Below are 224956 nucleotides of genomic sequence, written 5' to 3'. Positions count from 1 at the left end.
CTCACCGAGATAGTCGCCGTCGGCCAGGACGCCGATGTTCTGCTCGTCGCCGTACGCGCCGCGGCTCACCTTGGCCACCCGGCCGTGGGCGATCAGCACGAGCCGGTCAACGGGGCGGCCCTCGGAGACGATCTCCTCGCCCGCCTCCACCTCACGCTGGGCGAAACGATCGGCCAGCGCCCCCAGCACCTCCGTATCGTCGAAGCCGCGCAGCATGGGCAGCTCGGTGAGCTCCGCAGGGATGACCCGCACGTCCGAACCGGTCGTGCTGAACGTGATGCGGCCGTCACCCAGCTCGTACGTCAGCCGCCGGTTGACCCGGAACACACCGCCCGAACACTGCACCCACGGCAACAGCCGCAGCAGCCAGCGGGAGGTGATCTCCTGCATCTGCGGCGCCGTCTTGGTCGTGGTCGCGAGCTGTCTGGCGGCCTCGGTGCTGAGGCTGAGCTGGCTGTTGCCGTTGGCGGCCTCAGGTGTGGGCGAGTTGGTCGTTTCGGTCATCGTGCTGCACCACCAATCTGGGTTTGGGACCTAGCCGGGGTTGCGGGTGGATCGGATTTCGAGCGGCAGGGAGAACGTGAGGGTCTCCTCGGTCACGGTCACCGGCTCCACGTCGTCGTATCCGTGGGCGGCGAGCCAGCCGAGTAACTCCCCGACCAGCCGCTCGGGGACGGAGGCGCCGGAGCTGACCCCGACGGTCCGCACGCCGTCGAGCCAGCGCTCGTCGGCGTCGGTGGCCCGGTCGATCAGGTAGGCCGCCCCCGCGCCCGCGTTGAGGGCCACTTCGACCAGCCGCAGCGAGTTCGACGAGTTGGCGGAGCCGACGACGATGACCAGCTCGCACCGCGGGGCGATCCTGGTGATCGCCTCCTGGCGGTTCTGGCTGGCGTAGCAGATGTCGTCGCTGGGCGGGTCGACCAGCTGGGGGAAGCGTTTGCGCAGCTCGGCGACGGCCTGCATGGTCTCGTCCACGGCCAGCGTGGTCTGCGACAGCCAGCTCATCGGGCGCGAGCCGCCCGCCGTCAGCTCGTCGGGCCTGGCCGGGTCCACGACGTGGATGCGCTCGGGGGCCTCGCCGAACGTGCCCTCGACCTCCTCGTGCTCGGCGTGGCCAATGAGCACGATCTCGTAGCCCGCCTCGGCCATGCGCACGGCCTCTTTGTGGACCTTCGTGACCAGCGGGCAGGTGGCGTCGATCGTCCGCAGGCCGCGCAGGCCCGCCTCGTCCTTGACCGCCGGCGCGACGCCGTGGGCGGAGAAGACGACCAGCGACCCGTCGGGGACCTCGTCGAGCTCCTCGACGAAGATCGCGCCGCGCCGGGTGAGGTCGTCGACCACGTACGTGTTGTGCACGATCTGTTTGCGCACGTAGACCGGCGGACCGAAGCGTCTCAACGCCTCTTCGACGGTGCTGATCGCACGCTCGACACCCGCGCAGAAGCCGCGCGGGGCCGCGAGAAGAACCTGTCCCATCTGGGGAACCCCTCTACTTGGTGCGGTGCGCGAGCTGGTCGGCCAGCACGGCCAGCGCTCTCGCGGCCTCCGGCTCCATCCGCGCCGCGGCCAGTGCCGTCACGGCCTCGCGCACACGGTCTTCGATCATTTCCTCGACCTCGGCCAGCGCTCCCGTGTCGCGCAGGATCTGCCGCAGCTCCTCGGCGCGCTCCTCGGTCAGCTCCGGGTTGCCGTGCCAGCTCTTGAGATGGGCGAGCTGGGCGGGGGTGGCCCGCAGCACGGCGTGCGCGACGAGCACGGTGTGCTTGCCCTCGCGCAGGTCGTCCAGCGCCGACTTGCCGGTCTCCGACTCCAGGCCGAACGTGCCGAGCACGTCGTCGCGGAGCTGGAAGGCCTCGCCCAGCGGCAGGCCGAAGCGCGAGTAGGACTCCAGCAGCTCCAGCGAGGCCCCGGCCAGCGCGCCGCCGATCTGCAGCGGCCGCTCGACGGTGTACTTGGCGGTCTTGAACCGGATCACCGTGAGCGCCTCGTCCACGCTCGCGCCCGAGCGGAGCTGGGCCAGGACGTCGAGATACTGGCCGCTGATGACCTCGGTGCGCATGGTGTCGAACACGTGGTGCGCGGCCCGCAGCCGGTGCGGCTCCACGCCGCACGACGACAGCATGGTGTCGGACCAGGCCAGGCTCAGCGTGCCGAGCAGGATGCCGCCCGCCTGCCCGAACGCGTCCGAGCCCGGGCCGCGGTGCAGCCCGGCCAGGCTCCTGTGCACGGTGGCCCGGCCGCGCCGCAGCTCGCTGCCGTCCATGATGTCGTCGTGGATGAGCAGGCCCGCGTGGCAGAGCTCCAGGGACGCGGCGGCGGTGATGATCTCGTCCCCGTCGCCCCCGCCGGCGCCCCGCCAGCCCCAGTAGCAGAGCTGCGGCCTGACGCGCTTGCCGCCGTTGAGGACGAAGTCGGTGAGCAACTGGTACGCCGCCTCGACGTCGGGGTCGTCGACGGGAGCTCGCCAGGTCTCGAGGAAACCGGCCAGGCGACGGTCGATGCGTGATCCAACGTTGTGCTGAGTGAAGCTCACCGGCATGCGCGCGGCTCCTTCTGTCAGGGCGTCAGCTACCAATAGTTACTCACCCAATACAGAGCGTGTAAAGCGTTTTGGCGCGGAGCGTTCGCCCTTTGCCAAGATCCAGGCGTGTCGGGAGGTCATCGGGAGCCACTGCAGATTTGATGGCATATGTCCGGGTATGCGGCATTTATGGCTATTCCGTAAGGAGGCACCATGAAGGCAGTCACCTGGCACGGCAAGCGCGACATCCGGGTCGAGGAGGTTCTTGACCCCGCCATCAAGGAGCCCAACGACGCGGTCATCAGGATCACCACCACCGGGATCTGCGGCTCCGACCTGCACCTGTACGAGGTGCTCGGGCCGTTCATGGCCGAGGGCGACATCATCGGGCACGAGCCCATGGGCGTCGTCGAGGAGGTCGGCTCCGCGATCGAGAACATCAAGCCGGGTGACCGCGTGGTCATCCCGTTCAACATCTCCTGTGGCCACTGCCACATGTGCGACATGCAGCTCTACGCGCAGTGCGAGACCACGCAGGTGCGCGAGCAGGGCACCGGAGCGGCCCTCTACGGCTACACCAAGCTCTACGGCCAGGTGCCCGGCGGGCAGGCCCAGTACCTGCGGGTGCCCGAGGCGCAGTTCGGCCCGATCAAGGTGCCCGAGGGGCCGCCGGACGAGCGCTTCCTCTACCTGTCCGACGTGCTGCCGACCGCCTGGCAGGCCGTCGCGGACGCGGACGTCCCCGAGGGCGGCAGCGTCACCGTCTTCGGCCTCGGTCCCATCGGCCAGATGTGCTGCCGCATCGCCCGCCACCTCGGCTACCAGGTGATCGGCGTGGACGGCGTCATACAGCGCCTGGAGATGGCCCGCCGCCACGGCATCGAGGTCATCGACGCGAGCGAGATCACCGACGTCCCCGAGGAGGTCCGGCAGCGGACCTCCGGGCGCGGCACGGACTCCGTCATCGACGCGGTCGGCATGGAGGCCCACGGCTCCCCGGCCGCCAAGCTCGCCCAGACGATCGCCACGATGCTGCCCGGAGCGGTGGCCGCGCCGCTCATGTCGCACACGGGCGTCGACCGCCTCGCCGCGCTCAACCAGGCCATCGACGCCGTACGGCGCGGTGGCGTCATCTCCGTCGTCGGCAACTACGGGGGTATGACGGACCCCATGCCCATGCTGCGCATGTTCGACAAGGGCATCACGATGCGCATGGGGCAGACCCATGTCCGGCGGTGGACCAGCGCGCTGATGCCGCTGGTGATCGACGAGTCGGATCCGCTCGGCGTGATGGACCTCGCCACCCATCGGATGCCCCTGGAGCAGGCGCCCCTCGCGTACGAGATGTTCCAGAAGAAGTCCGACGGAGCCGTCAAGATCCTGCTCCAGCCATAATCTGGCAGGTCAGAGGGGTTTCGCTGCCCGATCGGCGGGCAGCGAAGCACCCATGAGAGTCGTTGTGGTGGGTGCGACCGGCAACGTCGGCACCAGCCTGGTGCGTGCGCTGGCCGCCGACGACGGCGTGACCTCGATCGTCGGGGTCGCCCGTCGGCTGCCCGGATGGCGGATCGACCGCACCGACTGGCGGCAGGCGGACGTCGCGACCGCGGATCTGACGCGGATCTTCGACGGGGCGGACGCCGTCGTCCATCTCGCGTGGCTGTTCCAGCCCACCAGGGACCCGGCGACGACCTGGCGGGCGAACGTGCTGGGCAGCATGCGCGTCTTCCGCGCCGTCGCCGAGGCGGGGGTGCCCGCGCTCGTCCACGCCTCGTCCGTGGGCGCGTACTCGCCGGGGCCCGAGGACCGGGCGGTGGACGAGAGCTGGCCCACGCACGGCTGGCCGGGGGCCGCGTACGGGCGGGAGAAGGCGTACGTCGAGCGGGTGCTCGACGTCTTCGAGAACGATCACCCGAGCATCCGGGTGGTGCGGATGCGGCCGGGGTTCGTCTTCCAGCGGGTGGCCGCCACCGAGCAGCGCAGGCTGTTCGGCGGGCCGTTCGTGCCGGGGTGGCTGATCAAGGAGGGGCGGATCCCGTTCGTGCCGGACATCCCGGGCCTGCGGCTGCAGGCGCTGCACGCGGAGGACGCGGCGGAGGCGTACCGGCTGGCCGTCACCAAGGAGGTGCGGGGGGCGTTCAACCTCGCCGCCGCGCCCGTGCTCGACCCGCCCGACCTGGCCAAGCTGCTCGGCACCCGTACGGTCCCGGTCTCGCCCGCCGTGGCCAGGACGGTCATGTCGGCGGCCTGGCACCTGCGGCTCCTGCCGGCCGCGCCCGGCCTGCTGGACCTGGTCCTGCGGGCCCCGATCATGAAGACCGACCGCGCCAGGGACGTGCTGGGGTGGACGCCGCGGCACCCGTCGTGGGAGGCCGTGCGGGAGCTGTTCGAGGGGCTGCACGACGGGGCCGGCATGGACACCGCGCCGCTGGCCCCCGACGGCGGGCCCGTCGGCCGCGTCAAGGAGCTCGCCGCCGGTGTCGGTGGGGCGTCCGGGGTGTAAGTCGTCTCCTCCGGGGGAACGTGACACACGACGCGAGGTCCTGAAGCGCGAGAGCCGCCCTGTAGCCGCCCTGTCGGACGACACGGAGGGAGCGCATGCGGACCCTGATGGCCCAGCCCTTCACCCTCGACGACGTCACCAGGCTGCGCCGCGCCGTGGCCGAGTGCGCCAGGAGCTGCGGGCTGAGCAGCCCTCGGCTGGACGACTTCGTCCTGGCCGTGCACGAGAGCGTCGTCAACGCCGTGGAGCACGGGGGTGGGCACGGGTACTTCAAGCTGTGGACGGTGGACGGCGTCATCCGCTCGGAGACGTCCGACGAGGGGATGGGCATCCCCGACGGGTATGTCAACGGCAGCATCACCCCGCTCGAACTCGCGCAGGGCGGCAGGGGGATCTACCTCATCCGCCGGCTGTGCGACACGGCCGACTTCGACACCGGTCCAGGGGGGACGACGGTCCTGCTCACGATGCGGCTGCCGGGCGGGCCCGATCGCGCGGCCCACGAGGTCATGAAACGCATCCGCGTGATGGCCGGCTGCCGCCCCTTCGGCCGGTTCATGGCCTGACCCCCGCTCCGCGCCGGGTGGTCGGGGGCCAGGTAGGCTCGCTACGTGAGCGGCGAAGCGCTTTCTCCGGGGATCATCTCGCCCGTCCGGCGCATCGGGCGGCGGGAGTTCGATTTCGCGCGCCAGGTCGCCGTCATGGCCATCGTCAACAGGACGCCCAACTCCTTCCACGACCAGGGCAGCACGTTCGAGCTCGACAACGCCGTGACGGCCGCGTGCCGGGCCGTGGACGACGGGGCCGACTGGGTGGACATCGGCGGGTTCGCCTTCTCCGCGGCCCAGGCGCAGATCGGCGCGGACGAGGAGATCGACCGGGTGGCCCCGGTCATCGCCGAGGTCAGGAAGGCCACCGACGCCGTCATCTCCGTCGACACCCACCGGCCCGACGTGGCGCGGGCGGCCGTGGACGCGGGCGCGGACGTGATCAACGACACCAACGGCCTGCGCGAGCCCGGCATGGCGGAGTTCGCGGCCAAGTCGGGGGTCAGCGTGATCGTGACGCACAGCCTCGGGGGCCCGGGCAGGCGCGTCTTCCGGCCGAGCTACCAGGACGTCGTCGCCGAGGTGGCCGGCTACCTGCGCGAGCGGGTCGCGTACGCGCTGGAGGCCGGGATCGCCCCGGACCGGATCATCATCGACCCCGGCCACGACCTGAACAAGAACACCTTCCACTCCCTGGAGATCACCCGGCGGCTGGAGGAGATCACCGCGATCGGCTACCCGACGCTGGTGGCCCTGTCCAACAAGGACTTCATCGGCGAGACGCTCGACCGGCCCCAGGGGGAGCGGAGGGAGGGCACGATCGCCGCCAACGTCTTCTCGATCGTCAAGGGCGCCCGCATCCTGCGGGTGCACGACGTGGCCGCCACGGTCGCGTCCGTACGCATGACCGAGGCCATGCTCGGCTGGCGTGGCCCGCTGACCCCGAGTCACAACCTGGCCTGAGGAGGCCGTCTTGACCGAGCGGAAACCCCTGGGCATGCCGTTCGAGAGCTGGATCGACCGGCAGATCCGCGACGCGATCAGGACGGGGCTGTCCGGGCCGCCGCTCAACCTGATGCCCTTCGACGTTGACGAGATCGTCTCGGAGTGGCGCAGAGCGCAGAGGTGAAGGGGCCCCGCGGACGGGGCCCCTTCGGGTGAATCGAGGGACCCGGGTCAGGCGGGTCCCTCCGAGAGACCCGGGTCAGGCGGGTCTCTCGGGCTCATGCCGGGGGCGATGGCCCCCGGTCCTGACGGTCGTCAGTTGACGGGCGGGTAGGCGTTCCTCAGCAGCTCCTGGAACTGCGCCGAGAACCAGCGGCCCGACAGCGGCGCGTTGGGCAGCGCGCCGGTCAGGTTGTTGCCGTTGAGGTTGTTGCCGTGGTAGGTCGGGTCGCACATCCGGTCGAACTTCTTGCCCTCGTCGTTCGGGATGTCCGAGCTGGCGCCGTCCGACTCGCCCGGAGGCTTGATCCAGACGTAGGCGTCGAACCCGGCCGCCGGGTTGGCGGTCGGCCGCGCGCCCATACCGGCGCCGCTCTGGTTGCACCAGTTGCCGGCGTGGATGCGGCGGTCGGTGCGCGACTGGTTGACGAAGTCGTCCAGGACGGTCGAGGTGCTCGGCCCGCTCGGGCGGGCGGAGCCGCCCCAGCCGTTGCGCGAGGTGTCGACCAGCATGCCGAGCCCGTTCTTGAAGCCCTTGGAGATGAGGGCGCTGCGCAGGGCCGTGGCGAACGTCGCCTCGTCGACGTACCAGTTCCAGTCCACCCACTTGGACTGCCGGACCGACGTGCCGTTCACGGTCGAGTTGATCGTGAAGTACGGCTCGGTGGTCGCGGAGGTGTTGGCGGTGTTGACGATGAAGCCGTCCACGCTGTCCACACCGGCGGTGGCGCCGGCGACGGTGTTGTAGAAGATGTTGACGGACGGGTTGAAGTTCGAGTCCCAGCCCAGCCAGGCGTGGTGGGCGGCGTCGATGTAGGTGTAGACGTTGGTGATGGCGTGCAGCTTGTTGAGCGCGTAGCGGACGCCGTCGACGTAGGCACCGGTCGAGTTGGCCTCGGCGCACTTGGCGAAGCTGAGGTTGGTGACCAGGTTGGGCAGCGAGTCGGGCTCGATGATCGTGACGATGCGCAGGTTCGCGTACGCGGAGTCGCTCATGATCGCCGAGATCGGGTCGATGTACTCGGTCTTGTAGCGGTTGAGCCCGTTCTCGGCGACGAGCAGCTCGCCGTTGGAGGCCAGCGCCGAGCAGTCGCGGTTGGGCAGGTCGTAGATGACGAACTGGACGGTCAGCGGCGTCGAGCCGTTGGCGGCGTCCTGCCTGACGGCCTCGTCCAGGTGGGCGCGCAGACCCATGGCGGAGGAGGAGCCGGCGATGGCCGCGATGCGGTCCAGCCAGACGGCGGTGGAGGTGTTGGCCACCGCGGAGCCGCCGGGCTCGGCCTGGGCCTTGGCCTTCCAGTCGGGGTTGACGTAGCCGGTGGCGCCGGCGTACGGGTTCTCGACGTGGCCGCCGGGGGTGGTGCCGCCGTCGTTGTCGGCCTCGGTGGCGGTGACCGTCCTGGAGGTCAGACCGGTCGAGGCGACGGTGATGGTGCGGCTGCCGTTGGCCGTGTCGGAGTCCTCGGAGGCGGCCAGGGTGACCGTCTGCGGGGTGTTCCAGTTGGACGACGTGAACGTGAGGCTGCCGCCACCGGAGACGGTGATGTTGGTGTCGCCGGTGCCCGCCGTCGAGGTGACGGTCACGTTTGAGGTCGGCGCGGCGGCCAGGCGCACGGTGTACGTGGCGGTGGCGCCCTCGGGCACGGTCACCGCGGTCGGCGTCACGATGATCGACTGCTCCACCACGGCGTCGTCGTCCACCTCGGTGGCCGAGACCGTGGCCGGGGTGACGCCGGTGCCGCCGACGGTGAAGGAGGCGGTGCCCGCGGTCGTGTCGGAGTCCTGGGCCGCGGCCAGGGCGACGGTCTGGGCGGTGTTCCAGTTGGAGGGGGTGAAGGTCAGCGAGTCGCCCGAGCTGACGGACAGGTCGGTGTCACCGCTGGTCCGGGTGGTGGTGACGGTCACGTTGGCGGACGGGGCCGAGGAGAGCCGGGCCGTGAACGTGGCCGTGCCGCCCTCGTTCACCGCGACCGAGCTGGCCGAGGTGACCACCGACGGGGTGGTGGGGTTCCCGCCGCCGCCGCAGGTGACCCCGTTCACGGTGAACGCGGTCGGGTTCGGGTTGCTGCCGGTCCAGGTGCCGTTGAAGCCGATGGAGACCGAGCCGCCGGTGCTCAGGCTGCCGTTGTACGGCATGTTCGTCCCGGTCACCCGCGTGCCCGACTGGCTCCAGTTGGCGCCCCAGCCCGTCGGGGTGTACTTCTGCCCCGTGGTCGGGTAGTCGAAGCCCAGGTTCCACGAGGTGATGGGGTCACCGGTGTTCTTCAACGTGATGCTCGCGGTGAAACCGCCCTGGCCGGGGCTGCTGGTCCACGAGTTGGCAGAGTAGGTCACGTCGCAGGCGACGGCGGCGTTGGCTGCCGTGCTCTGGCCGACGACGAGCCCTAAGGCCGCGACACTCGCGGCGGTCACGGTCACGGCCCATTTGCGGAGGCCGCGTTGGAGTCTCACGAGCGATCATCTCCAGTGTTAGAGGGCTGGGAGCGCTCCCATGGTCTGTCGTGGTTCCATCCGTGTACAGAGGGCGATGCTCGCGGAGGTGTCCGCCGCGCCGCATGCTCGTTGAATGCCCCGGAACGCCGATGAAACTTTCATCCCGGGCACCCTGGTGAGAGGAAACACGGGGGTTACCGAACCGCCATTCCGTTGACATACGCGTCGGGTCACCCACAATCCCGTTTGGGAGCGCTCCCACTCCTCTACTCCCATGGAGACCCCGTGAAGTACAGACCTCCTCCCCTTCTCTCCCGCTTGTCGCGGCGGCTGGCCGTGGCCGCGACGCTTGTCCTTGTGGCGGGTGTGACCTCGGCCGTGTCGGCCGGACCCGCGCAGGCGGCCGTGGCGTGCGATGTGACGTACACGGCCAATCAATGGACCAGCAGCCCCGGTCAGGGCGGTTTCACCGCGAGCATCACGTTGAAGAACACCGGTGACCCCATCACCTCGTGGAACCTGGGCTTCGACTACCCGACCACAGGTCAGAAGTACACCCCGACGGGCTGGGGCGCCAACTGGAGCCAGTCGGGCACGCGCGTCACGGGCACCAACATGCCCTACAACGGCAGCCTTGGCACCGGCGCGTCCGTGTCCATCGGCTTCAATGGCACCTGGACCGGCAGCAACCCGAACCCGACCACGTTCAGCGTGAACGGGGTCACCTGTGGCGGCGCCAACGCCGCGCCCACGGTGTCGCTGACCTCGCCGACCGCGGGGCAGACGTTCACCGCCCCGGCCACCGTGCCGATCGCGGCGAACGCGTCCGACTCCGACGGCACGGTCTCGAAGGTCGACTTCTACCAGGGCTCCACGCTGCTGGGCACCGACACCTCGGCGCCGTACAGCTACAGCTGGACGAACGTGGCGGCCGGCAGCTACTCGATCACCGCGCGGGCCACCGACAACGGCGGCGCGACCACCACCTCGGCGCCGGTCGGGATCACGGTCTCGCAGAACACGGGTCCCGCGCTCGTGGTGAGCCCGACGAGCCTGTCCGTGCCGGAGGCGGGGACCGCGAGCTTCAGCGTGAAGCTGTCGCAGGCGCCCTCGGCCAACGTGACCGTCACCACGTCACGCGCCAGCGGTGACACCGACCTGACCGTCTCCGGCGGCGCCAGCCTGACCTTCACGCCGTCCAACTGGAACACCGCGCAGAACGTCACGCTCGCGGCGGCCAACGACAGCGACACCACCGCCGGCTCCGGCGTGTTCCGGGTGAGCGCCACCGGCTACACCGCGGTCGACGTCACCGCCACCGAGGCGGACGACGACGTCGGCGGCAACAACACCTACGTCCAGCGCTTCGTCGAGATGTACAACGAGCTCCACGACCCGGCGAACGGCTACTTCTCGCCCGAGGGCGTGCCGTACCACTCGATCGAGACGTTCATGGTCGAGGCGCCGGACCACGGGCACGAGACCACGTCCGAGGCCTACAGCTACTACCTGTGGCTGGAGGCGGTCTACGGGCAGGTCACCGGCGACTGGACGAAGTTCAACAACGCGTGGGCCTCGATGGAGAAGTACATCATCCCGGCCACGGCCGACCAGCCGACGAACTCCTTCTACACGCCGAACAAGCCGGCCACGTACGCGCCGGAGTGGAACCAGATCAGCAACTACCCGACCGCGCTCGACTCCGGCGTCACGCCCGGCGTCGACCCGATCGCGGGCGAGCTGCAGAGCGCGTACGGCACCCGCGACATCTACGGCATGCACTGGCTGCTCGACGTCGACAACACCTACGGCTTCGGCCGCTGCGGCGACGGCACCACCAAGCCCGCCTACATCAACACCTACCAGCGCGGCCCGGAGGAGTCGGTCTTCGAGACGATCCCGCAGCCGTCCTGCGACACCTTCAAGCACGGCGGCACCAACGGCTACCTGGACCTGTTCATCAAGGACAGCTCCTACGCCAAGCAGTGGAAGTACACCAACGCCCCCGACGCCGACGCGCGCGCCGTGCAGGCCGCGTACTGGGCGCAGACGTGGGCCAAGGCGCAGGGCAAGGAGTCGCAGATCTCCGGGTCGGTCGCCAAGGCCGCGAAGATGGGCGACTACCTGCGCTACGCGATGTACGACAAGTACTTCAAGAAGCCCGGCTGCACGAGCCCGCAGTGCGCGGCCGGCACCGGCAAGGACGCCTCCAACTACCTGCTGAGCTGGTACTACGCCTGGGGCGGCGCGACCGACTCCAACGCCGGCTGGGCATGGCGCATCGGCTCCAGCCACAACCACTCCGGCTACCAGAACCCGCTCGCGGCCTGGGCGCTGGCGAACGTGACCGAGCTGAAGCCCAAGAGCAGCACCGGCGTGGCCGACTGGAGCACCAGCCTCACCCGGCAGCTGCAGTTCTACGGCTGGTTGCAGTCGGCCGAGGGCGCCATCGCCGGTGGCGCGACCAACAGCTGGGAGGGCCACTACGCGGCGCCGCCGGCCGGCCTGCCGAAGTTCCACGGCCTGACCTACGACTGGCAGCCCGTCTACCACGACCCGCCGTCGAACCAGTGGTTCGGCTTCCAGGCGTGGACGATGGAGCGGGTGGCCGAGCTCTACTACGCCTCGGGGAACGCCGACGCCAAGGCGCTGCTCGACAAGTGGGTCACCTGGGCCATGAACAACACCACCATCAACGCGGACGGCTCGTACCAGATCCCGTCCACGCTGCGGTGGACCGGCCAGCCCGTGGGTGACTTCACCGCCACCTCCGGGATGCCTCCGGCCAACCCCGGCCTGCACGTGACGATCGCCGACTACACGAACGACGTGGGCGTGGCCGGCGCGTACGCCAAGACGCTCATGTACTACGCGGCCAAGGCGAACAACACGGCGGCCAAGAACATGGCCAAGGCGCTGCTCGACGGCGTGTGGAAGAACCGTGACGCCAAGGGCGTGTCGGTCCCCGAGACCAAGACCGACTACAACCGCGTGGACGACCCGGTCTACGTGCCGTCCGGCTGGAGCGGCAAGATGCCCAACGGCGACACCATCAACTCCAGCTCGACGTTCATCTCGATCAGGTCCTTCTACAAGAACGACCCGGACTGGCCGAAGGTCGACGCCTTCCTGAAGGGCACGGGCCCCGCGCCGGTCTTCAACTACCACCGGTTCTGGGCACAGGTGGACGTCGCCGTCGCCCTGGGCGAGTACGGACGGGTCTTCCCGTGAGAAAGGCACTGATCGCCGTGGCGTCGCTGGTCCTGCCCCTGTGTTTCGCAGGGGTGGGGCCGGCGGCCCACGCCGCCGCGCCCGCGTTCGCGTACGGTGAGGCGCTGCAGAAGGCGCTGTGGTTCTACGAGGCCCAGCAGTCGGGCGACCTGCCGAGCTGGAACCGCGTCGGCTGGCGCGGCGACTCCGGCATGAACGACGGCAAGGACGTGGGCGTGGACCTCACGGGCGGCTGGTACGACGCGGGCGACCACGTCAAGTTCGGCTTCCCGATGGCGTTCTCCACGACCATGCTGGCCTGGGGCGCGGTCGAGTACCGCGACGCGTACGCGAGCTCCGGGCAGCTCACGCACCTGCTCGACAACCTCAAGTTCGTCAACGACTACTTCATCAAGGCCCACCCGTCGGCGAACGTGCTCTACGGGCAGGTCGGCAACGGCGGCACGGACCACGCCTGGTGGGGCCCGGCCGAGGCCATGCAGATGACGCGGCCCGCGTACAAGATCGACGCGTCGTGCGGCGGGTCGGACCTGGCGGGCGAGACGGCGGCGGCGATGGCCGCCTCCTCGATCGTCTTCCGCCCGACAAATCCGGCTTATGCTGACACGCTCCTGACGCATGCCAAGCAGCTGTACTCCTTCGCCGACACGGTCAGGAAGAAGTACACCGACTGCATCACCGACGCGCAGGGCTACTACAACTCGTGGAGCGGCTACAACGACGAGCTGGTGTGGGGCGCGATCTGGCTCTACCGGGCCACGAACGACGCCTCCTACCTGGCCAAGGCCGAGACCGGGTACGACAACCTCGGTAACGAGCCGCAGACCACCACCAAGTCGTACAAGTGGACGATCGCGTGGGACGACAAGTCGTACGGCGCGTACGTGCTGCTGTACAAGCTGACCGGCAAACAGCGCTACCTGGACGACGCCAACCGCTGGCTCGACTGGTGGACCGTCGGCGTGAACGGCGCGAAGGTGGCGTACTCGCCGGGTGGCCAGGCCGTGCTCGACCGGTGGGGTTCGCTGCGGTACGCGGCCAACACCTCGTTCGCGGCGCTCGTGCACAGCGACACCATCACCGACGCCACGCGCAAGGCCCGCTACCACGACTTCGCGGTGCGGCAGATCAACTACGCGCTCGGTGACAACCCGCGCAACTCCTCGTACCTGATCGGGTTCGGCGCCAACCCGCCCAAGAACCCGCATCACCGCACGGCGCACGGCTCGTGGACCGACCAGATCACCAACCCCGAGCAGACCCGCCACACCCTGTACGGCGCGCTCGTCGGCGGACCGCCCGACCCGAACGACGCCTACACCGACAAACGCGACGACTACGTCATGAACGAGGTCGCCACCGACTACAACGCCGGCTTCACCAGCGCGCTGGCCCGGCTCTACAAGGAGTACGGCGGCGCGCCCGCGGCGAACTTCCCGGTGGCGGAGACCCCGGACGGTCCCGAGCTCTTCGTCGAGGCGGGCGTGAACGCCTCGGGCACCGGCTTCACGGAGATCAAGGCCATCGTCCGCAACCAGTCGGCCTGGCCCGCCAGGATCCTGTCCGACGGCTCGTTCCGCTACTACTTCACGCTCGACGGCACGACGACGGCCTCGCAGATCACCGTGTCGTCGGCCTACACGCAGTGCAAGGCGCCCACGCTGCACGCGGAGCAGCGAACGCTCAGGCCCGAGAGCGGTAGCTTGCGTGACCAGCGAGGGCCAAGTGAGCGCGACCATCAAACCGCGAGCGGCGCCACGTATTACGTGAACATCGACTGCTCCGGGCAGGCCATCGCCCCGGCCGGGCAGTCGCAGCACCGCAGAGAGGTGCAGTTCAGGATCACCAGCGCGGGCACGTGGGACCCGGCGAACGACTGGTCGTACCGGAACATCCCCACCACGCCCGGCGCGACGCCGGTGCGCACCGGGAACATCACTCTCTACAGCGGCGCGACCAAGATCTGGGGTGAGCCCCCGGGTCCGGAGGAGCAGGACACGACAGCGCCCAGCAAGCCGGGCAAGCCCGCGGTCTCCGAGATCACGGGCTCGACGGCCAAGCTGAGCTGGACCGCCTCCACGGACAACGTGGGCGTGAGCGGCTACGACGTCTACCTGGGGTCCCAAAAGGTAGGCACGGCCACGAGCGCGTCCTTCAACCTGAGCGGGCTCACCCCTAGCACCTCCTACACCGCCTCTGTGGTGGCGCGGGACGCGGCGGGCAACGCCTCGGCATCGTCCGACGGCACCTCGTTCACCACGACGAACACGACGCCGCCGCCGACCGGCGGGTGCGCGGCGACGTACAAGGTGACGAGCTCGTGGGGCGGCGCCTTCCAGGCCGAGGTGACGGTGAAGAACAACGGCACCTCGGCGACCACCGGATGGACGGTCGCCTGGACGTCGGCGAACCAGATCACCCAGCTCTGGGGCGGCAAGCACACCCAGTCGGGGTCCGGCGTCACCGTCAGGAACGAGGCGTACAACGGGGCGCTCGCCCCGGGCGCCACCACCACGTTCGGCTTCATCGCCAACGGCACACCCACCGTCCCCGACCCCATCACCTGCACTCCCGCCTGAGTGAAGACCCCGCCCCCGTCGCAGTAGCGGCGGGGGCGGTTCCACAGCTCAGTGAAAGGCAGCACATGAGATCACTGATCACCGCGCTGACGTGCTTCCTCGTTTTCCTCGGCCTCTCGGCCGCCCCCGCGAACGCCGCCGTCGGCATTCACGTGAGCGGTACGAAGATCGTCGAGGCCAACGGCCAGGAGTTCGTCATGCGCGGCACCAGCCACGCGCACACGTGGTACGCGACGCAGACCAAGGCGTTCGCGGACATCAAGTCGCTGAAGGCCAACACCGTGCGGGTCGTGCTGAGCGGTGGCCGCTGGACCCCCAACAGCGTCTCCGACGTGGCCAACGTCGTCTCCCTCTGCAAGCAGAACAAGCTCATCTGCGTGCTGGAGAACCACGACACCACCGGGTACGGCGAGCAGAGCGGCGCCTACACCCTCGACCAGGCCGCCAACTACTGGATCAGCGTCAAGTCCGCCCTGGTCGGCCAGGAGGACTACGTCATCGTCAACATCGGCAACGAGCCGATCGGCAACAACGCCGTCACGCCGGGCTGGGCCGCCGCCACCACGGCCGCGATCCAGAAGCTGCGCAGCAACGGCTTCCAGCACGCGCTGATGGTGGACGCGCCCAACTGGGGTCAGGACTGGCAGTTCGGCATGCGCGACAACGCGCGGGCGGTCTTCGACAGCGACCCGAACAAGAACACGATCTTCTCCATCCACATGTACGGCGTCTTCGACACGGCCGCGGAGATCAACGCGTACATGGACGCGTTCAAGACCGCGGGGCTGCCGCTGGTCGTCGGCGAGTTCGGCTTCAACCACTCAGACGGCAACCCGGACGAGGACACGATCATGGCCCAGTCCGTGAGCCGCGGCCTCGGCTACCTGGGCTGGTCGTGGAGCGGCAACGGCGGCGGCGTCGAATACCTCGACCAGGTCACCAACTTCGACGTCACCCAGCTCACGGATTGGGGCCGGCGGCTGTTCAACGGCGCCAACGGCATCGCCGCCACCTCCAAGCAGGCCTCGATCTACGGCGGCGGCACCACCGACCCGACCCCGCCGAGCACGCCGGGCACCCCGTCGGCGTCCGGCATCACCTCGTCGGGGGCGAACCTGTCCTGGACGGCCTCCACTGACAACGTCGGCGTGACCGGATACGACGTCTACACCTCGACCGGGACCTCGCTCGGCTCGACCGCGACGAACTCGATCACGCTGACCGGGCTGTCGCCGGCGACCACGTACCAGGTGTACGTCAAGGCCAGGGACGCGGCCGGCAACCAGTCCGCCGCGTCGCCGACGGCGTCGTTCACCACGCTCAGCGGCGGTGGCACCGGCGGCGGCTGCACCGCCACCGGCATCGTGCAGAGCCAGTGGGGCACCGGGTACGTCGTGCAGCCCGTGACCGTGACCAACACCAGCACCTCGACCAAGTCGAGCTGGACGGTGACCTTCACGCTGCCGGCCGGCCACACGCTCACCGGCTCCTGGAACGCCGCGGTGACGGTCAGCGGCCAGACCGTGACGGCCAAGAACCTGAGCTACAACGGCACCCTCGCACCCAACGCCGGCACGAGCTTCGGGGTGCAGGCGAGCCGGCCCAGCGGCAACACGTCCGTGCCGTCCGGCTACACGTGTGCCAACTGAACCGCCCGTCGTACCGCTGCGTATGAGGAGGTGAGGCGAAAGAACATCCCTGCCCAACGAGACCATCCCGCCCGGATGGGACGGACGCGGCCGGTACCTCCAGCCGGCCGCGTCCGTGTTTATGGCCTCTGCTCCGCAGAGGCGCGCTCGGTCGCCGGGGAGCCGTCGCGTTATCGGGCTTGGCTTTTTACGGCTTCGGCGAAGCGCTGACGAGCGGCGTCGATCGCCGACTCGTCCTGGAACTCGGCGAAGGCCGCCTCGTGGTAGCGGGCCGGGATGAGCCGCTTGACGCGGTCCGGATAGCCCACGCCCGGCTCCGGCACCCGGACCAGGGGAGGGATGCCGACGCGTACCGCGATCGGGCCCGCGGCCCGTACGGAGGTGGCCCAGTCGGTGCCCGCGCCGGTCACCGCGCACATGTGGCGGGCGTAGACCCACTTCACCTCGACGAGGGAGGTCGCGTCGGGCGGATCGAACCCGAAGGGCTCCACGGCGCACACGACGCGCGAGTCGAAGTCGTGGCCGTGCGCGTGGTGCTCGTCGGGCGAGGACTGCTCGAGGATGAGCGTCACCTGGGCGGCGAGCTCCTGGTTCAGCTGGGAGGACGGCTGTCGGACGGCGAAAAACATCACCCCGGCCAGGGTCAGGCCGGCCAGGGTGACGAGTGCCGCGACACGCCCGCGACGTGACTTGATCACGGGCTGGTGCAGGTAAGGGCCGGGGCCGGGTTGGGGATCGAACCGGTGGCGTTGAAGCCGAACGAGGTGGTCGCGTTCGGCGCGAGCTGCCCGTTGTAGGTGGCGTTCTTGACCACCACGTTGGGCGGTTGCCCGGACAGGACGCCGTTCCATGGCGAGCCGTCGAAGCCCTGGCCGCCGGAGTAGGTCCACTTGACCGTCCAGCCGTTGATCGACGAGGTGCTCGTGTTCTTCACGGTCACCTCGCCCTGGAAGTGGCCGGCCCAGCCGGTGTCCGTGGCCTTCCACGTGGCGGTGCAGGCGCCCGGGTTGACCGTCGGGGTCACCGTCGGGGTGGCGGTGGGGGTGCTCTGGCCCGGGCCGACACCGGTGACCTCGCCGTTGCCGCCGTCGAAGACGACGTCGGAGCAGCTGTAGAAGTTCTCGTTGCTGTCGGAGCGGACCCACATCGTGTAGATGATGTGCCGGCCGGTCTTGCCGGACGGGAGCTGGGCGTTCCAGTAGTAGTAGTTGAGCGCGCCGGCGGGGCCGGTGTCCGGCGGGTTGGTGGCGCTGCCGAACGGCTCCAGGTCGGACCACTTCAGCGGCCCGTTGGGGTTCCAGCCGTTCTTGGTGACGTAGTAGTTGAAGGCGCCGGGGTGCTTGGCCCAGTTGCTGTGCCGCATCTGGATGGTGGCGCCCGAGGTCAGGTGGGTCAGCGGCCAGTCGCTGCGCACCGCGTTGTAGGCCGAGAAGTCGTAGGGACCGCCGGTGCCGCCGCTGCAGAGCTGCCCGTCGGGGATGAACCCGGTGGTCCGGCCCCCGCCGTCGGAACGCAGCACCGCGAACCAGTTGTACAGCGGGGTCGTGCCGCTCTGCGCGACGGCCGCCGCGCACGCGGGGTTGTAGGGGATGATCTGGCCGTTCTCCCGCAGGCCGTCCTGCCAGCACAGGAACGTCCTTGCCGCGGGGAACATCGACACCCCGTGCGCCAGTGCCTGCGTGGGCACCATCAGGACAGTAGTGATCAGAACCATGACGGCGGTGATCGCCGCCGACTTGAATAACCTCATGGGGATTCCCTTGCGCTGACGAATGAGGAAACCTGCCCACGAGCAGCCCGCCCGGCCAGCGCATTGAATCACGCCCCGCACGACGTCGACAACGCGCTGTGAAAGTTTCATTCGATCTTGGTCATAGCCGGTCCAGGCGCTACGCTGGGAGCGCTCCCAGCAGGGGATGTGGCACGCGGCGTGCTTTGCGAGGGGTACGGACCGCGTATGAGGGGTACGGCGGGTGCTGCCGTACCCCTCCTCAATCACGATCCAGCGCGGCGTCGATGTCGTCGAGCCTGGCCTGCAGCTCGCTCAGGCAGGCGGGTGCGAGCCGCCCCTCGCCGAAGCGGTCGGACAGCTTCTGGCGCAGGTTGTCCGTCCTGGACACCGACGGGCCGTGCGGTCCCACCGCGGCGTGCAGCACCTGTTTGAGGTCCAGCACCACGTCCGCGTCGGTCGCGCCGCACGGCGTCCTGGCCTCCAGCACCGTGTTGAAGCCGTCCACGGCCTGCTCGACGGAGGCGGCCGTGGCCGGCGTGCTCTCGATCAGCCTGGCGGTCGGCGGCGTCTTGACCGTCACCTCCGGCTGCGGCTTCTGCTGCTCCTGCTGGAGTCCCGTCTGCTGGAACCACAGCAGGGCCGAGAGCGCGACGGCCGCCGAACCGGCGACCGTGAGGCCACGTCTGACGTGCCGCCCGAGGCTCGCCGCACTCAGCGCCGAGGTCAGCGCCGAGACGATCTCGGCCGCGGTCGGCCGCCGGTCAGGCCGGTCCGCCAGGCAGCGCTGGCAGAGCGTGGCCACGGAGTACGGCACGCCGGCGACGCGGGGCGGGGGATACGTCCTGCGCGCGGCCTCGATCTCCTCCCACGTCGTCTCCGGGTACGGCGTCCGCCCGGTGAGCATGGTGTGCAGCAGCACGCCGAGGGCGTACACGTCGACCGCGGGATGGGTTGGCGCGCCGAGCAGCCGTTCGGGGGCGACGTAGGGAGGGGTGCCGCGGTCGTCGTCGGGGTCTCCGGCCCAGGCCGCGATGCCGAAGTCGAGCAGCTTGGGTCCGTCGGCGGTGAGCAGCACGTTCTCGGCCGTGACGTCCCGGTGGACCAGGCCGCGGGCGTGCCCGGCCATCAGGACCCGGGCCAGCCGCAGCGCGATGGCCGCCGCCTCGGTCCACGGCAGCGGCCCCTGCTCGATGCGCTCGGCCAGCGGCGTGCCGTCGAGCAGCGGCATCACCACGTAGGCGGCGACGCCGCCGTTCGTGGTGACGGTCTCGCCGTAGTCGTAGATGTCGATGGAGTCGGGGTGGATGAACCGGGCGGCGGCGCGCGCCTCGCTGCGGGCGCTCATGCGCTCGCCGCCGCCGGCATGAAGTGAGGCGGTGAGCACCTTGACGGCGATCATCCGGTGCAGCGACTGGTCGAAGGCACGCCAGATGACCGACATGCCCCCGCGGGCCAGCGGATCCAGCAACAGATACCTGCGGGCCAGTATGTCCCCCGGCTCAAGCCGACTCACGGACGACCAGTTCCGTAGGGAGTACGGGGTCGATCCCCGCGGCCCCCGACAGGAGCAGCCGGGTGGCGACAGTGGCGAGCTCCTCGACGGGCTGGCGGATGGTGGTCAGGGCCGGGACGGTGTGCCTGGCGACCGGGGCGTCATCGAACCCGATCACCGCCACGTCCGCCGGCACCTTGCGCCCGGCCCTGCGCAGTGCCTGGATCGCGCCTGCCGCCATCAGGTCCGAGGCGACGAAGACGGCGTCCAGACCTGGGGCGTGGCGTAACAGCCACTGCATGGCGTGGGTGCCGGAGGCCGCGGTGAAGTCCCCGTAGGCCACGGGAACGTCGGGTGCGCCCGCCGCCTGCAGGGTGCGTATCAGGCCCTCTAATCGGTCGCGCGCGCCGGGTAGGGACGGTGGTCCGCCGATGGCGGCGACGTTGCGGCGGCCGGATAACAGGAAGTGCTCCGCCGCCTGGCGGCCGCCGTCGAGGTTGTCCACGTCGGCGTACGGGAGTTTGAGATCGTGTGGCGGGCGGCCGATGTTGCGTACGGGGACGCCCGAGGTGGACAACTTGATCGCCAGGGGGTGGCGCTCGCGCGCGCCCACGATCAGCACCGCGCCGGACAGCACCGGCAGTACGGACGACGTGGGCGTGACGGTGGTCACCATGAGATGGGTGCCGTGTTCGGCGATCACGGCCCCTGCGGCGGACAGGAGCCGTGCGTAGTAGGGCTCGGAGAACAGGCGTGGGAGGTGGTCGCAGATCACCGCCGTGACGCCGTCGGCCATGGTCTTGGCGGCCGTTCCCCGGGGGGCTCGTTGGCGGACGTATCCCATGCGGGACACGGCGTCGTAGACTTGCCGGCGGGTCGAGGTACTGACCCGCACCGAGCCCGTGAGGACTCGAGATGCGGTCGCGGGGGAAACCCCTGCAGCGGCCGCCACCTGTGCCAGTGTGGGCTGCTCGGTCATGGAGCACCTCGCGGAAAAGATCCTGGGAGCGCTCCCACGTTACCAATGTTTCGGCGCTGTTAATAGGGCCTTTGCTGGGAGTGCGTCCCACTGTGCGGACGCACTCCGAATTTGCTCAGCTAGAGGCCCTGATAACCGACAGTTGTTTTTGTGCCGAACGTTGATCACGCAATATTTGCGTGTCTGTTTTCTCCGTATCCGGTCAGTGGGTCACCGTTGTGTCGATCTGTGCCTCGTCGAGTCCGCCGTCCGTGTCGTCCGGCTCGGGGCGCACCGGCTGCTGGGGCTGGCAGCTCGCACCGCAGCCGCCGAAGCGCGCGGTGTTCACCGGGGTGAACTCCGTCGCCGGGATGCCCTTGAGCGCGGACAGCATGGTGTCCTTCCAGATCGGCCCGGGGATGGAGGCCCCGAAGACCGAGGGGAAGTACTGGCCGCCGATGGTGATGCGGTTCAGCTTGTGCGTCACCGCGCCGCGCGGGTCACCGATGCTGACCGCTCCCGCGAGGTCGGGGGTGAACCCGGCGAACCAGGCGGTGGACTGCTCGTCCGTGGTGCCCGTCTTGCCGGCGGCCGGCCGGCCGATGCCGCCGACGCCCTTCATGGTGCCCTTGGTGAACACGCCGGAGAGGATGTTCGAGGCGGCGTCCGCGACCTCCGGGTCGAACGCCTGCTTGCACTTGGGCTTGTAGTTCGTGACCTTTTGGTCGCGGTCCTTGATCGAGGAGATGGCCATCGGCTCGCAGTACTTGCCGCGCGCGCCGATCGCGGCGTACGCGTTGGCCACGGTCACCGGGTCCATCTCGTTGATGCCGAGCGTGAAGGTCTCGAACTCCTGCAGGTCCTGCCCGTCGGAGCGCTGGATGCCCAGCGACTTGGCAGTCTTGACCACGTTGCACAGGCCCACCTTCTGCTCCAGCGCCATGAAGAAGGTGTTGACCGAGCCCCAGGTGCCGGTGGCCAGCGACTTGAAGCCACCGCCGCCGCCCTCGGCGTTGGTGACGGTGAAGCTGGGCTCGCCCATGTTCTGGCCCTTGCAGTTCTTGAACGACCAGTAGGCCGGAGCGCGGTAGCCGCTGCCCACCGAGATCCCGTCGTTGATCTTCATTCCCTGCTTGAGGGCGGTGAGCAGGGTGAACGTCTTGAACGTCGAGCCCGCCTGGAAGCCGGTGCCGCCGCCGTGCACCGCGTCGGCGACGAGGTTGTAGGACATCTCGTTCTTGCGCTTGTTGGTGCCGTACTTGCGGCTGGCGGCCATGGCCTTGATCGCGCCCGTGCCCGGCTGGACGAGCGCCTCGGAGGCGACCGGGTTGTCGGAGGCGTACACGTGCTTCTTGATGGCCAGCTCGGCGGCCTTCTGCATCTTCGGGTCGAGCGTGGTCTTGATCTCCAGGCCGCCCCGGTTGAGGAACGCGGTCCTGGCCTTCTTCGTCTTGCCGAAGTCGGTGTTGCTGAGGATCTCGTTGCGGACGTACATGCAGAAGTACGGGTAGTCGCTGGCCTCGCAGCCGCCGGGCAGCGGGGTGCCCTTGTAGCCGAGCTTGGTCTTCTTGGCCTCGGCGGCCTGCTCCGGCGTGATCTTCTTCAGCTCGGCCATCCGGTCGAGCACGACGTTGCGCCGGAACAGCAGCCGCTCCTTGAACTCCTTGCCCCGGCTGGGGTCGGTCTGGAGCGGGTCCTGCACGGCGCCGGCCAGGGTGGCGGCCTGGGGCAGGGTCAGGTCGGCGGCCTTGACTCCGAAGAAGCGCTTGGCGGCCGCCTCGATGCCGTAGGCCCGGGCGCCGAAGTACGCGATGTTCAGGTATTTCTCGAGGATCTCGTTCTTGGTGTACTTCTCCTCGATCGCCATCGCGTAGCGCAGCTCGTTGAGCTTACGGGCGTAGCTGGCCTCGAGGGCCGCGTTCTTCTCCTTGGTGGTGCTCGCCGAGTTGAGCAGCACCTGCTTGACGTACTGCTGGGTGATGGACGAGCCGCCCTGGGCGATGCCGCCCGAGGTGAGGTTCTTGGCCAGGGCGCGGACGGTGCCCTCGATGTCGATCGGGCCGTGCTCGTAGAAGCGGTAGTCCTCGATCGAGATGATGGCCGTCTTCATGATCTCGGCGATGTCGTCGAGCTTGACGTTCTCGCGGTACTCCTCGTAGAACGTCGCGATCGGCTTGCCCGTGGCGTCGAGCACCGTCGTCCTCTCCGCGAGGGGCGGCTCCTTGAGGTCCCGCGCCTTGAGGCCTAGGTCCTCGGATGCCGAGACGAACATCGCTCCGGTGCCTCCGACCGCGGGCAGTGCGATGGCCGCGGCCACTACACCGGCCGCTGCCGCCGCCCCGGTCAGGCGCGCGATACTCGACAAACGGGAACCCATGGTTGTAAAACCTCCCCCTCGTGGCATTAGGGTGCATCCTAAACCCCGCCATGACGTGCTCTCGGTAAAAGCTTGGACGCCGCATGGGGCAGTTTTGTTCGCGCGGGAAGCGGGATTTTTCCGGCTCTGGCGTCGTTACGCCGGATCGTGCCGGGTGGGGCGCCTGTGGCGCCTGTGACGATCTTCAGTTTCTGCCAGGTGCGGGCAAAGAAGCGTGTTGACGCGCGGGTGATCGTCCGCCCGTCTGGCAATGTCTGTTTCCTGCCGGTCATGGTGGGGGGACTTATGCGTCGTGCCGGAGATGGCGAGCATTTCGATCGGTTGCTCGCCGCTGCGAGGACATATTGGGGCGAGAGCCCCAGTGGTGAGAGCTGCGTCGTGGCCGAGGCGTTCGACCAGGACATCAGAGTCGTGGTACGGACGCTCATGGTCGCGAAGGCGGTCTGCGAGCTGCTCTCCGCGCGGCTGTTCGCGCTGGTCGAGCCCGAGTGGCGGAGGCTGGCGGAGATGTTCGGGGCCGAGGGGGACGGCCGGCCGCGGGTGCCGCCGGCCGCGCTGGTCACCAGCCGGGCGGATCCGTACGTGATCAGGGACATCCCGGTCGTGCACGTCCACGGGACGGGGTCGCTGAAGGCGTACGCGATCTTCCCCGACCAGGGGCCCTGCTCGTTTCGCGAGGAGCTGCCCGCCAGGGTCGGCGCGTTCTTCGAGCGGCACGTCTGGCCGTACCGGGACACGATCAGGCCGGGCGCGGAGCGGACGGCCTGGCGGGCCAAGAGCGGCTACCAGATCCGCACGGAGACCGAGCGAAACCAGCTGCGCGACTACGGGTGCGCCCGCCTGGGCCTGGACCCGCGGCGGCCGACCATCGCGGTCTTCGGCCACACGCCGGGCGAGGACACCGAGCTGTTCCAGTCGACGGTGGACTTCGCCTCGTCGGACCCGTCGGCGAACTGGCTGTTCCTCGACCCCGTCGGCTACCCGCACTCCCGGGTGAGGTGCGTGACGGGCGCCCTGTCCACGAACCTCCTGTGGAGCATGGCGGACGTGTGCGTCACGTTCGGCGACAGCGACCTGCCCGCGTTCGGCATCCCGGTCGTCCAGGCGGGCTGGTCGGTGGGGAGCGCCTGCGGCGGCACGCACGTGGCGCGCGACCCGTCGGACATCCGCCTGTGGCTGGACGAGGCCATCGCCAAGCACGAGAAGGGCGAGTCCATCCTGGAGCCCGAGCAGCGCGACCGCGCCCGCCTGTGGCTCTGGCTGCGCCGCTGCGGCGCGGACGTGCCCACCCAGCTCCTGCCGCACTGGGAGTACGGCGTCGACTACGCGCGGGCGCTGGCCGTGAACCTGTGGCACGTGGAGCGCGACGGCGACCCTCTCTACAGCGCGGTCGCCCGCATGTGGACCAGGCGCGAACCCATGCTCACGCGGTTCGACTTCCACGACCCGGCGGGGCCGTTCATCAGGAACACCTTTGACCGGTTCCCGCGGTTCGGCGATGTCGTCCGTACCGACGAAGACCCCATGAGCAGCTTCCACGAGCCGGAAGAGTCGTCATTCACGAGGAGCACCCCATGAGCACCCCAGGATCCGCCACCGAGCTGGACCAGCTGATCCTCCCCGCGATCCCGCCCGTCCACGTGCGCAGCGGCCAGATCGCCGCGCTGCAGGTGACCGACAGGCTGCAGCGCGGCAGTTCGATCGTGGGCAGGTTCGAGACCTCGGGGCTGGCCGGGTTCAAGGTCTCGGCGCAGGGGCGCGCGCTGCGGGTGCTGGTGTCGCTGTCGACCGACGATCGGTCCGTGAGCGGCTGGGACGCCGGCAAGACCGACCTGGTGAGCCTGCAGCCGCGCCTGGTACAGGTGCGCTCCCAGGGGCGGCTGCGCCAGTGCGTGCTGCTCAGGGGGCGGCGGGCGCACGCCCAGGTGGCCTTCGACCTGACGGCGGATGAGATCCCCGACGACGGGCTGATCTGCGTCGAGGTGCTCGACATCACGGAGGGCGACGGGGTCGGCGAGGAGGTCCGCCAGGCCGTTCTGGGGCACGTCGTGGCCGACGGCGTGGCCGGGCTGCGGCTGGACAAGGTGGTGTTCGAGGAGCCGCCGGCGGTGGACTTCGACCCCGACACGCTCGACGGGTTGCGCTGCGAGGTGTCCTCGCTGATCAGCGCGGGCGGCCTGGCCAACCGCAACCGGCAGGGCACGCGCGTGCTGCGCGCGGGCATGTTCGTGGTCAACCCGGTGCTGAAGGACACGTTCGGGTCGAGCGGCCGCCTCACGCTCAGGCTGGGCACGAAGGCGGAGCCGGCCAGCCTCATCCCCGCGACGTGGCGGCGGGTCAACAGCGAGTGGCGCTGGATGCGGCACGCCACCAGGAAGCTGCTGGGCATCGCGGCGCCGCCGGTGGAGCGGGTCATCAGCATCAGGGACGGGGACCTGGGGCTGCCCGAGCTGCGCACGGACGGCAACATCACCGAGCTCACGCTGCCCAGCCCCACGAACTCGCCGTACCTGGTGATCATGGGTCAGTGCCTGGGCGCGGTGCCGACGCTGGAGTCGGGCGCCACGCACTAGTACGGGCGTGAACTATCCCTGCTCGAATAAAATGCGGGGTCATGGACGACGCGGTCGAAAGGATCCTCGGGGAGTGGCGGCGCGAGCGGCCTGATCTCGATCTGACGGCCATGGGCGTCTTCGGGCGGCTCGCCCAGGTGATGCGCGTCCTGGAGCCGCGGGTCGACCGGGTGCTCACCCGGCGCGGGCTGCGGCAGGGGGAGTTCGACGTGCTGGCCGCGCTGCGCCGGGCGGGGCCGCCGTACACGCTGATCCCGTCGGAGCTGTCGGCGGTGCTGATGATGTCGCGGGCCGGGATGACCAACCGGCTCGACCGGCTGGAGGCGGCGGGGCTGGTCGAGCGTAGCCTCGACCCCGCCGACCGGCGCAGCTTCCATGTGCGGCTGACCGGCGAGGGCCTGCGGATCATCGACGAGACGCTCACCGAGCACGCCGCCAACCTGGCCGACCTGGCCTCCCCGCTCACGCCCGAGGACACCGAGACCCTCGCCGCGATCCTGCGCAAGCTGCTGGACGGGCCGCTCGGTCACCCGGAGCTCCCAAAAAATCGCGAAAATCCGTGATATCCCCGCTCAGGGGGAAGTCGTTTCCTTGTGAGGAACGGCTTGTACATCGAGACGATCCGGCACCTCCATTGCACGGTCCTGCGCGCCGGCGGCGAGCTCGACCACGCGGGCCGGGTCCGCTTCAGCGCCTGCATCAAAGCGGTGTGGGACTGGAGTGTGGGGCCCGTGCTCGTATTCGATCTTGCGGATCTGGATTTTTACGACTCGTCCGTCATTGGGGTGCTGGCGATGGCGATGCAGCGGATGGAGGAGCAGGGGAGCGGCCGGATCATCCTGGTCCGGCCGTCGAACCACCTGCTGTCGGTGCTGCGGCTGACTGACCTGCTGCCGCGGGTGGAGCTGCGGGAGAGCGTCGAGGAGACGGTGGCGGAGCTCATGCTGGACGACGCGGCCCGCGGCTCACCGTCGGGTCCGCGCCCGCGCCCCCCGACCCCCGCCCCTGACTCCTCCGGGCGTCAGAGGCCGTAAGCCTCCAGCAGGCGCAGCCACACCTCGCTGACCGTCGGGAAGGACGGGACGGCGTGCCAGAGGCGCTCCAGCGGCACCTCGGCCGTCACCGCGATCGTGGCACTGTGCAGCAGCTCGGCCGTGCCCGGCCCGACGAACGTGACGCCGAGCAGCACCTTCCTGTCCTCGTCCACCACGGCCCTGGCCCGGCCGCGGTAGCCGTCGCCCATCAGGTAGGCCCCGGTGACCGAGCCCAGCTCGTAGTCCACCACGCGCACCCGGAACCCGTCCTCCCGGGCCACCGCCTCGGTCCTGCCGACCGCGCAGACCTGCGGGTCGGTGAAGACGACCTGCGGCGCGCCGAACCCGTCCGCCAGATCCCGCATCGCGGGCAGCTCGTCGCCACGCGCCCGCGCGGCGATCACGTCACCGCAGATCCTGGCCTGGTACTTGCCCATGTGGGTGAGCAGCGCGCGCCCGTTGACGTCGCCGACCGCGTACAGCCAGCCGTCGGGGACGCCGGTCGCCCGCATGCTGTCGTCCACCTCGACGTACTTCCCGTCGGACAGGCCGACCGTGCCCAGCCCGATGTCGCCGGTCGCGGGCCGGCGGCCGGTCGCGACCAGCAGCTCGTCGGCCTCCACCGGAGGACCCTCGGACAGGTGGACCGTCACCTTCCCGCCGGGCTCGGGGCGCTCGATCCTGACGGTGTCGGTGCGGGTGCGCACCTCGATGCCCGCCTCCGCGAACGACTCGGCCACCAGCTCTCCCGCGAACGGCTCCATCCTGGCCAGCAGCCCGCCGCCGCGTACCAGCACGGTCGTCTGCCGCGCGCCGAGCCCGTGCATGGCCTGGGCCATCTCGCAGGCGACCACGCCGCCGCCGAGCACGGCCAGCCGCTCGGGGATGGCGCGGGCCGCGGTCACCTCATGGCTGGTCCAGGGCTCCGCCTCGACCAGCCCGGGAACCCGGGGGAGGGCCGCCGTGCTGCCCATGGCCAGGACGACGGCCTGCCGGGCCGTCAGCACCCGCTCGCCGCCGTCCTCGGTGGTGACGCGTACGCGCTTGGGGCCGTCGAGCCGCCCGTGCCCGCGTACGAACTCGGCCGGCACGCTCTCGATCCACCCGACCTGCCCGGAGTCGTTGTAGTTGGAGACGGTCTCGTCGCGCCGGGCCAGCACGGCCTCCGCGTCGACGGGCCCCAGCGACAGCCCGGGGACCCGCGCCACCTCGCCCATCAGGTCGACCGGCCGCAGCAGCGCCTTGCTGGGGACGCACGCCCAGTAGGCGCACTCGCCGCCGGCCAGCCGCTCCTCCACGATCGCCGCGGTCAGGCCGCCGCGGACGGCCCGGTCCACCACGTTCTCACCGGCGGGACCGGCACCGATCACGATGACGTCGAACTCGTCAGCCACCACGCCTCCAGAAGCACTCGCTTATGAGGTGAACTCTTTCATGCCGCCGGCCCGGCCACGCTGAGGGCAGGCCGGTTGGGTGCCCCCTCTGTCGCTTACATCCCACCTCCACCGCCTGTCACACTCGTCTTCACGTCTCGTTCACCCGGCGGCCGTAGCGTGGCCGCATGGCGGATCGTTACCCGACGTCAGTGCCGTACCGGCAGCGGACGGACGGCTACAACACGTACCGGATCCCCGCGGCGGTGGTGACGAAGGCGGGCACCGTGCTGGCGTTCGCGGAGGGGCGGCACGCCTCTGCCGGGGACTCCGGCCACATCGACGTCGTGCTCAGGCGCTCCACGGACGGCGGCAGGACGTGGGGCGCGCTGCAGGTGGTTGCCACGGAGCCGCGCCGGGGCACCGCGGGCAACCCCGCGCCCGTGGCGCTGGCCGACGGCCGGATCGTGCTGGTCTTCGTCAGGCAGGGGCCGCAGGCCACCGAGGACAAGATCCGGCGCGGCCAGGTGGCGGCGGCCGACGGGCGGCGGGTGTTCGTGCAGGTCAGCTCGGACGACGGGGTCACGTGGTCGGCGCCTCGCGAGATCACCGGCAGCGTGAAGCGCTCCGAGTGGCGCTGGTACGCGACCGCTCCAGGCCACGCCGTGGCGCTGCGCAGCGGGCGGATCGTGGTGCCCGCCAACCACTCGCTGCCGCCTGGCGGGTCCGACAACGGGACCGAGGGCAAGTACAACGGTGGCCACGGGCTGCTGAGCGACGACGGCGGTCAGACCTGGCGCATCGGGTACGTCGACGACAACCCGGACGGATACGTCAACGTCAACGAGACCACGGCCACCGAGCTGCCGGACGGGCGCCTCTACCTCAACACGCGCACCGAGTCCACCGCCCCCGGCACCAGGGCCGACGCCTACTCGGCCGACGGCGGCCAGACCCTCCTGCTGCCCTTCCGGCCCCAGGCGGGGCTGGTGGGGCCCGTGGTGGAAGGCAGCACGCTGTGGTGCTCGTCGCCGGACGTGCTCCTGTTCTCGGGGCCGGCCGCGCCGGACGCGCGGGCGCTGATGACCGTACGCGCCAGCGACGACCTGGGGGTGACCTGGCGGGTCGCGCACACGGTGTCGGGGCTGCCGGCGGCCTACTCCGACCTGGTCCGGGTGGACGGGGACACGGTGGGCCTGCTGTTCGAGACCGGCGACTTCGGCGCGTACGAGAGCATCGCCTTCCGCCGCCTCCCCGTCGCCGAACTCGCCCCCTGACCTGTCACGCGCCGAGCGGGTTGGGCAGCCTGGTCCAGCTGTCACCGGGCGGCGCGCCCTCCAGGCGGGTGAGCAGGTGGGCCTTGACCGTGAGGTGCGGGCCGAACAGGGCCTCGCGGTCCTCGGCGCACGCGAACTCCGCGGAGCGCGCGGCCGCGGCCACGACGTCCCACAGCCGGGACTCGGCGGCACGGTCGCCCTGGCAGAACAGCGCGATCAGGCTGCCGAACGTGGTGCCGACGAGCCCGCCGAAGAGCTTGGCGTGCAGCGTCCCGGGGTCGTCGGTGAGCAGTCTGGCGCTGACGGGCGGCACCTCGATCCCGTTGCGGGCGAGCCTGGCGGGGCTGATCCTGACGTCGGCCAGGTCGCGGTAGACCAGCCGGCGCGGGAGGCCGTCCGGGTCGAGCTCGACGAGCAGGTTCTGGCCGTGCGCCTCGAGCGCCACGCCGAGCGCCAGCAGGCCGAGCGCGTCCCTCCAGGCCAGGCGGGCGAACGCGGCCAGCCAGGCCGCCGGGTCCCGCACGGTCGCGCGGGTGACGGCGCCGACGGGGATCGCGTTCCCGGTCGGCTCGCGGAGCATGGCCGACACGTCGGGGCTGTGCTCGCCGTTCACCTTCCCGGCGGCGCCGGCCAGGTAGCGGGCGATGCCGAGCCGACCGCCCAGCCGGGCGGACAGGGTGGAGAGCAGGTCCGACAGGTGGACGCAGTCGCGTACCGAGCCGGGGGAGATGTCCCTGACGCCGGAGGTCATCCGGGTGCTGAACGCCGTCTTGACGTGCGGGCCGCCGTCGAGAGGCGCGAGGGTCCGTACGGACATCAGCGGGCGGGCCGGGACGGCGCCCGTGACGTGCGGCCGTAGGCCCAGCGCGGGCAGGACGTGGGCGCTCTGCCAGGGGTGCACAGGGAGCAGGAGCCGGTCGCCGTCCATGAGCGCGGCCGGCCACGGGCCCGAGACCAGGCAGTCCGCGGCGGGCAGCGCGAGCAGGTCCAGGCGGACGACGGCGCGGTGCTCCGGCATGTAGGCGAGCTGCTCCGCCACGGAGACGCCGGGGCGGCTGCGGCAGCCAGGATGGTACGGATGGCCGTCCACCACGCTCTGCTCGTACTCCTCGGGGGTGGACGGGACGCGGGCGGGCTCCGCGCGGGACAGCGCCAGCGAGGCCACGCTGTTGTCCAGGTCCTCGACCAGCCCGGCGGTGCCGGGCAGGCCCAGGGCGGCGAGCAGTTCGGCGGGGTGCGTGTGGGGGTGTCCGTCCAGCCAGAGCGCGGGCTCGCCCCCGAGGTCGTACGGCTCCCGTGCCGCCCCGGTGAGCACGCGGCCGTCCGCCAGCTCGACGCGGGCCCGTCCCCGCAGGAGCCCGGGGAGCGGTTCGTGGAGGAGGCTGCGCCAGAGGCGGCCGAGGACGGCGGCCCGCGCGTCCGGGAGGGCCGCGAAGTACGCCGCCGAGAGCTCCGGGCGCACCAGGGAAAGGTCGGCCGCGAATTCCGCCTCCCAACGCCTCATAATTCCCACCATTTCCAGGAAACCCGCCCAGTAGCTACCCTGTTGGCACCAATAGGGACAAAGGGTAGGGATAAGGTCGCCATGGCACCTACCGACGGCCTTCTTCCTCTCCCACGAGAGGCACAGACAGACGCCGCGAACCTCGCGACGACGGCACTGCTCAACTGCCTGATCCGCGAAGTGGCCCGGCCCACGCGGGCCGGCGCTTTCCTGCTGCCCGCGACCGGCCGGCTCCTGCGCGTCGCCGGCGGGCGGTTCCCGGACCGGGCCGAGCAGCGGACGCCCGACGGCTGGCGCCCCCTCTCCCTGGACGACCTGGTCGCGCTGACGGCCGCCGAACTGCGTGCGGGGACCGGGGTCGACAACGACACGCTGCCCGCCGAGATCACGCACAGCCGGGACGTCATGGCCGCCCTGCTGGCCGCCAGGCGGGCCGCGACGCCGCCCGCGGACCTCTACCTGCGTTCCGAACAGGCCCTCGTCGCCGGCCATCGCTACCACCCCGCGCCCAAGGCCCGCGGCGGGTCCGGTCCGGGGGCCTGGCTCCCGTACGCGCCGGAGGCGTACGCGAGCTTCGCGCTGCCGCTGTTCGGGGTGCCGGCCGAGCGGCTGGTGGAGGTGGGGGAGGCGGGCGCGCTCGACCGGCTGGGGCCGCCTCCCGGCGACGGCCTGGCCCTGCTGCCCGCGCATCCCTGGCAGGTGGAGCTGCTGGGCGGCCCGCCGCTGCGCCACGTGGGCGTCACCGGGGTCCTCGCGTCGCCGACCTCGTCGATCCGTACGGTGTACCTGTCCGAGCTTGACCTGTTCTGCAAGTTCAGCCTGGACGTGCGGATCACGAACGACATCAGGCGGCTGTGGCTGCGCGACCTGAGCAGGCTGGCCGTGGTGGCCGAGGTCGTCGGACAGGCGTTCGACGACCTGCCCGACCACGTGGCCCGGCCCGCCGTGCTGCGCGACCGCGGCTACCGCAGCGCCGAGCTGGACCGGGACGGAGGGGAGGCGCTGGCGGTGATCGTCCGCGACGGCCTGCGCGAACACGTGCGCCCGGAGCTGACGGTGCTGCTCGCGGCCGGGATCAGCGAGGGCTTCCCCGGCAACCCGCTCGACGGGCTGGGCGAGGAGTCGGCGCTCGTGTGGTGGGAGCGGTACCTGGATCACGTGGTTCCCCCGCTCCTGCACGCCTATTTCCGTCATGGGGTCGTGCTGGAGTGCCATCTGCAGAATGTCCTGATCGCGGTGGACGAGCACGGGCTTCCCGCGCAGGCCGTCTTCCGCGACCACGAGGGGGTCAAGCTCGTCGCGGAGCGGCACCCGTCGCTGAAGGGCGTCGGGGGTGCGCGGGCGTGGGAGCGGCTGGTGTACTGCCTGGTGACCAACAACCTCTGCGAGATCGCGGGAGCCCTGGCCGAGCGCCATCCGGGGTTGCGGCGGGAGCTGTGGGCACGGGCCAGGACGGTGTTCACGGGGTGCGGCAAGGATCACGGGGATCCGGACGAGCTGCGCGATCTGCTGGCCGCCACGCACATCCCGGCCAAGGCCAACCTGCTGCTGCGCTGGTTGAACGCCGGGGGCGGCGACATGCGGGCCGTCCCCGTACCCAACCCCCTGGCCCCGTGACGCATAGCGGTGCGGCCGGGGGGCGTCTGAGGGGGTGATGACTATCCCCTGGAGGTGATCGTGGACGTCGCGGACGAGCAACGTTTCCGCGAGTTCGTCTCTGCGCGCTCCCCCGCACTCATGCGACTCGGGTTCCTGCTCACCGGTGGTGACCAGCACGCGGCCGAGGACCTGGTGCAGACCGCGCTGGCGAAGCTGGCGAGCCGGTGGCGGCGGGTGGACGCGCCTGAGGCGTACGCCAAGCAGATCATGTACCGCCAGCAGATCAGCTGGTGGCGGGCGAGCAGGCGGCGCGGCGAGGTGGTGCAGGCGGAGCCGCCCGAGCTGGCGGACCGGGACCTCAACCACCAGAGCGAGCTGCGCATGGTGTTGCGGTCGGCGCTGGCGCGGCTCACGGCGCGGCAGCGCACCGTGCTGGTGCTGCGGTATTTCGAGGACCTGCCCGAGCAGGACGTGGCGCGGGCGCTGGGCTGTTCCGTCGGAACGGTCAGGAGCACGGCGCACAGGTCACTGGCCCGCCTGCGCGAGATCGCCCCCGAACTGGCCAGGGAACTGGAGGTGGCCAAATGACGCGACTGCTTCGGGACACGCTGCAGGAGTGGGCCGACGAGACGAGGGTGCCGCACGATCTGGCAGACCGGGCGCTGCGGAGGCGTGCCTGGAAGCCCGTCGGCATGGTGGTGCTGGCCGTGGGGCTGGTGGCGGCGATCGCGGTGTCCGCCGTGGGCCTGCGCGGCGCCGGGCCGGATGTGCGCGACCCACAGGCCACCATGCGCGCGGCCACCGGCGTCACGCTGCCCCCGCGCCCATCGCCCGCGCCGACCGACGTGCGGGCCGACACGGAGCACATCCCGCCGGCCAAGCTGATCGCCGCAGGACGCATGGCCGTGTCCGCGTACTACATCGCCCGGCGGGAGCGGATCTCGGACAAGGAGCAGCGGGTCGTGTACAGGTGGTCGCTGTACGACCCGCGCACCGACGGCTACGAGAAGACCTCGTGGGCCTGGGTGGACGTGGCCCCGGGGCTGCAGGTCGCCGCCGTGCTGGATGGGGAGCTGATCAGCAGGCGGCTGGGCATCCTCGACCTGAACACCCGGCAGATCCTCAAGTGGATCGACCTGGAACACCCGGTCGGGTCGGTCACGTGGTCCCCCGACGGCACCAAGGTCCTGGCCACGGCGTACTCCAGCTATCCGGACATCCTGCAGGGGAAGGGCGACCAGGCGTCCCCGATGGGGAACAGCCCCCGTACCGGCTACTACATCGTCGACGTCGAGGCCGGTACGGCCGACTACCACGAGTTGCCGCCGCTGGGCGACGGGACGTTCGACGGAGCCGGACAGCCCGCCAACATGAACGGCCGCCAGGACCTCGGCTGGAGTCTGGACGGCACGCTGATCTGGGCGCCCACTGACACCAGCCCGGACCGGGTGTTCTACACCCTCGACGGCGAGCAGACGGAGTGGCCAAAGGGGGACCGATACGTGGACTACTCGCGTATCTCGGCGACCTCCCCGAACGGCCGCCTGGTCCTGGGCCGCGGCGTGCCGGCCGATCCCGTCGGGGGGCAGAAGGTGCTGCAGCTGCACGCCTGGGCCGACGACGACAACGTCATCGCCGTGGGGTGCGCCGGGTCGTGCAAGAGCGAGTTCAACAACGGGCTGGTCCTGGTGAGCGTGGACGGCCGGCGGACGACGCAGCTCGGCGCGAACCGCGACTCCGACAAGGAGGGCTCCTGGCGATGGGTGCTCACTCCTAGGTAACTGGATCGATCGTTCTCGAATGTGCTAGCTTGGCCCCGTGGCGAGGAGCAAGGAGTTCGATCCCGAGGTCGCGTTGCAGAAGGCCCTGGAGCTGTTCTGGGAGCGCGGATACGAGGCGACGTCGATGGCGGACCTCGTGGAGCGCCTCGGGATCGCCCGGGCGAGCATCTACGGCACCTTCGGCGGCAAGCGCGAGCTCTACCTGAAGGCGCTGGAGCGTTACCTGGAGCAGCACAACGTGGTCGAGCGGCTGTCCCGGCCGGGGCCCGCGCTGCCCGCCGTCCGGGCCTTCCTCGACTCGTACGTCGCGGAGTGCCTGGCCGACGAGCTGCGGCGGGGCTGCATGGTGGTGAACACGGCGGTGGAGTTCGCGACGCGCGACGCCGCCGTGTCCCGCAAGGTGACGGAGAGCTGGGCGGGGCTGGAGACCATGCTCGCCGCCACCCTGGTCAGGGCGCGGGCACAGGGCGAGATCCCGGCGGGGAAGGACCCGTACGCGCTGGCCAGGTTCCTGCTCGTGCTGTTGCAGGGCATCAGGGTGCTCGGCAGGGCCGACCCCGATCCGCGCCGCCTGCGCGACGCGGTCGACCAGGCCATGGTCGCCGTCCAAATTTGAGAACGATTGGTATGGAATAGATGAATCGCTTTGAAGGCAAGGTCGCCCTGGTCACCGGCGCGAGCGGCGTCCTGGGACGGGCCGCGGCGCTGGCGTACGCGGGTGAGGGCGCTTCCGTGCTGGTCGCGGGGCGCGACACGGCCAGGCTGGCCGAGGTCGTGAAGCTGATCGAGGAGCGGGGCGGGCGGGCGAGCGCGTTCGCCGTGGATGTCACGCGGTCGGCCGAGGTCGCCGCCATGGTCGAGGCCGCGGTCTCCCGGTACGGGGGCCTCGACGTCGCGCTCAACGCGGCCGGCGTCTTCGGCATGCTCGCGCCGCTGGCCGACTACGACGAGGACGTCTGGGACACCGCGCTCGCGGTGAACCTCAAGGGCGTGTTCCTGTCGATGAAGCACGAGATCGCCCACATGCGCGCCCACGGCGGCGGGGTCATCGTCAACGTGGCCTCCAACCTGGGCGCGCACTGGCGGCTGCCCGGGGCCGCCGCGTACGCCGCCTCGAAGGCGGGGGTGAGCTTCCTGACCCGCACCGCCGCCCGCGACCACATCGCGGACGGCGTACGGATCAACGCCGTCAGCCCCGGCCCGATCGACTCGCCCATGGCGACGCGGCCCGGCGAGACCCGGGAGGAGCGGGACGAGCGCATGAGGGGCGCGCTGCCGATCGGCCGGGTCGCCACGCCGGAGGAGGTCGCGGCGGCGGCGCTGTGGCTGTCGTCGGCGGAGTCGAGCTTCGTCGTGGGCCAGGACCACGTGATCGACGGCGGCGCCACCGCCTGACCGGTCATCCTGCTCGATCACGGGCTCTGCCCTGCCGTCCGTTCGAGTTGGCCCTGCCGCGCGTTTCCTCCTCCAGATGCTCGAACAACTCCGGCAGGGTCGCGCCGCACCGTACGTTGGACAGCGCGCTGTGCTCGGGCACCTGGACGGTGCGGATGGCGATGTAGCCGCCTCCGGCGCCTTCGATGATCTCCCAGCCGGGAATCCTCCTGATCGCCGTCACGGCACGCCCGCTACGACGTCGGCCCACACGACGCGATGACCCTCCTCGGTGACGTGCGTGCCGCATCTGGCGCTCAGCCGGGCCACGATGCCGAGGCCGCGACCCGACTCCTCCATGGGGCCCAACTGGCGAGGGACGAAGCGCGGCCCCGGTTCCGGAGCGCCCGGGTCGATCACCTCAAGGCGGACGAAGCCGTCGCCGAAGCCCAGCCGGACCTTGACCCAGTCGCGCCGCCTGCCGCCCGGGACGTGCTGGATGACGTTGGCCACCAGTTCGGAGACGATCTGGAGCGCGTCGGAGCGGACCGTCGGATGGCTGTCGGTGAGCCAAAGCCCGGTCGCCTGCCGCGCCTGCCACGACGTCTTGTCGTTGCGGCGCAGCGTCGTATCGCGCCATAGGACGACATCTGCGAGTTCTGCTGATGTGGTTCCTGCCCGCACAAAATCACCGCCTTTGTTCTGTTACGCCGGTATTTAGCTCGGACAACAGGCTGACCAGATGTCTGGAAGCACTTCCCAGCGTGCCGCCGCCGGGCTACTTTGTAATCGGCTCGTCACGGTCCGTTTCCAGACAGACGTGCTGGCACTTGTCCGGGTCCTGCGAAAGGGCGATGACATGACGACAGAGGTTTACGGCGAGGTACTGAAAAAGGCGCGTAACTCGGCAGGTCTTTCTCAAACGGCCCTGGGAGACCTGCTCTCATGCAGCGAGAGTCTGGTCGGCCTGATCGAGCGCGGTAAGCGGAGGCCGGGCAAGAAGTTCACCCTGGCGGCCGAGGCGATTCTGGGGCTGAACGGGGAGCTCTTCGGGCTCCTGCCCAACACAACGGTCATGTCCACTCCGAAGTGGTTCAGCGAGTGGCCGAAGGTGGAGGAGAAGGCGCACACCATACGAACGTGGCAACCCCTCGTGGTCCCGGGACTCCTCCAGACGGCTCGTTATGCGCGGGCCATCCTTTCTGCCGAGCCGGGAGTCGCCGAGCGGTGGATCGAAGAGGCCGTCGAGACGCGGCTCCGGCGGCAGTCTGTATTCGAGCGCGAGGATCCACCCATGTACTGGGCGCTGCTCGACGAATGTGTCCTCCTTCGGCCCGTCGGCGGGAAAGAGGTGATGCGAGAGCAGCTAGAGCACCTACTGAAGATGGGCGAACGGCCGAACATCTCCCTCCAGATCGTGCCGCTGGAAATCGGCGTCACCGCAGGTCTTCTCGGAGGCTTCGCTCTCGCTCAGGGCGACGGCCTGCCGGACCATGTCTACCTGGAAGCCGCTGAGCAAGCCTCCGTATCTGCTCGCGAGGACACGGTAAGGCACGTTAACGTCAGGTATGACGCAATTCACACATGGGCGCACCCCATACACGTGAGCCAGCGACTAATACGTGAGGTGGCGGCAAGGTATGAAGATCAGTGACGAGCTGCGGGCCGAACTGGATTCGGCTCAGTGGACGAAGTCCTCGCTCTCCGGCTCCAACGGAGGGGATTGCCTCTACGCGGCCAAGCTGAGCGGCGACCGGTACGCGATCCGGGATTCCGAGCAGCCCGACGTCCCGCCGATGATCCTACGCGGAGGGGTCTTCCGCGCCTTCGTGGGCGGCGCGAAGCTCGGCGAATTCGACCTCTGACCCGTCCCTTGCGGATGAAGCTGAGAGGCGAGGAGAGTGCTGGCACTCCACCGCGCGGTCGCTGACCTGACGCAACCAGCATGCCGCCATAGGGGACGAACTCTATGATCAGGTTCGTCCTGATCGTTGAGATTCGGAGAAGATGTCGATCTCATGCGCCGCGCCATGGTCCTTCTGGGTGGTTTCGCCCTCGCCGTCGGCGCGTTCGTCCTCTTCTACCGGGGCCCGGGACAACCGTTCATCCGCGGTTACGTGAGCGACGTCGCCGCCACCATGCTGGTCTACGCGTTCTTGGGGCTGCTGTGGCGCACCACCGCCGCACGCCGCACCCTGGCCACGGCCGCGATCGCCGCCGCCGTCGAGTTCTACCAAATCGTCGGCACGACCCCGCCGGGGATCGGCGGTGTCCTGGTCGGTGCGTTCCCGGACCCATGGGACCTGGTCGCCTATGCCATCGGTGTGGTCGCGGCCCTGGCCTGGGAACGCCGATGTCGCCCTGAGACGTGAAGGTACGGCCCGCGCCCCCGCTGCGGAGGGGACGCGGGCCGTACGAGGTGATTCTCAGACCCGGCTGATGCGGACGGCGTCGGCGATGACGTAGCCCGTGCCCGAGGTCCAGCGGCTCACGCCGACGGCGTTGTACGTGCCGGCGTTGAGCGAGAAGGTGCCCAGGCTCTTCCAGGCCCCTCCGCCGGAGCGCTGGTCGACGTAGACGGTCTGGTTGCCGCCCGACGCCGCCACGATGAACGGCGCCGAGCTGTTGTATCCGGGATCGTCCGGATACCAGACCTCGACCCGGTACGTCCCCGCGCTCGGGATGGTCGCCGAGTACCACGCCGGGTCGCTGGCGGCGACGGGGTCGGCGTAGCGGTAGTCGGCGCCGTAACGCTGGCTGGAGTAGGTGGAGGTGCCCCAGTTCGCGCTGGCGGTGAACTGGCCGGAGGTGGTGTTGTCGATGGTCGTGGACCACGACGGAGTGCCGCCACCGGTCACGTAGTTCATGTACGTGGTCCAGTTCCAGTACGAGCCCGGGTCGGTGTGGGTCGCGCCCGGGACCTCGTTGTGCCCGATGATGTGGCTGCGGTCCTTCGGGATGCCGTACTTGTCGCAGATGGCCTTGGTCAGGGCCGCGGAAGCCCGGTACATCGCGTCGGTGAACCACGAGGCGTCGGCGACGTAGCCCTCGTGCTCGATGCCGATGGACCTGGTGTTGTAGCTCCAGTTGCCGGCGTGCCAGGCGATGTCCTTGTCACGCACCATCTGGGTGATGGCGCCGTTGGAGGACTTGACCACGTAGTGGGCGGAGACCTGCGCGGCGGAGTTCTGGAACCAGGAGATGGTGCCGGCGTACGAGCCCTGGGTGACGTGGATGACCACCCGGTCGATGGCGTAGGCCGACGGGCGGCTGGAGGCGGTGTAGTTGCTGGAGCTGGCGGCCACCCACGCGGCCGGCGGGTAGTCGGGGCTGGCCACTTCGGCCTGCGCGTTCAGCTGGCGGGCCTTGGCGAGCTCGCCCCGGTCGGCGGTGACCTCCTGCGGCTTGACCTGGACGCCGCGGATGTCGATGCCGAGGCCGAGCTGCTCGTACACGGCGTCGGCGTAGAGGCGGGCCAGCTCGGGCGAGGAGGCGTTGCCGTACTTGGCCACGGCCTGGTACCAGCGCCCGGCGTCCTTCCTGGCCGTCTCGTCGAGGCCCAGCCCGTCGGCGAGGGAACGCAGCACGGTCGCGCCGCCGAGGATGTTCGCCTCGTCGTCGGCCTTCAGCTTGTCGGCCGGGAGCTTGGTCAGCTCGGCGGCCTTCTCGAGCGAGTGGTTGGTCGGATTGCTGACCAGGTGCATCACGCCGTATCCGCCGCTGGCGCTGGGCTCGCCCTTGTGGCCGTCGAGGTGGGTCTCGGCGTAGGCGAGCGCGACGAGCAGGTCGCGGGGGACGTCCTGCGCGGCGGCCGCCTTGGCGAACGCCGCTTGGAGCGGGCTGTCCTTGGCCACCGCCAGGGCGGGCTGGCCTGCGGCGATGAGGAGGACGGCGAGGGTCGAGGTGGCGAGGGCTGCTAATCGCGTGCGGACGAGAGTCATGGGGGTGCTCCTCGTTGGTGGTAAGCGGCGCACCGTGGGCGCGCGGAACCTGCTACCTCCGGGTGGACCGCTAGACGCGCCCACCGTATGGCACGTCTTGACATATGTCGATAATTGACATTACTCACGTGTTAGGTGAAACTTTTCGCCCCTTTGACGGCGGTCGTCCGGTGTCGAGGCTGCCGGGGGGAAGAGGTTCGAATGCCGCTTCAAAGAGAGCGGGCGCGCCTGACGTGGTGCGTGTTCCGCGCCCCGAGATTGGGCCCCACCGAAGCGGTGAAGACTATTGCACTTTCTCCTGAACGCGCTGAAACTTCTCTTCGTGATCGCGTTGCGCGCTGCTCTCGCGGCCTTCGCCGTACTCGTCCATCTTGTGACCTCCCCTTTCTCCGCCGCCGCGGCCGCCTGCACGCCTGACCCCGCCACCCCGAAACGCCAGCTCAGGGCCATGTGGATCTCCACGGTCGCGAACATCGACTGGCCCAGCGACACGGGGCTGAGCGCGGCGAAGCAGCAGGCCGAGTTCCGCGCGTGGCTGGACATGGCCGTGCAGAAGCGGATGAACGCCGTGGTCGTGCAGATCAGGCCCACGGCCGACGCGTTCTGGCCGTCACCGTTCGAGCCGTGGTCGGAGTGGCTGAGCGGCACCCAGGGCGGGAACCCCGGGTACGACCCGCTGGCCTTCATGGTCAACGAGGCGCACGCGCGCAACCTGGAGTTCCACGCCTGGTTCAACCCGTACCGGATCGCCAACCACGCCGATCCGAACAAGCTCGTGGCCACGCACCCCGCGCGGCAGCACCCCGAGTGGCGCTTCGCGTACGGCGGGAAGCTCTACTACAACCCGGGCATCCCGGCGGTACGCGCCTTCATCGAGGACGCGATCATGGACGCCGTCTCCAAGTACGACGTGGACGGCGTGCACCTCGACGACTACTTCTACCCCTATCCGGTGGACGGCCAGACCATCCCCGACGCGGGCACGTTCGCCCAGCACGGCGGCGGGATCGGCAACATCGCCGACTGGCGGCGCAACAACGTCAACCTGCTCGTGCAGGAGCTGGGCCAGCGCATTCACACCGCGAAGCCGCACGTGTCGTTCGGGATCAGCCCGTTCGGCATCTGGCGCAACTCCTCGACCGACCCGCTGGGCTCGCGCACGTCCGGGTTGCAGTCGTACGACGCGATCTACGCCGACAGCCGGAAATGGGTCAAGCAGGGCTGGGTGGACTACATCTCGCCCCAGATCTACTGGCACATCGGCTTCTCCGCCGCCGCCTACGAGGTGCTCACGGCCTGGTGGTCCGACCAGGTGCGGGGCACCGGCGTGCAGCTCGTCGTCGGCCAGGCCGCCTACCGCGCCGGAGCCTCCGGGCAGGACGCCGCCTGGCAGGACCCGGCGGAGCTGAGCGACCACCTGACCGACAACCGCCGGCATCCCGAGGTGTCCGGGGACATCTTCTTCAGCGCGAAGGACGTCAAGGCGGACCGGATCGGGTCGATCACCCGGGTGGTGAACGCCCACTACTCCAAGCCCGCGCTGCTGCCCGCCCGCGGCTCGGCGGCGGCGCCGCCCGCGCCCGCGATCACCTCGGCCGCCCAGGGCTCGACCGGCGTCCAGCTCGCGTGGACGGGCTCGGGCACGTACTACGCGGTGTACCGGGTGAACGGGTTGCAGTCCACCGCGGACCCGTGCTCCTTCGCCGACGCCCGCAACCTGCTCACGACGACCCGCAAGACGTCCTTCACGGACCCGTCCGCCGCCTCCGGGGCGTTCACGTACTACGTGACCGCCCTCAACCGCACCCACCAGGAGAGCGCGGCCAGCACGGGCAAGCCCGTGGGGCAGTCCGGCGACGGGTTCAGCGTCGTGATCGACAACTCGGACGCGGGCTTCACCGCCAGCTCGAACTGGGGCACGTCCGCCTTCTCCGGACAGTTGCACGGCGCCGACTACCGCTTCGCCAACCCGGTCTCGGCCAGCGATCCCGCCTGGTACCAGACGACCATCCCCAGCGCCGGGACCTACCGGGTGGAGGTGTGGTACCCGGCCGACTCCGGCTACAACAGCGCGACGCCGTACATCGTCGCCACCTCCGGCGGGAACCAGACGGTCACCGTGGACCAGCGCAGCGGCGGCGGGCAGTGGCGGGTGCTGGGCACGTACACGCTGGCGGCGGGCACGTACAACGTGGTCGGGGTGAGCCGGTGGACCTCGGCGACGGGCTACGTCATCGCCGACGCCGTCCGCATCACCAAGACCTGAGGTCGCCCGGTTGGAGGCTGGGCAGGGCCGGTGCGTGATCGTACGATGAGCCGGTGGACGGTGTCCGTCCGCGGCCGATCGACGCGGTCGCGGTCCTGGCCGCGGGAGGCTTGACGCTGGCGACCGGCTACACCGGCCCGGTCCTCGTGGTCCTGCTCGCGGCGGCGGTGCCGGTGCTCTGGACGCGCAGGGCGCCGCTCACCGTCGCCTGGGTCAGCGCGGGGACGGCGATCGCCCTGCCCGTGCTGTCGGTGGTCTGGCACGTGCCGCTGCCGGACGCGGCGCCGCTCTGGCCGCCCACGTGCGCCTTCGCCGCGTACGGCGCGATGGCGTTCGCGGCGGAGCGGTATCGCGGCATCCAGCGCTGGCTGCCGGTGATCATCCTGGGCCTGGCCGTCCTGTCGCTGCCCGACCGGCTCCCGCTGATCCTGCGCACCGAGGCGGCGCTCGCCCTGGCCACCCTGTACGGCATGTACGTGGCCGTCAGGGAGCGCCTGCGCCGCGAGCTGGCGGAGCGGGCCCAGCGGGTCGAGCGCGAACGGCTGGCGGGCGAGATGCACGACGTCGTGACCCACCGGGTCAGCCGGATGGTGCTGCAGGCCGGGGTGCTGGCCATGGCGGCGCGCGACGAGCGCGGGAGGGCGGCGGCGGAGGAGATCCGGGCGACCGGGTTCGAGGCGCTGGACGAGCTGCGTCACATGGTGGCGCTGCTACGGCGTGGCACCGGGGAGGGCTTCGACCTGGGGCTCCCGCTGCCCGACCTGCGGCCGCTGGTCACCGAGTCGGCCTGCGCGGGCGTCCCCGCGGAGCTGGTGGTGGACGGCACGCCGGTGCCCGTGTCGGGCGTGGTGGGGCGCACCGCGTACCTGATGGTGGAGGAGGCCCTCACCAACGTCCGCAAGCACGCGCCAGGGGCGGAGGCGCGGGTGCGGGTGCGCTATCGCCCGGGATCGGTACGGATCGCCGTGCGCAACACCCCTGGCCAGCCGGACGCCTGGGTCGGCGGCGCCGGGCCCGGGATGGGGCTGCTGGACCTGCGGCGGCAGGTGGAGCTGGTGGGCGGCACCCTGGAGACCGGGGAGGACCGGGAGGGCGGCTTCCGGGTCGAGGCGACGTTCCCCACGTCGCCTCCGTGAGTTCCCCACGTCGCCTCCGTGAGCGGGAGGTCAGCCCCAGTCGTTCAGCAGGCGCTCGAACTGGGCGTTCGCCTCGACGGGGTCGTAGCCGGGCAGGGCCTCGCGCATGAGGTCCTGGGTCTGGCGCTGGGCGTCCGCGCACGCCTCGCCCACCGCGGCGAGCGTCTGCTCGGCCAGCTCGTGGCTGTTCAGGCGGGTCGCGCGCGGGCCGTACCGGACGTCCAGGACGAGCCCGTTGACGTCGACGGTCGCCTTGACCTGGCCGGCGGCCGCCTCGCCGGTGCCGACGATCTTTTCGAGGTCCTCCTGGGCCGTCTCGAGCCAGGCGAGCACCTGCTCACCCTGGCGGGCGACCTCGTCCACGTCCTGTTCCCTGATGTTGGCCGGGTCGTAGGGATGGCCGTACACACTTGCCTCCGAGCTTAGAGAAGATCGCGGGCCGCCTGCTCGACCCGCCGGCGTACGAACGTCTCGTCGAGCGGCTCGGGCAGGTTCGCGGCGCCCATGGCCTCGTCCGCGAGCACCCCCGCCTTGCGAACCGCGTCCTCCTGCGCCGCCCGGAGCACGGCGGTCACCTCGCGTCCGAGCGTCGGCTCGCCGAGCCGCAGGGCGCGCGGGTCGATGCGCAGGCGGGTCAGCCCGCCCTGGCCGTCGGCGGCCGCCTCGATCAGCCCGTCCTTGCTCTTGGCCAGGCCCTCCAACTGCCGGATCGCGGCCTGTGCCGCGCGCAGGTCACGGATGGCCCGCCGGCCCTGGGCGAAGTACTGCTCCAGGTATTCGGCGTCGTGCTCGGGTGAGGGGACGGACAAGGCGACCTCCGGTGGTCAGGAGAGCGGACCAGGTGGCCAAGTCTAGACACACGCTGACAAGATCCTTACTTGGCGATGTAGATCTCATTAACGCGAAATGTTGCACAGACCGCTATATGTCCCTATATGGTCATTCGGCATGATGGGACTCGAGATTGCTCTGGGGGCGGTGGGGCAGGAGGCCTCGCGGATCAGGGCCCATGGAGAGGACTACGACGCTGCTCTCCAGCCGCTCAAGGCACGTGGGGACGGGGTGTCCTCCTGGGGGGATGACGGCCTGTTCGCCATCTTCACCAGCGCGTACGCCGAATGCCGCGCGACGTCGATGGCCGCGCTCACCGGACTTTCCACGGAGATGAGCGCCACCGGCGAGGGCCTGCAGGCCGTGGTCAGGAACACGGCCGACATGGAGGCTGCGAACGTCCAGAACACCGAGCAGCTCGGCCGCGCATGGGTGTAGTGCTGCCCCCGGCGGCGGCCGGGATGATGGCGATGCTGGGCCCGTGGCCGAACCTGGACGAGGACGACATACGCGCGGAGCGCGACGCGACGCGGGTCGCGCACGCCGGGACGGTCCCGGCCGCGAGCGGAGCCGACACCTCGATGCGCGGCGTCCAGCAGGTCTACCGCGGAGAGTCCGGCACCAGCGCCCAGAACCACTGGGCCAAGGCCGGCGCCGACGGCGGCCACCTGACCCAGGCCAACAACGCGATGAAGCTGGCCCCGGTGGCGCTGGAGGCCGGCGCCGCGGTCGTCTCGGCGGTCAAGGTCGCCGTCGGCACCCAGGCGGTCTTCACCGCGGTCGCCGTCCACAAGGCCCTGTTCTACGGCGGCGCGGCCGGCCTCGGCTACGCCACCGCACGCACCCTCATGGCCCGCAAAACCGTCGGCAAAATCCTGCGCGAGGGCAGCGAAGGCGGCAACGTCATCGCCCGCATCATCCGCCGCCGCATCCTCGAACCCATGCGCCGCATCCTGGACAACCTCCGCCGCCCCGGCGGGCTGCGCCCGGCATTCGCGGGCGCGGGCGGGCGCACCGTGGGGCCGAGAGCGACGACCGGCCCTCGCCACGTGAGCGACTACATGGCCAAGATGGGCCGCAGCAACAAGAACGCGCGGGGCGGCGGCAACGGCCGCCGCGGGGGTGGCGGCCGTCGCGGCGGTAGCCCCCGCAACAGCACCGATGGCACGACGTCCCACGCAGCCGATCGTCAGGGCCAGCGGGGAATCAGCGACGACCAGGTCCGGCAGACGGTGGAGAACGGCCAGACGAGACCCGGCAACACGCCCGGCACCACCGTGCATGAGACCAACAGCGTCCGTGTTGTGACGAACAACAAGGGTGGCATCGTGTCTGCTATCTGGAAGAAGAAGAAATAGCCGCAGTTGAAAGGCATGACGTGCGGATCGAACGTGACGATGAGAATGACGTCGCCTACATCTATCTGGTGGAGGAGATAGGCCAGGGGGAGGCGGATTCGCAGTTCCTGGTGGAGCGCGATGGAATGCCCGGCGAGGTGGTGCTGGACTTCGACGCGGGAGGCCGCCTGCTGGGGATCGAGGTCCTCGGAGCATCGGCGATCCTGCGGCCGGAGACTCTCGCGTGGGCCGACGAGGACGACGACGAGCCGCCGTCTCCTCCTTTTCCCTCGGGGTATGGACCGGCCCTCCCGTAAGGATGTGATGACCGGGGGCCGACCCGGGCCTCATACCAGAGAACGAACGGAAACGTCCTGAGGAAGGATGTCCTGCGCGGCCTCGCGGGCGAGTGTTGATTCCATGAATCGACTCGCCCGGACGGCCGCGTTACTCTTCGCGGTCGTCCTGCTCGCCTCGTGCGGCGCCCGGAGCACCGCCACGCCGGCCGGTCACACCGCTCACACCGGACATGCCGCCAAGGCCACGGTTGCGGCGGCCCAGCTGCGGGCCGGTGAACGGTTCGTCAACCTGACGATGGCGGAGCCGTACACGCCGAACCCGCCCAACGGCGGCACGGACGACTACCGCTGCTTCCTCATCGACCCCAAGCTGGCGAGCAAGGTGTTCCTGACCGGCGCCCAGTTCCAGCCCCAGAACCTCGACCTCGTCCACCACGCGATCTTCTTCAGGATCGACCCCGAGCACGCCGCCAAGGCGCGCGAGATCGACCGGCGCACCCCCGGCCAGGGCTGGACGTGCTTCGGCGACGACGGCGTCGGCGACTCCTCATGGGTGGCGCACTGGGCCCCCGGCACCAGCGAGACGCTGCTCGACCCCAAGTACGGCTACGAGCTGCCGCCGGGCAGCCGGCTCGTCATGCAGGTCCACTACAACCTGCTGGGCGTGGAGGGCAAGCCGGGCACCGACCGCTCGGGCATCCGCCTCCGCGTGACCGACCAGACCCTGCGGCCCCTGGAGACCGCCCTGTTCCAGGCCCCGGTGGAGCTCCCCTGCACGCCGAAGGAGTCGGGACCGCTCTGCGACCGGGCCGCCGCGGTCAAGGACGTCGGCGCCAGGTTCGGCGAGGAGCTGACGCAGCAGGTGGCGATCCTCACCAAGTACTGCGGGCCGAGCAAGCCGGGGCCGACCCAGCACTGTGACATGCCCGTCGAGGGCACCGCCACGGTCCACGCCATGGCGGGCCACATGCACCTGCTCGGCCGCGCCATCAAGGTCGAGCTCAACCCCGGCACGCCGAAGGCGCAGACGCTCCTGGACGTGCCCGAGTACAACTTCGACGACCAGTCGCTGCGGGTCCTGCCCAAGCCAGTCACGGTGAACAAGGGCGACGTCGTACGGGTGACGTGCACGCACGACGCGGGCCTGCGCGCCCAGCTGCCCCAGCTGCAGAAGCTGCCGCCCCGGTACGTGGTGTGGGGCGACGGGACCAGCGACGAGATGTGCCTGGGCATCGCGATCGTGACCCCCGGAGCCGCCTGACCCCCGGAGCCGCCCGATCCCCGAGCCGCCTGACCTCAGGCGGCGACGGGCCCCTCGCTCTCCCACCGGGTGAGCACCGCCCGGTGCCCGGTCTGTAGGCCGGTGCCCGGGTCGATCGCGAAGTCGCCGAACAGGGTCGCCGTCTCCAGGCCGGCGGCGGCCGACCACAGCTCCGCCCGCCCGGTCCCACCGGCCCGGGCGGCGCAGTACGTCGCGATGATCGCGGCGGCGACCCCCTGGACCGCGATGTAGTTCGGCGGCACCCCGGACCGCTTCTCGTAGGCCGCGACGAACTCCTGCTCGGAGACCCCGAAGGCCGCCTCGCCCGCGCCGCCGGGGAACCACTGGCCGACGCCGTAGATCCCGCGCGGATCGTCCACGGCCGCGCCGAACTCCCGCACCCCGGCGGCCACGGCGCAGATGGTGCGCGCGCGGCGGGCCCGCCTGACCACCTCCACGTCCTCGTCGAAGGCCCCGGCGCAGAAGAGGTTCCAGGAGTCGTCCACCGGGCCGCCGAAGACCACCGGGATGTCCACCGCGTGCGCGGCCCGCGCGGCGCCCTCCGCGACCTGCAGGGCGAAGCGCCCCTTGCCGCTCACGATCCGCAGCGGGCTGTGGTCGCCGCTCTCCGCGAGCCGGCGGACGAACGGATCGGCGTACCGGCCGGCCGGCGTCTGGACGGAGACGACATGCCCCGGGTTGGCCGCCTGAACGTCGTCGCCCGAACCGCCGTGGTTCCAGATCAGCCTGTCGAGCGCCGCGCCGATGCGCCCCGCCCGCCGCATGAGCTGCGTGGAGTACGGCCCCAGCAGGAGGTCGCACTGGCCCGCCAGCCGGGGGAGCACGACGTCCAGGGAGCCAGGCTCGCTGTGGTCGTCCTCGACGATCAGCTCCACGGCCGGGTCGAGGGACTGCCAGACTTCGAGGCCGAGCCGGACCTGCCCGCCGAAACGGGCGTGCTTCCCGGACAGGGAGACGGGCACCCCGATGCGGAGCCGCGAGGACGTCATCCCATTTTCACTCCCCACTCAGCAAGACAATAACCCTGACCTGGGCATTCAGTGGTTCACCGGCCTCGTGAGCGGATAGAGACCACCACGTGAGCGAGGAGATTCTCAAGGCCGAGGGGCTGCGCAAGACCTTCCCCGGCGTGGTCGCCCTCGACGGCGTGGACCTGAGCCTGCGCACCGGCGAGGTGCACGTCCTGCTGGGCGAGAACGGCGCGGGCAAGAGCACGCTGATCAAGATCCTCTCCGGCGCCGACCACCCCGACGAGGGCCGCATCCTGATGGACGGCCGCCCGGTGCACCTCCGCACCGCGGGGGACGCGCAGCGGCTGGGGATCTCCACCATCTACCAGGAGTTCAACCTCGTCCCCCAGCTCACGGTCGCGGAGAACCTCGCGCTCGGCCGCCCGCCGCGCAGGTTCGGTTTCGTGGCCACCGGGCGCATGGAGCAGCAGGCCAAGGAGCTGCTGGACCGGGTCGGCGTGGACGTGCACCCGCGTACGCCGGTCGCCGGGCTGGGCATCGCGCGCATGCAGATGGTCGAGATCGCCAAGGCGCTGGCCCTGGACGCCCGGGTGCTGATCATGGACGAGCCCACGGCCGTGCTCACCACCGGTGAGGTCGCGCGGCTGTTCGCGATCGTGCGGCAGCTGCGCGAGGAGGGTGTGGCGGTCGTGTTCATCACCCATCACCTGGAGGAGATCGCCGAGATCGGCGACCGGGTGACCGTGCTGCGCGACGGCAGGTCCGTGGCCCGGGTCCCGGCGGACACCCGCAGGGACGAGCTGGTCGCCCTCATGGTCGGGCGGCCCGTTGACCAGCAGTACCCGCGGCGGCCATCCAGGCGGGGCAGGCCGCTGCTCGAGGTGTCCGGGCTGACCCGCAGGGGAGCGTTCGGCGACGTGTCGTTCGAGGTGCGGGCCGGTGAGGTGGTCGGGATGGCCGGGCTCGTGGGCGCGGGCCGCACGGAGGTGGTGCGGGCGGTGTTCGGGGCCGACCGCTACGACGCGGGCGAGGTCACCGTACGGGGGACGCGGCTGCCGCCCGGCGACGTGCACGCCGCCATGGAGGCCGGGCTCGGCCTCGTCCCCGAGGACCGCAAGGGCCAGGGCCTGGTGCCGCAGGCCGGCGTCGCCGAGAACCTGGGCCTGGTCACCATGCGCGCCGCCACCACGGCCGGTTTCGTGGACCGTTCCTGGATGCGCTCGGCCGCCGCGAAGGCGGCCGAACGGCTCGGCATCCGGATGGCCGGGCTGGACCAGGAGGTGCGCACGCTCTCCGGCGGCAACCAGCAGAAGGTCGTCATCGGCAAGTGGCTGGTGGCGGACGCCCGCGTGCTCATCCTCGACGAGCCGACGCGCGGCATCGACGTCGGCGCCAAGGTCGAGATCTACGAGCTCGTCAACGAGCTCACGGCCGAGGGGGACGCCGTGCTGATGGTCTCCAGCGACCTGCCGGAGGTCCTCGGGATGAGCGATCGGATCCTGGTCATGGCGCGGGGGCGGCTCGTCGGCGAGCTGCGCGCGGCCGGAGCCACGCAGGACGACGTGATGGCCCTGGCCGTCGCGGAGGTGGAGGGTTCCCGTGCCGAGTGACGCGCTCCTGGGCCGCCGGTCACCGGCGGCCGCCTGGTTCGCCGAGAACGGCGCGCTGGCGGCGCTCGTGGTGCTGGTCGTGGCGCTGTCGCTGCTGTCGCCCGACTTCCTCAGCGTGACGAACCTGCTCAACGTCGGCGTCCAGGCCGCCGTCACCGCGATCCTGGCGTTCGGGCAGACGTTCGTGATCGTGACGAGCGGCATCGACCTGTCCGTGGGCTCGGTCGCGGCGCTCTCCGCGATCGTCCTGGCCTGGACCGCCGGCGTCGCCGGCCTGCCGTGGCCACTGGCCACCCTGGTGTCCCTTCTGGTCGGGGTGGTGTGCGGGCTGGTCAACGCGGTCCTGATCGCGTACGGCAGGCTGCCGCCGTTCATCGCCACGCTGGCCATGCTCGGCGTCGCCCGCGGCCTGGCCCTGGTCATCTCGGCGGGCAGCCCGATCCCGATGCCGGACGCCGTCTCGCACCTGGGCGACACGGCCGGCGGAGTCCTGCCGGTCCCCGTGATCGTGATGGTGGTCATGGGGGTGATCGCCGCCGTGATCCTCAACCGCACGTACGCGGGCCGCGCCATGTACGCCATCGGCGGCAACGAGGAGGCCGCCCGCCTGTCGGGCATCAAGGTCGGCCGCCAGAAGCTGATCACGTACGCGCTGTCCGGCGGCTTCGCGGCGGTGGCCGGGATCGTGCTGGCCAGCCGCCTGGCCTCGGCGCAGCCGCAGGCGGCGGCCGGGTACGAGCTCGACGCCATCGCGGCCGTGGTGATCGGCGGCGCCAGCCTGTCCGGGGGGAAGGGCAGGGCGCTCGGCACGTTCGTCGGCGCGCTCATCCTGGCCGTCCTGCGTAACGGCCTGAACCTGCTGTCGGTCTCGGCGTTCTGGCAGCAGGTCGTGATCGGTGTGGTCATCGCCCTGGCGGTGCTCGTCGACACCCTGCGGCGCAGGGGAACCACTTAGGGGGAGAGATCATGCGGATGCTCATAGCGGGTGCCGCACTGGCCGGCCTGGCCGCGTGCGGCGGCGGGGGAGCCACGGGCGACGTCAAGATCGGCCTGTCGGTGTCGACGCTAAACAACCCGTACTTCGTGCAGTTCCGGGACGGCGCGCAGGCCGAGGCGAAGAAGCTGGGCGCCAGGCTGACCGTCACCGACGCCCAGAACGATCCGTCGCAGCAGGTGAACCAGGTCCAGAACTTCACCAGCCAGAACATGAAGGCGATCATCATCAACCCGGTCGACTCCGACGCGGCCGCCCCCGCGGTCAAGGCGGCCGACCGGGCCGCCGTCCCGGTGATCGCCGCCGACCGCGGCGTCAACGGCGCCGAGGTGGCCCAGACCGTGGCCTCCGACAACGTGGCCGGCGGGCGGCTCGCCGCCCAGGAGCTGGCCAGGCTGCTCGGCGAGAAGGGGAACGTGGCCGTGCTCCAGGGCGTGCCGGGCACCTCCGCCTCCCGCGACCGCGGCAGGGGGTTCGCCGAGGGCATCGCCGCGTACCCGAACATCAAGGTCGTGGCCCAGCAGCCGGCGTACTTCGACCGGGCCAAGGCCCTGGACGTCATGACGAACCTGATCCAGTCGCACCCCGACCTCGCCGGCGTGTTCGCCGAGAACGACGAGATGGCCCTGGGCGCGATCAAGGCCCTGGGGGCCCGGGCCGGGCAGCAGGTCAAGGTGGTCGGGTTCGACGGCACGCCCGACGCGATCAAGGCGGTCCGGGCCGGCACGCTCTCCGTCACCGTCGCCCAGCAGCCCAGGCTGCTGGGGCAGCAGGCGGTGGACGCCGCGGTGAGGGCCGCCAAGGGGGAGAGCATCCCCAAGGCGGTGGCCGTGCCCGTGAAACCGGCTACCAAGGAGAACGCGGACCAGTTCGGCTGAGGCTGAGCCGTTCGGCGCTCCCATCCGTCCAAGTAGGTGTGAAGAAAATGTGGCGAATCGTGCTCGTGCCGGTGCTCCTGCCGGCCCTGACCCTGTCCGCGGCCCCGGCTCCCGCGCAGGCGGCCGTCGCGCCGAAGAAGGTGCTGATCGACTACCGGAAGCAAGGAGGGTTCGCGGGGCTGAGCGACCATGTGATCGTCTACACGAACGGCTGCGTGCGGCTCAGCCACCGTACGGGGCCGACCGTCGACAAGTGCCTCACCGGCAAGGAGGAGCGCAGGCTGCGCACGTCCCTCAAGGGACTGAAGCTCGGGCGGTCCGAGGCCACCCCGCAGGGGGCGGACTTCCTCAAGTACACGCTTGTTTATAAGAAGCACCGCGTGAGCCGCTACACGCTGACGCCGAGCTGGCAGCCGGTGGTGCAGCAGCTCGACAAGATCATGGTGAAGTACTGGGCGCCGGACTGAGCCGGGTCTCCATCAAGTGATTGACCAAAAGGTAAGGGCAGGACTACCTTCGGCCGCATGGACAGCGGACCGGTCAACCTGATCCTCAAGGTCGCGACACAGCTGTTCGCCGCGCGAGGCTTCGACGGCACCTCCACACGCCAGATCGCCGAGGCCGCGGGGATGAACATCGCCACCGTCAACTACCACGTCGGTGGCAAGCGCGAGCTGTACCTGGCCGTCATGGAGCGCGCACACCGGGCGGAGAAGGCGGCCCTGGACCTGGCGTTCGCCCGGCTGCCCGGTGACGACCTCGTCGCGGCCGTCCACCGGCTGCTGGACGACTACCTCGACTTCTGCGTGGACAACCCCGAGGTGCCCGCCCTGTGGATGCACCGCTGGCTCTCCGACGCCAGTGACATCACCGAGCTGGAGCGCGAGTACGTGCAGCCGCTGATGGCCTCGGTGACCGCCGCCGTCCGGCCCGCGGTCGAGGGCGGGCTGATCGACGAGAAGGTCGATCTCGAGTACGCGATGTGGATGGTCATCTGGTCCGTGCACGGGTTCGCCAAGGGAGGCGTGCTGGACGCGGAGGGCCGCCGCAGGGCCGCCGGCGACCGGGCCGCCCTGCGCCGCTTCCGCTCCCACCTGCACCTGAGCGTCCACCGCACGCTCGGCCTGCCCGGCGACCCCCGCACGAAGGAGCCCACGTGAACCCCGCGGCGAGGAGCACCGAAGAGCTGCTGGACGAGCTGGCCAGGCTGAGATCACACGACTTACCCGTGCGCGGCGGCCAGGTGACGGCGTACGTCTACGACACCGGCCGGGCCGAGGTCCACGAGGCGGCGGCGCGGGCGTACTTCGAGATGCTGGAGGTGAACTGCCTCGACCCGACCGCGTTCCCCAGCGTGGTCGAGATGGAGCGGCAGGTCGTCGGCGCGGTCGCGGACCTGCTCGGCGGCGGCCACGGCATCTTCACCAGCGGCGGCACCGAGTCGATCATGCTGGCGGTCAAGGCCGCGCGTGACGCCGCGCGCAGGGCCCGCCCGAACCTGGTGCTCGCCGTCAGCGCCCACCCCGCCTTCCACAAGGCGGCGCACTATCTCGGCGTCGAGGTCGTGGCCGTGCCGGTGGACCTGGAGACGTACAAGGTGCGGGCGCGGGACGTGGCGGACGCGATCGACGAGAACACGATCATGGTCGTCGCCTCCGCGCCCTCCTACCCCCAAGGGGTGGTCGACCCGGTCGAGGAGGTCGCCGTCGTGGCCGCGGCGGCGGGCGTGCCGTGCCACGTGGACGCCTGCGTCGGCGGGTGGCTGCTGCCGTGGCTGCGCGCGGCGGGTGCGACGGTGCCGCCGTTCGACCTGTCCGTGCCGGGCGTCACGTCGCTCTCGTGCGACCTGCACAAGTTCGGGTACGCCCCCAAGGGCGCCTCGGTCGTGCTCTTCGCCGATCCCGCGATGCGGCGCAAGGCGTACTTCGCCTCCGCCGCGTGGCCCGGCTACACGATCGTCAACGCGACCGTGCAGAGCTCCAGGTCCGCCGGGCCGCTCGGCGGCGCCTGGGCCACGTTGCGGGCGCTGGGCACGGAGGGCTACCTGGAGCTGGGCCGGGCGACCCTGGAGGCGACGGTCAAGCTGCGCGAAGGGCTCGCGCGGATCCCCGGGCTGCGGGTGCTCGGCGAGCCGGAGTCGTCGCTGGTGGCGTTCGCCGGGGACGGGATCGACGTGTTCGTGCTGGCGGACGAGGCGCGGGAGCGTGGCTGGTTCCTGCAGCCGCAGCTCTCGTACGCCGGGATCCCGGCCAACCTGCACATCACGGTCACCGGGGTGACGCTCGCGGGGGTCGAGGACCTGCTGAAGGTGATCGCCGAGTCGGCCGAGGCCGCCCGGGAGCGGGGGCCGGTCGTGCTGCCCGACGGGCTGGTCGAGCTGGTGGCGGCCACGGACCTGGAAACGCTCGGTGAGGCGGACTTCGCCGAGCTGGCCTCCTCCGTGGGGGCGGACCTGCGGCCGGAGGCGGGGCAGCCGGAGATGGCGACGGTCAACGCCATCCTGGACGCGCTGCCCGCGGCCGCCAGGGAGGCGGTGCTCGTCCGGTTCCTGTCGGCCGTCTACGCTACCTGAGCGCATCCACCGGCTCCATCCTGGCCGCCCGCAGCGCCGGGTACAGCCCGGCCAGCAGGCCCACCAGGGCTCCGGCCACCGGCGCCGCGACCGCGAGGCGCACGTCCAGCAGCGGCGTCCACTGCTTGGCGGCCGACACCGCGACGACCGTGACGACGCCCAGGCTGGCGCCGATCACGCCGCCCGCGAGGCCGGTCAGCGTCGACTCCAGCAGGAACTGCGCGGCGATGTGCCGCCTGGCCGCCCCGAGCGAGCGGCGCAGGCCGATCTCCGGCACGCGTTCCATCACGGTGACGAGCGTGACGTTCGCGATGCCGACCGCGCCGACCACGAGCGAGACCAGGCCGAGGATCAGGAAGAGCGCGTTGACGTCGTCCTGCGCCTGGTCACGTGCCCTGGTGGGGCTGGGCGGGGCCATCACCTGCAGCATGTCGCCGTTCCCCGGGCTGAGCGCGGTGGGCGCCTGCCGGGCCACCAGGTCCGCCGCGCCCAGGCTCGTGTTGACCAGCACCCTGGTGACGTTCCGCAGCCCGAACTGCCTGCCCACCGTGGGCGGCACGAACACGGCGGTGCTCAGGTTCCGCTCGCGGCGCAGGTCGCCCAGGATGCCGATGACCGTGTACGCGTGCTTGCCGATGAAGATGGCCGGCGCCCGGTCGAGGCGGCCGACGCCGAGCAGCTTGGCCGCCTGGTCGCCGATCACCGCCACTCGGTCGCGCCGCTCGATGTGCCCTCGGTCGTAGAACCTGCCCTGCACCATCCTGCCGCGCGCCGCCTCGGGCAGCCCGGTCGTCGCGGCCAGCACGGTCAACGACTGGGCGGTGACCCTGGTGGGGTCCACGATGTCGTTGGAGCGCACGGACAGGTTCGCGCTGTCCTCCGACTCGGCCAGCGCGGCGGCGGACTCGACGCCGCGCAGCCTGGTCAGCCGGTCGATCGAGTCCCACTCCACGAGCGGCGTGTTCGGCGACTCCGGCACCTCCACCGTGATGGCCGTGGCCACCAGCGCGTCGAACCGGCCGACGATCTGGTTGCCCGCGGTGGCGGCCACGCCGAGCGTGATGACCAGCGTGGTGATGCCGAGCACGGTCCCGAGCGTGGTGAGCGCCGAGCGCACCGGCCGGGCGAGCATGCCGGCCACGGCCTCCCCGAACAGGTCGCGTACGTGCATCACTCCTCCTCCACCAGCACGCCGTCGGTGATCCGCACCCGGCGCCCGGCCCGCTTGCTGACCTCCTGCTCGTGGGTGATGACCACGAGCGTCATCCCCTGCCCCCGCAGCTCGTCGAACAGGCCGAGCACCGATTCGGTGTTGCGGCTGTCGAGGTTGCCCGTGGGCTCGTCGCACAGCAGCAGGGACGGCTCGCCCATGAGGGCCCTGGCGATGGCCGTACGCTGGCGCTCGCCCCCGGACAGCCGGTCGGGCGCGAACCCGGTCCGGTGGCCGAGGCCGACCCGTTCCAACGCCGCCAGGGCCCGCTCCCGCCTGCCTCTACGCGCCTGCCTGGCTGCGTTGATGGTCGCAGCCGCTTCGGAGCTCGTTGGCTTCGCTCTCTCCCTCCGAGCTCCTCTGCTCCGATAAATTTCGGCGAGCATGACGTTCTCGACCACGCTGCGGTGGGAGAGCAGGTGGAAGGACTGGAAGACGAAGCCGATCCGGTCGCCGCGCAACCTGGTCCTGGCCCCGTCGCGCAGGGTGGTGGTCTCCGTGCCGTCGAGGCGGTAGCTGCCGGAGCTGGGGCGGTCGAGCAGGCCGAGCACGTTCAGGAGGGTCGACTTGCCCGAGCCCGACGGGCCGACGATGGCCAGGTAGTCGCCCCTGTCCACCCGGAGCGTGACGCGGTCGAGCGCCCGGACCGGCGGTTCGGCGGCGAACTCCCTGCTGACCTCCGCCAGCGAGATCACCGGCTCAGGCACCGCTGACCACCACCCGGTCGCCCTCCTCGATCGCGCCGGCGACCTGGACGTTCCCGTCGGCGGTCAGGCCCGTACGCACCTCGACGTCCCTGGTCTGGTCCGTGGCGTACTCGACCCGCACCCGGGCCCTCCCGTCGGCCCCCGTGATCACCGCCGCCACCGGCACGACCAGCACCGGCTCCTTGGTGGCCCCCACCGTCACCCGCGCGGTCACCGCCGTCCCCGGCTTGAGCCCCTTCATCGAGGCGGGCGTGATCAGGACGGGCTCCGACCCGTCCTTGGCCTCCTCGGCGCCGGGCACCTTGGCCTGGTCGCCGACCGCGGTGAGGCGCGCCTTGTACGTCTTGCCCGTGTCGAGCTCGATGGCCGCCTCCATGCCCGTGCGCAGCAGCTCGGCCTCCGTCGCCTCCACCGCCCCCGTCACCGTGAACGCCGAACTGGTCACCGTGGCGACCTCCTTTTCGACCTGCTGCCCCTGCTTGACCGAGACCTTGCGCACCCGGGCGGGCAGCTTCGGCAGGAACACCACCTCGCCGGGCGGGACGGAGGTCCCGTACGTACGCGCGAACTCGGCCAGCATCCCCTTGGCCGCCGCCACGTCCTTACCGGCGTTGGTCACCTTGAGCCTGGTCGGGGAGAGCTGCCTGGCCTGGCGCAGCGCCTGCTCGGCGGTGGCCTTGGCCTCCTTCGCGGTCCGTACGGCCTTGCGCAGCTCCACCAGGCTCTTCTCCCTGGCCTGCCGCGCCTCCTCCGCGACCCGCTCGCGCGCCTCCAGGGCCGCCGCCAGGTCGGCCTGGGCGTTCTGGACCCGCAGCTCCAGCAGGCTCGTGTCGGTGGAGGCCGTGGGCTGGGGGGTGGCGGTGGCCGCCGGCGTGGGCTGTTTCCTGGCCTCGGCCAGCGCCTGCTCGGCCTCGGCCAGCTTCTCCTGCGCCGCGCGCACGGCCGCCTCGGCCGCCGCCGTCCTGGTCTCGTCCTCCGGCGTCACCTCCCGGGCCTCGGCCTCCTGGAGGGCGCGCTCGGCCGTCTTCAGGTCCGCCTTGGCGTTGGTCAGCCTCATCTTGAGCGGCAGCACGTCGCGCCCCTGGTCCAGCGTCTTCTTCTCGGCGGCGAGGGTCTCCTGGGCGGTCTGTACGGCCTTGCGCAGCGTGTCGTACGACTGCCGGTCGGTCAGCGTCGGCTGCTGCGCCTCGTACCCCTTCTTCGTGTACATGCGGGTGACGGCGGCGATCGTGGCCTGGTCGAACACGCCGGAGACGGGACCGCCGTACCCCAGCCTGCGCAGCGCCCGCTGGAGCTGCTTGACGTCGTCCCCCTTGCTGCCGGGGGCGATCGTGCGGTGCATCGGCACGGACCCGCGCAGCGCGAACACCGGGCGGCCGTTGACCTCCAGGAAGACCGAGCCCTCCGCGAGCCGGCCCTGGCGCGGCGCCCGGGTGGCCCGCTGCTGCTCGGCCGTGCCGCCGACGGCCCCGGCGAGGCTGACCGGCAGGGGCGAGCCGTACTCCAGCGTGCCGCTGACCACGACGGTGCTGACGAGCTTGCGGCGCTCGACGGCGGCGGTGACGAGCGAGGCCCGTGGCGCGGCGCGGCGGGCCGCCTCGTCGGCGGGGGAGCGCAGCCGGGAGCCCACGGCCCAGCCGGCGCCCGCGATGATCACAACTCCGGCGACGGTGCCGGCGAGGAGCTTGCGCGGTGACTTCATGCCGTGGTCACATGCCGAACTGGGCGCTGACCTGCCCCTGGACCGCCTGCTCCTTCGGCAGGAACGCAGGGTAGAAGTCCTTGCCGCACTCCAGGTCGTCGAGCGCCGCCTTGATCTCCTTGGCCAGATAGGGCTTGGCCTGCTCGGGAGTGAGCGTCGGCGCGTAGTACATCGGCACCTTGTCGTCCTTGGCGGGAGGAGCCACGTCGGGCACGTCGTCCAGCTGCTCGCGGCCCAGCTTGTCCTCGTTGCCGAGCCACGTCTTCTGCCCCAGCTCGGACATGGCGACCGGCGCGGTGTCGCCGACGGCGTAGCCCTTGCCCTTCAGGCAGGTGGCCATGGCGGTGGCCAGCTCGACCAGGTCGGGGTCGGTGTTCAGCTTGCCCTTGCGGGCGCGGACGGAGGCCTTGAACTGCGCGTCGTAGAAGTCTTCCGTCGACTTCAGCTTCAGGCCGAGGACCTTGTTGGCCGCCGAGACCTGGCAGGCGTCCATCGCCTTCCGGTACGCCTGCAGCTGCGCCTTGGAGAGCGCCGACTGGATCTTCCCGTTCGGGTTGCTCTCGGGGCTGCCGGCCTGGGTGTTGAAGGTGTCGGGGTAGATGTACTCGGCGAAGACCCCGAAGCCGTATTTTTCGCGATATTTCCGCATCGCCTGGTAGTTGCCAGAAGCGCGGCTCTTGTCGTCCTCGGTGCCAGGCTTGTGCGGCGTCACGTACGCGACGTACTTGAAGCCCTTCTGCTTCATGCAGTCCGCTTTGGCCGCTTCGAGCTGAACCTCCTTGTCCTCGGCGGTCGAGCTGGCAGAGGGCGCGGCGCTCTCGGCGGCGCCCCCGCAGCCGGAGAGCGCGGCCAGGGCCAGCAGGGCGGTGGCGGTCACGGTGAATCTGGTGAGCATGGCGAAGTCCGTCCTCCGATCCTGGGTGTCAGTAGGCGAACTGGGCCCTGACCTGCGCGTCGATCGCCGACTTGCGTGGAGTGAAGACCGGGTAGAAGTCCTTGCCGCACTCCAGGTCGTCGAGCGCCGCCTTGATCTCCTTGGCCAGATATGGCTTGGCCTGCTCGGCGGTGAGCGACGGCACGTTGATCGGCTGGTTCTCGCCCTTCTTCGCCGGAGGCGCGACATCGGGCACGGTGTCGTCCTGCTCCCGGCCCACCTTGTCCTGCTCCTTGTAGAACGCGTCCTGGCCACGCTTGGCCATGGCCGTCGGCCCGGTGTCGGTGACGGCGTAGCCCTTGCCCTTCAGGCAGGTGGCCATGGCCCCGGCCAGCTCCACCAGCTTGGGGTCGCTGTCGAGCGTGGCGGCCGTCGCGCGCTTCCTGGTGAGGGCTATCTGGTTGTAGTAGTCGAGGTTCGACTTCAGGGTCACGCCGAGGACCTGCTTGCCCGCCGTGACCATGCAGGCGTCCTTGGCCTTGTGGTAGGCGCTCAGTTGAGCCTCGGAGAGCGCCTCTTGGACCTTCATGTTCGGATCTTGATTGGGGCTTTCTCTCTGGGCCGCCGGGGCGTTCATCTCCTTGGGGTAGACGAACTCGGCGAAGACCTCGAAGCCGTATTTTTCGCGATATTTCCGCATGGCCTGGTAGTCGCCCGCGTCCCGGCGGCGGTCCTCGTCGCTCTGGGGCTGCTCCGGCTTCACCCACGCGACGTACTTGAAGCCCTTCTGCTTCATGCAGTCGGCCTTGGCCGCTTCGAGCTGGTGCTTCTTGTCCTTGGCCGCCGCCGCCGCGCTGGGGGAGGGCGGGGCGGCGGTCTCTGCGGCGCCCCCGCAGCCGCAGAGGACGGCCAGGGCGAGCAGCGCGGTAGGCAGCGTCTTCCTCGTCATGGCGGAAGACCATACTCCGTTTAACGGAGCATGGTCAATCCAGACAGTGCCGCCGCCTCCGGAACGGCACGGAGGCGGCCCCGAGGGCCAGCACGGCCAGCACGCCCCAGTAGGCCAGGTGCTGCCTGGTCAGGGAATCGGCGTTCATGGACAGCTCGATCGATCTCACCAGCAGGTAGATGCCCGACGCGAGCGCCCACCGGTGGTCGCGCGCCAGGTAGCAGCCCGCTACGGCCAGCCCGAACGCCGCCGCCTCCGTCGCCAGCCGGCTCAGGCTGAGCGGGTACCAGCTGCCCTCCTCCATCCATGAGGGACCCGCCCACGCGACGGCCACCACGGCCGCCGGCCACCACCATGACCGGATCCGCGGCGTCTCCCGCCTTCTCGACATGAGCACCAGCAGCCCGAGCAGCACCACCGCGTACCCGAAGGCCACGGCGAAGGGGCTGCTGTCCTGGAACAGGGCACGCCCGGTGAGGACCGACGGGTACACCGGCATCAGCGTCGGCTCGAACATCTGCCAGCCGCCCGCGACCGCGACCGCCTTCACGCCCGCGACGAGCGTGAGCGGGAACGCCACCGTCAGCCGTCCGCGCAGGACGGCCAGCAGCGCGAGCGCCGACAGCAGCGTCCACAGCGGCACCGCGCCCGCGTAGGGGAGCAGCGCCGCCAGGTTCGCGGCGGCCACGGCCGTGATGCCCAGGTGCAGGCCGTCCTCCCACGCGCTGCCCGTCGCCAGGTGGACGATGCGGCTGCGCACGCCGCCCACCAGCAGGCCCCACGCCTCCTTGGGCACCGGGACGTTCCTGCCGGGGCCGGCCGACTCCAGCAGGACGTCGACCAGCTCGTCGCCGTGCGCCGCGCGATACTGCCTCGGGTATGCCCGCAGTAACCGGCGGTAGCGCCGTTCGAGGGACGTCATGGGCTGGGGCATGGTGGCGGTCATGTGATCGGGCGCAGCACGAGGGAGGCGGCCTCCTGCATGCGCCTGGCCTCGGCCTCGACCAGGGTCCGTCCCTCGTCGGTGATCCGGAAGTAGCGCCTGTTCCGGCCGTTGACCGTCTCCTCCCGGTCCACGGTGATCACGCCGCGCTCGTTCAGGCGCTCCAGGATGCCGTAGAGGGTGCCGACCGACGGCTGGACCCGGCCGCTCGACAGCTCTTTGATCGACTTGCTGATCGCGTGGCCGTGCAGCGGGCCGGCGCGTAGGGCGGCGAGCACGAAGAACATCGGCTCGCTGACTTCTGAGGTTCCCCTGGGCATGGCCCAGATTATTCCGTTCAACGGAGCGTCCGCAACGTCCGGCGGCCTCTCGCGGAGAGGCCGCCGGACGGGCGGGGTCATCCGCAGCGCTCGCCGTTCAGGTGGAAGACCTCAGGGGACGGGTTGGGGCCCGAGGGGTTCGTGGCCACGAAGCCGAACGTCACGGACCTGCCCGGCTTGATCCTGCCGGAGCTCGTGGCCGTCACCACCGAGCCGGACTGCGACAGCGCCGCGCCCCAGTCCTGCCGGACGCGCTGGCCGCCGGGGAAGGACCAGCGCAGGGTCCAGCCGTCCACGGTCTGCCTGCCGGTGTTCTCGACCACGATCTGGCCGGTGAACTGGCCCGAGCCGTGCGCCGTGTAGCGCACCCGGCAGTCGGACCGCCCGCTCTTGTCGGCCAGGAACGCGGAGACCCAGGCCAGCGGGGAGTTCCAGTTGATGGTCAGCTCGTTCGTCGCCCACGACTCGATGTCGTCGATGTAGCAGAACTGCGGCTTGCAGCCCTTCAGGAGTCGCTGCGCGAGCGGGTCCTGGATGCCGGAGTTCGGGCCGCCGGCCAGCGTGCCGCGCGGCGGGTTGGGCAGCGCCGGGTCGAGCTGGTGGGAGTACCAGCGGCTGTGCTGGTTGTGCGAGGCCACCTCGCCGTAGCCGGTCACGTACGACTGGTTGAGCGCGTTGCGGCCGAGGATGTAGTCCATGCCCTCGCGCACGGCCGCCCGGTACTTCTCATGGCCGGTCAGGTCGTACGCCGTGGCCAGGACGACCAGGTTGTTCAGCACCAGGTTGTTCGAGCCCCAGTCGAAGTCCGGCGGGTTGTACGGCAGCCCGTACGGGTGCGCCCGCTGGACCGCCAGATACTTCTCGGCCCCCTCGACCACGGACTGCCGCACCCGCGCCCGGTCGGGGAGCGCGTTGGGCACCGTGGCCAGGTCGAGGCGGCCGAGCTGGGCGGTGTTGCCCCAGTCGAAGCCCCGGTCACGCCAGATGTCGCCCGTGTGGTGCGGCGAGGCCAGCACGAAGTCCTTGAACTCCTTCTCGCCCGTCGTGATGAACAGCTCCGCCGCCGCCCAGTAGAACTCGTCGCTCACGTCGGCGTCGTTGTAGGCGCCGCCGCCGGTGCCGTCGTTCGGGTCGGCGTACCTGGCCGGGTTGGCCTTGGCCGCGGCCCACGCCCTGCGGGCGGCCTTGAGGTTCCTGGCCGCGAACGCCGGGTCGTACGGGGCGAACAGCCTGGCCGCCTGGGCCGCCGTGGCCGCGAGGTTGAGCGTGGCGGCCGTGGAGGTGGGGTGCAGCTCGCGCGGCTGCGGGTCCAGGTGCGGCAGCAGCGGCAGGCCCGTCCAGCTCCGGTCGTGGATCTTGTGGTGGGCCATGCCCGCGAACGGCTTGCCCTCCGGCACCTGCATGCTCAGCAGGAACTCCTGCTCCCAGCGGGCCTCGTCCAGGATGTCCGGCCGGCCGTTGCCGCTCTCCGGGATGGCGAGCTGGCCGTCCTTGAAGGCCGCCCTGTCCCGCTCGTACGCGGCCATGAGCTGGTGGACCGAGATGCCGCCGTTGACGACGTACTTGCCGTGGTCGCCGGCGTCGTACCAGCCGCCCTTGACGTCGAGGGAGTAGTCGCAGACGCCGGGCTGGCAGGGGACGCTCACGTCGCCCTGGTTCGGCGCGACGCCGGCGTGCCCGGCGGGCCGGGCGTAGCCGGGCCTGAGGCTGTCGAGGATCTCGATGCCGCTGCGCTGCGTGTAGTAGAACTTCAGCGCGTCCGTGGGGAGCTGGTCGTAGATGTCCGCGGCGATGTCGAACGGCCGGCTCGTCTCGCCGTCGGCCGTCAGCGTGTAGTCCTTGCCGGGTTTGCGGTAGGAGCCGAAGTCGAGCGTGTGCACGTTCTGGCCGGAGCTGGCGTCCACGCCTCTGGGGGTGGTCCGGCCCTTGGCGACCGTCTGCTTGTCGGCGTTCTTGAGCTCCCAGTCCAGGGCCGTGGTCGCGGCGGTGACCACGGTGGCGTTCTTGGGGCCCTGGGGGAGGTAGCCGACCATGTTCACGCGGACGCGCGGGCCCGTGTCGGGCTCGTACACCTCGGGTTCGGCGCCGCCTTTGAGCGACACGTTGTCCATGCAGAACCTCCATGGCTCGGCGCTGCCGCCCAGTTGGAAGACGACCTGGGAGTTCGGCAGCGACACGGGGGCGGTGAACGTGTAGGAGTGGTCGTTGCCCGAGACGCTCAGCTCCGGGTTCGCCGACAGGTACTGCGTCCACGGGTCCACCGGGAGCTGGATCAGCGCCTTGCCGACCTTGGCGGGGGTCGCCGAGGCGCTGAACCGGTACGCGTACGTGTCGCCCGCCACCAGCGGGAGGTCGTTCTGGCCGATGATCACGTCCCACGGGTTGGCGGTGCCGCCGGGGATGTCGGCGCAGAGCCGGCCCTCGTCTATGGCGAGGGTGGTGTTGCCGGTGCTCCACCAGGGGGCGGTGCCGGAGTCGAAGGTGCCGTTCACGATCTGCTCGGGTCCCTCGTCCGCCAGTGCCGTCGTGGCGGGGGACAGGGCGACCATGGTGAGGAGGGCCAGTAAGGCGGCCCGGCTTCGGGTCATGGAGGTCCTCAGGGTTGGGAGCGCTCCCAATCGGAGCCCTCCGATCCTCCTTTCCCGTCGCCGTCCCGTCAACGGCCTGCGGAAACTGTGAAACTTTCAGGCGGGGCGGCGCATCGGCCAGAACAGCGTCCCGTCCGGCAGCGCGAACGGCTCGCTCTGCCGGTAGCCGTGGCGCGCGTACAGGTCGCGGTTGCGCGGGTCGCTGGCCTCCAGGTACGCGGGCACGTCGCCCAGCCGGGCGTGCTGGTAGCGCAGCAGCGCCGACCCGAGCCCCTCGTTCTGGCGGTCCGGGTGGACCGCCAGGAAGGCCAGATGGTGGTACGGCTCCGCCGGATGGTTCGCCTCGAACAACTCGTCGAGCACGCGGAAGCGCTCGACCCATTCGCCCGTCGTCTCGGCCAGGCGGCGGTCGTAGTCGGGCGGCTCGGGCAGCGGCGCGGTGCGCGGGAACCAGACCGCCACCGCGGGCCCGTCGTCGATGAGGTGGATCTCCCCGTGCTCGACGGCGTGGTCGACGAGGATCCGGAAGTTGGCGGTCATGACCCGGTGCCGCTCCCTGCGATCCGGCACGAGGTAGTGCACCGCCCTCAGCCCGGAGAACGCGGTCGCGATGAGCTCCGCCACCCGTCCCGCATCGTCCGCCGTCGCGTGACGGATGACCGGCCGCATCGCCCACGTCTGCTGTTTCATCGCCCAGGCTCCTCTCGTTCTGTCAGATGCCGTCCTGGGCGGTCGCCGCCTTGGCGCCCATCCCGACCAGTGAGTAAACGGCGGGTTGTCCGGTACGCAGGATGAACGCCCAAATCACCCCAATTACCGCAGCTACCCCGTAAACACCGGGCAGAATCCAGGTCAACGGATCACTCTCGGGTACGTTGAGCAGTGCCGCGAAGTTCGTCACCGCCAGCCAGACCATCACGGCCAGCGCGAGCGCGGCGGGCACCGGAGCGATCACCCGGCGCGCGAGCGTCTCCCCGCCCGGCTCCCTGACGAAGAAGACGATCACCGCGACGGACGTCACGAAGATCAGCAGCAGCACCCCGAACCCGCCGAACGAGCCGCCGTAGAAGAACAGCTGCACCAGCGGGTCGAGCCCGAGCGCCGCATAGACCAGGATGACCGCCAGCCCGAACACGCTCTGGGCGATCGAGCCCGCCTTGGGCGCTCCGCTGCGCGCCCTCGTCCGGCCGAAGACGGCCGGCAGCACCCGCTCGCGCCCGAGCGCGAAGAAGTAGCGGGCGGTGGTGTTGTGGAACGAGATCATCGCCGCGAACAGGCTGGTCACGAAGAGCACCCTGGCGATGTCCACCACCGCGTCGCCCAGGTGCGCCCCGGCCAGCTTGAAGATGGTGTCGGCCTGGTCGCGGTTCGCGACGGCCACGATGTTGGCGGGCCCGGTGGCGACCGTCATCGCCCATGACGACAGCGCGTACACGGCCGCGATGATCGCCACGGCAGAGTAGGTGGCCAGCGGGACCGTACGGCGCGGCTCCCGGCTCTCCTCCGAGAACACCACGGACGACTCGAACCCGACGAACCCCAGCGTCGCGATCACCAGCAGCGCCCCCACACCGGGTGCGAACAGCCCGCCCGGCGACAGCGTCTCCATCGAGAACCCGGAGGCCGCCGGGTGGGCCAGGTCCGCGAAGTCGAACAGCAGGATGACCGCCACCTCGGCGGTCAGCAGCACGGCCAGCAGGCGGCCGTTCACGTCCACCCGCATCAGGCCCAGGACCGCGACCAGCGCCCACGCGACCAGGGCGACCAGCCACCAGGGCGGTGTGAGGCCCAGCCAGCGCTCCAGCAGCGGCGTGGCCGCCGTCCCGAACGCGCCGTACAGGCCCACCTGCAGCGCGTTGTACGCGATGAGCGCCACCCAGGCCGCCGCGATGCCCGCGGGCCGGCCCAGGCCGCGGCTGATGTAGGTGTAGAACGCGCCGGCGTTGGCCATGTGGCGGGCCATCGCCACGTACCCGACCGCGAAGACCGCCAGCACCACCCCGACCACCAGGAACGCGATGGGCAGCCCGGTGATCCCGGTGACCGCGTACGCGGTGGTGACCACGCCCGCCACGACGGTGAGCGGCGCCGCGGCGGAGAGCACGAAGTAGACGACCGAGGGCGCGCCGAGCCGGTCGGCGGCGAGCGCGCCGGCGACGAGGTCGGGCCCGGACTTCACGGGAAGCATCGGATTCCTCCGGGGGTGGGGGTGTTCAGGTGCGGTAGGTCAGTACGGCGTCGCCGACGGCGGCGCTCACCTGGCGGCTCAGGTCGCGCAGCGGCTGGGGTATCGAGGTCGGCAGCGTGGTCAGGTACTGGCGGGCCACCCGCCGGTCGGCCGGATCGTCGAGCACGGTCTCCGTCATGTCGCACGCGTCCACCAGCGTGGCCAGCGCCATGTCCTGCGGCGACAGCGGCCAGTGTCGGACCAGCGCCAGCCGCAGCCGGGTCGCGGGCCACATGGCCTTGCTGAAGTCGGTGGAGAAGAACCGGGGCGGCTTGCGCCTGAGCAGTTTGGGGGCCTCGCGCTCCAGCAGCCCGGCATCGACCAACCGCGCGCCCACGTCATCGACGGAGCGCTGCGCCAGATACGCCAGCCATGTGCGCACGTCGGTGTGGTGCGGCGAATCCCCGATATCGGACAGCACCCGATTGGCCACCTTATCTGTGACGTCCTCGGAGTCGATCACGTCGAGTCGCACGCCGCGCACGGCGATCCTCTGGTGCAGCACGAGCTCGCCGATCAGGGCTCCCGCCAGGCCGAGCGCGATGCCCTGCAGGTGGAGGCGGGGTTTGCCCGTGCCGGTCGTGTCCCATGAGACGAGGAAGAAATCATCGGCAAGCACCTTGAATCGGTCCGCTCCCTATCGCCTTAAAAGGACAACCCGCTTTCGGCCGGCGGCGTTTGGCCGCCAGCGGAAATGTCTACCAAGAACGTGATCGCCCGGGTAGGCCCATTTATCACCAAGTCCGGAAAATGGTGATTTATGTTTCAAATGTCAGATAAAAAATGAGGAATTCTCGGGTGCCGGAAAGCTGTGCTGCGACACGAACGCGCAGGTCAGGCTGGTCTTGGGTTTGCCCTGCGGCAGCCGGTACGGTCGGGATCATGTGCGCGTACCGGACCGGATTCGTGGCGGTCGTCACGCTGGCCGCGCTGACCACGGCGTGCGGCACCGCCGTGCCCGTTTCGCAGGAGGCGGCGCTGCCCGCGGCGCCGTCCGCCAGCCGGACGCCGGGCGGAGGCGCGCTCTCGGGCAAGATCGTGGTGATCGACCCCGGCCACAACGGCGGCAACGCCGCGCACCCCGCGGAGATCAACCGCCAGGTCGACATCATCACCGGCAGGAAGCCCTGCAACACGACCGGCACGCAGACGAACGCCGGATACCCCGAACACGCCTTCACCTGGGACGTCGCCGGCCGGCTCAGGCCGATCCTGGAGAAGATGGGCGCCAAGGTCGTGCTGACCAGGCCCGACGACAAGGGCGTCGGCCCGTGCGTCACCGAGCGGGCCGCCATCGGCAACGAGGCCAGGGCGGACGCGGTCCTGTCGATCCACGGCGACGGTGCCGCGCCGAGCGGGCACGGCTTCCACGTGATCATGCCGGGGCTGGTCTCCGGGCACAACGACCAGATCATCAAGCCGTCCCGGCGCCTCGGGGTGGACATCAGGAACGCCTACCGGGACGGCACGGGCCTGCCGTACGCCACCTACACCGGCGTGGACGGGCTGCAGACCCGCACCGACCTGGGCGGGCTCAACCTCTCCGTGCGGCCCGCGGTGTTCATCGAGTGCGGCAACATGCGCAACCGCGGCGACGCGGCCAAGATGTCCGACCCCGGCTTCCGCGAGCGCATGGCCGTGGCCCTGGCCGCCGGGCTCAGGAAATATCTGACCTAGCCCTGCCGGTCGGGGAGGCCCCGTACGCGCGCAGGAACGCGGCCACGGCGGACTCGGAGAGCCGTTCGAGGTCGGCCTCGGTGTAGTGGTCGCCGCCGCCCCAGAACATGACCTTGTTCACCGGGACCCACAGCAGCAGGCCCACGAAGTGCTGGGCGATCAGCTCGGGGTCGTCCGGGCGGAGCAGGCCGCGGGTGGCCAGGCGGTCGAAGGCGGCGGCCAAAGTCTCCAGCGAGCGCTCGAAGCCCTGCTGGTACCAGGTGCGGCCGAGGTCGGGGAACCGGTCGGCCTCGGCGATCACCAGCCGGCGCAGGCGGAGCACGTCGGGCCGCATGAGCGCGCCGAGGAACTGGCGGGCCAGCGCCCCCAGGTCCTTCGCCAGGTCCTCGCTGTCGTCGAGCGCCGCGCTGATGAGCTTGGCCAGCCCTTCGACCTGGGTCGTCGTGTCGAGGATGATGCTCGTGAACAGCTGCTCCTTGTCGGTGAAGTGCTTGTAGACGGTCTGCTTCGAGACCGACGCCAGCGCCGCCACCTCGTCCATGCTCGCGCCCACGTAGCCGTTGCGCAGGAACACCGGCCGGGCCGCATCCATGATCTGCCTGCGCTTGCGTGCCGTGCGGCCGTCCTCTTCCGGTGCCATGCCCATCCCTTCGCCCTTCGACGAGGACACAGTACTAGACAGTTCCGTACTTATGTGGGTACGGTACCGTCTAGTTCCACCGATGAAAAGGACAAAGCAGGACATGAGTGATCTTCAGCAGCAGGTGCAGGAAGCCGCCGACGGGCTCGTCGAGTCAGGCGCGGAGCGCGGGCTCCAGGTGGCCGTCTATCGTGACGGCGTCCAGGTCGTGGATGTGGTGGCGGGCGTGGCCGACCCCGGGACCGGGCGGCCCGTCACGGCTGACACGCCCTTCTACAACTTCTCGATCGGCAAGGGCGCCACCGCGACCGTGGCCCACGTGCTGGCCGAGCGGGGGCTGTTCGGTTACGACACCCCGGTGGCGGAGCTGTGGCCGGAGTTCGGGCGGCACGGCAAGCAGGGCGTGACCGTGCGCCACGTGCTGTCGCACACGGCCGGCGTGCCGGGGGTGCCGCTCGACACCACGCCTGAGGACGTCTGCGACTGGGACAAGATGGTCGCCGCGCTGGAGGACGCCGAGCTGTGGTGGGAGCCGGGCACGAAGGTGGGCTACCACGCGTACACGTTCGGGTTCCTGGTCGGCGAGATCGTCCGGCGGGTCACCGGCAAGCCCATCTCGCAGGTGCTGCTGGAGGACGTGGCGGGCCCGCTGGGCGTGGCCGGCGAGCTCTACTTCGGGATGCCGGAGACCGAGCACCACCGGCTGGCCAGGCTGGAGGACGCGCCGGTGGACCCGGCGGCGTGGGGCGAGATGCCGGCGGACCTGCCGATGTTCAAGGCGGGGCCGATGACGCTGATGCCGACCGCCGAGCTGGGCAACCGCGGCGACTACCTGTCCTCCGACATCCCCGCGGGCGGCAAGACCTCGGCCCGGGCCATCGCGCGGATGTACGCTGCGCTGCTCGGCGAGGTGGACGGGACGCGGCTGATCCCGCCCGGCCGGCTGCGCGAGGTGACGGCGGTGGCCTCCAGCGGGCTCGACGAGGTGTTCGGCATGCCGACGACCTGGGGGCTCGGGTATGGCATCGGAGGCCCCGGCTCGACCGCCGAGGCGAGCCCGACGGTGTTCGGGGTGCCCGGGGCGGGCGGCAGCGCGGCCTGGGCCGACACGGCGACCGGCACCGCGTTCGCGCTCACCAAGAACCGGCTCACCAACGACTTCGCGGCCGCGAGCCTGATCGGCGGCATCGTGACCGGTGCCTAGAACGTCCGGCCCGCAGGTCAGCCGTCGCGGCAGAGGGGCTTGCCCCCGACCACACAGGCGATGTCGTCGAGTTGGCAGCTGAGCAGGGTGCCGTCCATGCCGAGCACGAGCACGAGGTCGCGCCTGGAGGGATGTGCCAGCATGACCCTGCCGACCACGCCATTGTCCAAGATCACGGTCGGGCGGCCTGCCGCGTTGTCCATGCCCTCGTGACTCCTCTCCGCTGCGGAACGAAAGCCGTTCCCCACCAGGATGCACAGGTGTGTGCCGCGAGCGCATCGGTCATCCGGCTGTTATTTTCCGGTCCGGGGGTCGGGAAGGCCATGGAAGACTGGTCTCAACAGGGGTTTTCTATGGGGAGATGACCTTGCGCACATGGCTTACCGAACGGTTCGGCCTGGCGGTGCCCGTGGTGGGGGCGCCGATGGCGGGGGTGGGCGCGGGCCGGCTGGCCGCCGCCGTCTCCGAGGCGGGCGCGCTCGGCATGATCGGGGTCGCCGCCGCGGCCACGGGGGAGTGGATCACCAAGGAGGCCGCCGTCGCGGGTGGCGGTCCGTACGGGATCGGGCTCATGGCCTGGGCGCTGGCCGGCAACCCGGCCCAGTTCGACGCCGTGCTCAAGCTCCGGCCCACGATCGTCTCCGTGAGCTTCGGGCCGTATGCGCGTTATGTGGAGGAGCTCCGGCAGGCGGGCATCACGGTCGTCACCCAGGCGGGCACGACCGACGAGGCCCGCGCCGCCGAGCAGACCGGGGTGGACGCGGTCGTGGCGCGCGGGGCCGAGGCGGGCGGCCACGGGCGCGACGCGGTGGGCACGCTGCCGCTGCTGCAGAGCGTGCTCGACGCGGTGAGCGTCCCGGTGCTCGCGGCGGGCGGCATCTCGACCGCGCGCGGGCTCGCCGCCGTGCTGGCCGCCGGCGCCGCCGGGGCCTGGGTCGGGACGGCCTTCATGGGATGCGCGGAGACGACCCTGTCCGAGACGGCCACCGAGCGCCTGCTGGCGGCCGAGGAGACGGGGACCGCGTACGGGCGGGTCTTCGACATCGCCCAGCGCCTGGACTGGCCGCCCGAGTTCGGCGGGCGGGCGCTGCGCAACGCGTTCTTCGACCGGTGGGCCGGGCGGGAGGACGAGCTGGCCGCGGACGACGACGCCCCGGCCCGGCAGGCGGCGGCGCGGGCCGAAGGCGACTTCGACACGGCCTGCATCTACGCGGGGCAGGCCGTGGGCATGGTGCGCGAGCGGCGCACGGTGGCCGACGTGGTCGCCGGCTTCGCCGCCGCCGAGGAGCTCCTGGCCCGCTTCTCCTGATCGGCGGGCAGGGCAGAACCTGTTCTGTTCGGGCTGCCCGTCCGGCTTGAGGGTGCCTGCGTAATCTGCCCTATTACGTGCTGGACTGCCGAGTAGTATGGCGTTCGGAGTCGCACGCGTGGAAGGAGACGGCCCCCAGTGACCGAGCTAGAACGCGTTCCGCCCGGAGTGGACCCGACGGTTCCCAGCTCCGCCCGGGTGTACGACTATCTGCTCGGCGGCAAGGACCACGTCGCGGTCGACCGGGCAGTGGCGGAGAAGCTCCTCGCGGTCGCCCCGGACACCCGTCTGGTGGCCAGGGCCAACCGTAGGTTCCAGGTCGAGGCCGTCCGCCATCTGGCGAAGCAGGGCCTGCGGCAGTTCATCGACCTGGGCACCGGCATCCCGACCTCGCCCAGCATCCACGAGACCGTCCGCTCGGTGAACCCGGCCTGCCGGGTGGTCTATGTGGACTACGACCCGGTGGTGCGGCTGCACGCGCAGGTGCTGCTCGCCGACTCGCCGGGCATCGCCAGCATCCAGGCCGATCTGCGCCGCCCCGAAGACGTGCTCTCCGACCCCAGCGTCACCGGCCTGATCGACTTCGAGCAGCCGGTGTGCGTGCTGATGGTCGGGGTGCTCCACTACGTCATGGACGAGGAGGACCCCGGCGGCATCGTGGCCGCCTTCAGGAAGCGCATGGTGCCGGGCAGCTGCCTGGTGGCCACTCACGGGATGGCGGAGAGCGCCCCCGAGGCGATCGCCCAGCTCACCATGGCGACGGCGGGCACCCCCGCGCAGGCGCGGTTCCGGACGCGGGACGAGGTGCTGGGGTTGTTCGACGGGTTCGAGCTGATCGGGCCGGGCCTGGTGCCCGTCCAGGACTGGCACATCGGCGACGACGAGCCCCACATCCCCCTTCTGGACAGCACCCCGCAGCTGCGCATCGACGGCGGGGTCGGCCTGCTCAGAGCTTGATCCCCTCGATGATCTTCGACAGCTCGGGGACGAGGGGCGTGCTGGCCATCACGGTGACGACGACCCCCTTGCGCTCGACCCAGCCCGCGTACCGGCCGTCGCCGAGCGCGCCGTCACCCTCCTGGGTGAGCACCTGACGGCCACCGATCTTCACGGTCTCGGTGTCGCCGGAGAACGTCCCCATGTCGAACGGCCCGTTCTTGAGCTGCGCCAGCTTGCTCGCCTTCGGCCAGCACACGACCCTGACCCAGAGTGAGCGCTGCTTGACGTCCGCGTTGGGGCGGTCGTCCAGCCACTGGTAGCCGTATTCGGTGATGCCGTCGTGCTTGCCGGCGACGACCCCGCCGTACGTGAAGCCCTTCGGGATGTGGTTGACGCGGACTCCCTTGATGGCGGTGGCGCCCCTGGCCGGCTTGTCGATCTTGCTGTCGAACGACCGCTTCACCTCCGCCTTCGTCGGGACGGGGCAGGTGGGGCGCTCCGCGGCCTGGGCGGGGAGGGCGATCAGGGCCGCGGCGACGGGCAGCACGGACAGGGCGGCAAGCTGCTGAATCTTGTTCATGTGTGAGTTGGATGCGGCCGATGCGCGAAAGGTTCAGTACTCCTTCAGCGTGATGTCGTTCGCGAACTTGTCGGTCATCTTCATCATCCAACCGAGCAGGAAGCTGTACTTGAACATCCAGTTCCGCATCCGGATCCCCCTCCGGGTACGGGGGGCGAGGAAGGGGCCCGCGTTGCCGTTCTTGGCGACCTTGGCGTATCCGCGCATCTGCTCCTCGTACTGCGCGAAGGCCACGCGGTGATCGCCGCCGGCCCGCTTGAGCTCGCCCGCGAGCACGTACGCGCCGACCACGGCCAGGCCCGTGCCGAAGCCGGCCAGGGTGTTGCCGTACGCGGCGTCGCCGAGCAGCACCACGCGGCCCTGGCGGTAGCGGTCGATGACGGCCTGGCTGACGGAGTCGAGGTAGACGTTCGGAGAGCGGCGCACCGCCTCCATGAGCGCCGGGCCCTGCCAGCCCATGCCCGCGTAGGCGCGGGTCAGCAGGTCCTTCTGCTGCCGCATGTCGTACCGGTCGTAGTCGAGGCGCTGGGAGGCGAAGACGAAGAACGCGGGCGCCTTCGGCCCGCCGACGGCGACCATCCTGCCGGGCTCGTTGTACATCTTCGAGACCGTGCCGAAGTCCCCCTCGACGTCGACCAGGGCGTAGTAGTAGCCCAGGTGCTTCACGTGGTCGGCCTCGGGGCCGAAGGCGAGGCGGCGGACGTTGGAGTGGATGCCGTCCGCCCCCACCACCAGGTCGAACGTGCGGGGGGCGGAGCGTTCGAAGGTGACGTGCACGCCACCGGGGGTCTCGGTGAGCGAGGTGATCGAGTCGCCGAAGACGTACTCGCAGCTCGCGGCGGTCCGCTCGTAGAAGATCCTGGACAGGTTGCCGCGCTCGATCTCGATCTCGCCGCCGGTGAACTCGCCGGGTATGACCGTCAGTTTGTGGCCGTTCGCGTCGACGATCACCTGGTCGGAGCCGCCGGTCTGGAGCGCCTCGATGTCCTTGAGCACCCCCATGCGGGTCAGGACGGTGCGGTGGGTGTGGCCCTTGAAGTCGACGGCCTGGCCGCCGGGGCGCAGCGACGGGGCCTTCTCGACGACGGTGACGTTGAAACCGTAGCGGGAGAGCAGGAGGGCGAGGGCGGGGCCGCCGATGCTGGCGCCGGAGATGAGGACGTTGGTGTTCTTCATGTCCGTCAGCTTCGCGAGCGCCGCTGACAGCGGGGCGACTGCCGGCTGACAGCCGGGGCGGGCCCCATCAGCGGCTGGGTCAGCGGTCCGGGCTCGCGGTCGCGATCAGGGTGGCGAGCGCGTCGTCCCTGCTCATCGACGCCCCCTTGGAGTACGCCGCCGCGAATCCCGCGGGCCCGAGGGCCTCCGTGGCGGCGGCGGCGATCCTGGCGACGTCCCGATCCCCGGCCACGGCCATGCCACGCAGCGCCACCCCCACCCCGAGCAGCACCGCCGCCCGCTCCGGGTTTTCCGCGGCGTCCAGCAGGCACTGGCCCGCCAGGCCTTCCGCGGCGTCGGCGAGGTCGATGGCCAGCGGCGACTTCAGCGCCATGGCCAGGGCCTCCGCGTGCTGGCGTGTGGCCTCGGCGGCGTCGCCGGTCGCCTCGGCCAGGCGGCCGAGCGCCGTCAGCACGTGCGACCTGAACCCCGTGGACGTGAACGCCCCGCCCTCCGAGGCGGCCAGGGCCGCGTCGAGCAGGCGGCCGGCCTCTGTGAGGTCGCCCTCGGACCGGGCGATCTCGCCCAGCCGCAAGTGAACCGCCGCCACCAGCTCTGGCCTCCCCAGCCGGCGCGCCAGCTCCCCGGCCCGCTCGGAGTCGGCGCGTGCCGTCTGGACGTCGTCGGCCCGCCAGCGCGCGTCGGCCCGCCGGCCCAGCACGTCCACCAACTCCTCCACCGCGCCCAGCTCCTCCAGCAGGGCGACCGCGTCCTGCCACAGTGCCATGGCCCGTCCCCATTCGCCGCGCCAGCTCGCGATCACCCCGAGCCAGTCGAGGCCCTGCGCCTTGCCCCAGCGCTCCCCCATGGAGCCGAACTCCGCGAGCACCCACTCCAGCTCCCGCTCCGCCACCGCGACGCCGCCACTCATCAGCGCCAGCAGCGCGCGGCCGAGCCGATCGAGTGCTCTGCTCCACGGGTCGGACGCGAGCACTCGCCCGGCCAGCGCCTGCGGCTCCGGCGGCCCCACGATCATTCCCCACAAGGCCGCGCCGAACGGGCACCGCATCGGCCCGTCGAGCGACTCGATGACCGCGCGGGCCTGCGTCCAGTGCGGCGATCCGGTGTCGGGTACGGCGTGCAGCACCACCAGCACGTACTCCTCTCCCAGCTCGGGGCCGATGGCGTCGAGGAGCCGCACGGCATGCGGGGTCGCCTCCCCCCGCCGCCCGCTGAGCCACCAGTACATGGCCAGCGCCGCCACCAGCCGCGCCGCCGCCGGCGGGTCGTGCTCGACGCTCCACCGCAGCGCCGCCTGCAGGTTCGCGTTGTCGGCCGAGAGCAGGGCCAGCCACCGGAGCTGCTCGGCGCTGTAGAGGTGGCCGTCGGCGCGGCGCGCGAACTCCAGGAACCAGGCGGCGTGGGCCGCTCTCAGCCGGTCCTCCTCGCCCGCCTCCGCCAGCCGCTCCACGCAGAACAGGCGGATGGTGTCGAGCATGTGGTAGCGCTCGCCGTCGGTCTCGACCAGCGACTTGTCCACCAGGTCGGCCAGCAGGTCGGCGCTGTCCGCGCCGCACACCCGTTCCACCGCCTCCAGGCTCGCGCCCCCGGCGAACACGGAGAACTGCCTGGCCAGTGCCTGTTCCTCGGCGTCGAGCAGGCTCCAGCTCCACTCCACGATGGCGTGCAGCGTCTGGTGGCGCGTGGGGGCGGTACGGTCGCCGCGCGACAGCAGCCGGAACCTGTCGTGCTCGGCCAGCCGGGTGGCGATCTCCTCCACGCCGAACGTGCGCATCCGGGCCGCCGCCAGCTCGATGGCCAGCGGCAGGCAGTCCAGCGCCGCGCAGATCCGCAGGACGGCGTCCAGGTTGCCGGGCCCGACCGCGAACTCCTGCCGCACGGCCGCCGCCCGTTCGGCGAACAGGGTGACGGCCGGGTCGGTGGGCAGGGGCGCCAGCGGGACCAGGTGCTCGCCGGTGAGGCCCAGCGGCTCCCTGCTCGTCGCCATGATCATCAGGTCGGGGGCGGCGGCGAGGAGGCGGCGGGCCAGCGTGGCGACCTCGGCGAGCACGTGTTCGCAGTTGTCCAGGACGAGGAGGAGGTCCTGCTCGGCCAGCGCCGCCACCAGGCGTTCGGTGGGGTCGGGGAGCCCATGCAGCGCCGACTCGCGCAACCCGAGCGCCGCCAGCACCGCGCTCGCCACCTGCCCGGTCCCGTCCACCAGCGACAGGTCCACGAAACACGCCTCCCGGCCGCGCCGCGCCGCACCCCCGTCGGCGGCGGTCGTGCCCAGGGGTTGGAGGCGGGTGGCGGCTTCGATGGCCAGGCGGGTCTTGCCGATGCCGCCGGGGCCGACGAGCGTCACCAGGCGGACGCCGCTCAGGGCGGCCAGCCGCGCGAGCTCGTCCTCCCGCCCGACGAGCCGGTTCAGCTGGGCCGGCGGCGCGACCCGCCGGACCTGGTGCCGCTCGGCGCGCAGGATCGCCAGGTGCAGGGCCGCCAGCTCGGGCGAGGGGTCGGTGCCGAGCTCGTCGGCGAGCAGGCGGCGCGTCTCGTCGAAGACCGTCAGCGCCTCGGACGGCCGCCCCGCCGCCTCCAGCGCGCGCATCAGCAGCCCGCGTGGCCGCTCGCGCAGCGGATGCGCGGCCACCAGGTCCTGCAGAGCGGCCACCGGGCTGCCCTCGGGCAGGCCCAGCTCGGCCTCCATCAGGTCCTCCATGGCCGACACCCGCAGCTCCTCCAGCCGGAGCGCCTGCGGCCCCGCGAACGGCGCGTCGGCCACGTCCGCGAGCGCCGGTCCCCGCCACAGCTCCAGGGCCTCCCTCAGCGAGGAGGCGGCTCCCGGGAACCGACCGGCCGCCAGCAGCCTGCGTCCCTCGCGGGACAGCCGCTCGAACCGGTGCGCGTCCACGTCGTCCGGCGAGACCGCCAGCCGGTATCCCGCCCCGTGGAACTCGATCAGGCCAGCCGGCAGGCTCCGCCTGAGCCGGGAGATCTGCGCCTGGATGGCGTTGGCGGCCTCCGTGGGCGGCCGGTCGCCGTACTGGCCGTCGATGAGCCGTTCGACGCTCACCATCCGCCCGGCGTCGAGCAGCAGCAACGCGAGCAGGGCCCGCGGGCGCGGACCGCCGATCGCCAGGGGCTCGCCATCGGGGGAGCGCACCTGGAGCGGGCCCAGGATGCCGAATTGCACGCCCCGATTGTCCCCCAACTGAGCAGTTGAAACGGAATTATCGGTATACCTACCGATGCGTATACGTATTTCCCAGTCGGGAGTGACCGTTTAGCGTCGCGGCATCAAGGCGCAACAGCACTGCTAGCTTCCACCCCCCAATCTCCCTGCAATCCCGCCGCCGAGGCGATCCCCGTGCGGCGCGCGGGCCGTCGTGCGCTCACGAAGCGCGCCGACCCCGAGGGAGATCTTCGAAAGGAGCAGCACAGCCGTGAAACGCAAAGCCTTACTCGCGGCGGTCGTCGGCGTGGCCACGGCCACGACCCTGGCGTTACAGACGCCACCCGCGAACGCCGCCCCTCCGGGAGCCGCACCGCAGCAGCAGCAGACGGCGCGCGTGGGTGACCCCGCCTCGCTCGCCGCGCAGGTGGCCGACAAGGCCGTCTCCAGCCAGCTCGACGAGCTCACCCGGGGCCCCGACGAGGCCTACAGCCGCGTGGCGGTCACCCCGGGCGCGGCCGACATGTTCTACGTGTCGTACGAGCGCACCTACAAGGGCCTGCCGATGGTCGGCGGCGACGCCGTCGTGGTCACCGACGCGGCGGGGAACGTCCGGGACACGGTCGCGGCGACGGGCCCGACCCCGGGCAACGTGCCGACCAGGGCCACGGTCAGCGCCGCCAAGGCCACCGAGGTCGCCAGGACCAAGCTCTCGCGCGTGGACGACACCGCCGCGCCCCGCCTGGTCGTCCTGGCCTGGGGCGAGAAGCCGAGGCTGGCCTGGGACGCCACGGTCAGCGGCATCGCCGACGGCAAGCCGAGCATCCAGCACGTGTTCGTGGACGCGCGTACCGGTGAGATCGCCGACTCGTACGACCTCGTACGCGCCGGCACCGGCAACGGCTACTACTACGGCCAGGTCACCATCGGGACCAGCGGCTCCGGCAGCTCGTACTCGATGACCGACACGTCCAGGCCCGGCATCCAGTGCGGCGGCCAGAACGGCAGCGCCTACACCGGCACCGACGACGCGTGGGGCAACGCCGGCGGCACCAACCTGGAGACCGCCTGCGTGGACGCGCTCTACAGCGTGCAGCGCGAGTGGGACATGCTGCGCGACTGGCTGGGCCGCAGCGGCATCAACGGCAGCGGCCGCGGCTTCCCCGCCCGGGTCGGGCTCGCCGACGTGAACGCCTACTGGAACGGCAGCTACACCAACTTCGGCCACAGCCAGGACAACGCCCGTCAGGCGACCCCCATCGACGTCGTGGCGCACGAGTTCGGGCACGCGATCTTCCAGACCACCCCGGGCGGCGCAGGATCGGGCAACGAGAACGGCGGCATCAACGAGGGCACCGGTGACATCTTCGGCGCGCTCACCGAGGCGTACGCCGCCAACCCGAACGACCCGGCCGACTACCTGGTCGGCGAGGAGGTCGACCTGGTCGGCGACGGGCCGATCCGAAACATGTACAACCCGAGCGCGCTCGGCGACCCGAACTGCTACTCCTCCTCGATCCCGAGCACCGAGGTGCACGCGGCGGCGGGTCCGCTGAACCACTGGTTCTACCTGCTGGCCGAGGGCAACAACCCCGGCGGCGGCAAGCCGTCCAGCCCGATCTGCTCCGGCGGCCCCTCGTCGGTCACCGGTGTCGGCATCCAGAACGCCGGCAAGATCTACATGGGCGCGCTGGCCCGCAAGACCTCGTCCTGGCGCTACACGAACATCCGCGCCGCCTCTGTCGCGGCCGCGATCGAGCTGTTCGGCGCCAACAGCGCCCAGTGCAACACCACCAAGGCGGCGTGGAGCGCGGTCAGCGTGGCGGCGGCCTCGGGCGAGCCCGCGTGCGGCACCTCGACCAGCGACTTCTCGATCTCGCTCAGCCCGACCTCCGGCAGCGCGGCTCCCGGCGGCTCGGCGACGGCCACGGTCGGCACGCAGACCACCTCCGGCAGCGCCCAGACCGTGACCCTGAGCGCGTCGGGGCTGCCCAGCGGCACCACGGCGAGCTTCAGCCCGTCGTCGGTGACCTCGGGCAACTCCTCGACGCTGACGCTCTCGGTCGGCTCGTCGACGGCGGCGGGCACGTACAACATCACCGTCACGGGAACCGGCTCGACGTCGCACACGGCGACGTACGCGCTCACCGTCAGCTCGAACCCGCCGACGCGTGACTTCTCGATCTCGGCCAGCCCCGCGTCCGGCACCGTGCAGGCGGGCTCGGCGGCGACGACCACGATCGGCACGACCACCACGGCGGGCACCGCGCAGACGGTGAACCTGTCGGCCAGCGGCCTGCCGACCGGCGCCACGGCCGCGTTCAACCCGGCCTCGGTGACCTCGGGCGGCTCGTCCACGCTGACGATCTCGACCGCGGCCACCACCCCGGCCGGCAGCTACACCGTCACGGTGACGGGCACCGGTGTGACGGCCACGCACACGGCGACGTACGCGCTGACCGTCCAGAGCACCTCGGGCGGCCGGACGTTCACCAATGGCACCAACTATCCGATCACCGACTTCAACAACACCCAGAGCTCGATCACCTCCACCGCGACGGGCACCGCGACCTCACCTGTCCAGATCTCGATCACGATCAGCCACACGTGCGCTGAGGACCTCGACATCTGGGTACGCGGGCCGAGCGGCACCTGGTACGCGGTCGACAGGTACGGCGGCACGACCTGCACGCAGTACGGCACCAGGACGTTCTCCGTCCCGGTGAGCCAGCAGGCGGCGGGCACCTGGGTGCTCGACATCGAGGACGTCTACGCCGGTGACACCGGCTTCATCGACTCCTGGAGCATCACCGTCTAGCTCTCCACGAGCCCCGGCCGGTCGTCCGGCCGGGGCTCCCGCACGTCCGCCCTGGTCCGCACGCCGAGCTTCTGCAGCACCCTGGCCACGTGGGTGTCCACCGTGCGGCGCGACAGGAACAGCACCTCCGCGATCTCCCGGTTCGTCCGGCCGAGCGCGACCAGCCTGGCCACCTCGCTCTCCCGGGGCGATAGCACCCCGCTGCGGCCCCGCCGGCCCCTGCGCCGCGCGCCGGTCGGATCGATCTCGCGCAGCAGGTGGCGGCAGCGGGCCGCGTCGTGGGTGGCGCCGAGCGCCGCGTACCGCTCGCCTGCGTCGGCGACGAGGTCGGCGGCCCGGGCCCGGTCGCCGAGCGCGAACCGCGCGACCGCCTCGGACTCGGCCGCCCGCGCCGCGCCGTACGGCCGCGGCATCGCCTCATACGCGCTCCGGGCCCTGGCGTGGTGGCGGGCCGCCTCCTCCGCGTCCTGGGCCAGCGCCCCTCTGGCGGCGTCCAGCCCGGCCTCCGCGGACGGCGCGTTCCGGCCCTCGATCCCCGCCGCGAACTCCGCCACCAGATCCGCCGCCGCGCCCCGCCTGCCCGCCTTGAGCAGCGCGAGGACGGCGGCCGGCACGAGCTGGTCGCCCCACACCCACACGCCCTTGCGCCGGAGCCTGCCGACCGCCAGATCGGCCTCGCGCAGCGCCGACTCCGGCGAGTCGCGGGTCAGGTGCAGCTCCACCAGCCCGCCGGAGGCCGCCGCGGCGACGGGCAGGAAGCCCGAGTCCAGGTCGCGTACGCCGGCCGCCTCCAGGTGCTCGCCGGCCTCGTCCCACTCGCCCCTGGCCAGGGCCAGCATGCCGAGCGTCAGCCGGGCGTCCACCGCCAGCAGCGGCGCCTCGAAGCTCATCTCGACGGCGGCGACGGCCCGCTCGCGCAGCCCCGTCCAGCGGCCGGTCAGCAGGTCGAGCCGGATCGACGACATCTCCAGCAGGAACTCCGGGTAGAGCGCGCCGGTCTCCTCGGCGATGCGCCTGCTCTGGTCCGCGAACCGCTCGGCCGCCGCGTAGTGCCCGAGCGCCACCGCGGCGTCGTACAGGTTGGAGTAGCCGCGTGCCACCTGGCGGCGCACGGCCGGGGCCGGGTCGTTGACCGGCAGCTCCCCGACCAGCTCGAAGGCGTCGGGCGCGCCGACCAGCATGGCGAAGGTGACCTTGTTGACCAGCACGGCGGCGGTCAGCTCGGGGTCGCGGTCGTCGAGGAGCTTCTCCGCCTGGACCATCCACTCCTGGTGCATGGAGAGCGGTTCGCCGCCCCACGCGGGCATCGCCAGCAGGGCCAGCCCGCGGGCGGCCAGGCTGGGGCTGTCGTGCAGGTCGGGGAGCGCGGCCAGGATCTCCTGGCGGCCGGCGGCGACCGCGCCCGCCTGGTTGGACAGGAGCACGCCTAGGTTGAGCCGGGCCTGGCCGCGTACCTGCGGGGACAGGAAGTCGTCCGACAGCAGGTGGCGCAGGATGCGTACGACGCGGCGGTGGGACAGGCCGATGGCGGCGACCCTGCTGAGCCTGAGCGCCAGCGGGCCGCGGGCGTCGTGGGGGAGCTTGGGGTCGGCGAGCAGCCCTTCGAGCACCTCGACGGCGAGCGGGATGTCGCCGAGCGCGGCGGCGTGGTCGGCGGCGGCGGCGCCGTGGCGCTGCCAGGCCGCGTAGTCGCCGGCGCGGCGGGCGTGGTGGGCGAGCTGGACGAGGGGCGGCAGGTCGAGCCCGGACAGCGCGGTCATGGCGCGGTGGTGGATCTGGCGGCGCTCGGGGCCGGGGATCGTGTCGTAGACGGCCTGCTGGGCGAGGGTGTGGCGGAAGCCGTACTGGCCGTCCTTGTGCTCGAGCAGCACGCCGGCCTCCAGCGCCTGGCCCAGCCCGGGCTCGGACGGGGTGGGCGCGGAGACGGCGGCGATCAAGGTCTCGTCGGCGGGCAGCCCCAGGACGGCGGCGGCGCGCACGACGCGCAGCGCGGCCGGTGACAGCCCGGCGAGCCGTTCGGCCATCGCCTCGCGCAGCAGCAGCGGCACGGCCATGCGGTCGAGCGCGTCCGGCTCGGGTAAGCGGCCCTCGTCGTCGAGCAGCGAGCGCACCACCTCCTCGATCACGAACGGCACGCCCGCGGTGCGTTCGTGCAGCCGGGCGGCGAACTCGGGGGTCGGCGCCGACCGGCCGAGCAGCGCGCCGGTGAGGCTGCGCACGCCCTCGACGTCGAGCGGGGTCAGCGAGATCACCTCGCCGCGCACCCCGGGAGTCCGCCGGTACGCGTGCCCGAACGGCAGCCCCGGCACCGGCAGCTCCTCCCGCCGGAACGTCACCACCAGCGCCAGCCCGTCGGGCGGCTGGTCGGTGAGGAAGCGCAGCAGGTCACGGGTGCCGTCGTCGGCCCAGTGCAGGTCCTCCACGACGAGGACGACCGGACCGGCCGCGGCCAGCAGCGCGTGGACGGCCCGGAACAGCCGGTGCCGCTCGGCCCGCGGATCGTCGAACGCCGGCGGCGACGGGGCGGGCGGGAGGTGGCCGGCCAGCTCGGGCAGGTGGCCGCGCAGGACGCCGGTGAGCGGGCTGAGCCGGTCCTGGGGCGGGAGCGCCGGTGCGACGTCCCGGAGCGCGTCGAGCACCGGGCCGTACGGGAGCGGCTCGCGGATCTGGTGGCAGTGGCCGAGCAGCACGGTTCGCCCGCTTTGGCGCAGGGGGTCGATGGCCGCTCTGACGAGCCTGGTCTTGCCGATGCCCGCCTCGCCCTGCACCTGGATGACGGAGGGGGGCTCCGCGATGGCGCCGGTGAGCAGCCGCAACTGGGTGTCGCGCCCGACCAATGCGGGAGAAGCCGCGCTTGCCATCGGGGTCTCCGTAACAGTGCAGGTTTACTCCCTTTGTCGGAATCCGTTATCCACTACGTGGGACCCGTGGTCAACCCTCCTTCCCGCCGTAGGGGGTTGCCGTCCCTTTGGGGAGAGAGAGCCGAGGGGGTTGTCGTCCCTTGGGGGAGGGACAGCCGTGGGGGTCGCCGTGCCTTCGGGGAGGGGCGCTGTTCTTGGCGGAGGGCCGTCGGGGAGGGCAGGCGAGCGCCCGCCCCGCGGTGCTCGGTCGTGGATCGCGGGGCGGGCGCTCGTTCGGGGGCCGCGGGCGGGAGCGCGTCCGCCCGCGACGGCGGAGGGTCAGGAGCTCGCGACGGCGGGAGCCCGTGACGGTGGGATGGGTCAGGAGCAGGTGGCGCCGGCGGGCTGGGCGGCCGGGCCGTTGGCGGTGAAGCCGACGGCGACCGACGCGCCGGGGGCGAGGTTCCTGGCGTAGTCGGGGCCCTTGGCGGTCCACGTGGCGCCCGACTGGGTCACGACCGCGTTCCAGCCGTTGACCAGCGTCACCCCCGACGGGAACGTCCAGGTGGCGGCCCAGTTGTTGATCGTGCCGGTGCCGGTGTTCTTCACCGTCAGCTCGCCCTGGAAGCCGCCCTGCCAGGAGTTCGTCTGCTTGTACGTCACCGTGCACTGCCCGGGAGGGTTGGGCGTGGGCGTGTCTGAGGGCTGCCCGGTGCCGCCGGTCGGCGGGATCAGGTACGGCTGGAGGATGGCCTGCTTGGCCTGGTTTACGGTGGTCCAGTCGTCGTTGAGGATGCCCCCGGTGTCACCGGAGTTCGGGTTCCACGACCAGTAGGTGAACGACATCCCGTTCACCCCGGTCCCCGTGTACTTCAGGAGCTCCTGCAGCCAGATCTTGTCCACGTTCGCGGCCAGGGTGGTGCCGAACTCGCCGATCATGATCGGCGCGATGTTCTGCTTGTACAGGTAGCCCCAGTACTTGTCCCAGATGGCCGGCAGGTTGGCGGGGTAGTCGGGGGCGTCGAACCAGGTCTGGTGGTAGACCGAGGTCGCGTAGTCGTGGGGCGAGTAGACCAGGCGGTTGGCCACGTTGAGCCGTACCGGATACTGGCCCGCCTTCGACAGGTTGCCGCCCCACCAGCCGCAGTCCTCGTCGTTGGTGGGATCGCCGTCCCACACGTTGGACAGGCCGCCGCTCGGGCAGCTCACGCCCTCCACGAAGATCAGCCAGTTGGGGTTGACCGAAAGGACCGCGTTGCCGGCCCGCTCGGCGGCCAGTCGCCAGTCGCGGGCCTGGTCGCCGCAGCCCCAGCAGGAGCCGGTCGCGTTGGGGTTGGTGCCCTCGGCGTGCGGCTCGTTGTGCAGGTCGGCGCCGATGACGGTGGGGTTGTTGGCGTAGTGCTGGGCCAGCGCCTTCCAGTCGTTGATCCAGGTGCTCTCGGGCGTGGCGGCGACGTACCAGAGCGCGGACTGGCCCGCGGCGGTCGGGCGGTGGCGGTCGAGGATGATCCGCATGCCCTTGCCGCCCGCGTACGTGATGATCTTGTCCAGGATCTGCAGCGGCGACAGGCCGATCAGGTCGGGGTTGACGTAGTCGTTGATGCCGGTGGCCGTGGCGCCGGACTTGAGCGCGTCGTTGGAGTACGGCACGCGGATCGTGTTGTAGCCCAGCGAGGCCATCTTGTCGATGTGGCCCTTCCAGGGAGTGCTCGACCACAGGCCGTGGAAGGTCCGGTTGTCGGTCTCCATGCCGAACCAGTTCAGGCCGGTCAGGCGCACGGTCGCGCCCGTGCTGTCAACGATCTTGTTGCCGCTGGTGTGCAGGTAGCCGGTGCCCGTGCCGGCGGCCGCGCCCGCCGGGGCGGCGGTGGTCACCGCGACAGCGACTGCCGCTCCGGCCACCAGCGTGGCCAGGGCGGCCGTCATCGCCTTGGACAAGTGCATGGGGGTGCCTTTCGGAGAGGGAGAACGCGGCGTCATGCTCGGCCGCCGTCTTCACGCTCGTCAACGCACCGTGGGTTCTATGGCTGTGACCAGGCAGAATGCTTGAAAGTTTCACCGGGCAGGCTAGCGCTCGGGAGCGGGGAACAACCGGCGTACGCCGGCGGCCACCCAGATCGTGCCGATCCCGGCGTACAGGGCCAGCAGCGCGGCGCTCGGCGAGCCGAGGACCACGGACGCGACGATCGCGATCGCGAGCAGCCCCGTCCAGCCGTACAGCACGCGGCGCCCGCGGGCCGAGCCCGTGTGCGTGGCCTCCTGCACCGGGGTGACCAGCGCCATGAGCGCCGCCCCCGCCATGCCGAGCGCGTCCTGGCCGAGCTCGATGCCCAGCGCGAGCACGCCCACCCCGGCGGCCGGCAGCGCGCAGCTCGCGATGGCCACGCGGGCCTCGACTCCCTCGAACAGCAGCTTGGTCGCCTTCGCGCGCGCCAGCCGCAGCACGGTCACCGCCTCGGCCACCCACGCCGCCCAGTGCAGCACCGCGATGAGGACGAACACGGCGATGAGCGGCGGCACCGCGGGCAGCAGGAGGACCATCCGCCAGCCGCCCAGGAACCGGCCGCGCAGGTTCGCCAGGATCCGGTAGAGCGGGTTGCGCTGCTTGAGCGCCATGACGAGGAGGTCCCTGGCCGGGTCGAAGCCGGGGTCGAGCCGGAGCACCTCGCGGAAGGCCGCGGCGGCCGTCTTCGCGTCGCCGGCGGCCAGCGCCGCGTGCCCGTACGCCAGGTGCGCGGTCTCGCTCTCCGGATCGAGCCGTACGGCGTCCGCGGCGGCGGCCCTGGCCTGCTCCGCCTCCCCGAGCTTGACGTGCGCCATGGCCAGGAGGCTCACCAGGTCCGACTCCTGCGGATCGATGGCCAGCCCCCGGCGGGCCGCCTCGACCACCTGGCGGTACTGGCCCAGCCGCAGGTGGGCGCGGGCCAGCAGTTCCCAGGTCGACGCCGACTCGGGGTTGTGCGCCAGCGACGTCTCGGCGGCGGTGACGGCCAGGTCCGGCCGCTGGATGCGGAGGTAGACCTGCCCGGCCATGTAGTGCGGGTACGACTGGTCGGGCGCCAGCCGTACCGCCTCCTGGGCCGCGGACACGGCCTCGGCGGTCCTGCCCTGCTGGACGAGGGCCAGGCCGAGCAGCGAGAACGCGGTGAAGTGCTCGGGCATGACGGCGAGCACGCCGCGCAGCTCCCGCTCCGCGTCGGCCGGGCGGCGCATCTGCAGCAGCGTGCCCGCCCGCTGGATCGACTCGCGAGGGTTCACCGCTTGCCCTTGATCCAGGGCATCAGCTCGTCCCACGCGCCGGACTCGTTGGCGTGCAGCACGTAGTTGCGCGCGGTGGCCAGCCACTCGCGCACAGCGGTGGGTCTGGTGACCTGGGCGACGGCCAGCAGGTCGTGGGTGTTCATCGGGATGGGCCGGCCGGCGCTGATCGACTGCTGGAGCTTGACCTCCACCGCGCGGTCCACCACGCCCTTCAGGTCCGCGCCGACGAAGTGGTCGGTCACCCGCGCCACCGCGTCGAAGTCCATCTCGGCCAGCGGCTTGTCGCGGCAGAGGAGGCGCAGGATGGCCGCGCGCGCCGACGGGTCGGGCGGCGGCACGAACACGAGCTGGTCGAACCGGCCAGGGCGGCGGAACGCCACGTCGATGTACCAGGGAGCGTTCGTGGCGGCCAGCACCAGGACGCCCTCGTTGGCGTCCTGGTCCACGCCGTCGAGCTCGGCCAGGAACTGGTTGACCAGCTGCCGGGTGTGGGCCTGGCGCATGTCGGAGCGGCGCGCGGCCAGCGCGTCCACCTCGTCGAAGAACAGCACGCACGGGCGGTTGCGGCGGGCCAGTTCGAACGTGGCGCGCAGGTTGCGCTCGCTCGACCCGACGTACATGTCGAGGATGTCGGACAGGCCGACGTTGACGAACGACGCGCCGAGCTCGCCGGCCGCGGCTCTGGCCAGGTGGGTCTTGCCCGCTCCGGGCGGGCCGTACATCAGGACGCCGCCGCCGGCGCGCTTGCCGTACGCGGCGAACAGCTCGGGCTGCTGGAGCGGCAGCAGCAGCTTCACCCGCAGCGCCTCCTTGACCTCGTCCATCCCGGCCACGTCGGCGAAGGTGACCTTCGACTTCTCCACCTCCGCGCCGGAGGGCGCGTCCGCCGGGGTCGTCGCGTACGGGGCGGGCGCCGCGGGCACGGACGGGGCGACCGGGGTGGTCAGGCGGGCGGCCAGCTCGGGGTCGGCGACGGACGCGTCACGGGAGACCGCCTCGTGGTAGCGGTAGGCCGCCCGGCCGAAGTCGCCCTCGCCGAGCAGGGCCCTGGCCGCGAGCACGCCCATCCGCGGCGGGTAGCCGGGCGAGGCCAGGAACGGCTCCAGCGCCGAGAGCGCCGCGCCATGGGCGCTCTGCCGGACGAACGCCTCCGCCAGCCCCGCAGAGATGTCCGGGTCCCTGGGCGCGAGCAGGAGCGCGGCGCGGAACTCGGCCTCGGCGTCGGCCAGGTACCCCTTGGTCAGCAGCTGCTCGGCGAGATGCCGACGGAGCGGGAGGTTGTCCGGAGACAGGCGGGCCGCCTCGCGTAGTGCCTGGAGGCCGGCATCGTCGGGCACGTGCCTGGTCCCTTCTGTCGCAGGATTCGGTCGTACTAAAACTACGCAGATTACATCCTGGTAGTGCTGGCTCTACCGCCGGTTCTCGCGACAGCGCCCGTGTGCGCGGGCGCGCTCGCCGCTTGGATCGGTGACATGACGATCACGCACACGCTTCCCGGGCGCTGGGTCGAGGGCGCCGGGCTGGTGCTCGGCCCGTCGCTGCTGCTCGCCGGGGTGCTCATCCGGGCGGGCGAGGGCGACTTCTTCCCCGACCAGCTCGCCGCCTACGCCGCCCACCCGGAGCGGATGGTCCTGTCCTACAGCCTGTACGCCGCCGGCGTCGTGCTCCTGTGGCCCGCGGTGACCTCGCTGGCCCGCCTGATCAGGAGCTCGCACCCCGGCTGGGCGCAATGGGGCGCCACGCTGGTGATCCTCGGCCTTTTCGGACGGGTCTTCCACGCCGGGGTGAGCCACCTGGCCTTCCACCTGGTGGACGCCCTCGGCTTGGCGTCGGCCCAAAAAGCGGTCAGCGAGACCTACGGCGCCTTCCACGTGTTCAAGGCGGTCAACGTCTGCATCATGGCCGGCTGGATCGTGCTCGCCGTCGGCGCCTACCGCGCCAGGGCGCTCGGCGTGATCCGGTGCGTCTGCCTGGCGCTGGCGGCCGGGCTGCCGTTGGGCGTGCTCAAGGGCAGCAGCGACCCGATCTCGCTGGTCGCGCTGGCCGGGCTGGCGGTCGCGTTCGTGCCGCTGGGCGTCGCCGTGCTGCGTGCCGGCCCGGCTCCCCGGTGGTGGGCCGCCGCCCTGGTCGTGGCGCTGATCCCGGCCGCCTTCTTCTTCGGGCTGTCCGGTTGATCAGCTGGTCAGGAGTTTGACGATCGCGACGACGCCGATGCAGACGATCAGGCCGCGCAGGAACGGCGCGGGCAGCCTGCGCCCCAGGCGCGCGCCGAGGAAGCCGCCCACCGTCGAGCCCAGCGCCACCAGCAGCACGGCCTGCCAGTCGACGTCCGCGACGAGGGCGTACAGGACGGCGGCGGTGAAGTTGACCAGCAGGACGAGCACGTTCTTGGCCGCGTTGATGCGCTGCAGCTTCTCGTCCAGCATGATGCCCATCAGCCCGATGACCAGGATGCCCTGGCCCGCGCCGAAGTAGCCGCCGTAGGCGCCGGCGGCGAGCGTGCCCAGCCACAGCCACGGCCCGCCGTGCTCGCGCCCGGGCCGGGCGGCCAGCAGGCTGCTGAGCTTGGGCTGGATGAGGACCAGCGCGCAGGACATCGCGATCAGCACGCTCACGATCACGTTGAAGCTGCTCTCGGGCAGGGTGAGCAGCAGCAGCCCGCCGGCCAGCGAGCCGGCGACGGAGGCCGGGGCCAGCCTGAGCAGCCGCTCCCGCTGTCCCTTCAGCTCGGGCCGGTAGCCCATGACGCCGGTGAGGCCGCCTGGGACCAGGCCGATGTTGTTGGAGACGTTCGCCGTGATGGGCGGCAGGCCGACTGCCAGTAGCGTGGGGAACGTGATCAGCGACCCGTTGCCGACGATGGCGTTGATGCCCCCGCCCGCGACTCCCGCCGCCAGCACCGCGACCATCTCCAGTGGTGTCATGCTCGGAACTCTAGGACACATCTCTCTTACTAAGACAAATCAGTCCAGGATATGGGATCAGATGGAGATCACGACCTTGCCGGCCGCGTGGCCCTCCTCCTGGTAGCCGACGGCCGCCGGGATCTCCGCGAACGGGTAGGTCCGGTCGATCACCGGGTGGATCTCGCCGCCCTCGATCAGCTCGGCCAGCGTCATGAGGTTCTGCTTGGTCTCCGTGCAGGGCACGACCTGCGTCACGACCACCCGCTGGGAAACGAACAGCCCCGCGATGACCGTCGCGAACACGTGGCTCGCGGGCTGGAACCAGCGGCCGGCCGGGCCGCCGACGAGGACGTGGGTCGCCTTGCGGGTCATCACCCGCCGGCAGGCGGAGCCGGAGCGGCTGCCCGAGATGTCCAGCAGCAGGTCGTAGCGCCGCCCGCTCCGGGTGAAGTCCTCCTTGGTGTAGTCGACGACCTCGTCCGCGCCGAGCGACCTGACCAGGCCCACGTTCCTGGAGCTGCACACGCCGGTGACGTGCGCGCCGAACACCTTGGCGAGCTGGACGGCGAACGTGCCCACGCCGCCGGAGGCCCCGTTGATGAGAACGCGCTCCCCGGGCTGGACGCGGCCGTCGTCGCGCAGGGCCAGCAGGGCGGTGCCGGCCGCCATCGGCACCGCCGCCGCCTCCTCGAACGAGACGTTCCTCGGCTTGAGCGCCAGCTCGCTCTCCGGCACGCACACGTACTCGGCGAAGCCGCCCCGCTGGGGCATCGCGTACACCTCGTCGCCGGGCCGGAACCCGGTCACGTCCTTGCCGACCGCCTCCACCTCCCCGGCCACGTCGGCGCCCAGGACGCTGAACCGCGGGGCGCGCAGCCCCGGGCCGCCGCCGCCCATCACGCGCGCGACGTACGGCTCGCCGCGGAGGAAGTGCCAGTCGTAGGGCTGGACGGAGGTGGCGCGCACCCGGACCAGCACCTCGTCGTCGCCGGGAACGGGCTGGTCGATGTCGGTCAGGACGAGGGGTGAGCCGTACGCGGGAAGGACGAACGCTTTCATGGCTTTCTCCTTGTGGGGGACTCGCGACCAGTGTCGCCAGGACCGCCACGCCCGCTCTACGGCCGAAAGTACGACCTCTTCCCTGGCCGATCGGCCCGATCAGAGCTTGACGCGCTTGGTCTCGTACGCCCACATGGCGATCTCGACGCGGTTGCGGACGCCGAGCTTGAGCATGAGGCTCGCGATGTGGCTCTTGACCGTGCTGAGGGAGATGTGCAGCTCGTCGGCGATCTCGTTGTTGGTCCGCCCGCGGGCCACGGTGGCCAGGATCTCCTCCTCCCGGCCGGTCAGCGCCTCGCGGGGCTGCGCCGGCGGCGTGGCGCGCCCGGAGTAGGCGAAGGTCTGCAGCAGCCGGGCCGTGATGTTGGGGGCGATGAGCGCGTCGCCGTCGGCCGCGGCGCGGACGGCCTGGGCGAGCAGGTCCGGGCCGGCGTCCTTGAGCAGGAAGCCGCGGGCGCCGGCCCTGAGGGCGGCGTAGACGTACTCGTCGAGGTCGAAGGTGGTGATGACGACGACGGCGAGCGGATCGGCGACGCCCGGCCCGGCCAGGCGGCGGGTGGCCTCGATGCCGTCGAGGCGGGGCATCCGGATGTCGAACAGGCACACGTCGGGACGCAGCCGCTGCGCCAGCTCGACGGCCCGCCGCCCGTCGCCGGCCTCGCCGACGACCTCGATGCCGGGCTGCGCGTCGAGGATCATCCTGAGCCCGGTGCGGGCGATCTCCTGGTCGTCCGCGACGATCACCTGGATGTCGCGGTCCTGGGCGGTCACGTCGCCGCTCCGGCGCGGGGGAGCACGGCGGTCACGTCGCCGCCCCCGTTCGGGGCAGTACGGCGGTGACGGTCCAGCCGCGGCCGGGGTCGGGGCCGGCCTCGCAGGTGCCGCCGAGCAGGCCGGCGCGCTCGGTCATCCCGATGAGCCCGTAGCCGGGCATCGGGTTCGCGGAGCTCGTCTCGCCGTCGTCGCTGACGCGCAGGCGCACCGACGTGTCGTCGGCGGCGACGCGGATCCGGATGCGGGTGGCGTGCCGGGCGTGCCGCCGGGCGTTGGTGACCGACTCCTGCGCGATGCGGTAGATCGCGGCGTCGACCGCCGGAGGCAGGTCGTCGAGGTCGCCCAGCATCTCCACCTCCACGGACGGGCCGAGGCGGACGCGCCCGGCGAGCTCTTCGAGATCGGTGATCCGCCGGCCGGGCGCCAGCTCCGCCGGCTCGTTGCGGCGCAGGACGCGGACCATGGCGCGCATCTCGGCCAGGGTACGCGACGCCTCCGCCTCGATCACGCGGAGCGCGTCGATGGCGGCCTCCGGCTTCGAGGGCGCCGTGGCCAGGCCCGCCTGCGCCCGGATCGCCATGGCGGAGACGTGGTGGGCGACGATGTCGTGCAGGTCGCGGGCCAGTTGCTCGCGTTCGAGCAGCTTGACCTGGTCGAGCTCGCGCATCCGGGCCCTCGCCCGGAACCGGAACGCCACCCCCAGCGTGACGGCCGAGAAGATGACGGCGAACGCGCCGACCGCGTCGGCCGGGGCGAGGTCGTAGAAGGACGCCGAGACGCCGACGGACAGCAGCATGATCCCGAAGCCGAGCACGATCTCGTGCCCCGACCCCCACCGGTAGAGCGCGTACACGATGATCAGCAGGAACGCCATCGTGTACGTCTCGGCACGATGACCGCCCGTCGCCAGCGGGGCCAGCATCGTGGTGACGAACGGGATCGCGAGCATCAGCAACGGCCGGGTGCGCCGCCAGAGCAGCGTGAACACCAGCCCGACCGTGACGGTCACGGAGACGGCCCGCCACGGCAGGTCGGGGCGGACGACCCCTTCGAGCGCCGCGAGCGGCACGAGCACCCCTACGAGTGCCCAGTCCCGCCAGACGCGTAACGGAGGATCGGGGGGACGGGGCTCGTTCCACAAGGAGCGAAACACGCCTTCATGGTAGTCACCCGAGGACCGCGCCGATCGCGGTCATGATGGGGATGGACAGGCCCGTGGTCAGCAGCACCGCGCTGCGGGCCAGGCGCCGGGCGGTGTCGTAGTTCACCGCGTACACGTAGATGTTCTGCGCCGTCGGCAGGGCGGCGAAGAGGGTGGCGGCCAGGAGCGCGCTGCCGTCGAGGCCGAGGACCAGGCGCGCGGTCAGGTAGGCGACGGCCGGTTGGACGAAGGCCTTGAGCGTGACCGCGAGGAAGATGTCCTTGCCGACGCCGTTCGCCTCGGGGGCCGCGGGGGTGCGCTGGGAGCCGTACAGGCTGAGGCCGTACGCGAGGAGAGCGACGGGCACGGCCGCGCCGCCGAGCAGCTCGACCGGGCGCATGACCAGGACGGGCAGGGAGATCCCGGTGATCGCCAGCACGAGCCCGAGGAGGGAGGCGACCGTGAGGGGGTTGCGGAACGGGAGGAGCAGGGCCGCGCGCACCGAGCGGGCCCCCTTGTCGAGGATGAGGAAGGAGACCGGGGTGAGGACGATCAGCTGGAAGAGCAGGATCGGGGCGACCAGCGCGCCGTCGCCCAGCACGTAGATCGCGATGGGCACGCCGAGGTTGCCGGCGTTCACGTACGACGAGGCCAGCGCGCCGATCGTGGCCTCGCGGCGGTCGCGGCCCCATGCCAGCCGCGCCACCAGCACGTAGACGAGCTGGACGCACGCCACCGCCACCACCTCGGTCAGCAGCACCGGCGAGAAGAGGATGTGGAGATCAGCCCGGGACACGGTGGCGAACATCAGCGCCGGGGTGGCCACGAAGAAGGCCAGGCGCGACAGCACCAGCTCGTCGCTGGCCCGCAGCAGGCCCCCCATCCCGATCAGGTAGCCGATCACGGCAACGGACACCAGGGCGGCGAACGCCGCGACAACCCCCGACACTGACCAACCTCCGAAATGGGACGTTCAGCAGCGTATCGGGATGGTTGACCGGCGAAGCAGCGGGTCTACGCTGGGGCGCATGCGAGTAGCGGTGATTGGCGCCAGCGGTCATATCGGCACGTACCTCATCCCCAGGCTGGTCGAAGGCGGACACGACGTCGTGGCCGTGAGCCGGGGCAAGCGGGAGCCCTACAGCCCGCACGGGGCCTGGCAGCGGGTCACCCAGATCACCGCCGACCGCGACGCGGAGGACGCCGACGGCACGTTCGGGCGGCGGATCGTGGAGCTGGAGGCCGACGTCGTCATCGACCTCATCTGCTTCACGGAGACCAGCGCCCGCGACCTGGCGGCGGCGCTGACCGGAAAGGTCCGGCAGTTCCTGCACTGCGGGACGATCTGGACGCACGGGCCGAGCAGCCGGGTGCCGACGACCGAGGACATGCCCAAGCGGCCGCTCGGCGAGTACGGCAAGCAGAAGGCCGCCATCGAGGCCCACCTCCTCGAACGCGCCCACCGCGACGGCTTCCCCGCCACGATCATCCACCCGGGCCACATCACCGGCCCCGGCTGGGTGCCGGTCAACCCGGCGGGCAACGTCGATCCGGCGGTGTTCCAGACGCTGGCCGACGGCGACGAGCTGGCGCTGCCGAACTTCGGCCTGGAGACCGTCCAGCACGTGCACGCCGACGACGTGGCGCGGCTGTTCGTGGACGCCATGGTCAACCCGTCGGTCTCCGTCGGTGAGAGCTTCCACTCCGTGGCCACCAGCGCCCTGACGCTGCGCGGTTACGCCGAGGCGGTGGCGGGCTGGTTCGGGCAGGAGGCGCGGCTGACGTTCCTGCCGTGGGAGCGGTGGCGGGAGACGGTGCCGGAGCGGGACGCGCAGATCACGCTCGACCACATCTCCTACAGCCCCCACTGCAGCATGGAGAAGGCCGAGCGGCTGCTGGGGCACCGGCCCCGTTACGCGCCGCTCGAGGCCATCTCCGAGGCGGTCGACTGGCTGGTCCGGGCGGGCACCATCACCCGCTGAGGCCGGTGCGGGGCCTCAGCTCGCGCCGATCTCGTACGTACGGGTGACCGCCACGAGGTCGCCGTCCTCCCGGGTCGCCGCCACCACGCCTTTCGGCCTCGGGACGAATCCGGGCACCCGCTGGAGCCCGTCGGTCTCGGCGACGGCGGTCAGCCAGAACCGGTCCGTCCCCGGGACCCGCAGCGAGATCTCCGCTCCCGTGTCAGGCAGGCCGCGGAAGCGGATCTCGCCCGGCCACGTGTTGGACCGGACGCCGGTGACGTCGACGCTCACCGGGGTCAGGCCGTCGGCGGCGGCCGTCGCCGCGGCGATCGGGCGCTCGACCCGCAGCGTGACCGAGCGCGCCGCCCTGCCGGCGGTCACGCGGAGCCGGACCGTGTCGCCGTCGCGGCCGAGCACGGTCACCCGGGGTTCGGCGGCGCCGGCCGCCGCCGGTGCCCGTCCCGTCCAGAGGGAGGTGCCGCGGGCGTAGCCGGGGGGCAGTGGCGTGGTGTCGTGGCCGGACACGTACCTCCTGGTCCAGGCGGGTGGCTCCGCGTCGGCGCTGACCCAGTTGGCGGTCCTGGTGTCGGCGTCCATCACGTACGCGAGGTGTGTGCGCAAGGGGTTGGCCGGGTCGAAGCCGTCCCGGGCCAGGCCGATCGGCACCAGCAGCACCGCGAGCCCGGCGGCGGCGAGCGGGACCAGGGACTGCCTGCGCTCCGGCAGGCACAGCTCGGCGATCGGCAGCACCGTCAGCCCGAACACCGCCAGCACCAGCGCGGGCACCCCGCCGAGCGCGAGGCCCATCCCGTCGAACGCGGTCCTGGCCAGGGCGGGCAGTAGCGCCGCCGCCACGACCGCGCCCAGGGTCACCGCCGTCACCTGGAGCACCGCCACCTGGCGGGCCGCGCCGCGCAGCAGGATCGCGGCCGTCCCGCCGAGCGCGCAGAACAGCGCGGGCAGCGTCAGCACGTACGACATGCCCGGCGCGACCTGGGCGCACAGCAGGCCGAGCGCGGCCGGCCAGGCCAGCGCGCCGACGGCCAGTGCCGCGGGGCCGAGGCGGCGGCGCAGCGGCAGGTACCAGCAGAGCAGCGCCAGCGCGGCCAGGATCACGACGGCCGCCTGGAACACCTGCGGCCGGTGCAGCAGCCCGCCCATCCCGTCATACGCGGGCCGCCAGGCCACCAGCACCTCCCACAACCCCTGCGCCAGGGCCGCCGCGAGCAGCAGCGGCACGACCCCCGACGCGGCGGCGACGGCGAGCCGGGGCAGGCTGAGCAGCCGCCTCCGGCGGGCCAGCACCGCCAGCCCCGCGACCGCCGCCGCCGCGAGCCCGGCCAGGGGCCAGACGAGCGCGTTCGGGTACGTGACCATGGTCCCGAAGATCCGGAAATAGGTGAGGTCGTGGTCCGCGTCCAGCGCTTCGAGGTCGGCGCCGCCGAGCGCGCGGGTCAGCGCCAGCATGTTCGAGCCGTGGTGCTGCAGGCTGCCCCGGTCGAGGTGGGCGAGGGAGTCGTCGGCGGTGTGGTAGCGGGAGGAGCCCTCGATGTAGGCGAAGTTCATGCCGGTGAAGCCGCTCTCGGCCATCGGGGTGAAGTCGGTGTTGTTCGGGAGCAGCCGGTACAGCTCGCCCAGCGTGGAGTCACCGCGCGGGTGCGGCACGGCGTCGGCGAACGTCCCGACCAGCCCGGCGTTGTTCCTGGACGTCTGGAACATCAGCGACGGCCCGCTCACGCCCCGGGCCTCCCAGTTGAGCAGCACCCCTCCCTTGCGGCCCAGCGGGTGCTCCCTGACGAACGCCTCGGCGCCCAGCACGCCGTCCTCCTCGCCGTCCGACATCAGCAGCACGAGGTCGTTGCGGAGCGCGGTGCCCTTGAGCGCCCGTACCGTCTCCAGCATGGCCGCGACGGCGGCGGCGTCGTCGGAGGCGCCCGGGCCCATGGCCGCCGAGTCGTAGTGCGCGGCGATCACCACCGTCCCGGTCGGGTCGCTGCCCTTCGCCGTGGCCACGATGTTGTCCACCTGCCCGAACGACGCCAGCCCGGCCGACGTGTTCGCGCCGATGGCCCGCTGCACCCGCACGTCGAGCCCCGCCGCGCGCAGTTGCCCGGTGAGGTAGTCCCTGGCCCGCTCACCGGCCCGGCTGCCGATCGGGCGCGGCTCGGTGGCGAACCTCTCCAGGTGGCGCAGCGCCCGCTCCGCGCTGAACTCCCCGTCCGGCGCCGAGGCGGGCAGGGGCTGCATGGTGCTGTCCGCCATGGCGGACAGCATGATCACGCCGGCCAGCGCGAGCAGGGCGCACAGCCCCGCCGGCGCCCGGCGGGGGACGTCGAACAACTTTCCCGTCATGGCCAGGAACGCTAGGTACGCGGGCCATGGCGGCGGAATGATGCGCGTGCCCGGATCGACCTGCGGTTTTCCGCAGGTCTACCAGGCCACCTCCAGGGAGCTCATGCCGTACACGATGTGGGAGGAGCGGAAGTCCGCGGCGCCCGCCTCGCGCAGGCCCGGGAAGCGCTGGAGCAGCGCCGGGAAGGCGATCCGCAGCTCCATGCGCGCCAGCGGGGCGCCCAGGCAGTGGTGGATGCCGTGGCCGAAGGCGACGTGCCCGGGAGCGCCGCGGGAGATGTCGAACGTGCTCGCGTCGGGCATGAGGGCGGGGTCGCGGTTCGCGGCGGGCAGGGCGCAGAGGACCAGATCACCGGGCTGGATGGTACGGCCGCTCAGCTCGACCTCCGCCGTCGCGACCTTGGTCGTGCCCGAGTTGACGATGCTCAGCCAGCGCAGCAGCTCCTCCACCGTGGCGTCGATGCGCTCGGGCTCCTTCCTGAGGAGTTCGAGCTGCTCGGGGTGGCGCAGCAGGGCCAGGGTGCCCAGGGCCAGCATGTTGGAGGTGGTCTCGTGGCCCGCGAACAGCAGCAGGCTGCCGATGCCGACGAGCTCGTCCGTGGTCAGGTCGTCGCCGTGCTCGCGTACCAGCATGCCGAGCAGCTCCTCGCCCGGGTCCTGCTGGATGCGCTGGACCAGCGCCTCCATGTACATGCGCGCCTCGAACTGCAGCCCCAGCCGCTCCTCGCCGGGCACCGACAGGTCGAGCATCCTGCTGGTGCGGTGCTGGAAGCCGTCCCGGTCCTCGTACGGGACGCCGAGCAGCTCGCAGATGACCAGCGACGGGATCGGCAGCGAGAACGACGTGACCAGGTCGGCCGGCGAACCGGCGGCCTCCATGGCGTCCAGGTGGTCGTCCACGATGCGCCTGATCCGCGGCTCCAGCCGCTGCATCCGCCGGTTCGTGAACTCGGGGGTCAGCATCTTGCGCAGCCGCGTGTGCTCGGGCGCGTCCACGCCGAGGAGGTTGCCCGCCTGGATCTTGGCTAACTGCTCGGGGGTCATCTCGGGCGCTCCGGGGAGGCGCGCCACCGTCTGCTGGGCGATCCTGAACCGTTCGGCGTCGCCGAGGACCTCGCGGACCTCCGCGTACCTGGTGACGAGCCAGACGTCCAGGCCGAACGGGGTCGTGACGCGCCTGATCCCCTCCTCCTCCCTGAGCGCCGCCAGCTCGGGAGCCGGGTCGAACCCCACCCGCCGCATGTGCAGCGGCATCGTCGAGGACTCGGTCATGCAAACCCCTTGATGATCGTCGTCGGTTGAGGCGTAAACCGTAACAACCCCCCAAGCCGGTCTCCAGTGCGCCCGCGCGGGGGTTGCGGTGGTGCGGGGGAAGGGACAGCATGCCCCTGTGGATGTGCCCGTGTTGGTCGCCGGAGGCGGGCCCGTGGGGCTGGCGGTCGCCGTGGAGCTGGCGTACCAGGGCGTGAGGTGCCTGGTGGTCGAGCCGCGCGAGGAGGTGTCGTGGCTGCGGCCCCGCGCGAAGACGACGTCGGCGCGTTCGATGGAGCTGCTGCGGAGATGGGGCCTGGCGGAGCGGGTGCGGGAGCGCGCCCCGCTGGCCGTCGGGTGGTCGGACCAGGCCGTGTTCGTCAGCAGCCTGCTCGGACGGGAGGTCACCAGGATCGGCGGGTGCTTCGGGCTGGACCTGGTGGGCTCCGAGCTGGCGGCCGAGCCGGGCCAGCAGGTGCCGCAGCCGCTGGTGGAGGAGGTGCTGCGGGAGGCCGTCGGCGACGCGCTGCTGACCGGATGGCAGGTGGCCGGGCTGCGGGAGGACGCCGACGGGGTGTCGGTGCGCATCGCGTCCGCCACGGGCGAGGAGCGTGAGGTACGCGCCCGGTACGTGGTCGGCTGCGACGGCCCGCGCAGCGTGACCAGGGCGGCCATCGGCGCCCGCTACGAGGGCCGCCAGGACGCCAGGCCCAACTTCAACATCGTCTTCCGCGCCCCCGGCCTGGCCGAGCGGATGCCGCACGGCCCCGCCGTGCACTACTGGGTGCTGAACCCGGCCCAGCCCGGCATCGTCGGCCGCCTCGACCTGGAGGACACCTGGTGGTGCATCGCCCAGGGTGTCCCCGCCGCGGGCGCTGATCCGATGCGGCTGGTCCGCAACCTGGCGGGTGCCGACATCGAGGCGGAGATCCTGGCCACCGACCCGTGGACCGCGCGGATGCTGCTGACCGACCGGTACGGGAGCGAGCGCGTGTTCCTGGCGGGCGACGCGGCGCACCAGAATCCGCCGTACGGGGGACACGGGTTCAACACCGGGATCGGGGACGCGGTCAACCTCGGCTGGAAGCTGGCCGCCGTACTGCACGGATGGGCGCCCGCCACGTTACTGGCCAGCTACGAGACCGAGCGCCGCCCGGTGGCCGCCGACACCATCGAGGCCGCCGCCGCGAACATGGCCACCCTCGCCCCCGAACTGGCCGACCCGGCGCTGATGGGGGAGGAGGCCGCGTTCGAGAAGGTGCGGCCCGCCGTGGCGGAGGCGGTGCGCAGGACGAAGGACAGCGAGTTCCACAGCCTGGACCTGGTGCTCGGCTACACGTACGAGGGCTCGCCCATCGTCGCCGAGGGCACCGGGGAGCGGCTGCCGCACCGGTGGCTGGCTCCCGGCGTGTCCGTGTACGACCGGCTGGGCCGGGGCTTCAGCGTGGTCGGGGACCAGAGCGCGCCGGGGGCCGTGGCGCTGGCCGAGCAGGCGCGGGAGCTGGGGGTGCCGCTGCGAGCCGTGGATCTGCCGGGCGTGCCCCTGACGCTGGTCCGCCCCGACCAGCACGTGGCCTGGCGCGGCGAGTACCCCGACGGCGCTCTGAGGCGGGCGCTCGGTCACGGCCCCGCTGTCAACAGCCGCCCTTGAGGAGGGCTCTGCGTACGACGACGCATTGGGGGCCGTTGGCGTAGTTGCCGCTGCCGCCGACGGCGTTGCCGCTGTTCACGGATCCGTTCGTGTTCGAGAAGTTACCGCTGTTCACCTGCCGGCCCATGCTCCGGTAGTTGCCGCTCTTCCAGGAGTTGCCGCTGTCCTTGGGGAGCCCGTGCCCGAGAGCGGGGAGGGCGGGCGATAGTGACAACATCAGCGCGAGCTGTGCCGCCACCATCCCGGTTCGCCGCCTGAAGATGCTCATCGCCGGTCACCGGGAAATGGACTGGGAGCCGTTGGCGTTGTTGCCGCCGTCGATGGTGTTGTTGCTGTTCACGGCGCCGTTCGCATTGTCGAAGTTGCCGCTGTTGATGGGATTTCCCTCATTGTGGTAGTTCCCGCTGTTGGTGGAGTTCCCGCTGTTCTCGGCGCCATTCACGCACTTGGTCGGAGAATTGGGCGACGGTGAGTTGTAGGCGACCAGCCGATTTCCGCAGAAAACTCCGGGAAGCGCTCTGAGCACCGTACCCAGATCCGCGCCGACCAGCTCGGTGAGCAGGGAGCTCCCGTCGGGCGGCGGCGCGGCCGACGCGGCGGTCGGGGCCAGTAGCACACCGCACCCGAACGCGAGGCCCGCAACAATCCGTACGAATGCCCTCAATGCGCTGCCCGCCATTTCTCGCGACATGATCCACTGAAACGTAGCACCGGGGGACGGCTCATCACGGAAAGCCCTCTAAAGGGTCGCGATAACTCGGCGCAAAAAACTACTTCCGAGTCCGGCCCGGCGGCAGGCTGAGCGTGAACACCGTGTTCCCCGGCTCGCTGCGTACCTCGACCCGCCCGTCGTGGGCCGCCGTGACCGCCGACACGATGGCCAGGCCCAGCCCGCTGCCGCCGGCCAGCCGGGAGCGCGACCCGTCGCCCCGCGCGAACCTGCCGAACACGTGGGGGAGCACGTGCCCGGGAATGCCCGGCCCGTCGTCCGCGACCTCGACGCGCACCCGCTCCCCGAGCCGGACCGTCGCGGTGACCGTGGTGCCGGGCGGGGTGTGGGTGCGGGCGTTCGCGAGGAGGTTGGTCACCACCTGGTGCAGGCGGTCGGCGTCCCCCAGGACCAGGGCGGGCTGGTCGGGCAGACTGATCAGCCAGCGGTGGCGGGGCGCGGCCGCGTAGGCGTCGCCGACCGCGTTGACCACGATCGGCGACAGGTCCAGCTCCACCCGTTCCAGCGGGCGGCCCGCGTCCAGCCTGGCCAGCAGCAGCAGGTCCTCCACCAGCGTGGTCATCCGGCCCGCCTCCGAGCGGATGCGGCCGAGCGCGTGCTCCGTCTGAGGTCCGTGCCACTCGCCGCTGCGCCTGGTCAGCTCCGCGTAGCCGACGATGGAGGCCAGTGGCGTGCGCAGCTCGTGGCTGGCGTCGGCGATGAACCGCCGCAGCCTCGTCTCGCTCTCGTGCCGCACCGCGAGCGCGGTCTCGACGTGCCCGAGCATGCGGTTGAGCGCGCCGCCCACCTGCCCGACCTCGGTGTGCGGGTCGGTGTCCACCTCGGTCACGCGGGCCAGGCGCACGACGTCCCCCGTGGCCAGCGGCAGCTCCGACACCCTGGCGGCGGTGGCCGCGAGCCGTCCGAGCGGGCGTACGGCACGGCGTACGAGCAGGGTGCCGGCGGCGGCCGTCAGCGCGACGCCCGCCAGCGTGACGGCGGCCTCCACCACGACGAGCCTGGTCAGCATGGAGTCCACGGCGGTCATGGGCAGCCCGGTGACCAGCACGTCGCCGTCGGGCGTGCGGGCGGAGGCCATCCGGTAGGCGCCCAGCGGACCCAGGTCGACCGTCACGGGCTCGCCGGTGACGGCGGCGAGCGACGGTGGCGCGGGCAGCTCCCGCACGGTGGCGATGCCGGTCAGCACGGCGGCCCGCCGCACCACCCCCTGGCGGATCCGCGCGCCGAACGTGCCCTCGGCCTGACCGGGCGACAGCAGGAACGACACCTCCCGGGCCTGCGGCGGCGGGTCGTCCCGCTGCGCCGCCGCGCTGGTCGAGCGGCGGGCGGCCGAGGTGACCTGGCTGTCGAGCCGGTCGGTGAGGAAGTCGTGGAACAGCAGCGTCGTCGCGGTGGCGATGACGGCGGAGACGGTGGCCAGCAGCGCTATCGAGGAGACCACCAGCTTGGTCTCCAGCGACATCGTCATCCGGCGGGTCGGAGCGTGTAACCCACTCCCCGCACGGTGTGGATCATCGGCTGCCGCTGCGCGTCGATCTTGCGCCGGAGGTAGGAGATGTACAGCTCGACGACGTTGCTCTGGCCGCCGAAGTCGTAGGCCCACACCCGGTCGAGGATCTGCGACTTGCTGAGCACCCGGCCCGGGTTGTGCATGAGGAAGCGCAGCAGCTCGAACTCCGTCGGCGTGAGCCTGATCTCCTTGCCGTCCCGCCGTACCTGGTGGGTCTCCTGGTCCAGCGTGAGGTCCCCGACCACGAGCCCGGCGTCGGCCCGCGCCTGGGCCGCGCCCGAGCGGCGCAGCAGGCCCCGCAGCCTGATGACGACCTCCTCCAGGCTGAACGGCTTCGTGACGTAGTCGTCGGCGCCGGCCCGCAGGCCGACGAGCCGGTCCTGGAGCGAGTCCAGCGCGGTCAGGAACAGGATCGGCACGCCCGGCAGCACCGCGCGCAGCCGGGGAAGGAGCTGGATCCCGTCCACGTCGGGCAGCATGACGTCCAGGACGATCGCGTCCGGACGGAACCCGCGCGCCGCGCGGATGGCCTCGCTGCCGTTGTGCGCACTGCGGACGTCCCAGGACTCCTGGCGCATGACCATGGAAAGGAGCTCGGTCAGCGGAGGCTCGTCGTCCACGACGAGGATGTTGATCGAGCTGCCGTCCGATCGGCGCACGGGCTCGGACCGGGAGTTCGGGCTGGTCGTGTGCATATTCGTGACGATGACCTCCCTCTATGAAGGTTTGATGATGCCTGCTTGTGAATCGCCTGTGAGCTGCTCCCGGGCGATGCGCGGAAGGGCCCGGCGGCGTGCCGGGCCCTTCCTATCCCTTCAAGACGCGATCAGAGCCACGCGAAGCCGTCACCCCCTATTCGGTCAGAAGAGCTTCCCGGACCAGACGTTGGCCGCGGAGGCGTAGACGCCGTAGGTCTCGGCGTCGAAGTACGGCGAGCTGATGTAGTCGACCCGGTCGTTCTCGTCCTGGTCGTAGAACGCGCTGGTCACGCCGTTGAGGTAGCCGAGCCGCTTGGCGCTGCTGTACTTCAGCAGCCACGGCCCGCCGTCGGCGCCGGCGGTCATGGAGCACTTCAGCCCGACGTGCTCCTCGATCTTCTTGGCGGCCGAGCCCACGGTCTTGGCCGTGGTCGTGCCGTAGCACCACTTGGGCGTGACGCCGGTGAACGGCTTGTTGCCGTCGGGCTGCGCGGCCTGCGGGTAGCCGAACACGTAGTGCGCCTTCTTCAGCGGCTGGTTCCAGGAGATGCCCTGGCCGCCGACGTTGTCGCCCAGCCGGCCCGCGTCCGTGGCGTCGATCACGTGGTACGTGTTCGACGACCGGTCGTAGTAGCCGTGGTCGGCCTTCGTGGTGTCGGTGCCCGGCTTGGCCCGGTCGGCCTCGTACTCGGACCTGGTGACGGTCGAGTCCTTGACGGTCACGCCGTTGTAGACCGAGACGAACGCGTAGTCGCGGTCGTAGTCCTCGTACACGCTGTAGTCGTAGTGCACGAACGCCTGCTTGCCGACGTAGACGCCCCACGGGGCCTTGCCCTGGTAGTAGCCGGGCACGAAGACCCAGTTGTCCATGAGCTGCTCGTCGTTGGCGGTGTCGTACACGCAGTGGCCGGCCGTGGCGACCACGTTGGCGTACTTGCCCTGGACGGAGGAGGCCGAGCACCAGCGCTTCTTGCCCGCCGAGTCGACGAAGAAGACCTTGCCGACGGTCTTCGGCAGGTTGACGTTCTTCGACTTGGTGGTGGTCGTGGTGGTGCCGGTCGGGGCGACCGAGCCCGCCTTGGTGTCGGTGGACGGGGTTCCCGTGGAGGTGAGCTTGTCGACGTCGGTGGTGTCCTCCTCGACGTAGGTGGCGGCCTTCAGCGCGGCGCCGTTGTTCTCCAGCCAGTAGGCGGCGATGCCCTTGGCGGTGGTGATGCTGACGCTCTCGGTCGGCTTCACGTGCGGGGCCGCCTGCGCGCCGCCCGCCAGCGAGGCGCCGAGCAGCGCCGTGGCGGCCAGCCCGCCGCCGACGGGGGCGAGGGTGTGCTTGATCTTCAAGGGGGTACTCCTTGCTCGTCGCGGGAACGCCATGAGCGTTCGGTGCGTCTGTGAGGCAGGAAGGTATCCCTCTCAGCTCAGCCCTTATGTCCCCATATGTCCGGATTTAGCTGGCGCACAGCTCGCCGTGATCGTGCCGTGATCTCACGAAGATCGCGTCGCCGCGCCGATTTCCCAAGGCGGCCGCCGAACCTGAGGACGAACCCGGGAAGAATCTGAGAATCGCATAAGAGAAATTATGTGTTGCAGATCACTGACCCCAGGTCGAGGCTGCTACCTGCGCTTATCCAATACATAAGATGAGCACAGGCGTTTCTCAGGTTGGCTCGGCAGGGTGATTGGCGAGGGAAGACCTTCGGGGCTGAATTCAGATGTTCGGCCAGGTCCGTCCCGGATTGGATTCGTATCCAGTGCGCTTCTCCAAGCCTTTCGCCGTGACCCTCGCCAGCGCCGCTCTGCTGACGCTGCCCCTGTCGGGCGCCGCGTTCGCCGACGCCAGGCCGCAGCCGGCGGCCACCGCCAAGGCCCCGCAGCCGACGCACTCGAACCCCGTCACGCCCACCGTGCCCCAGGATCAGCTGGTCAAGGGCCGCGACGACGCTCGCAGGTTCGCGTTGAAGGTCTCCGTCGACCCTGACCGGGTGCGCGCCGGCGACTCGTACGACGTGACGATCGCCGCCAAGGGCCTGCGCTCCGGCACGGCCGTCGTGACCAGCCCGGAGGGCAAGAGCTACCGCGTGACGCTCTCCGACGGCGAGGCCACCAAGACCCTGACCGTGCCGTCGAAGGCCAAGCCCGGCAGCAAGACCGTGACCGTCAAGGTCGGCAACAAGACCGCCACGGCCTCCTTCGACGTGGTGGCCCCCCGCCCGCAGCGCGACGAACGCCACCGCGGCCACGACGGCAAGTAGTAGGTGGGCCGGGGGCCACCCACCCGTTGCCCGCCTGGGTGGTGGGCCCGCTGACACCCGCCCCGGACAAAGGGCTTCGCCGGGGGCGCTTCGCGCAGGGGCTCAGACGCCCCTATTCAGGCGCCTCCGGCGCACCCCCGCGCCTCCGGCGCCATCGGTCCCCGCCCGTTGACCGGTTGGATGGTGGGCCGTCTGCTGCCCACCCCGGACCGGCCGCCTTCGGAGAATTCGTGGGCCAGGGAGTATGGGGGATATCGGCTTTCAGCACACGCGAGCGCATTGAGGCTGGTCAATGAGGTCTTCGTGGGCCCGAGCGGGCTATGTCAAGGATGCGGCCGTCGGTTCAGGCGGCGCGGTAGCGCGTGGCCAGCTCGGGGCTCTGTGCTCCGAAGGCGGCGAGGTCGGCCTGGAAAACCGCGTCGAGGAGGCCGGCGTCCTCCACGCCCGGGGCGCAGACGGTCTCGCCCAGCTCCAGGCCGCGCAGGCTGGCGGTGACGACGTCGTCGGCCGTCATGCGGGGCACCCTGCTCATGTCGAGGCCCTGGCGTTCGTGGAACTCGGTGGCCACCACGCCGGGGCACACGACCTGCACGTTGACGCCGGTGCCCTCGAGCTCGGCGCTGAGGGTCTGGGAGATGGCGACAAGGTAGGCCAGGCTCCCGCCGTAGACGGCGCGGCGGGGCATCTGCGAGTGAGGGGCGGGGCCGCTGAAGGCGATCATGCCGGCCACGTTGATGATGGTGCCTTCGCCGCGTTCCTGCATGCCCGCGACCACGGCGCGGGTGAGCATGGTGGGGGCGAGGACCTTGACGCTGATGAGTTCTGCGGCCTTGTCTGCGGGGAGCTCGGCGAGCGGCATGTAGTGGGCGACACCGGCGTTGTTGACCAGCATGGTCAGCGGCTCAGTCGCGCAGATCTCGGCGACCGTGGCGATGCCTGCGGCGGTGGACAGGTCGGCGACCACGGCCTGGACCTTGACCTCGGGGTGCGCGGCGGCGAACTCTTCCAGGCGGTCCTTGCGCCGGCCCACGATCACCAGGTCATAACCGTTGGCGGCCAGACGCTCGGCGAAGGCCTTTCCGATGCCGGAGGTGGCTCCGGTGACGAGTGCGAGCTTGCTCACTGTTGTTCCTTTCCATTGCCGGCCGTGGCGGCCGGGGTTCGGCTTCGCCGCCCACTCTGCGAGAAGTGACCGTTGTTCGTGCTCATGCCTCAAGCCTGCGACATGGCCGTGCGACCAGCCAGACGTCTGGTCTTCCTGGGAACGCCGGTACCAGGCAGGCCAGCAAGGCCCTCCACTCAGGTCCACACGATGAGCCCCAAAGTAGGAGCGTCCTCCCAGGTCACAGCAGGTGACCGGGGAGCAGATCGGGTACGGGTTTCGGTCGGGACGATCGGGGATGAGTCCGGCGGTCGCGGCCGTGATAACGCCCTGCGGTGCGTTTGCCCAGGTCGGGTTGCTCGCTAAGTGTCTTAGCCAGGGCACACCGCTGGTAGCTCAGCGTCACTCGCCGGATTCCGCTCCAAATCTCTCTGAGGTCCGCCCGTCGCCCTGCTACCGTCTGGGCGCCGGGTCCATGTCCGGTGTCGGCACCCCGCTCGGGCCCAGCGGTCGCGGGCCTCATCCGCTCATCGCCGAGTGGCAGCGGGGCGGGCGCTTGCGCGTCCGGGCTGTCCTTCAGGCCGCGTCAGCTGCGGCTGAATCCCGCCCAGTTCTTGATCTTGAAGTTGCTGCCGCTGCGCTCCACCTCGGCAGCGCCGTGGCCGGGAAGGTGCGCGGGCAGGATGAGGGCCTTGTGGTCGGCGGCCCACTCCAGTTCGCGGCGCCGGGTCGTGAGCGCCTGCTTCTCGTCCTCCTCGAAGCAGCTGTTGAACTCGGGGTGTTCGAGCTGCAGCGGGGTGTGGAGCAGGTCGCCGATGAACACGGCTCTGTCGCTTCCCGACTCCAGCCGGATCACGGACGAGCCGGGAGTGTGCCCGGCGGCGAGGTTCAGCTTCAGGCTGGAGTCGAGGGTGTACGAGCCCTCCCACAGTTGCACCAGACCCGCCTCGTGCACTGGGAGCACACTGTCCTCCCAGACGTTCTGGTTGCCCTGCCAGTACTTCGGCCGCACAGGGCTCTCAGGGTTCCAGAAGTCGAATTCGATCTTCGGGATCAGGTAGGTGGCGTTGGGAAAGGTGGGCACCCAGTCACGGTCCTCGCGCCGGGTGTTCCAGCCGACGTGGTCGTTGTGCAGGTGGGTGTTGACGACGACGTCGACGTCCTGCGGCCTGACTCCCGCGCGGGACAGACGGCGCAGGAAGTCCGTGTCCATGTACTGCCACTGCTTGGCGTACGGACGGAACTTGTCGTTCCCGGCGCCGGTGTCGATCAGGATCGTCCTGCCCTCGCTGCGCAGGACCCAGGTCTGCAGAGCGGAGTTGACCATGTCGGTGCTCGGCTTCCAGAAGTCCGGGCTCAGCCAGTCCTTGTTTTCCTCCCACAGCTCCTTCGGACTCTCGGGGAAGAACTGGCGTGACGTCAGGCCGACGGGGCCGCTGAACTCCAGGACGCGGGTGACGGTGACCTTGCCCAGCTGGATCGTCTCGACGCGTGTCCGGCTCTCGGCCTTGGTGAAGGCCGCGGCGGAGGCCGGCTGGGCGAACACGCTGCCCAGCAGCCCGGCGGCGCCGATGCCCGCTGTGACTCCGACAAAGCCGCGCCGGCTCAGGGAACGTGAAGGATTTACGCTGTCCATTTTTTGCACTCCGATGGAATCACTCATCACGTCCTGCAGCGCCTGCGATCAGGTAAGGCCAGGACCGTGATAGGCCGCTTCTGGATCGTCACGGCCAGCTACCCACCATCCTGCGCATTGCAAGCACCGACCGGTATCAGTCACGTGACTGAAAGGGAAACGCCGTGTGCTGGGTAACTGGTAGGGGTCCTGGTAGCAGTGGCGGATAATCCAACGAAGTAGCTTCTGACCTGCGGTGACGGCCTCCTACGTGGTCCGGTGCGATGAGCCGCCGCGCGAGCCGGTACCGTCCCAGGCGGTGCGGGTCTGAAGAGGTGAGACGAACCATCAGGTCCGCCATTCTGCTCGATCACAATGCGACATGGCGGACGTCAGCCAACGAACCGCCCTCTCGGAAACCGCTGCCGATATGCGACCTAATGGTGCTTGGACCGGTGCTCAGCCCACAAGTCGACAGCCTCTTGGAGATCCAGAGCGGCAACGGCCTCGCGGGCCATCCCGACCGTGTAGATCAACCGGTCCGCGAGCCAATCTGGCACCGGTTCTCTAGATGGCGCCTTCTCCACCCGAATGTGATCGGCCAGCGTGCCAAGACGCTCGATCACCTGGCCGAGCTGGACGATCTCCGGACGGTCGAAACCCGCCTCGCGAACCCTCGCCGTCGCCTCGGCGTACGCTTCCGCTGTACATCTTTCTGTACAGAGTAGCGCCGATCACCGGGCACGCCGTGACGAGCGGCTATGACGACATGCGGCCGGGTCGCGGCGTGTGGGTGCCCTCGCTGCGCCCCTGCGGTCCGCCATTCTGGCGGCGCGCCGCGCCTGCATCGGCGCAGAGCCGACGCGTGGGACCTCTCGGTCGCGCTCATGAACCAGCGTCACGCATAGGGCGCGACACCCATCATTACGGCCTCAGCTTTGACCCGAGCGGCGTAAGAATTCACGAGATGGCGATCGGGCCTGCCGGGTGGTGGACCCGTCTGATGCTGCTGGTGGTCGCACTTCATCTCGCGTGATAAATCAGGCTCAGGCTGCGGGAGCACGTGGACTGATTCGCACCTCCAGCTCGGCGTCCAGAGCCCTGGCCAGTCGCTCGAGGACCGGCAGTGTCGGCACGGTGCCTCCTCCTTCGAAACGGGCCACTGCTGACTGCGTCATGTCAGCCGCACGAGCCAGCTCACTCTGGCTCCACCCGCGAGATTCCCGCATCTGTCGTACTGCCCGACCGAGTTCGAAGGCGAGACGAGCCGCATCGTATGCCTCGGCCGCCCCGGGCTCGGACAGCCGTCGGTCACGGAGATCAGCCCAGTCGGTCCGCTCGGTCATCACCACTCCTCGTCCACCGAGTGCGCCTCGCCCTTGCAACGGGACAACGCCCGCCGCGCCCGGTCCACTTCTCGATCTTCCCTCATTCGCGTTTTGTGGAAAACGGTCAGAAGGATGATCCGCCGATCCGAAGCGATCCAGTAGCTGATCCGCATTGTCAGATCATCAAGGTAGAACCGCAGCTCGCGCAGCTTGCCATCGAGCTGTCGTGTGTATGGTTCTCCCAGCAACGGGCCTTCCGCCGCCAGCAGATCGATGTAGAAAGCCGCTCGCGCGAACGACTCTGCCGGGAGCTTCTCCAGCCACTCCCGAACTTCCGGTTCCAGCTCTACGCTACCCCAGACCATAGCAACGATGCTATGACCAGCAGGACTCCCCGCTCGCGCGATCGCAGAATCTGACCACTCAAAGTGATTTCGCAACTATCCACGGCTACTCCTGCGAACAGAAGAGGCAGAGGCTAGAGCGTTCTACGGCACATGGCGGCTACGGATGGCCTGGGTTCAATCGACGTGGGGATGCCTCTGCTCAAGATAGTCGTTGAGCTGCCGCCACTGCGTGGGGTGAATGTCCAGCAAGTGCAGTTCACCCGGCTCAACCCACCGCACATCGCTCGCCTCGTCGTTGACCTCCGGCTGACCGCCGACCGGGCGGGCGATCAGCATGACCTCGTACTCCTGGCGGATCTCGCCGTCCGTGTAGGCGACGATGTGACCGGGGTCGGAGTAGATCCCAAGGATGCCCACCGGCTCGACCAAGACACCGGTCTCCTCCTCGGTTTCCCGCACGGCGCACTGCGAGGGCGTCTCACCGATCTCCATCTTGCCCATCGGCAACGCCCACTGGCCCGTGTCGCGACGGCACTGCATGAGGATGCGCCCCGCGTCGTCCACGGTGACCGTCCCACAGGCCGGTACGAGACTGTTCGCCTTGGGTGCGCTCGGGTCGTTCCAGTACTCAACTCGTCCCATGAGATGCCTCTCAGATCTCCACGCCGGACCACGGAACGGCTCCGGCCCAGACGCGCTCGAACGACGACATGTAGTGCTCGGCCATCGTCCCGCCATCGAGACGGCGGAAGTGGAAGGTCGGGTTGGTGGTCAGGACGGCCGGGGTGGAGCGGTGCTCGATCGGGTGACGAGCTCGGTCTGCAGCTCGATCCGGGCCGGAGCGCCGTCGGTGAGCAGTGCCGTCAGCGCCGCCGCGCCCAGCTCGGGCCAGGGCTGGCGGACCGTGGTGAGGGCCGGCGTGACGTGGGCGGCGGCCAGGGAGTCGTCGAAGCCGATCACGCTCACGTCGTCGGGCACGCGCAGCCCGTGCTCGCCCAGAGCCTGGTACACCCCGACGGCCATGGAGTCCGAGCAGGCGAAGACGGCGGTCGGCGGATGGGGGAGGGAGGCGAGCAGGCGGCGGGTGGCTCGTAAAGCGTCGCCCTGCTGGAAGTAGCCGCACACCTCCCACCGGGGATCGGCCCGGAGCCCGGCGGCGGCCATGGCCTGGCGGTGGCCGGCCAGGCGTTCGGCCGCGCACGGAACCCCGGGGCGGCCCGTGACGACGGCGATCCGCGAGTGACCGAGGGCGATCAGGTGCTCGGTGGCCGCCCGCGCGCCGTCCAGGTTGGCCGAGGCGACGGCGGGCAGGCCGGACGGCGGCTTGCGGCGCGGGTCGACGATCACCGCGGGGATCCCGCGGTCGGCCAGCCAGGCCCGCTGCGCGGCGGTCGGCGACGTGCGCACGAGCAGGACGCCGGCGCTGTCGCGGGCGCCGATCCGGTCCAGCCACGCGGGCGGGGGCTGGCCGTGCTTGGTGCGGTCGCACACGGCCGAGACCACCAGGTCCACGCCCGCCCGCCAGGCCGCGTCCTCCACCCCGCCCAGGATCGCCAGCGCGTACGGCGAGTCGAGGGCCTGCAGCATGACGTCCACCATGCTCCCCCGGGCGGGCCTGACCCGCTGCCTGGGGTAGCCGCGCCGCTCCAGCACCTCGGCGACCAGCCGGCGGGTGTGGGCGGAGACGTCGGAGCGGCCGTTGAGAGCTTTGGAAACGGTTGCAACGGACACGCCGGCCTCGCGGGCGATCACGGCCAGTTTGGGCAACTGCTGGGGCTGGTCCTCGACCGTCATGACCCCCACTCTCCCCGCCGCGCCTGGGAATCGCCAGGCCAGCGCCCCGAAAATTTCGAATTTCAGGCATGACGGCCTGCTCCCGGCCGTGGGCGGGCACTCGGGCCATTTGACGCCAGGTACGTGCGGGTGCGACGTTTCCTGCAACCGATTGCAGCAGGTGCCGCCAAGGAGTGAGGGATGACGACCTACCGCAACCCCGTGCTGAACGCCGACTGGTCCGACCCCGACGTGATCCGCGTCGGCGCGGACTTCTACCTGACCGCCTCCACGTTCACCAAGGTCCCGGGCCTGCCGATCCTGCACTCGCGCGACCTGGTCAACTGGACGATCATCGGGCACGCCGTGACGAGCGGTTATGACGACGTGCGGCCGGGTTGCGGCGTGTGGGCGCCCTCGCTGCGCCACCACGACGGGCGGTTCTGGATCTTCTACGGCGACCCCGACGTGGGGATCCACGTGGTGAGCGCGGAGGACCCGCGGGGTCCGTGGACCGCGCCGCACGTGGTGAAGCCGGGCGCCGGGCTCATCGACCCGTGCCCGCTGTGGGACGACGACGGCCAGGCGTACCTGGTGCACGGCTGGGCCAAGAGCCGCGCCGGCGTGAACAACCGGCTCACCCTGCACCGCATGTCGCCGGACGCCCGCGAGGTGCTGGACGAGGGCACGCTGATCATCGACGCCGACCTGCTGCCCGGCTACCGGACGCTGGAGGGGCCCAAGCTCTACAAGCGCGACGGCACGTACTGGGTCTTCGCCCCGGCGGGCGGCGTGGAGCAGGGCTGGCAGTCGGTGTTCCGGGCGGGCTCGATCTTCGGCCCGTACGAGGACCGGATCGTGCTGGAGCAGGGCGGCACCGACGTGAACGGGCCGCACCAGGGCGGCTGGGTGGACACCCCGTCGGGCGAGCACTGGTTCATGCACTTCCAGGACCGCGGCGCCTACGGCAGGGTCGTCCACCTGCAGCCCATGGCCTGGGAGGAGGACGGCTGGCCGGTCATGGGCGCGGACGGTGAGCCGGTGCCCGGCGGCCCCGTGCCAGTCCCCGGCGGCGCGCAGGCGGAGCCCGCCACCTCCGACGACTTCGCCGGGCCCGAGCTGGGCCTGCAGTGGAGTTGGCAGGCCAACCCCGACCCCTCCTGGTGGGAGCTGCGGGACGGCACCCTCCGCCTGGCGTGCGCGCCGGGGCCGGAGGACCTCAGGGAGCGCCCGTCCGTGCTCGGGCAGCGCCTGCCCGGAGACCCGTGCACGGTCACCACCGGCCTCACCCTGGACGGCGAGGGCCGGGCGGGACTGGTCGTGCTCGGGTTCACCTACGCCTACGTCGGGCTGGAGCGCACGGCGGACGGGACCGCGCTGGTGTGCGGGGACATGGAACCCCTGCCCGTCAAGGACGGCGCGTCCGTCACCGTCGGCGCGCGGATCGGGGAGAACACGCACGTCACGTTCCTGGCCGACACCGGCGACGGGCTGCGCGAGGTCGGCGTCCCCTTCCAGGCCACGCAGAGCCGGTGGGTGGGGGCGGTGCTGGGCCTGTTCGCGGCGGGGGACGGCGCGGGCCGGGCGGTGTTCGACGCGTTCACCGTGGACGTCGAGAGATAGCCCCGAAGAGTAATCGGACAACTACTTCTGGTTACCATAGATGGTGCATATGCGCATCGAATGGTGCGGATCACTCCAGGGGGGCTGGAAATGACTGATGACACCCGGGCCGACAGAGCGGGGCTCGACACGGCGGAGGTGGACGGCGAGGAGGTGCTGCTGCACAGCCAGGACGACCCGGTGGCCGCCGCCGCCGTGGACGCGGCCGTCGAGAGCGAGCTGCTGGACGAGTCGTCCGTACGGGAGGCCGTCGAGGTCGAGTGGTCGGCGGCCAAGCGGGAGAGCGGGCGCCAGATCGCCGGGCTGTCGCCCCAGGACCAGGACCGCGTACGGCGGCTGCAGAGCGAGCTCGGCACCATGGGCGCGGAGGTCTGGCCGGTCTCCAGATGGTGGGGTTTCGAGATCCACCTCAACGAGAGCGCCGCGTTGCTGGTCGCCGAGATCCCGCAGCTCGTCGGCGAGACCGCGGCCACGGTGCTGGGCTCCTGGCTCGCCCCGCACATCGAGCGGCAGGTGCGCGCCAAGGCCGACTGGATCACCTCGGTCGCCCGGCCGTACGGCGTGAAGCTGGTCTCGCCGTGGGTCGCGCCCGCCATGCTGGTGCCGGCCCGCGAGGACCGGCGCGACGGGGAGCGGCTGTACTGGACGGTCCACGAGCCCGGCGAGGGATGGGCTCCTGACCAGACGTTCGTCGAGCACTTCAGCGTGTCGGCCCCGGCCCTCGCGGAGTTCCAGGACGGGCTGGTTCTCGTCCACCGCGGCGAGGTCGACGATCCCAGCCTGTGGTGGACGGTCTACGACGCCCAGGAAGGGTGGAGCGCGGACCGGAGACTGCCCGGGCACGTCAGCGGCTCGGCCCCGGCGCTGGCGGCGTACGACGGGCGGCTCTACTGCGTGCACCGCGGCGACGGCGACGACAACCTGTGGTGGACGCGGTGGGACGGCTCCACCTGGAGCCCCGACGCCAAGCTCCCCGAGCACCCCAGCGCCTCCGCCCCCGCGCTGGCCACGTTCGACGGGCAGCTCTACTGCGTGCACGCCGGCACCGACTCCACCCTGTGGTGGACGCGCTGGGACGGCTCCTCGTGGAGCCCCTGCACCCAGCTGCCCCAGCACGCCTGCCGGTCCAACCCGGCGCTGGCCGTCTGGCGGGGCCACCTCTACTGCGTGCACACCGGCAAGGACTCCAGCCTGTGGTGGACGCGCTGGGACGGCTCCGCCTGGACGCCCGACCAGAAGCTGACCATGCACTCGGCCGCCGAGGGTCCCGCGCTGACCGTCTACAAGGACCGCCTCTACTGCGTCCACCGCGGCGCGAGCGACCAGCGCCTGTGGTGGACCGTCTTCGACGGCTCCTCGTGGAGCGCCGACGAGCGGCTGCCCGGCCATCACAGCGCCGAGGCCCCGGCCGCGATCGCCTACCGCGACCGGAACGCCACCCGCGACCAGCTCCTGGTCGTGCACCGCGGCACCCGCTAGACACGAAGAGGCGCCGGCCCGCGTGCGAGCCGGCGCCTCTTCGCCGCCGCTACCAGCCGGCGAGCTGCTCCAGGAACCAGTCGATCAGCACCTCGGAGACGTCGCCGTGCTCGGTGTTGGCCGTGTCGCAGCAGAACGCGTCCAGGAATGTCTCGTCCTTCGGCAGCTCGGTGAGGTCCCTGTACAGGTCGGTCTGCCACTGGTACGGGTCCCTGGCCAGGGCGATGGCGCTGACCGCGGGCACGAAGCAGCTGTGGCGGAACCGATCCTGGACGGGCAGCCCGATCGCGTCGGCCACCCTGCCCCACGAGTCGAGCGTGCCGCCCGGCGCCCCGTCGAACGCGGCCACGTGCGAGGTGGCGCTCGTCCACGTCGGGGCCCCGAACTTGACCGTGCCGACGTTCTGCAGCTGGCCCATGTCCGGCTGGATCTTGGCCGTGAGCTGCAGCGGATCGTAGTGCAGGTCGAACACCGGCGTGCCCGGCGGCAGGTCGCGCCCCGTGCCGTCGCCGACCCCGTTGGCCAGGCCCAGCTTGTACGGGCGGATCGGGAACCAGCCGACCCGGCGCAGGTCGTCCAGGAAGTCCGTGCGCAGCGGGCTCGCGGTGGTCACGGGGCCCGAGTAGTCCTCGTTCTCGACCCAGGCCCACAGGAGCTGCTGCGCGGCCGGGCTGCGGATCAGCTCGGCCTGCCCGGGGCCGTTCGCGCTCGGCTCCAGCGATTCGTGCAGGTAGGCGAGCTGCTGGAGCACCAGCGGGATCCAGGCGCCGAGGTGCGGGGTGTCATAGGAGAAGTACTTGTCGGTCTGGTGGTCGGCACCCTCGGTCTCCATGCGCGCCAGCGCGTACCTGGTGACCATGCCGCCCATGCTGACGCCGCCGACGACCAGCGGGAGGTCGCCCTGCCGCTCCCGGATGGCCCGCTGGACGCAGGTGACCGCCACGGCGGCGTTGGCCTGGATGTACGTCTGACGCTGGTCGAAGCCCAGGAGGATGACGTCGATGCCCATGGTCCGGAGCTGGTCCAGGAACCCGGGGCTGCGCTCGCTGTTGAAGTGGGCCCACAACGCGTCCAGGTCGCTGGGCCCGTAACCGAAGCCGTCGGCGAAGATCAGCGGCCGGGTCAGCGCGGCGTGCCCGTCGGCCAGATAGATCGCCGCCCGCCCGGTGGCCGTGCGCCCCAGGTGCGGCTTGTCGCCCACCAGCTCCCAGACGCGGTCGGGCCTGGGCGCCTCGCTCACGCGGGGATGCGGGGTCGAGAACCAGATCCCCTGCTCGCCGAGCGCGTCCACGATCCGCTCGGACTGCTCCTCTGTCAGGCTGTTCCTGACCGACTGGGCTCTGCTCTCGACGTCGATTCTCGGTTCGTGCGCCATGTCGATCCTCTCGCTAGGTGCCGGACCCAAAAGGGCCACTGACCCCCACCATATGGTCACTGTGAGTAATTGACCGCGTACCCGAAGTGGGTGGCGCGTCCGGTCAATCCACCTGTGGCCGGAGATCGACGGTGAGCGTGCCGGCCTCCGACCTGACCTCGGTGCCGAGGTCGGCGCAGGCGGCGGTGAACCGGGCCCGGATCCAGCGGGTCTCCATGTCGTTCGCGATCCTGGTACGGCAGTAGTCCAGCGCGATGGGGACGGCGCGCAGCCGTACCGGGCCCTGCTCGTCCAGGGTGACCAGGAAGATCAGCCCGAGGTCGTTGCGGAGCTCGGGGTCCACGATGTAGTCGTCGATGAGGTCGCCCAGGTCGTACAGGACCGGTCCGGCCACCCCGTGGAAGACGTGCGCGGAATGCCCGGCCACCAGGGACGCGCCGGCCTTCACCAGGGCCCGGGCGGCGCGGCGGACGTGCGTGACGGGCTTGGAGGTCATGTTCGGGCCCCAGTGGACGCAGACCAGGACGAGATCGGCGTCCAGGCTCCCGATCGTGCTCGTGAGCCGGTCCGGCACGCCGGAGCCGAGGTCGGCGTACGCGACGCCGGGCCTGCGCTCGGTGGCCGCGAACTCGGGGGGATGGTCGGTGACGCCCAGCACCGCCAGTCGGAGATCCCCCACCTTCAGCTCGGCGGGCTCCCAGGCCCGGGCCAGGTCGGCGCCCGCGCCCACGGTGCGGATCCCGGCGGCCGCCAGGTGGTCGAGGGTGTCGAGGAGGGCCTCGTGGCCGTAGTCGAGGGCGTGGTTGTTGGCCAGCGTGACCGCGTGCACGCCCAGCTCTGCCAGCATCGCCGCGGCCTGGGGCGGGGCACGGAAGTGGAACGCCTTGCGCAGCGGGTCCCAGCGCCGGCCGCGGGCCGAGACGCAGCATTCGAGGTTGAACAGGACCAGATCGGCCCGGGAGAGCACCGAGCGCACGCCGTTGTCGAAGAAGTCGGCCGGGTCGGCGGTCAGGCTCAGCCGCTCGGCCACGCCGCGGCCGAGCATGGTGTCGCCCGCGAGCGCCAGCGTGACCGATTCCCCGGCGCCCCGGCCCGGCATGGTCCCCGTTCCGTCGGTCATGTCCACCCAGCTTCCCCGTCCGATGGCTTCGACACGCCCTCTGACCTGCGACGGAACCGTTCATGACGGAAGATTGCGGGTACGGGATGAATTTGGAGGAGGGGGACGACGGTGTCCCTCACGTCACGGAGGTGAGAAAGCAGTGGCTTTGCCGATAAGGCGCAATCGCGGAGCGATGCAGGCGGGTGTTCCCTGGCAGAGGCGGTCCTGGGATCCCTTCACCGAGTTCGAGCAGCTGTGGGATCAGATGGGGCGGCTCTTCGAGCAGGGCGCGGAGAGCGACATGGCCGCCTGGCGGCCGGTGGCGGAGACCGAGGAGACCCCGGACGCCTACATCGTGCGGGCGGAGCTTCCCGGCCTGAAGCGGGACGACATCAACGTCGAGGTCAACGACAGCGAGCTGTGCGTGTCCGGGGAGATCAACGAGGAGGACAAGGGCCAGATGCTGCGCCGGCGCACCGGACGGTTCGTCTACCGGACGATCCTGCCGAGCGACGCCGACACCGAGCACATCGGTGGCGAGCTGACGGACGGCATCCTGATCCTGCGCGTTCCCAAGACCGAGAAGGGCCGCGCCCGCCGCATCGAGATCAAGGGCTGACACCGGGGGAGGCGCATGGCCGGCACGCAGGCGTTCTGGATCGGCGCCGCGCGAGGGCGCGACGGCGCTGAGCCGGGCAGCGCGCAGGAGCGCTACGGCGAGGAGTTGCGCAGATGGCGGCATGCCTTCGAAGCCGTGCACGGCGAGCCGGCCGCGGGCGGCGTCACTCTGGACCCGCTGCACTTCGCACTGGGCGCGTGGGAGGTGGCCACGCGCCCGGTGGCGGAGCACGCCTACGTGCGCCGCCACCCGCGGGTGCTGGATGCGACCTGTCACCGCCCGGAGGAGGTGCCGGGCCTGCTGGCGGTGGTCGAGCTGGCCGCCCCGCTCCCGTTCCCGCTGCCGCGGGGCTGGTCGAGCTGGCAGCGCCAGGAGCCCACCTACGTGCCGCCGCCGTACGAGCGGCCGACCGCGCTGAGCACGCTGGAGCTCCGCGTGCCGCTCCCGGTTGAGCGCCTGCCCACGCCCACCCACGCGCGGGCCGCGGGCCTGCCGAACCTCGACGACGCCCAGGCCTCGCTCGAAGCGCTCCTGGACGAGCTGAACGCCGTGGTCAACCCGTTCCTGCACGAGCTGGAGGAAGCCGATCCGGTGAGGTGATCAAGGATGAACAGGCGCGACAACGATCCGGAGGACGAGTTCTTCGCTCCCGTGCTGCGCGAGCCGCCGCCTCCCGAGGACATCACCTCCTCCGGCGTGGTGAGCGACACCGGCGTGCCCGACGTGCACGGAGGCGGCCATGGCGAGTGGCCGCAGGCGCCGCCGCCGTCGAGCTGGCTCGGCGTGCGCCTGCTGGCGGCCGCGCTCGGGCTGCTGGTGGGGGTGGTCCTGACCGTGCTGGCCCTGCTGGCCGCGCGGCCGCTGCTCGCCGTGCCGTCTGCCCTCGTGGCGCTGGGGGCAGCCGTGTATCTGGTGACGTTCAGCGTGCGGCGCTCGCACGCCGACGGCGGCCCTCCGACGTTCGGATGAGCGCCCTCTGGGTAAGCGCCCAGTTTGAGATCAGTCGGGGCAGAGGAGCAGAGATGTCTCTCATCGATCTTGAATGCGTCCGCCGGTTGCTGCAGTCGGAGGAACCCGACGCCACGTTGGTGTTCGTCCGGGGTGACTGCGTGGTCCTGCCGGCCGATGAGGTGGATGACGCGCACAAGGGCCTGGTCATCGCGCACCGCGACGAGCTCGCGGCCCGGCTGCCGGAGGGCGGCCTGAGCGAGGAGGCCCTGGAGGACCTGGCGACCAGGCTCGACAACATCGCCCGCGACCTGGGCGCCTAGCCCGCTATTTCCCGTTCTCCAGGTAGTGCAGGACGGCCGCCACGCGCCGGTCGGTCCGGTCGGTCGGCGCCAGGTCGAGCTTGGAGAAGATGCTGCGGATGTGCTTGTGCACGGCGCCGTCGGTGACGAACAGCCGCTCGGCGATGGCGGCGTTGCCCAGGCCCTCGGCCATCAGGGCCAGCACGTCGCGCTCGCGCGGGCTGAGCCGGTCGAGCCGGCTGTCGGGCCTGCTGCGGGCCAGCAGTTGCGCGACGACCTCCGGATCGATGGCCGTGCCCCCCTCCGCCACGCGGTGCAGCGCGCCCATGAACTCCTCGACCCGCCCCACCCGTTCCTTGAGCATGTAGCCCAGCCGGGCGCTGCCGTGGGCGAGCAGGTCGGTGGCGAACGCCTGCTCCACGTACGCCGACAGCACGAGCACGGCCAGCTCCGGTTGGCGCCGCCGGGCCGCGACGGCCGCGACGATTCCTTCGTCGGTGTGGGTCGGGGGCATCCGGACGTCCACGATGGCGACGTCCGGCTGGTGGGCGTCGATCGCGGTCAGGAAGCCGTCCGGGTCGGGCGCGGTGGCCACGACGTCCAGCCCCTCCGCCCGCAGCAGCAGCGCGAGACCCTCGCGCAGGAGCGGGTCGTCCTCGGCGATCACAATCCGCATGGGAGGCTCACATTCATGGTGGTAGGTCCGCCTTCTGGGCTGGTCAGCGCGAAGGTCCCGTCGAGGGCCTCGGCTCTGCGGCGGATCCCGGCCAGCCCCGACCCGCTCCGCTCGTCCGCTCCGCCGCGGCCGTCGTCGGTGATCCGGAGGTCCAGCCGGTCGTCGTGCCGCCGGATCGTGACGGTGGCGTGCCGCGCCTGGCTGTACTTGGCGATGTTGGTGAGCCCTTCGGCCACCACGAAGTAGGCCGTGGCCTCGACGGACGCGGCGCACCTGCCGGGCATGTCGACGTCGATCCGGCAGGGGACGGGGCAGCCGGCGGCCAGGCCGGTCAGCGCGTCGGCGAGGCTCCGGTCCGTCAGCACCGGGGGCAGGATGCTGCGCGAGACCGCGCGGAGCTCGGCCAGCGCCTGCTCGGCGGCGTCCTGCGCGCGTTCGAGCATGGCGTCGGCGGTGGCCGGGTCGCGGGCCAGTGCGCGGCGGGCCGCGCCGAGCATGACGTTGACGGCGACGAGCCGGTTCTGCGTGCCGTCGTGCAGCGATCTCTCGATCCGCCGCAGCTCGGCGGCGTGCGCGTCGAGCGCCTCCGCGCGGGTCGCGGTGAGCTGGGCGACCCGCAGCGCCAGGTCGGTGCTGGGATCGGCGGCCAGCAGCCGCCGCCCCGGCCATGCCTGCAGGCGCGCCATGCCGGGGACGAGGGCCAGGGTCAGCGCGATCCAGCCCACGCTCAGCGCGCCGACCGCGAGGGCGCCCGGGAGGTCGCGCACCACCCAGAGGTCCACGCCCGCCCCGTCCGGCATCAGCCGCCACCACAGCGGGAACGTGAGGTCGCGTACCGCGCTGAGCGGCAGCGTCATGCCGACCGCCCCGAGCAGCAGCCCGAAGAACCCGTGGATCAGCACCCAGTACAGCTCGCGCCGGCTCGCCGGGTTCGTGATCGCCGCCCGCAACTCGGACGGAACCGGGTCGGGACTGATGACGACGTCAGGCCCCCAGCGGGACAGCCGCCCCCGCTCCCGGTCGGCGACGACGCGCAGCACGTGCAGCGCGGTGGGCACCAGGAGCAGGCCCACGCCGACGAGGCAGGCCAGCGCGGTGATGACCACGACGAACACGGCCAGGATCGCCAGGATCGCGGTGCCGACGCCGCCGACGAGGTGTTCGAGGGCGTCGAGGGTGGCGCGGGTCCGGGCCACCATGTCCCACCGGCGTAAGGGCCCCGCGTCGGGAGTCGGCATCCTCAGACCCTAGGGCATCTCCCAGGACGAAGAGGTGATGGCGGACGAACAGTACAGCCTGCTGTACCTCGGCCTGTCTCACTGGCGGGATCGCCCGTGGCGACGGCGATCCGTAGCGTCTCGGGGTGTCACCCGATCTTGTGAGGAGCACGCCATGAACCCCGTCCGTATCCCCCGACCCGTGCTGTGGCTGCTGCTGGCGATCTTCGCGGTCGGCAACATGGTCACCTCCACCTCCGATCTCAACATGCTCGTCGGCATCGGGTTCGGCCTGGCCACGATGGCCTGCGCGGCCGCGCTGATCCAGCAGCACTACGCGCAGCGGCGCGGCTGAGCGACGGGTTCGTCCTCGCTCCTGAGAGGGAGGCGCGGAATCGCCCGCACCGGCGATGCCCGAGGACCCCCGCGAGGCCGAGGATCGTCCCCATGAACTCCCGTATCCCCTTCATCGCCGCGCCCCTGCTCGTGCTCGCCTACGGCGTGATCCGGATCCTCGACGGCCTCGACGGCAGCCGGGGTCCCGGCATCGCGTGGACCACCGGCCACCTCGCCTTCATGGCGGCACTCGTCCTGTTCGTCCCCGTCTTCTGGCAGATGCGGCGGATGGCCGGGGGGAACACGCTGGCCACCGCGAGCGCGGCGGCCGGGACCGTCGGCGTCGTGGCGCTGCTCGCACAGTTCGGCATCGACATCGCGGTCGGGTTCATGTCCGCCGACAACGAGGCGATGGGCGTGCTGTTCGACCGGGTCCAGAGTGTCCCCGGCGTCTCGGCCGTCGTCTACGACGTCGTCCCGCTCCTGTTCTTCGCCGGCCAGCTCGCCCTCGTCGTGCAGCTCGCGGCGCTGCGCCGGGTCAGGGTGTGGACGCCCCTCCTGGTCATGGTCGACCTCATCCTGCCCTTCATCGAGAAGGACCTCATCCCGCTCGGAGCCCTCTGCCTGCTGGTCTCGTTCGTTCCCGTCGCCCGCCAGGTCCCCGCCTCGCCCAGGCCCGCCGCCGCGCTCGCATGACGTACGAGGCAAGATGGGATGTCGTGTCCGACCTACGGTTCTTCGCGGCGATTCGCCGGTGGTCGAGCTCGCTGCCGCCGATCTGGGTGGACGCGGCGCTCGCGCTGCTGGTGCTGGTCGCGCAGCTGTGGCCGCTGTTCACCCGCGAGAACCCGTACGGCGGGCCCTGGCACTGGTGGGGCTACGCGGTCGTGGTCACCGCCACGGTGCCGCTGATCTGGCGGCGCCGCGCGCCGGTGATCGTCCTGGCCGCCAGCCTCGTCGCGACCGGACTCTACGACCTCGTCGACGAGGTGGCCGCGCAGCCCGTCTGGTACGGCTCGCTCCTGGCGCTCTACACCGTGGCCGCCTACTCCGCCAGGTGGCCCCGCCTGATCATGCTGGCCTTCACGGTCGCCGGCGGCCTGCTCATCGTCGGCTCCTCCGAGACCGCGATGCGCGGCGTCGTGCTCTTCACCGCCGCCTACGCCATCGGCCGGGCCGCCGCCACCTCCCGGGCCCACGCCGCCGCGCTGGAGGAACGCGCCGTCCAGCTGGCCCGCGAGCGCCAGGCCGAGGCCGAGCGGGCCGCCGAACGCGAGCGGGCCAGGATCGCCCGCGACATGCACGACATCCTGGCCCACGCGGTCAGCCTCATGGTCGTCCAGGCCGAAGCCGGACCGGTGGTGGTCAGGAGCGACCCGGCCAGGGCGGAGGCCGTCTTCGACGCGATCGCCGCCGCGGGGCGCGACGCCATGGTCCAGCTCCGCCGCATGCTGAGCGTGCTCAAGGAGGAAGAGGGCCCGCGGGCTCCGCAGCCGACGATCGCCGCGCTCACCACCCTGGCCGAACAGGTCAGGGCCACCGGTCTCGACGTGACATACTCCACCTCCGGCGAGCCGGGGCCGCTGACTCCCGACACGGAGATCGCCGCCTACCGGATCACCCAGGAAGCCCTCACCAACATCGTCAAGCACGCGGGCGCGGCCCGTGCCGACATCAGACTCACCTGGCAGGACGACACCCTCATGATCGACATCGCCGACGACGGCCGCGGCTCGGGAAGCTCGCTCCCCTCGGGCGGCAACGGCCTGATCGGCATCCGCGAGCGGGCCGCGGCCTGCGGCGGCACCGCCGACTTCGGCCGGCGCCCCGACGGGCCGGGCTTCCGGGTCCTCGTACGGCTCCCGCTGGCCGGCCGGGCGGTGGCGGCATGAGCGTGCGCGTGGTGGTAGCGGACGACCAGGAGCTGGTACGCGCCGGGTTCAGCATGATCCTCGACGCCCAGCCGGACATCGAGGTCGTCGCCGAGGCGGGAAACGGCGAGCAGGCCGTCGCGGCCGTCCGTGAGCACAGTCCGGACCTGCTGCTGCTCGACATCCGCATGCCGGTCATGGACGGCATCGAGGCGGCCAGGATCGTGTGCGCGGACAGCGGCTGCCGTGTCCTCATGCTGACCACGTTCGACCTCGACGACTACGTCTACGACGCGCTGCGCGCGGGGGCGAGCGGGTTCCTGCTGAAGGACGTCCGCCGCGACGACCTCATCCACGCCGTACGGGTGGTGGCGGCCGGCGAGTCGCTGCTCGCGCCGTCGGTCACCACGAAGCTGATCGCCGAGTTCACCGCCAGAACGGCCGCCCGTCCCGCCGCGCCGCCGACGGAGCGGCTGGCCGTGCTCACGGCACGCGAGCAGGAGACGCTGCGCATGATCGCCCGCGGCCTGTCCAACGCGGAGATCGCGCAGGCCATGGTGGTCAGCGAGCACACCGTGAAGACCCACGTCAGCAACGTGCTGACCAAGCTGGGGCTGCGGGACCGGGTGCAGGCGGTGATCGCCGCCTACGAGAGCGGCCTGATCGTCCCCGGGGGCGGGTGATCAGGCGGCACTGGCGATAGCGTATGCGTCGGATCCTTCGGGAAGGAGAACGCATTTGCTGGGCGCTCACGTGCATGCCTATCTCAGGTCGATGGCGGGGGACCGGGCGGTCCGGTGCGGGCCGTTCACGATCAAGTTCGACGAGCACGACGACGCGCTCCCGTTCAACTACGCCGTTCCCGACGACGACGCCGCGCCCACGGCCGACGAGGTCGCCGCGCTGGTCGAGGCGTTCCGCGCGCGGGCCAGGACGCCCCGCCTGGAATACGTGCCGCAGGTGTCCCCGAAGGTGGAGGACGCCCTGCTCGCGGCCGGGTTCGCCCAGGAGGGGCGCTACCCGCTGCTGGTGTGCCCGCCGGACGAGGTGGTGGAGCGGCCGGTGGACGTGCGGGTCGCGCTCGTGACCGAGGACGCCGACCTCTGGCAGGTCGCGCGGGTGATGAACGAGGCGTTCGACGCGCCGGAGCCCACCGAGCACGACATCGCGCGGTTCCGGCGGGTCCTCGACGGCGGCGGCCTGATCGCGGCCGCCTTCGACACCGGGGAGGCCGTCGGCGCCGGGCAGCTCGGCCGCCCGCACCAGGGGGTCGCCGAGGTCGCGGGCATCGCGGTGCTGCCCTCGCACCGGCGGCGCGGCATCGCGGGAGCGGTCACGGCGCTGCTGACCCGCGAGGGCGCGGGCGCCGGGGTCACCACCCCGTTCCTCACTCCGGCCGACGACGGCGCCGCGCGGGTCTACGCCCGTGTCGGCTACCGCAAGGTCGGCGAGGCCCTGTACATCTCCCTCCGCTGACGCTCACTCGGCCGGCGCGCTCAGGTCGAGCAGGGCGAGGCGCTCCGGGTCGGTGAGGATCTCCACGGCGACGATCCTGCCGTCGGTGACCGTGAAGCCGAGCACCGACCGCGGCCGGCCGTTCTCCCTGCTGACGAGCCCGACGATGCCGTTGACCAGCACCGGCTCCACCGTGTAAGCGTGTGCGAACCGCTGGAAGCGCGTCGCCTCGCCGGCCACGGCCGCCGCGCCGCTGATCGTCCACATCCCGGCCGCGGCCCCGATGTCCACGCGCATCACCACGTCCGGATCGAGCACGCCGAGCAGCGCCTCGAAGTCGCCGTCGCGCGCGGCGGCCAGGAAGGCGTCCACGACCTGGCGCTGCCGGCCCGGGTCGGGGTCGGGCGACGGGACCGTCCCGCGCACGCGCTGCCGGGCCCGGCTCGCGAGCTTCTTCGCCGTCGCGGGAGTGCGGTCCACGATCGGGGCGATCTGCTCGAACGGCACCGCGAACATGTCGTGCAGCACGAACGCCAGCCGCTCCGCCGGGCTGAGCGACTCCAGCACCACGAGCAGCGCCAGCCCGACCGAGTCGGCGATCAGCGCCTGCTGCTCGGGGTCGCCCCCGTCCTCAGGGCTGATGACCGGGTCGGGCAGCCGCTGCTCCAGCGGGTCCTCGCGCCGTGACGTACGCGTGCGCAGCATGTCCAGGCAGACCCGGCCGACGACCGTGGTGAGCCAACCACCCAGATTGTCGATCTCACCCGAGTCCGTACGGCTGAGCCGCAACCACGACTCCTGGACGGCGTCCTCGGCCTCGGCGAGGGAGCCGAGCATCCGGTAGGCCACCGCCTTGAGATGGGTGCGGTGCTCCTCGAATCGGTCGGCAAGAAAGTCGTCGGCGTCCACGGTCACATCCTCGATCAGGGCTCTTACCTACCTGACGGCGCAGCTCCGCCAAAGGTGACAGGCGATCGCGGTCACCTTCTCGCCTCCCGCTCCGTCATAGCCCCGAACACCTCAGAAACGGGAGAGACCATGACATTCAACGAGTTGCGGAACGCCGTGCGGGGCGAGGTGCTGTTGCCCGAGGACGGCGGCTTCGACGTGGCCGCCAAGGCGTGGAACCTGACGGTCGCCCAGCCGGTGGCCGCCGTGGTCACGGCCGAGGACGCCGACGACGTGGCCGCCCTTGTGCGCCAGGCCCGCAAGTCCGGCCTCACGGTGGCGGCCCAGCCCAACGGCCACGGCGCCTCCGGAGCCACCGACGGCGTGATCCTGCTGCGTACGGGTCGCCTGAACGACGTCACCGTGGATCCCCGTCAGCGCGTGGCCAGGGCGGGCGCGGGCGCCCGGTGGGGTCAGGTGCTCCAGGAGGCCGGTCCGCACGGCCTGACCGGGCTGGCCGGCAGCATGCCGGCCATCAGCGTGGTCGGCTACACGCTGGGCGGCGGACTGTCCTGGTTCGGCAGGAAGTACGGCTGGGCCTCGGACTCCGTGCGCGCCTTCGACGTCGTGGACGCCGACGGCGACCGGTCCCGGGTGACCGCCGACTCCGACCCGGACCTGTTCTGGGCCCTGCGGGGCGGCGGGGGCGACTTCGCGATGGTCACCGCCGTGGAGTTCGACCTGCACCCGGCGCCGCGGCTGTACGGCGGGCGCGTGATGTGGCCGGGCACGCGGACCGCGGAGGTGTTCGACGCCTTCCGGCGGATCACCGAGAACGCGCCGGACGAGCTGTCGGTCTGGTTCAACCGGGTCCAGCTCCCCGACGGGCCGCCCATGGTGGCCGTGGACGCCGCCTACCTGGGCGACGCCGCCGAGGGCGGCGCGCTGCTGGCCGCCCTGGACAAGATCGACGGAGCTGTCGTGGACAAGCGGGCCGTGCTGCCGGTCGCGAACCTGGCCGACATCACCGCCGAGCCGACCGACCCCGCCCCCGCCATGGCCCGTGCCGAGCTGCTGACGGAGCTGGACGAGCGGGTCCTGCTGGACGCTCCGCCGGCGCCGCTGCTCGGTCTCCAGGTGCGGCAGTTGGGCGGTGCGCTGGCCGAGGAGCGGCCCGGGGCGGGTGCCCGGGGTGCGGTCGCGGAGCCGTACCTGCTCTATCTGATCGGTCTCGGGCTGCCGCACCTCAAGGACGCGGTGGTCGCCAGGCGGGCCGAGCTGGTCGGGGAGCTGCGTGTCAGCGGGCGCAAGCCGTACACGTTCCTGGCCGCGGGGGAGCGGGCGGCGGACGCCTTCGACGAGGGGACCCTGGCCCGGCTGCGCGAGCTCAAGCGCGCCCGCGACCCGCAGGGCGTGTTCCGCGCGAACTTCCCGGTCAGCGCCTGACCGGGAAGTTCGCGGGAGACGGGTTACTTCTTCTCCTCCATGGTCACGGTCACGGTGTCGGTCTTGCCGTCCCGCTGGTAGGTGACCGGCACCTGCTGGCCGACCTTGAACCCGCGGACCTGGCCCACCACCGTGTCGCCGCCGGAGACCGCCGTGTCGCCGATCTTGGTGATCAGGTCCCCCTGCTTCAGCCCGGCCTTCTCGGCCGGGCTACCGGCGCTCACCTGGCGGACCAGCGCGCCGGGCACGTCGCCGGTGGCGTCGGTGACGCTCACCCCGAGGAAGGCGTGGGTGACCTTGCCGTTGCTGATGAGCTGCTCGGAGACCTGCTTGGCGGTGTTCACGGGGATCGCGAAGCCGAGGTTGACGCCGTCGGCGGCGACCGCGCTGTTGATGCCGACCAGCTCGCCGGCCGCGTTCACCAGGGCGCCGCCGGAGTTGCCCGGGTTGATCGCCGCGTCCGTCTGGATCATGCCGCCGAGCGTGGTCGGCTCCTCCGCCTGGCTCTGCTGCTGCCCGCCCAATCCCGGCGGGAGCTGCTGGTCGCCCCGGCCGCCGCCGGCCGTCACGGTACGGTCGAGCGCGCTGATGATGCCGGACGTCACGGTCCCGTCCAGGCCGAGCGGGCTGCCGATGGCCAGCACGTCGTCCCCCACCTTGAGCTGGTCGCTGTCGCCCAGCGTGACCTTGGCCAGCCCCGACACACCCTCGGCCCGGATGACGGCGAGGTCGGTGGCCGGGTCGGTGCCGACCACGGTGGCCTTGGCCGTCTTGCCGTCACTGAACTTGACCGTCAGCTGCCTGCCCTGGCCGCTCACCACGTGGTTGTTGGTGAGGATCAGCCCGTCCTCCGACAGCACCACGCCGGAGCCCTCGGCGGACTGCCCCTGGATCATCACGACCGACGGCTGCACCTTCTCCGCCACCTGCGCGACCGTGAGCTGGCCGGAGGCCGTGCGGAAGACCGGGCTCGCCACGGTCTTGGTGACCGTCGGGATCGGCTGCCCGGCGCCGGCGACGTAGGCGCCGACGGCGCCGCCCCCGAGCGCGGTCGCCGTCAGCGCCGTGAACGCCGCCAGCGCCAGCCCGGCGACCGCCTTGCGCGTGAGCACGAACCCGGCCCGTCGCTGCGGCGGCGGAGGAGGCGGCAGCACCGGCCCGGGCCGGGTGAAGGTCCCGGTGGTGGGCGGCTTGTCACCGAACTGGCTCCAGCCGCCGGCACTGTCCTCGCGAGGGGCGTTCGCGTCCATGTCATCTCCTAGAGTCCCGATGACACCAGCGTGACGAACGGCGAGTAAGTCCTGCTTAAGCCCAAGATCTCCGTGCCCGGCGCACCCTGACGCCCGCCTTATCGCCGCAGGCCGCGACGGTCTCGCCACGGGTGGAACAGCCGGAAAAAATCTAGCCGGCCATCGCCGCGATGCCCGACGTCAGCATGGCGATCACCGACTCGAACAGCTCGTCGGGCGGCTCCGCCGCGGCCTCCCCGGCCAGGCGCCGCAGGTGCGGCAGCTCCGCCGACGCCGGCAGCCCCGTCCAGCTCGCCGGGTCGGCGACCTGGGCTTCCACGCGGTCGAGGCGCTCAAGGGCAGCCCGTTGGTCGTGGTGGTGGGGCTGGCCGTCGGAGGCGTGGTCGCCCTGGCCGAGGCGCTCGCCTGAACGATCAATCGCTAGACTGGCCGGGACAACATCAACTCAAGCTTGTCAGCGCCTGGTAGGTCGGTGGAGCGCGCTGGCGTGCTCGCTCGGTCGCGAGCACGGCCAGTCACGCCTCCGGGCGAGATCGCGGCCGTGTACGGACCGAGCACCGTACCGAAAGGACCGCAATGTCCACCGACCAGTTCGGGCTCTCCGGCGGCGACTACGTTCCCGACCCCGATGGCGACACCGCCCTCCTCCTCGACGGCTTCTACGACCATCTCGCCCGCGAGCACAGCGATCTCGTCGCCGCCATGCGAGCGCGTCACGAGGAGCTCGAAGCGGCGAACCGGCACCTGATCGTCGACGAGCCCGCCCGCCACAACCTGCGCATGACCCTGGCCCTCGTGGCCGCGTACGAGCTGCTGCTGCCCAGGCTGGGCCGGCCGGCGACGATCGACGCGCTGCGCGCGGCGTTCGTCGAGCCGCTCGGCGAGGCCACCCGGCAGGGCACCCTGGCCATGCTGGACACCGCTCCCGACCCCTTCCTGGCCATGGTGGCGGTGTCCAAGTCGCGCGAGGAGCACGCGTTCGGCAAGGGGTTCGTCTTCGACCGGCCGGCCGACGACGACCGGCGCTACCACGTCGACGTCCGCCGGTGCTTCTATCACGACGTGCTGGCCGCCAACGGGGCTCCCGAGCTGACCCCGGTCATGTGCGCGTTCGACGCCAACTGGATCGAGGCCATCGAGCCTGACAGGCACGGCTTCGCCTTCGAGCGCCGCACCACCATCGGCCTGGGCGGCAGCCACTGCCCGTTCCACTTCACCCGCAACCAGGACTGACCCGGTAGGAGCGGGCCCGCGTTCGTACGTGGGCCCGCCTCGGTTGCGTACGCTACTCCCTTGTGCGTACAGTGTTCGCATAACGAGGACGACGTACTCGCAGTCTGGGAGAGTCTGATGCAAGCACGTGATTCGCGCCGCTGGCTGATCCTGGTGGTGCTGTGTCTCAGCACGCTCGTGCTGGTGATCGACAACATGGTGCTCTCGGTGGCGATCCCGCCGCTGACCGCCGACCTGGGCGCGAGCGCGCAGGACATCCAGTGGATCCTGGACTCGTACATCCTGGTCTTCGCCGGGTTGCTGCTGACGGCGGGCAGCCTGTCCGACCGGTTCGGCAGGCGCAGGGTCATGATCATCGGGCTGGCCCTGTTCGGGGTGGCCTCGCTGGCGGCCGCCTACGCCGCCGATCCGGTGACGCTGATCGCCGCCCGCACGGTGATGGGCATCGGCGGCGCGCTCATCATGCCGAGCACCCTGTCGATCCTGATCACCGTGTTCGACGAGCAGGAGAGACGCAAGGCGATGGCCGCCTGGAGCGCGGTCGCCATGGTCGGCCTGGTCGGCGGGCCGGTGCTGGGCGGCGCGCTGATCGCCTGGTTCTGGTGGGGCGCCGTCTTCCTGATCAACGTGCCGATCGCGGCACTGGCCATCGTCGCCTCGCTGGTGCTCATGCCCGAGTCCAGGGGCCCGCAGACCAAGCCGGACCCGATCGGCGCCGTGCTGTCGGTGGCCGGCATGTCGGCGCTGGTCTGGACGATCATCGAGCTGCCGCACGGCCTGTCCGTGCCGGCGCTGGCCGTGGCGGTCGTCGCGCTCGCCGGGTTCGTGCTCTGGGAGCTGCGTACGCCGCACCCCATGGTCCCGCTCCGCCTGTTCCGCAACCGCACCTTCAGCGGCGGCAGCTTCTCGCTCACCCTGGTCCAGATCGGCAACGGCGGCCTGCTGCTGGTGCTCACCCAGTACCTGCAGTACGTCCTCGGCTACACGCCCACCGAGTCGGGCCTGGCCTTCATCCCGATGGCCGTCGCCTCCCTGGCCTGCAACACCCTCGGCGCGACCCTCGGCGCGCGGATCGGCAACCGTCAGCTGATCGTCACCGGGTTCGCCGTGAGCGCCGGCGGATTCGCGCTGCTGAGCACCCTCGACGCGTCGAGCGGCCTGGCCACCACGGCCGTTTCGCTGCTCCTCATGGGCGCCGGTGGCGGCCTGGCCATGCCCGCCGCGGTCTCCGCCCTCATGGGGACGATCCCGGCCGAGCACGCCGGCGTCGGCTCGGCGCTGAACGACACCATCCAGCAGGCCGGCGCCGCCCTCGGCATCGCCGTCCTGGGCAGCGTGCTCGCCAGTGCCTACACCGCGGCCATGCCCGCGACCGCGCCGGCGGCGGCCCGCCTCTCGATCGGGAGCGCGCTCGGCCTCGGCGACGCCGGGATCGCGGCCGCCGCCCGCGACGCCTTCACCACGGCCATGTCGTCCGCCTTCCTCATCAGCGCCGCCGGCGTGGTGGCGGCCGCCGTACTGGCCCTGCTGGTGATGCCCAAGAAGACCGCCTCGATCTAAGGAGAAAGATCATGAACCTGAACTGGGACGCCACGGGCGGCTGGGGCACGCTGGACTCGACCGGCCGCGGCTTCTACGTCGAGCACTGGCAGCGGCGGCTCGACGAGCTGTGCGCCGCCCACCACGTGCCCGGTGCGACCCTGGCGGTGCTGACCGGCGGAAACATCCACGAACTGGCCACCGGCGTGTTGAACCGCGCGACCGGCGTGCCGACGACCCCCGACTCGGTGTTCCTGTCCGGCTCGATCGCCAAGGTCCACACCGCGACGCTGGTCATGCGGCTCGTCGGCGAGGGCCGGCTGGACCTGGACGCCCGGGTGGTGGACGTGCTGCCGGAGTTCGCCACTCCCGATGAGGAGGCCACCAAGGTGATCACCGTCCGGCAGCTGCTCAGCCACACCGGCGGGGTCACCAACGACTTCAACTATGACTCCGGCCGGGGCGACGACTGCCTGGCCAGGTACGTCGAGGCGGCCCGGAGCGTAGCGCTGGACTGCCGGCCCGGCATGGCCGTCTCCTACGGCGGCCTCGGCTACGTCGTGCTCGGCCGCCTCGTCGAGGTGCTGACGGGCAAGACCTGGGACCAGGCGCTGCGGGACATGGTGTTCACGCCGCTCGGGCTCGAACGCTCCATGACGCTGCCGGAGGAGGCGCTCCGGTTCCGCGCGGCGATGAGCCACCTGGGGGAGCCGGGCCAGGACCCCGACCCGGCGCCCGTCTGGGACATGATGCCGCGCTCGGCCGGCCCGTACGGGCGGATCATCACCTCGTCCGGCGACCTCGTCCGCTTCGCTCAGATGCACCTGGCCGGCGGCCTGGCCCCCGACGGCACGCGCGTGATGCCCGCGGACGCGGTGGCGGCCATGCAGCGGCGCGAGGTGGACGTCCCGGACAAGTGGACCGTCAGCGCTGACGGCTGGGGCCTGGGCTGGACCCTCTACGACTGGGACGGCGTCTTCGGCTACGGCCACGACGGCGCGGCCATCGGCCAGTACGCCTACCTGCGCGTCGTTCCGCAGGCCGGCGTGGCCGTCGCGCTCATGACCAACGGGGGCGGGGCCCGGCAGGTGTACGCCGCCCTGTTCCGCGAGCTGCTGGCCGAGCTGGCCGGGGTACGCATGCCGGACGCGTTCGGCCCGCCGGCGCAGCCGCCTGTGGTGGACATGGCGCCGTTCGTGGGCACGTACAAGCGCGAGGGCGTCGTCATCACGATCAGCCCGAGCCGGATCCGGTACGAGTTCGTCGACGGCATGAAGGACCTGTCGCCGCCGCTGGAGGCCGATCTGACCCCGGTCTCGGAGACGGTGTTCGCGGCCTCGGGCATCGGGGCTTCGTTCAGCGAGGACTACATGCCCGTCGTCTTCTCGACCCTGCCCGACGGGACCCCGGTGTGCTACGTCGGGATGCGCGCCACACCAAAGGTATCCGGCTGACCGACGCCCGCTGCGCCCGACCGATGGTAAACGCGCCCGGCCAACCGACGGCAGGCGTCCCCAGCCGACCGACGGCCCTGCCTGACGTCGGGCAGCCCGCCACTGGGGCTCTTGCCGCCGTCGGGGCTCCTTGCCGCTGAGCCACCGGCCGTCGGGCCGTTTGCCGTTGGGAGCCTGGGCGTCGGGGTCCGGACCGTCTGGGTGGGGGCAGGGGTGTCGCGGGGTCAGACGCGGAGTAGGGACGGCCAGGTTTTCGGGCCGACGACGCCGTCCGCGCCGATGCCCTCCGCCTGCTGGAAGCCGCGGACCAGCTCGACCAGCCCCGGGTCGCAGCGGGTGGACTTGAGCCAGTCCTCCAGCCCCACCTGCGCGTACGCGGACACGGGAACTCGGCCCCGGGCGAACAGGCAGCCTCTGACGGTCTTGACGTCAAAGCTGTCGTCACCCGGCCGGACCATAGGCAGTTGCTTCACGATCTCCTCCGTCCAGGACGATGGGTCAGGCGCGGGGGCGCCTTGGATGAGGGCGGCGACGGCCGCCCGGAAGTCGTTCATGTCGATGGAGTGCGGGTCCGGCTTGGAGGTGTTGACCTCCCGGTGCGCCTTCACGCGCGAGGCGGGCAGCCCGAACTCGCGGCACAACTCCGCGCACAACCGGATGTACGCGTCCTTCTGGACGTCGGGCCAGGGCTGGGTGCCGTCGTTCTCCGCCTCGATGCCGAGGGAGGCGGAGTTGGTGTGCATCGTCGACGTCGAAGGCGCGTTGTGCCAGCAGCGCCCGGCGGCGATGACGTAGATGTGGCCGGACCTTCCGAGCCCGAACTGGGACAGCGGCCCGTCGAGGCCGGGGCGGCCGTCGCGGACGACCGCGAGTGACGGGTAGTCGCCGCCGCCGGCGGGGCCTGCGGTGTGGTGGCACACGACGCCCTGCACCTGGGGCTGCGGGCCGTGGCCGCGGGTCTGCCACCCGGCCACTTCGGTCACGGGGAATCCTGTGCGGCGGGCGACGTCGGCCAGCTGGGTCAGGTACGGCATGGGGGACCTCCCTCAAGCTTTTCGATGAGTCTCGCAACCGCCGATTAACGAAAAGTAGTCATGAGATTGCTATATGTGATCACAGCAGGGTAAAGGCGTGATCGCCGCGCTGAGCGGGGTTTCGGGGCGACACGGCACCGTCGCGCGGGCGATGGGCTGGGAGACGTCGTCGCTGGTCAGACGTCCTGTGCGGATCCATCGCCGGATGCTGCGGGCGGTGACGGGGTGGATGACTACGGCTTTCCTGGTGATGCGAGGGCGGATGCTGACGGATCTTTAGCATGCCCTACTTGCCCGCGATCGAGGGAATCGAACGGGGATGCGCGATGGCGCAGCTCAGCCCGAGGCGGCCCGCCAGGGCGCCGGCACGGTGGCCGCGTAGGCGACCTCGCGGGCCCCCGCGAACGCGGCCAGCTCGGTCACCGCCTCCCCGACGGCCCGGACGGAGACCTCGTCGCCCGGGAGGCCGGGCTCCGGGAACAGGCCCTCGATCTCCAGCACCTGCGTGCGCCGGTCGAAGCGGGGCACCAGTCGCCCGATGAGCCGCTCGCCGTGCAGGATCGGCATGATGTAGTAGCCGTAGCGCCGCTTGTGCTTGGGCACGTACATCTCCGTACGGAACTCGAAACCCCACAGCCGCTCGGTGCGCGCCCGATCGCAGATGAGGTTGTCGAACGGCGACAGCAGCGTGGTGCGCGGCTGCCACTCGCGCTCCAGCAGCCCGAGGGCGTCACGGTGCACGTGCCAGCGCTCGGTGCCGCCCTCGACCTCGGCGGGCACCACGCGGCCGGAGCGCTGGAGCTCGTCCAGGACCTCGGGGAGCTCGGGGTAGCGGTCGCGGATGAAGTGGCGCTCGATGTCGGCCACGCGGGCCACGCCGAGGGCGCGCAGCGCGTGCTCGGCCGCCAGCGACACCGCTTCCCGCCGGGGTAACGGCGTGGCGTCGGCCCAGGCGGGCAGCCAGCGCTCGGCCAGGTCCCAGTGGCGCGTGCGGCCCGCCCGGCCGGCCACCATGATGTTGCCCTGGAACCACAGGAAGTCGAGCATCCGCTCGACGCTGCGGCCGTTGGTCCACCCGCTCGACTGCCAGGGCACGCTCGTGAGGTCGTCGAACGCCCCCGGCGGCAGCGGCCCGGCCGTGCGTAAGCGGTCGAGGACGTGCTGCCGCAGCCCGTCGTTGGCCTCCATCCAGCCGCGCACCCGCTGCGCGTGCGGGGACTCGCCCGTCGCGTAGCCGCGCATCATGACGTGGTGGATCGGATAGTCCTCCGCCAGCACGATCGACGCGGCGTGCGCCCAGTATTCGAAGAGCCAGCGCTCCTGCCACAGCAGCGTGTCGAGGTCGGCGCGGTCGTAGCCGCCGAGCCTGCTCCAGAGCACCAGGAAGTGGCTGCGGGCCACCGCGTCGATCGGGTCGAGCTGCAGGCACCGCAGCGTGCGCAGCACCTGCCGCAGCCCGTCGAGGCCGCCGCCGGGACGCGGGCCGGCCAGGTGCTGGCACGTCACGGCCAGGCGTCGCGCGCTCTCCAGGCTGAGGGCCAGCGGGTTCGGCATGCCGGCAGTTTACTCGAAAACACGTTCGTACGAGACGGGTTCAGAGCATCTTCGACAGCGTCTCGGCGCCCACGGCGACCAGCGTCACGGCCACCGAGACCACGGCCACGACGAGGAACGGAACGGCCCTGGAATCGGCCCTGTTCGACGTCGTATATTCCTGCACGAATCTGGAGCAGACCGTGACGCAGCCGATGGCGCCCGTCACGATCACACCGGCGATGCTCGTCCCTCCGACCATGTCGGCGACCAGGAAGAAGTAGATCAGCTCGAAGACGGCCAGCGTGATCGCCGTGACCGGTCCCCACTCCCGCCACACCGAGCGGCGCTGCGCGGCGTCCGCCCTGGCCTGGTGCGCCATCCGCCGCCGCTGCCGCTGGGTCAGGCGCCGGCGCTTCTCCGGAGGCACCGACACGAACCTGCCCGCCTGCCGGCGGGCGCGCCTTCTCAGCCGCCGCTCACTCGTGACCATGTCCGCCTTTCCCCCGGGAACCCCGTTCTGATGAGAAAACGAGTCAGGCGAACGCGGGGTTCCGGTCAGAGCCGGCGCAGGCCGCGGATCAGCGCGTCGAGCGCGGCGGGGTAGGAGTGGGCCGGCGGCGTGGCGTACCCGACGACCAGCGACGGCGGGTGCCGGTCGCGGTCGCCGCGCATGTACTCGCCCAGTGGATGCACGTCGACCGAGGCCGCCCGCGCCGCCTCCACGACGGCCCGCTCCGACGGCGCGGAGGGCAGTTCGAGCAGGGCGTGCAGGCCGGCGTCGATGCCGCGTACCCGGGCGTCCGGCAGGCCGGATCGCACGGCGGCGACCAGCGTGTCCCGGCGCCGCTGGTAACCGCGGCGCATCGTGCGCAGATGGCGGTCGTAATCGCCCAGCTCGATCATGCGCGCGAGGGCCAGCTGCTCCAGGGGCCGGGTCTCGCGCGCCCGCCGCTTGGCCTCCGTGAGCGGCTCCAGCAGCAGGGGCGGGCAGGCGATCCAGCCCAGCCGGACGGCGGGGCCGATGGTCTTGCTGGTCGAGCCCGCGTACACGATCCTGGACGGGCGGCGGGACTGGAGCGCGGCGATCGGATGCCGGTCATAGCGAAACTCGCCGTCGTAGTCGTCCTCGACGATCCAGCCGAGGCTGTCGTCCGCCCATTCCAGCAGCTCGGAGCGGCGCTCCGGCGCCATGCTCACACCCAGCGGGAACTGGTGCGCCGGCGTGCAGACGGCCACCTCGGCGCCCGAGTCGCGCAGCGCGTCCACGCGCAGGCCCGCCGCGTCCACGGGGACGGCGGCGACGCGCAGCCGGCCGGCCAGGAGGCGGACGTGGTCGCCGATGGCCGGGTCCTCCATGCCCGCCGTACGCACGCCGAGCTCGGTGAAGACCTCCGCGAGCAGGCCGAGCGCCTGCGTGTACCCGGAGCAGACGATCAGGTTCGCGGGATCGACCCGGACGCCGCGGGTCCGGCCGAGATACGACGCCAGCGCCGTGCGCAGCTCGATGCGCCCCCGCGGGTCGCCGAACCCGAACACCTCGGTCGGCGCCTCCCGCAGGACGTGCCGCATCGCCCGGGCCCACGCCTCGCGGGGGAACGCGTACGCGTCCGGCCGCCCGGGCCGCAGGTCGTAGCGCCCCGACGCGGCGGCCTCCGCCGACCTCCCGGGACGGGCCGGGGCCTCCGCGGTGCCCGCCGCCACGCGGGTGCCCGAGCCCTGCCGCGCCGTCAGCCAGCCCTCGGCCACCAGCTGCTCGTACGCCTGCGTCACCGTCCCCCGCGACAGCCCCAGCTGGGAGGCGAGATCGCGGCTCGACGGCAGGCGTGTCCCGGCCACGAGCCGCCCGCCGCGGATCGCGGACCGCAGCGCCTCCTCCAGCGCCCTGCCACGAGAACCCCAGCCGGGCAGCTCCAGCAGGAGCTCGGGCCCGAGCGCGTCGGTCATGTAAATGGTCCAATTTTCCGGCCGATGACTGGACCATAATACTGGGACAGTTGTCTCCTAGCCTGGCCGTGCGAGCGTCGATCCGCCCGACCGCCCACGCCGCCCAACGCAAGGAAACCTCCGCATGCACGTCTTCGTCGCCGGTGCCGCCGGCGCCATCGGCCGTTACCTCGTCCCCCTGCTGGTCGAGGCCGGTCACCGCGTCACGGGCAGCTCCCGTACCGATGCCGGCCTCGACCGGCTGCGCGCCCACGGCGTCGGCGCCGTACGGCTGGACGTCTTCGACGCCGAGGCGGTCGCCCGCGCGGTGGCCGAGGCCGCGCCCGACGCGATCGTCCACCAGCTGACCGCGCTGAACGGCGGCACTCCCGCCGACAACGGCCGCATCCGCAGGATCGGCACCCGCAACCTGGTCGACGCCGCCAGGCGGACCGGCGTGCGCCGCATCGTCGCCCAGTCCATCGCCTGGGCGTACGAGGCGGGCGACGCCCCGGCCACGGAGGACACGCCGCTGGACGTGACCGCGCCCGCGCCGCGCTCGGGCGTCGTCGGCGGCGTCCGGGCGCTCGAAGAGGCGGTCACGGAGCTGGACGAGCACGTCGTGCTGCGCTACGGCCTCTTCTACGGACCCGGCACGTGGTACCGGCCCGGCGGCCTCGTGGCGGACGTGCTGCGCAACGGCGGCCCCACCGACGACCCGGCCTCGATCTTCCTCAGCGGCCTGGCCGCAGACGGCGCGGTCAGCTCGTTCGTGCACGTCGAGGACGCGGCCGAGGCCACCGTCGCCGCGCTGCGCTGGCCGAGCGGGACCGTCAACATCGTGGACGACGAGCCCGCCCCCGCCCGCGAGTGGCTGCCCGCGCTGGCCGCCGCCGTCGGGGCTCCCGCCCCCGCTCCCACCGACGGGCGGGCCGGCTGGCAGCGCGGCGCCGACAACGGCCTCGCCCGCTCGCTCGGGTGGCGGCCGCGGCACGCCACCTGGCGCACCGGGTTCGGGAGCTAGAGGCGACCTTGCGTTGTCCGGATGTGGCCGGACTCGCCCCCGGGCGCGCGCGCACCATGTTCCGGGTACGCGACATCGGGAGGTCCCCTGCTAGCTCGCGCCACAACCCCGCGCTAATCCGCGCCCCACCAGCCGCGGCGGGCGGCGAGCAGCCCGGCCTGGAAGCGGGTGCGCGCGCCGAGCCGGTCCATCAGCTCGCTGACCCGCCGGTGCACGGTCCGCAGGCTCACGCCGAGCTGGCGCGCGACCGCCTCGTCCTTGAGCCCGGCCGCGAGCAGCGTGAACAGCTCCGGGTCGGGCAGCTCGGCCGGGCCGGAGGGGAGCGTCGCGAGCGGCTTGGCGGGCAGCGGCAGCGCCGACCGCCACAGGACCTCGAACAGCGTGACCAGCGCGTCGAGCAGCGTCGAGGAGTGCACGATGACCGCGCTGTCGGCGTGCGAGGTCGCGGCCGTGCTCAGCGGCAGGATGGCGGTCTTCCGGTCGGCGATGGCCAGCTTCATGGGGACCTCGGGGCTGATCCTGGCCTGCTCGCCGGCGGCCACGGCCTCCTGGGCGAGGCGCAGCTTGCCGGGGATCTCCAGGGCCGCGGCGTCGTAGATGCCGCGCACCAGGAGGCCGTGCGCGAGGCGGTCCATCTCGGCGACGTTCTGCTGGCCGGGGTCCTGCGCGTACGGCGGCCGGTCCAGCACCAGGAGCTCCTCGGTCGCGGTCTGCTGCAGCTGCGTGAACCGCTGCACCACCGCCGCCTGGCCCTGCACGACCTCGACCAGCTCCTCGGGGGCCTGGTTCTCCGTACGCGGCGTCTCGGCGAGCAGCGCGAGGGCGGCCAGCCGCGCCTGGGCCAGCCCCTCCTCCCGGCGCGAGATCAGGGCGGCCACGGCGACGTCGGGCCGGGTCGGCAGGAACCGGACCGGACGGCCCGCCATGCGGCTGACCAGGCCCAGTGCCTCCAGCCGGGAGCAGGCGCGGCGCAGGGCCACCGTGGTGCGGCCGGTGTGCGCGGCCAGCTCGGGCAGCGTGGCGCGGGGCCGGCGCAGCAGGTCGCGGTAGATCCGCTCGTCCTCGGCGTCCACGCCGACGGCGGCGAGCGCGTTCTCGTCCGTATCCATGATCGGCAAGTGTGTCAGATACCTGCCATGTCACAAATCCGCCCTTCGTCGGCCTAGCCCGCGCACTCCCGTGCCCGATAGGACGGATCCGTAAGTCCGGCCTGTTCGGGGAGGCAGTGTTGAAGAAGGCATTCACCATCGGAGTCGCGACCGCGCTTGTGGTCCTGTCGGCCGCCGGGCCCGCCGCCGCGGAGGACGAGCCCTTCGGCCGCTGGCGCCAGCCGGCCTGCGGGACCGTCAACGGCGACGGCTCGGTGACGTACACGCGCAACGACGGCAGGACGATCGCGCCGACCAGCCAGGTGCTGCGGCCGGTCGTCTACACCACCGGGCTCGTCGCCCTCGACCGTCCTGACGAACTGCTCGCCATGTCGAACAACGCGCTGCTGACCTCGCAGGACGCGGGCTGCACCTGGGCGACGGTCGGCAAGGTGAACGGCAGGAACACCGAGCTGGTCGCGGCCCGCGGCGGCCGGGCCTACGCCTGGGACCGCGACGGCAACCTCACCCTCGCCACGTCCGGCGCCGTCACCCAGCTCACCTCACCCGCCGGCGAGGTGGCCGGGCTCGGCGTCGACCGCTACCGCGGCGACCGCCTGCGGGTCTCCGACGGCCGCGGGCAGCTCCACGAGTCGCGGGACGGCGGGCGCACCTGGCGGACCGTCGGGGTGCCCGCCTGGGCGCAGGGCGATCTCGTGCTGGTCTATACAGCGGTGTTCGACCCGTACGACCTGAACCACGTGGTGGTGGGCGGCTCCGACACCGGCGCCCGCGTCACCTTCGACGGCGGCCGGACCTGGACCGCCTCCACCGGTCTGAGCAAGACGGGCGGCAAGGTCAACGTGTTCAGCGCCGCGATCTCCCCGGCCGCCCCCAACGTCGTGTACGCGATGGGCCTCGACATCGGGGAGGCCGACGGGGGCGCGCCGTCCGGCGGGCGGCACATCTACCGCTCGTTCGACGGGGGCCGGCGCTTCGCCCCGGTCGTGGACCACGGCGACGGGGTCACCCTCGCCAACGGCCCGCTGCTCGCGCCCCACCCGACGGACCCGGGGGTGCTGTACTTCGACTTCGGCACGGGATGGGCGGCGACCGGCACCGACATCTACAAGTACGACGCCCGCCGGAACCGGGTCACCGTCAACCACAACGCCTACGACCGGGTCACCTCCATCGCGTTCAACCCGTCGAACCCCGGAGTGATGTACCTGGGTGTCGCCGAGGAGGTCTAGCGCCCCGCCCCGCACCGGGCCCGTGGGGCGGTGGGCCGCCGACGCCGCCCCCTGTCCTCTCAAAGACCCAGGCCACGTGCGGGACACCACGCTGTCTTGTCCCGGTTGCTGCTGAAGCGAATGGTTAAGGAGCGCTTGTCTGTTCTTGAGATACCCGTGGTGCTACGGTGTGTGCCGTTCCCGATCGCATGCGTGAAAAGGGCACACCACCCCCCGCTCTGAGGACTCCCAGAACATGCAAGCAGACGTACCTCAACGGACGACACAGCGAAGGCTCTCCCCGAAGGAGCTGGCGGTCACCGCCTCCCTGGGCACGTTGATCGTCACCGCCGGTCTGTGGCTGTGGGCGATCCTGGCCGCCCCGGCCGGCGCCATGGGGCTGATGGCGGCCGTCGGCGGAGGCTCGGCCGTGCTGCTGGCCGGCGCCGCCGGCGCGGCCGTGCACTACGCCGCCACCGCCCGCCAACTGCGCGAGCAGGCCAGGTGGGCGGAGGCGCGTTACCTGTGGCTGCGCCGCGAGAACGCGCGGGTGGCCGAGGAGGCGCTGCCCGCGCTCGGACGCCAGGTACGCGAGGGCGTGCCGCTCGCCGACGCGCTCGCCAGCGTGTCGCGGATCGTGGAGACCTCGGTGCAGCCGCTCGTCCAGGCGATCGGCAGCGAGCTGGACCTGCTCCAGCGCGACCGCGCCGCCGCCCAGAAGGCACGCGCGGTGGCGGAGACCAACGCCCGCGCGGCCCGCCAGGCGATGGAGGACGAGATCTCGCGGCTGTCCGCCGAGACGATGCCGGAGCTCGTACGGCGGATCCGGACGGACCGGATGTCGGTCCGCGCGGCGCTGGCCGAAGTGGGCCAGCCCGCGTACGGCCCGCTGCGTGACCTGCTCGGCGAGACGGCGGAGCAGCTCGGCGAGAGCGAGCGCGGGGGCGCCGCGGTCATGGCCGCCTGCGCCGGCGCCGCGGCCCGGGTGCAGGCCCAGGCGACCAGCCTGCTCGCCCAGCTGCGCGGCCTGGAGGAGCAGTACGGCGAGCACGAGGAGATCCTCAGCGACCTGCTCGACCTCGACCACCGGGTCTCCCAGCTCAGCCGCCTGGCCGACAACATCGCCCTGCTGAGCGGCGGCCGGTCCGGGCGGCGGTGGACGCGGCCGATCGTCATGGAGAGCATCCTGCGCGGCGCCATGGGCCGCATCGGCGCCTACCGCCGCATCCGGCTCCACTCCACCAGCACCGTCGCCGTGGCCGGGTACGCCGCGGAAGGCGTGATGCACACGCTGGCCGAGCTGATGGACAACGCCGCCACGTTCTCGGCGCACGGCACGGAGGTGCACGTGTACGCGGACGAGGAGGACGCCGGCGTGGTGATCACGATCGACGACAGCGGCCTCGGCATGCGGCCGCGCGAGCGGCACCACGCGACCAAGCTCGTCTCCGAGCCGCTCGACCTGCGCACGCTCTCCGGCACCAGGCTGGGCCTCGCGGTGGTGGGGCGCCTGGTCGACAAGTACGGCCTCACGGTGAGCTTCCGGCCGTCGGCCCGCGGCGGCACCGGGGTCGTGGTGCTGATCCCGCGCGTACTGATCACGCAGCCCAGGACGGCTGCCGCGCAGCCGCCGGCCGTGCCCGCGCAGGCCGCGCCGCCCACGGAGTCCGTGCCCGCGGAGGAGCATCCGACCGGCGACGAGCTGCTGCCCAGGCGGCAGCGCGGGCAGACGCTGGCCGAGGCGATGAAGGCGCGGCAGGCACCGGCGGCCCGGCCGGTGGCGCGCGAGGGGCGCGACTCGGCGGCCAGGTTCGCCGCGTTCCGCCAGGCGGGCGGCCGCAACCGGACAACGTCTCCGCCGGCCGAATCCCCGGCCACTGCTCCAGCCGCGGACGATGCGTGAGCACGCGCCGTCGGTCACCGGAACTTATCGGATCACAGTAAGGAGGCAGGGGCGGCCCCTCCGGCGCCCGCGCCGGACGCCCGCCCCGTCGTTTCGATGAGCACTATCGACGCTGCAGGCACCACCGATCGCGAGCTCGACTGGCTGCTTGAGAACCTCAAGGAGAAGACCCCCGGGGTCAGGTACGTCCTCGTCCTGACCAGGGACGGACTCAAGATGTGCGTCACCGCCGGCCTGGAGCGGGACCGCGCCGACCAGCTCGCGGCCCTGGCCGCGGGCATCCAGAGCCTGTCGCTGAGCGCCTCCGCCGAGTTCGGCGACGGCATCGGCGCGGGGCAGGCGATGGTGGAGTTCGCCGGCGGGCTGCTGCTCATCGTGCCGGCCGGCGAGGGCGCCCACCTCGCCGTGGTGGCCGACGAGGACGGCGACGTGGGCCTGATCGCGCACAACATGAACGAGATGGTCGAGCAGATCGGCGTCTTCCTCTCCGCGGCGCCGCGGCGAGCGCAGCCAGGCGACGATCGTCCATGACGCCGCGCCCGATCGACCGGGAGAACCCGGACCGGCTCTACACGGTCACCGGCGGCCGCACCCGCGCCGACGAGAACGCGTTCGACTCGGTCTCCCTGATCGTCAGCGAGTGCGAGCCGGCCCCCGGCATGCAGTCGGAGCACGTCAGGATCCTCCAGCTGACCCGGCAGCCGACGGCGGTGGTGGAGATCTCCGCCGAGCTGCGGCTGCCGGTGAGCGTGGTGAAGATCCTGCTGCGCGACCTGCTGGACACCGGCCGCATCACCGTCCGTCACCCGTCGGCCGCCCTCCAGTTCGGGCGGCCGGATCCCGAAACTCTGAGGCAGGTGCTCAGTGCCCTCCAAGACCTCTGACGACGTCCGTACACCGCTCCGCGCAACCGCCCTGGACGCACTGAAGATCGTGGTCGTCGGCGGCTTCGGCGTGGGGAAGACGACCATGGTCGGCTCGGTGAGCGAGATCCGCCCGCTGAGCACCGAGGAGGTCATGACCCAGGCCAGCGTGGGCATCGACGACGCCAGCCGGGTGCGGGAGAAGACCACCACCACGGTGGCCTTCGACTTCGGCCGGATCACGGTGACGCCGGACAAGGTCCTGTACCTGTTCGGGGCGCCGGGGCAGGAGCGCTTCTGGTTCGTGTGGGATCAGCTCTTCGCGGGCAGCCTGGGCGCGGTCGTCCTGGTGGACACCAGGCGCGTGGAGGACTCGTGGTACTCCATCGACCGGCTGGAGCACCACCGGATGCCGTTCGTCGTGGCCGTCAACCGCTTCGCCGACGGGCCCTCGCTGGACGCCGTGCGCGACGCGCTCGCGCTGTCGCCCGACGTGCCGCTCATCGAGTGCGACGCGCGGAAGCGGTCCTCGTCCAAGCACGTGCTCATCACGCTCGTGGAGCACATCACCCGTATGAACGCCCTTTCGGCCCCGGAGAGCACGTCGTGACCAACCCACTGCTGGAGGGCTACACCGGCCACGCCGACGCCATGCGGATGTACGGGCCCGAGGTCTTGGCCGACCCGGCCGTGGCGTACGAGGAGATGCGCCGCAAGCACGGCCCGATCGTGCCGATCCTGCTCGACGACGACGTACCGGCCTGGCTCGTGGCCGGATACCGCGAGCTGCACCACGTGACCAGCCAGCCGCAGCTCTTCGGCCGCGACCCCAGGCGCTGGAACCTGAAGGACCGGATCCCCGAGGACTGGCCGTCGCGGGCGTACCTGGAGTGGACGCCGTCCCTGATGTTCACCGAGGGCGCCGAGCGCAAGCGGCGCGGCGGCGCCATCGGCGACGCGCTGGACACCATCGACCGCACCGAGCTGACCGCGATCTGCGAGCAGGTCGCCGACCTCCTGATCGACGAGTTCGCCGGGCACGGCCGGGCCGACCTGATCGCCCAGTACGCCTACCGGACCCCGGCCGAGGTCATCGCCCGGCTCTACGGCCTGGCGGAGTCCGAGCTGCCGGAGCTGATCGAGGACCTGGGCTTCATGCTGGACGGCGGCGAGGAGTCCTTCGCCGGGTTCCTCCGCGTCCAGGACCGCATGGGCGGGCTGATGGCCGCCAAGCGCGACCGGCCGGGGCACGACCTCACTTCTTACCTGCTGGCGCACCCGGCCAGGCTGTCCGACCTGGAGATCATCCAGGACCTGCTGGTGCTGATAGCGGCCTCCCACGCCGCCACCGCCAACTGGATCGGCAACACGCTGCGGCTCATGCTGATCGACGACGACTTCTCGATGACGCTCCAGGGCGGTCGCAGCAGCGTCGGCGAAGCGCTGATCAGGGTGCTGTGGATGGACCCGCCCGTGCAGAACATGCCCTCGCGCTTCGCCGTACGGGACTGCGACCTGGGCGGGAAGCGCGTGCGCCGGGGCGACCTGCTGCTGCTCGGGTTCGCGGCGGCCAACGCCGATCCGCAGGTGCGGCCGGCCGCGCACGCCCATTCGGGCGCCAACCGGGCGCACATGTCGTTCAGCCACGGCGAGTACGGCTGCCCGTTCCCCGCGCCGGAGCTCGGGGAGATCATCGTCAAGACGGCCATCGAGGTGCTGCTGGACCGGCTGCCCGACGTCCACCTCCTCGGGGAGCCGGAGGAGCTGCGCTGGCGGGCGTCGGTGTGGATGCGCTGCCTGGAGGCCCTGCCCGTCGGGTTCAGCCCGACCGGCCCCGTCGGTCAGGGGCCGGTCGAGGACTGGAGGATGTGATCAGCGGACGGTCTCGCCCGTGGCGCTGAGGTCGCGGCGGAAGGGCGGTCCCGCTCGCACCCGGACGAGCGGGGCCGCCGCACCACGCCTCCGGCGAGACAAGGAAATATCCGCTCTGTCGCGACTCCCGTGGCAATATTGACGGCGGGACCGGACTGTGGCGAGTTGCCGATTGAGGATATGGATGTCGACTGCTCACGGCATGGGTGACCTGGCGGAAACGCTCGGTGGTGATGCCGCCCACTCCGGGCCGACCGCGCTGCGTATTCTCGTGGGTGCGCAATTGCGACGGCTGCGCGAGTCCGCCGGGATCTCCCGCGAGGACGCCGGCTACGCCATCCGCAGCTCACACTCCAAGATCAGCCGCATGGAGGGCGGGCGCACGAGCTTCAAGCCGCGTGACGTCACCGACCTGCTCATCATGTACGGCGTCGCCGACGAGGCCGAGCGCGCGGCCCTGCTCGCCCTGGCCAAGCAGGCCAACGAGCCCAGCTGGTGGCACGACTACCGCGACGTGATCCCCGACTGGTTCGAGGCGTACCTGGGGCTGGAGCAGGACGCCTCGCTGATCCGCGTCCACGAGATGCAGTTCGTGCCCGGCCTGCTGCAGACCGAGGACTACGCCCGCGCGATCTTCACCATGGGCAACAAGGGCGAGTCCGAGGAGCGGATCGAGCGCCGGGTCGAGGTACGGATGCGCCGCCGGCTCATTCTCGAGCCGCCCACGCCGCGCAAGCTCTGGGTGGTGCTGGACGAGGCGGTGCTCCGGCACCAGGTCGGCAGCCCCGCGATCATGCGCGGTCAGCTCGAACACCTCGGCCGGATGGCCGCGCGGCCGCACATCACCGTGCAGGTGGTCCCGTTCCGCTGTGGCTGGGCCATGGGCGGCGTCGGCCCCGTCACCATCCTGCGCTTCCCGCAGTTCGAGCTGCACGACGTCGTCTACCTCGAACAGCTGACCAACGCCCAGTACCTCACCAAGAGGGCGGACGTCCTGCCGTACCAGAGGCTGATGGACGAGCTCGGCGTGCACGCCTCGCCCCCGACCGCCACCCCGGCGCTCCTGCGCGAGATCATCGCCGAGCTCTGACCGTCACGGCTTGCGCGCGACCCCGCAGAACGCGTCGACCTCCGGCGGCAGCCCGAACACGTCGGACTCCACCTGCCAGCGGGAGACGGACACGATGCCCGGCTCCACCAGCTCCAGCCCGTCGAAGAACCGCGCGATCTCCTCGGGGGTCCGCAGCCGGTACTCGTAGACCTCGCCCTTGTCGCGCAGCCGCTCGGCCTCCGCGGCGGCGTCGGGCTTGACGATGTTCGTGCCGTCCTCGAACACCAGGTAGCTGCCCGGGGGCAGCGCGCCGAGCAGGTGCTCGACCAGCCGGTACGCCTCGTCGTCGTCGAAGACCGTGCCCATCACGCCGAGGAGCATGAGCGCGGTCGGGCGGCTCAGGTCAAGTGTCTTGGAGGCGAACTCCAGGATGGTGCCGGGGTCGCGGACGTCGGCCTCGATGTAGTCGCAGGCGCCGCGGGGGTCGCTGGTGAGCAGGGCTTGCGCGTGCACCAGGACGAGAGGGTCGTTGTCCACGTACACCACCCGGCTGGTGGGATCCACCCGTTGTGCCACCTCGTGGGTGTGATCAACGGTCGGCAAGCCCGTACCGATGTCCAAGAACTGCCTGATACCTACCGTTCCGGCGAGATATCGAACGGCGCGTCCCAAGAAAACACGGGAATGGCGGGCGATGTCCTCCATGCCCGGATAGATGTCCCGGAGTTTCTCGGCCAGTTGGCGGTCGGCCGGATAGTTGTCCTTTCCACCCAGCCAAAAGTTCCAGACCCTGGCCTGATGCGGCTTGCTGGTGTCGATCCTGGAGAGGAGTGCGGGATCCAGGGGTGAATGATCTGTCACGAGAGCTTCACCTCATATGTCGCATCTGCGGTTTTTGCCTTTTCTACCAGGTCTTCATGAACCTGTGGGGGCGGGTGGCCGTACCTCGTTGCAGGACTATGCGAGGAGGACGGCCACGTGCGGCACCGGATCACGAGCGTAGGCGTCGGAGCGCTGCTGTCGCTGGGCCTGATCACCGCCCCTGCGGGCGCGCACGGAGCATTGGAGAGCCCGCTCAGCCGGGCGGCGGCCTGCGGCGCCGACAGCCCGCTGAAGACGCGGCCGGCCGCCTGCCGCGCCGCCGTGGCGGCCGGGGGGAAGACGGCGACCGCGGAATGGGACAACCTGCGGGTGGCGAACGTCGCCGGCAGGGACCGCGAGACGATCCCGGACGGCAAGCTGTGCAGCGGCGGCATCCCGGAGTTCAAGGGGCTCGACCTCGCGCGCGCCGACTGGCCCGCGACCACGCTCAAGCCGGGGGTGCGCTTCACCTTCCGCTACCGCGGCACGATCCCGCACCAGGGCACGTTCCGGCTGTACGTCACGAAGAAGGGTTACGACCCGACCAAGCCGCTGAAGTGGGCCGACCTGGAACGCAGGCCCTTCCTCCAGGTCACCGACCCGAAGCTGACGGACGGCTCGTACGCGATCAGGGGCCGCCTGCCCTCGGGCCGGACCGGTCGCCACCTGATCTACACGATCTGGCAGAACTCCGACACGCCGGACACCTATTACTCCTGTTCGGACGTCGTCTTCCGCAACACCGCCCCTGGTCCCGCCGCCGCCGGCGCGCGTGCCCAGCCCGGGCCGGCGACCGCGTACCGGCTCACCGGGTACACCGGGATGCCGTGGCTGGTCACCGCCGCGGCGCTGTTCGCGATCGGCGCCGGGGCGATGGTCATCCTCCTGGCCCGGCCGCGCCGCCACCGCTGACCACCTCCTAGCCCGGCGTGGGGTCGGTCTCCTGGTCGAGGAGGGCGGAGCTGAGGCCGCAGACCGCGGTGACCAGGTTTTCGCCCAGCTCGCGCCACGACCGTTCGGCGGTGGCCGGATCGACCCGTCCGGTGGCCAGGTCGCCTTCGAGCTCGGCGCACATGTGCACGATGAGCAGGCGGGTCATGGACGCGTACCGCTCGATCAGCGCAGGGTCGCGCTCCTGCCCGCGCGGGGGCCGCAGCTGCTCCAGGCGCTGGAACGAGGGCGTGCTCACGCTCGCCTCGGTGGTGTAATCGCGCAGGGACGGCTCCACGACGGCCTGGGCGAGGAAACGCCCGTACCAGGACGGGGTGCCCAGCTCGATGTGGTGCTCGATGCTCGGGGCGATGACGCAGGTGATCCAATCGCGGCGCGACACCTCGCCCGAGGACTCCAGCTCGGCCACCATCGGGGCCCGGAGCCGGTCGATCTCGGCCGCGTGGCGGGAGAGGATCTCCTGGATCAGCTCGTCGCGGGTGCTGAAGTGGTATTGGACGGCGGACTTGTTGCGCTGGCCCGCCGCCTCGCGGATCATCCTGATCGAGACGTTGGCGAACCCGTGCTCCGCGTAGAGCCGCTCCGCGGTGTGCATGAGCTTGTCGCGGGCGCGCAGCGAGCGGGGTGACGGCGTGGCGACCGCCGTGCTGACTTTCATGATCGATCCTTGAACTCGTCCTGCTGTGCCGTCCCCCGATCGATTATCGCCCTCGCCACGAGCACGGATGACGCCGGCGGCCCGCCGAGCGGTCCACCGGCGTCGTGCTCAGGAGGTCACCAGGTGACCCATACGTCCTGGAGCCCGCCCGACAGCCCTCCGGTGCGAAGGCGCAGGTCGTCCGGGGCGTCCCGCAACCGCAGGCCGGGCAGCCTGCGCGTCAGGGTGCCCAGCACGACCTGGAGCTCTAGCCTGGCCAGCGGCTGGCCGAGGCAGTAGTGCGGTCCCGCGCCGAAGGTGAGGTGCTGGTTGCTGTTCTGCCGCCGCGGGTCGAACCGCTCGGGGTCCGTGAACTTGGCCGGGTCGCGGTTGGCGGCGGGGACGTTGGGGATCAGCGTGCTGCCCGCGGGCACCGTGACCTCGCCGAGCTCGACGTCCTCGGTGAGGAACCGGGGCACCCCGCCGATGACCGACAGCGTGCTGTCCAGGCGCAGCACCTCCTCGACGGTGCCCGGGATCAGGTCGGGGTCGTCGATCACGGCCTCGTAGCGCTCCCGGTCGGCGAGCAGCATCGCCACCATGATCGCGATCATGTTCGAGGTCGTCTCGTGGCCGGCCAGCAGCAGGCCGCGCACGGTGGAGATGAGCTCGTCCTGGCTGAGCCGGCCGTCCTCGGCGTCGGTGATCTGGGTCAGCTCGCTGAGCAGGTCGTCGCCCGGGTTCTCCCGGTTGTGGTCGACCAGGTCGGACACGTACGAGGTGAACTCCTGGTACGCCTGGTCGACCTCCTCCTGGGTGTTGCGCGTCAGCGTGAGCATGGTCCTGGACCAGTGCGCGAACTTGTCCTGGTCCTCGCTCGGCGCGCCGACCAGCGCGCAGATGACCCGCACCGGGAGCGGCAGGCCCAGCCCGGCCGACAGGTTGCCGGGGGAGCCCTTGGCCAGCATCGCGTCCAGCAGGTCGTCGGTCATCCCCTGGACCTTGAGCCGCCACACCTCCATCTTCCGCGCCGTGAACCAGCGGCTGAGCAGGCGTCGCCACCGCATGTGGCCCTGCCCCTCCCTGATGTCCATGGTGCCTTCGTTGCGCCGGTTGAACAGCCCGCCGTCCTTGGTGGTGGACAGCCGGGCGGCGCCCTCCCTGGCGAGGTTGCGGCTGAAGCGCGGGTCCGCCATGACGGCGCGGGCATCGTCGTACCTGGTCACCAGGGTGGCCACGTCCCCGCTCGGCAGCCGTACGTGCGACACCGGGCACTTGTCCCGCAGCTCCGCCAGCTGTGGCGGCGGCTCCAGGGCGGTGGGGCGGTCGAACGGGAAATCGGGGATCGCGTCAGCGGTCATGTGGTCCTCCAGCTCGGAAGCCTGACCCTTCCGAATATAAGTCGGCCGCCTTATTAAGGCAATCGCCTTGAAAGCCGCGCCGAGCGGGCTCAGGCCGCGTTGGCGCGCTGGGCGGACTGGTAGACGGCCATTGCCTCGTTCCCGAAGAAGGGCCCGAACATGAACTGGGGGGCGAAGTCGTACTTGAAGCTGTTGACCGAGTTCAGCCAGCCCAGCCCGGTGGACTCGTTGAACCCCTGGAACCACGGCCCGCCGCTCGACCCGCCGGTCATGTTGCAGCGCAGGCCCTGGTCCCTGGTCTGGACGGTGTCGTTGAACGTGCGCCCGCTGCAGTAGATCAGCCGGGAGCCGTCGAAGGGCGCGGCCGCCGGATAGCCGAAGGAGAACATCTGCCGTCCCCTGGGCTGGTTGAACGCAATCCCCTGCCCGCCGACCACGTCGGTCAGCGTCTGCCCCTGCAGCGGCGCGACCACGGCGGCGGCGACGTCGAAGTTGATGTCCTCGTTGGCGTTCCACTGCTGCGTGGTGAGCAAGCTGGTGGCGACCCAGGTGCCGAACGGGCGCCGCCCGTTGTCGAACCCGGGCACGAACACCCAGTTGCGGTGCGCGGCCCCGTTCATCTTCACGCAGTGCCCGGCGGTCATCACGACGCTCTCATTGGCGCTGGTCACTGCCGAGCCCGAACAGGAGGCGTTGCCGCCCTCCGCGGTGGTGAAGAAGACGCGCCCGGTGGTGCGGACGACGGCGCCGCCGTCGGTCCACCGCAGGCCGGGGCTGTTGGGCACCACGGCCTGCAGACGCTGGTTGACGGCCTGGGTGCCGGCGACCGACCAGGCCGCGCCCCGGGTGGCGGCGCCGCTGCCGGTCGACCAGGAAGAGCGCTGGACCGAGCCGTTCCGGCTGGCCCACGGGGAGCCCTCGGTCGGCCCGCTCGACTGGCCGCGGCGCGGCGGCGGGTCCCCCAGCGGCTGCGCCGCCAGCATGCGCTGTGGTGTCCAGTACTGCAGGACGCTCCTGCGTTCCGACCAGGAGTCCGCGCCGGACCAGCCGACGGGCCTGGGACCGAGGCCGCTCGGTGCGCTCGCCTGGGCGGCGCCCGCCGGGACCAGCGCGCCCGCCAGAGCGAGCGCGACGGCGGAGAGCAGGACGACTCTGCGATGCATTCGTACCTCCCGAAACCGGAATCTGCCGCATGGAGGTACGTACAGCGCTAAGTATCTTCCTCAAGGCATGCACATATTGATATAGCGCCATTGCCGGACGAACTGCTGCCGATACCGGGAGTAACCGCCACCGCCGCCGCCATTTGCGATGATGAGCTGCGCTGTTCACGCAGAGGCGTCAGACTGTTACCCGCGGCCATCGCCCTTCGGCGGTCCAGGTCATAGACGCCGGGAGGACCAAGCGATGGCCGCACCCAGGTCTCGCGCCGTCGCGACGGCGCGAGCGCACTGTGGTTGACGGCCTCCTCGACGACCTGGCCGTCGTCGTCGAGGAGGTTCACCCGGAACTAGCGGCCCGTCTCGGTGGACCAGAGCGGGCGCTTGCCGTCGTAGATGACGACGTTGCCGTCGTCCTGCATCTCCAGCCGCGCGCCGGGGTTCTTGCCGGTCTTGGAGTCCCACAGCGGCGTCGTGCCCTTGTAGACGACCAGGTTGCCGTCCTTCTGCATCTCCAGCCGCGCGCCCGGGTTCCCGCCCGTCTTCGAGTCCCACAGGGCCTTGCCGGCCTTGTAGAGCACGAGGTTGCCGTCCTCCTGCATGGCGAACTGGTAGTCGCCGTTGCGGGAGCGTACGTACTGGTTGGGCTTGAGACCGTAGCCGGGCTTGAGCACGCTGATCGTGGCGTGGCGGGTCCACAGCGGGGTCTTGCCGGCGTAGATGACCAGGTTCCCGTCGTCCTGGACGGCCAGGCGGGCGTCGGGGGTGTCGGTGTTCGAGGCCCACAGCGGGGTCTTGCCACGGTAGACGACCAGGTTCCCGTCCTCCTGCATGGCGGCGAACGCGCCCGGGCTGTCGCCGGTCTGGCTGCTCCACAGCGGCGTGCTGCCCCGGTACAGGACCAGGTTGCCGTCGGTCTGCTGCTGCAGGACGTAGTCGCCGCCGGACGACCGTACGGAGTCACCCGCCTTGAGCAGCTGGCCCGGGTTCAACCACGTCGTACGCTCGACGCCCGCCGTGACGCTGTGGGCCGTGGCCGCCGACGCGGAGGGCGCGACCGAGCCCACGACCACCGCGCTCGCCAGCGCCAGGGCCCCGACGTATGCCGATATCTTTCGCATGTTGCTCCCCAGTGAGGTGATCAAGGAGAGCGACACTAATCAACGGCCGCCATGGGGCCGGCTCATTTCGAAAGGCCTGAAACTGTCGGCCCGCTACAGCAGATCCTCGTGGCGGACGGCCGCCTCCTGCCTGACCTCCGCCAGGAACGCCTCGACCGGACCCCGCCGCAGCGGGTCGGTGCTCTCGTCGGCGAGAGTGCCCAGCGGGTGCACGCGGTGCACGTCCAGCAGCCAGCAGCCGTGGATGGCCTCCAGCAGGTTCTCCAGCAGGTCGAGGGCCGGGCGGGCCGGGTCGAGCGGGGTGATCGGCAGGTAGACGGCGTCGAAGTCGAGCCCGAGCTCGGGGTGGTCGGCGTGGGCCCGCTCGGCGAGCTCCTCGGCCGCGGTGATGCGGTATCTGGCCTCCGTGACGCCGCTGAGGTGACCCTCGGCGATGTGCAGCGCGTGGCGGATCATCGGCATGACGGCCTGCCGCGGAGACATGCCGGCGCCTATCGAGGTCACGATCTCGGTGAGGCTCTCCTGGACGAGCGGCCTGATGCCGTCGACCCGGGCCACGACCTGCGCCGGGTGCAGGCGGGCGCGGCGGGCGGTGGTGGAGGCCGCCGCGTAGAGCCAGTGCGCGGCGGCGATGGCGGCCGCGGCCGGATCCACGTGGGTGAACAGCTCCTCGGGGCCGAAGGGGTGCCGGTGCAGCAGGCCGTCGGCCTGGGCGACCTGCAGAGGGGAGGCGTCCTCGCGGCTGAGGACGACGGCCTGCTGGGCGCGGTCGGACAGGTCGCCGAGCTCGGCCTGCTGGATGGCGGCCAGCTCGTCGGTGACCTCGGTGATGATGCGGACCGTGAGCTGCGAGATGTCGAAGGCGCGCAGGGAACGGCCGACACGGTGGGCGCTGTCCTCGACCCGGGTGGTCGCCGTGGGGAACGGGCTGCCGATGGAAGGGCCCGGGCTGGTCAGCGCGGGGACGATGGCGGCGAAGGCGTCGCGTTCGCACTGCCGGTACCAGCCCAGGCTGTTGGGCCCGTGCCGCTCCGCGGTGCTGGCCGGATGGGTGTAGCAGCGCCAGCAGGCCTGCGACAGGTCGGTCAGGGACGTGGCCAGCCGCAGGGCGTCCCAGGGGGAGCGGGCCCTGGGCAGTTCGGCGACGGTGGTGGCGCTGTCGCCGATGCCGGTGCTCCATTGGGCGATGAGCATGTTGCGGCTGTGATCTATGGCGTACCGGGTCACGCGACCTCCTCGGCTGAAGGGGGCGGGGTGAGCGTGATGGCATGCCCAGGATGCTGTATTCACGGGTACCCCGGAGGGGATTCGCTCCGACTGCAGGTCGCTGATCTGCGCTTTTGCCGGGAAATGCGGCGTAATTCCTCTGTCAGAAGCCGAAGGCCGCCAGGCGGCAGGGCCGCGCGCATCGCGTTCGCCGCGCGCGGCCCCCGGTGGCGTCAGGAGACGGACAGGTAGAACGCCGAGTCGCCCCGCACCCTGAAGCCGACCTGGCTGTAGACGGCGATGGTGTCCAGGCGGTTCTCGCCGCACGCCGACGACGGATTGAGCTCGACGGACAGCGAGCGCGGAGCGGAGTACTCGCCGATGGGCGTGACGTGGATCGCCGTCGCGCCGGTGAAGTCGACGCTCTCGTCCACGGACACGCAGTAGACGCCCCTGTACGGGTGCCAGACGTCGTTGACGTGGCTGCCGTCGATCAGGGAACCGTCCATGTCCACCTCGGCCGACGCCTGGGCGTACGGCGTGTCCGCGTGGGCGGCGACCGGCGTCAGGACGGCGGCGGCGGCGAGCACTCCTGCGGCAATGCGCCTGATGTTCTTCATTGGTTGTCCCTTCGGGCCAGATCAGGAGATGGAGAGGTCGAAACCGGAGTCGGCGAGCCGCGCCGTGTGGGGGTTGAAGACGTTGACCGTGACGGTGTTGGTCCGGTGGCAGGTCGCCGAGGGGTTCCTGAAGGCGATGTGCGGCAGTCGCAGCGCGTGGCGCGCGGTGATCTGGATGACTGCCTCGGTCACGTCGACGTCTTGGGCGACCTGCACGCAGTACTTGCCGGTGGTCGCCCGCCAGGTCGCGACGATGTTCTTGCCCAGGTTGAGCCTGCCGTCCGCGTCGACGACCGCCGCGGCCCGCGCGTACGGGGCCTTGAGTTCGTCGGCGTACACGGCAGGGCCGGTTGCCAGGACGAGACCGGTGGCGGTCAGAGCGAGCCCGCCCGCCAGGATACGACGGAGCATGAAGTCCCCCTCGGTTACAGACAGATGTGTGCCACGACAGAAAGTAATTACGGGAGGGGGATTGCGACGCGAGCCACCCCGGAAGGCGACGCTCAAGCTTTTTTGATCAACCGCAAGTGAACCCGTGGCCCATCGCAGGCGTCATGCCTCCTCCGGCGGCCGCGTTCGCGGCCGCCGGAGGAGTGCGGTTCAGGCCGGCATCAGGGTGCCCAGGCCCCTTGGACGGCGAAACGGACACTGGGGTCGAGGGAGATATCGAACATGATGCCGACTATCGCCCCGAGGATGGATCTCCACCAGGATGTGGCGCCGGGGATGTCCGGAACTTTGGGAGTCTGGTCCTAAGGGGGCGGGATCGCGGGCCCGTAACGTCGTGAACTGCACCTTTGGGAAGGTTCTGACCTGTTTATCCGAAAAATACACATCTTGTGGCCTTCTGCCGAGACGGAAGAACGTCAGTGGGAAGGATTAGCGTGGGGCGGTATGTCCCGGGCGAGGGCCGGCGATCGGTCCCGATGCCATGGATGTCTCAGCGTTCGAGCGGAGGGAAGCGATCGTGGGGTCTCTCGCGGGCGGTGAGCTGCCCCCGGATGACGTCGTCGTCACGGCCCTGCGCGCCGGGGACGAGGCGATGTTCGCGGCGCTGCTCGACACCTGGTCCGGGGGCATGTTGCGGGTGGCCAGGTCCTACGTGTCCACCGACCACTCCGCGGAGGAGGTCGTCCAGGACACGTGGCTGGCGGTGATCGGCGGGATCGACGCGTTCGAGAGCCGCTCGTCGGTCAAGACGTGGGTCTACCGCATCCTGATCAACACCGCGAAGAAGCGCGGCGCCCGCGAGAGCCGCACGCTGCCGTGGAGCTCCTTCGAGCACGACGGCGTCTCGGTGGCGGACCAGGGCTTCGACGCGGTGCTGCCGGGCGGCTGGAAGGAGCTCCCCGCGACCTGGCCGACGCCGGAGAGCGAGGCGCTCGCCTCGGAGGTGCGCGGGCTGATCGCCGAGGGGCTGGCGAGGCTGCCTCCCCGGCAGCGGATCGTGATCACCTTGCGTGACGTGGAAGGGTGCACGTCCGAGGAGGTGTGCGAGATCCTGGAGATCTCCGAGGCCAACCAGCGGGTGCTGCTGCATCGCGCCCGCACGGCCGTGCGCGGCTGGCTCGCGGACTATTTCGAGTCCGTGAAGCAGCCGGAGTAGCCGGTGGGCTTCTCCTGGGCGGCGAAGCGGCGACAATAAGTGAAACGGTTCATATCCAGAGGCAAGGGCGGTCGACGTCGTGAAGCGGTTCACCTGCGACGAGCTGGCGGGACTCATCACCGCCTACCTTGAGGACGCCCTCGACCGGCCCGCCCGCGACGGCGTCCGGGCGCATCTGGCCTGCTGCGAGGGGTGCGAGCGCTACGTCGAGCAGTTCCGGGCGACCATCGACGCCCTCGGCGACCCGCATCCGGAGAAGCTGCCCGCCGACATGCGCGACCGGCTCATGTCCGCCTTCCGCGAGCGGCGCCGGTTATGAGCCGGGGCCTGTACGGAAGCTCGCCCGCAGCGCGGCGAGCACCGGCGCCGGCATGACGTCCTCACGCAGGCAGCCGAGCGCCGCGATCGTCGCCAGGATCTGCGCCCGCCACTCCGAACACGCCGGGCAGGCGTCCAGATGGTCCGCGACCAGCCGCCGTCGCCCCGCCGGGAGCGCCGCCTCCAGATAGTCCGTGAGCAGCTCCAGCACGTCGTCGCACCCGAGGTCGTCCGCTGCCCGCTCCATGTGACCTAGTCCCGGTCACGTCCCATCCGTTACACGAAAATCCGCCTGTAACGTTCGCGCGCCTCGCGGGTCTGTAGACCTGTGCGCCACGCGAAGGGGACGACGATGATCGGGCTGACGTCCGAGAGCACGCCGCTGCGGGACGCCTCCGGGGTGGCGGATTTCGCGCGCCGCTGCTTCCAGCCGGCCGCGCAGGATCCGGACGCCGAGGAGCGGGTGGGCGTCGAGCTGGAGTTCCTGGTCTTCGACCGTGCGGCGGCGGCCGCGCAGGTCCCGATGGCCGAGGTCGAGCGGGCCGTCCCGGCGCTGCCGGGCGGCAGCCGGGTGACGTTCGAGCCGGGCGGGCAGCTCGAGCTCTCCGGTCCCGCGGCCCCGCTGCGGGACGCGCTCGACGGCTTGGCCGCCGACGTCTCCGCCGTGCGCGCCGCCCTGCGCCCGGCGGGGCTGGTGCTGGCCGGGGTGGGCCTCGACCCGGTGCGCCCGGCCCGCCGCCAGCTCCGCCTGCCCAGGTACGACGCCATGGCCGAGTTCCTCGGCGAGCCGTACGGGGCCCTGATGATGTGCTCGACCGCCTCCGTCCAGGTCAACCTGGACCTGGGGGAGCGGCCGCAGGCCCGCTGGGAGCGGGCGCACGCGCTCGGCCCCGTGCTGATGGCGGCCTTCGCCAACTCGCCGCTCAGCGGCGGCCGGCCGTGCGGCTGGATGTCGGGCCGCCAGGCCGTCTGGGACCGCCTCGACCGCACCCGGACCGCGCCCGTGCCCGATTCCGGCGACCCCGCCGCCGATTGGGCGGACTACCTGCTGGACGCGCGGCTCATGCTGGTGCGGGAGGACGGCGAGCGATGTCGCCCGGTCCGCGACGGCTCGACGTTCCGCGACTGGCTGAACGGCGCGGGCGAGCGCCGCCCCACCGCCGACGACCTGGCCTATCACGCCACGACGGTCTTCCCCCCGGTACGGCCCAGGGGCTGGCTGGAGATCCGTTACCTCGACGCCCAGCACCCGGCGGCCTGGCCGGTGTGCGTGGCCGTGACCCACGCCCTCGTCGCCGACGACCGGGCCGCCGACGCCGCGCTGGCCGCCGTGGAGCCGTACCTGGGACCCGGCCGGATGCCGAGCCGGGAGTTGTGGCGGGACGCGGCGCGGTGCGGGTTGACCGAGCCGCGCCTGAGCCGGGCCGCCGAGGCGTGCTTCCGCGCCGCGCTGGAGGCGCTGCCCCGCCTCGGCGCGGACCCCGGCCTGGTCGGCGAGGTGGCCGCGTTCGCCGACAGGCATGTGACAACGGGCCGCTCACCGGCGGCCGACCTGATGGATCCGGTGCCGGGACGGCGCGTCCCGGCCTGGCTGAACGGGGAAGGACGGCAATGACCGACTCCAAGGAACGCATCGCGGCCGAGCTCCTCGCCGTGCGCGATCGGTCGCTCGCCTACACCGAGGCGGACGACGACCTGCTGGTGCGTCAGCACTCCCCGCTGATGTCGCCGCTGGTGTGGGACCTCGCGCACGTCGGCAACTACGAGGAGCTGTGGGTGCTGCGCGCGGCCGGCGGCATCGAGCCGATCCGTCCCGAGATCGACGACATCTACGACGCGTTCAAACATCCGCGCAAGGACCGTCCCACCCTGCCCCTCCTGGGCCCGGCCGAGGCCCGCCGCTACATCGAGGGCGTACGCGGGCGCGTGCTCGACGTCCTCGACGCGATCGACCTGGAGGGGGCCGACCCGCTGCACCGCGACGGCTTCGTGTTCGGCCTGGTGATCCAGCACGAGCACCAGCACGACGAGACCATGCTCGCCACCCTGCAGCTGTCCGGTCAGCCCGGCCTGGTACGCGAGGGCGACCTGCCGCAGGGCCGGACCGGCGGCCCCGAGGAGGTGTACGTGCCCGCGGGCTCCTTCATGATGGGCGCCGCCACCCTCCCCTGGGCCTACGACAACGAACGCCCCGCCCACCAGGTGGACCTGCCCGCGTACTGGATCGACCGGCTCCCCGTCGGCAACCGCGCGTACTCGGCGTTCATCGAGGGGGGCGGCTACGACGACCCGCGCTGGTGGTCCGCCGAGGGCTGGCAGTGGCGGCAGCGCAGCGGGGTGGTCGCGCCCCTGTTCTGGGTCAGGGAAGGCGACGCCTGGTGGCGCAGGCGCTTCGGCCGCACCGAGCCGATCCCCATGGACGAGCCCGTCCAGCACGTGAGCTGGTACGAAGCCGACGCCTACGCCCGCTGGGCCGGCAAGCGGCTGCCCACCGAGGCCGAGTGGGAGAAGGCCTGCGGCTGGGACCCGGAGGCCCGCCGCGCCCGCCGCTACCCATGGGGTGAGGAGGCCCCCGACCCGGCCAGGGCGAATCTCGGCCACCGCGCCGCCCACCCCGCGCCGCTGGGCGCCTACCCGGCCGGGGCCAGCGCGTACGGGGTCGAGCAGATGGTCGGAGACGTGTGGGAATGGACCGGCTCCTGGTTCCAGCCCTACCCGGGCTTCCGCGCGTTCCCCTACAAGGAGTACAGCGAGGTGTTCTTCGGCCAGGAATACCGGGTGCTGCGCGGCGGCTCCTGGGCGGCCGACCCGGCGGCGGTCCGCACCACGTTCAGGAACTGGGACTACCCGATCAGGCGGCAGATCTTCACCGGGTTCCGCTGCGCGCGTTCGGAGCTGGTCTAGGTGTGCAGGCACGCGGCCTGGCTGGGCGAGCCCCGCCCGCTCACCTGGCTCATCCACGAACCCGAGCACGGCCTGTTCAAGCAGTCGTACGCGCCCCGGCACCAGCGCAACGGCATGATCAACGCCGACGGTTACGGCATGGGCTGGTACGACTCCACGCGCCCCGAGCCCGTGCGCTACCGCCGTACCGTGCCCATCTGGTCCGACGCCAACCTGCCCGCGCTCGCCCAGATCGCCCGCTCCACCTGCCTGCTCGCGGCCGTGCGCTCGGCCACCGCGGGCATGCCGATCGAGGAGAGCGCCACCGCGCCGTTCACCGACAAGGGGTGGCTGCTCAGCCACAACGGGCGCGTCAGCAAGGACGTGCTCCGCGACCTCGCCGACGACCTGGCCGGTCGCGCGGAGAGCGCGTGCGACGCCGCCTGGGTGGCGACTGCCGTGTTCCTGCGCGGGCGCGCCGGGCTGGGGCTGGGCGAGGCGCTGGCCGAAGTCGTCGTCCACGCCGGGAAGAAGGATCCCGGCGCCCGCCTCAACCTGCTCGCCTGCGACGGCGCCTCGATCGCCGCGACCGCCTGGGGCGACACGCTCTTCCACCATCGAAGCCACGACGGCGTGCGCGTGGCCAGCGAGCCGCTCGACGACCTGCCGGGCTGGCAGCCCGTTCCCGAGCGCAGCCTGCTGACCGTCACCCCCGACCGCGTTGCCGTGCAGCCGTTGTGATCTCACCATAGGAGGCCTCATGGCCGTCAGCCAGTCGTCCGTGCATGTGATCAACCATCTCGACCGTGACTACCTGCGGCAGGCCCTCGAACGTGACGTCAGGATGGGTCTGACGTCCTCGCCGAAGTGGTTGCCGCCCAAGTGGTTCTACGACACCGCGGGCAGTGAGCTGTTCTCCCGCATCACCCGGCTGCCCGAGTACTACCCGACCCGGCGCGAGCTGGCGATCCTGCGGTCCCGGGCCGCGGACCTGGTCGCCGCCTCCCGCGCGGACACGCTGGTCGAGCTGGGGTCGGGCACCAGCGAGAAGACGGAGCTGCTGCTGGAGGCGCTCTCCGCGGCGGGCACGCTGCGCGCGTACACGCCGGTGGACGTGGACGCCGTCACGCTCGAAGCCGCGTCCCGCCGGGTCGCCGGGCGCTTCCCCGGGCTCGACGTGCGGGCGGTGTGCGCCGACTTCGAGCACCACCTGGGGCTGCTGCCGCGTACCGGGCGGCGGATGGTGGCCTTCCTCGGCGGCACGATAGGCAACCTCGAACCCGTCGCCCGCCGGGTGTTCCTGAAGGAGGTGCGGGCCACGCTCCGGCGGGGGGACACGTTCCTGCTCGGGGCCGATCTGGTGAAGGACACCGAGCGGCTGGTGGCCGCCTACGACGACGCGGCCGGAGTGACGGCCGCCTTCAACCGCAACGTGCTCCACGTGATCAACCGGGAGCTGCGGGCCGACTTCGAGCCGGAGGCGTTCGAGCATGTGGCGCTCTACGACGAGCGGCACGAATGGATCGAGATGCGGCTGCGGGCCGTCCGGGACCTGCGGGTGCGGGTCGCGGAGCTCGGGCTGGAGGTGGACTTCGCCGCGGGGGAGGAGATGCGTACCGAGATCAGCGCCAAGTTCCGGCCGGAAGGGCTGCGGGCCGAGCTGGCCGGGGCGGGCTTCCTCGTCCGCCGCGGTTACACCGACCCGGACGGCGACTTCACCCTGATCCTGGCGGAGGCATGATCCCCGGAACGGGGCAGGTGGCGCCGCCCGCCGGGGCCGGGCCGGACGCGTCGGCCGCCGGAGTCGGGCCGGACGCGCGGGCCGATCGGGCCGGGTGGGCGGCGCGGGCCGGTGAGCTGTGGCGGGCGGCGCGCAGCGTCGTGCCGCCCGGGCATCTCGACGCGGCCGGCTGCAACGTGCCCAGCGACCGGGTGCTCGACGCGGTCGTGGCGCACCTGCGGCTGGAACGGGAACGCGGCGGCTACGCGGCCGTCCCCGACCTCACCCCGGCCAGATCGGCCCTGGCCGGGTTGGTCGGGGGCGGTCCGGCGGACGTGGCGTTCCTGGAGAGCGGGACGGCGGCGATGGCGGCCCTCCTGGGCGGGTGGCGGCTCCCGCCGGGCAGCCGCGTCGGCCACGCGCGCACCGAGTACGGCGGCACGCTGATGCTGCTGCACCGCCTGGCCGCCCAGCGCGGCTGGCAGCCGGTCGAGCTGCCGGTGGACGGCGACGCCCGTCTCGACCTCGAAGGGCTGCGGGCCCTGCTGGCGGCCGGGCTCGACCTGGTGATCGTCTCCCACGTGGCCTCCCATCGCGGCGTCGTGCAGCCCGCCGAGGAGATCGGGGCGCTGTGCCGTGGGGCGGGGGTGCCGTTCGTGCTCGATGTCTGCCAGTCACTCGGGCATGTCGAGGTACGCGGGGCGGGTGCGACCGCGTACGTGGGGACGTCGCGCAAGTGGCTGGCCGGGCCGCGCGGCGTCGGCTTCCTGATCGTCCCCGGGCTCACGCCGGCCATGGACGCCGCGGTTCCCACCCTGGGTGGCTACTCGTGGAGTTCTGATAGCCAGCCGCCCGAGTGTGGCGGCCCGGTGCCGTTGCCCGGGGTGGTGCGGTTCGAGAGCTCGGAGGCGGCGGTCGCGGCGCGGGCCGGGCTCGGGGCGGCCGTGCTGGAGTATCACGAGCTCGGGCCGTTCGCGGTCCAGGCGCACCTGGCCGACCTCGGCCGTACGGCGCGCGGCGTGCTCGACGGGGCCGGCGGGTGGCGCGTGGTCGAGCCGCTCGACGAGCCGTCCGCCCTGGTCACGCTCCGGCCGCCGCCGGGAGACAGCGCGCAGAGCGCCGCCGTCCGGGCCGCCGAGGCGTCGCTGCTGGTCAACGTCGTACCGACCGCCCGCGCGCCGCTGGACCTGCGCGAACCCGTGCTCCGCGTCTCCCCGCCACCCGGCACACCCGTGGAGACCCTGCACGCCCTGGCCCGCGTCCTCGCCCGCTGACACCGCGCCCGCTGACGCCACGACCCGCTGACACCCCGCCCGCCGCACCCGCTGAAACCGCACCCGCTGAAACCGCACCCGCTGAAACCGCACCCGCTGAAACCGCGCCCGCTGAAACCGCGCCCGCCGCGCCGGTCTGAGGGCGGCCCGTCACGCCGGTCAGACGGCGGCTCGCCCCCCGGTCAGATGGCGCTCAGGACCGAGAACCAGACGACCTTGCCGCCGTCCGCCGCGGTCACTCCCCAGTCGTCGGCGATCGCCGAGACGATCTGCAGCCCCCGCCCCGAGAGCGCGTCCGCGTCGGGCGAGCACGGGCGGGGCTCGCCGTCGCCCGGATCGAAGACCTCCCCGTACAACCGGTCCGCACGATCCTCCAGGCGTAACGCGTACGCCGACCCGCCGTACCGGACGGCGTTGGTCACCAGTTCGCTGACGATGAGCACGCAGTCGTCGATCAGCCTTTCCAGGCCCCAGCCGGTCAGTTCGGTCCGGACCAGGGAGCGCGCCTCGCAGACACCGGCCGGCACCGACGGCAGCAGGTACGCGACCGCGCGAGTCGGAGCGGCGGACAAGGAGCTGGGGCGGGGGGACATACGCATCACGTCTCTCAGATTGGGAGCGCTCCCAACTCCACGATAAGCTCTCGCCTTCACTTATGCGAATGCGATTTCGTTACGATTCCGGGCTCGGAAAGACGCGTCAGGGGATGTGGGCGACGGCGCCGTAGTTGCCCGACGCGCTCGGCTCGTCGGCGCAGGCGAGGTCACGCCCGCCGGGGTGCCACTCCGGCACCCACACCAGCCCGGGCTCCATCAGGTCGAGGCCGTCGAGCAGGGCCGCGACCTCCTCCCGCGAGCGGATCGCGAGGCGGGGCAGCGTCATGGCGACCATGTCGCGGATGGCGGGCAGCAACTCCGGCGGGACGGCGTCGAACGTGGTGTGCAGCAGGCCGAGGAAGCTGCCCTTGGGCGCCGCGTGCTGGAGCCGCTTGACGACGTAGTGGGCGTACTCGTCGTCGTCGAGGCTGTGCGACGACAGCAGGAGCACGGCCAGGGGCCGCTCCCAGTCGATGAACGTCTGGATCACGTGGTCCTGGAGCATCTCGTCGATCTCCCGCACGTCGCCGTCCACCACGCGGACCAGGTCGGTGAAGGGCTCGATGGTGGCCTGGGCCGTGGCCACCACCATCGGGTTGTTCTCGACGTACACGACGCGTACGGCGGACCCCGGCGAGGCGCGGCGGGCTACGTCGTGTAACCGGTTCCCGGCCGAGAGGCCGCTGGGGACGCCACTGCCCACGATCATGAACTGGTCCACGCCTTCGGCCGCCAGGTGGGCCACCACCCGGGACAGGAATTGTAGAACGGCGCGGGCCGCGGTCGTGAGGGCAGGTGTAACTTGATCAAAATGGCGCACCACGTCTTTGTCCGCCAGGAAGTTGTCCTTCCCACCTGCGGCAGCGTCGAATATCCGAGTGATTCTGGCTTGCGTCGTGTCGAGCCTGGCCAGGTTTCGGACAGCACGTCGGTGCATGAGCGTTGTCCCCTTTCCCCTCGCCGCTGACCTTTTTGCGGTAAGCGATCTTTGGACTTCACTCGATGACTCTGACCATATGTTCCAACAATTCCAGTCAATGACAATACGATAGACCGGTTATTTCGGGAAATGTTTGTGACCAGATTCTTCGTGACGCGGCCGGCGTAATAGATCGTCCGCGAGTCATCCCTGGTCAGCGGCACTGTCAAGCCGCGCAGGGTACCCGGCGGGCGGCGCAGAAAGTCGCCAGGGCTCGTGGACGTACGGGGTTGCCACGGCGGCGAGTTCGGGCACATAGCGCTGCACATAGTGGCCCTCGGGGTCGTAGCGCTTGGCCTGACGTAGGGGATTGAAGGTGCGATTGGGACGGGTGTCGTTCCCCGTGCCCGCGACCCATTGCCAGTTGCCCGAATTGTCGGCCACATCGCCGTCGAGCAAGTGCTCGAAGAAGTGCCGTACGCCGTCGCGCCAGTCGAGGCCGAGATGCCTGACCAGATATGCGGCCGTGATCAAGCGGGCCCGATTGTGCATCCAGCCCTCGGCGAGCAGCTGCCGCATCCCGGCGTCCACGATGGGCAGCCCGGTCATCCCGGCCTGCCACGCCTGCAGCGCGTCCTGGTCGTGCCGCCAGCGCCGTTCGGGGTGGCGGTAGTTCTCGCGGCCGATGCGCGGGAACGCGTACGTCACCTGATGGTGAAAGTCCCGCCAGCAGAGCTGGCGGACGAAGGCCTCGCTGCGCTCGGCGCGGCAGGCCAGCTCCAGCGGCGACAGGCAGCCGAAGCGGAGGTACGGGCTGAGCCGCGAGGTGCGGTCGCCCGCCAGGTCGTCGTGCCCGTCGGCGTAGCCGTCCAGCCCCTGGCGCAGCCAGCGGTCGGCGCGCTCGCGGGCCGCCGGCTCGCCGCCGGGCATCGGCCCGGGCGGCTGGGGCCGGGGCAGCCGCCCGGCGGCCAGGCCCGAGGGCGTCCGCACCGTGCGCGGCGGCGGCAGGACCGGGCGGCGGGGGTGGCGGGTCCACGCGCGCCAGTAGGGGGTGAAGACCCGGTAGTGGTCGCCGCCGCCCGAGGGTCGCAGCGCGTCCGGCGGCACGACGGTGACGCCGGGGAAACGCAGGTACTCGATCCGCTCCCGGACGAAGCGCTCCTCGCGCCGCCTGGCGAGCGAGCTGACGTCCGCGCCGGCGCAGATCGTCGTGGCGTCCACCTCGGCGGCCAGCTTCATCGTCTCGTGGACGACGTCGCCCTGCCGTACGACCAGGTCGCCGTCGCGGGCGCGGAGCGCGGTCCGCAGCTCGGCCAGGCACTCCAGGAGGAAACCGTGCCGGTTCCCCTCCGGTACGGCCGGGTCCAGCACGAACAGCGGCACCACCCGCTCGGCCCGCTCGCAGGCGGCGACGAGGGCGGGGTGGTCGTGGACGCGCAGGTCCCTGTTGAACAGCACGATCGCCGTGGCCATGGGGACAGTGTGAGCCGGACGCCGTTCGCCGGGCTCGCGGGAGCGCCGGGGGGACCCTGCCAGGAGCTCCAGGTGGGCCGCTACGCCGCGCGCAGGCGGATCAGGCGGATGCCGTACATCACCAGCCAGACCACCCAGATCAGCCAGCCCGCGAGGCCGATGAGCCCGAGCGGGCCCTCCGCCTTCATGACCAGGAAGGCCAGGCAGGCCGAGGTGAACTGGAGCAGCGCCGCCGCGAACCCCAGCGTGCCCTCCCAGGGGCGCAGCAGCTTCGCGCGCAGGCCCGCCACCGACAGGCCGACGAGCGCGATGGCCAGGAACGTGCCGTTGAGCGTGAACACCGCGTCGTGCCACGCCCACAGGCCCGGGGTCGCGGCGGGGTCGGCCGGAGCCGTTCTGGCCAGTGCGAGGCGGGCGGCCATGATCCCGGCGAAGGTGACGTTCTGCAGGATGAGGCCGGCGAAGCCGACCAGGGACCACGCCTCGCCCCGCTCCCGTTCGGACGTCCACAGCGCGGAGACCGCGCCCGCGCCGAACACGGTGGCCAGCACCCAGGCGACGGGGCCGAACGCGGATCCGAGGCCGACGACGTGGCCGTTCGCGCCGAAGAACGCGTTGACCTCGTCGAGCCCGGCGCCCGTGAGCGGCAGGCCGGCCGGGGCCATGATCAGGTTGGCGGTCACGATCGAGGTGGCGAAGCCGATGGCGGCGATGCCGCCGATCCAGGAGAAGCGCATCCGCTGGTTCCTTTCGCTAGTTATATTCAATATAAGTAGCGTAAAGCCTTAGGGTGCAAGTCATGGAGGCAGAGGTGGGGCCGCGCCGTTACGACTCGCTGCGCCGTACGACGCAGGCGCTGGAGACGCGGGCCGAGATCGCCCGAGCCGCGCGCCGGCTCTTCGTCGAGCGCGGCTGGGCGGCGACGACCGTTCGTGACGTGGCCCGCGAGGCGGGGGTCTCCGTGCCGACGATCTACTCGGTGTACGGCAACAAGACCGGCCTGACCCGGGCACTGGCCGACGCCGCCGACCTGTCGGCCGACCCGTCCCAGCAGCTCGCGGAGCTGGAGGCCCCCGGGACGGATCCCGCGCGGCAACTGGCCGCGATGGCCGGCGTCGACCGGCGCCTGTACGAGCGCGCCGGTGACGTCATCACCCTGCTGCGCGAGGCCGGCCGCGTCGAGCCCGAGCTGGCGACGGTCTACCGCGACGGCCGCAGGCGGGCCGACGAGACCCGCACGGCGGTGTTCTCCTCCTGGCCCGCCGGCGCGCTCCGCCCGGGCCTGGACGTGCCGGCGGCCGTGGACGTCTATGCGGGCATGTGCAGCATCGACGTCTACGCCACGCTCACCGCCGAGCGCGGCTGGTCACCCGAGCGGGTCGAGCGCTGGTGGAGCGAGGCGCTGGTCCGCGAGCTGCTGAGCTGACCGAAGGCGGCCTTCTCGTGATCGGCCTGCCGGTGGACCAGGCGGCGCCTGTCATCCACTGGTGGCCACGTGAAAGGGCTCGCGGGTGGCGGCGGCGCAGTCGCGCCACCAGTGCAGGCCGGCGGCGTCGGCCTGCTGTTCGAGGGCGGTGAGGTGGGTGGCGGCGGTGCCGTGGCGGCCGGTGGCGGCGGCGAGCAGGGCGAGGTACCAGTCGACGGGGCCCAGGCACAGGACCGCCGACAGGGCGGAGATGCGGCCGCTGTAGGGGAGCAAGGTGGTGTAGACGGCGCGGCATTCATGGGTGCGGCGCAGGTTCGACACGTACGAGTGCAGCGTGGGCAGGGCGCTGGGCGGCGGCGCTCCGGCGTACAGGTCGTCGATCAGGGCGTCGGAGGAGACCACCGTTCCCCGCGCGACCAGCAGCCGCGCCAGCACCGCCCGCGGGCGTGCACCGCCCAGCGCGACGGCCCGCCCGTCGCCGGCACGGACCTCCAAGGGCCCCAGAACTCGGAATTCCACCGGCCAAGTGTGATCAAGCCGACTTGGAGAACACTGCAGCTCAGCTTGGAACCGATGGGGGCCACTTAGTCCGATCAGAAGGCGAAAGATGCTCGATCATCCGCGATTACCCCCTCCTCTATCGGCGTAACTCGGGTTACATTCACGGTGATTTGCCCTCTCTTATCCCCCCGAGTAGACCGAAGGGAGAGGCAATGCGAGTGAGAACCGTGATCGCGGCCGTGTCTGCGGCGGCGATCCTCCTGCCCGCCGCCGCCCACGCCTCCGGGAGCGCCGGGAGCGCCGGGAGCGCTGAGAGCGCCGCGAGCGCCCTGGCCCCGCCTCCCGACAGTGACTTCCAGAAGGTGACGCTCAACGACAATCCCGGCGAGCCGATGGACCTGGCGGTGTTACCGGATTCGAGGGTGCTGCACACCACCCGGCGCGGCGAGGTCTGGTTGAACGACCCGAAGACCGGCCTCAACACGCTGGCCGCCCGGCTCGACGTCTACCGGCACGACGAGGAGGGGCTGCAGAGCATCGCCCTCGGCCCCGGCTTCGGCACCGGCTCCAAGAAGGACGACTGGGTCTACCTCTACTACTCGCCACCTCTCGACACCCCGATCGACGACCCCGCGACGCCGGACGTCAACGAGGGCGACGCCCCGGTCACCGGCACGGCCGCGGACTTCGCGCCCTTCAAGGGGCTGATCCGGCTGTCCCGGTTCCGCTTCACCGGCTCCACCATCGACCTGCGTACCGAGCAGCGCGTCCTCGACGTGCCCGTGGACCGCGGCATCTGCTGCCACGTCGGCGGGGACATCGTCTTCGACGCCGCCGGCAACCTCTACCTGTCGACCGGCGACGACACGAACCCGTTCTCCTCCGGCGGCTACACCCCGCTCGACGAGCGGGCGGACCGGAACCCGGCGTTCGACGCCCAGCGCAGCGCTGGCAACACCAACGACCTGCGCGGCAAGATCCTGCGCGTCAAGGTCCGCCCGGACGGCTCCTACTCGATCCCGCGCGGCAACCTCTTCCCGCCGGGGACCGCGGGCACCCGGCCGGAGATCTACGCGATGGGCCTGCGCAACCCGTTCCGCATCGAGGTCAACCGGTCCAACGGTGACCTCTACGTCGCCGACTACTCGCCCGACGCGGGGGAGGCTGACCCCAAGCGGGGTCCGGCGGGGAACGGCAAGTGGACGAAGATCCGCAAGGCGGGCAACTACGGCTGGCCGTACTGCGCGACGGCGCGGCTCCCGTACGTCGACTACGACTTCGCGACCGGCGCGTCCGGCAACGCGTTCGCCTGCGCCGCGCCCGTCAACGAGTCGCCGCACAACACCGGCCTGCGCCGGCTGCCGCCGGTGGTCCAGCCGGACGTGTGGTACTCGTACGGGCCGTCGCAGGAGTTCCCGCAGCTGGGCACGGGCGGCATCGGCCCGATGGCCGGGCCCGCGTACGCCTACGACCCGCGCGCCGCGCAGGGCCGCACCACCGTGGCCTGGCCCAGGTACTACGACGGCGTCCCGCTCTTCTACGAGTGGACCCGCGACTACGTCAAGGCGTTCCACCGTGACGGGCGGATCGAGGACGTGCTGCCGTCGCTCGTGTTCGACAACCCGATGGACATGGAGTTCGGCCCCGACGGAGCGCTCTACGTGCTGGAGTACGGCGACGGCTACTTCCAGGAGAACCCCGACGCCCAGCTCTCACGCTTCGACTACATCGGCAACACCGGCAACCACACTCCCGTCCCGGCCGCCGCCGCGTCGGTGACCGCCGGCCACGCGCCGCTCACCGTCAACTTCACCAGCGCCGGCACGACCGACGCCGACGGGGACCGGATCCGCTACGCCTGGGACTTCGACGCCGACGGTCGGGTCGACTCCCGCAGCCCGCAGGCGTCGTACACGTACCGGCAGAACGGCCTCTACAACGCCACGCTGCGCGTCAGCGACGAGGCCGGCAGGTCGGCGGCGACGTCGGTGCGGATCGTGGTCGGCAACGCCGCGCCGGTCGTCGAGCTGGTCCGGCCCGCCGACGGGCAGACGTTCAGGTTCGGCGACGCCGTCGAGTTCGAGGTGCGGGTCACCGACGACCAGCCGGTGAACTGCGCCAACGTGACCGTGGACTACATCCTCGGCCATGACGAGCACGGCCACCCGCAGACCACGGCCCGCGGCTGCACGGGCTCCATCCAGACCACCGTGCCGAGCGGGCACGATCCGGAAAACGACCACCTCACCGGCGTCTTCGTCGCGACCTACACCGACCCCGGCGGCGCGGACCTGCCCTCGCTGACCGGCAGCGACGAGGTCATCCTCCAGCCCACACGTTAGGAGACCCCCCATGTGCTACGGATACGGTCCGAGCAGGCGCTCCCTGCTCGCCGCGGGCCTCGGACTCGGGGCGGCCGCCGTCGCCGCCGCCTCCCCGGCCGCCGCCGCGGCCACCGCGCACCACCCGGGCAGGAACCGCATCCCCCGGGACCAGATCAGCATCCAGCTCTGGACGGTACGCGACGACCTCGCCAAGAACTACGACGCCACCCTCGCCTACCTGGCCGAGACCGGCTACCCGAAGATCGAGGTCGCGCTCGGCTACTTCGGCCGCACGGCCAAGCAGCTCCGTACGTTCCTCGACGGGCTCGGCATCCGGGCCAGCTCCAGCCACGACGGCCTCACCGCCGACCAGGCCGCCCTGGACACGAAGATCGACAACGCGCTGACCCTCGGCCAGTCCTTCATGGTCGTCCCCTACCTGAACTCGACCAGCCTGGACGAGTGGAAGGCGTGGGCCGAGCGCATGAACGTCGAGGCGCAGGCCGCCCGCGCGGCGGGTCTGCGCTACGGCTACCACAACCACGCCCACGAGTTCACGACCGACCTCGGAGGCGGGAAGACCCCCTGGGACGTGCTCACCTCCGAGCTCGACCCCCGCCTGGTCCACCTGGAGATCGACATCTACTGGGCGGTCACCGGCGGCGTCGGACGCGGCGCCGCCGACCCGGTGCGCTTCGCTCTCGACGTCATCCGCAGGGCGCCGCAGCGCGTGCTGCAGTTCCACGTCAAGGACCGGCACCTGGACGGCGACATGGCCGACCTCGGCACCGGGACCATCGACTTCCGGCGGATCTTCGACAAGCACCAGGTGAAGGAGTACATCGTCGAGAACGACACTCCCGACGTGACTCCCCGGCAGACCGCGGAGGTCGGCTACCGCTACCTGCGCAAGCTCCGATACTGACCACACTCGGACCCGCCGAGCCCGCCCGCGGGGCCGGGCTCGGCGTTTAGTTCAGCGCGAAACCATTCAGTACGATGCCTTCGTGACGCGATGGCTCAACGACGACGAACAGCGGGCCTGGCGGGCCTTCGGGCTGGCCAGCCGCCTGCTGACCGACCGCCTGGAGCGCGACCTGCTGGCCGGGGCCGGCATGCCGCCGACCTACTACGAACTGCTGGTCCTGCTCTCCGAGGCGCCTGAGCGGACCATGCGCATGAGCGAGCTGGCGCACTGGACCAACTCCAAGCCCAGCCGCATCTCCCACGCGGTCAACAAGCTCGAGGAGAAGGGATGGGTGCGCAGGGAGCACTGCGTGGACGACCGGCGTGGCTGGCTCGCCGTCCTGACCGACGACGGCCTGGCCGCGCTGCGGGCCACGGCTCCCCGCCACGTGGCCAGTGTGCGCGAGCACCTGATCGACCTGCTCACCCCCGAGCAGCTGCGGCAACTGGAGGACATCAGCCAGGTCCTCCTCGATCACCTCATCGAGCCGGGCGGCGCGCAGTAGGCGGCCCGGGCCCGTCCCCGCCGCCGCGTATACGCGCCGTCAACGTTCCGCATGCGGGCGGGTCCTACGGTCGTGGGCCATGTCGAGTCATCGGATATCGCCGGAGCACCGGTACCCTCCCGAAGCTCCGGAGAGCGCCGTCGCCACAGGCCCGGAGCAGGGGCCGGAGCAGGCGCAGGAGGACGGCGGCGGCGTCATGGCGCTGCTCGAACGCATCGGATCCGTCGTCGTGCCGATCACGGTGGCGCTCTACGCGGTCCTCTACATCGGCGTCGAGCAGATGTACGCCGTCTTCGGTGTCAACCCGCAGCAGGTGGGCGTCGACCAGTCGGTCCTGCTCGGCCGGCTGACGAGCACCCTGGTCCTGCTCCTGCTGGTCGCCCTCCCGCTGCTCGGCGTCATCGCCGGCCTGGCATGGCTGATCGACAAGCTGACCGGCGGCGCGGCGAACAGGCTCTACCAGGGGATCAGGAAGCGGCCCTGGATCGCCGCCACGGCGGCGGCGCTGTGGTGCGGGGCGACGTACTGGGGCATCTTCCGCATCTTCGGCACGCTGGACCTGTTCGTCATGGTCGTCGTCGCGGTGGGGCTGGGCGTGCTGGCCTTCCTGATCCCGTTCCGGCTCATGCGCCGCAAACCCGTCGGGCGCGCCGGTACGAAGGTGATCGTCGGCGGCCTGACCGGCGTCGGCCTGGGGTTCCTGCTCATCCTGAGCCTCGTCGAGGGCGCGATCGACGTCCAGGAGACCGGCCAGGCCAGCGAGCTGCTGAGCGCGGTCGGCTTCCAGGACCAGTGGATGGTGGTCAAGAGCGCCGAGGACGACAAGCCGCTCTACGACGGCCGCTGGATGATGCTGCTCGGCGAGAGCGACGGCACATACGTCATGTACGACTGCGACAAGCTCGAGACCTTCCGCAGGCCCATGGAGACCACCAACCTCAGCCGGATCCAGCTCGATCCCGAGCGCAGAGAGGGCTTCACCTGCGGCGACCTCGCCCAGCAGGACAGCGGCAACTAGCTCCGACCCATCGCGAACACAAGGAGAACACAATGATCACCATCCTGCTCGGAGCCGTGCTCGGCGGGGCCGTCGTGGGCGGCCTGGGCCGGCTGCTCCTGCCCGGACGCCAGGACATCGGCTGGTTCGCCACCATCGCCGCGGGCATCGTCGCCGCCGGGGTCGGCACCGGGATCGCCTACCTGTTCGGCTTCAGCGAGAAGACCTGGCTGGTGATCGTCGTGCAACTCGTCCTCGCCGTCGCCTGCGTGGCGGCCGCCACGAGCATGCTGGGCAAGAAAAGCAGGTCCTGAGGCCACGGACGCGGCCGTCGCCGGAGCAACGGGCTCCGGCGGCGGCCGTTCGCATGTGTTGAATCTGGTCACTAGTTATGCACAAGGGCGAACGTACGATCTCCGCTTGTTTCTCACGTTCTGACAGCGGAGATGTCCATGCCCGAGATCATTATCGCCGCCACGCCCGCCAACGGGCACGTGGCTCCCCTCCTCACCGTCGCCGCCGATCTGGTGCGGCGCGGTCACGAGGTCACCTTCCTCACCGGCACGAGGTTCAAGGAGCGTGCGGAGGCGGTCGGCGCGTACTTCACGGCGCTTCCCGAGGAGGCCGACTACGACGACCGGCGGATGGACCTGGAGTTCCCCGAACGCGGCCAGCTCCCTCCCGGCCCGGTCCAGCTCGGGTTCGACGTCAAGCACATCTTCGGCGACCCGGTTCCGGCCCAGTACGAGGCGCTGCGGCGGCTGCTGGCCGACATCCCGGCCACCGCGGTGATCACCGACAACCTGTTCCTCGGGGCCCTGCCGCTCTCCCTGGCCTCCGGGCCGGACACGCGTCCGATCACCGTCAGCGTGGGCGTCTCGCCGCCGCCCCCGGCGACCGGCTGGGGCCCCGAGATCCACGTGGACGCGCAGCAGCATCTGGAGAAGCTGTTCGAGTCGGTCGGGGTGAGCCTTCCCGAGTTCGTGCTCACCAGCCTGATCACCGTCCCCGACCACTACCTGCAGCTGACCGTCCCCGGGTTCGAGTTCCCCCGTGACGACCTCCCGAGCTCCTTCCGCTTCGTCGGCCCCCTGCCGTCGGCGCCTCCCGGGGCCTTCGAGCGGCCGTCGTGGTGGAGGGAACTGTCGGACGGCCGCCCGGTCGTGGTGACGACGCAGGGGACGTTCGCGAACGTGGACCTGGAGGAGCTGGTCGTCCCCACGCTGCGTGTCCTCGCCGACTCCGACGTCCTCGTGGTCGCCGCCACCGCGCGGCCGGGCGGTGTCGAGGACGTGCGGAACCTCATGGAGACCGTTCCCGGCAACGCCCGGGTGGCCGACTTCATCCCCTTCGACCTGCTGCTGCCCCATGCCGACCTCCTGGTCACCAACGGTGGCTACGGCGGGGTGCACACCGCCCTGCGGCACGGTGTCCCGCTCGTCGTCGCGGGCGTCACGGAGGACAAGCCGTTGATCGCCGCCCGGGTCGAGTGGAGCGGTACGGGCGTCAACCTGGCCACCGCGCGACCCGACGACGCCGCACTCCGTTCGGCCGTGAACACCGTCCTGTCGACGCCGTCCTACCGCGCCCGCGCACGGGAGCTGCGCGAGGAGATCGCCGGCTTCGACGCCCTGGAGTCGATCGCCGAACTGGTGGCGGCTCGTCGAGGGTGAGCCGCGGTCACACTTCGGTCAGTCCTTGGTCACAAAGGGCGGCCTACGATTTCCCGCGGTCTGATCAGGGGTCTTACCGATGGGGGGAGGAACGATCGATCATGAAGACGGGGTTGCGGTTCGCCCTGCTGGGGCCGGTCAGGGGGTGGCGCGGTGACGCGGAGCTCGACCTCGGCGCACCCCAGCAGCGGGCGCTGCTCGCTTTCCTGCTGTTACGCGAGGGCGAGGCGGCGTCGATCGACGAGATCGTGGACGCGCTGTGGGGGGAGCGGCCGCCGGAGAGCGCGCGGGCCGTCGTACGTACCTACGTGTGCCGGCTGCGCCGCGTCGTGTCATCCGGCGAGGACGACGACCGGGTGATCAGGTCGTCCGGTTGCGGTTACGTCATCTCCACCGGCACGGCGTCCGTGGACTGGCACACCTTCCTCGGGCAGGTTCGGGAGGCGCAGGCCGTACGGGCTCGGGGGAATGCGGCCGAGGCGGCCGGCCTGCTGCGCGGCGCCCTGCGGCTGTGGCAGGGCCCGCCTCTGGGCGGGGCCCGCGGCGACTACGTCGACCAGGAGCGGACCCGCCTGGTCCAGCGCCGGGTCGCCGCGCTGGAGGAGCGGCTGTCACTCGACCTGGAGCTCGGCCGGCACGCCGAGGCGAGCGAGGAGCTGGCCGAGGCCGTCGCCGCCGAGCCCATGCGCGAGCGGCTGCGCGAGCTGCAGATGGTCGCCCTCTACCGGTCGGGCCGGCAGGCGGAGGCGCTGGGCGCCTATGACGAGGTACGGCGGTTGCTCGCGGCGGAGCTCGGCATCGACCCCGGCACCGGCCTGCGCGAGCTGCACCAGCGCATCCTGCGCGCGGACCCCGGGCTCGCCCCGCCGGTGCAGGGCCCGGTCGTCGCGCCCGAGCGGCCGCCCGCCCAGTTGCCCGCCGCGCCACCCGGCTTCGTGGGCAGGGAGGCGGAGCTGGCCGCCGTCCACGACACGCTCGGTCCCGGCGGGTGGACGCCGGTGGTGGCGATCACCGGGCTCGGCGGGGTGGGGAAGACCGCGCTGGCCGTCCAGGCGGCGCACGCGATGCGGGACCGGTTCCCGGACGGCCAGCTCTACGCGGATCTCGGGACGTCCGCCGGTCGCCCGGCGGACCCCGCCGAGGTCCTGGGCTTCTTCCTGCGCTCCTTCGGCGTGCCGGGGGATCGGCTGCCCGACCGGCTGGAGGAGCGGGCGGCGCTGTGGCGAACCGTGCTGGCCGACCGGCGGGTGCTGATCCTGCTGGACGACGCCCGTGACGCGGACCAGGTACGCCACCTGCTGCCGGCGGCGCCCGGCTGTGCCGCGATCGTCACCACCTGGCGGCACCTGATCGACCTGCCCGGCGCCCGCTGGATCGGGCTCGACGCCCTGCCCCCGGCGGACGCGCTGGAGCTGCTGGCCCGGCTGGCCGGTCACGGGCGGGTCCTCGGGCACCGGCAGGACGCGGTCGAGCTGGTCGAGCTGTGCTCGCACCAGCCACTGGCCGTACGCGTGGCCGCGGACCTGCTGCAGGCCCGGCCGCACTGGACGGTGCGGCAGGTCCGCATGCGCCTGGAGGACGACCTGTACCGGCCCGCGGGCGCGAACGACGGCTGCGCGCTGATCGAGGCGCCCTTGCTGCTGGCCCAGAGCCGCCTCGATCCGCAGCAGGCCACGGCCTTCCGGCTCGCCGCGCTGCCCGACTACGGCGAGCTGACGGCGGAGTCGGTCGGGGCGCTGCTCGGCCTGCCGCGACCGCGGGCCCACCGGCTGCTGGAGTCGCTGGTCGACGCACACCTGCTGCTGGCCGGGCCCGGCGGGACCTACCGGTACCACGGCCTGGTCAAGGCGTTCGCGAGGCGGCAGGCGTGGGCGTGCGAGGGCGTCGAACAGTGCGACGCCGCGCTGAGCCGGCTGCTGAGGCACCACTCACGGCGACCGGCGGCCCTGCCCATGGGCTGACGCATCGCTCACGGCGACCCCGGGTCCTGCCCCTGGGCTGACGCACCGTTCGCGGGGACCGGGCGGTCCTGCCCCTGGGGTGATCCGCCGTCGAGTTTGGCGGTGATGGCCGCCCTGGCCTCGGTCCGGGAGTCGTAGAGGCGTTCCAGGGCGGCCCGCCAGCTCGACCGGGCCGCGTCGGGATCGCCGGCGGCATGCCAGGCGTCGCCGAGCCGCTCCAGCACCAGAGCGTCGTGGTCGCGACCGTGCCAGCTCTGGCCGTCGCCCAGCGCCAGGGACCTGCGGTAGTTGTCGATCGCCGCACGGTGCTCTCCCAGGAGGTGATGCGCCCAGCCGATGGTGTAGAGGACGAAGCTCTGGCCGACCACGTTGGTCTGCAGCTTCAGCGACCGCCGGCTGTACGCCAGGCCCGCGCGCGGCTCGCCCAGCCGGATCAGCACCCAGCCCACCGCATTCAGGGCGCCGGCTTCCTCGAACGGGGTCGCTCCCTCCTGGCGGGACAGCACGAGGCAGCGCCGCGCGTGGCGCAGCGCCTCCTGGTAACGGCCCTGCCGGTCGTGCAGGCGGGTCAGTTCGAGGTGGGCGACGGACTGGCCCTTCACGTCCCCCAGTTCGGTGAACAGGCTCAAAGCGCGACGGTAGGCGTCGTGCGCCTCGCCGGGCAGCCCGGCACGCGTGCACGCCGACGCGAGCGCGTGCAGGGCGTGGGCGTGCATGCGCGGGTCACCGAGCCGCTCCGTGGCCCGCACCGCGGTCCGCGCCAGCGCCAGCACCCGCTCCGCCGGGCGCATCAGGATCAGGTACGTATGCGCCGACCAGGCCAGATGCGCGACATGGTGATCGAGCCCGAGCCGGGCGGCGTGCTCGATGGTGGCGAGGACGGCATCCTCCTCGGCGCCGAACCAGGCCAGCGCCCGGACCGTGTCGTCGATCGGGTCCGGGGCGACGCCGTCCCGCGGCTCGGGGAAGGGAATCGTGTTCTGGCCCGGTTTGATCAGCTCCGAGCAGCGGTGCGCCGTACGGAGGTAGTGGTCCAGCAGCCGGTGCAGGGCGGCCGTGACATCGTGATCCGCCTCCTCCTCGGCGACCGTCTCGGCGGCGTACGCGCGGATCAGGTCGTGGAACGTGAAGCGGCCCGGCACGTGCTCGGTGAGCAGGTGGGCGGCGGTGAGCTCCAGCAGCGGCGGGCGCACGCCGGAAAGGCTCAGCCCGGCCAGACCGGCCGCGGCCGAGGCGCTGATGTCGGGCCCCGGCGCGGTGCCGAGCAGCCGGAACAGCCGGGCCGCCGCCGGGGTGAGCGCGCGGTAGGACCAGGAGAACACCGCCTGCGGGGCCGCCGTCGCGTCGAAGCCGGTGAAGCCGTCCAGGTTGCCGCGCGCCTGGCGCAGCTCGGCCGCGATGGACGCCAGCGTGAAGGACGGGTGGGTCAGGGCCTGGGCGGCGACGGCGACCAGCGCGAGCGGCAGCCCGCCGCACAGGGACAGGATCTGGGCGGTCGCGTCCGGCTCCGCCTCCAACCGCGCCGCACCCAGCCGGGAACGCAGCAGGTCGGCGGCCTCGCGGGCCGGCAGCGGTTCCAGGACCAGCGGGTGGGCACTGTCGAGTCCGTCGAGCCGGTTGCGGCTGGTCACGATGACGAGGCAGCCGGGGGACTCGGGCAGCAGCGGGCGTACCTGCCGGGCGTCCCGGGCGTTGTCGAGCAGGAGGAGCATCCGCCGTCCGGCGACGCGGTCGCGGAACAGCGCGGTTCGCGCCTCCACGTCGACCGGGATCTCCTCCGCGGCCACGCCGAGGCCGGCCAGCAGCGCGTCCAGTGCCTCACCGGCGCTCATCGCCTGGTCGCTCGGGTGGAAGCCGCGCAGGTTCAGGAACAGCTGCCCGTCGGCGTAGTGGTGGGCGACCTGATGCGCCCAGTGCACGGCCAGGGTGGTCTTGCCGATGCCGCCCATGCCGTAGATGACCCTGACCTGCGCCGCGTCCGGCCCGGCGTGGCCCTCCTCCGTGGCCGGCAGCTGTGCCAGCTCCGCGTGGCGCCCCTCGAAGACCGGCGGATCGGCGGGCAGCTGAGCGGGCCTGGCCACACTCGCCCACGCCCCGGGCCGTACGGGCGGACGGTGCGCCACGTCCTCTCCCGCGGCGGTCAGCTCCGGCCCGGGGTCGATGCCCAGATCCTCGGCCAGCCGGGCGCGGACCAGGAGATAGTGGTCGCGGGCCGCGCTCTGGCGGCCGGTCGCGGCCAGCAGCTGAACCAGCCGCGCCTGCAGCAGCTCGTCCAGCGGCTCCCGCTCGGCCGCCGCCCGTACGGCCGGCAGCAGCGGCGCGGGCCTGCCGACGGCCAGCGCGTAGTTGGCGGCCACGCCCACCGCCGCCGCGTACTCCCGGTCCAGGGCGACGAAGACCGGCCGGGCACGGACCGCGGGCGGGATCCCGGCGGCCACGGCCCCCTGCCACAACCCCAGCGCCCGCACATAGTGGTCCACCGCTTCGGCGGGCCGATCCTCGGCGGCGGCCGCGCGGGCCCGCGCCACCTGCTCCCGGAACAGGAGAAGGTCCGCGCCGGCCGCGTCCACCGCGAGCCGGTAACCCCCCGCCGCGGGCAGCAGCCACCGGCCCGCCTCCCGCGCCGGCAGCCCGGGCTCCAGCGCCCGGCGCAGCCTTCCCACGTTCCGATGCAGCACGTTGAGCGCGGTGGGCGGCGGGTCCTGCCCCCACAGGCCGTCGACCAGGTCATCGACGCCGACGGGCTGTCCCGCGGCGGCCAGCAGCAGGGCCAGGAAGGCACGTTGCTGCGGCCCGCCCAGCCGGACCTCGCGCTCCTCCCGCAGCACGCGCACCGGGCCCAGGAGCGTGAACCACATCCGCTCGGTCAGGAGAGGTCACCGCCTTTCTCCGCCTATCAGGTGCAGATCGCGTTGACCTTGTCCAGAGCGGTCTATGGTTGCCTTCTTCGGTCGGCGGCAAAGGTGAATGACGCCGACCGTAGGGCGCGGTCGTCCACGGCGGATTGACGTCGCGCATACGCGGAGGGCTCCTAGCGCGCCGGCCGCCTGTAGGTGAACGTGCCCTCCGCCGTCAGCTCCGTGACGAGGTGGTGGTCGGGGGAGAGCCCGCAGGCCGGATCGGTACGGCTCGCGTCGCCGGTCAGCGCGTACGCCTGGCAGCGGCAGCCGCCGAAGTCGAGCGTCTTGCGCGGGCAGCTCGCGCACGGCTCGCGCATCCAGCCGGTGCCCCGGTAGGCGTTGAAAGCGGGCGAGTGCTCCCAGATCCAGCCGAGCGAGTGATCGCGGGCGTTGGGGAGGTCCAGCGGCAGGTCGTACGCCGCCGGGCAGGGCAGCACGCGGCCGTCGGGCGCGACGGTGATCGAGATCGCGCCCCAGCCGCCCATGCAGGGTTTGGGCACGCCGTCGAAATAGTCAGGGATCACCCAGATCAGCTCAACATCCGTCTTCTCCCGATATTTCTGGACTACGGCCTCGGCGCGGGCGAGCTGCTCCCTGGTCGGCAGCAGCGCGGACCTGTTGAGCAGCCCCCACCCGTAGAACTGGGTGTTGGCCAGCTCGATGCGCTCCACGCCCCACGCCAGCCCGAGCTCGATGATCTCGCCGACGGCGTCCAGGTTGGCCCGGTGCAGGACCACGTTGAGCCCGAGCGGCAGCCCGCTCGCCACCACCGCCGCGGCGGCCCGCTCCTTCTTCGCGAACGACGCGACCCCGGCGATCCGGTCCGACTCCGGCGCCGTGGCCGACTGGACCGACAGCTGCACGCTGCGCAACCCCGCCGCCGCCAGCTCGCCCGTCCTGCGCTCGCTCAGCCCGACGCCGCTGGTGACCAGCTGCGTGTAGACGCCCGCGCGGTCGGCCGCCGCCACGATCTCCGCCAGGTCGGGTCTCAGCAGCGGCTCGCCACCGGACAGATGCGCGTGCACGACGCCCAGCGCCGCCGCCTCGCCGAATATCCGCCGCCACTCGCCGGTGTCCAGCTCGCTCGACCTGGCCGCCAGCTCGGTCGGGTTCGAGCAGTACGGGCAGCGTAGCGGGCACGCGTGCGTGAGCTCGGCCAGCATGGCCCAGGGGGCGCTCACCGGAGCCAGCCCTCGGCCCGGACCCGTTCGAGGAACTCCACGACGTCGGGCTCCGCGCCCTCGGGCAGCTCGGCGACGATGTCCGCCACGGTCCGCGCGCCGTCGCACAGGGCGACGATGGCCGCGGCCTCGGCGTTGAGCACGACGATCCGCTCGGGCACGATCAGCAGGTCCGCCCCGCGTACGGGGTCGTGGCGGAGCATGGCCGCGCGGGACAGCACCGGACGCCAGGTCATCGGTACGCCCCGTCCACGGCGTCGAGCAAGGACCACAGGAGGTCGCACTTGTAGGCGAGCGCCGCGACGGCCTTCTCCTGATCGGCGCGCGTCCGCGCCCAGTCGAGCACCAGGGTCAGGGCCTCGCCGCTGTCCTGGCGGCCCTGGGAGACGCGTACCTGGAAATATCGCAGTCCGTCCGGATCTATCCACTGGTAGTGCCGTTCGAAGGCGGCGATCCTCGTCCGCATGAGGTCCGGGGCGAACAGCTCGGTCAGCGACGCCGCGACGGCCTCCAGCGCGGAGCCGTTGCGGCACAGGTTCACGTAGCCGTCGACGGCCAGCCGCACGCCGGGCAGCACGCTCTCGCCCGACAGCAGCAGCGACCGCTCCAGCCCGGCCGCCTCGCCCAGGCGCAGCCACCGCTCGATGCCGCCCTCGCCGGGCGCGGCGCCGTCGTGGTCCTGGATCCTGCGCAACCACATCCTGCGCAGCTCGGGCGTGGCCAGCTTGGCCAGGACGAACGCGTCCTTGACCGGGATGTGCCGCTGGTAGTGGAAGCGGTTGAGTATCCAGCCCCGCAGCTCGTCCCGGGTCAGCTCACCCGCGTGCATGCGCTGGTTGAACGGGTGCAGGTGGTGGTAACGCTTCTCCGGTACGGCGCGCAGCTCGGCCTCGAAGCCGTTCAAAGGTCGATCACCATCCCGTCGGCGGCCACCTCGATCCCCAGGTCGGCCAGCACCTCGTGCTGCTCGGCCGCCGGGTCCACGAGGGGGTTGGTGTTGTTGAGGTGGGTGTACAGGCGGCGGCCGGGCAGCTTGGAGAGCCGTTCCATGGTCGCCTCGATCGGCAGGTGGCCCATCTGGGTGGCGGTCCTGGCGGAGATCCCGGTACTGCGGGGCTCCTCGTCGTCCCAGAACGTGCCGTCCACGATCACGCACGCGGCCTGCCGGAACGCCTCGTCCAGCTCGTCCGGCCAGACCCCCATGGCGGGGGCGTACACCAGCGGCCCGAGGCGCAGCGCCGACACCCAGCCCGTGGCTTCGGGGGAGCCCGCGGCGTACCGGGGACGCTTGCCCGACACCGGGATGGTGGCGGCGTCGGCCCAGGTCAGCTGGAGGTAGGGGCGCAGGAGCTCGGCGAAGGGGCGCAGCGCGTCCCGTACGACCGGGGTGGAGCGCACCTCCAGCGCGTCGGCCTCCCTGAGCCTGAGCAGGCCGATCGTGTGGTCGAGCTCGGCGTCGGTGAGGATCACGCCCTTCAGCGGCGACTCGCGGGGGCCCGGCCCCGGGCGCAGCCACGCGCACGACTCGATCTGCTCGGCGATGTCGGGCGTGGCGTTGACCACGTAAGCGCCGTCGTCGAGCTGGACGGCCAGGCTGGCGTGACGTCGGCGGCGGCCCGGATGGGCGCGCGCCCCGGAGCAGCCGGGGCACGCGCAGTTCCACTGGGGCACGCCGCCACCGGCCGCGGTGCCGAGCACCTGCAGTCGCATGGCGGCGCCCGGTTACCGGGTGGCCAGGAAGTACGCGGTCATCTCCATCGATGCCTCGACGACCTGGTAGTCGGGCTTGTGCCAGGTCGTCTCCTCGCCGCGGGTCCTGACCTTCTTCTCGTGGATCCTGCGAGGCTGCTTCTTGCCCTGCTCTTTCGGCTGGGACATATGCGTACCTGCCTTCCGTAGGGTGTTACAACCGATATGACCCTGTGAGATGGCGGACGTCAATGCCTTAGATCGGAGCTATATCGCCGATTTCCGGAAACTTTCCGGGCATGGGCGTGGCCGACGGGATCGTTCATCCGATGTCTCGCCATTCGATCGGTGAAGCCGCCCGATCGCCAAACGAAGTTCGTCTCGTTCGCGCGGTCGCGCCGATTTCCGGCCGTTCGTTCGGGCCGAGGGGCATGCGCCCCGGCGTATGGCGGACGCTTGAGCCCTGATGCCGCTCGACCGGAGGGACCGGAGCCGTGCCCGAACTCGACCACGAACACGTCGCCATCCGCACCGGCCCGCGCTCCGGACTGCCGGTGATCGTCGCCGTCCACTCGACGGCGCTCGGCCAGGCGGTCGGCGGATGCCGCGTCTGGCGCTACGCCGACTGGCGCGACGGGCTCGCCGACGCGCTGCGCCTGTCGGCCGGCATGACCGCCAAGTGCGCCGTGGCCGGGCTGGCCAACGGCGGCGGCAAGACCGTCGTCGCCGTGCCCGAGGGCACCGAGCTGGATCCGGCGTTGCGCCGCAAGCTCCTGGAGGACGTGGCGGACGCCGTCGCGTCCCTGGACGGCACGTACGCGACCGGTCCGGACGTCGGGACGAGCCCCGAGGACATGGCGGTCATCGGCGAACGTACCGCCCACGTCTTCTGCCGGCCGGTGGAGCAGGGCGGCAGCGGCGACTCCTCGCCGGCCACCGCGCTCGGCACGCTGGCGGCCCTGCGCGCCGTACGCCACCGCCTCCACGGCACCTCAGCCCTCAAGGGCGCGCGCGTGTCGCTGGTGGGACTCGGCAGCGTGGGCCTCCGCGTGGCCGGCTTGCTCGCCGAGGAGGGAGCCGAACTCCTGGTCAGCGACATCGACCCCGCCAAGCGGGCCCCGGCCCGCGAGCTCGGCGCGACCTGGACCTCGCCCGGGGAAGCCCTCACCGCCGAGGTCGACATCCTCGTCCCGGCCGCGCTCGGCGGCATCCTCACCGGGGACGTCGTACCGGAGCTGCGCTGCGCCGCCATCGCCGGGCCCGCCAACAACCAGCTGGCCACCGAACCCGTCGCCGACCTGCTGCACGGGCGCGGCATCGTCTGGGTGCCGGACTACGTCGTCAGCGCGGGCGGCGCCGTCAACGCGCTCGCCGTGGAACTGCGTCACGAGAGCCCCGAGGAGGCCCGCGTACGCGTCGAGGCCATCGAGCACACCGTCACCGAGCTGCTCCAGGAGGCCGAACACCGGAACGTCACCCCCGCCCGGGCCGCGACGGACCTGGCCCGCCGCCGCCTCGACGCAGCCCGGGCGGGACGGCCTGCCGGATGAGCCGAGGGCCGGCGAGCCCTGAGCGACCGGCCGCCTGGGATCACTGCCAGGTCAGCGAGCCCCGGGTTGCCCAGTAGGTCTCGGGTTCTTCGGCCAGGGCAGCGAGCCGCTCGTCCAGGTCCGGGTCCCAGGCGACGTGGACCGCGGCGAGATTGCTGTGGAGCTGCTCCACCGACGCGGCCCCGCTCAGCACCACGCCGGCCCACGGCCTGGCCAGGATCGCGGCCAGGGCCAGAGCGTCCGGGGTGAGGCCGCGTTCCCGGGCGGCGCGGGCGAGCGCGTCCGGAGCGGCGTGGGCGGTCAGGCGGCCGTTCGCCACGCCCTCCTTGACGATCACTCCCAGCCCGGCGCGATGGGCCCGGTCCAGGGCCGGGCCGGCGGACGGTTCGAGCAGGTTCCAGGTCGCCTGGACCGTGTCGAACAGGCCGAGCCCGACCGCCCGGTCGATGGTGTCCGCCTGACGTGGGCCGGTCGTGGACAGGCCGACCGACACGCTGGAGGCGCGCAGCTCGCGCAACCCGGCGAGGACGTCCCGGTCGTCGAGCACGCCGCTCTCCAGGGTGGCCGAGTGGATCTGGTACAGCGACAGGTGCTCGCCCAGCAGCTCCCGCGTCTCGTCGAGCTGCCGTCGCAGCTGCCCGGCGGACAGCTCTTTCACCTCGTGCCGGTCGGCCTGCATCCGCCAGTCGCCGACGTAGGCGTACCCCCACTTCGATCCCACGGTCACCGCCCCGGGCGCGATGGCGCGCTCGCGCAGCCAGCCGCCGAGGAACTCCTCCGCCCGGCCGTACGAGCGGGCCACGTCGAAGTACCGCACCCCGGCCGCCAGCGCCGCGTCCAGGACCGCCCAGCTCCGGGCCCGCATCGCGCCGACGCTGCGATCATCGCCGAGGTCCTCCTCCCGGCCGAGCGTGATGTACGCCGGCCGCCCCAGCGCGGCCAGCCCGATCCCCACGGGTGTCACCCGCAGTCCCGTGTGGCCCAGCTCACGCACACCCATCCCGTCCCAGCTCTCCGCAGTCATGCCGTCAGTTGACCACATACGCCGGGATCGGCTGCCGACGGGCCGCCGGTCCGTACGAGGTGATCAGCCGCCCGTGCCCAGGCCCGCGTCCCTGGCCCGGGCGACGGCTTCGGCGCGGTCGGCGACCTGCAGCTTGGTGAAGACGTTGGACACGTGGTTGCGGACCGTCTTGTCCGACAGGAACAGCCGCTTGGCGATGGCGGCGTTCGTCAGCCCGCGGGCCACGAGATCGAGCACCTCGCGCTCGCGTTCGGTCAGCTCGGGGAACGGCATGGTCGCGGCCCGGCCGCCGGAGGCGAACCACGACAGCACCCGCCCCGCGATCGCCGCGCTGAAGACCACCTCGCCGCTGCCGACGGCCCGCAGCGCCCGCGCGATCTCCTGCCGGTCGGCGCCCTTGACGAGATAGCCGCGCGCGCCCGCCCGCATCGCCGCGAACACCGAGTCGTCGCCGTCCAGCATCGTCAGGACCAGCACCGCGATCTCCGGGCGGTGCCGGACGATCTCGCGGGTGGCGTCGATGCCGTTGAGCGCCGGGCCGCCGTCGCGCGCGGGCAGGTTGAGGTCCATCACCACGATGTCCGGCGTCAGCTCGGCGGCGAGCCGGACGGCTTCGTGCCCGTCGGGCGCCTCCCCGACCACCTCGACGTCCGGCAGCGCCTCCAGGGCGGTGATGAGTCCCTCCCGGTAGAGCGGATGGTCATCGACGACGAGCACCCTCACGCGGGCACCTCCTCGGTCAGCTCGATCTCGCCGCGCGTGTGCAGCGGCAGGCGGGCCTCGACGCGGGTTCCGGCGCCGCCGGTCCCGGCGCCGATGGTCAGGTCACCGCCGAGCTCGCGCGCCCTGGCCCGCATGGACGCCACCCCCATGCCCGGCACCGGCGCCGGCGGCATTCCGCGGCCGTCGTCCTCGACCACGACCCGCAGGTCGTCCGCCTCGCGCCGCAGCTCGACCCGGGCCGTGGCCGCGCCCGCGTGGCGGGTGGTGTTGGTCAGGGCCTCGGCCACCATGCGGTACGCGGCGACCTCGACGGCGGCCGGCGCCGGCTCCAGGGGTTCGGCGATCTCGACGTCGATCCGCAGGCGCGCGCCGGCGAACCGGCCGGCCAGCTCGCGCACGGCCGACGGCAGGCCGAGATCGTCGAGGGCGGGCGGGCGCAGGCCGTGCACGATCCCGCGGACGTCGTCCACCGCCCCGCGCAGCCGCGGCACCACCTTGTCCAGCAGCCGCGTCGCCGCCGCCCGGTCCTCGCCGATCAGGTCGCGGGCGGTCTCGGCCTGCAGCGCCGCCGCGGCCAGCAGGGGGCCGAAGCCGTCGTGCAGCTCCCGGTAGAGCCGCCGCCGCTCCTCCTCCCGCGCGGTGACGAGCTGCTTGCGCGAGCGCACCAGGTCCCGCGTCAGGGCGACCGTGTGCACGGCCACCCCGGCGGACGCGGCGAGGGAGGCCAGCAGCCTGCGCTCGGCCCGGCTCAGCCCGTCGGCGCGGTGGCCGACCAGCATGGTGCCGACGTCGGCACCGCCGTAACGCAGGGGGAGGCGTTCGGTCTCCGCCACGGGGCTCCCGTGCGCGACGCGCTCGCCGTCCGCCAGCTCGATCGCCACGTACGGCAGGCGCATCGTCGAGGCCACCGTGCGGGTCATCTCGGGCAGCAGCTCGGCGCCGACCACGTCCGCGTCGCGGGCGGCGTCCAGGCGCCGGGCGATGCCGGCCAGCACCGCGTACGGGTCCTCGCTCCGGCCGTGCACCAGCCGGTTGACCCGGCCCCGCAGCAGCCCTTCCAGCGGGCGGCCGGCCAGCGCCACCACCGCCACGGCGACCAGCGGCGCGCCGGTCGAACGCCCGAGCAGGCCGCTCAGGACGTCCACCAGCGCGGTGTAACCGACCAGGGCGCACAGCAGGAGCAGGGTGTAGCGCAGGGACCGGCTGACGACCACGTCGACGTCCCACAGCCCATACCGCATGGCCGCCACCAGGCACCCGAGCGGCAGCGGCAGCATCGCCGCCGCGGTCACCACCGGGCCGAGCGGGAACCCCAGCCCGAACAGCACCACCGTGGCCGCGAACCCGAGCCCGATCCACTTGAGCTGCTGCCGCTGCGACAGGCCGCCCTCGCTCCATCGGAGCCACAGGCACACGAGGGCGAACGCCAGCGCGGCCGCCGGAACCGCGTTCACCGCCAGCCCCAGCCACGGCGGCAGCCGGTCCACACCGACGGGATTGCGCAGGTAGGTGCCGATCAGGCTGGGCGCGTCCACGGTGTAGCCGGTCCTCGCCGCGTCCACGCTCGCCGCCAGCACGCCGGCCGCCGCCAGCCACATCGCCGGGCGCCAGCCACGCCCCAGCAGCCGCCCGTCGGGCAGCAGCAGCGGCAGCACCAGGGCGATGAGGGCGAACCCGGTGCGCCACGTCCAGTTTCCGACCCACAGCGCGGCCTCGGCGCCCGGCAGCGGGTGCCCGACCGCCAGCGCGTGCACGGCGTACTGGGGGCCGGCGAAGCTGATCGCCTGGAGGAGGCCGATCGCCAGCAGCAGCCAGCCGATGACGAGCCGCGGGCGCGCGCCGGCGAGCCAGGCGCCCATCAGGCCGTACGAGCAGGCGGCCGTCGCGCTCATCGGCCACCACGCCATGAGATCGGGGTTGCCGGGCGTCTGCCCGTCGGCGACGTGCAGCACGATGCCGGCCGCGGTGAGGCCCAGCGTGAGGGCCGCGCCGGCGGCGGCGCCCGCCTTGGCCTGCCTGTCGCGTGGTGACACGGCGCCATTGTGCCCGCCGCGCGTGCGCAGGTCACGGGACAGGATGTCCCGACTGTCACGTCCCGCCCGGCCGGGACCGGACGTCCCGTCGCGATCATGACCGTGGCCTCGTGAAACGCGGACGGCCGGGCGCCCATGGTTGCTCCATCGACACACGGAGGAATCACCATGAACCGCCCCGTCCCCGCCCTGGTCGCCGTGCTGCTCGTCATGGACGTCACGGGCGCCCTGATCTCCGTCGGCACCGGCCTCAGCCCGACCCTGCTCGACGCGCTCGGCTCCGAGGCGCGCCTGTCCGCGCCGCTCCCCATGATGATCGTCCAGGCCCTCCTGGCCTTCGGGACCACCCGCCGCCACCGCGGCGTGGCCGCGGTCTCCGCGGGGTTGCTCGCGATCGCGGGCGTTCTCGCGTTCGTCTCCGGCTTCTACGACGGCGGCTACGACGACCCGCGGCTCACCGTGTCCCTGCGGCTCTTCCAGGTCGCCCTCGTCGGGGCGCACCTGGCGATGGGGGTCTTCAGCGGCGTACGCGTGGTCCAGGTGCTGCGCGCCTGACCTGTCCTGAAAATGACGATGGCCGCCTCTGCCCGGCTTACGCGGGGCAGAGGCGGCCATGCTGGGTCATCGGGCGATCACCCAGGTGGGCTCGCGGGTCGCGGCGGGCTCCGGGTGGACGGCGCGGGTGAGCATGGTCTGCGCCACGCCCGCCTTGAGCAGGGCGGCCATCCGGACCACCGGCACCAGCGTCAGCGCGAACAGGGCGCCGACCGCCGTGGTGACGAGCACGAACGTCGTGGGGGTGGCGGCGAGTCCCAGCCACTCGGGCAGCCCGTTCTCGAGGGCGCCGGGGATCCGGGCGATGGCCCAGCCGTAGATGGGGAAGGTGAGGCCGGCGATGGCTCCGGCCCACCACACGGCGCTGAGGACGAAGGCGGCCAGCGCGAACGGCAGCGCGATGATCCCGTGCAGCAGGTCCATCATCGCCTGCCCGCTGGTCAGCGGGTTCATCACGCGGCGGAACCAGCCCGCGCCCTCGGGGACGGGGGTGTACGCCGGGCGGGCGACGGGGTGGCCGAGCACGTCGGGGAGCGCAACGCGTTCGAGGTCGGCGAGGTGCTTGGCCGCGGCGGCCGTCGCGGCCAGCACCGGCAGGCCGACGAAGGCGACCGCGCTGCCCAGGCCCGCCGAGACACCGATGACGGTGGTGGCGAAGGAGGCGACGGAGAGCGGGAGGCCGAGCAGGGTGTAGCGGGTGTCGGTGGCGAGGCGGCGCTGGAGGGTTCTCATGGGAAAGACGCTACGAGCCGGGACCATGACGCATCGACCCTGCGCACGGGCGTGTGCATGGTAGGGCCAGCCCTACCTGAACGGCCTCGGCAGCAGTATTGTCGGGAAAGATCTCCGACGTGATGATCAGAGCATGCTCCGATCACGAACCGTCCTGTCCGCGCTCGCCCTCGCCGCGTCCGCGCTGCTGATCAGCGGACCCGCCGAGGCGCAGGCGGACCCGCCGTTACCCTCGGCGATCTTCCGCGCCACGCACAACAGCTACTCGGGCAACGTCGCCGGCGCCAAGAACTCGATCGCCTACCAGCTCGACCACGGCATCCGCTTCATCGAACTCGACATACACGACAACGGCTACGCCACCTCGAACGACTACTCCATCGGCCACGACTCCCCGGGCAACCAGGTCGACCACTCCGGCAACCCCGCCTCCAACCTCCTGCGCGACTGGCTCAAGGTGATCAACACCTGGTCCGCGCAGCATCCCACCGCCGCGCCGATCGTCGTCGCCCTCGACATCAAGGACGACCTGACCGACAACACCTCGTACGCGGCCGGCAACCTGGCGGCGCTCAACCAGGAGTTCGTCTCCGTCTTCGGCTCGCGGCTGCTCTGGGCCAAGGACTACCCGGCGACCCCGCCGACGGTGGACGCGCTGCGCGGCCGGGTGCTGCCCCTGATCTCCGGAAACGGGACGACCCGCACCCTGTACAAGCGCGACGTCGGCTCCAACCCGGCCGTCGCGATCAACGGCCGCGGCCAGGTCGTGGAGGTGCACGACTCGGGTGCGGGCGCGCTCTGGTACTGGTCCGGCACGTACGGCGCCGACGGCCGCGTGACCTGGCTGCGCCACGGCAAGTACGACAACGGCGTGACGCCGGCCGTCGCCCTCAACGACAACGGCGACCTGGTCGAGGTCCACCAGTCCCAGACCGCGACCACGCTGTGGTACCGCGTGGGCCGCCTCGGCGCCGACGGCGAGATCACCTGGTCGGCCAGCCACAAGTACGACGACGGCGTCCTGCCGACGATCAGGTTCACCGATCCGGCGGGCACGCAGTTGCGCGAGATCCACCGCAGCCAGAGCAGCAGCCAGAACTGGGACTGGGACGGCGTGCTCGACGCCGGCGCGATGGCGGTCTCGTGGAGCGGCAACGCCAAGACCTCCGACGCCCGCTACGACAAGACCACCTCGGCCAGCGGCACGTCACGCGTGCGCGTGTGGACCGGCGCCGACGGCCCGACCCCCTCGCAGACCCTGCGCATCGACACCGACAGGTACACCGGCGACCGCATCCGCTACCAGCAGGTCGCCTTCGACGAGTTCCAGCAGGGCGACAGCGCGGAGCTCCAGCAGGGCGCGCTGTTCTACGCCGCGCCCGCCACGCAGTCCTCGTTCATCACCGCGGCGCGGCAGGCGGGACGGCTGGTACGGGGCTGGGACTTCGACTCGACCGGCGACGCGACCAGCCCGCTCGCCAACTACCCGGCGACCAACCACCCGTACGACACCTGGTATCAGGACCTTCTCTCCCAATCCGGCGCAATCCAGTAAGCCCGCGTCGTACGAGGGGGCGGCGGCCGGAAAATCGTTCGCTCCCTCGTACCCCCGGACGGCAGCATTTAGCGGGGCGGTGTCTGCATTCGGGAGGGCGGATGGCTGTGCTCGGAACACTTCAGGATTCCCCAGGCAATCCATCTGCGCGGAGGTCGGCGATCATGCTGGCACTGCGCTACTACTGCGGTGAGCTGATCCGCCAGCGGTGGGTCGCGGTGCCCGCGCTCACCATGCCGGCGCTGGGCAACATCTGCCTGTCCTACCTGGCGCCGCTGGCGGTGGCCGGGCTGGTGGGGCAGCTGGCCGGGGGCGGGGACGGCAGCGTCGCCACGCTCCTGCCGTACGTGCTCGCCTTCGGCGCAATGCTGCTGGCGGGCGAGGTGCTGTGGCGGATCGGGCTGCACTTCCTCAACCGCACGGACGCCCGGGGCATCGAACGGCTCGGCGTGGTGGGCATGGAGGAGCTGCTGACCAAGGACGCCGCGTTCTTCCACAACAACTTCGCCGGCTCGCTGACCAAGCGGGTGCTGGGATTCTCCTCCCGGTTCGAGGACTTCGCCGACACGCTCACCTTCTCGATCATGGCCAAGCTGATGCCGCTGGCCTTCGCCTCGGTGGTGCTGTGGCAGTATCACCCGCTGCTGGTCCTCGTTCTCATCGGTCTCATCGTCGTCACCGGCGTGCTCGTCGCCCCGTTGATCCGCCGTCGCCAGGCGCTGGTCGACGAGCGCGAGGCCGCCAGGGTGCTGGTGTCGGGCCACGTGGCCGACGTGCTGGCCAACATGGAGACGGTCCGCGCGTTCGCCGCCGAGGACCGCGAAGCCACCGAGCACCGGGCCAGGATCGCCGAGCAGCAGCGGCTGGCGCTGCGGTCCTGGGACTACGGCAACCTGCGGGTGGACACGGTCGTCGCCCCGATCTCGGTCCTCACCAGCGCCGTCGGCCTGCTCCTCGCCGTGGTGCTGCGGGGCGGTCTCGGCGTGGAGGCCATCGTGGTGACGTTCTCCTACTACACGAGCGCGATCAGCATCATGTTCGAGTTCAACCAGATCTACCGGCGGATCGAGAGCGTGCTCACCGAGGCCGCCCAGTTCACCGAACTCCTCCTCGTGCCGCCGACCGTGCTGGACTCCGCCGACCCGCAGCCGCTGCGCCCGGCCGACTCGAGCGTCCGCTTCGAGCGGGTGAGGTTCGCGCACGAGGGTGCCCTGCCCCTGTTCGAGGGCCTGGACCTGGACGTCCCCAGCGGTACCAAGATCGGACTGGTCGGCCAGTCCGGCGGCGGCAAGACCACCCTCACCCGGCTGCTGCTGCGCCTCATGGACGTCGACGCGGGCCGGATCCTGATAGGCGGCCAGGACATCTCCCGGCTGCGCCAGGCCGACCTGCGCAGCCTCATCGCGTACGTCCCCCAGGAACCCGCCATGTTCCACCGGTCGGTGCGTGACAACATCGCGTTCGCCCGGCCGGGCGCCACCGACGCCGAGATCCTCGCGGCGGCGCGGGCGGCGCACGTCACGGAGTTCGCCGAGTCCCTGCCGAACGGCTTCGACACCCTGGTCGGCGAGCGCGGCGTCAAGCTCTCCGGCGGCCAGCGGCAGCGCCTCGCGCTCGCGCGCGCCATCCTGCGCGACGCCCCGATCCTGCTGCTGGACGAGGCCACCAGCGCCCTCGACTCCGAGAGCGAGATCCTCGTCCAGGAAGCCCTGTGGCACCTGATGCGCGACCGCACCGCGCTCGTGGTCGCCCACCGCCTGAGCACCGTCGTCCGGATGGACCGGCTCGTCGTGCTCAACCGGGGATGCATCGTGGAGCAGGGCTCCCACGCCGAGCTGCTCCAGACCGAAGGCCCGTACGCCCGGCTCTGGCGGCACCAGTCCGGCGGCTTCCTGATGGACGACGACAGCTCCATCGTCGCTGAGGCGGTGGTTGAGTAGGGGATACTCATGCGATCCCGGCCTGTCGTGCCCCATCGTTGGAACGGTGCAATCGACATCGAGGAGATCCCATGATCAGGGACGGACGCTACGAGGGGCAGAGCGGCGGCATCTCGGTCACGCTGCGGGTGGACGCGGACGGCTCGGGGGTGATCAGCGCGGACGTGTTCCAGGCCGCGGCGGACGGCCGGAAGGCGTACCTGGCGTCGGCGCGCACCGCGCCCGGCACCAAGGTCGTGCTCGACGACGGCAAGTGGCCGGCGATCTGGCAGGCCGGTCCCACCAATAAGACGACGGGGTCGCTGGCCCTGGCGCAGAGCGACGGCGTGTCGGTCACGTTCGTCCTCGACGCCCCGCTGAACGGGTTGCCGACCCAGACCGAGGTGGTCGTCCCCGTCGAGCACAAGGACGACGCGCTGCGCGAGCTGGGCCTGGAGATCGAGCTGGAGCAGAACGTCCCGGCGCCGAGCCCGGTGATCTTCCAGGGCGTGGAGCGCACGATCAACGGCTGCCTGCGGGGCGCCGGGTTCGCGGTCAAGGACGTCGGGCGGCCGAGCGCCATCCCCGCCGGGATCGCCGGAGCCTGGGACGACTCGCTGCTCTACACCATGCTGAGCGATCTCATGCTCATCACGGGCGACGCGTCGCTGCGCGCCAGGGCGTGGGAGCTGCATCTGCTCCTGCTGTCCCGGGCGGCCATCCCCGGGCTGGCCGGCGTGATGTTCGACGCCGAAGGGCTGCTCCAGCGGCAGGGCGCGGCGGTCTTCACCGCCGGCTTCCAGGGGGCGACCAGGGATCAGAAGATCATCAGGACCATCGTGCACGAGCTCGGGCACGCGCTCAACCTCGCCCACCGCTTCGAGCGCGTGGTCGGCCGGGCCGACTCGACCTCCTTCATGAACTACGACTGGCGATACCTGGGCGGCGGGCACGAGCAGGACTACTGGCGGGAGTTCGCGTTCACCTTCGACGCCGACGAGCTGACATTTCTTCGGCACGGGCCGTTGACGGCGCTGATCCCCGGGGGTGAGCCCTTCCACTCCGTTCGCTACTGGGCCGACGGGGCCGGCGGGCACTCGCCGTACGCGCCGGAGATCCCGTTCGACGGCTACCGGCTGACGCTCGCCGCGCCCGAGTCCGGGCCGGTCTTCGCCTTCGGCCAGCCGGTGTTCCTCAAGGTCACCCTGGAGAACCGCACGGCGGCGGACCTGGAGGTGGAGCGCTGGGTGCTCGACCCGAAGGCCGGGCCGCTGGAGATCCTGGTACGCCGCAGCGATCCGCCGGCGGACGTGACCGCGTTCACCCCGATCGCTCAGCGGTGCATGGCCGCCATGGACTCCACCGCCAAGCTCACCATCCCGCCCAGCGGGGCGATCAGCAACAACGTCAACCTCACCTTCGGCTCGGCCGGTTTCACCTTCGCCGAACCCGGCGAATACGACATCATGCCGGTCCTCGGCCTCCCCGCCCGCGACCCGGCGGGGGAGCCCGTGCAGTGGGTGGTCACCGGCGAGCCGCTGCGCGTCCGCATCACACCTCCGCAGGGCGTGGCGGAGGAGCGCGACGCCGAGGTGCTGCACGCGGCGGAGACGGGCGCGTGGTTCGCTCTCGGCGGCAGCGACGCCCTCGCCTCGGCGGGCGAGGCGCTGGCCGGCGTACGCGAGCGCCGCCAGGCCGAGACCGGGAGCCATGACCCGGTCGTGGCGGCGATCGTCCGGACCGCCGCGCTCGACGCCGCCCGCCCGTCGATCCGGTTCCAGGACAACGAGTACGTCCGCCGCGACGGCGACCCCGAGCAGGCCGCCCGGCTGCTGGCCGGCCTGGACGCCCGGGCGCTGCGCACCTTCGACCCGTACACCGCGCAGCAGACCATCGCCCTCGCCGCCCAGTACCGGAGCGCTACCGGCGACTAGGTTGACGAAAGTAAGGGAGCGAACGGGCCTTTCGGGAGTGTCCGGGGCAGAGGCATTATTTTTACGCTCCTGCCCATGATGAGATCCCGTCTTGCGATCGCATTCGTCGCCCTGCTGGGCGCCGTGTTTCCGGCTTCCGCGGCCGCCGCCTCCGCGGAAGCCCTCTCCATTCCCCGCCCCACCGGGCAGTACGCGGTCGGGCGCGACACCCTGCACCTCGTCGACAGGAAGCGTCCCGACCCGTGGGTGCCCACCGCGGACGGGCGGGAGCTGATGGTGTCGATGTACTACCCCGCCTCCACCGGCGGCAGCCCCGCTCCGTACATGACCGTCGAGGAGGCCCGGCTCCTGCTCAAGGGGCTGAAGCTCGACACCAGGTTCAAGGCCGAGCAGCTCGCCGGCGTGCGCGTGAACGCCCGCGCCGGCGCCCGCCCGATCGGCGGCCGGCATCCCTTGGTGCTGCTCTCGCCGGGCTTCACGCTCAACCGCGCCACCCTGACGACGCTCGCCGAGGAGCTGGCGTCCAAGGGGTACGTCGTCGCGCTCGTGGACCACGCCTACGAGTCGTACGGGACCGCCTTCCCCGGCGGCCGTACCCTGACCTGCGTCGCCTGCGAGGCGATCGAGCGGGCCCCCTCCGACGAGGCGGAGAAGAAGCTGATGGCCAAGGCCGCCGAGGGCCGAGGAGCCGACCTCTCCTTCGTGGTCGGCGAGCTGACCCGCTGGAAGCGCTGGAAGATGATCGACCCGGGGCGGATCGGCGCCGCCGGACACTCCCTGGGCGGCAACGCCGCCGCCGCCGTCATGGCCGCCGACCGCCGCGTCCGCGCGGGGGTGGACATGGACGGCTCGTTCTTCGCGCCGGTCCCGCAGTCCGGCCTCGGTAAGCGGCCTTTCCTCATGCTCGGCACCAAGGCCCAGCACTCGCCCGACACCGTCGACACGAGCTGGCCGCTGGCCTGGCAGCGGCTGGACGGCTGGAAGCGCTGGCTGACGGTCGCCGACTCCGGGCACTTCACCTTCATCGACCTGCCGATCATCGGCGGGCAGGCGGGAGTCGTCGACCCCTCCGCCCCGCTCTCGGGCGAACGATCGGGCGAGATCACCACGGCCTATGTGGGCGCCTTCTTCGACCAGCACCTACGCGGCAAGCACCAGCCGCTGTTGGACGGCCCGTCCGCCGCCAATCCCGAGGTGACCTTCCAGAATCCCTGACGAAAACGGGCCCGCACCCATGAGGGTGCGGGCCCGTTCTCGACGTGCGCTGTTGCGTCAGGCCGAGACGATGTTCTCCGCCTGCGGGCCCTTCTGGCCCTGGACGATGTCGAAGGACACCTTCTGGCCCTCGGTCAGCTCACGGTAGCCGCCGTTGGACACGATGTTGGAGTAGTGCGCGAAGACGTCGGCGCCGCCGCCGTCCTGCGCGATGAAGCCGAAGCCCTTTTCAGAGTTGAACCACTTCACGGTTCCGGTAGCCATGTAGATCTCCTTTAGATAAGTGCAGAAAACATGAGCCCATCCGGAATTGCCCGGCAAACAAAACGCGCCCGAAGGTTGTATTCCGTCGGGCGCGCACTAAGTCGATGGGTACCGCAACTGCAACTCCCCCACCCTATCACACGCTCCCGGTGCTGCTGGATGAGACTTTCCTATTCACCGTCGCGTCCGAAAAGTTTTGCCATGGATTGACCTTTTCCTGCCTGGACGTCCTCGGCGCAGCCAAACACGATGACCTGCACCACATTCTGGACGACGTCCCTGCTGACGCTCCCCGGCGGCGCGCTGACCAGCGTGAACAGCGTACCTCCATAGAGCGCGATCAGGGCCGGGATCTTCTCGCGCGGGATGGTGAGGCCGAGCTGATCGTGGTGTCCGGCGGTGACCAGCACCGCCGTGTCCTGCAGGCTCGCGAGGGCCGAGGCGAGCACCGGCCGACGGGCGGCCTCCAACTGCAGTTCGAAGATCGCCAGATAGCGGTCGCGCAGGGTGGTCGCCGCTGTGAGCAGCGATTCCGTCAGCAGGTCGACCAGGGTCGCCGGTCGCTCGACGGCCCGGTCGGTGTCGGCGTGGTGCAGCTCGACGATGCGCTCCGCGGCGGCCACCAGCAGGGCTTCCCGGCTGCGGAAGTAGTTGGAGGCAGTGCCCGGCGGGAGGCCGGCCGCCTTCTCCACCGCGCGGTGGGTCAGCCCGTGCGCGCCCGACGACGCCAGCAGCTCGATGGCCGCATCGGTCAGGGCTTGGCGACGGGCTGGATTCGTGGGCGGCATGCGGCCATGATACCAATGCCCGTACTAGTACGATCGTAGTGAATGGATGAGGAGGCCTCATGAGGGTCGTGGTGGTCGGCGCCGGGCTCGGAGGAGTGGCGGCCGCGGTGGGGCTGCACCGCCTGGGTCATGAGGTGACCCTCTTCGAACGGGGCGCCGAGCTCCGGGAGGCCGGCACCGGGATCGTGGTCATGCCCAACGGGCTTCGCGCGCTGGACGCGGTGGGGCTGGCCGACGACGTTCGCGGGCACGTCATGCACGCGACCCTCGGGGGATTGCGGGACTGGCGCGGACGGCCGCTGTTGATCACCGACCTGGCCCGGGCGCAGCAGGAGGTCGGGACGCCCGCCATCATCGACCGGGCGGAACTGCACCGGGCGCTGCGCGCCCCGCTGCCTCCCGGCCTGGTGCGCACCGCGACCCCCGTCGAACGCCTGGAGCCCGATCCCGCCGGGGTGAGCGTGATCAGCGACGGGAAGCCCGCCGCGAGGGCGGACGCCGTGATCGCGGCCGACGGCATCGGCAGCAAGCTGCGCGCACAACTCTTCCCCGGTCACCCCGGGTTGCGGCGCACCGGCCGGATCGACCTGCGCGGCATGCTGGCCCGCCCTGCCGGCCTGGCCACGGACCTGCTCGCCGGCCAGCTGGTCGACCGCCGCAGCGGGGCGATGTTCGGCCTGTTCCCCGTCGGCGAGGACCGCCTCTACTGGTTCACCGACTCCGTCCTGCACGGCACGCCGCCGGACGCGTACGAGGCACGCCGGCAGATGCTCTCCCTCATGGCCGACTGGCACCCCCTCGTCACAGCGCTGATCGAGGCCACCCCGCCCGACGACATCTACGTCGACCCGATCGCCCGCCTGGCCGAACCCCTGCCCTCGTACGCGGCCGGCCGGATCGCCTTCCTCGGCGACGCCGCGCACGCCATGCCACCGGACCTCGGCCAGGGTGCCAGCCAGGCCTTCGAGGACGCGGCCGCGCTGACCCGCCACCTGACCGGCGCCGAGCCGGCCGACGTCGCCGAGCGGCTCCTGCGCTACGACGCCGAGCGCAGGCCCAGCGCCAACCGCATCATGCGGGCGGCGTCCCGGCAGTCGCGGCTGACCTCCCAGACCGGCCTCGCCGCGTGGCTGCGCGACACGCTGCTCCGCGCCGTCCCGTCCCGCCCGGCCACCAGGCAGCTCGCCGCCCTCTGGCACGCCTAGAAGGCTTGAGGGTCGTAACGTTACAGGTCCGCATCGAGCCTGGCCAGACCCTCACTTGGACGGGCCTGGCCTGTTGCGCGATCGGTAACGCACTCTTGACAGGCTGCGATGTGTGTCGATACATGTTTTATCGATACAACCCCCAAGCGGGCGCAGCTGTCGAGGCGCCCGCGGACGACGATCCGACGTGCCCGACCCCCCACGGTATGAGTGCCAAAGAGGTGCGCGATGTCCCTGCTCAGAAGCTCAACTGCGATCCTGGCGGCTGCCGTTCTGGCCCTGACCGGATGCGGCTCGGGAGGTGGAGGCGGAGGCGGCGGGAAGACCAAGCTGACGTTCTTCTCCTGGGACAACGAGCAGTCGATGAAACCGATCATCGAGGCCTTCGAGAAGCAGAATCCCACCATCGACGTCGAGTTCTCCACGGCCCCGCCGGTGGCCGAGTACATCTCCACGCTGCAGACCCGGCTCGTCTCGGGCACCGGCGCCGACGTGTTCGCGATCGCGGCCGAGAACAAGACCAACCTCATCCAGGGCGGCTTCGTCAAAGACCTGACCGGCAAGCCGTACATGGCGAACATGTCCAAGTTCAACACCGCCACCTACTCGCGGGACGGCAAGGCGTACGGCATGTCGATCTCGTCGTGGTCCGCCGGCATCCTCTACAACAAGGACCTCCTCGCCAAGGCGGGCGTCACCGAGTTCCCCACCAAGTGGGCCGACTTCGTCGCGCTGTGCCAGAAGCTCAAGGCGGCGGGCACGACGCCGTACTACGACTCGGTGACGGGCATGCCGCTCACCCTCGCGGCCCTGGTCGGCCATGAGAACGCGCGTCAGGGCGGCGACGTGGACGCGCAGATCTTCGCGGGCCAGAAGAAGTTCGGGGACCTGTGGCTCGGGCCGCTGACGAACTTCAACCAGCTGTTCACCAGCGGGGTCATGAGCAAGGACGTCGTGGGCCTGAGCGGCGAGCAGATCGTGGACGAGTTCGCCAACGGCCGCGTCGCGATGATCTCCGCGGGCCCGTGGAACGTGTCCACGCTGCGGGAGAAGGCGCCGAAGATGAACATGGCCTTCGTCGGCGTGCCGACGCCCGACGGCAAGCCGTTCTGGTCCGGCGCGGCCTCGCCCGGTTACGCCATCAACGCCAAGACCGAGCACGAGAAGGAGGCCGAGGCGTTCCTGACGTACCTCGGCAGCAAGGAAGGCGTGACGCTGTTCAACAAGCAGACGGCGGCCATGACCACCACGTCGGACGTCACGCCCGAGATCGACAAGGTGCTGGAGCCCAACCTCCAGGCGCTCAAGGACGGCACCTTCTACCTGCCGCAGATCGCCTGGCCACGGGCACAGGACGCGCTCAACACCGAGGCGGTCGCGCAGCTCCAGCTGATGGTGCAGGGCCAGGAGCAGCCGGCCGACGTGGCCGCCGCGCTCGACAACCGGCTCAAGGGCCAGAGCTGACATGACGGCGTTCGGCACGAGGGCGCCTGCCGCGACGGGCGCCCTGTCCTGGCTGATCTCGCCGAAACGGCTGGAGGGGCTGCGGCTGCAGGCGTTCCTGGTGCCGATCGGGATCGTGTTCGCGGTGCTGTTCGCGATCCCGCTGGCGCAGTCGCTCTACTTCAGCGTGACCGACTTCAACGGCTACTCGACGGAGGTCAACTTCGTCGGGCTGGAGAACTACCGGAAGATCTTCTCAGACCCGGCCATGCTGGCCGGGCTGGGGTTCACGCTGCTGTACGCGATCGGCACCACGCTGATCATCACCCTGCTGGCGATCCCGCTGGCCGTGCTGCTCAACCGGCGCTTCTTCGGCCGGAGCGTGGTGCGGGCCGTCTTCTTCTTCCCCGCCATCCCCAGCATCGCGATCCTCGGCCTGGTGTGGGGGTTCATCCTGTCGCCGCTCGGGTCGGGCGCCCTCAACAGCCTGCTCGGAGAGCTGGGCCCGGTGCCCTGGCTGTCCGACAGCACGCTCGCCCAGCTGTCGGTCATCATGGTCGCAGTCTGGTCGTCCACCGGCTGGCACGCCATCCTCTACCTGGCGTACCTGCAGTCGATCCCCGACGACTACTACGAGGCCGCGCGGGTGGACGGCGCCTCGCCGCGCCAGTCGTTCCTCTCCATCACACTGCCGCTGCTCGCCCCGGCCGTCACGATCAGCTCGCTGCTGCTGATGACCGGCGGCCTGAAGGTCTACGACCTGCCCTACACCCTCACCAAGGGCGGCCCCGGCTACGCCACGTTCACCATCACCCAGTCGATCATCCAGAGCGGCATCGCGCAGGCCAAGTTCGGCCAGGCCTCGGCGCTGGCGGTGGTGTTCATGCTGGTCGTCGGCGCGATCGTGGCCGTCCAGCTGGTCCTGTCGAGCCGGCTCGAAGGGCGCCTGTCATGAGAAGGCCGCTGCTCAGCTTCGCGATGATCCTGGCCGCCGCCGTGGTCGGCGTGCCGTTCTACTACATCGTCGTCAACACGTTCAAGACGCAGGCGGAGACGTCGGCCTCACCGCTGGGCCTGCCGTCGGGCCTGTATCTCGACAACTACGCGCGGGTCTTCGAGAGCACGCCGATCCTGCAGTCCTTCCTCAACACTCTGTACGTCACCGCCGTCTCCATCGTGATCATGCTGATCATCGGATCGATGGCGGCGTACGCGATGCTGCTGCGCAAGACGCTGCTCAACCGGGTGGCCGGCGCGCTGCTCGTGATCGCGTTCCTGGTGCCGGGGCAGGCCACGCTGATCCCGGTCTACCGGATCCTCGTGCAGCTGCGACTGGTCGACAGCCTCGAAGGGCTCATCTTCCTGTACGCCGCCGGCTCGGTCTTCTGCTACTTCCTCATCCAGGGCTACCTGCGGTCACTGCCGATCTCGATCTTCGAGGCGGCCCGCATCGACGGCGCGGGGCCGTGGCAGATCTACTGGCGGATCGTGCTGCCGCTCATCCGGCCCATCCTCATCACGGTCGGCGTGTTCCAGACCATGTGGATCTGGAACGACTTCATCACGCCGAACGTGTTCATCAGCTCGCCCGACAAGCAGACCCTGGTGCTGCAGGTCTACAAGGCGGTCGGGCAGTACTCGGTGGACTGGCCGGCGTTCATGACGCTCAGCGTGATCGTGCTGACCCCCGTCGTGATCTTCTTCATCGCGATGCAGCGGCACATCGTCAACGGGCTGCTGCGGGGGAGCGTCAAGGGTTGACGCGTGAGAGGATGCGGGCCGTGCGGGTGATCCAGAAATGGTGACGATCCAGGACGTGGCCAGGGCCGCGGGGGTGTCCGCCATGACGGTGTCCCACGTGCTCAACGACCACCCCCATGTCAAGGCCGAGACGCGCGAACGCGTGCTGCAGGCCATCAACCAGCTCGACTACCGGGTCAACGTGGCGGCGCGCAACCTTCGTACCGGGCGGACCGGCACGATCGGGCTCGCCGTACCCGAGGTGGACCGGCCGTACTTCGGGCAGCTCGCGGCCGAGATCATCACGGCGGCGGCCCGGCACAACCTCAAGGTGGCCATCGAGCAGACCGGCGCCTCGCGCGAGGGCGAGCTGGACGCGCTAGCCCTGTCGCGCAACCGCCTCTACGACGGGCTCATCCTCAGCACCGTCGGGCTCGGGCCGACCGACACCGACCTGCTCAAGGTCGACTACCCCATCGTCATCCTGGGGGAGCGCATCTTCGACGGGCCCGTGGACCACGTCGCCATGCCCAACGTCGAAGGCGCCCGCGCCGCCACCGCCCACCTGATCGAGCGGGGCTGCCGCCGCATCGCGCTCGTCGACGGCGGCGCCCAGGGCGAGGAGGTCAACGTCTCCAGCCTGCGCTTCACCGGCTACCGCGAGGCGCTCGACGAGGCGGGCGTCGCCTTCGACGCGCGGCTCGTGGCCCCGACCTCGCGGTTCACGATGGAGGGCGGGGCCGCCGCGGCCCGGCGCCTGGTGGACGACGGGGTGGAATTCGACGGCGTGTTCTGCGTGACCGACACGGTGGCGATCGGCGTGCTGCGCGGGCTGGCCGACCGGGGCGTACGCGTGCCCGACGAGGTGAAGGTCATCGGCTTCGACAACATCGCCGAAGGCGGATACACCGTGCCCTCCCTGTCGTCGATCGACCCCGATCACTCGCTGATGGCCGGCACGGCCGTCCGGTTCCTCGCCAAGCGGATCACGGAGAAGGGCAAGAAGCGGGAGGTGGCGCGCGAGTTCGTCAGCCGCTTCACGGTCGTGGCCCGCGAGTCCACCGGCGGGGCGTGAGGCCGGCCGCCATTGACATGAATGCGCACCCTCCGTGCCCCCCGGCCGAAGCCGTCACCCAGAGCCCCCGGCCGCGGACCATCGTCACCGCCGACCCCGAACTCGACGACGCCAACTCGCTGATCCGCTACCTGCTCTACAGCAATGAGGTGACGACCGAGGGGCTCGTCTACGCCGGCAGCCGGTTCCACTGGAAAGGCGACGGCAAGGGGACGGATCTCGCTGGTGGCAGTACCAGGAGGCGGGCAGCGTGACCGTGAGATGACCCGGCGCAGGTGAAGCCCGTCCCTGGCCGGTCGCAGCGCTGAGAGCGCGTGGCAGCGCGCTGTCAGACCCGTATCAGCGGCGGCGGCCATCGTCGTACGTGCACGTCAGAACGTACGAGGAGCCGAGAGGGAATCACATGTCGCAGGAGAAGCTGGCCGGGTTCGTCGAGGCGGCGGCCAAGGAGTTCGGGATCCCCGGTGTCGCCGTCGGGGTGCTGGCCGGGGGCCGGGAGTTCGTCGCCGCTCATGGCGTGACGAGCCTCGACAACCCGTTGCCGGTCGACGACCGGACGCTGTTCCACCTGGGTTCGGTGACCAAGACCTTCACCGCGACCGCGCTGATGCGCCTGGTCGCGGAGGGCAAGGTGGAGCTGGACGCGCCGGTGCGCCGCTACGTGCCCGAGCTCACGCTCGCCGACGAGGCCGCCGCCGCGCGGATCACCGTGCTGAACCTGCTCAACCACACCGCCGGCCTGGACTGGAACCTGATCGACGTGGAGGAGGAGGACGGCTCCCTGGCCGCGTTCGTGGCGCAGCTGGCCGGCCTGGCGCTGATCGCGCCGCCCGGCGCCCGGGCCTCCTACAGCCAGGCGGGCTACAACCTGGCCGGCCGGATCATCGAGAACGTCACCGGCCTGAGCTACGAGACGGCCGTGTCCGAGCTGGTCCTGGAGCCGGCCGGGCTGTCGAACACCTTCTTCGAGCTGGACGACGTCATGGTCCGTCGCTTCGCCGTCGGCTACAACCGCGACGAGGACGGCACGATGCGGTTCGCGCGGCCGTGGAAGTCGCGGCGGGCCGGCATGCGCGGCAACAACCCCGGCGGCGGCATCGCCTCCTCCGTCAGCGACCTGCTGGCCTGGGCCCGCTTCCACCTGGGCGCCGCAGAGGGGGTGCTGCCCGCCGAGACGCTGCGGAGCATGCGGGAGCCGACGGTCGAGCTGCGGGCCAGCACGCTCGGCGACGCCTTCGGCATCTGCTGGTTCCTGCGCGAGGTGGACGGGGTGCGCACCATCGGGCACGGCGGATCCGGCAACGGCCAGTTCGCCGAGCTGCTCATCGTGCCCGAACACGACTTCGCCGTCGTCTCGCTGGCCAACGCCGGTCCGGACGGCTACCAGTTCAACGAGAGCGTCGCGCGCTGGGCGCTGGAGCACTACCTCGGCGTGGTCGAGCGGGACCCCGAGCCGATCCCGTACGACCCGGCGCGGGCGGAGGAGGTCGCCGGCCGCTACGAGATCGACGCCATGAACCTCGACCTCGCCACCGACGGCACCCGGCTCACCCTCGAGGTCGGGATCAAGCCGGAGATCCGCCAGGCGTCGGAGGCCGAGATGCCCCAGGACTACCCGCCGGCCGCCGTGGGCTTTTTGCCCGGTGACGGCGACGAGTACGTCATCACCGAGGGCGGCCTGAAGGGGCAGCGCGGCTTCTTCACCCGCGACGACAGCGGCACGGTCGTGGGCGTCGACCTCGCCGGCCGGCTGTTCGGCCGGACCACGGCCACCTCCTGATCAATCAGCGGCACAGCGCGGCGGCGCGCTCCAGGAACAGGTCGCGCTCGCGGACGTTCCGGGTCAGCCCGGCCGCGCGCCGGAACTCGGCGGCCGCCTCCTCGGCCCGGCCGAGCTTGGCCAGCAGGTCACCGCGGACGGCGGGCAGATGCGCGTACTCCCGCAGGGCGCGCTCATCCCGGAGGCCGTCGGCGATCTCCAGCCCGCGCTCGGGCCCGTACGCCATGCCGACCGCCACCGCCCGGTTCAGCTCGACGATCGGCGAGGGCGTGAGGTGGGCCAGCAGCCGGTAGAGGGCCGCCATGCGTTCCCAGTCGGTGGCCTCCGGGGTGAGCGCGCGGGCGTGACACGCGGCGATGGCCGCCTGCAGCCCGTACGGCCCGAGCGTGCCCAGCTCCTCGGCGCGGCGCAGCGCGGCCAGGCCGCGGCGGACCAGGAGCCGGTCCCAGCGGCTGCGGTCCTGGTCGAGCAGCAGGATGGGCGAACCGTCGCGGGCGGTCCTGGCCGGGATGCGCGAGGCCTGGATCTCCATGAGCGCGAGCAGGCCGTGCACCTCGGGCTCCGCGGGCATGAGCCCGACCAGCACGCGGCCGAGGCGCATGGCCTCCTGGCACAGCGACGGGCGGATCCAGTCGTCGCCGGCGGTCGCCGCGTACCCCTCGTTGAAGATCAGGTAGATGACCTCCAGGAGGGAGGCCAGCCGCGCGGGCAGCTCGGCGGGCGGCGGCAGCTCGATCGGGATCCTCTTGTCGGCGAGGGTGCGCTTGGCCCGCGAGATGCGCTGCCCGACGGTGGGCTCCGGGACGAGGAAGGCGCGGGCGATCTCGGCCGTGGACAGGCCGCCGAGCAGGCGAAGGGTGAGCGCGAGGCGACCCTCGGCGGGCAGCTCGGGATGGCAGGCGGTGAAGATCAGGCGGAGCAGGTCGTCGCCGATATGGTCGTCGAGGGCCTCGTCGAGCTCGGCCTCCGCCGACTCCTGGCGCAGCTCCATGTCCCGGCCGATCTGCTGCAGCTTGCGCTGGTAGGTGTCGCGGCGGCGGAACTGGTCGAGGGCCTGGTGCTTGGCCGCGAGCGTCAGCCAGGCGCCCGGATTGTCGGGTACGCCCTTGCGCGGCCACTCTTCGAGCGCGGCCACCAGCGCGTCCTGCGCCAGCTCCTCGGCCAGCCCGATGTCGTTGACCATGCGGGCCAGGGCGGCGATGACCCGGGCGGACTCGATCCGCCACACCGCCTCCACCGCCCGGTGCGAATCGGCTACCGTCATGCGTCCTGCATACAGCATCCGGCCGCGGACGTGGTCCGCGGCCGGATGGGCACCGGGTCAGGCCGGCGGGGCGAAGTCCTCGGGCCCGAACAGCCGCAGCACGTCCGATTCACCCTCCCAACCCGGCCACAGGTCACGGTGGAGCTTGACGAAGCGGGTGGTCCACTCCACGGCTTCCTCCTTGCTCCTGACCTCGTACAGCGCGTAGCTGATCAGCTCCTTGGCCTCGGCGAACGGGCCGTCGCTGACGGTCAGCCGGCCCCCGCTCACCTCGACCCGCGCCCCCTCGGAGCTGGGCGCCAGGCCGCTGTTGTCGAGCAGGGCCCCGGCCTCGGTGGCCTCCTGGCCGAGCTTGAAGATGGCCTCCATGAGGTCGGCCGGCGGCGGCCCGTCGGGCTGGGCGTTGACTTTGAGGGTGACCAGGTAGCGCATGGTGACATTTCCTTTCTCTATGGGACGGTCAGGCGCGGGAGAGGTTCAGGGACAGTAGCGACAGCCAGCTCCAGACCGCCACGATGCCGGCGACGAACAGCAGGTTGGTCCAGGCGACGCCGCCGCCGCTCGCGATGCCGACGAACGAGCCGAGGAACAGCGTGCCGGTGACGCGGGAGTACAGGGCCCAGCCCGCGCGGTCCTCACGCGACTGCCGGGAGGCGACGACGTAGCAGGCCGCGGCCATGCACAGGAACCCGACGCCGCCGACGGCCAGGTGCAGGGTACCCGACAGAGTGATGACGCCCGGGCCTTCCGGGGTCCCGGCGGGGAAACCCATCGCGGGGTCGGCGGGGAAGATCGCGGCGCCGATCATGCTGGCGCCGAACACGCCGACCAGGATCGGCGCCCACCGGGCTCCCCGGCCGGGCGCCAGGGCTCGGCGCAGGCCCACGGCGGCGGCGAGGGTGGCCAGGGCGGTGAGGACGAAGTTGGCGGTCTGGATCCAGCCGAGCTCGCCGTTGGCGAGGAAGCTCCACGGGTGGCGGGCCAGGTCGAAGCCCTGCCGGGTGAACGCCTGGGCAAGGGCGACGATCACGTAGAACGGACCGGCGACGACGCCGCAGCCGAGGAGCAGGCGCTGGGTGGAGCTGGGTCGGGCGGGGGAGTGGGCAAGCTGCCGGGTCATGGTCGTCAACCTCGCGTCGGCGGGGCCGGCCCATCCGGCCCTCTGGACACGCTGCGAACGAGGGGAGGCGTTTTCGACACGCGCCCGGAAGTTTTTTCAAGATTTATTCGGCGAACATCCCCTGCCCGGGAGTCAGCAGGTGGCGGGGGTCGAATCGGGCCTTCGCGTGCTCGACGGCGGGCCACAACGGGCCGTAGTGGTCCTTCCAACCGGCCCGCGTGAGCGCGACGGCGCTGACGGGATAGACGTGGCCGCCGATGGCGCGGATGCGGTCGTACACCGCGCGGTTGGTCTTGACCAGCCTGTCCACCAGCAGGGGATCGTCGGCGGGGAAGCACACGAGGCTGCAGAGGAACGCGACCTCCCCCTCCGGCAGGCGCACCAGCGGCGTGCGCACGCGGCCGGGGCGGATGGGGTACAGCAGGACGCGCCCGAACTCTCCCAAATCCTCCTGGGTCACGTCGGCGAGGAGCTCCGCGGCCAACCCGTCGGCGGACGCGTCCGGGACGAAGGAGTGCAGCCAGGGGTGGGGATGGTGCCAGGTGCCCGCCGCCCGCAGGTGGCTCTCGAGCTTGCTCAGCCGCAGGAACAGCTCCCGGTACGGCAGATCGACGCGCTCGGCCCGGTCGCGGAGGTCGGACAGGCCGGCCAGCGTCTCCTCGTCATCGGGCGGCGAGCTGGCCGAGTGACCGACCCCTACCTCGACCGCGTACTGGCCTGGCCGGATCGTGCCTTGCAGGAAGTCGACCCGGTCCGTGGACAGCAGGCGGCGCTGGTCGGCCGTCATGGCGCGGTGGTCCGGGTAGGACAGGGTGTGCAGGCGGACCAGTTCGGGAGCGCGGACGAGCCGGAGGACGGCCCGCGTGATGATCCCGTACTGGCTGAGCCCGCCGCGTACGGCGTCGAAGAGCTCGGGACGCGCGCTCGCCGAGCACGTGACGATCTCGCCCTCGCCCGTCACCACCTCCAGCTCGATGACGTTGCAGCTCTGGAAACCGTGCCGGAACGTCATGCCGCCCAGACCGCCCGCGGAAACGGTCCCGCCGACCGAAAGGTCGAGATAGTCGGTGAGCACCGGCGGGGTGAGGCCGTGCGGCAGGGTGGCGTCGAGCACCGACCGCCAGGTCGCGCCGCCGCCCACGGTCACGCGATCGGCCTCCAGCGCGTGCACGGCGTTCAGGCCGCTCATGTCGATCACGAGACCGTCCTCGGCCTGCGCCCGGCCGTAGACGGAATGGCCCTGCCCGCGGGCGGCCACGGGCATCCCCTGCTCGGCCGCCCGGCGCACCGCGGCGGCCATGTCCGGGGCCGATCCCGGCCGGCACACGGCCGCGGGCCGCCGCCTGATCAGGTGCCCGAAATCGTCACTCGCGGCATCCAGGCATTCCGGCGCGTACAGCCACGCTTCCTTGCTCATCCCGGCCCCCGAACTCGGCGTGGTCACCCAGGGTAACCATAAGTCACATGCCGCCGGGATGCTCGATCGACCGGATGACGGCGTCGGGGACGATCAGGTCCGCCTTCGGCTTCGTGGTGGCAATCAGATCGGCGTTGCGCTGGTCGACCTCCGCCACCCAGCTCACCGCGTGCTCCGGCGGCTTGCCGAAGCGGATGTGCCGGGTGACCAGCCGGTCCACGCGCTCGGCGTGGTCCAGATCGCAGTACCAGACCTCGTCCAGCCAGGGGCGTACGCGGCCCCAGTCGCCCTCGTCGAGCAGGAGGTAGTTGCCCTCGGTGATGATCAGGCGGGCGGCGCGGGGGACCGGGATGCTGCCGGCGATGGGCTGCTCCAGGTCGCGCTCGAAGGCGGGGGCGTAGACCACGTCCTCCTCGTCCTCGCGCAGGCGGCGGAGGAGGGCGGCGTAGCCGGCGGCGTCGAAGGTGTCGGGGGCGCCCTTGCGGTCGCGGCGGCCGAGCCGGTCGAGTTCGACGTCGGCCAGGTGGAAGCCGTCCATCGGGACGTGGGCCACCCAGTCGGCGGTGAGGCCGGGGGGCGGCTCCTGCCGGAGCAGGCGGGTGAGGGTCACCGCGAGCGTGGTCTTGCCCGCGCCGGGGCCGCCGGTGATGCCCAGCAGGGCCCGCCGGCCGCCCCAGGCGCGGGCCCGGGCGAGGAGGTCGTCCAGGCTCATCGGGCCGGGCTGGTGTGGAGGTGGCCGGCGATGAAGGCGCGGGCGTGCCGGGCGAGGTCTTCGCCGTCGTCCCACAGGTTGCGCCAGATCGCCAGGTCGTTGGAGAGCCCCTCCATCACGACCGCCGAGGAGAACGACTCGAAGGTGATCGGCCCCTGGTAACCGATGTCGCCCAGGGCGTGGAAGAACGCGGTGAAGTCCAGGTGGCCGGAGCCGAGGTAGCCACGGTGGTTCTCGCCGATGTGGACGTAGCCCAGCCGGTCGCCGACCTCGCGCACGGGGCGGACGAGGTCGTCCTCCTCGATGTTCATGTGGTACGTGTCGAGGTGGATCAGGACGTTGTCCTCGCCGATGTCGTCGGCGAGCCGCAGCGCGTCCCGGGCGGTGTTGATGACGTTGGTCTCGTACCGGTTGCAGATCTCCAGGCCGAGCGTCATGCCGTGGCCGCTCGCCTCCTGGGCCAGCCGGCGCAGCACCACGACCACGTTGCGCCGCCCCGCCTCGCTGAGCGGGCGGCCGTACTTGCCGAGCGCGCTGTAGAGCGCGCCGGTGAAGTGGGTGCCGCCGAGCTCGCGGGTCGTGGCCAGGGAGTCGTGCAGCAGCTTCTCGCCGCGCTCGACCACGGCCGGGTCGTCGCTGGAGACGTCGGCGTCGAAGGCGAGGCCGCGGGAACAGGCCACGCCCAGCCCGGCCGTACGCAGCGCCTCGCGCGCGGCGGCGACGTCGAGGTTCGCCGAGTCGTGCAGCGAGATCTCCAGCAGGTCGAAGCCGGTCGCCTTGGTCTTGTCGATCGCGTACGCCAGCGAGTCCGGGCCGGTGTCGCCGACCCAGACGAGAGCGTGGACGCCGATGGGGTTGGTGGTCATCTGAGTGGATTGCCTTTCTGGGGCGTCAGTTGCTGAGCGCGCCGGTGATCAGGGCGACGATCTCCTCGCCGGTGGTATCGGCCGTACGCCGCCCGCCCACGCAGCGCCCGGCCCGCATCACCCACACCTGCTGGCTGAGCCGCATGACCTGGGCGAAGTTGTGGCTGATGAGCAGGACCGCGTGACCCTCGTCGCGGAGTCTGAGGATCAGCTCCTCGACCCGGGCGGTCTCCTGCACGCCGAGCGCGGCCGTGGGCTCGTCCATGATCACGAGCTTGGAGCTGAACCCGGCGGCGCGGCAGATGGCCACGGCCTGGCGCTGGCCGCCCGAGAGCCGGCGTACCCGGGACTTCACCGCGGGCACGTTGACGGCGAGCGTGGAGACCATCTCGCGGGCGCGGGCCTGCATGGCGCGCCGGTCGAGCAGGGCGACCGGGCCGAACCTGCGGACGATCTCGCGGTTGAGGAACAGGTTCTGCCACACCGTGAGGTCTTCCACCAGCGCGAGGTTCTGGTGCACGGTCTCGATCCCGGCCTCGCGGGCGTCCTCCGGGGAGCGGAAGTCGGTCTCGGCGCCGTCGAAGACGATGCGCCCGCTCTGCGGCCGGTGGATGCCGGAGATGCAGCGGACGAGGGTGGACTTGCCCGCGCCGTTGTCGCCGACCAGCGCGGTGATCTCGCCTCGGCGCAGGGTGAGGGAGACGTCGGCCAGCGCGCGTACGCTGCCGAAGGCCAGGGAGACCTCGTGGGTCTCGAGCAGGGGAGTGCCGTTCTCGGTCATCGCTGGAACCTTGTGAGCAGGGCGGCCAGCACCACGACGACGCCGACGGCCAGCGGTTGGTAGAACTGGGAGACCCCGAGCAGGGTCAGCCCGTTGACCAGCGCGACCAGCAGCAGCGCGCCGATGGCCGGGCCGATGATGGTGCCCCGCCCGCCGAAGAGGCTCACCCCGCCGAGCACGACCGCGGCCACGGAGTTGAGCAGGAAGGAGGTGTTGGAGGCGGGTTCGGCCGCGCCGACGCGGGCGACCAGGAGCAGCGCCCCCAGCCCGGCCAGCGCGCCGCTGATGGCGTAGACGGCGATCTTGATCCGCCGGGTGCTGATGCCCATCGCGTTGGCCGACTCCGGCGAGCCGCCGGTGGCCAGCACGTGGGTGCCGAACCTGGTGTGGAACAGCACGACGTGCGCCACGATCGCGACCACGATCGCGATCAGGAACGAGTAGCCGAAGATCCCCACTCTCCCGGTGGACAGGGCGAGCAGCGCCGGGTCGATGATCGTGACCGGCTTGCCGTCGGAGAGGATCAGCGCCAGACCGGAGGCCGCCGAGAGCATGCCCAGCGTCACGATGAAGTCCGCGATCTTCCCCCAGGCGGTGATCATGCCGTTGACCAGGCCCGCCACCGCCGCGGCGAGCACGCCCGCCACGCAGGAGAGCGCCAGCCCCCACTGCGCCGTGTACGCCTGGCCGAAGACCACCGCGCCCAGCGTCATCGCCGAGGCGATCGACAGGTCGATGCCGGCGGTGGCGATCACGAACGTCTGGCCCACGGCCAGCACGATCAGGATCGCGGCGGCCAGCAGCATGGAGGTGATGTTGCCGGGGCTGAGGAAGGTCGGATTGAGCGCCTGGAACACGATCACCAGGACGACCAGTCCGACGAGGGCCGCCCACTCCGCCCAGAACCCGACGTCTTTCAGCTTCGCGGCCCAGTGCTCTCCGTCGCGGGCCGCGAGCGTTGCGTTTGCCATGTCTGTCACTCCTCGTCCCACCGGGCCGGACGGCCGGGCAGGACGGCGTAGGCGCTACTTGATGAGGGACGCGAACGGGTCGTCGTAGCTGCCGAACGGCTTGGGTGTGGCCGCCAGCGCCTTGTCCGCGTTCTCCTTGGTGACCAGCTCGACCGGGGCCTTGACGTTGGCGGGCAGCGTCTTGCCGGTCGCCGCCGCCTGGCACGCCTCCACGCCCATCAGCCCGATCGCGTACGGGTACTGGGCGACGGTGCCGTCCAGGGTGCCGGCCTTGACCGCGTCGAGCGCGTCCTTGATGCCGTCGACGCTGATGACCTTGACCTTGCCGGCCTTGCCCGCGTTGGCGACGGCGCGCGCCACGCCCAGCCCCATGTCGTCGTTGGCGACGAAGAATCCGGCCAGGTCGGGGTGCGCCTGCAGCACGTCGGTGGCGGCGGTGAGCGCGGTCTGCCGCTCCCAGTTGGCCGCGACGGTCTGCACCATCTTGACCTTGGGCCCGAGGCCCTGCTTGAAGCCCTCGACCCGGGCGCCGCTGGTCACGTCGCCCGCGATGCCGCCGATGGCCGCGACGTCGCCGCCGTCGGCCAGCAGCTCGGTCATGCGCTGCCCGGCCGTCTTGCCGGCCTCGACGTTGTCGGTCCCGATGTACGTCGCGAGCTTGACGTTCGCGCTCTTGGCCGCCGCCGCGTCGATCGGGCTGTCGATGTTGACCACGGTCTTGTTCTGGGCGGAGAGCTGGGCCAGGCCCTGGACCAGGTTGGTGCCGGAGATCGGGTTGACCACGTAACAGGAGAAGTCCTGCCCGGCCAGGCCGTTGAGCTTGTCCGCCTGGCCGGTCGTGTCCGTGATGGCGTTGGCCGCCTGGACCGTGACCGGCACCTTGGCCGTGGCGGCCTGGTCGTCCATGCCCTGCTTCATCGTCTGGAAGAACGGGTTGTCCAGGCCCTTGATCACGGCGGCGATCTTGGGTGTCGCGGTGCCCGCCTCCCCGGCCACGGGGGTGCTCCCGGTGGTCTCGCTGGAGCCGCAGGCAGCCAGCGCGAGCGCGCCCGCAGCGAGAACCGCGCTGAGGGCCGCGGTGCGGCGACCTCGGGTGTTGGCCATCATCGGATGCCCCTTTCAGCGTCGATGGCATGACCGTAACCAGTGTTTCCGTTAGATTGCAACACTCCTTTCGACTTTTTATGTCGAAACATGGCTAACTTCCGTCTAGTAGGAGACATAGCTAGAGTGACCCGTATGGATGCACCGAGCCTGCCCGGCGTGTGGCGGGGAGCCAGCTCAGGCGAGATCCTCAGCCTGTTCCGCGACGCCCCCGACGGCCTGACGAAGGCCGACGTGATGCGCCACACCGGCCTGTCGCGCACCACCGTCAACCAGCGGCTCGACGGCCTGCTCGCGGCCGGTCTGCTGATGCCCGCCGAGGAGGAGGCGCGCACCCGCGGCCGTCCGGCGGGCCAGTTCGTGGTCAACCGTGACCGCGGGGTGCTGCTGGTGGCCGACATCGGCGCGACCGGCCTGCGGGCCGCCGTGTGCGACCTGGCCGGCGAGGTGCGGGCCGAGCGCGAGGTCCGCGCCGAGGTGACGGCGGGCCCGCAGGCCATCCTCACCGTCGTGGACGAGCTGTTCACCGAGGTCCTCACTGCGGCCAGGCGCAAGCCCGGCGAGGTGCTCGGCATCGGGCTCGACGTGCCGGGCCCGGTGGACTTCGAGACCGGACGGGTCGTCAGCCCGCCGATCATGACCGGCTGGGACCGCTACGACATCCCCGGCTGGTTCCGCTCCCGCTTCGACTGCCCCGTCCTGGTGGACAAGGACGTCAACGCCATGGCGTACGGCGAGCAGCGGCTGCGCTACCCGGACGTGCCCCACCTGCTCATGCTCAAGATCGGCACCGGCGTCGGCACCGGCCTCATCGCCAGCGGCAAGGTGCACCGCGGCGCCGACGGCGCGGCCGGCGACGTCGGCCACATCCAGGTCACGGTGGACGACGTGGCCGAGCCGCCCATCTGCCGGTGCGGCAACGCGGGCTGCGTCGAGGCGTACGCCGGGGGCTGGGCCATCGTGCGCGACCTGCGCGAGGCGGGCCGCGACGTGACCACCGTGGACGACGCCGTACGCCTGATCCGCAGCGGCGACCTCGTCGCGGTGCGGCTCGCGCGGCGCGCGGCCCGCATCCTCGGCGGCGCGATCGCCGACACGGTCAACCTGTTCAACCCGCGCGTCATCGTCATCGGCGGGCAGCTCGCCCACACCGACGAGCAGCTCTTCGCCGGCATCCGCGAGATCGTCTACCGGCGCTCGCTCCCGCTGGCCACCCGCAACCTGCAGATCGTGCGCAGCGACCTCGACCCGCACGCGGGCGTGCTCGGCCTGGCGCAGCTGCTGGTCGACGGCATCTACACCCCCGCGCGGGTCCAGCAGCTCGTGGACGGCGCCGTGGCATAGCGAGCCGATGAAAGTTACAGGCTTTCCGGCGTGTTCGCCCAGGTCGCGATCGCCTGTGCTTGACCGGGCCGTAGCTCCGCGGAAAGAGTCGATCCGAACCTTTCTGGGTTGGGAGTCCGATGAGTTACGTTCGTCGCCGGTTGCTTGCCATCCTGCTTCCCGGTTTCCTGGTCGTGCTCTGCGCCTTCGTGTCCTTGACGGAACAGTCCGCCGGTGCGGTCGCCGACCCGCCCGGCCCGGTGACCGGCAACGCCACCTACTTCGACGGACTCGGCTCGCCGTACGGCGGCTGCGGGATGCCCCAGGCGAACCTCGACTCGCAGGACTTCGTCGCGCTCAACGTCTACAACACCCCCGGCGACTACGCCTTCTATCCCCGGCCGCTGACCGGAGCCAACCTCAGCAAGGCCGGGTTATGGAACAACGGCCTCAACTGCGGCCGCTACGTGCAGGTCGAGATCAGCGACTACTGCACGGGCACCAACGACGGCGCACCGAACCAGGCGTTCTGCCGCAACGGCTCCTGGGTCTCCGATGCCTACAACGGCGCGAAGCTGACCATGCTCGTCGCCGACAGCTGCGGTGACTCCAACGGCTGGTGCCGCGACGATCCCTACCATCTGGACCTGTCCAAGGACTCGCTCAACCGGTTCGTGAAGAACGGCGGCGCGATCGGGGACATGTACCCCAACCACTGGAACAACCGGCACGTCACCTGGTCGTTCGTCCCCGCGCCCAACTACGGCGGCGACATCAACATCGGCTTCCTGCAGGGTGCCCAGGTCTGGTGGCCGGCCATCTCCGTCTCGCACCTGGCCAACGGCATCCACGGCGTCGAGTACTACGCCAACGGCGCCTGGCAGACGGCCCAGATGAACGGCGACATGGGCCAGTCCTACGTCATCGGCGGGACCACGTCGGGCGGCGGCCAGTTCCAGATCCGGGTGCGGGACGCCACGGACACGCTGATCAACGGCGGGCGCGTGTACAGCTTCTCGCTGCCGTTGGCCTGCACCCCGCAGTGCGGCTCGCCGTACACCAAGGTCACCTACACCACCTCACAGGGCCAGACCTCCACGCCCACGCCGACCCCGACGGTGACTCCCACGGTGACTCCCACCGTGACGCCCACGGGCGGCACCGGCGTCTCCTGCAGCGTGAACCACCAGGTCGCCAGCTCCTGGCAGGGCGGCTTCACGGCCAACGTGACGGTGAAGAACACGGGCACCACGACCTGGAACAACTGGACGATCACATGGACCGCGCCGGCCGGCGTGTCCCTGGTCAACGGCTGGGGTTCCACCGTCACATCGTCGGGCGCCACGTGGACGATCAAGGCGCCGAGCTGGGCCACGAGCCTCGCGGCGGGCGCGACGGCCACCTTCGGCTACCAGGCCAACGGCCCGTCCACGGCCGCCCCGACCGGCATCACCTGCTCATAGACCGGGCGGCGCGGTGGAGCGGCGGGAGCGAGTGAGGGCCAGCCCGCCGAGGGCCACGCCGACCAGCCCCACCAGCAGGGCGATGAAGCCCCCGACTATTCCGTAGCCGGTGCCCGGACCACCCTGGGCGGCGGCCACGACCAGCCCGCCGACGACCGCGCCGGCCAGCCCCGCCGCCAGGGCCACGAAGGCCCTGGTACGACCGGTGGAGCGGGCCAGGGCCAGCCCGCCGAGGACCACGCCGGCCAGCCCCAGCGCTATGGCCACCACGGACCAGAGACGCCCGGGGGTCAGGTCATAGGCGCTGACGTCCGGGGCTGTGGCGAGCAGATGACGAATGATCATGAGGTGCTCCTTCTCCTACGACCGGATGTCGAGCATGTCCGCCGGAGCCGTCGCCGGTCGTCCGCCTGACGTGGGCAGTTCGCGGTGCCGCCGATGCCGCAGCCGACTACCGCGAATGCCGCACAAGCCGCGCAGGTACCGCGGGTGCGGTAGCCGGCCGCTCATCCGTGCGGTGGAGTCGCCCACGGCGGTATCCGGCTAAGGTGCGCGCATGAGCACAGGACGGTTCGGCGTCCCGGCGGCTGTCACAGACTGGGCGATCGCCGGGGGCGTGGCCGCGGCGCTGCTGGTCACCGGGCTGTCCGGGCAGCACTCCGCCACCTACCTCGACCTGCTCGGCTACGCGCTGCTGGCGGCCGGCGGCCTGGCGCTGGCCGCGCGCCGCCGGGCCCCGGTTCCCGTCCTGGCCGTCACCGGGCTGTGCGCGGCGGGTTACCAGGCGGCCGGGTTCGATGTGCCCGCCGTCGCGTACCTGTTCGCGGTGTACGCGGCCGTGCGGTCGGGACACCGTGCCGTCACGGTGGCGGTGAGCGTGGCCATGCTGGCAGTCCTGCCCCTCGCGGCCCTGGCCTCGGGGCTGCACGACACGGGCGAGGCGTTCGCGCAGGCCAGAGGCGCTCTGGAGCTGGCCTGGCTGGTCGCGGCCGGCGCCGCGGGCGAGGCGCTGCGGCAGGCCGAGCGGCGGGCGGACGAAGCTGAGCGCACCCGGGAGGAGACCGCGCGGCGCCGCGCCGACGAGGAGCGGCTGCACATCGCGCGGGAGCTGCACGACTCGCTCACCCACCAGATCTCGATCATCAAGGTGCAGGCCGAGGTCGCCGTCCACGTGGCCCGCAAAAGGGGCGAACCAGTGCCCGAGGCCCTGCTGGCGATCCAGGAAGCCGGACGCGAGGCGACCCGGGAGCTGCGCGCGACCCTGGAGGCGCTGCGCGACGACGACACGAGCCCGCCGCGTGGGCTCGACGACGTCGCGGAGCTGGTCGAACGGGCCCGGACGGCCGGCCTGGACGCGACGCTGACGATCGGGGGACAGCGCCACGACGTGCCGGCCGCGGTGGACCGGACCGTCTACCGGATCGTTCAGGAGTCCCTGACCAACGTCGCCCGTCACGCCGCCGCCGCGACCGCGTCGGTCCGGATCGACTACCGTCCCGACGCCCTCGCGGTCCGCATCGACGACGACGGCAGGGCCACCCCGGACGCCGCCCCGCCGCCCGGCGTCGGCCTGCTCGGGATGCGCGAACGGGTCACCGCGCTCGGCGGTCGCCTGCGCGCGGCACCGCGCGAGGAGGGCGGCTTCACCGTCCAGGCCGAACTTCCCGTGGACCGTACGTCATGATCCGTGTCCTGCTGGTCGACGACCAGCCGCTCCTCCGCAGCGGATTCCGCGCGCTGCTCGACCTGGAGGACGACATCGAGGTGGTGGCCGAGGCCGCCGACGGCAAGGAGGGCCTGGACCTGGTCAGGCAGCACCTGCCCGACGTCGCGCTCATCGACGTCCGGATGCCGGTCGTCGACGGCATCGAGGCGACCCGCCGCATCGCCGCCGACCCGGCCCTGGCCGGGGTGCACGTCGTCATCCTGACCAATTACGGCCTGGACGAGTACGTCTTCAACGCGCTGCGCGCCGGCGCGGCCGGATTCCTCGTCAAGGACATCGTGCCGGAGGACTTCCTGCACGCCGTACGCGTCGCCGCGCGCGGCGACGCCCTGCTCGCACCGTCGATCACCCGCAAGCTGATCAACCGGTACGTCACCCAGCCGCTCCACGCCGCCACCGGCACAGGGCTGAAAGAGCTGACCGGCCGCGAACGCGAGGCCGTCGCCCTGGTCGCGCAGGGCCTGTCCAACGACCAGGTCGCCGACCGCATGGCGATCAGCTCGCTGACCGCGAAAACCCACATCAACCGGGCCATGGCCAAGCTCAATGCCCGCGACCGCGCCCAGCTCGTGGTCTTCGCCTACGAATCCGGCCTGGTGGTCCCCCGCAACTCCTGACCTCTCGGAGCCACAGTGATCAAGGGGGCGAGATAGCCCTCCGGTGTGGGCTCGTCCACCGCCCTGCCCTCCGCCTCGACCCAGGCGTGCGCCCCGAACGGGGGTCGCACCCGGACACCCGTACACCACGTCGGCCACGACCCCCGCATCCGGCACAGCAGGGCGGTGGCCAGTGACCGGGGAAGGCAGCCGTGCACGCCCAGGCAGGTGAGGCTCACCGCGAGCACCGCGTCCTTGGCGTCCTTGGCCTCGGCGTACGTGGCGGGCCTGGCCCGCCGGCTGAGCAGGGTGAGCACGCTACGCAGGCGCCGCGGCGGCAGCACCGCCAGCGAGAACGCCGCTCCCACCGCCATCCGCGCCGCCAGCCTGGCCCGCCACGGAACCCCCTGTGGCCGCTCCAGCGCGCTCGGAACGGTCACGGCGCCACCAACCCGGCAGCCCGCAGCTGCTCCAGCAGCGCCAGCACATCCTCCAGGGCCTCCCCGTGCCCGACCTCGAACTCCGCCGCCAGGGCCGCGGCCGCCTGCTCCGTGGTGTCGCCGTCCAGCAGCCGGCGCACGGCCAGCGCGCCGCTCGGGTTGAGCTGCCAGAAGTCGCCGTTGCGCTGGTTGAGAAGCACGATGCCGTAGTCGGTGTCGGCGGTGGACACATCGGCGCTCAGCCGCAGGCTCATCTGCCGTCCTCCTTGTCGAACGGCTCCAGGGTCCGCAGCCAGACCTCGCAGCCGATGGTCGAGTACAGGATCGCCTCCCGCAGTCCCGGCGTGTCGGGGTGCGCGGTGAGGTCCTTGAGCAGGGCGGTGTCCACCAGTCCGAGCCGGGCCAGCCGGGAGTCCGCCCAGAGTGCCTGCATGTCGGGGCCGTGGCGGCGCAGACCTTCGGCGGCGTCGAGCGAGGCCTCCGCCTTGCTGGTCCGCCGCAGGCACTCCTCTGGCACGACGCCGCGCATCGCGGTCGTCAGGAGGGGTTTGTAGCGCCACGGCGTCACCCGGTCCTGCGGGCGTACCGACAGGCACGCCTCGATCACCCGGTCGTCGAGGAAGGGGGAGGCCATCGGCAGCCCCGCGCGGACGCTCATCTGGTCCCACTGGCGGATGATCCGGCAGGTGTCGTGGATGGCGTGCAGGTCGGCGTGCTGCCCCCGGTCGGCTCCCAGCGGCTCGGCGTACGGGGCGGTCTCGGCGAGCACCTCGGCGGCCAGGCGGCCCGCCTCCTGGGTGATCCACGGGAAGAGCCGGGGCGGCACCCCCCAGCCCAGCGCGCCGGACACCGGCGGAGGCAGCGGGGCGCGCAGGTCGGCGAGCGAGCCGGCCAGCCAGCGGCGGTAGGAGCGGCGGTCGGCCAGCGTCCGGAGCATCGGTCCGTACGGCCAGTGGAACAGCGCGCGGAAACCGCGCAGCCGCCCGATCGCCAGCATCGGCCGCCTGAGCAGCAGCCGGTGGTAGCTCGCCTCCGAGCACCAGGCCACGTGATCGCCGCCGATGCCGGTCACGTGCAGCCTGCTGCCCCTGGCGGCCAGCCGGGGCAGGTGCGCCAGCACCCTGGCGCGGTCCATGACGCCGATGGTCGGCTCGTCCAGCGTGTCGTCGACTCTCAGCAGGTCCTCGTAGACCAGCGGCGACTCCTCCGCCGGCCAGACCAGATGCTCCGCGCCACGCAGGTGGGCCGCCGCGCGCCGGGCCCACGCCAGGTCGTCGTCGGCCGGGTCGCGGCCCGGCCAGGTGGAGGCGATGAGGTGCGCCTCCTGCCGGGCGGCGCCCAGGAAGCACAGCGACGTGGAGTCCAACCCTCCGGACAGGTCGAAACTCACCGTGCCGCCCGCTTTGGTGCGCGCGCCGACCGCGTCGTCGAGCGCCCGCCGGACGTCCTCGGCGGCGTCGGCCAGCGTACGGACGGGCTCGGGATGCGTCCACCAGCGGCGATGCCCCGCGGTCACCCCGTCCGTCGCGACGGTCAGGTGGTGGCCGGGTTCGACGGCGGTGACCGACGGCCAGAGGGGGAGGTGCGGCAGGGGGTGGGGGACGGGCCAGAGCAGCCGTACGGCCAGGCGCCGCACGTCGAGCTCGGCCCTCGTGGCGGCGGCCAGGACGTCGGCGCGGTCGGAGGCGACGGTGAGCCCGTTCACGCGCGCGTGGAAGACCAGCCGGAGCCCGGACGCGGTGCCCTGGACGCGTAACCGGCCGTCCAGCGCGGCGACGAGGTGGAAGCTGCCGGGCAGGGTCCGGGCCAGGAGGTCGAGGTGCGCCGGGTCACGCAGCCGGCTCGCCTCCGCGGCCAGCCGTTCGGCGTCGAAGGCGCAGCGGCCGATCACCGCCAGCCTGGTGGCGCCCGCCTCGGCCACCGTCATCTCCTCGTCGGACCAGTGCCCGACCAGCCAGGGCCGTCCGGAGGCGTAGGTGACGGTGCGAGCAGTCGCCGTACGCAGGACCGCCGCCACGGCGGGCGCGGCCTCGTGGTCAGGGAGGACCACGAAGTACGCCTCGCCGTGGTGCGGCCGGCTCAGCATGCCGCAGTCGGGCATGGACTGTCCGATTTCAGTTCTTGCTGAAGATCAGGCGGTCGTTGCCGTGCAGGGCCAGGAAGCCGGTGGCCTTGCGGAAGGATCCGGCTGCCATAAGACGGGGCTTCTCGTAACGCTTCATGCGTTTTCCTTTCGGCTCGCTCCATGCATTACATCGACGACTTTGCATGGCCTGCAGCCGTTTCGTCCAGGATGACGTCATGGCGCGCTTTCTCCTCATAAATCGCCCAAAATGGCGCGGGCGACGAGGTGATAAATCTGCTCAATTGGACAACCATGTGTGCCGTACGGCCACAAAAATGTAGCAAAAAGCGAAGAATGCCGTGCCCGGAAAGCTTCCCGGGCACGGCATTCATCATCGGCGGATCAGGCGACTCACTTACGCGTGAGATCGATGAAGTCGGTGCAGTTTTCGGGCCACTCCGGCGTCCCCTTCGTGCCCGGGGTCGGGAAGACGGTGCACCTGCTCTGGGCCACCTTGCCGCGCTCGTTCAGCACGGTGATGTGCACGGTTTCGCCTTCGTCGGGCGCGGCCAGGGTGATGTCGACCAGGCGGCCGAAGTCGCGCGGCAGCAGCTCGGTCAGGTCATGCCACTGTGGCATCGTCCGCGGGTCCCTGATCGCGACCCTGTCGTCGCGGATGACCCCGACGAACTTGGTCGGCGGCTTCTTCGGGTCCTCCGGGTCGCCCTGGAAGGCCGAGTCGAGCGCCCGGGTCGGCTGCTCTTCCTTCTCCGACCTCGGATCGGTGGCGAGGTTGATCGCGGTTGCCGCCGTGTCCACCGTGCTGTGAACGCTGGTGCCGGCCGTGGCGCCCGCCGACGCCGTAAAGGTCAGAGTCGCGAATCCACTGGCCGCCGCCGCTGCCACGGCAAAGGCCAGCGCGCTTCTGATGCTTCGGTGCTTAATCATCTGTTTCTTCCCCTGTAGGTCGGATTCGGAAGAATCGGACTTAATGCCACATCCCCCTGATGGTGCGAGCTGGAGGTACCCGCTCGAAGGCGAGATAACGCGCGTCGGGGATCGACTTGGAGAAAAAGATGGAAATGATCAAAACAGGTGATTATCAGACCGTCTTTTCTTGGGCAGCTGGGTGCAGCGGAACAGGCGAGTGCAGGAACGCTTTCGCGGAGTCACGTAAGGGCTTCCCGGATCAGCGCCGCATCCTGGTCGAGCAGTTCCCGCGACCGTTTCTTCCAGTCGGCGGTGACCACCACGCCGTCTCCCGGGAAGCGCGGCACCACGTGCAGGTGGAGATGGAAGACGTCCTGACCGGCGGCCTCCCCGTCGGCCAGGGACAACCGCACCCCGTCGCAGCGCAGCCCCGATGCCCGCAACGCGCCCGACACCCGCCGCGCGGTGCGCCAGATCGCCGTACCGACCGCGTCATCGGCGTCCGCCAGCCCGGCCACGTGTACGCGCGGGATCACCAGCACATGGCCGACCGTGGCCGGCTTGTGGTCCATGATGGCCACCACGCTGTCATCCTCATGAACGACGCCGGCCTCGACGCGTCCGGCGATGATCTCGCAGAAAACGCAGATTCCCATGCCCATCATGATCTGGCCGAGCGGCGTCCTGGTTCTAGTCGCGGACGGTGAGGCCCATGGAACGGGCCGTTCCCGCGACGATCTTCTCGGCCTGATCCAGGTCGGCGGTGTTGAGGTCGGGGAGCTTGGCCTGGGCGACCTCGCGGAGCTGGGCACGGGTGATCCAGCCGCCGCTCTGGTGGCCCGGGCGCGGGCTGCCGCCGTCGAGCCCGGCGACGCGCCGGATCAGCGAGGCGGTGGTCGGCTGCTTGGTGACGACCTCGAACGACCTGTCCTCGTACACGGTGATCACCGCGGGGATCACGAACCCGCGCCGGTCCTGCGTCTGCGCGTTGTACTGCCGGCAGAACTCCATGAGGTTGATGCCGAGCGGGCCGAGGTCCTTGCCGACGTTCGCCGGGCCCGCCTCGCCGGCCTGAATGTGCAGGGTGACGACCCTGGCTATCTTCTGCTTCGCCATGTCGGCTACGCTAAAGTCTCCAGTTACTGGAGACTCAAGGGAATTATGAGCTACACGATCGGCCGCCTGGCGAAGCTGACCGGCCTCCCCGTGAAGACGATCCGCTTCTACTCGGACGCGGGCGTGCTGCCCGAGCGCGAGCGCACCGCCTCCGGTTACCGGCTCTACGGTGATGAGGACCGGGCGCGGCTGGAGCTGATCCGCACGCTGAGGGAGATCGGGGTCGACCTGGCCACGATCCGCTCGCTCGGCGACCGCCGGCTGAGGGACGTACTCGATCTTCACCTCAAGGCGGTCGAGACGCAGCTCAGATCGCTTCAGCGGACCAGGGCGGTGCTCAGGGCGACGCTCGCCCGGGACGGCGATCCCGCCGAGGAGGATCTGAGCAGGCTCCACGCGCTCGGCCGGCTCGGCGCGGCCGAGATGGAGATCCTGCTGGACGAGTTCGTCGACGAGGTCGGCGGCGGCATCGAGGCGCGGCACGAGTGGCTGACCCAGATGCGCGACGCCATGCTCCCCGCACTGCCCGAGGAGCCGACCGTCGCGCAGCTCGACGCCTGGCTGGAGCTGGCCGACCTGCTCGCCGACGAGGGCTACCGCGACAGCCTGCGCCGGCAGAACACGGAGTTCTGGGAGGAGGACCGGGATTTCGACGCCTGGCACGAGATGAACGCCCAGATCATGCGGGAGGCGCTGACCGCTTCGCGGGCGGGCGTTGAGCCCGGCTCACCCGAATCCGAGCCGATCCTCGATCGGATCCTGGCGGTGATGGGGCAGAGTCGCGAGGAGCTGCTGCGCACGTTCGACGAGCACGACCCGCGGGCGGCCAGGCTGTGGAAGCTGGTGTCGATCATCGAGGGCCGGCCCTGGCCGCCGGAGCAGGTGATCGCGTACGGCTGGATCGAGGCCACGCTGCGCCACTTCCTGGAGGGGCCCTAGGAGGGTGCCTGGTACGGGGGGCTTCGGTGCGGGGCCGGTGGACGAAAGCGCGATGACGACCGGCACGGCCGGCGCGGTTATTTTTGCGCGGTCTTCCGAAACCGCGAGGGCTAGTTTTCCGGGGTGCACGCGAGCCGGTGACCGCCGCCTCGGCCGGCGACAGCGTGCGGCCGCTCGCGCGTCCGCGCGAGGGGGACGGCTCACATCAGGAGAAACTCACATGACCATGCCCACAACCGCCCCATCAAGCCGCCGCCGTGGCCTGCGCCTGTCCGCGCTGGCCGCCGTCGTGGCCGCGGGCGCGCTGCTGGCGGGGAACGTCAACGCGGCCGAGGCGGTGCCACCGGACGTGATCAGCCGGTGGGACAACGAGATCGTCCACTCCAACGCCCTCAGCCCCGGCTTCAGCGGGTTCCTGGGGACGGGCTCGTACACGATCACCGCGAAGCTGTACGCCGAGAACACCGGTGGCTCGGCGATCGACTACCTCTGCACGATCGGTACGGGTCCCAACTCGGACGGCGACATCACCGAGGTGACGCTGGCGCCGCACAGCAGGCACAGCATCTTTCTCAACGTCGTGCACACCTACCCCGGCACGGGGCCGCTCAGCTTCGCCTGCTCCAAGCCGGCGGGCGCGTCCCAGGTGCTGATGAAGCAGGTGAAGATCACCGCAGTGAAGGTGAACACGCTGGACAACCAGCCGTTCGGCTGATCCGGAAGGAGGGCCGCGACATCCGGAGGTCGCGGCCCTTCAGGCTGGGCCGGTGCCGCGTCCGACAGAATGAGATGAGCCGGCAGGCCAGTAACGCCAGGCGGCGTCTCAGGTGATACTGGCAAGATGCCGGTCACCTACGGGCCCGAATACTCCCGCCCCGACCTGCCGGTCCCGCTCGTGCCGCTGCCGGGGCTGCCGGTGACGGTGCGCCGAGTTCTGGCCGGGCCGTCGCCGGAGCGCGCCCCCGCGGCGACGTTCGGCTGGGCGGTGCTCACCGCCGCGCTCGCGCTGGCGGCGACCTTCGCGCCGCATCCGCTCTTCTCCGCCGCCACCTGGTTGACCGCGGCGTACGTGGTGGCCCGGGTCATGGCGCTGCGCCTGCTGGCGCGTGCCCAGCGCCGGTTCGAGCCGGACTGGCTGGCCGCGCAGACGCGGGTGCTGCGCGGGCACGGCTTCGACATCCTGCGCTGTACGGTCGGCGGCCGGGTCTGCGACCTGACCAGGCCGGGCGACGTGGAGGCGCTGACGCGGGCCGCGCCTGACGAAGAGGTGGTGCTGGAGTTCGGCTACCGGCCCGCGACGGGCGGGCGCGTCGCGGTCGAACGGGTCCGCCGCACGCGCGCGGAGCTGGAGATCCGGTACGCGCGCTTCGCACCGGACAGCGGCCGGGCGCGCTTCCCCGAGGCGAGCTACGCCATCGGCGCGAACGGCCGGGTCACGGCTTGGTCGCTGGCGGGGCCGGTGGTGCTGACTCCGGCGGTGTCGGCCCAGTTGCGGCCTGGTCCTGCAGGAGTTCGTGCCTGAACTGGTAGTAGGGCCCCGTACGGCGGAGCACCCCGCGCTCGTAGGCGTCGTGCAGGAAGGTCATCAGCCGCAACGGCAGCACCCGCCGCGCCGCGAACCACACCCGGACGTCGACGAACCGCCCCCACGCGCTCGGCGCCATCATCGTGACGCCGAACCCGGCCGCACCGAGCACCGCGCCGTTGGCGGCGCTGATGAGCGTCTGCTGCCAGTGGCCGAGGGCGAGCAGCCACACGTGGTCCCTGACCCGCAGCCCGGTCTCCATCCACCAGCCGAGGTAGGCGCCCATGGCGAGCCCGATCAGGCCCCCTGCGGCGAAGGCCAGCAGCACAGCGGCCCGGTCGTTGCGCAGGAAGCCGTCGGGCGTGCCCGCCTTGTCCACATTGGCGGGGGCCAGGGCAAGGGAGGCGGCCAGGAAACCGACCAGGAACACCGCGCCGTCGGTGAGCGCGTAGGTCACCCCGTCGTACAGCACCAGGACGATCACCATGCCGGGCACCACGCACACCAGGCCCTGGCCGAGGCGGCGCAGCAGGTAGCGCCGGGTCAGCGTCTTGCGCAGCTTCGGCCGCGCCTCACGCGGGTAGTGCTGCCTGGCCAGCGACACCGCGAATCCGCTGGCCAGCCCGATGGCCAGGACGAACCACCAGCCGACCGCCCCCAGCCCGAACAGCGCGGTCACGGCGGCGCAGAGCGGCCCGAAGAGGGCCATCCCGAGCACGGCCTGGAAGGCGGGGATCACCGCGCGGGGCAGCGTGTGGTGCAACTCCCACCAGGCCAGGTCGTGGGTCCCCCTGCGGCGCAGGAAGTCGGCCAGGAACCGAAGGTAGCGGGCCGCCTCCTCGGGGCTCCACCGCTGATCGGCCTCCGGTTCCGGCCGGTAGACGGCCGGCACGAACCCGGCGACCAGGCCCTGCCTGATGTGCGGGGTGATGCCGTCGATGCGCGGGGTGTGGCCGCTCTCGCAGGTGCGCGCCGCCAGGAAGATCATCAACGGGGTGTCGAGCGCCTCGGCCAGCGGGCCCGCCGGCTCCGCGCGCAGCCGGGCGACCAGCGCGGCGGCCTCGGGCACGTCGCCCCAGCGCGACTCCAGGTATCCGGCGGCGCCCGCGGCGTCCACCGGCAGCAGCCGCGCCACCGGCGTCCCGGCGAGCCTGCGGGCGACGGGGCCGGTGAACGCCTCGACGCGGCTGGTCAGCACGTACGAGCGGGACCAGCCCTCGTCGATGGCCCTGACCACTTCGATACGGCGCGCCGGCGGCACCTCGTCCAGACCGTCGAACACGGCCAGCAGGCTGCCGTTCGCGATCAGCCGTTCCAGTGCGCGGGGAGTGGCCCGCAGGAACGGGTACTCGGCGGCCAGCCGCAGCGCCACCCACTCGCGCAGGGTCAGCCGCGGCTCCCATGACGACAGCGGCAGCGTGACCGGGATCGGCCGCTGCTGCGCCGAGGACATCCGCAGCGGGAGGAGCAGGCCGAGCGTGGTCTTGCCCGAGCCCCGCTCTCCAGTCACCACCACGGGTCCCTTCTTGGTGAGGAGGTGGTCGGCCAGTTCCTCGATCGTTCCGGGAAGGGCGCCGCCGGACTCGCAGCGGATCGGGATGCCGCGGCTGTCCGGGACGTCGCGGTTGCCCGCTTCCCGCCTGGCCGTCTGCATGACCTGGTCGGCCAGCCTGTCGGCCAGGTCGGAGGCCTCGTCCGGCGGGCGCTCGGCGCGCAGGGTGCCGATGTAGGCCACGACGAGGGCGGCCGCGGCGATGACCGCCTCGACGTTGGACCAGCCGCCCACCGCCAGCCGTACGACCGCCAGAAGGACGAACGCCAGCGGGAGGAGGACGAAGAACGCCGTCTTCAGCTTGCGCATCTATGAGGCTCTCTTCGGGGGGATGGCGTGTTTGCCGCCGGCCAGCAGCAGCCCCAGCGGGGTGTCTCTCGTTCTCCTGGCACGTCCCTGCTGGTGGCGTTTGAGCACGTTGACCGCCAGGAGGAGAAAGAGCGTCGCGGCGAAGGGCCGGGCGGCGGCGCTCCCGTAGCAGGCGGCCAGCCGGGGTCGCAGGGCCAGCAGCCGGGCACCCACCTCGGCCAGGCTCACCTCGCCCCGATTGACCAAAGTGCCGATGCCGGCACGCAGGTCGGCGTCCTGGTCGAGGTAGTCGTCCAGGAGCTGCAGCGCCTCGCCCGCCTCCATCACCGCGTCGCGCTGCACCACGCTCATGTCCGGATGCACCAGGCCGAACAGTACGAGGCCCGCCAGCCCGCCCTTCCCCCTAGTGATCTTGCCGAGCTGTGCCGCCGGGGTCGCGGGATCGCGTTGCTTGCGGGAGAGCACCTGGTAGTCGTGCAGTTCGAGCAGCGCGGTGTGCCAGAGCTCGCCGGGGGCCCGGCGGCGGATCTCCGCGTAGAGCGCGGCCAGCAGGCGCTGGTGATGATCACGTGAGGCGGCATGTTCGTCGGCTTTGAAGAGGGACGCCACCCACGAGTCGATCGCCGGGTCGCCGCCGTTGTCGATCATGTCGTCGTAGAGCCGGGCGACCGATCCGGCCAGCATGACCAGCTCCCCGTCACAGGACCGGCCCGCCATCCTGGCGTAGGCATGGATGCCGACGTTGAAGCTCAGCGCGGTGCCGCGCAGGGAGTCGATCATCGCCTCGCGCTCGGGCTCGGAGAACACGTCGCGGACGATCGGTTCCACGGCGCGCTCGAAGTCGCGTACGGCGTCGGGAGCGCAGGCGACGGCGTCTTTGAGCGCGACGGGAAGGGCGATCGCCAGCCGGGCACAGCGCAGAACGGTCAGTAGGTCGCGAATCACTACGCTCCCATCGACAGACGGTGAGCGCATGATGACACGGCACCGGGCTACGGTAAATACGGCTTTCCCCGGTTGGCGGCCCTCGCCCGACACGGACGTCGTCAGCGTGTCGTCAGCCGCAATTGCCCCACGGCAAAGCTGTGGCCGGATCGCGAGCCCGCGCGATCCGGCCACAGGTCATAGGGTCAGCGGATCAGCCGCCGCAGTGTTCGAAGGGGCTCTCGTACGTGCTCGTCCCGGCCTTGCCGCCCCACTTGACGCACTTGTCGGCGGCGGTGGCCCGGATGGGTCCGGCGTAGTAGTCGAAGTTGCCGGTGTCGGTGGCCCGGGTCTTGCCCTTGACCTCCAGGAAGGCGGCGGTGGCGGTGGCCTTGCCCAGCGAGGTCTTCTTGATCGTGGCCACGCAGTTGTTGCCGTTGGCGGAGTTGAAGGTCAGGTAGACCGTGCCGCTGGTGCCGAGCGCGGCGGAGTCGATCACCTTGTAGCCGGTGCCGCACACGGACTCGGCGGTGTGCGGGTTGGTGCCCCCGCCGCCGCCAGTGCTGCCGGTGACGTACTGCATGTACTTGGACCAGTTCCAGTACCGGCCGGGGTCGGTGTGGTCGGCGCCCGGGACCTCGCTGTGGCCCACGATGTGGCTACGGTCCTTGGGGATGTTGTACCGGTCGGCGATGTTGCGGGTCAGCGCCGCCGACGCGCGGTACATCGTGTCGGTGAACCACGTCGCGTTGTCGACGAAGCCCTCGTGCTCGATGCCGACCGAGCGCCGGTTGTAGTTGCCGGCGTGGAAGGCCCGGTTCTTCTCCCTGACCGTCTGGGTGATGGCGCCGTCGGAGGAGCGCACGACGTAGTGGGCCGAGGTGGGGTTCGGCCGGGGGCCGGTCTGGAACCAGGAGATCGTGCCGGCGTAGCTGCCCTGGGTCACGTGGATGACGATGCGGTCGATCGCGTCGCTGGTGGGCCGGTTGGAGACGGCGTAGTTGCTGCTGTGCGCCGGAACCCACCTGGCCGACGGGTAGTCGGTGCTCGCCGCGAGGGTGCCGGGCTTGTCGAGGTCGTCCGCGTCGGCGTACGGGCCGCGATCGGGCGTCACGGTGCTCGCCGGTACGGTGACGCTCTCGCCGCCGGGGGTCGTGGCGCGGATGCCCTTGGCGAGCTCTTCGTAGACGGTGTCGGCGTACAGCCGGGCGACCGCGGGGGAGGAGGCGCCGCTGTACTTGGCGACCGCCTGGTACCACTTGCCCGCGTCCTTGCGGGCGGTGGCGTCGAGCTTGAGCTCGTCGGCGAGGGCACGCAGGACGGCCGCGCCGCCTGTGATGTTGGCCGCGTCGTCCGACTTCAGCGCCGAAGCGGACTTCTTCGTCAGCGTGGCGGCCTTGTCGAGGGTCTTGGCGGTGACCAGGTGCATCACGCCGTACCCGCCGTCGGCGCTGGGCTGGCCCTGGTGGCCGTCCAGGTGGGTTTCGGAGTAGGCCACCGAGACCAGCAGGTCACGGGGCACCTCGTACGTCGAGGCCGCCTTGGTGAACGCGTCGGTCATCGGATCGGCGGCCGCCGCCCCGGCCGGCTGCCCCACCAGCATCGACAGGGGCAGGACGGCGGCGCCGGCCAGGAGAATGCGCAGGTTCACGAGGGTTCAGCTCCCGCAGTGCTCGGACGGGCTGTTGTACGTGCTGGATCCGGCCTTGCCGCCCCACTTGACGC

General features: G+C 71.4%; 215 protein-coding genes (1 of these 215 cut by a window edge). 102 read left to right on the top strand and 113 right to left on the bottom strand.

Annotated features, from left to right (window positions below):
* The 3 genes in view from AB0L65_RS15800 to AB0L65_RS15790 are tightly spaced (at most 30 nt apart) and all read right to left on the bottom strand, a layout consistent with a single transcriptional unit that may run on beyond the window.
* Window positions 1-504, bottom strand: the beginning of a protein-coding gene (locus tag AB0L65_RS15800) for a family 2B encapsulin nanocompartment shell protein (RefSeq protein WP_364245348.1). The gene continues 915 nt to the left of window position 1, outside the view; the window shows 504 of its 1419 coding nt (coding positions 1-504); the start codon lies at window positions 502-504; its stop codon lies beyond the left edge, outside the window.
* A 30-nt stretch (window positions 505-534) separates the two neighbouring features.
* Window positions 535-1476 (bottom strand): 4-hydroxy-3-methylbut-2-enyl diphosphate reductase, encoded by a 942-nt coding sequence (locus AB0L65_RS15795; RefSeq protein ID WP_364245345.1) that lies wholly within the window; start codon window positions 1474-1476, stop codon window positions 535-537.
* Between the two features lie 13 nt (window positions 1477-1489).
* Window positions 1490-2539, bottom strand: coding sequence for a polyprenyl synthetase family protein (locus AB0L65_RS15790; protein WP_364245343.1), 1050 nt, complete (start codon window positions 2537-2539; stop codon window positions 1490-1492).
* A 195-nt stretch (window positions 2540-2734) separates the two neighbouring features.
* Between AB0L65_RS15790 and AB0L65_RS15785 the strand changes: the two genes are divergently transcribed.
* The 5 genes from AB0L65_RS15785 to AB0L65_RS15765 all read left to right on the top strand — a co-directional run bounded on the left by AB0L65_RS15785 (window position 2735) and on the right by AB0L65_RS15765 (window position 6701).
* Window positions 2735-3916, top strand: a complete 1182-nt coding sequence (locus AB0L65_RS15785) for a zinc-dependent alcohol dehydrogenase (RefSeq protein WP_364245340.1) — start codon at window positions 2735-2737, stop codon at window positions 3914-3916.
* A 52-nt stretch (window positions 3917-3968) separates the two neighbouring features.
* Window positions 3969-5024, top strand: a complete 1056-nt coding sequence (locus AB0L65_RS15780) for an NAD-dependent epimerase/dehydratase family protein (protein ID WP_355193653.1) — start codon at window positions 3969-3971, stop codon at window positions 5022-5024.
* Window positions 5025-5119: 95 nt separating this feature from the next.
* A complete protein-coding gene (locus AB0L65_RS15775; RefSeq protein ID WP_364245337.1) occupies window positions 5120-5590 on the top strand; it encodes an ATP-binding protein in 471 nt (156 codons plus the stop codon).
* Between the two features lie 45 nt (window positions 5591-5635).
* Window positions 5636-6535, top strand: coding sequence for a dihydropteroate synthase (gene folP, locus AB0L65_RS15770; RefSeq protein WP_364245334.1), 900 nt, complete (start codon window positions 5636-5638; stop codon window positions 6533-6535).
* Window positions 6536-6545: 10 nt separating this feature from the next.
* A complete protein-coding gene (locus tag AB0L65_RS15765; protein WP_364245331.1) occupies window positions 6546-6701 on the top strand; it encodes a hypothetical protein in 156 nt (51 codons plus the stop codon).
* Window positions 6702-6832: 131 nt separating this feature from the next.
* Here AB0L65_RS15765 and AB0L65_RS15760 read toward each other — a convergent pair whose 3' ends face one another.
* On the bottom strand, window positions 6833-9187 hold the full coding sequence (locus AB0L65_RS15760) for a glycoside hydrolase family 6 protein (RefSeq protein WP_364245328.1): 2355 nt from the start codon (window positions 9185-9187) through the stop codon (window positions 6833-6835).
* A gap of 267 nt (window positions 9188-9454) precedes the next feature.
* On the opposite strand from AB0L65_RS15760, the gene AB0L65_RS15755 reads away from it, so the two are divergent.
* The 3 genes from AB0L65_RS15755 (at window position 9455) to AB0L65_RS15745 (ending at window position 16628) form a co-directional block, all read left to right on the top strand.
* Window positions 9455-12400, top strand: a complete 2946-nt coding sequence (locus AB0L65_RS15755) for a glycoside hydrolase family 48 protein (RefSeq protein ID WP_364245325.1) — start codon at window positions 9455-9457, stop codon at window positions 12398-12400.
* 8 nt (window positions 12401-12408) lie between these two features.
* Window positions 12409-14979: a glycoside hydrolase family 9 protein gene (locus AB0L65_RS15750; protein WP_364245786.1), complete on the top strand. Its 2571-nt coding sequence runs from the start codon at window positions 12409-12411 to the stop codon at window positions 14977-14979.
* Between the two features lie 65 nt (window positions 14980-15044).
* Entirely contained in the window at window positions 15045-16628 is a 1584-nt protein-coding gene (locus AB0L65_RS15745) for a cellulase family glycosylhydrolase (RefSeq protein ID WP_364245322.1), read from the top strand.
* 170 nt (window positions 16629-16798) lie between these two features.
* Here AB0L65_RS15745 and AB0L65_RS15740 read toward each other — a convergent pair whose 3' ends face one another.
* From AB0L65_RS15740 to AB0L65_RS15720, 5 genes are all read right to left on the bottom strand, one after another.
* Window positions 16799-17326: a hypothetical protein gene (locus AB0L65_RS15740; RefSeq protein ID WP_364245319.1), complete on the bottom strand. Its 528-nt coding sequence runs from the start codon at window positions 17324-17326 to the stop codon at window positions 16799-16801.
* Window positions 17323-18378 carry a lytic polysaccharide monooxygenase gene (locus AB0L65_RS15735; RefSeq protein WP_364245316.1) on the bottom strand — a complete coding sequence of 352 codons (1056 nt, stop codon included), beginning with the start codon at window positions 18376-18378 and terminating at the stop codon, window positions 17323-17325. Before AB0L65_RS15735 ends, AB0L65_RS15740 begins: the two co-directional genes overlap by 4 nt.
* 241 nt (window positions 18379-18619) lie before the next feature.
* Complete coding sequence (locus AB0L65_RS15730; protein ID WP_364245313.1) at window positions 18620-19873, bottom strand: serine/threonine-protein kinase; 1254 nt, start codon at window positions 19871-19873, stop codon at window positions 18620-18622.
* Window positions 19860-20831 (bottom strand): LacI family DNA-binding transcriptional regulator, encoded by a 972-nt coding sequence (locus AB0L65_RS15725; RefSeq protein ID WP_364245310.1) that lies wholly within the window; start codon window positions 20829-20831, stop codon window positions 19860-19862. Before AB0L65_RS15725 ends, AB0L65_RS15730 begins: the two co-directional genes overlap by 14 nt.
* Before the next feature lie 202 nt (window positions 20832-21033).
* Window positions 21034-23175, bottom strand: coding sequence for a transglycosylase domain-containing protein (locus AB0L65_RS15720; RefSeq protein ID WP_364245307.1), 2142 nt, complete (start codon window positions 23173-23175; stop codon window positions 21034-21036).
* 390 nt (window positions 23176-23565) lie between these two features.
* Between AB0L65_RS15720 and AB0L65_RS15715 the strand changes: the two genes are divergently transcribed.
* The 4 genes from AB0L65_RS15715 to AB0L65_RS15700 are packed head-to-tail and all read left to right on the top strand — an operon-like array spanning window position 23566 to window position 26794.
* Window positions 23566-24765, top strand: a complete 1200-nt coding sequence (locus tag AB0L65_RS15715; protein WP_364245304.1) for a hypothetical protein — start codon at window positions 23566-23568, stop codon at window positions 24763-24765.
* Window positions 24762-25760 (top strand): hypothetical protein, encoded by a 999-nt coding sequence (locus AB0L65_RS15710; RefSeq protein WP_364245302.1) that lies wholly within the window; start codon window positions 24762-24764, stop codon window positions 25758-25760. The genes AB0L65_RS15715 and AB0L65_RS15710 overlap by 4 nt, the downstream gene beginning before the upstream one ends.
* Window positions 25761-25801: 41 nt before the next feature.
* The gene (locus AB0L65_RS15705) at window positions 25802-26323 is read left to right on the top strand and encodes a MarR family transcriptional regulator (RefSeq protein ID WP_364245299.1); all 522 of its coding nucleotides are present in this window, start codon (window positions 25802-25804) and stop codon (window positions 26321-26323) included.
* A gap of 42 nt (window positions 26324-26365) precedes the next feature.
* Window positions 26366-26794 (top strand): STAS domain-containing protein, encoded by a 429-nt coding sequence (locus tag AB0L65_RS15700; protein WP_364245296.1) that lies wholly within the window; start codon window positions 26366-26368, stop codon window positions 26792-26794.
* Here AB0L65_RS15700 and AB0L65_RS15695 read toward each other — a convergent pair.
* Window positions 26782-28188, bottom strand: a complete 1407-nt coding sequence (locus AB0L65_RS15695) for an NAD(P)/FAD-dependent oxidoreductase (protein ID WP_364245293.1) — start codon at window positions 28186-28188, stop codon at window positions 26782-26784. The genes AB0L65_RS15700 and AB0L65_RS15695 overlap by 13 nt on opposite strands.
* Before the next feature lie 167 nt (window positions 28189-28355).
* On the opposite strand from AB0L65_RS15695, the gene AB0L65_RS15690 reads away from it, so the two are divergent.
* Window positions 28356-29444, top strand: coding sequence for a sialidase family protein (locus AB0L65_RS15690; RefSeq protein ID WP_364245290.1), 1089 nt, complete (start codon window positions 28356-28358; stop codon window positions 29442-29444).
* A gap of 4 nt (window positions 29445-29448) precedes the next feature.
* Here the strand turns inward: AB0L65_RS15690 and AB0L65_RS15685 are convergent, their stop codons facing one another.
* A complete protein-coding gene (locus AB0L65_RS15685; protein ID WP_364245287.1) occupies window positions 29449-30948 on the bottom strand; it encodes an IucA/IucC family protein in 1500 nt (499 codons plus the stop codon).
* Window positions 30949-31029: 81 nt separating this feature from the next.
* Between AB0L65_RS15685 and AB0L65_RS15680 the strand changes: the two genes are divergently transcribed.
* The 5 genes from AB0L65_RS15680 to AB0L65_RS15660 are packed head-to-tail and all read left to right on the top strand — an operon-like array spanning window position 31030 to window position 35723.
* The gene (locus AB0L65_RS15680) at window positions 31030-32565 is read left to right on the top strand and encodes an IucA/IucC family C-terminal-domain containing protein (protein ID WP_364245285.1); all 1536 of its coding nucleotides are present in this window, start codon (window positions 31030-31032) and stop codon (window positions 32563-32565) included.
* A 54-nt stretch (window positions 32566-32619) separates the two neighbouring features.
* Window positions 32620-33135, top strand: a complete 516-nt coding sequence (locus AB0L65_RS15675; RefSeq protein WP_364245282.1) for a SigE family RNA polymerase sigma factor — start codon at window positions 32620-32622, stop codon at window positions 33133-33135.
* Window positions 33132-34328 (top strand): hypothetical protein, encoded by a 1197-nt coding sequence (locus tag AB0L65_RS15670; RefSeq protein ID WP_364245279.1) that lies wholly within the window; start codon window positions 33132-33134, stop codon window positions 34326-34328. The genes AB0L65_RS15675 and AB0L65_RS15670 overlap by 4 nt, the downstream gene beginning before the upstream one ends.
* Before the next feature lie 37 nt (window positions 34329-34365).
* Window positions 34366-34944: a TetR family transcriptional regulator gene (locus AB0L65_RS15665; RefSeq protein WP_364245277.1), complete on the top strand. Its 579-nt coding sequence runs from the start codon at window positions 34366-34368 to the stop codon at window positions 34942-34944.
* A gap of 20 nt (window positions 34945-34964) precedes the next feature.
* Window positions 34965-35723: an SDR family oxidoreductase gene (locus tag AB0L65_RS15660; RefSeq protein WP_364245274.1), complete on the top strand. Its 759-nt coding sequence runs from the start codon at window positions 34965-34967 to the stop codon at window positions 35721-35723.
* A 4-nt stretch (window positions 35724-35727) separates the two neighbouring features.
* Here the strand turns inward: AB0L65_RS15660 and AB0L65_RS15655 are convergent, their stop codons facing one another.
* On the bottom strand, window positions 35728-35946 hold the full coding sequence (locus AB0L65_RS15655; protein ID WP_364245272.1) for a hypothetical protein: 219 nt from the start codon (window positions 35944-35946) through the stop codon (window positions 35728-35730).
* The gene (locus tag AB0L65_RS15650; protein ID WP_364245270.1) at window positions 35943-36386 is read right to left on the bottom strand and encodes an ATP-binding protein; all 444 of its coding nucleotides are present in this window, start codon (window positions 36384-36386) and stop codon (window positions 35943-35945) included. The genes AB0L65_RS15655 and AB0L65_RS15650 overlap by 4 nt, the downstream gene beginning before the upstream one ends.
* Window positions 36387-36561: 175 nt before the next feature.
* On the opposite strand from AB0L65_RS15650, the gene AB0L65_RS15645 reads away from it, so the two are divergent.
* The 3 genes from AB0L65_RS15645 to AB0L65_RS15635 all read left to right on the top strand — a co-directional run bounded on the left by AB0L65_RS15645 (window position 36562) and on the right by AB0L65_RS15635 (window position 38074).
* Complete coding sequence (locus AB0L65_RS15645; protein WP_364245268.1) at window positions 36562-37356, top strand: helix-turn-helix transcriptional regulator; 795 nt, start codon at window positions 36562-36564, stop codon at window positions 37354-37356.
* Window positions 37343-37567, top strand: coding sequence for a DUF397 domain-containing protein (locus AB0L65_RS15640; protein ID WP_364245265.1), 225 nt, complete (start codon window positions 37343-37345; stop codon window positions 37565-37567). Before AB0L65_RS15645 ends, AB0L65_RS15640 begins: the two co-directional genes overlap by 14 nt.
* A 153-nt stretch (window positions 37568-37720) precedes the next feature.
* The gene (locus AB0L65_RS15635) at window positions 37721-38074 is read left to right on the top strand and encodes a DUF2809 domain-containing protein (RefSeq protein WP_364245259.1); all 354 of its coding nucleotides are present in this window, start codon (window positions 37721-37723) and stop codon (window positions 38072-38074) included.
* Between the two features lie 54 nt (window positions 38075-38128).
* Here the strand turns inward: AB0L65_RS15635 and AB0L65_RS15630 are convergent, their stop codons facing one another.
* Window positions 38129-39643, bottom strand: a complete 1515-nt coding sequence (locus tag AB0L65_RS15630) for an N-acetylmuramoyl-L-alanine amidase (RefSeq protein WP_364245256.1) — start codon at window positions 39641-39643, stop codon at window positions 38129-38131.
* A gap of 322 nt (window positions 39644-39965) precedes the next feature.
* On the opposite strand from AB0L65_RS15630, the gene AB0L65_RS15625 reads away from it, so the two are divergent.
* Window positions 39966-41909, top strand: coding sequence for a family 10 glycosylhydrolase (locus AB0L65_RS15625; protein WP_364245253.1), 1944 nt, complete (start codon window positions 39966-39968; stop codon window positions 41907-41909).
* 53 nt (window positions 41910-41962) lie between these two features.
* Complete coding sequence (locus AB0L65_RS15620) at window positions 41963-43045, top strand: histidine kinase (protein WP_364245251.1); 1083 nt, start codon at window positions 41963-41965, stop codon at window positions 43043-43045.
* 30 nt (window positions 43046-43075) lie between these two features.
* Here the strand turns inward: AB0L65_RS15620 and AB0L65_RS15615 are convergent, their stop codons facing one another.
* Both AB0L65_RS15615 and AB0L65_RS15610 read right to left on the bottom strand, forming a co-directional pair.
* Entirely contained in the window at window positions 43076-43453 is a 378-nt protein-coding gene (locus AB0L65_RS15615) for a YbaB/EbfC family nucleoid-associated protein (protein WP_364245249.1), read from the bottom strand.
* Window positions 43454-43467: 14 nt separating this feature from the next.
* Window positions 43468-43854: a YbaB/EbfC family nucleoid-associated protein gene (locus AB0L65_RS15610; protein WP_364245246.1), complete on the bottom strand. Its 387-nt coding sequence runs from the start codon at window positions 43852-43854 to the stop codon at window positions 43468-43470.
* A gap of 139 nt (window positions 43855-43993) precedes the next feature.
* On the opposite strand from AB0L65_RS15610, the gene AB0L65_RS15605 reads away from it, so the two are divergent.
* The 4 genes from AB0L65_RS15605 to AB0L65_RS15590 all read left to right on the top strand — a co-directional run bounded on the left by AB0L65_RS15605 (window position 43994) and on the right by AB0L65_RS15590 (window position 46773).
* Entirely contained in the window at window positions 43994-44314 is a 321-nt protein-coding gene (locus tag AB0L65_RS15605; RefSeq protein WP_364245243.1) for a hypothetical protein, read from the top strand.
* A complete protein-coding gene (locus AB0L65_RS15600; protein ID WP_364245240.1) occupies window positions 44305-45234 on the top strand; it encodes a DUF4258 domain-containing protein in 930 nt (309 codons plus the stop codon). Before AB0L65_RS15605 ends, AB0L65_RS15600 begins: the two co-directional genes overlap by 10 nt.
* A 20-nt stretch (window positions 45235-45254) precedes the next feature.
* The gene (locus AB0L65_RS15595; protein WP_364245237.1) at window positions 45255-45530 is read left to right on the top strand and encodes a DUF2283 domain-containing protein; all 276 of its coding nucleotides are present in this window, start codon (window positions 45255-45257) and stop codon (window positions 45528-45530) included.
* 103 nt (window positions 45531-45633) lie between these two features.
* Complete coding sequence (locus AB0L65_RS15590; RefSeq protein ID WP_364245234.1) at window positions 45634-46773, top strand: monooxygenase; 1140 nt, start codon at window positions 45634-45636, stop codon at window positions 46771-46773.
* Window positions 46774-46808: 35 nt separating this feature from the next.
* Here AB0L65_RS15590 and AB0L65_RS15585 read toward each other — a convergent pair whose 3' ends face one another.
* Window positions 46809-47783, bottom strand: a complete 975-nt coding sequence (locus tag AB0L65_RS15585; RefSeq protein WP_364245232.1) for an ABC transporter substrate-binding protein — start codon at window positions 47781-47783, stop codon at window positions 46809-46811.
* Between the two features lie 89 nt (window positions 47784-47872).
* Here AB0L65_RS15585 and AB0L65_RS15580 point away from each other — a divergent pair, with 89 nt between their 5' ends.
* The 6 genes from AB0L65_RS15580 to AB0L65_RS15555 are packed head-to-tail and all read left to right on the top strand — an operon-like array spanning window position 47873 to window position 53819.
* A complete protein-coding gene (locus AB0L65_RS15580) occupies window positions 47873-49375 on the top strand; it encodes a sugar ABC transporter ATP-binding protein (protein WP_364245229.1) in 1503 nt (500 codons plus the stop codon).
* Entirely contained in the window at window positions 49365-50330 is a 966-nt protein-coding gene (locus tag AB0L65_RS15575) for an ABC transporter permease (RefSeq protein WP_363977950.1), read from the top strand. Before AB0L65_RS15580 ends, AB0L65_RS15575 begins: the two co-directional genes overlap by 11 nt.
* Window positions 50331-50341: 11 nt before the next feature.
* Entirely contained in the window at window positions 50342-51247 is a 906-nt protein-coding gene (locus AB0L65_RS15570) for a substrate-binding domain-containing protein (RefSeq protein WP_364245226.1), read from the top strand.
* Between the two features lie 47 nt (window positions 51248-51294).
* Window positions 51295-51714, top strand: a complete 420-nt coding sequence (locus AB0L65_RS15565) for a hypothetical protein (RefSeq protein WP_364245224.1) — start codon at window positions 51295-51297, stop codon at window positions 51712-51714.
* Between the two features lie 57 nt (window positions 51715-51771).
* On the top strand, window positions 51772-52407 hold the full coding sequence (locus tag AB0L65_RS15560) for a TetR/AcrR family transcriptional regulator (RefSeq protein ID WP_364245221.1): 636 nt from the start codon (window positions 51772-51774) through the stop codon (window positions 52405-52407).
* The gene (locus AB0L65_RS15555; protein WP_364245218.1) at window positions 52404-53819 is read left to right on the top strand and encodes an aspartate aminotransferase family protein; all 1416 of its coding nucleotides are present in this window, start codon (window positions 52404-52406) and stop codon (window positions 53817-53819) included. Before AB0L65_RS15560 ends, AB0L65_RS15555 begins: the two co-directional genes overlap by 4 nt.
* Here the strand turns inward: AB0L65_RS15555 and AB0L65_RS15550 are convergent.
* From AB0L65_RS15550 to AB0L65_RS15500, 11 genes are all read right to left on the bottom strand, one after another.
* Window positions 53812-54990, bottom strand: coding sequence for an ABC transporter permease (locus AB0L65_RS15550; protein ID WP_364245216.1), 1179 nt, complete (start codon window positions 54988-54990; stop codon window positions 53812-53814). The genes AB0L65_RS15555 and AB0L65_RS15550 overlap by 8 nt on opposite strands.
* Window positions 54990-55736, bottom strand: coding sequence for an ABC transporter ATP-binding protein (locus AB0L65_RS15545; RefSeq protein ID WP_364245213.1), 747 nt, complete (start codon window positions 55734-55736; stop codon window positions 54990-54992). Before AB0L65_RS15545 ends, AB0L65_RS15550 begins: the two co-directional genes overlap by 1 nt.
* On the bottom strand, window positions 55729-57438 hold the full coding sequence (locus AB0L65_RS15540) for a peptidoglycan-binding protein (protein WP_364245210.1): 1710 nt from the start codon (window positions 57436-57438) through the stop codon (window positions 55729-55731). The genes AB0L65_RS15545 and AB0L65_RS15540 overlap by 8 nt, the downstream gene beginning before the upstream one ends.
* 7 nt (window positions 57439-57445) lie before the next feature.
* Window positions 57446-58333: a hypothetical protein gene (locus AB0L65_RS15535; protein ID WP_364245208.1), complete on the bottom strand. Its 888-nt coding sequence runs from the start codon at window positions 58331-58333 to the stop codon at window positions 57446-57448.
* Between the two features lie 28 nt (window positions 58334-58361).
* Window positions 58362-59261, bottom strand: a complete 900-nt coding sequence (locus AB0L65_RS15530) for a hypothetical protein (RefSeq protein WP_364245205.1) — start codon at window positions 59259-59261, stop codon at window positions 58362-58364.
* 34 nt (window positions 59262-59295) lie between these two features.
* The gene (locus AB0L65_RS15525; protein ID WP_364245202.1) at window positions 59296-60183 is read right to left on the bottom strand and encodes a hypothetical protein; all 888 of its coding nucleotides are present in this window, start codon (window positions 60181-60183) and stop codon (window positions 59296-59298) included.
* Between the two features lie 20 nt (window positions 60184-60203).
* Window positions 60204-60524 (bottom strand): PadR family transcriptional regulator, encoded by a 321-nt coding sequence (locus tag AB0L65_RS15520; RefSeq protein WP_350723555.1) that lies wholly within the window; start codon window positions 60522-60524, stop codon window positions 60204-60206.
* A 77-nt stretch (window positions 60525-60601) separates the two neighbouring features.
* The gene (locus AB0L65_RS15515; RefSeq protein ID WP_364245199.1) at window positions 60602-63112 is read right to left on the bottom strand and encodes a glycoside hydrolase family 9 protein; all 2511 of its coding nucleotides are present in this window, start codon (window positions 63110-63112) and stop codon (window positions 60602-60604) included.
* Window positions 63113-63208: 96 nt separating this feature from the next.
* Complete coding sequence (locus tag AB0L65_RS15510; protein WP_364245197.1) at window positions 63209-63802, bottom strand: GNAT family N-acetyltransferase; 594 nt, start codon at window positions 63800-63802, stop codon at window positions 63209-63211.
* A 22-nt stretch (window positions 63803-63824) separates the two neighbouring features.
* Window positions 63825-65300, bottom strand: a complete 1476-nt coding sequence (locus AB0L65_RS15505; RefSeq protein ID WP_364245194.1) for an APC family permease — start codon at window positions 65298-65300, stop codon at window positions 63825-63827.
* A gap of 25 nt (window positions 65301-65325) precedes the next feature.
* Entirely contained in the window at window positions 65326-65958 is a 633-nt protein-coding gene (locus AB0L65_RS15500; protein WP_364245192.1) for a GPP34 family phosphoprotein, read from the bottom strand.
* A gap of 263 nt (window positions 65959-66221) precedes the next feature.
* Between AB0L65_RS15500 and AB0L65_RS15495 the strand changes: the two genes are divergently transcribed.
* Window positions 66222-67016, top strand: a complete 795-nt coding sequence (locus AB0L65_RS15495; protein WP_364245189.1) for an N-acetylmuramoyl-L-alanine amidase — start codon at window positions 66222-66224, stop codon at window positions 67014-67016.
* Here AB0L65_RS15495 and AB0L65_RS15490 read toward each other — a convergent pair.
* A complete protein-coding gene (locus tag AB0L65_RS15490; RefSeq protein WP_364245186.1) occupies window positions 66997-67656 on the bottom strand; it encodes a TetR/AcrR family transcriptional regulator in 660 nt (219 codons plus the stop codon). The two genes, AB0L65_RS15495 and AB0L65_RS15490, sit on opposite strands and share 20 nt — an antisense overlap.
* A gap of 103 nt (window positions 67657-67759) precedes the next feature.
* Here AB0L65_RS15490 and AB0L65_RS15485 point away from each other — a divergent pair, with 103 nt between their 5' ends.
* Window positions 67760-68860, top strand: a complete 1101-nt coding sequence (locus tag AB0L65_RS15485) for a serine hydrolase domain-containing protein (RefSeq protein WP_364245184.1) — start codon at window positions 67760-67762, stop codon at window positions 68858-68860.
* Between the two features lie 17 nt (window positions 68861-68877).
* Here AB0L65_RS15485 and AB0L65_RS15480 read toward each other — a convergent pair whose 3' ends face one another.
* Window positions 68878-69063, bottom strand: coding sequence for a hypothetical protein (locus tag AB0L65_RS15480; RefSeq protein ID WP_345000866.1), 186 nt, complete (start codon window positions 69061-69063; stop codon window positions 68878-68880).
* A gap of 164 nt (window positions 69064-69227) precedes the next feature.
* On the opposite strand from AB0L65_RS15480, the gene AB0L65_RS15475 reads away from it, so the two are divergent.
* Both AB0L65_RS15475 and AB0L65_RS15470 read left to right on the top strand, forming a co-directional pair.
* Window positions 69228-70169: a nitronate monooxygenase gene (locus AB0L65_RS15475; RefSeq protein WP_364245181.1), complete on the top strand. Its 942-nt coding sequence runs from the start codon at window positions 69228-69230 to the stop codon at window positions 70167-70169.
* 138 nt (window positions 70170-70307) lie between these two features.
* Window positions 70308-71126, top strand: a complete 819-nt coding sequence (locus tag AB0L65_RS15470; protein WP_364245178.1) for an SAM-dependent methyltransferase — start codon at window positions 70308-70310, stop codon at window positions 71124-71126.
* Here the strand turns inward: AB0L65_RS15470 and AB0L65_RS15465 are convergent.
* The 3 genes from AB0L65_RS15465 to AB0L65_RS15455 all read right to left on the bottom strand — a co-directional run bounded on the left by AB0L65_RS15465 (window position 71116) and on the right by AB0L65_RS15455 (window position 76036).
* Window positions 71116-71688 (bottom strand): hypothetical protein, encoded by a 573-nt coding sequence (locus tag AB0L65_RS15465; protein WP_364245175.1) that lies wholly within the window; start codon window positions 71686-71688, stop codon window positions 71116-71118. The genes AB0L65_RS15470 and AB0L65_RS15465 overlap by 11 nt on opposite strands.
* A gap of 33 nt (window positions 71689-71721) precedes the next feature.
* Window positions 71722-72864, bottom strand: a complete 1143-nt coding sequence (locus tag AB0L65_RS15460) for an FAD-dependent monooxygenase (protein ID WP_364245172.1) — start codon at window positions 72862-72864, stop codon at window positions 71722-71724.
* A 79-nt stretch (window positions 72865-72943) separates the two neighbouring features.
* Window positions 72944-76036 (bottom strand): BTAD domain-containing putative transcriptional regulator, encoded by a 3093-nt coding sequence (locus AB0L65_RS15455; RefSeq protein WP_364245170.1) that lies wholly within the window; start codon window positions 76034-76036, stop codon window positions 72944-72946.
* A gap of 250 nt (window positions 76037-76286) precedes the next feature.
* On the opposite strand from AB0L65_RS15455, the gene AB0L65_RS15450 reads away from it, so the two are divergent.
* Window positions 76287-78833, top strand: a complete 2547-nt coding sequence (locus tag AB0L65_RS15450) for a M4 family metallopeptidase (RefSeq protein WP_364245167.1) — start codon at window positions 76287-76289, stop codon at window positions 78831-78833.
* Here the strand turns inward: AB0L65_RS15450 and AB0L65_RS15445 are convergent.
* The 4 genes from AB0L65_RS15445 to AB0L65_RS15430 form a co-directional block, all read right to left on the bottom strand.
* The gene (locus AB0L65_RS15445) at window positions 78830-81694 is read right to left on the bottom strand and encodes an AAA family ATPase (RefSeq protein WP_364245164.1); all 2865 of its coding nucleotides are present in this window, start codon (window positions 81692-81694) and stop codon (window positions 78830-78832) included. The genes AB0L65_RS15450 and AB0L65_RS15445 overlap by 4 nt on opposite strands.
* A gap of 360 nt (window positions 81695-82054) precedes the next feature.
* Window positions 82055-83617 carry a cellulase family glycosylhydrolase gene (locus AB0L65_RS15440; protein WP_364245162.1) on the bottom strand — a complete coding sequence of 521 codons (1563 nt, stop codon included), beginning with the start codon at window positions 83615-83617 and terminating at the stop codon, window positions 82055-82057.
* A 123-nt stretch (window positions 83618-83740) separates the two neighbouring features.
* Window positions 83741-84931 (bottom strand): tetratricopeptide repeat protein, encoded by a 1191-nt coding sequence (locus AB0L65_RS15435; protein ID WP_364245159.1) that lies wholly within the window; start codon window positions 84929-84931, stop codon window positions 83741-83743.
* Window positions 84928-86271 (bottom strand): AAA family ATPase, encoded by a 1344-nt coding sequence (locus AB0L65_RS15430; RefSeq protein WP_364245156.1) that lies wholly within the window; start codon window positions 86269-86271, stop codon window positions 84928-84930. The genes AB0L65_RS15435 and AB0L65_RS15430 overlap by 4 nt, the downstream gene beginning before the upstream one ends.
* A 135-nt stretch (window positions 86272-86406) precedes the next feature.
* Between AB0L65_RS15430 and AB0L65_RS15425 the strand changes: the two genes are divergently transcribed.
* Window positions 86407-87108 carry a hypothetical protein gene (locus AB0L65_RS15425; RefSeq protein ID WP_364245153.1) on the top strand — a complete coding sequence of 234 codons (702 nt, stop codon included), beginning with the start codon at window positions 86407-86409 and terminating at the stop codon, window positions 87106-87108.
* Here AB0L65_RS15425 and AB0L65_RS15420 read toward each other — a convergent pair whose 3' ends face one another.
* The 5 genes from AB0L65_RS15420 to AB0L65_RS15400 form a co-directional block, all read right to left on the bottom strand.
* The gene (locus AB0L65_RS15420) at window positions 87109-87858 is read right to left on the bottom strand and encodes a sulfite exporter TauE/SafE family protein (RefSeq protein ID WP_364245151.1); all 750 of its coding nucleotides are present in this window, start codon (window positions 87856-87858) and stop codon (window positions 87109-87111) included.
* Between the two features lie 57 nt (window positions 87859-87915).
* Window positions 87916-88899 carry an NAD(P)-dependent alcohol dehydrogenase gene (locus AB0L65_RS15415; RefSeq protein WP_364245149.1) on the bottom strand — a complete coding sequence of 328 codons (984 nt, stop codon included), beginning with the start codon at window positions 88897-88899 and terminating at the stop codon, window positions 87916-87918.
* Window positions 88900-88998: 99 nt separating this feature from the next.
* Window positions 88999-89670, bottom strand: coding sequence for a response regulator transcription factor (locus AB0L65_RS15410; RefSeq protein WP_364245146.1), 672 nt, complete (start codon window positions 89668-89670; stop codon window positions 88999-89001).
* Between the two features lie 31 nt (window positions 89671-89701).
* Complete coding sequence (locus tag AB0L65_RS15405) at window positions 89702-90826, bottom strand: sensor histidine kinase (protein WP_364245143.1); 1125 nt, start codon at window positions 90824-90826, stop codon at window positions 89702-89704.
* 13 nt (window positions 90827-90839) lie between these two features.
* Window positions 90840-91763, bottom strand: a complete 924-nt coding sequence (locus AB0L65_RS15400; protein ID WP_350723511.1) for an AEC family transporter — start codon at window positions 91761-91763, stop codon at window positions 90840-90842.
* Window positions 91764-91842: 79 nt separating this feature from the next.
* Here AB0L65_RS15400 and AB0L65_RS15395 point away from each other — a divergent pair, with 79 nt between their 5' ends.
* The gene (locus tag AB0L65_RS15395) at window positions 91843-92796 is read left to right on the top strand and encodes an NAD(P)-dependent oxidoreductase (RefSeq protein ID WP_364245140.1); all 954 of its coding nucleotides are present in this window, start codon (window positions 91843-91845) and stop codon (window positions 92794-92796) included.
* A gap of 15 nt (window positions 92797-92811) precedes the next feature.
* Here the strand turns inward: AB0L65_RS15395 and AB0L65_RS15390 are convergent, their stop codons facing one another.
* Together AB0L65_RS15390 and AB0L65_RS15385 are read right to left on the bottom strand one after the other, a co-directional pair.
* Window positions 92812-95130 (bottom strand): M28 family peptidase, encoded by a 2319-nt coding sequence (locus AB0L65_RS15390; protein WP_364245137.1) that lies wholly within the window; start codon window positions 95128-95130, stop codon window positions 92812-92814.
* A gap of 78 nt (window positions 95131-95208) precedes the next feature.
* Window positions 95209-96402: a cytochrome P450 gene (locus AB0L65_RS15385; RefSeq protein WP_364245134.1), complete on the bottom strand. Its 1194-nt coding sequence runs from the start codon at window positions 96400-96402 to the stop codon at window positions 95209-95211.
* A 118-nt stretch (window positions 96403-96520) separates the two neighbouring features.
* Between AB0L65_RS15385 and AB0L65_RS15380 the strand changes: the two genes are divergently transcribed.
* Window positions 96521-98032 carry an FAD-dependent monooxygenase gene (locus AB0L65_RS15380; RefSeq protein ID WP_364245131.1) on the top strand — a complete coding sequence of 504 codons (1512 nt, stop codon included), beginning with the start codon at window positions 96521-96523 and terminating at the stop codon, window positions 98030-98032.
* Here the strand turns inward: AB0L65_RS15380 and AB0L65_RS15375 are convergent.
* The 5 genes from AB0L65_RS15375 to AB0L65_RS15355 form a co-directional block, all read right to left on the bottom strand.
* Complete coding sequence (locus AB0L65_RS15375; RefSeq protein WP_364245128.1) at window positions 98016-98300, bottom strand: hypothetical protein; 285 nt, start codon at window positions 98298-98300, stop codon at window positions 98016-98018. The genes AB0L65_RS15380 and AB0L65_RS15375 overlap by 17 nt on opposite strands.
* Window positions 98301-98306: 6 nt before the next feature.
* A complete protein-coding gene (locus AB0L65_RS15370; RefSeq protein WP_364245125.1) occupies window positions 98307-98648 on the bottom strand; it encodes a hypothetical protein in 342 nt (113 codons plus the stop codon).
* 154 nt (window positions 98649-98802) lie between these two features.
* A complete protein-coding gene (locus tag AB0L65_RS15365) occupies window positions 98803-100230 on the bottom strand; it encodes a HAMP domain-containing sensor histidine kinase (protein WP_364245122.1) in 1428 nt (475 codons plus the stop codon).
* Window positions 100227-100967 carry a response regulator transcription factor gene (locus AB0L65_RS15360; protein WP_364245120.1) on the bottom strand — a complete coding sequence of 247 codons (741 nt, stop codon included), beginning with the start codon at window positions 100965-100967 and terminating at the stop codon, window positions 100227-100229. The genes AB0L65_RS15365 and AB0L65_RS15360 overlap by 4 nt, the downstream gene beginning before the upstream one ends.
* A 165-nt stretch (window positions 100968-101132) precedes the next feature.
* Window positions 101133-102308: a hypothetical protein gene (locus AB0L65_RS15355; RefSeq protein ID WP_364245117.1), complete on the bottom strand. Its 1176-nt coding sequence runs from the start codon at window positions 102306-102308 to the stop codon at window positions 101133-101135.
* A gap of 434 nt (window positions 102309-102742) precedes the next feature.
* Here AB0L65_RS15355 and AB0L65_RS15350 point away from each other — a divergent pair, with 434 nt between their 5' ends.
* A complete protein-coding gene (locus tag AB0L65_RS15350) occupies window positions 102743-103219 on the top strand; it encodes a hypothetical protein (protein ID WP_364245114.1) in 477 nt (158 codons plus the stop codon).
* Window positions 103220-103562: 343 nt separating this feature from the next.
* Here the strand turns inward: AB0L65_RS15350 and AB0L65_RS15345 are convergent, their stop codons facing one another.
* The 6 genes from AB0L65_RS15345 to AB0L65_RS15320 form a co-directional block, all read right to left on the bottom strand.
* The gene (locus tag AB0L65_RS15345; RefSeq protein ID WP_364245111.1) at window positions 103563-104342 is read right to left on the bottom strand and encodes an SDR family NAD(P)-dependent oxidoreductase; all 780 of its coding nucleotides are present in this window, start codon (window positions 104340-104342) and stop codon (window positions 103563-103565) included.
* Window positions 104343-104907: 565 nt separating this feature from the next.
* Window positions 104908-105957, bottom strand: a complete 1050-nt coding sequence (locus AB0L65_RS15340) for an MBL fold metallo-hydrolase (RefSeq protein WP_364245109.1) — start codon at window positions 105955-105957, stop codon at window positions 104908-104910.
* A 1025-nt stretch (window positions 105958-106982) separates the two neighbouring features.
* Window positions 106983-107282 (bottom strand): helix-turn-helix transcriptional regulator, encoded by a 300-nt coding sequence (locus AB0L65_RS15335; RefSeq protein WP_103956704.1) that lies wholly within the window; start codon window positions 107280-107282, stop codon window positions 106983-106985.
* A complete protein-coding gene (locus AB0L65_RS15330) occupies window positions 107282-107629 on the bottom strand; it encodes a type II toxin-antitoxin system RelE/ParE family toxin (RefSeq protein WP_364245106.1) in 348 nt (115 codons plus the stop codon). The genes AB0L65_RS15335 and AB0L65_RS15330 overlap by 1 nt, the downstream gene beginning before the upstream one ends.
* Window positions 107630-107785: 156 nt before the next feature.
* The gene (locus tag AB0L65_RS15325) at window positions 107786-108253 is read right to left on the bottom strand and encodes an NUDIX domain-containing protein (protein ID WP_355193822.1); all 468 of its coding nucleotides are present in this window, start codon (window positions 108251-108253) and stop codon (window positions 107786-107788) included.
* 129 nt (window positions 108254-108382) lie between these two features.
* Complete coding sequence (locus AB0L65_RS15320; protein WP_364245104.1) at window positions 108383-109405, bottom strand: LacI family DNA-binding transcriptional regulator; 1023 nt, start codon at window positions 109403-109405, stop codon at window positions 108383-108385.
* Between the two features lie 180 nt (window positions 109406-109585).
* Here AB0L65_RS15320 and AB0L65_RS15315 point away from each other — a divergent pair, with 180 nt between their 5' ends.
* Both AB0L65_RS15315 and AB0L65_RS15310 read left to right on the top strand, forming a co-directional pair.
* Window positions 109586-111007: a glycoside hydrolase 43 family protein gene (locus tag AB0L65_RS15315; protein ID WP_364245101.1), complete on the top strand. Its 1422-nt coding sequence runs from the start codon at window positions 109586-109588 to the stop codon at window positions 111005-111007.
* Window positions 111008-111097: 90 nt separating this feature from the next.
* Complete coding sequence (locus AB0L65_RS15310) at window positions 111098-112486, top strand: hypothetical protein (RefSeq protein WP_364245099.1); 1389 nt, start codon at window positions 111098-111100, stop codon at window positions 112484-112486.
* Between the two features lie 49 nt (window positions 112487-112535).
* On the opposite strand, the gene AB0L65_RS15305 is transcribed toward AB0L65_RS15310, so the two are convergent.
* On the bottom strand, window positions 112536-113861 hold the full coding sequence (locus AB0L65_RS15305) for a hypothetical protein (RefSeq protein ID WP_364245096.1): 1326 nt from the start codon (window positions 113859-113861) through the stop codon (window positions 112536-112538).
* Between the two features lie 103 nt (window positions 113862-113964).
* Window positions 113965-114981: a CapA family protein gene (locus AB0L65_RS15300; protein WP_364245093.1), complete on the bottom strand. Its 1017-nt coding sequence runs from the start codon at window positions 114979-114981 to the stop codon at window positions 113965-113967.
* A gap of 175 nt (window positions 114982-115156) precedes the next feature.
* On the opposite strand from AB0L65_RS15300, the gene AB0L65_RS15295 reads away from it, so the two are divergent.
* The 4 genes from AB0L65_RS15295 to AB0L65_RS15280 are packed head-to-tail and all read left to right on the top strand — an operon-like array spanning window position 115157 to window position 116853.
* Window positions 115157-115582 (top strand): Hsp20/alpha crystallin family protein, encoded by a 426-nt coding sequence (locus tag AB0L65_RS15295; RefSeq protein WP_350723475.1) that lies wholly within the window; start codon window positions 115157-115159, stop codon window positions 115580-115582.
* A gap of 15 nt (window positions 115583-115597) precedes the next feature.
* Window positions 115598-116182: a hypothetical protein gene (locus tag AB0L65_RS15290; RefSeq protein WP_364245090.1), complete on the top strand. Its 585-nt coding sequence runs from the start codon at window positions 115598-115600 to the stop codon at window positions 116180-116182.
* A 6-nt stretch (window positions 116183-116188) separates the two neighbouring features.
* A complete protein-coding gene (locus tag AB0L65_RS15285) occupies window positions 116189-116551 on the top strand; it encodes a hypothetical protein (RefSeq protein ID WP_364245087.1) in 363 nt (120 codons plus the stop codon).
* Between the two features lie 53 nt (window positions 116552-116604).
* On the top strand, window positions 116605-116853 hold the full coding sequence (locus AB0L65_RS15280; protein ID WP_364245084.1) for a hypothetical protein: 249 nt from the start codon (window positions 116605-116607) through the stop codon (window positions 116851-116853).
* 4 nt (window positions 116854-116857) lie between these two features.
* On the opposite strand, the gene AB0L65_RS15275 is transcribed toward AB0L65_RS15280, so the two are convergent.
* Both AB0L65_RS15275 and AB0L65_RS15270 read right to left on the bottom strand, forming a co-directional pair.
* A complete protein-coding gene (locus AB0L65_RS15275) occupies window positions 116858-117508 on the bottom strand; it encodes a response regulator transcription factor (RefSeq protein WP_364245081.1) in 651 nt (216 codons plus the stop codon).
* On the bottom strand, window positions 117496-118746 hold the full coding sequence (locus AB0L65_RS15270) for a sensor domain-containing protein (RefSeq protein ID WP_364245078.1): 1251 nt from the start codon (window positions 118744-118746) through the stop codon (window positions 117496-117498). The genes AB0L65_RS15275 and AB0L65_RS15270 overlap by 13 nt, the downstream gene beginning before the upstream one ends.
* A 154-nt stretch (window positions 118747-118900) precedes the next feature.
* Here AB0L65_RS15270 and AB0L65_RS15265 point away from each other — a divergent pair, with 154 nt between their 5' ends.
* The 5 genes from AB0L65_RS15265 to AB0L65_RS15245 all read left to right on the top strand — a co-directional run bounded on the left by AB0L65_RS15265 (window position 118901) and on the right by AB0L65_RS15245 (window position 122408).
* Complete coding sequence (locus AB0L65_RS15265) at window positions 118901-119080, top strand: hypothetical protein (RefSeq protein WP_355193846.1); 180 nt, start codon at window positions 118901-118903, stop codon at window positions 119078-119080.
* 92 nt (window positions 119081-119172) lie between these two features.
* Window positions 119173-119757, top strand: coding sequence for a hypothetical protein (locus AB0L65_RS15260; protein ID WP_364245075.1), 585 nt, complete (start codon window positions 119173-119175; stop codon window positions 119755-119757).
* 23 nt (window positions 119758-119780) lie between these two features.
* Window positions 119781-120953, top strand: coding sequence for a histidine kinase (locus tag AB0L65_RS15255; protein ID WP_364245072.1), 1173 nt, complete (start codon window positions 119781-119783; stop codon window positions 120951-120953).
* A complete protein-coding gene (locus AB0L65_RS15250) occupies window positions 120950-121615 on the top strand; it encodes a response regulator transcription factor (RefSeq protein ID WP_364245070.1) in 666 nt (221 codons plus the stop codon). The genes AB0L65_RS15255 and AB0L65_RS15250 overlap by 4 nt, the downstream gene beginning before the upstream one ends.
* 55 nt (window positions 121616-121670) lie before the next feature.
* Window positions 121671-122408, top strand: coding sequence for a GNAT family N-acetyltransferase (locus AB0L65_RS15245; protein WP_364245067.1), 738 nt, complete (start codon window positions 121671-121673; stop codon window positions 122406-122408).
* Between the two features lie 3 nt (window positions 122409-122411).
* On the opposite strand, the gene AB0L65_RS15240 is transcribed toward AB0L65_RS15245, so the two are convergent.
* Window positions 122412-123296 carry a sigma-70 family RNA polymerase sigma factor gene (locus AB0L65_RS15240; protein ID WP_364245065.1) on the bottom strand — a complete coding sequence of 295 codons (885 nt, stop codon included), beginning with the start codon at window positions 123294-123296 and terminating at the stop codon, window positions 122412-122414.
* Window positions 123297-123425: 129 nt separating this feature from the next.
* Here AB0L65_RS15240 and AB0L65_RS15235 point away from each other — a divergent pair, with 129 nt between their 5' ends.
* Window positions 123426-124721, top strand: coding sequence for an FAD-binding oxidoreductase (locus AB0L65_RS15235; protein WP_364245062.1), 1296 nt, complete (start codon window positions 123426-123428; stop codon window positions 124719-124721).
* 23 nt (window positions 124722-124744) lie between these two features.
* Here the strand turns inward: AB0L65_RS15235 and AB0L65_RS15230 are convergent, their stop codons facing one another.
* Together AB0L65_RS15230 and AB0L65_RS15225 are read right to left on the bottom strand one after the other, a co-directional pair.
* Window positions 124745-125971, bottom strand: coding sequence for a trypsin-like peptidase domain-containing protein (locus AB0L65_RS15230; protein ID WP_364245059.1), 1227 nt, complete (start codon window positions 125969-125971; stop codon window positions 124745-124747).
* Window positions 125972-126122: 151 nt separating this feature from the next.
* Window positions 126123-126290: a hypothetical protein gene (locus AB0L65_RS15225; protein ID WP_364245057.1), complete on the bottom strand. Its 168-nt coding sequence runs from the start codon at window positions 126288-126290 to the stop codon at window positions 126123-126125.
* Between the two features lie 257 nt (window positions 126291-126547).
* Here AB0L65_RS15225 and AB0L65_RS15220 point away from each other — a divergent pair, with 257 nt between their 5' ends.
* The 3 genes from AB0L65_RS15220 to AB0L65_RS15210 all read left to right on the top strand — a co-directional run bounded on the left by AB0L65_RS15220 (window position 126548) and on the right by AB0L65_RS15210 (window position 130197).
* Window positions 126548-127204 (top strand): L-2-amino-thiazoline-4-carboxylic acid hydrolase, encoded by a 657-nt coding sequence (locus tag AB0L65_RS15220; RefSeq protein WP_364245055.1) that lies wholly within the window; start codon window positions 126548-126550, stop codon window positions 127202-127204.
* 117 nt (window positions 127205-127321) lie between these two features.
* Window positions 127322-128764 (top strand): MFS transporter, encoded by a 1443-nt coding sequence (locus AB0L65_RS15215; RefSeq protein WP_364245053.1) that lies wholly within the window; start codon window positions 127322-127324, stop codon window positions 128762-128764.
* 11 nt (window positions 128765-128775) lie between these two features.
* Complete coding sequence (locus AB0L65_RS15210) at window positions 128776-130197, top strand: serine hydrolase domain-containing protein (protein ID WP_364245051.1); 1422 nt, start codon at window positions 128776-128778, stop codon at window positions 130195-130197.
* Window positions 130198-130421: 224 nt separating this feature from the next.
* On the opposite strand, the gene AB0L65_RS15205 is transcribed toward AB0L65_RS15210, so the two are convergent.
* Complete coding sequence (locus AB0L65_RS15205; RefSeq protein ID WP_355193870.1) at window positions 130422-131231, bottom strand: N-acetylmuramoyl-L-alanine amidase; 810 nt, start codon at window positions 131229-131231, stop codon at window positions 130422-130424.
* A gap of 97 nt (window positions 131232-131328) precedes the next feature.
* Here AB0L65_RS15205 and AB0L65_RS15200 point away from each other — a divergent pair, with 97 nt between their 5' ends.
* Window positions 131329-131511: a hypothetical protein gene (locus AB0L65_RS15200; protein ID WP_364245048.1), complete on the top strand. Its 183-nt coding sequence runs from the start codon at window positions 131329-131331 to the stop codon at window positions 131509-131511.
* A 56-nt stretch (window positions 131512-131567) separates the two neighbouring features.
* Here the strand turns inward: AB0L65_RS15200 and AB0L65_RS15195 are convergent, their stop codons facing one another.
* The 3 genes from AB0L65_RS15195 to AB0L65_RS15185 all read right to left on the bottom strand — a co-directional run bounded on the left by AB0L65_RS15195 (window position 131568) and on the right by AB0L65_RS15185 (window position 134711).
* Window positions 131568-132785, bottom strand: a complete 1218-nt coding sequence (locus tag AB0L65_RS15195) for a crosslink repair DNA glycosylase YcaQ family protein (protein ID WP_364245045.1) — start codon at window positions 132783-132785, stop codon at window positions 131568-131570.
* Window positions 132786-132825: 40 nt separating this feature from the next.
* Window positions 132826-133257, bottom strand: coding sequence for a hypothetical protein (locus AB0L65_RS15190; RefSeq protein ID WP_364245043.1), 432 nt, complete (start codon window positions 133255-133257; stop codon window positions 132826-132828).
* 65 nt (window positions 133258-133322) lie between these two features.
* The gene (locus tag AB0L65_RS15185; RefSeq protein WP_364245041.1) at window positions 133323-134711 is read right to left on the bottom strand and encodes a PLP-dependent aminotransferase family protein; all 1389 of its coding nucleotides are present in this window, start codon (window positions 134709-134711) and stop codon (window positions 133323-133325) included.
* 124 nt (window positions 134712-134835) lie between these two features.
* Between AB0L65_RS15185 and AB0L65_RS15180 the strand changes: the two genes are divergently transcribed.
* A complete protein-coding gene (locus AB0L65_RS15180) occupies window positions 134836-135714 on the top strand; it encodes an NAD(P)-dependent oxidoreductase (RefSeq protein WP_364245039.1) in 879 nt (292 codons plus the stop codon).
* Between the two features lie 113 nt (window positions 135715-135827).
* On the opposite strand, the gene AB0L65_RS15175 is transcribed toward AB0L65_RS15180, so the two are convergent.
* Window positions 135828-136823 carry a helix-turn-helix transcriptional regulator gene (locus AB0L65_RS15175; RefSeq protein ID WP_350723428.1) on the bottom strand — a complete coding sequence of 332 codons (996 nt, stop codon included), beginning with the start codon at window positions 136821-136823 and terminating at the stop codon, window positions 135828-135830.
* 119 nt (window positions 136824-136942) lie between these two features.
* Here AB0L65_RS15175 and AB0L65_RS15170 point away from each other — a divergent pair, with 119 nt between their 5' ends.
* The 7 genes from AB0L65_RS15170 (at window position 136943) to AB0L65_RS15140 (ending at window position 143762) form a co-directional block, all read left to right on the top strand.
* Entirely contained in the window at window positions 136943-138055 is a 1113-nt protein-coding gene (locus tag AB0L65_RS15170) for a sialidase family protein (RefSeq protein WP_364245036.1), read from the top strand.
* A 235-nt stretch (window positions 138056-138290) separates the two neighbouring features.
* Window positions 138291-139937, top strand: coding sequence for an ATP-binding protein (locus AB0L65_RS15165; RefSeq protein ID WP_364245033.1), 1647 nt, complete (start codon window positions 138291-138293; stop codon window positions 139935-139937).
* A gap of 96 nt (window positions 139938-140033) precedes the next feature.
* Entirely contained in the window at window positions 140034-140468 is a 435-nt protein-coding gene (locus AB0L65_RS15160; RefSeq protein ID WP_364245031.1) for a roadblock/LC7 domain-containing protein, read from the top strand.
* A complete protein-coding gene (locus AB0L65_RS15155) occupies window positions 140465-140821 on the top strand; it encodes a DUF742 domain-containing protein (protein WP_350723421.1) in 357 nt (118 codons plus the stop codon). Before AB0L65_RS15160 ends, AB0L65_RS15155 begins: the two co-directional genes overlap by 4 nt.
* A complete protein-coding gene (locus AB0L65_RS15150; protein ID WP_364245028.1) occupies window positions 140802-141410 on the top strand; it encodes an ATP/GTP-binding protein in 609 nt (202 codons plus the stop codon). Before AB0L65_RS15155 ends, AB0L65_RS15150 begins: the two co-directional genes overlap by 20 nt.
* Window positions 141407-142672, top strand: coding sequence for a cytochrome P450 (locus AB0L65_RS15145; protein ID WP_364245025.1), 1266 nt, complete (start codon window positions 141407-141409; stop codon window positions 142670-142672). Before AB0L65_RS15150 ends, AB0L65_RS15145 begins: the two co-directional genes overlap by 4 nt.
* Before the next feature lie 184 nt (window positions 142673-142856).
* On the top strand, window positions 142857-143762 hold the full coding sequence (locus AB0L65_RS15140; protein WP_364245022.1) for a helix-turn-helix transcriptional regulator: 906 nt from the start codon (window positions 142857-142859) through the stop codon (window positions 143760-143762).
* A 3-nt stretch (window positions 143763-143765) separates the two neighbouring features.
* On the opposite strand, the gene AB0L65_RS15135 is transcribed toward AB0L65_RS15140, so the two are convergent.
* Entirely contained in the window at window positions 143766-144584 is an 819-nt protein-coding gene (locus AB0L65_RS15135; RefSeq protein ID WP_364245019.1) for an SAM-dependent methyltransferase, read from the bottom strand.
* A gap of 117 nt (window positions 144585-144701) precedes the next feature.
* On the opposite strand from AB0L65_RS15135, the gene AB0L65_RS15130 reads away from it, so the two are divergent.
* Window positions 144702-145496 carry a lytic polysaccharide monooxygenase gene (locus tag AB0L65_RS15130; protein ID WP_364245017.1) on the top strand — a complete coding sequence of 265 codons (795 nt, stop codon included), beginning with the start codon at window positions 144702-144704 and terminating at the stop codon, window positions 145494-145496.
* Between the two features lie 7 nt (window positions 145497-145503).
* On the opposite strand, the gene AB0L65_RS15125 is transcribed toward AB0L65_RS15130, so the two are convergent.
* The 7 genes from AB0L65_RS15125 to AB0L65_RS15095 form a co-directional block, all read right to left on the bottom strand.
* A complete protein-coding gene (locus AB0L65_RS15125) occupies window positions 145504-146193 on the bottom strand; it encodes a helix-turn-helix domain-containing protein (protein ID WP_364245015.1) in 690 nt (229 codons plus the stop codon).
* Window positions 146194-146309: 116 nt separating this feature from the next.
* Window positions 146310-147533 (bottom strand): cytochrome P450, encoded by a 1224-nt coding sequence (locus tag AB0L65_RS15120; protein WP_364245013.1) that lies wholly within the window; start codon window positions 147531-147533, stop codon window positions 146310-146312.
* Window positions 147534-147622: 89 nt separating this feature from the next.
* Window positions 147623-148696 (bottom strand): peptidase, encoded by a 1074-nt coding sequence (locus AB0L65_RS15115; RefSeq protein ID WP_364245011.1) that lies wholly within the window; start codon window positions 148694-148696, stop codon window positions 147623-147625.
* 347 nt (window positions 148697-149043) lie between these two features.
* Complete coding sequence (locus AB0L65_RS15110) at window positions 149044-149814, bottom strand: hypothetical protein (RefSeq protein ID WP_364245008.1); 771 nt, start codon at window positions 149812-149814, stop codon at window positions 149044-149046.
* Between the two features lie 93 nt (window positions 149815-149907).
* On the bottom strand, window positions 149908-151041 hold the full coding sequence (locus AB0L65_RS15105) for a hypothetical protein (protein WP_364245005.1): 1134 nt from the start codon (window positions 151039-151041) through the stop codon (window positions 149908-149910).
* Between the two features lie 212 nt (window positions 151042-151253).
* Entirely contained in the window at window positions 151254-151640 is a 387-nt protein-coding gene (locus AB0L65_RS15100; RefSeq protein ID WP_364245002.1) for a hypothetical protein, read from the bottom strand.
* Window positions 151641-151661: 21 nt separating this feature from the next.
* Window positions 151662-152051, bottom strand: coding sequence for a hypothetical protein (locus AB0L65_RS15095; RefSeq protein ID WP_364244999.1), 390 nt, complete (start codon window positions 152049-152051; stop codon window positions 151662-151664).
* A gap of 556 nt (window positions 152052-152607) precedes the next feature.
* On the opposite strand from AB0L65_RS15095, the gene AB0L65_RS15090 reads away from it, so the two are divergent.
* Together AB0L65_RS15090 and AB0L65_RS15085 are read left to right on the top strand one after the other, a co-directional pair.
* The gene (locus AB0L65_RS15090) at window positions 152608-153246 is read left to right on the top strand and encodes a sigma-70 family RNA polymerase sigma factor (protein ID WP_350723388.1); all 639 of its coding nucleotides are present in this window, start codon (window positions 152608-152610) and stop codon (window positions 153244-153246) included.
* Window positions 153247-153325: 79 nt separating this feature from the next.
* Complete coding sequence (locus AB0L65_RS15085) at window positions 153326-153565, top strand: zf-HC2 domain-containing protein (protein ID WP_364244996.1); 240 nt, start codon at window positions 153326-153328, stop codon at window positions 153563-153565.
* On the opposite strand, the gene AB0L65_RS15080 is transcribed toward AB0L65_RS15085, so the two are convergent.
* A complete protein-coding gene (locus AB0L65_RS15080; RefSeq protein ID WP_364244993.1) occupies window positions 153560-153811 on the bottom strand; it encodes a zf-HC2 domain-containing protein in 252 nt (83 codons plus the stop codon). The genes AB0L65_RS15085 and AB0L65_RS15080 overlap by 6 nt on opposite strands.
* Before the next feature lie 105 nt (window positions 153812-153916).
* Here AB0L65_RS15080 and egtA point away from each other — a divergent pair, with 105 nt between their 5' ends.
* From egtA to egtE, 5 genes are read left to right on the top strand one after another with little or no spacing between them, the layout of a single operon-like run.
* Complete coding sequence (egtA, locus tag AB0L65_RS15075) at window positions 153917-155179, top strand: ergothioneine biosynthesis glutamate--cysteine ligase EgtA (RefSeq protein WP_364244991.1); 1263 nt, start codon at window positions 153917-153919, stop codon at window positions 155177-155179.
* On the top strand, window positions 155176-156468 hold the full coding sequence (egtB, locus tag AB0L65_RS15070) for an ergothioneine biosynthesis protein EgtB (protein ID WP_364244989.1): 1293 nt from the start codon (window positions 155176-155178) through the stop codon (window positions 156466-156468). Before egtA ends, egtB begins: the two co-directional genes overlap by 4 nt.
* Window positions 156469-157188 (top strand): ergothioneine biosynthesis protein EgtC, encoded by a 720-nt coding sequence (gene egtC, locus AB0L65_RS15065; RefSeq protein ID WP_364244987.1) that lies wholly within the window; start codon window positions 156469-156471, stop codon window positions 157186-157188.
* Between the two features lie 19 nt (window positions 157189-157207).
* Window positions 157208-158188 carry an L-histidine N(alpha)-methyltransferase gene (gene egtD, locus AB0L65_RS15060; protein WP_364244985.1) on the top strand — a complete coding sequence of 327 codons (981 nt, stop codon included), beginning with the start codon at window positions 157208-157210 and terminating at the stop codon, window positions 158186-158188.
* Window positions 158185-159441 carry an ergothioneine biosynthesis PLP-dependent enzyme EgtE gene (gene egtE, locus AB0L65_RS15055; RefSeq protein WP_364244983.1) on the top strand — a complete coding sequence of 419 codons (1257 nt, stop codon included), beginning with the start codon at window positions 158185-158187 and terminating at the stop codon, window positions 159439-159441. Before egtD ends, egtE begins: the two co-directional genes overlap by 4 nt.
* A 182-nt stretch (window positions 159442-159623) precedes the next feature.
* On the opposite strand, the gene AB0L65_RS15050 is transcribed toward egtE, so the two are convergent.
* The 4 genes from AB0L65_RS15050 to AB0L65_RS15035 all read right to left on the bottom strand — a co-directional run bounded on the left by AB0L65_RS15050 (window position 159624) and on the right by AB0L65_RS15035 (window position 163166).
* On the bottom strand, window positions 159624-160040 hold the full coding sequence (locus AB0L65_RS15050) for an ATP-binding protein (protein WP_364245783.1): 417 nt from the start codon (window positions 160038-160040) through the stop codon (window positions 159624-159626).
* 100 nt (window positions 160041-160140) lie between these two features.
* On the bottom strand, window positions 160141-160974 hold the full coding sequence (locus AB0L65_RS15045; RefSeq protein ID WP_364244981.1) for an SAM-dependent methyltransferase: 834 nt from the start codon (window positions 160972-160974) through the stop codon (window positions 160141-160143).
* A 186-nt stretch (window positions 160975-161160) separates the two neighbouring features.
* A complete protein-coding gene (locus AB0L65_RS15040) occupies window positions 161161-162429 on the bottom strand; it encodes a deoxyribodipyrimidine photo-lyase (RefSeq protein ID WP_364244979.1) in 1269 nt (422 codons plus the stop codon).
* An 80-nt stretch (window positions 162430-162509) separates the two neighbouring features.
* Window positions 162510-163166, bottom strand: a complete 657-nt coding sequence (locus AB0L65_RS15035; RefSeq protein ID WP_364244976.1) for a hypothetical protein — start codon at window positions 163164-163166, stop codon at window positions 162510-162512.
* Window positions 163167-163228: 62 nt separating this feature from the next.
* Here AB0L65_RS15035 and AB0L65_RS15030 point away from each other — a divergent pair, with 62 nt between their 5' ends.
* Window positions 163229-163855 carry a helix-turn-helix domain-containing protein gene (locus AB0L65_RS15030; RefSeq protein ID WP_364244973.1) on the top strand — a complete coding sequence of 209 codons (627 nt, stop codon included), beginning with the start codon at window positions 163229-163231 and terminating at the stop codon, window positions 163853-163855.
* 51 nt (window positions 163856-163906) lie between these two features.
* Here the strand turns inward: AB0L65_RS15030 and AB0L65_RS15025 are convergent, their stop codons facing one another.
* A complete protein-coding gene (locus AB0L65_RS15025; RefSeq protein WP_364244970.1) occupies window positions 163907-164374 on the bottom strand; it encodes a hypothetical protein in 468 nt (155 codons plus the stop codon).
* Window positions 164375-164568: 194 nt separating this feature from the next.
* Between AB0L65_RS15025 and AB0L65_RS15020 the strand changes: the two genes are divergently transcribed.
* From AB0L65_RS15020 to AB0L65_RS14990, 7 genes are all read left to right on the top strand, one after another.
* Window positions 164569-166698 (top strand): PQQ-dependent sugar dehydrogenase, encoded by a 2130-nt coding sequence (locus AB0L65_RS15020; protein ID WP_364244967.1) that lies wholly within the window; start codon window positions 164569-164571, stop codon window positions 166696-166698.
* 10 nt (window positions 166699-166708) lie between these two features.
* Window positions 166709-167605, top strand: a complete 897-nt coding sequence (locus AB0L65_RS15015; RefSeq protein ID WP_364244965.1) for a sugar phosphate isomerase/epimerase — start codon at window positions 166709-166711, stop codon at window positions 167603-167605.
* Window positions 167606-167687: 82 nt separating this feature from the next.
* Entirely contained in the window at window positions 167688-168152 is a 465-nt protein-coding gene (locus AB0L65_RS15010; protein ID WP_364244963.1) for a MarR family transcriptional regulator, read from the top strand.
* Between the two features lie 79 nt (window positions 168153-168231).
* Window positions 168232-169170, top strand: a complete 939-nt coding sequence (locus tag AB0L65_RS15005; protein ID WP_364244961.1) for a hypothetical protein — start codon at window positions 168232-168234, stop codon at window positions 169168-169170.
* A 32-nt stretch (window positions 169171-169202) separates the two neighbouring features.
* Entirely contained in the window at window positions 169203-169463 is a 261-nt protein-coding gene (locus AB0L65_RS15000; protein WP_364244958.1) for a GlsB/YeaQ/YmgE family stress response membrane protein, read from the top strand.
* A gap of 138 nt (window positions 169464-169601) precedes the next feature.
* Window positions 169602-170822, top strand: a complete 1221-nt coding sequence (locus AB0L65_RS14995; protein WP_364244956.1) for a nucleotide disphospho-sugar-binding domain-containing protein — start codon at window positions 169602-169604, stop codon at window positions 170820-170822.
* Window positions 170823-170923: 101 nt separating this feature from the next.
* A complete protein-coding gene (locus AB0L65_RS14990; RefSeq protein WP_364244953.1) occupies window positions 170924-172783 on the top strand; it encodes a BTAD domain-containing putative transcriptional regulator in 1860 nt (619 codons plus the stop codon).
* Window positions 172784-172791: 8 nt separating this feature from the next.
* Here AB0L65_RS14990 and AB0L65_RS14985 read toward each other — a convergent pair whose 3' ends face one another.
* The 6 genes from AB0L65_RS14985 to pqqA form a co-directional block, all read right to left on the bottom strand.
* Window positions 172792-175641, bottom strand: coding sequence for a BTAD domain-containing putative transcriptional regulator (locus AB0L65_RS14985; protein ID WP_364244950.1), 2850 nt, complete (start codon window positions 175639-175641; stop codon window positions 172792-172794).
* Between the two features lie 173 nt (window positions 175642-175814).
* Window positions 175815-176864, bottom strand: a complete 1050-nt coding sequence (pqqE, locus tag AB0L65_RS14980) for a pyrroloquinoline quinone biosynthesis protein PqqE (RefSeq protein WP_364244947.1) — start codon at window positions 176862-176864, stop codon at window positions 175815-175817.
* Complete coding sequence (gene pqqD, locus AB0L65_RS14975; RefSeq protein ID WP_364244944.1) at window positions 176861-177100, bottom strand: pyrroloquinoline quinone biosynthesis peptide chaperone PqqD; 240 nt, start codon at window positions 177098-177100, stop codon at window positions 176861-176863. Before pqqD ends, pqqE begins: the two co-directional genes overlap by 4 nt.
* Window positions 177097-177768, bottom strand: coding sequence for a pyrroloquinoline-quinone synthase PqqC (gene pqqC, locus AB0L65_RS14970; RefSeq protein ID WP_364244941.1), 672 nt, complete (start codon window positions 177766-177768; stop codon window positions 177097-177099). Before pqqC ends, pqqD begins: the two co-directional genes overlap by 4 nt.
* Window positions 177765-178574 carry an MBL fold metallo-hydrolase gene (locus tag AB0L65_RS14965; protein WP_364244938.1) on the bottom strand — a complete coding sequence of 270 codons (810 nt, stop codon included), beginning with the start codon at window positions 178572-178574 and terminating at the stop codon, window positions 177765-177767. Before AB0L65_RS14965 ends, pqqC begins: the two co-directional genes overlap by 4 nt.
* Before the next feature lie 12 nt (window positions 178575-178586).
* Window positions 178587-178742, bottom strand: coding sequence for a pyrroloquinoline quinone precursor peptide PqqA (gene pqqA / locus AB0L65_RS14960; protein ID WP_225963807.1), 156 nt, complete (start codon window positions 178740-178742; stop codon window positions 178587-178589).
* 305 nt (window positions 178743-179047) lie between these two features.
* Between pqqA and AB0L65_RS14955 the strand changes: the two genes are divergently transcribed.
* Entirely contained in the window at window positions 179048-180103 is a 1056-nt protein-coding gene (locus AB0L65_RS14955) for a Glu/Leu/Phe/Val dehydrogenase dimerization domain-containing protein (protein WP_364244935.1), read from the top strand.
* 40 nt (window positions 180104-180143) lie between these two features.
* Here the strand turns inward: AB0L65_RS14955 and AB0L65_RS14950 are convergent, their stop codons facing one another.
* From AB0L65_RS14950 to AB0L65_RS14940, 3 genes are all read right to left on the bottom strand, one after another.
* On the bottom strand, window positions 180144-181127 hold the full coding sequence (locus AB0L65_RS14950; protein WP_364244932.1) for an aldo/keto reductase: 984 nt from the start codon (window positions 181125-181127) through the stop codon (window positions 180144-180146).
* A gap of 63 nt (window positions 181128-181190) precedes the next feature.
* Entirely contained in the window at window positions 181191-181850 is a 660-nt protein-coding gene (locus AB0L65_RS14945) for a response regulator transcription factor (RefSeq protein WP_350723338.1), read from the bottom strand.
* Window positions 181847-183883: a histidine kinase gene (locus AB0L65_RS14940; protein WP_364244928.1), complete on the bottom strand. Its 2037-nt coding sequence runs from the start codon at window positions 183881-183883 to the stop codon at window positions 181847-181849. The genes AB0L65_RS14945 and AB0L65_RS14940 overlap by 4 nt, the downstream gene beginning before the upstream one ends.
* A gap of 168 nt (window positions 183884-184051) precedes the next feature.
* Between AB0L65_RS14940 and AB0L65_RS14935 the strand changes: the two genes are divergently transcribed.
* Window positions 184052-184438 carry a hypothetical protein gene (locus tag AB0L65_RS14935; protein WP_364244925.1) on the top strand — a complete coding sequence of 129 codons (387 nt, stop codon included), beginning with the start codon at window positions 184052-184054 and terminating at the stop codon, window positions 184436-184438.
* Between the two features lie 66 nt (window positions 184439-184504).
* Here AB0L65_RS14935 and AB0L65_RS14930 read toward each other — a convergent pair whose 3' ends face one another.
* Complete coding sequence (locus AB0L65_RS14930; protein WP_364244923.1) at window positions 184505-185170, bottom strand: sensor domain-containing protein; 666 nt, start codon at window positions 185168-185170, stop codon at window positions 184505-184507.
* Between the two features lie 133 nt (window positions 185171-185303).
* Here AB0L65_RS14930 and AB0L65_RS14925 point away from each other — a divergent pair, with 133 nt between their 5' ends.
* From AB0L65_RS14925 to AB0L65_RS14910, 4 genes are all read left to right on the top strand, one after another.
* Window positions 185304-186725 carry a hypothetical protein gene (locus AB0L65_RS14925; RefSeq protein WP_364244920.1) on the top strand — a complete coding sequence of 474 codons (1422 nt, stop codon included), beginning with the start codon at window positions 185304-185306 and terminating at the stop codon, window positions 186723-186725.
* A 164-nt stretch (window positions 186726-186889) separates the two neighbouring features.
* Entirely contained in the window at window positions 186890-188665 is a 1776-nt protein-coding gene (locus AB0L65_RS14920; RefSeq protein WP_364244917.1) for an ABC transporter ATP-binding protein, read from the top strand.
* A gap of 71 nt (window positions 188666-188736) precedes the next feature.
* On the top strand, window positions 188737-190578 hold the full coding sequence (locus tag AB0L65_RS14915) for a hypothetical protein (RefSeq protein WP_364244914.1): 1842 nt from the start codon (window positions 188737-188739) through the stop codon (window positions 190576-190578).
* Between the two features lie 75 nt (window positions 190579-190653).
* Window positions 190654-191793 carry an alpha/beta hydrolase gene (locus AB0L65_RS14910; RefSeq protein WP_364244911.1) on the top strand — a complete coding sequence of 380 codons (1140 nt, stop codon included), beginning with the start codon at window positions 190654-190656 and terminating at the stop codon, window positions 191791-191793.
* A gap of 57 nt (window positions 191794-191850) precedes the next feature.
* Here the strand turns inward: AB0L65_RS14910 and AB0L65_RS14905 are convergent, their stop codons facing one another.
* Both AB0L65_RS14905 and AB0L65_RS14900 read right to left on the bottom strand, forming a co-directional pair.
* On the bottom strand, window positions 191851-192057 hold the full coding sequence (locus AB0L65_RS14905; RefSeq protein WP_192788611.1) for a cold-shock protein: 207 nt from the start codon (window positions 192055-192057) through the stop codon (window positions 191851-191853).
* A gap of 170 nt (window positions 192058-192227) precedes the next feature.
* Entirely contained in the window at window positions 192228-192845 is a 618-nt protein-coding gene (locus AB0L65_RS14900; RefSeq protein ID WP_364244909.1) for a TetR family transcriptional regulator, read from the bottom strand.
* Window positions 192846-192904: 59 nt separating this feature from the next.
* On the opposite strand from AB0L65_RS14900, the gene AB0L65_RS14895 reads away from it, so the two are divergent.
* The 7 genes from AB0L65_RS14895 (at window position 192905) to AB0L65_RS14865 (ending at window position 200088) form a co-directional block, all read left to right on the top strand.
* Entirely contained in the window at window positions 192905-194050 is a 1146-nt protein-coding gene (locus tag AB0L65_RS14895) for an FAD-dependent monooxygenase (protein WP_364244906.1), read from the top strand.
* A gap of 228 nt (window positions 194051-194278) precedes the next feature.
* A complete protein-coding gene (locus AB0L65_RS14890; protein ID WP_363978338.1) occupies window positions 194279-195514 on the top strand; it encodes an extracellular solute-binding protein in 1236 nt (411 codons plus the stop codon).
* A gap of 1 nt (window position 195515) precedes the next feature.
* Window positions 195516-196448: a sugar ABC transporter permease gene (locus tag AB0L65_RS14885; RefSeq protein WP_364244903.1), complete on the top strand. Its 933-nt coding sequence runs from the start codon at window positions 195516-195518 to the stop codon at window positions 196446-196448.
* Window positions 196445-197254: a carbohydrate ABC transporter permease gene (locus AB0L65_RS14880; RefSeq protein ID WP_350723315.1), complete on the top strand. Its 810-nt coding sequence runs from the start codon at window positions 196445-196447 to the stop codon at window positions 197252-197254. Before AB0L65_RS14885 ends, AB0L65_RS14880 begins: the two co-directional genes overlap by 4 nt.
* Before the next feature lie 37 nt (window positions 197255-197291).
* Window positions 197292-198308 carry a LacI family DNA-binding transcriptional regulator gene (locus tag AB0L65_RS14875; RefSeq protein WP_364244900.1) on the top strand — a complete coding sequence of 339 codons (1017 nt, stop codon included), beginning with the start codon at window positions 197292-197294 and terminating at the stop codon, window positions 198306-198308.
* 17 nt (window positions 198309-198325) lie between these two features.
* Window positions 198326-198562, top strand: coding sequence for a nucleoside hydrolase-like domain-containing protein (locus AB0L65_RS14870; RefSeq protein WP_364244896.1), 237 nt, complete (start codon window positions 198326-198328; stop codon window positions 198560-198562).
* A 149-nt stretch (window positions 198563-198711) separates the two neighbouring features.
* Window positions 198712-200088, top strand: coding sequence for a serine hydrolase domain-containing protein (locus tag AB0L65_RS14865; RefSeq protein ID WP_364244894.1), 1377 nt, complete (start codon window positions 198712-198714; stop codon window positions 200086-200088).
* A gap of 4 nt (window positions 200089-200092) precedes the next feature.
* Here AB0L65_RS14865 and AB0L65_RS14860 read toward each other — a convergent pair whose 3' ends face one another.
* The 9 genes from AB0L65_RS14860 to AB0L65_RS14820 all read right to left on the bottom strand — a co-directional run bounded on the left by AB0L65_RS14860 (window position 200093) and on the right by AB0L65_RS14820 (window position 208326).
* Window positions 200093-201352: an RNA polymerase sigma factor gene (locus tag AB0L65_RS14860; protein WP_364244891.1), complete on the bottom strand. Its 1260-nt coding sequence runs from the start codon at window positions 201350-201352 to the stop codon at window positions 200093-200095.
* Window positions 201353-201409: 57 nt separating this feature from the next.
* Window positions 201410-201784, bottom strand: a complete 375-nt coding sequence (locus AB0L65_RS14855; protein ID WP_357754384.1) for a YciI family protein — start codon at window positions 201782-201784, stop codon at window positions 201410-201412.
* A gap of 28 nt (window positions 201785-201812) precedes the next feature.
* Window positions 201813-202472 (bottom strand): DUF998 domain-containing protein, encoded by a 660-nt coding sequence (locus AB0L65_RS14850; RefSeq protein ID WP_364244888.1) that lies wholly within the window; start codon window positions 202470-202472, stop codon window positions 201813-201815.
* Window positions 202473-202575: 103 nt separating this feature from the next.
* Window positions 202576-203916, bottom strand: coding sequence for an FAD-binding protein (locus AB0L65_RS14845; protein ID WP_364244885.1), 1341 nt, complete (start codon window positions 203914-203916; stop codon window positions 202576-202578).
* A 16-nt stretch (window positions 203917-203932) separates the two neighbouring features.
* Entirely contained in the window at window positions 203933-204601 is a 669-nt protein-coding gene (locus AB0L65_RS14840) for a nucleoside/nucleotide kinase family protein (RefSeq protein WP_364244882.1), read from the bottom strand.
* Window positions 204598-205467 (bottom strand): sugar phosphate isomerase/epimerase, encoded by an 870-nt coding sequence (locus AB0L65_RS14835; protein WP_364244880.1) that lies wholly within the window; start codon window positions 205465-205467, stop codon window positions 204598-204600. Before AB0L65_RS14835 ends, AB0L65_RS14840 begins: the two co-directional genes overlap by 4 nt.
* Window positions 205468-205492: 25 nt before the next feature.
* Window positions 205493-206248: an ATP-binding cassette domain-containing protein gene (locus tag AB0L65_RS14830; protein WP_364244877.1), complete on the bottom strand. Its 756-nt coding sequence runs from the start codon at window positions 206246-206248 to the stop codon at window positions 205493-205495.
* Window positions 206245-207219: an ABC transporter permease gene (locus tag AB0L65_RS14825; protein WP_364244875.1), complete on the bottom strand. Its 975-nt coding sequence runs from the start codon at window positions 207217-207219 to the stop codon at window positions 206245-206247. Before AB0L65_RS14825 ends, AB0L65_RS14830 begins: the two co-directional genes overlap by 4 nt.
* Window positions 207220-207273: 54 nt before the next feature.
* Window positions 207274-208326 (bottom strand): substrate-binding domain-containing protein, encoded by a 1053-nt coding sequence (locus AB0L65_RS14820; RefSeq protein ID WP_355194000.1) that lies wholly within the window; start codon window positions 208324-208326, stop codon window positions 207274-207276.
* A gap of 132 nt (window positions 208327-208458) precedes the next feature.
* Between AB0L65_RS14820 and AB0L65_RS14815 the strand changes: the two genes are divergently transcribed.
* A complete protein-coding gene (locus AB0L65_RS14815) occupies window positions 208459-209667 on the top strand; it encodes an ROK family protein (RefSeq protein ID WP_364244872.1) in 1209 nt (402 codons plus the stop codon).
* Window positions 209668-209786: 119 nt separating this feature from the next.
* Complete coding sequence (locus AB0L65_RS14810) at window positions 209787-211109, top strand: cellulose binding domain-containing protein (protein WP_364244869.1); 1323 nt, start codon at window positions 209787-209789, stop codon at window positions 211107-211109.
* Here AB0L65_RS14810 and AB0L65_RS14805 read toward each other — a convergent pair.
* A complete protein-coding gene (locus AB0L65_RS14805) occupies window positions 211104-211454 on the bottom strand; it encodes a DUF6223 family protein (RefSeq protein WP_364244866.1) in 351 nt (116 codons plus the stop codon). The genes AB0L65_RS14810 and AB0L65_RS14805 overlap by 6 nt on opposite strands.
* Before the next feature lie 211 nt (window positions 211455-211665).
* Here AB0L65_RS14805 and AB0L65_RS14800 point away from each other — a divergent pair, with 211 nt between their 5' ends.
* Both AB0L65_RS14800 and AB0L65_RS14795 read left to right on the top strand, forming a co-directional pair.
* Window positions 211666-212793, top strand: a complete 1128-nt coding sequence (locus tag AB0L65_RS14800) for a histidine kinase (protein ID WP_364244863.1) — start codon at window positions 211666-211668, stop codon at window positions 212791-212793.
* Window positions 212790-213452, top strand: a complete 663-nt coding sequence (locus AB0L65_RS14795) for a response regulator transcription factor (protein WP_350723278.1) — start codon at window positions 212790-212792, stop codon at window positions 213450-213452. The genes AB0L65_RS14800 and AB0L65_RS14795 overlap by 4 nt, the downstream gene beginning before the upstream one ends.
* Here AB0L65_RS14795 and AB0L65_RS14790 read toward each other — a convergent pair.
* The 7 genes from AB0L65_RS14790 to rplK all read right to left on the bottom strand — a co-directional run bounded on the left by AB0L65_RS14790 (window position 213416) and on the right by rplK (window position 217982).
* Window positions 213416-213871, bottom strand: a complete 456-nt coding sequence (locus tag AB0L65_RS14790) for a lasso peptide biosynthesis B2 protein (RefSeq protein WP_364244860.1) — start codon at window positions 213869-213871, stop codon at window positions 213416-213418. The genes AB0L65_RS14795 and AB0L65_RS14790 overlap by 37 nt on opposite strands.
* Window positions 213868-214125 (bottom strand): lasso peptide biosynthesis PqqD family chaperone, encoded by a 258-nt coding sequence (locus AB0L65_RS14785; protein WP_350723274.1) that lies wholly within the window; start codon window positions 214123-214125, stop codon window positions 213868-213870. Before AB0L65_RS14785 ends, AB0L65_RS14790 begins: the two co-directional genes overlap by 4 nt.
* The gene (locus tag AB0L65_RS14780) at window positions 214122-215972 is read right to left on the bottom strand and encodes a lasso peptide isopeptide bond-forming cyclase (protein WP_364244857.1); all 1851 of its coding nucleotides are present in this window, start codon (window positions 215970-215972) and stop codon (window positions 214122-214124) included. The genes AB0L65_RS14785 and AB0L65_RS14780 overlap by 4 nt, the downstream gene beginning before the upstream one ends.
* Window positions 215973-215985: 13 nt before the next feature.
* Window positions 215986-216093, bottom strand: a complete 108-nt coding sequence (locus AB0L65_RS14775; RefSeq protein ID WP_364244855.1) for a keywimysin-related RiPP — start codon at window positions 216091-216093, stop codon at window positions 215986-215988.
* Between the two features lie 254 nt (window positions 216094-216347).
* Window positions 216348-216884 carry a hypothetical protein gene (locus tag AB0L65_RS14770; RefSeq protein WP_364244852.1) on the bottom strand — a complete coding sequence of 179 codons (537 nt, stop codon included), beginning with the start codon at window positions 216882-216884 and terminating at the stop codon, window positions 216348-216350.
* A gap of 221 nt (window positions 216885-217105) precedes the next feature.
* Window positions 217106-217522 (bottom strand): HIT family protein, encoded by a 417-nt coding sequence (locus tag AB0L65_RS14765; RefSeq protein WP_364244850.1) that lies wholly within the window; start codon window positions 217520-217522, stop codon window positions 217106-217108.
* Between the two features lie 34 nt (window positions 217523-217556).
* Window positions 217557-217982, bottom strand: coding sequence for a 50S ribosomal protein L11 (gene rplK, locus AB0L65_RS14760; protein WP_355194027.1), 426 nt, complete (start codon window positions 217980-217982; stop codon window positions 217557-217559).
* Window positions 217983-218027: 45 nt separating this feature from the next.
* Here rplK and AB0L65_RS14755 point away from each other — a divergent pair, with 45 nt between their 5' ends.
* From AB0L65_RS14755 to AB0L65_RS14745, 3 genes are all read left to right on the top strand, one after another.
* A complete protein-coding gene (locus AB0L65_RS14755; protein ID WP_364244847.1) occupies window positions 218028-218921 on the top strand; it encodes a MerR family transcriptional regulator in 894 nt (297 codons plus the stop codon).
* A 220-nt stretch (window positions 218922-219141) separates the two neighbouring features.
* Window positions 219142-219636, top strand: coding sequence for a hypothetical protein (locus AB0L65_RS14750; RefSeq protein ID WP_364244845.1), 495 nt, complete (start codon window positions 219142-219144; stop codon window positions 219634-219636).
* 126 nt (window positions 219637-219762) lie between these two features.
* Complete coding sequence (locus tag AB0L65_RS14745) at window positions 219763-220443, top strand: hypothetical protein (protein WP_364244843.1); 681 nt, start codon at window positions 219763-219765, stop codon at window positions 220441-220443.
* Here the strand turns inward: AB0L65_RS14745 and AB0L65_RS14740 are convergent.
* The 3 genes from AB0L65_RS14740 to AB0L65_RS14730 form a co-directional block, all read right to left on the bottom strand.
* The gene (locus AB0L65_RS14740; protein ID WP_364244840.1) at window positions 220355-222307 is read right to left on the bottom strand and encodes a hypothetical protein; all 1953 of its coding nucleotides are present in this window, start codon (window positions 222305-222307) and stop codon (window positions 220355-220357) included. The two genes, AB0L65_RS14745 and AB0L65_RS14740, sit on opposite strands and share 89 nt — an antisense overlap.
* The gene (locus AB0L65_RS14735; protein WP_364244838.1) at window positions 222308-223252 is read right to left on the bottom strand and encodes a class 1 isoprenoid biosynthesis enzyme; all 945 of its coding nucleotides are present in this window, start codon (window positions 223250-223252) and stop codon (window positions 222308-222310) included. It abuts the gene before it with no gap.
* Window positions 223253-223445: 193 nt separating this feature from the next.
* The gene (locus AB0L65_RS14730) at window positions 223446-224882 is read right to left on the bottom strand and encodes an N-acetylmuramoyl-L-alanine amidase (protein WP_364244835.1); all 1437 of its coding nucleotides are present in this window, start codon (window positions 224880-224882) and stop codon (window positions 223446-223448) included.
* Between the last annotated feature and the right edge of the window lie 74 nt (window positions 224883-224956).

Origin of the sequence: Nonomuraea sp. NPDC052116, assembly GCF_040680035.1 — a bacterium.
Taxonomy (GTDB): Bacteria; Actinomycetota; Actinomycetes; order Streptosporangiales; family Streptosporangiaceae; genus Nonomuraea; species Nonomuraea angiospora_A.
This window is presented reverse-complemented; position numbering and strand designations above follow the sequence as displayed.

Excerpts from the sequence above, each read along its gene's own strand:
- AB0L65_RS15550 (WP_364245216.1), bottom strand. The coding sequence starts at position 54,990 with ATGCACGTACGCGACCTGTTCGGGGAGGCCGTGGCCGGCATGCTCGCC.
- AB0L65_RS15035 (WP_364244976.1), bottom strand. The coding sequence starts at position 163,166 with ATGCGCTTCTCCTGGATCGGCGGCATCGCCGCCATCGGCTTCGCCACC.
- AB0L65_RS15335 (WP_103956704.1), bottom strand. The coding sequence starts at position 107,282 with ATGACCGAGCGGACCGACTGGGCTGATCTCCGTGACCGACGGCTGTCC.
- AB0L65_RS15260 (WP_364245075.1), top strand. The coding sequence starts at position 119,173 with ATGAACTCCCGTATCCCCTTCATCGCCGCGCCCCTGCTCGTGCTCGCC.
- AB0L65_RS14825 (WP_364244875.1), bottom strand. The coding sequence starts at position 207,219 with ATGGCAAACGCAACGCTCGCGGCCCGCGACGGAGAGCACTGGGCCGCG.
- AB0L65_RS14855 (WP_357754384.1), bottom strand. The coding sequence starts at position 201,784 with ATGCGCTACCTGGTCACCCTCAAAGTCAACGCCCAGCCCGACGGGCCG.
- AB0L65_RS14740 (WP_364244840.1), bottom strand. The coding sequence starts at position 222,307 with ATGCGCAAGCTGAAGACGGCGTTCTTCGTCCTCCTCCCGCTGGCGTTC.
- AB0L65_RS14755 (WP_364244847.1), top strand. The coding sequence starts at position 218,028 with ATGAGCTACACGATCGGCCGCCTGGCGAAGCTGACCGGCCTCCCCGTG.
- pqqA (WP_225963807.1), bottom strand. The coding sequence starts at position 178,742 with ATGTCCCAGCCGAAAGAGCAGGGCAAGAAGCAGCCTCGCAGGATCCAC.
- AB0L65_RS14985 (WP_364244950.1), bottom strand. The coding sequence starts at position 175,641 with ATGTGGTTCACGCTCCTGGGCCCGGTGCGCGTGCTGCGGGAGGAGCGC.
- AB0L65_RS15670 (WP_364245279.1), top strand. The coding sequence starts at position 33,132 with ATGACGCGACTGCTTCGGGACACGCTGCAGGAGTGGGCCGACGAGACG.
- AB0L65_RS15420 (WP_364245151.1), bottom strand. The coding sequence starts at position 87,858 with ATGACACCACTGGAGATGGTCGCGGTGCTGGCGGCGGGAGTCGCGGGC.
- egtB (WP_364244989.1), top strand. The coding sequence starts at position 155,176 with ATGACCGACTCCAAGGAACGCATCGCGGCCGAGCTCCTCGCCGTGCGC.
- AB0L65_RS15360 (WP_364245120.1), bottom strand. The coding sequence starts at position 100,967 with ATGCACACGACCAGCCCGAACTCCCGGTCCGAGCCCGTGCGCCGATCG.
- AB0L65_RS15325 (WP_355193822.1), bottom strand. The coding sequence starts at position 108,253 with ATGGGACGAGTTGAGTACTGGAACGACCCGAGCGCACCCAAGGCGAAC.
- AB0L65_RS14950 (WP_364244932.1), bottom strand. The coding sequence starts at position 181,127 with ATGACTGCGGAGAGCTGGGACGGGATGGGTGTGCGTGAGCTGGGCCAC.
- AB0L65_RS15340 (WP_364245109.1), bottom strand. The coding sequence starts at position 105,957 with ATGGACAGCGTAAATCCTTCACGTTCCCTGAGCCGGCGCGGCTTTGTC.
- AB0L65_RS14990 (WP_364244953.1), top strand. The coding sequence starts at position 170,924 with ATGAAGACGGGGTTGCGGTTCGCCCTGCTGGGGCCGGTCAGGGGGTGG.
- AB0L65_RS15520 (WP_350723555.1), bottom strand. The coding sequence starts at position 60,524 with ATGCCCAGGGGAACCTCAGAAGTCAGCGAGCCGATGTTCTTCGTGCTC.
- AB0L65_RS15040 (WP_364244979.1), bottom strand. The coding sequence starts at position 162,429 with ATGGCCACGGCGATCGTGCTGTTCAACAGGGACCTGCGCGTCCACGAC.
- AB0L65_RS15510 (WP_364245197.1), bottom strand. The coding sequence starts at position 63,802 with ATGAAACAGCAGACGTGGGCGATGCGGCCGGTCATCCGTCACGCGACG.
- AB0L65_RS14930 (WP_364244923.1), bottom strand. The coding sequence starts at position 185,170 with ATGAGAACCCTCCAGCGCCGCCTCGCCACCGACACCCGCTACACCCTG.
- AB0L65_RS15100 (WP_364245002.1), bottom strand. The coding sequence starts at position 151,640 with ATGAAGAACATCAGGCGCATTGCCGCAGGAGTGCTCGCCGCCGCCGCC.
- AB0L65_RS14785 (WP_350723274.1), bottom strand. The coding sequence starts at position 214,125 with ATGAGCCTGCGGCTGAGCGCCGATGTGTCCACCGCCGACACCGACTAC.
- AB0L65_RS15635 (WP_364245259.1), top strand. The coding sequence starts at position 37,721 with ATGCGCCGCGCCATGGTCCTTCTGGGTGGTTTCGCCCTCGCCGTCGGC.
- AB0L65_RS14780 (WP_364244857.1), bottom strand. The coding sequence starts at position 215,972 with ATGCCCGACTGCGGCATGCTGAGCCGGCCGCACCACGGCGAGGCGTAC.
- AB0L65_RS15480 (WP_345000866.1), bottom strand. The coding sequence starts at position 69,063 with ATGGACAACGCGGCAGGCCGCCCGACCGTGATCTTGGACAATGGCGTG.
- AB0L65_RS14795 (WP_350723278.1), top strand. The coding sequence starts at position 212,790 with ATGATCCGTGTCCTGCTGGTCGACGACCAGCCGCTCCTCCGCAGCGGA.
- AB0L65_RS14905 (WP_192788611.1), bottom strand. The coding sequence starts at position 192,057 with ATGGCTACCGGAACCGTGAAGTGGTTCAACTCTGAAAAGGGCTTCGGC.
- AB0L65_RS15250 (WP_364245070.1), top strand. The coding sequence starts at position 120,950 with ATGAGCGTGCGCGTGGTGGTAGCGGACGACCAGGAGCTGGTACGCGCC.
- AB0L65_RS15680 (WP_364245285.1), top strand. The coding sequence starts at position 31,030 with ATGGCACCTACCGACGGCCTTCTTCCTCTCCCACGAGAGGCACAGACA.
- AB0L65_RS14920 (WP_364244917.1), top strand. The coding sequence starts at position 186,890 with ATGCTGGCACTGCGCTACTACTGCGGTGAGCTGATCCGCCAGCGGTGG.
- AB0L65_RS15290 (WP_364245090.1), top strand. The coding sequence starts at position 115,598 with ATGGCCGGCACGCAGGCGTTCTGGATCGGCGCCGCGCGAGGGCGCGAC.
- AB0L65_RS15310 (WP_364245099.1), top strand. The coding sequence starts at position 111,098 with ATGACTGATGACACCCGGGCCGACAGAGCGGGGCTCGACACGGCGGAG.
- AB0L65_RS15275 (WP_364245081.1), bottom strand. The coding sequence starts at position 117,508 with ATGCGGATTGTGATCGCCGAGGACGACCCGCTCCTGCGCGAGGGTCTC.
- AB0L65_RS15210 (WP_364245051.1), top strand. The coding sequence starts at position 128,776 with ATGAACCTGAACTGGGACGCCACGGGCGGCTGGGGCACGCTGGACTCG.
- AB0L65_RS15415 (WP_364245149.1), bottom strand. The coding sequence starts at position 88,899 with ATGAAAGCGTTCGTCCTTCCCGCGTACGGCTCACCCCTCGTCCTGACC.
- AB0L65_RS15140 (WP_364245022.1), top strand. The coding sequence starts at position 142,857 with ATGTCGACTGCTCACGGCATGGGTGACCTGGCGGAAACGCTCGGTGGT.
- AB0L65_RS15685 (WP_364245287.1), bottom strand. The coding sequence starts at position 30,948 with ATGAGGCGTTGGGAGGCGGAATTCGCGGCCGACCTTTCCCTGGTGCGC.
- AB0L65_RS14915 (WP_364244914.1), top strand. The coding sequence starts at position 188,737 with ATGATCAGGGACGGACGCTACGAGGGGCAGAGCGGCGGCATCTCGGTC.
- AB0L65_RS14890 (WP_363978338.1), top strand. The coding sequence starts at position 194,279 with ATGTCCCTGCTCAGAAGCTCAACTGCGATCCTGGCGGCTGCCGTTCTG.
- AB0L65_RS14895 (WP_364244906.1), top strand. The coding sequence starts at position 192,905 with ATGAGGGTCGTGGTGGTCGGCGCCGGGCTCGGAGGAGTGGCGGCCGCG.
- AB0L65_RS14900 (WP_364244909.1), bottom strand. The coding sequence starts at position 192,845 with ATGCCGCCCACGAATCCAGCCCGTCGCCAAGCCCTGACCGATGCGGCC.
- AB0L65_RS15540 (WP_364245210.1), bottom strand. The coding sequence starts at position 57,438 with ATGAAGTCACCGCGCAAGCTCCTCGCCGGCACCGTCGCCGGAGTTGTG.
- AB0L65_RS15165 (WP_364245033.1), top strand. The coding sequence starts at position 138,291 with ATGCAAGCAGACGTACCTCAACGGACGACACAGCGAAGGCTCTCCCCG.
- AB0L65_RS15080 (WP_364244993.1), bottom strand. The coding sequence starts at position 153,811 with ATGGAGCGGGCAGCGGACGACCTCGGGTGCGACGACGTGCTGGAGCTG.
- AB0L65_RS15645 (WP_364245268.1), top strand. The coding sequence starts at position 36,562 with ATGACGACAGAGGTTTACGGCGAGGTACTGAAAAAGGCGCGTAACTCG.
- AB0L65_RS14830 (WP_364244877.1), bottom strand. The coding sequence starts at position 206,248 with ATGACCGAGAACGGCACTCCCCTGCTCGAGACCCACGAGGTCTCCCTG.
- AB0L65_RS14870 (WP_364244896.1), top strand. The coding sequence starts at position 198,326 with ATGAATGCGCACCCTCCGTGCCCCCCGGCCGAAGCCGTCACCCAGAGC.
- AB0L65_RS15315 (WP_364245101.1), top strand. The coding sequence starts at position 109,586 with ATGACGACCTACCGCAACCCCGTGCTGAACGCCGACTGGTCCGACCCC.
- AB0L65_RS15160 (WP_364245031.1), top strand. The coding sequence starts at position 140,034 with ATGAGCACTATCGACGCTGCAGGCACCACCGATCGCGAGCTCGACTGG.
- egtA (WP_364244991.1), top strand. The coding sequence starts at position 153,917 with ATGATCGGGCTGACGTCCGAGAGCACGCCGCTGCGGGACGCCTCCGGG.
- AB0L65_RS15535 (WP_364245208.1), bottom strand. The coding sequence starts at position 58,333 with ATGCTCACCAGATTCACCGTGACCGCCACCGCCCTGCTGGCCCTGGCC.
- AB0L65_RS14850 (WP_364244888.1), bottom strand. The coding sequence starts at position 202,472 with ATGACCCGGCAGCTTGCCCACTCCCCCGCCCGACCCAGCTCCACCCAG.
- AB0L65_RS15185 (WP_364245041.1), bottom strand. The coding sequence starts at position 134,711 with ATGACCGACGCGCTCGGGCCCGAGCTCCTGCTGGAGCTGCCCGGCTGG.
- AB0L65_RS15585 (WP_364245232.1), bottom strand. The coding sequence starts at position 47,783 with ATGACGTCCTCGCGGCTCCGCATCGGGGTGCCCGTCTCCCTGTCCGGG.
- AB0L65_RS15320 (WP_364245104.1), bottom strand. The coding sequence starts at position 109,405 with ATGACGGTCGAGGACCAGCCCCAGCAGTTGCCCAAACTGGCCGTGATC.
- AB0L65_RS15790 (WP_364245343.1), bottom strand. The coding sequence starts at position 2,539 with ATGCCGGTGAGCTTCACTCAGCACAACGTTGGATCACGCATCGACCGT.
- AB0L65_RS14910 (WP_364244911.1), top strand. The coding sequence starts at position 190,654 with ATGATGAGATCCCGTCTTGCGATCGCATTCGTCGCCCTGCTGGGCGCC.
- AB0L65_RS15205 (WP_355193870.1), bottom strand. The coding sequence starts at position 131,231 with ATGCCGTACCTGACCCAGCTGGCCGACGTCGCCCGCCGCACAGGATTC.
- AB0L65_RS14925 (WP_364244920.1), top strand. The coding sequence starts at position 185,304 with ATGCTCCGATCACGAACCGTCCTGTCCGCGCTCGCCCTCGCCGCGTCC.
- AB0L65_RS15640 (WP_364245265.1), top strand. The coding sequence starts at position 37,343 with ATGAAGATCAGTGACGAGCTGCGGGCCGAACTGGATTCGGCTCAGTGG.
- AB0L65_RS14820 (WP_355194000.1), bottom strand. The coding sequence starts at position 208,326 with ATGATGGCCAACACCCGAGGTCGCCGCACCGCGGCCCTCAGCGCGGTT.
- AB0L65_RS14805 (WP_364244866.1), bottom strand. The coding sequence starts at position 211,454 with ATGATCATTCGTCATCTGCTCGCCACAGCCCCGGACGTCAGCGCCTAT.
- AB0L65_RS15495 (WP_364245189.1), top strand. The coding sequence starts at position 66,222 with ATGTGCGCGTACCGGACCGGATTCGTGGCGGTCGTCACGCTGGCCGCG.
- AB0L65_RS15795 (WP_364245345.1), bottom strand. The coding sequence starts at position 1,476 with ATGGGACAGGTTCTTCTCGCGGCCCCGCGCGGCTTCTGCGCGGGTGTC.
- AB0L65_RS15300 (WP_364245093.1), bottom strand. The coding sequence starts at position 114,981 with ATGACCGACGGAACGGGGACCATGCCGGGCCGGGGCGCCGGGGAATCG.
- pqqD (WP_364244944.1), bottom strand. The coding sequence starts at position 177,100 with ATGACCTGGCGTCCGGTGCTGTCCCGCGCGGCCATGCTCCGCCACGAC.
- AB0L65_RS15285 (WP_364245087.1), top strand. The coding sequence starts at position 116,189 with ATGAACAGGCGCGACAACGATCCGGAGGACGAGTTCTTCGCTCCCGTG.
- AB0L65_RS15265 (WP_355193846.1), top strand. The coding sequence starts at position 118,901 with ATGAACCCCGTCCGTATCCCCCGACCCGTGCTGTGGCTGCTGCTGGCG.
- egtD (WP_364244985.1), top strand. The coding sequence starts at position 157,208 with ATGGCCGTCAGCCAGTCGTCCGTGCATGTGATCAACCATCTCGACCGT.
- AB0L65_RS15155 (WP_350723421.1), top strand. The coding sequence starts at position 140,465 with ATGACGCCGCGCCCGATCGACCGGGAGAACCCGGACCGGCTCTACACG.
- AB0L65_RS14865 (WP_364244894.1), top strand. The coding sequence starts at position 198,712 with ATGTCGCAGGAGAAGCTGGCCGGGTTCGTCGAGGCGGCGGCCAAGGAG.
- AB0L65_RS14885 (WP_364244903.1), top strand. The coding sequence starts at position 195,516 with ATGACGGCGTTCGGCACGAGGGCGCCTGCCGCGACGGGCGCCCTGTCC.
- AB0L65_RS15605 (WP_364245243.1), top strand. The coding sequence starts at position 43,994 with ATGATGGGACTCGAGATTGCTCTGGGGGCGGTGGGGCAGGAGGCCTCG.
- AB0L65_RS15120 (WP_364245013.1), bottom strand. The coding sequence starts at position 147,533 with ATGACCGCTGACGCGATCCCCGATTTCCCGTTCGACCGCCCCACCGCC.
- AB0L65_RS15365 (WP_364245122.1), bottom strand. The coding sequence starts at position 100,230 with ATGACGATGTCGCTGGAGACCAAGCTGGTGGTCTCCTCGATAGCGCTG.
- AB0L65_RS14840 (WP_364244882.1), bottom strand. The coding sequence starts at position 204,601 with ATGAGCCTGGACGACCTCCTCGCCCGGGCCCGCGCCTGGGGCGGCCGG.
- AB0L65_RS15000 (WP_364244958.1), top strand. The coding sequence starts at position 169,203 with ATGATCACCATCCTGCTCGGAGCCGTGCTCGGCGGGGCCGTCGTGGGC.
- AB0L65_RS14860 (WP_364244891.1), bottom strand. The coding sequence starts at position 201,352 with ATGACGGTAGCCGATTCGCACCGGGCGGTGGAGGCGGTGTGGCGGATC.
- AB0L65_RS14935 (WP_364244925.1), top strand. The coding sequence starts at position 184,052 with ATGAACCGCCCCGTCCCCGCCCTGGTCGCCGTGCTGCTCGTCATGGAC.
- AB0L65_RS15515 (WP_364245199.1), bottom strand. The coding sequence starts at position 63,112 with ATGACCCGAAGCCGGGCCGCCTTACTGGCCCTCCTCACCATGGTCGCC.
- AB0L65_RS15375 (WP_364245128.1), bottom strand. The coding sequence starts at position 98,300 with ATGAGCATCTTCAGGCGGCGAACCGGGATGGTGGCGGCACAGCTCGCG.
- AB0L65_RS15445 (WP_364245164.1), bottom strand. The coding sequence starts at position 81,694 with ATGGCAAGCGCGGCTTCTCCCGCATTGGTCGGGCGCGACACCCAGTTG.
- AB0L65_RS15235 (WP_364245062.1), top strand. The coding sequence starts at position 123,426 with ATGACATTCAACGAGTTGCGGAACGCCGTGCGGGGCGAGGTGCTGTTG.
- AB0L65_RS14835 (WP_364244880.1), bottom strand. The coding sequence starts at position 205,467 with ATGACCACCAACCCCATCGGCGTCCACGCTCTCGTCTGGGTCGGCGAC.
- AB0L65_RS15030 (WP_364244973.1), top strand. The coding sequence starts at position 163,229 with ATGGAGGCAGAGGTGGGGCCGCGCCGTTACGACTCGCTGCGCCGTACG.
- AB0L65_RS15690 (WP_364245290.1), top strand. The coding sequence starts at position 28,356 with ATGGCGGATCGTTACCCGACGTCAGTGCCGTACCGGCAGCGGACGGAC.
- AB0L65_RS15390 (WP_364245137.1), bottom strand. The coding sequence starts at position 95,130 with ATGACGGGAAAGTTGTTCGACGTCCCCCGCCGGGCGCCGGCGGGGCTG.
- AB0L65_RS14750 (WP_364244845.1), top strand. The coding sequence starts at position 219,142 with ATGACCATGCCCACAACCGCCCCATCAAGCCGCCGCCGTGGCCTGCGC.
- AB0L65_RS15745 (WP_364245322.1), top strand. The coding sequence starts at position 15,045 with ATGAGATCACTGATCACCGCGCTGACGTGCTTCCTCGTTTTCCTCGGC.
- AB0L65_RS15440 (WP_364245162.1), bottom strand. The coding sequence starts at position 83,617 with ATGCACTTGTCCAAGGCGATGACGGCCGCCCTGGCCACGCTGGTGGCC.
- AB0L65_RS14810 (WP_364244869.1), top strand. The coding sequence starts at position 209,787 with ATGAGTTACGTTCGTCGCCGGTTGCTTGCCATCCTGCTTCCCGGTTTC.
- AB0L65_RS15280 (WP_364245084.1), top strand. The coding sequence starts at position 116,605 with ATGTCTCTCATCGATCTTGAATGCGTCCGCCGGTTGCTGCAGTCGGAG.
- AB0L65_RS15525 (WP_364245202.1), bottom strand. The coding sequence starts at position 60,183 with ATGACGTCCCTCGAACGGCGCTACCGCCGGTTACTGCGGGCATACCCG.
- AB0L65_RS15270 (WP_364245078.1), bottom strand. The coding sequence starts at position 118,746 with ATGCCGACTCCCGACGCGGGGCCCTTACGCCGGTGGGACATGGTGGCC.
- AB0L65_RS15005 (WP_364244961.1), top strand. The coding sequence starts at position 168,232 with ATGTCGAGTCATCGGATATCGCCGGAGCACCGGTACCCTCCCGAAGCT.
- AB0L65_RS15565 (WP_364245224.1), top strand. The coding sequence starts at position 51,295 with ATGTGGCGAATCGTGCTCGTGCCGGTGCTCCTGCCGGCCCTGACCCTG.
- AB0L65_RS15195 (WP_364245045.1), bottom strand. The coding sequence starts at position 132,785 with ATGCCGAACCCGCTGGCCCTCAGCCTGGAGAGCGCGCGACGCCTGGCC.
- AB0L65_RS15710 (WP_364245302.1), top strand. The coding sequence starts at position 24,762 with ATGAGCACCCCAGGATCCGCCACCGAGCTGGACCAGCTGATCCTCCCC.
- AB0L65_RS15530 (WP_364245205.1), bottom strand. The coding sequence starts at position 59,261 with ATGACGAGGAAGACGCTGCCTACCGCGCTGCTCGCCCTGGCCGTCCTC.
- egtE (WP_364244983.1), top strand. The coding sequence starts at position 158,185 with ATGATCCCCGGAACGGGGCAGGTGGCGCCGCCCGCCGGGGCCGGGCCG.
- AB0L65_RS15125 (WP_364245015.1), bottom strand. The coding sequence starts at position 146,193 with ATGAAAGTCAGCACGGCGGTCGCCACGCCGTCACCCCGCTCGCTGCGC.
- AB0L65_RS15295 (WP_350723475.1), top strand. The coding sequence starts at position 115,157 with ATGCAGGCGGGTGTTCCCTGGCAGAGGCGGTCCTGGGATCCCTTCACC.
- AB0L65_RS15020 (WP_364244967.1), top strand. The coding sequence starts at position 164,569 with ATGCGAGTGAGAACCGTGATCGCGGCCGTGTCTGCGGCGGCGATCCTC.
- AB0L65_RS15460 (WP_364245172.1), bottom strand. The coding sequence starts at position 72,864 with ATGAAGAACACCAACGTCCTCATCTCCGGCGCCAGCATCGGCGGCCCC.
- AB0L65_RS14875 (WP_364244900.1), top strand. The coding sequence starts at position 197,292 with ATGGTGACGATCCAGGACGTGGCCAGGGCCGCGGGGGTGTCCGCCATG.
- AB0L65_RS14800 (WP_364244863.1), top strand. The coding sequence starts at position 211,666 with ATGAGCACAGGACGGTTCGGCGTCCCGGCGGCTGTCACAGACTGGGCG.
- AB0L65_RS15780 (WP_355193653.1), top strand. The coding sequence starts at position 3,969 with ATGAGAGTCGTTGTGGTGGGTGCGACCGGCAACGTCGGCACCAGCCTG.
- AB0L65_RS15705 (WP_364245299.1), top strand. The coding sequence starts at position 25,802 with ATGGACGACGCGGTCGAAAGGATCCTCGGGGAGTGGCGGCGCGAGCGG.
- AB0L65_RS15785 (WP_364245340.1), top strand. The coding sequence starts at position 2,735 with ATGAAGGCAGTCACCTGGCACGGCAAGCGCGACATCCGGGTCGAGGAG.
- AB0L65_RS15220 (WP_364245055.1), top strand. The coding sequence starts at position 126,548 with ATGTCCACCGACCAGTTCGGGCTCTCCGGCGGCGACTACGTTCCCGAC.
- AB0L65_RS15230 (WP_364245059.1), bottom strand. The coding sequence starts at position 125,971 with ATGGACGCGAACGCCCCTCGCGAGGACAGTGCCGGCGGCTGGAGCCAG.
- AB0L65_RS15215 (WP_364245053.1), top strand. The coding sequence starts at position 127,322 with ATGCAAGCACGTGATTCGCGCCGCTGGCTGATCCTGGTGGTGCTGTGT.
- AB0L65_RS14775 (WP_364244855.1), bottom strand. The coding sequence starts at position 216,093 with ATGAAGCGTTACGAGAAGCCCCGTCTTATGGCAGCCGGATCCTTCCGC.
- AB0L65_RS15330 (WP_364245106.1), bottom strand. The coding sequence starts at position 107,629 with ATGGTCTGGGGTAGCGTAGAGCTGGAACCGGAAGTTCGGGAGTGGCTG.
- AB0L65_RS15485 (WP_364245184.1), top strand. The coding sequence starts at position 67,760 with ATGAGTGATCTTCAGCAGCAGGTGCAGGAAGCCGCCGACGGGCTCGTC.
- AB0L65_RS15570 (WP_364245226.1), top strand. The coding sequence starts at position 50,342 with ATGCGGATGCTCATAGCGGGTGCCGCACTGGCCGGCCTGGCCGCGTGC.
- AB0L65_RS14995 (WP_364244956.1), top strand. The coding sequence starts at position 169,602 with ATGCCCGAGATCATTATCGCCGCCACGCCCGCCAACGGGCACGTGGCT.
- AB0L65_RS15015 (WP_364244965.1), top strand. The coding sequence starts at position 166,709 with ATGTGCTACGGATACGGTCCGAGCAGGCGCTCCCTGCTCGCCGCGGGC.
- AB0L65_RS15425 (WP_364245153.1), top strand. The coding sequence starts at position 86,407 with ATGACGATCACGCACACGCTTCCCGGGCGCTGGGTCGAGGGCGCCGGG.
- AB0L65_RS15590 (WP_364245234.1), top strand. The coding sequence starts at position 45,634 with ATGAATCGACTCGCCCGGACGGCCGCGTTACTCTTCGCGGTCGTCCTG.
- AB0L65_RS15600 (WP_364245240.1), top strand. The coding sequence starts at position 44,305 with ATGGGTGTAGTGCTGCCCCCGGCGGCGGCCGGGATGATGGCGATGCTG.
- AB0L65_RS14745 (WP_364244843.1), top strand. The coding sequence starts at position 219,763 with ATGCCGGTCACCTACGGGCCCGAATACTCCCGCCCCGACCTGCCGGTC.
- rplK (WP_355194027.1), bottom strand. The coding sequence starts at position 217,982 with ATGGCGAAGCAGAAGATAGCCAGGGTCGTCACCCTGCACATTCAGGCC.
- AB0L65_RS15505 (WP_364245194.1), bottom strand. The coding sequence starts at position 65,300 with ATGCTTCCCGTGAAGTCCGGGCCCGACCTCGTCGCCGGCGCGCTCGCC.
- AB0L65_RS15775 (WP_364245337.1), top strand. The coding sequence starts at position 5,120 with ATGCGGACCCTGATGGCCCAGCCCTTCACCCTCGACGACGTCACCAGG.
- AB0L65_RS14880 (WP_350723315.1), top strand. The coding sequence starts at position 196,445 with ATGAGAAGGCCGCTGCTCAGCTTCGCGATGATCCTGGCCGCCGCCGTG.
- AB0L65_RS14965 (WP_364244938.1), bottom strand. The coding sequence starts at position 178,574 with ATGCGACTGCAGGTGCTCGGCACCGCGGCCGGTGGCGGCGTGCCCCAG.
- AB0L65_RS15175 (WP_350723428.1), bottom strand. The coding sequence starts at position 136,823 with ATGGATACGGACGAGAACGCGCTCGCCGCCGTCGGCGTGGACGCCGAG.
- AB0L65_RS15465 (WP_364245175.1), bottom strand. The coding sequence starts at position 71,688 with ATGAACAAGATTCAGCAGCTTGCCGCCCTGTCCGTGCTGCCCGTCGCC.
- AB0L65_RS15305 (WP_364245096.1), bottom strand. The coding sequence starts at position 113,861 with ATGGCGCACGAACCGAGAATCGACGTCGAGAGCAGAGCCCAGTCGGTC.
- AB0L65_RS14765 (WP_364244850.1), bottom strand. The coding sequence starts at position 217,522 with ATGGGAATCTGCGTTTTCTGCGAGATCATCGCCGGACGCGTCGAGGCC.
- AB0L65_RS14815 (WP_364244872.1), top strand. The coding sequence starts at position 208,459 with ATGGATGCACCGAGCCTGCCCGGCGTGTGGCGGGGAGCCAGCTCAGGC.
- AB0L65_RS15560 (WP_364245221.1), top strand. The coding sequence starts at position 51,772 with ATGGACAGCGGACCGGTCAACCTGATCCTCAAGGTCGCGACACAGCTG.
- AB0L65_RS15190 (WP_364245043.1), bottom strand. The coding sequence starts at position 133,257 with ATGGTCACGAGTGAGCGGCGGCTGAGAAGGCGCGCCCGCCGGCAGGCG.
- AB0L65_RS15395 (WP_364245140.1), top strand. The coding sequence starts at position 91,843 with ATGCGAGTAGCGGTGATTGGCGCCAGCGGTCATATCGGCACGTACCTC.
- AB0L65_RS15110 (WP_364245008.1), bottom strand. The coding sequence starts at position 149,814 with ATGCGAAAGATATCGGCATACGTCGGGGCCCTGGCGCTGGCGAGCGCG.
- AB0L65_RS15385 (WP_364245134.1), bottom strand. The coding sequence starts at position 96,402 with ATGACCGAGTCCTCGACGATGCCGCTGCACATGCGGCGGGTGGGGTTC.
- AB0L65_RS15180 (WP_364245039.1), top strand. The coding sequence starts at position 134,836 with ATGCACGTCTTCGTCGCCGGTGCCGCCGGCGCCATCGGCCGTTACCTC.
- AB0L65_RS15050 (WP_364245783.1), bottom strand. The coding sequence starts at position 160,040 with ATGCGTATGTCCCCCCGCCCCAGCTCCTTGTCCGCCGCTCCGACTCGC.
- AB0L65_RS15660 (WP_364245274.1), top strand. The coding sequence starts at position 34,965 with ATGAATCGCTTTGAAGGCAAGGTCGCCCTGGTCACCGGCGCGAGCGGC.
- AB0L65_RS15630 (WP_364245256.1), bottom strand. The coding sequence starts at position 39,643 with ATGACTCTCGTCCGCACGCGATTAGCAGCCCTCGCCACCTCGACCCTC.
- AB0L65_RS14770 (WP_364244852.1), bottom strand. The coding sequence starts at position 216,884 with ATGATTAAGCACCGAAGCATCAGAAGCGCGCTGGCCTTTGCCGTGGCA.
- AB0L65_RS15490 (WP_364245186.1), bottom strand. The coding sequence starts at position 67,656 with ATGGCACCGGAAGAGGACGGCCGCACGGCACGCAAGCGCAGGCAGATC.
- AB0L65_RS15725 (WP_364245310.1), bottom strand. The coding sequence starts at position 20,831 with ATGACCGAGCAGCCCACACTGGCACAGGTGGCGGCCGCTGCAGGGGTT.
- AB0L65_RS15735 (WP_364245316.1), bottom strand. The coding sequence starts at position 18,378 with ATGAGGTTATTCAAGTCGGCGGCGATCACCGCCGTCATGGTTCTGATC.
- AB0L65_RS15115 (WP_364245011.1), bottom strand. The coding sequence starts at position 148,696 with ATGCATCGCAGAGTCGTCCTGCTCTCCGCCGTCGCGCTCGCTCTGGCG.
- AB0L65_RS15095 (WP_364244999.1), bottom strand. The coding sequence starts at position 152,051 with ATGCTCCGTCGTATCCTGGCGGGCGGGCTCGCTCTGACCGCCACCGGT.
- AB0L65_RS15045 (WP_364244981.1), bottom strand. The coding sequence starts at position 160,974 with ATGCACCGACGTGCTGTCCGAAACCTGGCCAGGCTCGACACGACGCAA.